The organism is Pseudomonas sp. 8O (genome assembly GCF_902506495.1).
GTDB lineage: Bacteria > Pseudomonadota > Gammaproteobacteria > Pseudomonadales > Pseudomonadaceae > Aquipseudomonas > Aquipseudomonas chaetocerotis.
In genome coordinates this window covers 1,829,184-2,052,530 of sequence record NZ_LR733264.1, presented here as the reverse complement: position 1 = coordinate 2,052,530, position 223,347 = coordinate 1,829,184, and the positions used below count along the sequence as shown (strand labels likewise).

At 63.7% G+C, this 223,347-nt stretch carries 215 protein-coding genes and 2 pseudogenes (2 of these 217 running past the window's edge); 117 read left to right on the top strand and 100 right to left on the bottom strand.

From position 1 onward, the window contains the following. Positions 1-723 carry the 5' portion of an ectoine/hydroxyectoine ABC transporter substrate-binding protein EhuB gene (gene ehuB / locus GV002_RS12260; RefSeq protein WP_160018636.1) on the bottom strand. Its footprint begins 123 nt before the window's first position, so the window shows 723 of its 846 coding nt (coding positions 1-723); the start codon lies at positions 721-723; its stop codon lies off the left edge, out of view. A gap of 243 nt (positions 724-966) precedes the next feature. On the opposite strand from ehuB, the gene GV002_RS12255 reads away from it, so the two are divergent. From GV002_RS12255 to GV002_RS12210, 10 genes are all read left to right on the top strand, one after another. After that, entirely contained in the window at positions 967-2,364 is a 1,398-nt protein-coding gene (locus tag GV002_RS12255) for a PLP-dependent aminotransferase family protein (RefSeq protein ID WP_160018635.1), read from the top strand. Between the two features lie 312 nt (positions 2,365-2,676). Then, the gene (gene eutB / locus GV002_RS12250) at positions 2,677-3,648 is read left to right on the top strand and encodes a hydroxyectoine utilization dehydratase EutB (RefSeq protein ID WP_160018634.1); all 972 of its coding nucleotides are present in this window, start codon (positions 2,677-2,679) and stop codon (positions 3,646-3,648) included. Positions 3,649-3,657: 9 nt separating this feature from the next. After that, the gene (gene eutC, locus GV002_RS12245; RefSeq protein ID WP_160018633.1) at positions 3,658-4,635 is read left to right on the top strand and encodes an ectoine utilization protein EutC; all 978 of its coding nucleotides are present in this window, start codon (positions 3,658-3,660) and stop codon (positions 4,633-4,635) included. Between the two features lie 58 nt (positions 4,636-4,693). Further along, positions 4,694-5,884 carry an ectoine hydrolase DoeA gene (gene doeA, locus GV002_RS12240; RefSeq protein WP_160018632.1) on the top strand — a complete coding sequence of 397 codons (1,191 nt, stop codon included), beginning with the start codon at positions 4,694-4,696 and terminating at the stop codon, positions 5,882-5,884. A 119-nt stretch (positions 5,885-6,003) separates the two neighbouring features. Then, on the top strand, positions 6,004-7,005 hold the full coding sequence (doeB, locus tag GV002_RS12235; protein WP_160018631.1) for a N(2)-acetyl-L-2,4-diaminobutanoate deacetylase DoeB: 1,002 nt from the start codon (positions 6,004-6,006) through the stop codon (positions 7,003-7,005). A 125-nt stretch (positions 7,006-7,130) separates the two neighbouring features. Beyond that, positions 7,131-7,607 carry an Lrp/AsnC family transcriptional regulator gene (locus tag GV002_RS12230; RefSeq protein ID WP_160018630.1) on the top strand — a complete coding sequence of 159 codons (477 nt, stop codon included), beginning with the start codon at positions 7,131-7,133 and terminating at the stop codon, positions 7,605-7,607. Between the two features lie 457 nt (positions 7,608-8,064). Continuing rightward, complete coding sequence (locus GV002_RS12225) at positions 8,065-8,631, top strand: C40 family peptidase (protein ID WP_160018629.1); 567 nt, start codon at positions 8,065-8,067, stop codon at positions 8,629-8,631. 251 nt (positions 8,632-8,882) lie between these two features. Then, entirely contained in the window at positions 8,883-9,533 is a 651-nt protein-coding gene (locus GV002_RS12220; RefSeq protein WP_160018628.1) for a 7-cyano-7-deazaguanine/7-aminomethyl-7-deazaguanine transporter, read from the top strand. A gap of 318 nt (positions 9,534-9,851) precedes the next feature. Continuing rightward, positions 9,852-11,318, top strand: coding sequence for an NAD-dependent succinate-semialdehyde dehydrogenase (locus GV002_RS12215; RefSeq protein WP_160018627.1), 1,467 nt, complete (start codon positions 9,852-9,854; stop codon positions 11,316-11,318). Between the two features lie 135 nt (positions 11,319-11,453). Continuing rightward, entirely contained in the window at positions 11,454-12,830 is a 1,377-nt protein-coding gene (locus GV002_RS12210) for an aspartate aminotransferase family protein (protein ID WP_160018626.1), read from the top strand. Between the two features lie 137 nt (positions 12,831-12,967). On the opposite strand, the gene GV002_RS12205 is transcribed toward GV002_RS12210, so the two are convergent. From GV002_RS12205 to def, 5 genes are all read right to left on the bottom strand, one after another. Next, positions 12,968-13,282, bottom strand: coding sequence for a tetratricopeptide repeat protein (locus tag GV002_RS12205; RefSeq protein ID WP_160018625.1), 315 nt, complete (start codon positions 13,280-13,282; stop codon positions 12,968-12,970). Between the two features lie 174 nt (positions 13,283-13,456). Continuing rightward, the gene (gene trkA, locus GV002_RS12200) at positions 13,457-14,830 is read right to left on the bottom strand and encodes a Trk system potassium transporter TrkA (RefSeq protein ID WP_160018624.1); all 1,374 of its coding nucleotides are present in this window, start codon (positions 14,828-14,830) and stop codon (positions 13,457-13,459) included. Positions 14,831-14,841: 11 nt separating this feature from the next. Further along, the gene (rsmB, locus tag GV002_RS12195) at positions 14,842-16,155 is read right to left on the bottom strand and encodes a 16S rRNA (cytosine(967)-C(5))-methyltransferase RsmB (protein WP_160018623.1); all 1,314 of its coding nucleotides are present in this window, start codon (positions 16,153-16,155) and stop codon (positions 14,842-14,844) included. Continuing rightward, positions 16,152-17,084, bottom strand: coding sequence for a methionyl-tRNA formyltransferase (gene fmt / locus GV002_RS12190; RefSeq protein ID WP_160018622.1), 933 nt, complete (start codon positions 17,082-17,084; stop codon positions 16,152-16,154). The genes rsmB and fmt overlap by 4 nt, the downstream gene beginning before the upstream one ends. Positions 17,085-17,140: 56 nt before the next feature. Beyond that, positions 17,141-17,647, bottom strand: a complete 507-nt coding sequence (gene def, locus GV002_RS12185) for a peptide deformylase (protein WP_013713230.1) — start codon at positions 17,645-17,647, stop codon at positions 17,141-17,143. Positions 17,648-17,800: 153 nt separating this feature from the next. Here def and GV002_RS12180 point away from each other — a divergent pair, with 153 nt between their 5' ends. The 3 genes from GV002_RS12180 (at position 17,801) to GV002_RS12170 (ending at position 20,658) form a co-directional block, all read left to right on the top strand. Beyond that, a complete protein-coding gene (locus tag GV002_RS12180) occupies positions 17,801-18,838 on the top strand; it encodes a LysM peptidoglycan-binding domain-containing protein (protein ID WP_160018621.1) in 1,038 nt (345 codons plus the stop codon). 81 nt (positions 18,839-18,919) lie between these two features. Then, the gene (gene dprA / locus GV002_RS12175; protein WP_160018620.1) at positions 18,920-20,035 is read left to right on the top strand and encodes a DNA-processing protein DprA; all 1,116 of its coding nucleotides are present in this window, start codon (positions 18,920-18,922) and stop codon (positions 20,033-20,035) included. A gap of 65 nt (positions 20,036-20,100) precedes the next feature. Next, the gene (locus GV002_RS12170; RefSeq protein ID WP_160018619.1) at positions 20,101-20,658 is read left to right on the top strand and encodes an L-threonylcarbamoyladenylate synthase; all 558 of its coding nucleotides are present in this window, start codon (positions 20,101-20,103) and stop codon (positions 20,656-20,658) included. 73 nt (positions 20,659-20,731) lie between these two features. Here GV002_RS12170 and GV002_RS12165 read toward each other — a convergent pair whose 3' ends face one another. Further along, positions 20,732-21,709 (bottom strand): NADPH:quinone reductase, encoded by a 978-nt coding sequence (locus GV002_RS12165; protein WP_160018618.1) that lies wholly within the window; start codon positions 21,707-21,709, stop codon positions 20,732-20,734. Positions 21,710-21,856: 147 nt separating this feature from the next. On the opposite strand from GV002_RS12165, the gene hemF reads away from it, so the two are divergent. After that, a complete protein-coding gene (gene hemF / locus GV002_RS12160; protein ID WP_160018617.1) occupies positions 21,857-22,774 on the top strand; it encodes an oxygen-dependent coproporphyrinogen oxidase in 918 nt (305 codons plus the stop codon). A 158-nt stretch (positions 22,775-22,932) separates the two neighbouring features. Then, on the top strand, positions 22,933-23,754 hold the full coding sequence (gene aroE, locus GV002_RS12155) for a shikimate dehydrogenase (protein ID WP_160018616.1): 822 nt from the start codon (positions 22,933-22,935) through the stop codon (positions 23,752-23,754). A gap of 123 nt (positions 23,755-23,877) precedes the next feature. On the opposite strand, the gene GV002_RS12150 is transcribed toward aroE, so the two are convergent. The 3 genes from GV002_RS12150 to betC form a co-directional block, all read right to left on the bottom strand. Further along, positions 23,878-25,449 (bottom strand): SulP family inorganic anion transporter, encoded by a 1,572-nt coding sequence (locus GV002_RS12150; RefSeq protein ID WP_160018615.1) that lies wholly within the window; start codon positions 25,447-25,449, stop codon positions 23,878-23,880. Positions 25,450-25,507: 58 nt separating this feature from the next. Next, positions 25,508-26,428 (bottom strand): choline ABC transporter substrate-binding protein, encoded by a 921-nt coding sequence (choX, locus tag GV002_RS12145; RefSeq protein ID WP_160018614.1) that lies wholly within the window; start codon positions 26,426-26,428, stop codon positions 25,508-25,510. Positions 26,429-26,650: 222 nt separating this feature from the next. Next, positions 26,651-28,159: a choline-sulfatase gene (gene betC / locus GV002_RS12140; protein WP_160018613.1), complete on the bottom strand. Its 1,509-nt coding sequence runs from the start codon at positions 28,157-28,159 to the stop codon at positions 26,651-26,653. Positions 28,160-28,272: 113 nt separating this feature from the next. Here betC and GV002_RS12135 point away from each other — a divergent pair, with 113 nt between their 5' ends. Then, on the top strand, positions 28,273-29,193 hold the full coding sequence (locus GV002_RS12135; RefSeq protein WP_160018612.1) for a choline sulfate utilization transcriptional regulator: 921 nt from the start codon (positions 28,273-28,275) through the stop codon (positions 29,191-29,193). A gap of 112 nt (positions 29,194-29,305) precedes the next feature. After that, entirely contained in the window at positions 29,306-30,208 is a 903-nt protein-coding gene (pbpG, locus tag GV002_RS12130) for a D-alanyl-D-alanine endopeptidase (RefSeq protein ID WP_160018611.1), read from the top strand. A 141-nt stretch (positions 30,209-30,349) separates the two neighbouring features. Here pbpG and GV002_RS12125 read toward each other — a convergent pair whose 3' ends face one another. Then, positions 30,350-31,243 carry a LysR substrate-binding domain-containing protein gene (locus GV002_RS12125; RefSeq protein WP_160018610.1) on the bottom strand — a complete coding sequence of 298 codons (894 nt, stop codon included), beginning with the start codon at positions 31,241-31,243 and terminating at the stop codon, positions 30,350-30,352. Between the two features lie 173 nt (positions 31,244-31,416). Here GV002_RS12125 and GV002_RS12120 point away from each other — a divergent pair. Continuing rightward, positions 31,417-31,823 (top strand): annotated as a pseudogene (locus GV002_RS12120) (aldo/keto reductase); the annotation flags it as partial. A 61-nt stretch (positions 31,824-31,884) separates the two neighbouring features. On the opposite strand, the gene GV002_RS12115 reads toward GV002_RS12120, so the two are convergent. From GV002_RS12115 to GV002_RS12105, 3 genes are all read right to left on the bottom strand, one after another. Beyond that, positions 31,885-34,101: a TonB-dependent siderophore receptor gene (locus GV002_RS12115; protein WP_160018609.1), complete on the bottom strand. Its 2,217-nt coding sequence runs from the start codon at positions 34,099-34,101 to the stop codon at positions 31,885-31,887. Between the two features lie 132 nt (positions 34,102-34,233). Further along, positions 34,234-35,127, bottom strand: coding sequence for a helix-turn-helix transcriptional regulator (locus tag GV002_RS12110; RefSeq protein WP_160018608.1), 894 nt, complete (start codon positions 35,125-35,127; stop codon positions 34,234-34,236). Between the two features lie 205 nt (positions 35,128-35,332). Next, complete coding sequence (locus tag GV002_RS12105) at positions 35,333-36,076, bottom strand: SDR family oxidoreductase (RefSeq protein WP_160018607.1); 744 nt, start codon at positions 36,074-36,076, stop codon at positions 35,333-35,335. Between the two features lie 140 nt (positions 36,077-36,216). Here GV002_RS12105 and GV002_RS12100 point away from each other — a divergent pair, with 140 nt between their 5' ends. The 4 genes from GV002_RS12100 (at position 36,217) to GV002_RS12085 (ending at position 39,362) form a co-directional block, all read left to right on the top strand. Further along, entirely contained in the window at positions 36,217-36,615 is a 399-nt protein-coding gene (locus GV002_RS12100; RefSeq protein ID WP_160018606.1) for a hypothetical protein, read from the top strand. 151 nt (positions 36,616-36,766) lie between these two features. After that, positions 36,767-38,203, top strand: a complete 1,437-nt coding sequence (locus GV002_RS12095) for a SulP family inorganic anion transporter (protein WP_160018605.1) — start codon at positions 36,767-36,769, stop codon at positions 38,201-38,203. Between the two features lie 132 nt (positions 38,204-38,335). Beyond that, on the top strand, positions 38,336-38,938 hold the full coding sequence (locus tag GV002_RS12090) for a nucleotidyltransferase domain-containing protein (protein ID WP_160018604.1): 603 nt from the start codon (positions 38,336-38,338) through the stop codon (positions 38,936-38,938). Next, positions 38,928-39,362 carry a hypothetical protein gene (locus tag GV002_RS12085; RefSeq protein WP_160018603.1) on the top strand — a complete coding sequence of 145 codons (435 nt, stop codon included), beginning with the start codon at positions 38,928-38,930 and terminating at the stop codon, positions 39,360-39,362. Before GV002_RS12090 ends, GV002_RS12085 begins: the two co-directional genes overlap by 11 nt. Positions 39,363-39,520: 158 nt before the next feature. On the opposite strand, the gene trpA is transcribed toward GV002_RS12085, so the two are convergent. Together trpA and trpB are read right to left on the bottom strand one after the other, a co-directional pair. Next, positions 39,521-40,330, bottom strand: coding sequence for a tryptophan synthase subunit alpha (gene trpA, locus GV002_RS12080; RefSeq protein ID WP_160018602.1), 810 nt, complete (start codon positions 40,328-40,330; stop codon positions 39,521-39,523). After that, on the bottom strand, positions 40,327-41,553 hold the full coding sequence (gene trpB / locus GV002_RS12075) for a tryptophan synthase subunit beta (RefSeq protein WP_160018601.1): 1,227 nt from the start codon (positions 41,551-41,553) through the stop codon (positions 40,327-40,329). The genes trpA and trpB overlap by 4 nt, the downstream gene beginning before the upstream one ends. 123 nt (positions 41,554-41,676) lie before the next feature. Between trpB and GV002_RS12070 the strand changes: the two genes are divergently transcribed. After that, complete coding sequence (locus GV002_RS12070) at positions 41,677-42,345, top strand: DUF3592 domain-containing protein (RefSeq protein WP_160018600.1); 669 nt, start codon at positions 41,677-41,679, stop codon at positions 42,343-42,345. A 4-nt stretch (positions 42,346-42,349) separates the two neighbouring features. Next, a complete protein-coding gene (locus GV002_RS12065) occupies positions 42,350-43,252 on the top strand; it encodes a LysR family transcriptional regulator (protein WP_160018599.1) in 903 nt (300 codons plus the stop codon). A gap of 157 nt (positions 43,253-43,409) precedes the next feature. On the opposite strand, the gene GV002_RS12060 is transcribed toward GV002_RS12065, so the two are convergent. The 6 genes from GV002_RS12060 to GV002_RS12035 all read right to left on the bottom strand — a co-directional run bounded on the left by GV002_RS12060 (position 43,410) and on the right by GV002_RS12035 (position 51,870). Continuing rightward, a complete protein-coding gene (locus tag GV002_RS12060; protein ID WP_160018598.1) occupies positions 43,410-45,851 on the bottom strand; it encodes a TonB-dependent siderophore receptor in 2,442 nt (813 codons plus the stop codon). A 198-nt stretch (positions 45,852-46,049) separates the two neighbouring features. Further along, positions 46,050-47,006 (bottom strand): FecR domain-containing protein, encoded by a 957-nt coding sequence (locus GV002_RS12055; protein ID WP_160018597.1) that lies wholly within the window; start codon positions 47,004-47,006, stop codon positions 46,050-46,052. Further along, positions 47,003-47,521, bottom strand: a complete 519-nt coding sequence (locus GV002_RS12050; RefSeq protein ID WP_160018596.1) for a sigma-70 family RNA polymerase sigma factor — start codon at positions 47,519-47,521, stop codon at positions 47,003-47,005. Before GV002_RS12050 ends, GV002_RS12055 begins: the two co-directional genes overlap by 4 nt. A 234-nt stretch (positions 47,522-47,755) precedes the next feature. Continuing rightward, positions 47,756-50,179, bottom strand: coding sequence for a TonB-dependent siderophore receptor (locus GV002_RS12045; RefSeq protein WP_160018595.1), 2,424 nt, complete (start codon positions 50,177-50,179; stop codon positions 47,756-47,758). A gap of 207 nt (positions 50,180-50,386) precedes the next feature. Beyond that, positions 50,387-51,337 (bottom strand): FecR domain-containing protein, encoded by a 951-nt coding sequence (locus tag GV002_RS12040; RefSeq protein ID WP_160018594.1) that lies wholly within the window; start codon positions 51,335-51,337, stop codon positions 50,387-50,389. Further along, positions 51,334-51,870 carry a sigma-70 family RNA polymerase sigma factor gene (locus tag GV002_RS12035; protein WP_160018593.1) on the bottom strand — a complete coding sequence of 179 codons (537 nt, stop codon included), beginning with the start codon at positions 51,868-51,870 and terminating at the stop codon, positions 51,334-51,336. Before GV002_RS12035 ends, GV002_RS12040 begins: the two co-directional genes overlap by 4 nt. An 88-nt stretch (positions 51,871-51,958) precedes the next feature. On the opposite strand from GV002_RS12035, the gene GV002_RS12030 reads away from it, so the two are divergent. Beyond that, positions 51,959-52,174, top strand: a complete 216-nt coding sequence (locus tag GV002_RS12030) for a dodecin (protein WP_160018592.1) — start codon at positions 51,959-51,961, stop codon at positions 52,172-52,174. Here the strand turns inward: GV002_RS12030 and GV002_RS12025 are convergent. After that, positions 52,143-53,120: an SDR family oxidoreductase gene (locus GV002_RS12025; protein ID WP_160018591.1), complete on the bottom strand. Its 978-nt coding sequence runs from the start codon at positions 53,118-53,120 to the stop codon at positions 52,143-52,145. The genes GV002_RS12030 and GV002_RS12025 overlap by 32 nt on opposite strands. Before the next feature lie 290 nt (positions 53,121-53,410). Between GV002_RS12025 and GV002_RS12020 the strand changes: the two genes are divergently transcribed. Further along, on the top strand, positions 53,411-53,995 hold the full coding sequence (locus GV002_RS12020) for a hypothetical protein (RefSeq protein WP_160018590.1): 585 nt from the start codon (positions 53,411-53,413) through the stop codon (positions 53,993-53,995). 21 nt (positions 53,996-54,016) lie between these two features. Here the strand turns inward: GV002_RS12020 and GV002_RS12015 are convergent, their stop codons facing one another. From GV002_RS12015 to GV002_RS12000, 4 genes are all read right to left on the bottom strand, one after another. Then, a complete protein-coding gene (locus GV002_RS12015; RefSeq protein WP_160018589.1) occupies positions 54,017-55,246 on the bottom strand; it encodes a nucleoside recognition domain-containing protein in 1,230 nt (409 codons plus the stop codon). A gap of 159 nt (positions 55,247-55,405) precedes the next feature. Then, entirely contained in the window at positions 55,406-55,867 is a 462-nt protein-coding gene (locus GV002_RS12010) for an inhibitor of vertebrate lysozyme family protein (protein ID WP_160018588.1), read from the bottom strand. Between the two features lie 10 nt (positions 55,868-55,877). Continuing rightward, positions 55,878-56,042: a DUF1328 domain-containing protein gene (locus tag GV002_RS12005; protein ID WP_017676339.1), complete on the bottom strand. Its 165-nt coding sequence runs from the start codon at positions 56,040-56,042 to the stop codon at positions 55,878-55,880. 19 nt (positions 56,043-56,061) lie between these two features. Further along, on the bottom strand, positions 56,062-56,259 hold the full coding sequence (locus GV002_RS12000) for a hypothetical protein (protein ID WP_099524987.1): 198 nt from the start codon (positions 56,257-56,259) through the stop codon (positions 56,062-56,064). A gap of 363 nt (positions 56,260-56,622) precedes the next feature. On the opposite strand from GV002_RS12000, the gene GV002_RS11995 reads away from it, so the two are divergent. Next, positions 56,623-57,027: an acyl-CoA thioesterase gene (locus tag GV002_RS11995; RefSeq protein WP_017676341.1), complete on the top strand. Its 405-nt coding sequence runs from the start codon at positions 56,623-56,625 to the stop codon at positions 57,025-57,027. A 75-nt stretch (positions 57,028-57,102) separates the two neighbouring features. Here GV002_RS11995 and GV002_RS11990 read toward each other — a convergent pair whose 3' ends face one another. Beyond that, positions 57,103-58,203 carry a TRAP transporter substrate-binding protein gene (locus GV002_RS11990; RefSeq protein ID WP_160018587.1) on the bottom strand — a complete coding sequence of 367 codons (1,101 nt, stop codon included), beginning with the start codon at positions 58,201-58,203 and terminating at the stop codon, positions 57,103-57,105. Positions 58,204-58,449: 246 nt separating this feature from the next. Here GV002_RS11990 and GV002_RS11985 point away from each other — a divergent pair, with 246 nt between their 5' ends. The 3 genes from GV002_RS11985 (at position 58,450) to GV002_RS11975 (ending at position 61,363) form a co-directional block, all read left to right on the top strand. Further along, complete coding sequence (locus GV002_RS11985; RefSeq protein WP_160018586.1) at positions 58,450-58,995, top strand: TRAP transporter small permease subunit; 546 nt, start codon at positions 58,450-58,452, stop codon at positions 58,993-58,995. Then, positions 58,988-60,364, top strand: a complete 1,377-nt coding sequence (locus tag GV002_RS11980; protein ID WP_160018585.1) for a TRAP transporter large permease — start codon at positions 58,988-58,990, stop codon at positions 60,362-60,364. Before GV002_RS11985 ends, GV002_RS11980 begins: the two co-directional genes overlap by 8 nt. A 99-nt stretch (positions 60,365-60,463) precedes the next feature. Then, positions 60,464-61,363 carry a D-hexose-6-phosphate mutarotase gene (locus tag GV002_RS11975; RefSeq protein ID WP_160018584.1) on the top strand — a complete coding sequence of 300 codons (900 nt, stop codon included), beginning with the start codon at positions 60,464-60,466 and terminating at the stop codon, positions 61,361-61,363. A gap of 124 nt (positions 61,364-61,487) precedes the next feature. On the opposite strand, the gene GV002_RS11970 is transcribed toward GV002_RS11975, so the two are convergent. The 6 genes from GV002_RS11970 to purE form a co-directional block, all read right to left on the bottom strand. Beyond that, positions 61,488-61,967, bottom strand: coding sequence for an FAD/FMN-containing dehydrogenase (locus GV002_RS11970; protein WP_160018583.1), 480 nt, complete (start codon positions 61,965-61,967; stop codon positions 61,488-61,490). An 18-nt stretch (positions 61,968-61,985) separates the two neighbouring features. Continuing rightward, the gene (locus tag GV002_RS11965) at positions 61,986-62,522 is read right to left on the bottom strand and encodes a DUF3299 domain-containing protein (protein WP_160018582.1); all 537 of its coding nucleotides are present in this window, start codon (positions 62,520-62,522) and stop codon (positions 61,986-61,988) included. A gap of 64 nt (positions 62,523-62,586) precedes the next feature. After that, entirely contained in the window at positions 62,587-62,832 is a 246-nt protein-coding gene (locus GV002_RS11960) for a GlsB/YeaQ/YmgE family stress response membrane protein (RefSeq protein ID WP_160018581.1), read from the bottom strand. Positions 62,833-62,898: 66 nt separating this feature from the next. Further along, on the bottom strand, positions 62,899-63,663 hold the full coding sequence (locus GV002_RS11955) for a substrate-binding periplasmic protein (protein ID WP_160018580.1): 765 nt from the start codon (positions 63,661-63,663) through the stop codon (positions 62,899-62,901). A gap of 53 nt (positions 63,664-63,716) precedes the next feature. Next, positions 63,717-64,802, bottom strand: a complete 1,086-nt coding sequence (locus GV002_RS11950; protein WP_160018579.1) for a 5-(carboxyamino)imidazole ribonucleotide synthase — start codon at positions 64,800-64,802, stop codon at positions 63,717-63,719. Positions 64,803-64,950: 148 nt separating this feature from the next. Continuing rightward, the gene (gene purE, locus GV002_RS11945; protein WP_003242109.1) at positions 64,951-65,442 is read right to left on the bottom strand and encodes a 5-(carboxyamino)imidazole ribonucleotide mutase; all 492 of its coding nucleotides are present in this window, start codon (positions 65,440-65,442) and stop codon (positions 64,951-64,953) included. 276 nt (positions 65,443-65,718) lie between these two features. Between purE and adhP the strand changes: the two genes are divergently transcribed. From adhP to GV002_RS11920, 5 genes are all read left to right on the top strand, one after another. After that, positions 65,719-66,741 carry an alcohol dehydrogenase AdhP gene (gene adhP, locus GV002_RS11940; protein WP_160018578.1) on the top strand — a complete coding sequence of 341 codons (1,023 nt, stop codon included), beginning with the start codon at positions 65,719-65,721 and terminating at the stop codon, positions 66,739-66,741. Between the two features lie 118 nt (positions 66,742-66,859). Beyond that, a complete protein-coding gene (locus GV002_RS11935; protein ID WP_160018577.1) occupies positions 66,860-67,654 on the top strand; it encodes a hypothetical protein in 795 nt (264 codons plus the stop codon). An 81-nt stretch (positions 67,655-67,735) separates the two neighbouring features. Further along, the gene (locus GV002_RS11930; RefSeq protein ID WP_160018576.1) at positions 67,736-68,728 is read left to right on the top strand and encodes an AraC family transcriptional regulator; all 993 of its coding nucleotides are present in this window, start codon (positions 67,736-67,738) and stop codon (positions 68,726-68,728) included. Between the two features lie 274 nt (positions 68,729-69,002). Beyond that, positions 69,003-70,031 (top strand): histone deacetylase family protein, encoded by a 1,029-nt coding sequence (locus GV002_RS11925; protein ID WP_160018575.1) that lies wholly within the window; start codon positions 69,003-69,005, stop codon positions 70,029-70,031. Positions 70,032-70,094: 63 nt separating this feature from the next. After that, entirely contained in the window at positions 70,095-71,189 is a 1,095-nt protein-coding gene (locus GV002_RS11920) for a polyamine ABC transporter substrate-binding protein (RefSeq protein ID WP_160018574.1), read from the top strand. Positions 71,190-71,436: 247 nt separating this feature from the next. Here the strand turns inward: GV002_RS11920 and GV002_RS11915 are convergent, their stop codons facing one another. Then, entirely contained in the window at positions 71,437-72,342 is a 906-nt protein-coding gene (locus GV002_RS11915) for a LysR substrate-binding domain-containing protein (RefSeq protein WP_160018573.1), read from the bottom strand. Positions 72,343-72,705: 363 nt separating this feature from the next. Between GV002_RS11915 and GV002_RS11910 the strand changes: the two genes are divergently transcribed. Together GV002_RS11910 and GV002_RS24320 are read left to right on the top strand one after the other, a co-directional pair. Then, positions 72,706-74,130, top strand: a complete 1,425-nt coding sequence (locus tag GV002_RS11910) for an aspartate ammonia-lyase (RefSeq protein WP_160018572.1) — start codon at positions 72,706-72,708, stop codon at positions 74,128-74,130. A 13-nt stretch (positions 74,131-74,143) separates the two neighbouring features. Then, positions 74,144-74,272 carry a hypothetical protein gene (locus GV002_RS24320; RefSeq protein ID WP_256667064.1) on the top strand — a complete coding sequence of 43 codons (129 nt, stop codon included), beginning with the start codon at positions 74,144-74,146 and terminating at the stop codon, positions 74,270-74,272. Between the two features lie 200 nt (positions 74,273-74,472). Here the strand turns inward: GV002_RS24320 and GV002_RS11905 are convergent, their stop codons facing one another. Continuing rightward, the gene (locus GV002_RS11905; protein ID WP_160018571.1) at positions 74,473-75,939 is read right to left on the bottom strand and encodes a PLP-dependent aminotransferase family protein; all 1,467 of its coding nucleotides are present in this window, start codon (positions 75,937-75,939) and stop codon (positions 74,473-74,475) included. Positions 75,940-76,036: 97 nt separating this feature from the next. On the opposite strand from GV002_RS11905, the gene GV002_RS11900 reads away from it, so the two are divergent. From GV002_RS11900 to GV002_RS11890, 3 genes are read left to right on the top strand one after another with little or no spacing between them, the layout of a single operon-like run. Next, positions 76,037-76,669 (top strand): FMN-binding negative transcriptional regulator, encoded by a 633-nt coding sequence (locus GV002_RS11900; RefSeq protein ID WP_160018570.1) that lies wholly within the window; start codon positions 76,037-76,039, stop codon positions 76,667-76,669. Between the two features lie 19 nt (positions 76,670-76,688). Further along, positions 76,689-77,129, top strand: a complete 441-nt coding sequence (locus GV002_RS11895) for a GNAT family N-acetyltransferase (protein ID WP_160018569.1) — start codon at positions 76,689-76,691, stop codon at positions 77,127-77,129. Beyond that, positions 77,129-77,800, top strand: coding sequence for a GNAT family N-acetyltransferase (locus tag GV002_RS11890; RefSeq protein WP_160018568.1), 672 nt, complete (start codon positions 77,129-77,131; stop codon positions 77,798-77,800). The genes GV002_RS11895 and GV002_RS11890 overlap by 1 nt, the downstream gene beginning before the upstream one ends. A gap of 4 nt (positions 77,801-77,804) precedes the next feature. Here GV002_RS11890 and GV002_RS11885 read toward each other — a convergent pair whose 3' ends face one another. After that, the gene (locus GV002_RS11885) at positions 77,805-78,623 is read right to left on the bottom strand and encodes a helix-turn-helix domain-containing protein (protein ID WP_160018567.1); all 819 of its coding nucleotides are present in this window, start codon (positions 78,621-78,623) and stop codon (positions 77,805-77,807) included. A gap of 159 nt (positions 78,624-78,782) precedes the next feature. Here GV002_RS11885 and GV002_RS11880 point away from each other — a divergent pair, with 159 nt between their 5' ends. From GV002_RS11880 to GV002_RS11870, 3 genes are all read left to right on the top strand, one after another. Beyond that, the gene (locus GV002_RS11880) at positions 78,783-80,222 is read left to right on the top strand and encodes an alanine/glycine:cation symporter family protein (RefSeq protein WP_160018566.1); all 1,440 of its coding nucleotides are present in this window, start codon (positions 78,783-78,785) and stop codon (positions 80,220-80,222) included. 128 nt (positions 80,223-80,350) lie between these two features. Next, positions 80,351-81,340 (top strand): asparaginase, encoded by a 990-nt coding sequence (locus tag GV002_RS11875; RefSeq protein ID WP_160018565.1) that lies wholly within the window; start codon positions 80,351-80,353, stop codon positions 81,338-81,340. 27 nt (positions 81,341-81,367) lie between these two features. Further along, the gene (locus GV002_RS11870) at positions 81,368-81,811 is read left to right on the top strand and encodes a GNAT family N-acetyltransferase (RefSeq protein WP_160018564.1); all 444 of its coding nucleotides are present in this window, start codon (positions 81,368-81,370) and stop codon (positions 81,809-81,811) included. Between the two features lie 58 nt (positions 81,812-81,869). Here GV002_RS11870 and GV002_RS11865 read toward each other — a convergent pair whose 3' ends face one another. Then, positions 81,870-82,265, bottom strand: a complete 396-nt coding sequence (locus GV002_RS11865; protein WP_160018563.1) for a RidA family protein — start codon at positions 82,263-82,265, stop codon at positions 81,870-81,872. 63 nt (positions 82,266-82,328) lie between these two features. After that, complete coding sequence (glsB, locus tag GV002_RS11860) at positions 82,329-83,237, bottom strand: glutaminase B (protein WP_160018562.1); 909 nt, start codon at positions 83,235-83,237, stop codon at positions 82,329-82,331. A gap of 140 nt (positions 83,238-83,377) precedes the next feature. Here glsB and GV002_RS11855 point away from each other — a divergent pair, with 140 nt between their 5' ends. After that, entirely contained in the window at positions 83,378-84,307 is a 930-nt protein-coding gene (locus tag GV002_RS11855; protein ID WP_160018561.1) for an AEC family transporter, read from the top strand. Here GV002_RS11855 and GV002_RS11850 read toward each other — a convergent pair. Continuing rightward, positions 84,297-84,938 carry a hypothetical protein gene (locus tag GV002_RS11850; protein WP_160018560.1) on the bottom strand — a complete coding sequence of 214 codons (642 nt, stop codon included), beginning with the start codon at positions 84,936-84,938 and terminating at the stop codon, positions 84,297-84,299. The genes GV002_RS11855 and GV002_RS11850 overlap by 11 nt on opposite strands. A gap of 404 nt (positions 84,939-85,342) precedes the next feature. Here GV002_RS11850 and coxB point away from each other — a divergent pair, with 404 nt between their 5' ends. The 4 genes from coxB to GV002_RS11830 are packed head-to-tail and all read left to right on the top strand — an operon-like array spanning position 85,343 to position 89,522. Then, entirely contained in the window at positions 85,343-86,467 is a 1,125-nt protein-coding gene (coxB, locus tag GV002_RS11845; RefSeq protein WP_160018559.1) for a cytochrome c oxidase subunit II, read from the top strand. Positions 86,468-86,471: 4 nt separating this feature from the next. Further along, entirely contained in the window at positions 86,472-88,055 is a 1,584-nt protein-coding gene (gene ctaD / locus GV002_RS11840) for a cytochrome c oxidase subunit I (RefSeq protein WP_160018558.1), read from the top strand. A gap of 10 nt (positions 88,056-88,065) precedes the next feature. After that, positions 88,066-88,614 (top strand): cytochrome c oxidase assembly protein, encoded by a 549-nt coding sequence (locus GV002_RS11835; protein ID WP_160018557.1) that lies wholly within the window; start codon positions 88,066-88,068, stop codon positions 88,612-88,614. Between the two features lie 11 nt (positions 88,615-88,625). Beyond that, positions 88,626-89,522: a cytochrome c oxidase subunit 3 gene (locus GV002_RS11830; protein WP_160018556.1), complete on the top strand. Its 897-nt coding sequence runs from the start codon at positions 88,626-88,628 to the stop codon at positions 89,520-89,522. Positions 89,523-89,527: 5 nt separating this feature from the next. Here the strand turns inward: GV002_RS11830 and GV002_RS11825 are convergent, their stop codons facing one another. Further along, positions 89,528-89,731: a twin transmembrane helix small protein gene (locus tag GV002_RS11825; protein WP_021487546.1), complete on the bottom strand. Its 204-nt coding sequence runs from the start codon at positions 89,729-89,731 to the stop codon at positions 89,528-89,530. 71 nt (positions 89,732-89,802) lie between these two features. Between GV002_RS11825 and GV002_RS11820 the strand changes: the two genes are divergently transcribed. The 5 genes from GV002_RS11820 to GV002_RS11800 all read left to right on the top strand — a co-directional run bounded on the left by GV002_RS11820 (position 89,803) and on the right by GV002_RS11800 (position 93,906). Beyond that, the gene (locus GV002_RS11820; RefSeq protein WP_160018555.1) at positions 89,803-90,534 is read left to right on the top strand and encodes an SURF1 family protein; all 732 of its coding nucleotides are present in this window, start codon (positions 89,803-89,805) and stop codon (positions 90,532-90,534) included. Further along, a complete protein-coding gene (locus tag GV002_RS11815) occupies positions 90,509-91,087 on the top strand; it encodes a hypothetical protein (protein ID WP_160018554.1) in 579 nt (192 codons plus the stop codon). Before GV002_RS11820 ends, GV002_RS11815 begins: the two co-directional genes overlap by 26 nt. 56 nt (positions 91,088-91,143) lie before the next feature. Next, on the top strand, positions 91,144-92,202 hold the full coding sequence (locus tag GV002_RS11810; protein ID WP_160018553.1) for a COX15/CtaA family protein: 1,059 nt from the start codon (positions 91,144-91,146) through the stop codon (positions 92,200-92,202). A 28-nt stretch (positions 92,203-92,230) separates the two neighbouring features. Continuing rightward, positions 92,231-93,121, top strand: coding sequence for a heme o synthase (gene cyoE, locus GV002_RS11805; RefSeq protein ID WP_372241834.1), 891 nt, complete (start codon positions 92,231-92,233; stop codon positions 93,119-93,121). A gap of 152 nt (positions 93,122-93,273) precedes the next feature. Beyond that, positions 93,274-93,906, top strand: coding sequence for an SCO family protein (locus GV002_RS11800; RefSeq protein WP_160018551.1), 633 nt, complete (start codon positions 93,274-93,276; stop codon positions 93,904-93,906). A 267-nt stretch (positions 93,907-94,173) separates the two neighbouring features. Here the strand turns inward: GV002_RS11800 and GV002_RS11795 are convergent, their stop codons facing one another. Both GV002_RS11795 and GV002_RS11790 read right to left on the bottom strand, forming a co-directional pair. Then, the gene (locus tag GV002_RS11795; protein ID WP_160018550.1) at positions 94,174-95,124 is read right to left on the bottom strand and encodes a homoserine kinase; all 951 of its coding nucleotides are present in this window, start codon (positions 95,122-95,124) and stop codon (positions 94,174-94,176) included. Between the two features lie 17 nt (positions 95,125-95,141). Further along, positions 95,142-95,426, bottom strand: a complete 285-nt coding sequence (locus GV002_RS11790) for a DUF2782 domain-containing protein (RefSeq protein ID WP_160018549.1) — start codon at positions 95,424-95,426, stop codon at positions 95,142-95,144. A 261-nt stretch (positions 95,427-95,687) separates the two neighbouring features. On the opposite strand from GV002_RS11790, the gene polA reads away from it, so the two are divergent. Then, complete coding sequence (gene polA / locus GV002_RS11785) at positions 95,688-98,483, top strand: DNA polymerase I (protein WP_160018548.1); 2,796 nt, start codon at positions 95,688-95,690, stop codon at positions 98,481-98,483. 499 nt (positions 98,484-98,982) lie between these two features. On the opposite strand, the gene yihA is transcribed toward polA, so the two are convergent. Next, on the bottom strand, positions 98,983-99,633 hold the full coding sequence (gene yihA / locus GV002_RS11780) for a ribosome biogenesis GTP-binding protein YihA/YsxC (RefSeq protein ID WP_160018547.1): 651 nt from the start codon (positions 99,631-99,633) through the stop codon (positions 98,983-98,985). 382 nt (positions 99,634-100,015) lie between these two features. On the opposite strand from yihA, the gene GV002_RS11775 reads away from it, so the two are divergent. The 5 genes from GV002_RS11775 (at position 100,016) to GV002_RS11755 (ending at position 104,528) form a co-directional block, all read left to right on the top strand. Continuing rightward, positions 100,016-100,306 carry a c-type cytochrome gene (locus tag GV002_RS11775; RefSeq protein ID WP_160018546.1) on the top strand — a complete coding sequence of 97 codons (291 nt, stop codon included), beginning with the start codon at positions 100,016-100,018 and terminating at the stop codon, positions 100,304-100,306. A 51-nt stretch (positions 100,307-100,357) separates the two neighbouring features. Continuing rightward, positions 100,358-100,963 (top strand): c-type cytochrome, encoded by a 606-nt coding sequence (locus GV002_RS11770; RefSeq protein ID WP_160018545.1) that lies wholly within the window; start codon positions 100,358-100,360, stop codon positions 100,961-100,963. Between the two features lie 163 nt (positions 100,964-101,126). Further along, positions 101,127-101,753 carry a thiol:disulfide interchange protein DsbA/DsbL gene (locus GV002_RS11765; protein WP_160018544.1) on the top strand — a complete coding sequence of 209 codons (627 nt, stop codon included), beginning with the start codon at positions 101,127-101,129 and terminating at the stop codon, positions 101,751-101,753. A gap of 19 nt (positions 101,754-101,772) precedes the next feature. Further along, positions 101,773-102,645, top strand: coding sequence for an endonuclease/exonuclease/phosphatase family protein (locus GV002_RS11760; protein WP_160018543.1), 873 nt, complete (start codon positions 101,773-101,775; stop codon positions 102,643-102,645). Between the two features lie 5 nt (positions 102,646-102,650). Then, positions 102,651-104,528 carry a GGDEF domain-containing protein gene (locus GV002_RS11755; protein WP_160018542.1) on the top strand — a complete coding sequence of 626 codons (1,878 nt, stop codon included), beginning with the start codon at positions 102,651-102,653 and terminating at the stop codon, positions 104,526-104,528. Positions 104,529-104,591: 63 nt separating this feature from the next. Here the strand turns inward: GV002_RS11755 and GV002_RS11750 are convergent, their stop codons facing one another. Further along, entirely contained in the window at positions 104,592-106,124 is a 1,533-nt protein-coding gene (locus GV002_RS11750; protein ID WP_160018541.1) for a nucleobase:cation symporter-2 family protein, read from the bottom strand. Between the two features lie 229 nt (positions 106,125-106,353). Here GV002_RS11750 and GV002_RS11745 point away from each other — a divergent pair, with 229 nt between their 5' ends. Further along, positions 106,354-106,944 (top strand): MarC family protein, encoded by a 591-nt coding sequence (locus GV002_RS11745; protein ID WP_017676425.1) that lies wholly within the window; start codon positions 106,354-106,356, stop codon positions 106,942-106,944. After that, positions 106,941-107,723: an N-acetylmuramoyl-L-alanine amidase gene (locus GV002_RS11740; protein WP_160018540.1), complete on the top strand. Its 783-nt coding sequence runs from the start codon at positions 106,941-106,943 to the stop codon at positions 107,721-107,723. The genes GV002_RS11745 and GV002_RS11740 overlap by 4 nt, the downstream gene beginning before the upstream one ends. A 3-nt stretch (positions 107,724-107,726) precedes the next feature. Here the strand turns inward: GV002_RS11740 and GV002_RS11735 are convergent. From GV002_RS11735 to GV002_RS11725, 3 genes and pseudogenes are all read right to left on the bottom strand, one after another. After that, positions 107,727-108,120 (bottom strand): annotated as a pseudogene (locus tag GV002_RS11735) (DUF1330 domain-containing protein). Positions 108,121-108,253: 133 nt separating this feature from the next. After that, positions 108,254-108,919 carry a DUF3313 domain-containing protein gene (locus tag GV002_RS11730; protein ID WP_160018539.1) on the bottom strand — a complete coding sequence of 222 codons (666 nt, stop codon included), beginning with the start codon at positions 108,917-108,919 and terminating at the stop codon, positions 108,254-108,256. 50 nt (positions 108,920-108,969) lie between these two features. Beyond that, positions 108,970-109,362 carry a response regulator gene (locus GV002_RS11725; RefSeq protein ID WP_160018538.1) on the bottom strand — a complete coding sequence of 131 codons (393 nt, stop codon included), beginning with the start codon at positions 109,360-109,362 and terminating at the stop codon, positions 108,970-108,972. Positions 109,363-109,493: 131 nt separating this feature from the next. Between GV002_RS11725 and GV002_RS11720 the strand changes: the two genes are divergently transcribed. From GV002_RS11720 to GV002_RS11695, 6 genes are all read left to right on the top strand, one after another. Beyond that, the gene (locus GV002_RS11720; protein WP_160018537.1) at positions 109,494-112,988 is read left to right on the top strand and encodes a response regulator; all 3,495 of its coding nucleotides are present in this window, start codon (positions 109,494-109,496) and stop codon (positions 112,986-112,988) included. Beyond that, positions 112,988-113,797 carry a CheR family methyltransferase gene (locus GV002_RS11715; RefSeq protein WP_160018536.1) on the top strand — a complete coding sequence of 270 codons (810 nt, stop codon included), beginning with the start codon at positions 112,988-112,990 and terminating at the stop codon, positions 113,795-113,797. The genes GV002_RS11720 and GV002_RS11715 overlap by 1 nt, the downstream gene beginning before the upstream one ends. Next, positions 113,794-114,405, top strand: a complete 612-nt coding sequence (locus GV002_RS11710; protein WP_160018535.1) for a chemotaxis protein CheB — start codon at positions 113,794-113,796, stop codon at positions 114,403-114,405. Before GV002_RS11715 ends, GV002_RS11710 begins: the two co-directional genes overlap by 4 nt. Continuing rightward, entirely contained in the window at positions 114,399-115,586 is a 1,188-nt protein-coding gene (locus GV002_RS11705) for a hybrid sensor histidine kinase/response regulator (protein ID WP_160018534.1), read from the top strand. The genes GV002_RS11710 and GV002_RS11705 overlap by 7 nt, the downstream gene beginning before the upstream one ends. Positions 115,587-115,762: 176 nt before the next feature. Beyond that, positions 115,763-116,074 carry a hypothetical protein gene (locus tag GV002_RS11700; protein WP_160018533.1) on the top strand — a complete coding sequence of 104 codons (312 nt, stop codon included), beginning with the start codon at positions 115,763-115,765 and terminating at the stop codon, positions 116,072-116,074. A gap of 18 nt (positions 116,075-116,092) precedes the next feature. Then, positions 116,093-116,278, top strand: a complete 186-nt coding sequence (locus tag GV002_RS11695; RefSeq protein ID WP_160018532.1) for a PA3371 family protein — start codon at positions 116,093-116,095, stop codon at positions 116,276-116,278. A gap of 102 nt (positions 116,279-116,380) precedes the next feature. Here GV002_RS11695 and GV002_RS11690 read toward each other — a convergent pair whose 3' ends face one another. Both GV002_RS11690 and algB read right to left on the bottom strand, forming a co-directional pair. Then, positions 116,381-118,177 (bottom strand): ATP-binding protein, encoded by a 1,797-nt coding sequence (locus GV002_RS11690; RefSeq protein WP_160018531.1) that lies wholly within the window; start codon positions 118,175-118,177, stop codon positions 116,381-116,383. 13 nt (positions 118,178-118,190) lie between these two features. Continuing rightward, positions 118,191-119,543 carry a sigma-54-dependent response regulator transcription factor AlgB gene (algB, locus tag GV002_RS11685; protein ID WP_160018530.1) on the bottom strand — a complete coding sequence of 451 codons (1,353 nt, stop codon included), beginning with the start codon at positions 119,541-119,543 and terminating at the stop codon, positions 118,191-118,193. A 210-nt stretch (positions 119,544-119,753) separates the two neighbouring features. On the opposite strand from algB, the gene GV002_RS11680 reads away from it, so the two are divergent. The 17 genes from GV002_RS11680 (at position 119,754) to GV002_RS11600 (ending at position 137,895) form a co-directional block, all read left to right on the top strand. Beyond that, positions 119,754-120,584 carry a BON domain-containing protein gene (locus GV002_RS11680; RefSeq protein ID WP_160018529.1) on the top strand — a complete coding sequence of 277 codons (831 nt, stop codon included), beginning with the start codon at positions 119,754-119,756 and terminating at the stop codon, positions 120,582-120,584. 67 nt (positions 120,585-120,651) lie between these two features. Continuing rightward, positions 120,652-121,086, top strand: a complete 435-nt coding sequence (locus GV002_RS11675; protein WP_160018528.1) for a ferritin-like domain-containing protein — start codon at positions 120,652-120,654, stop codon at positions 121,084-121,086. A gap of 1,127 nt (positions 121,087-122,213) precedes the next feature. Continuing rightward, the gene (locus GV002_RS11670) at positions 122,214-123,179 is read left to right on the top strand and encodes a PstS family phosphate ABC transporter substrate-binding protein (RefSeq protein ID WP_160018527.1); all 966 of its coding nucleotides are present in this window, start codon (positions 122,214-122,216) and stop codon (positions 123,177-123,179) included. A gap of 165 nt (positions 123,180-123,344) precedes the next feature. Further along, positions 123,345-125,630: an ABC transporter permease subunit gene (locus tag GV002_RS11665; RefSeq protein WP_160018526.1), complete on the top strand. Its 2,286-nt coding sequence runs from the start codon at positions 123,345-123,347 to the stop codon at positions 125,628-125,630. Between the two features lie 217 nt (positions 125,631-125,847). Further along, positions 125,848-127,464: a phosphate ABC transporter permease PstA gene (pstA, locus tag GV002_RS11660; protein WP_178094678.1), complete on the top strand. Its 1,617-nt coding sequence runs from the start codon at positions 125,848-125,850 to the stop codon at positions 127,462-127,464. Positions 127,465-127,530: 66 nt separating this feature from the next. Next, on the top strand, positions 127,531-128,364 hold the full coding sequence (gene pstB / locus GV002_RS11655; RefSeq protein WP_160018524.1) for a phosphate ABC transporter ATP-binding protein PstB: 834 nt from the start codon (positions 127,531-127,533) through the stop codon (positions 128,362-128,364). A 162-nt stretch (positions 128,365-128,526) separates the two neighbouring features. Then, positions 128,527-129,255: a phosphate signaling complex protein PhoU gene (gene phoU / locus GV002_RS11650; protein WP_072423651.1), complete on the top strand. Its 729-nt coding sequence runs from the start codon at positions 128,527-128,529 to the stop codon at positions 129,253-129,255. A gap of 135 nt (positions 129,256-129,390) precedes the next feature. Continuing rightward, positions 129,391-130,290 carry a response regulator gene (locus tag GV002_RS11645; protein WP_160018523.1) on the top strand — a complete coding sequence of 300 codons (900 nt, stop codon included), beginning with the start codon at positions 129,391-129,393 and terminating at the stop codon, positions 130,288-130,290. Positions 130,291-130,495: 205 nt separating this feature from the next. Next, positions 130,496-131,392, top strand: a complete 897-nt coding sequence (locus GV002_RS11640) for a peptidoglycan DD-metalloendopeptidase family protein (RefSeq protein ID WP_160018522.1) — start codon at positions 130,496-130,498, stop codon at positions 131,390-131,392. A 362-nt stretch (positions 131,393-131,754) separates the two neighbouring features. After that, positions 131,755-133,050 (top strand): flagellar filament capping protein FliD, encoded by a 1,296-nt coding sequence (fliD, locus tag GV002_RS11635; RefSeq protein ID WP_160018521.1) that lies wholly within the window; start codon positions 131,755-131,757, stop codon positions 133,048-133,050. Continuing rightward, positions 133,050-133,448 (top strand): flagellar export chaperone FliS, encoded by a 399-nt coding sequence (fliS, locus tag GV002_RS11630; protein WP_017676447.1) that lies wholly within the window; start codon positions 133,050-133,052, stop codon positions 133,446-133,448. The genes fliD and fliS overlap by 1 nt, the downstream gene beginning before the upstream one ends. After that, positions 133,432-133,749 carry a hypothetical protein gene (locus tag GV002_RS11625; protein WP_160018520.1) on the top strand — a complete coding sequence of 106 codons (318 nt, stop codon included), beginning with the start codon at positions 133,432-133,434 and terminating at the stop codon, positions 133,747-133,749. The genes fliS and GV002_RS11625 overlap by 17 nt, the downstream gene beginning before the upstream one ends. A gap of 3 nt (positions 133,750-133,752) precedes the next feature. Further along, positions 133,753-134,835: a flagellar hook-length control protein FliK gene (locus tag GV002_RS11620; RefSeq protein ID WP_160018519.1), complete on the top strand. Its 1,083-nt coding sequence runs from the start codon at positions 133,753-133,755 to the stop codon at positions 134,833-134,835. Between the two features lie 28 nt (positions 134,836-134,863). Further along, complete coding sequence (locus GV002_RS11615) at positions 134,864-135,337, top strand: flagellar basal body-associated FliL family protein (RefSeq protein ID WP_160018518.1); 474 nt, start codon at positions 134,864-134,866, stop codon at positions 135,335-135,337. Between the two features lie 11 nt (positions 135,338-135,348). Beyond that, positions 135,349-136,083: a FliA/WhiG family RNA polymerase sigma factor gene (locus GV002_RS11610; RefSeq protein WP_160018517.1), complete on the top strand. Its 735-nt coding sequence runs from the start codon at positions 135,349-135,351 to the stop codon at positions 136,081-136,083. Between the two features lies 1 nt (position 136,084). Then, entirely contained in the window at positions 136,085-136,957 is an 873-nt protein-coding gene (motA, locus tag GV002_RS11605) for a flagellar motor stator protein MotA (RefSeq protein ID WP_021487573.1), read from the top strand. After that, positions 136,954-137,895, top strand: a complete 942-nt coding sequence (locus tag GV002_RS11600) for a flagellar motor protein MotB (protein ID WP_160018516.1) — start codon at positions 136,954-136,956, stop codon at positions 137,893-137,895. Before motA ends, GV002_RS11600 begins: the two co-directional genes overlap by 4 nt. Positions 137,896-137,912: 17 nt before the next feature. On the opposite strand, the gene GV002_RS11595 is transcribed toward GV002_RS11600, so the two are convergent. Together GV002_RS11595 and GV002_RS11590 are read right to left on the bottom strand one after the other, a co-directional pair. Then, on the bottom strand, positions 137,913-138,380 hold the full coding sequence (locus GV002_RS11595) for a hypothetical protein (RefSeq protein ID WP_160018515.1): 468 nt from the start codon (positions 138,378-138,380) through the stop codon (positions 137,913-137,915). Next, positions 138,377-139,213: a winged helix-turn-helix domain-containing protein gene (locus GV002_RS11590; RefSeq protein ID WP_160018514.1), complete on the bottom strand. Its 837-nt coding sequence runs from the start codon at positions 139,211-139,213 to the stop codon at positions 138,377-138,379. Before GV002_RS11590 ends, GV002_RS11595 begins: the two co-directional genes overlap by 4 nt. A gap of 432 nt (positions 139,214-139,645) precedes the next feature. Between GV002_RS11590 and prmC the strand changes: the two genes are divergently transcribed. The 4 genes from prmC (at position 139,646) to GV002_RS11570 (ending at position 142,669) form a co-directional block, all read left to right on the top strand. Then, positions 139,646-140,479 carry a peptide chain release factor N(5)-glutamine methyltransferase gene (gene prmC / locus GV002_RS11585; RefSeq protein WP_160018513.1) on the top strand — a complete coding sequence of 278 codons (834 nt, stop codon included), beginning with the start codon at positions 139,646-139,648 and terminating at the stop codon, positions 140,477-140,479. A gap of 4 nt (positions 140,480-140,483) precedes the next feature. Beyond that, positions 140,484-141,233 carry a molybdopterin-synthase adenylyltransferase MoeB gene (locus GV002_RS11580; protein WP_160018927.1) on the top strand — a complete coding sequence of 250 codons (750 nt, stop codon included), beginning with the start codon at positions 140,484-140,486 and terminating at the stop codon, positions 141,231-141,233. A gap of 33 nt (positions 141,234-141,266) precedes the next feature. After that, a complete protein-coding gene (gene murI / locus GV002_RS11575) occupies positions 141,267-142,058 on the top strand; it encodes a glutamate racemase (protein ID WP_160018512.1) in 792 nt (263 codons plus the stop codon). Positions 142,059-142,153: 95 nt separating this feature from the next. Then, positions 142,154-142,669 (top strand): acyloxyacyl hydrolase, encoded by a 516-nt coding sequence (locus tag GV002_RS11570; RefSeq protein WP_160018511.1) that lies wholly within the window; start codon positions 142,154-142,156, stop codon positions 142,667-142,669. Between the two features lie 228 nt (positions 142,670-142,897). Here GV002_RS11570 and GV002_RS11565 read toward each other — a convergent pair whose 3' ends face one another. The 12 genes from GV002_RS11565 to GV002_RS11510 all read right to left on the bottom strand — a co-directional run bounded on the left by GV002_RS11565 (position 142,898) and on the right by GV002_RS11510 (position 153,116). Next, a complete protein-coding gene (locus GV002_RS11565; protein WP_160018510.1) occupies positions 142,898-143,209 on the bottom strand; it encodes a YkgJ family cysteine cluster protein in 312 nt (103 codons plus the stop codon). Positions 143,210-143,392: 183 nt separating this feature from the next. After that, positions 143,393-143,920 carry a DUF2878 domain-containing protein gene (locus GV002_RS11560; protein ID WP_160018509.1) on the bottom strand — a complete coding sequence of 176 codons (528 nt, stop codon included), beginning with the start codon at positions 143,918-143,920 and terminating at the stop codon, positions 143,393-143,395. Then, a complete protein-coding gene (locus tag GV002_RS11555) occupies positions 143,913-145,187 on the bottom strand; it encodes an SAM-dependent methyltransferase (protein ID WP_160018508.1) in 1,275 nt (424 codons plus the stop codon). Before GV002_RS11555 ends, GV002_RS11560 begins: the two co-directional genes overlap by 8 nt. After that, entirely contained in the window at positions 145,174-145,974 is an 801-nt protein-coding gene (locus tag GV002_RS11550) for a DUF1365 domain-containing protein (protein ID WP_160018507.1), read from the bottom strand. Before GV002_RS11550 ends, GV002_RS11555 begins: the two co-directional genes overlap by 14 nt. Further along, on the bottom strand, positions 145,974-147,221 hold the full coding sequence (locus GV002_RS11545; RefSeq protein ID WP_160018506.1) for an NAD(P)/FAD-dependent oxidoreductase: 1,248 nt from the start codon (positions 147,219-147,221) through the stop codon (positions 145,974-145,976). Before GV002_RS11545 ends, GV002_RS11550 begins: the two co-directional genes overlap by 1 nt. Beyond that, positions 147,218-147,973: an SDR family NAD(P)-dependent oxidoreductase gene (locus tag GV002_RS11540; protein WP_160018505.1), complete on the bottom strand. Its 756-nt coding sequence runs from the start codon at positions 147,971-147,973 to the stop codon at positions 147,218-147,220. The genes GV002_RS11545 and GV002_RS11540 overlap by 4 nt, the downstream gene beginning before the upstream one ends. After that, on the bottom strand, positions 147,970-148,392 hold the full coding sequence (locus GV002_RS11535; protein ID WP_160018504.1) for a nuclear transport factor 2 family protein: 423 nt from the start codon (positions 148,390-148,392) through the stop codon (positions 147,970-147,972). The genes GV002_RS11540 and GV002_RS11535 overlap by 4 nt, the downstream gene beginning before the upstream one ends. Beyond that, positions 148,389-149,825, bottom strand: a complete 1,437-nt coding sequence (gene phrB, locus GV002_RS11530; RefSeq protein WP_160018503.1) for a deoxyribodipyrimidine photo-lyase — start codon at positions 149,823-149,825, stop codon at positions 148,389-148,391. Before phrB ends, GV002_RS11535 begins: the two co-directional genes overlap by 4 nt. Beyond that, positions 149,813-150,769 carry a MerR family transcriptional regulator gene (locus tag GV002_RS11525; RefSeq protein ID WP_160018502.1) on the bottom strand — a complete coding sequence of 319 codons (957 nt, stop codon included), beginning with the start codon at positions 150,767-150,769 and terminating at the stop codon, positions 149,813-149,815. The genes phrB and GV002_RS11525 overlap by 13 nt, the downstream gene beginning before the upstream one ends. A 4-nt stretch (positions 150,770-150,773) precedes the next feature. Beyond that, on the bottom strand, positions 150,774-151,724 hold the full coding sequence (locus GV002_RS11520; RefSeq protein WP_160018501.1) for a YbgA family protein: 951 nt from the start codon (positions 151,722-151,724) through the stop codon (positions 150,774-150,776). A 166-nt stretch (positions 151,725-151,890) separates the two neighbouring features. Further along, positions 151,891-152,133 (bottom strand): TIGR02450 family Trp-rich protein, encoded by a 243-nt coding sequence (locus GV002_RS11515; RefSeq protein WP_160018500.1) that lies wholly within the window; start codon positions 152,131-152,133, stop codon positions 151,891-151,893. Next, positions 152,130-153,116, bottom strand: a complete 987-nt coding sequence (locus tag GV002_RS11510; RefSeq protein ID WP_160018499.1) for an NAD(P)/FAD-dependent oxidoreductase — start codon at positions 153,114-153,116, stop codon at positions 152,130-152,132. Before GV002_RS11510 ends, GV002_RS11515 begins: the two co-directional genes overlap by 4 nt. A gap of 191 nt (positions 153,117-153,307) precedes the next feature. On the opposite strand from GV002_RS11510, the gene GV002_RS11505 reads away from it, so the two are divergent. The 4 genes from GV002_RS11505 to GV002_RS11490 all read left to right on the top strand — a co-directional run bounded on the left by GV002_RS11505 (position 153,308) and on the right by GV002_RS11490 (position 157,804). Further along, positions 153,308-154,210 carry a TIGR01777 family oxidoreductase gene (locus tag GV002_RS11505; protein ID WP_160018498.1) on the top strand — a complete coding sequence of 301 codons (903 nt, stop codon included), beginning with the start codon at positions 153,308-153,310 and terminating at the stop codon, positions 154,208-154,210. A gap of 12 nt (positions 154,211-154,222) precedes the next feature. Further along, positions 154,223-155,245 carry a ferrochelatase gene (gene hemH, locus GV002_RS11500; protein ID WP_160018497.1) on the top strand — a complete coding sequence of 341 codons (1,023 nt, stop codon included), beginning with the start codon at positions 154,223-154,225 and terminating at the stop codon, positions 155,243-155,245. 310 nt (positions 155,246-155,555) lie between these two features. Continuing rightward, complete coding sequence (locus GV002_RS11495; protein ID WP_160018496.1) at positions 155,556-156,887, top strand: spinster family MFS transporter; 1,332 nt, start codon at positions 155,556-155,558, stop codon at positions 156,885-156,887. A 143-nt stretch (positions 156,888-157,030) separates the two neighbouring features. Beyond that, complete coding sequence (locus GV002_RS11490; RefSeq protein WP_256667063.1) at positions 157,031-157,804, top strand: hypothetical protein; 774 nt, start codon at positions 157,031-157,033, stop codon at positions 157,802-157,804. Between the two features lie 5 nt (positions 157,805-157,809). On the opposite strand, the gene GV002_RS11485 is transcribed toward GV002_RS11490, so the two are convergent. Then, positions 157,810-158,532, bottom strand: coding sequence for a substrate-binding periplasmic protein (locus GV002_RS11485; protein WP_160018494.1), 723 nt, complete (start codon positions 158,530-158,532; stop codon positions 157,810-157,812). 64 nt (positions 158,533-158,596) lie between these two features. Next, positions 158,597-158,938, bottom strand: a complete 342-nt coding sequence (locus tag GV002_RS11480) for a zinc ribbon domain-containing protein YjdM (protein WP_160018493.1) — start codon at positions 158,936-158,938, stop codon at positions 158,597-158,599. A gap of 464 nt (positions 158,939-159,402) precedes the next feature. On the opposite strand from GV002_RS11480, the gene GV002_RS11475 reads away from it, so the two are divergent. Next, positions 159,403-160,212: a gamma-glutamyl-gamma-aminobutyrate hydrolase family protein gene (locus tag GV002_RS11475; protein WP_160018492.1), complete on the top strand. Its 810-nt coding sequence runs from the start codon at positions 159,403-159,405 to the stop codon at positions 160,210-160,212. 26 nt (positions 160,213-160,238) lie between these two features. On the opposite strand, the gene GV002_RS11470 is transcribed toward GV002_RS11475, so the two are convergent. From GV002_RS11470 to GV002_RS11430, 9 genes are all read right to left on the bottom strand, one after another. Further along, positions 160,239-160,712, bottom strand: coding sequence for an LEA type 2 family protein (locus tag GV002_RS11470; protein ID WP_160018491.1), 474 nt, complete (start codon positions 160,710-160,712; stop codon positions 160,239-160,241). Between the two features lie 54 nt (positions 160,713-160,766). Then, positions 160,767-161,612 carry an EamA family transporter gene (locus tag GV002_RS11465; RefSeq protein WP_160018490.1) on the bottom strand — a complete coding sequence of 282 codons (846 nt, stop codon included), beginning with the start codon at positions 161,610-161,612 and terminating at the stop codon, positions 160,767-160,769. A gap of 121 nt (positions 161,613-161,733) precedes the next feature. Continuing rightward, on the bottom strand, positions 161,734-162,540 hold the full coding sequence (locus tag GV002_RS11460) for an outer membrane protein OmpK (RefSeq protein ID WP_160018489.1): 807 nt from the start codon (positions 162,538-162,540) through the stop codon (positions 161,734-161,736). A gap of 221 nt (positions 162,541-162,761) precedes the next feature. After that, positions 162,762-163,691 carry a MurR/RpiR family transcriptional regulator gene (locus GV002_RS11455; protein ID WP_160018488.1) on the bottom strand — a complete coding sequence of 310 codons (930 nt, stop codon included), beginning with the start codon at positions 163,689-163,691 and terminating at the stop codon, positions 162,762-162,764. Positions 163,692-163,759: 68 nt separating this feature from the next. Further along, complete coding sequence (locus GV002_RS11450; RefSeq protein ID WP_160018487.1) at positions 163,760-164,524, bottom strand: ABC transporter ATP-binding protein; 765 nt, start codon at positions 164,522-164,524, stop codon at positions 163,760-163,762. A gap of 24 nt (positions 164,525-164,548) precedes the next feature. After that, a complete protein-coding gene (locus tag GV002_RS11445; protein ID WP_160018486.1) occupies positions 164,549-165,661 on the bottom strand; it encodes a succinylglutamate desuccinylase/aspartoacylase family protein in 1,113 nt (370 codons plus the stop codon). A 12-nt stretch (positions 165,662-165,673) separates the two neighbouring features. Next, positions 165,674-166,369 carry an ABC transporter permease gene (locus tag GV002_RS11440; protein WP_160018485.1) on the bottom strand — a complete coding sequence of 232 codons (696 nt, stop codon included), beginning with the start codon at positions 166,367-166,369 and terminating at the stop codon, positions 165,674-165,676. Positions 166,370-166,380: 11 nt separating this feature from the next. Then, positions 166,381-167,070, bottom strand: coding sequence for an ABC transporter permease (locus GV002_RS11435; protein WP_160018484.1), 690 nt, complete (start codon positions 167,068-167,070; stop codon positions 166,381-166,383). Between the two features lie 63 nt (positions 167,071-167,133). Beyond that, positions 167,134-167,910: an ABC transporter substrate-binding protein gene (locus GV002_RS11430; RefSeq protein ID WP_017678114.1), complete on the bottom strand. Its 777-nt coding sequence runs from the start codon at positions 167,908-167,910 to the stop codon at positions 167,134-167,136. A gap of 376 nt (positions 167,911-168,286) precedes the next feature. Between GV002_RS11430 and GV002_RS11425 the strand changes: the two genes are divergently transcribed. The 6 genes from GV002_RS11425 to GV002_RS11400 all read left to right on the top strand — a co-directional run bounded on the left by GV002_RS11425 (position 168,287) and on the right by GV002_RS11400 (position 175,121). Continuing rightward, the gene (locus GV002_RS11425) at positions 168,287-170,050 is read left to right on the top strand and encodes a cyanophycinase (RefSeq protein ID WP_160018483.1); all 1,764 of its coding nucleotides are present in this window, start codon (positions 168,287-168,289) and stop codon (positions 170,048-170,050) included. Positions 170,051-170,129: 79 nt separating this feature from the next. After that, on the top strand, positions 170,130-170,450 hold the full coding sequence (locus GV002_RS11420) for a hypothetical protein (RefSeq protein WP_160018482.1): 321 nt from the start codon (positions 170,130-170,132) through the stop codon (positions 170,448-170,450). A 62-nt stretch (positions 170,451-170,512) separates the two neighbouring features. Further along, on the top strand, positions 170,513-171,853 hold the full coding sequence (locus GV002_RS11415) for an OprD family porin (RefSeq protein WP_160018481.1): 1,341 nt from the start codon (positions 170,513-170,515) through the stop codon (positions 171,851-171,853). Positions 171,854-172,007: 154 nt separating this feature from the next. Further along, a complete protein-coding gene (locus GV002_RS11410; RefSeq protein ID WP_160018480.1) occupies positions 172,008-172,772 on the top strand; it encodes a transporter substrate-binding domain-containing protein in 765 nt (254 codons plus the stop codon). Between the two features lie 92 nt (positions 172,773-172,864). Then, complete coding sequence (locus tag GV002_RS11405) at positions 172,865-174,121, top strand: cyanophycinase (RefSeq protein ID WP_160018479.1); 1,257 nt, start codon at positions 172,865-172,867, stop codon at positions 174,119-174,121. Positions 174,122-174,326: 205 nt separating this feature from the next. Further along, a complete protein-coding gene (locus GV002_RS11400) occupies positions 174,327-175,121 on the top strand; it encodes an SDR family NAD(P)-dependent oxidoreductase (RefSeq protein WP_160018478.1) in 795 nt (264 codons plus the stop codon). A gap of 151 nt (positions 175,122-175,272) precedes the next feature. On the opposite strand, the gene GV002_RS11395 is transcribed toward GV002_RS11400, so the two are convergent. Together GV002_RS11395 and GV002_RS11390 are read right to left on the bottom strand one after the other, a co-directional pair. Beyond that, entirely contained in the window at positions 175,273-175,839 is a 567-nt protein-coding gene (locus GV002_RS11395) for a TetR/AcrR family transcriptional regulator (protein ID WP_160018477.1), read from the bottom strand. Between the two features lie 29 nt (positions 175,840-175,868). Then, complete coding sequence (locus tag GV002_RS11390; RefSeq protein WP_160018476.1) at positions 175,869-176,438, bottom strand: PaaI family thioesterase; 570 nt, start codon at positions 176,436-176,438, stop codon at positions 175,869-175,871. A 95-nt stretch (positions 176,439-176,533) separates the two neighbouring features. Here GV002_RS11390 and GV002_RS11385 point away from each other — a divergent pair, with 95 nt between their 5' ends. Together GV002_RS11385 and lpdA are read left to right on the top strand one after the other, a co-directional pair. Continuing rightward, positions 176,534-177,733 carry an MFS transporter gene (locus GV002_RS11385; RefSeq protein WP_160018475.1) on the top strand — a complete coding sequence of 400 codons (1,200 nt, stop codon included), beginning with the start codon at positions 176,534-176,536 and terminating at the stop codon, positions 177,731-177,733. A 15-nt stretch (positions 177,734-177,748) separates the two neighbouring features. Further along, positions 177,749-179,149: a dihydrolipoyl dehydrogenase gene (lpdA, locus tag GV002_RS11380; protein WP_160018474.1), complete on the top strand. Its 1,401-nt coding sequence runs from the start codon at positions 177,749-177,751 to the stop codon at positions 179,147-179,149. A 183-nt stretch (positions 179,150-179,332) separates the two neighbouring features. On the opposite strand, the gene GV002_RS11375 is transcribed toward lpdA, so the two are convergent. The 11 genes from GV002_RS11375 to GV002_RS11325 all read right to left on the bottom strand — a co-directional run bounded on the left by GV002_RS11375 (position 179,333) and on the right by GV002_RS11325 (position 191,902). Then, positions 179,333-179,698, bottom strand: coding sequence for a DUF5064 family protein (locus GV002_RS11375; protein WP_160018473.1), 366 nt, complete (start codon positions 179,696-179,698; stop codon positions 179,333-179,335). A gap of 14 nt (positions 179,699-179,712) precedes the next feature. Next, on the bottom strand, positions 179,713-180,639 hold the full coding sequence (gene arcC / locus GV002_RS11370) for a carbamate kinase (RefSeq protein WP_160018472.1): 927 nt from the start codon (positions 180,637-180,639) through the stop codon (positions 179,713-179,715). A 112-nt stretch (positions 180,640-180,751) separates the two neighbouring features. After that, the gene (locus GV002_RS11365; RefSeq protein ID WP_160018471.1) at positions 180,752-181,762 is read right to left on the bottom strand and encodes an ornithine carbamoyltransferase; all 1,011 of its coding nucleotides are present in this window, start codon (positions 181,760-181,762) and stop codon (positions 180,752-180,754) included. 64 nt (positions 181,763-181,826) lie between these two features. Further along, on the bottom strand, positions 181,827-183,077 hold the full coding sequence (arcA, locus tag GV002_RS11360; protein ID WP_160018470.1) for an arginine deiminase: 1,251 nt from the start codon (positions 183,075-183,077) through the stop codon (positions 181,827-181,829). Between the two features lie 15 nt (positions 183,078-183,092). After that, on the bottom strand, positions 183,093-184,520 hold the full coding sequence (gene arcD / locus GV002_RS11355) for an arginine-ornithine antiporter (protein ID WP_160018469.1): 1,428 nt from the start codon (positions 184,518-184,520) through the stop codon (positions 183,093-183,095). A gap of 424 nt (positions 184,521-184,944) precedes the next feature. Next, complete coding sequence (gene putA / locus GV002_RS11350) at positions 184,945-188,880, bottom strand: trifunctional transcriptional regulator/proline dehydrogenase/L-glutamate gamma-semialdehyde dehydrogenase (RefSeq protein WP_160018468.1); 3,936 nt, start codon at positions 188,878-188,880, stop codon at positions 184,945-184,947. Positions 188,881-189,293: 413 nt separating this feature from the next. Then, positions 189,294-189,521: a DUF2790 domain-containing protein gene (locus GV002_RS11345; RefSeq protein ID WP_160018467.1), complete on the bottom strand. Its 228-nt coding sequence runs from the start codon at positions 189,519-189,521 to the stop codon at positions 189,294-189,296. A gap of 86 nt (positions 189,522-189,607) precedes the next feature. Next, a complete protein-coding gene (locus tag GV002_RS11340; protein WP_160018466.1) occupies positions 189,608-189,790 on the bottom strand; it encodes a hypothetical protein in 183 nt (60 codons plus the stop codon). A 90-nt stretch (positions 189,791-189,880) separates the two neighbouring features. After that, positions 189,881-190,837: a LysR family transcriptional regulator gene (locus tag GV002_RS11335; RefSeq protein WP_160018465.1), complete on the bottom strand. Its 957-nt coding sequence runs from the start codon at positions 190,835-190,837 to the stop codon at positions 189,881-189,883. A gap of 49 nt (positions 190,838-190,886) precedes the next feature. After that, the gene (locus tag GV002_RS11330; RefSeq protein WP_160018464.1) at positions 190,887-191,489 is read right to left on the bottom strand and encodes a LysE/ArgO family amino acid transporter; all 603 of its coding nucleotides are present in this window, start codon (positions 191,487-191,489) and stop codon (positions 190,887-190,889) included. Further along, a complete protein-coding gene (locus tag GV002_RS11325; protein ID WP_160018463.1) occupies positions 191,489-191,902 on the bottom strand; it encodes an ACT domain-containing protein in 414 nt (137 codons plus the stop codon). The genes GV002_RS11330 and GV002_RS11325 overlap by 1 nt, the downstream gene beginning before the upstream one ends. Before the next feature lie 94 nt (positions 191,903-191,996). Between GV002_RS11325 and GV002_RS11320 the strand changes: the two genes are divergently transcribed. Together GV002_RS11320 and GV002_RS11315 are read left to right on the top strand one after the other, a co-directional pair. Beyond that, a complete protein-coding gene (locus GV002_RS11320; RefSeq protein ID WP_160018462.1) occupies positions 191,997-192,899 on the top strand; it encodes a LysR family transcriptional regulator ArgP in 903 nt (300 codons plus the stop codon). A gap of 243 nt (positions 192,900-193,142) precedes the next feature. Then, complete coding sequence (locus GV002_RS11315; protein ID WP_160018461.1) at positions 193,143-194,141, top strand: NAD-dependent epimerase/dehydratase family protein; 999 nt, start codon at positions 193,143-193,145, stop codon at positions 194,139-194,141. On the opposite strand, the gene GV002_RS11310 is transcribed toward GV002_RS11315, so the two are convergent. Next, positions 194,132-194,419 carry a hypothetical protein gene (locus GV002_RS11310; RefSeq protein ID WP_160018460.1) on the bottom strand — a complete coding sequence of 96 codons (288 nt, stop codon included), beginning with the start codon at positions 194,417-194,419 and terminating at the stop codon, positions 194,132-194,134. The genes GV002_RS11315 and GV002_RS11310 overlap by 10 nt on opposite strands. A gap of 351 nt (positions 194,420-194,770) precedes the next feature. Here GV002_RS11310 and GV002_RS11305 point away from each other — a divergent pair, with 351 nt between their 5' ends. Next, on the top strand, positions 194,771-195,619 hold the full coding sequence (locus tag GV002_RS11305; protein ID WP_160018459.1) for an ATPase: 849 nt from the start codon (positions 194,771-194,773) through the stop codon (positions 195,617-195,619). A 112-nt stretch (positions 195,620-195,731) separates the two neighbouring features. On the opposite strand, the gene GV002_RS11300 is transcribed toward GV002_RS11305, so the two are convergent. Together GV002_RS11300 and GV002_RS11295 are read right to left on the bottom strand one after the other, a co-directional pair. After that, complete coding sequence (locus tag GV002_RS11300) at positions 195,732-196,781, bottom strand: alkene reductase (protein WP_160018458.1); 1,050 nt, start codon at positions 196,779-196,781, stop codon at positions 195,732-195,734. A gap of 27 nt (positions 196,782-196,808) precedes the next feature. Then, positions 196,809-197,129 carry an ArsR/SmtB family transcription factor gene (locus GV002_RS11295; RefSeq protein WP_160018457.1) on the bottom strand — a complete coding sequence of 107 codons (321 nt, stop codon included), beginning with the start codon at positions 197,127-197,129 and terminating at the stop codon, positions 196,809-196,811. A gap of 102 nt (positions 197,130-197,231) precedes the next feature. Between GV002_RS11295 and GV002_RS11290 the strand changes: the two genes are divergently transcribed. Beyond that, on the top strand, positions 197,232-197,816 hold the full coding sequence (locus GV002_RS11290; protein ID WP_160018456.1) for an ACP phosphodiesterase: 585 nt from the start codon (positions 197,232-197,234) through the stop codon (positions 197,814-197,816). A 282-nt stretch (positions 197,817-198,098) separates the two neighbouring features. On the opposite strand, the gene GV002_RS11285 is transcribed toward GV002_RS11290, so the two are convergent. Beyond that, entirely contained in the window at positions 198,099-200,816 is a 2,718-nt protein-coding gene (locus GV002_RS11285) for a cation-transporting P-type ATPase (RefSeq protein WP_160018455.1), read from the bottom strand. Between the two features lie 175 nt (positions 200,817-200,991). Here GV002_RS11285 and GV002_RS11280 point away from each other — a divergent pair, with 175 nt between their 5' ends. Next, complete coding sequence (locus GV002_RS11280) at positions 200,992-201,840, top strand: universal stress protein (protein WP_160018454.1); 849 nt, start codon at positions 200,992-200,994, stop codon at positions 201,838-201,840. Positions 201,841-201,920: 80 nt separating this feature from the next. On the opposite strand, the gene GV002_RS11275 is transcribed toward GV002_RS11280, so the two are convergent. After that, on the bottom strand, positions 201,921-202,703 hold the full coding sequence (locus tag GV002_RS11275; RefSeq protein WP_160018453.1) for a lysophospholipid acyltransferase family protein: 783 nt from the start codon (positions 202,701-202,703) through the stop codon (positions 201,921-201,923). Positions 202,704-202,771: 68 nt separating this feature from the next. Further along, positions 202,772-203,503 (bottom strand): L-ornithine N(alpha)-acyltransferase, encoded by a 732-nt coding sequence (olsB, locus tag GV002_RS11270; protein WP_160018452.1) that lies wholly within the window; start codon positions 203,501-203,503, stop codon positions 202,772-202,774. 148 nt (positions 203,504-203,651) lie between these two features. On the opposite strand from olsB, the gene GV002_RS11265 reads away from it, so the two are divergent. From GV002_RS11265 to GV002_RS11220, 10 genes are all read left to right on the top strand, one after another. Next, the gene (locus tag GV002_RS11265; protein ID WP_160018451.1) at positions 203,652-204,542 is read left to right on the top strand and encodes an acyl-CoA dehydrogenase family protein; all 891 of its coding nucleotides are present in this window, start codon (positions 203,652-203,654) and stop codon (positions 204,540-204,542) included. Positions 204,543-204,608: 66 nt separating this feature from the next. Then, positions 204,609-205,394: an MBL fold metallo-hydrolase gene (locus GV002_RS11260; protein WP_160018450.1), complete on the top strand. Its 786-nt coding sequence runs from the start codon at positions 204,609-204,611 to the stop codon at positions 205,392-205,394. A gap of 158 nt (positions 205,395-205,552) precedes the next feature. Then, positions 205,553-206,671 (top strand): serine hydrolase domain-containing protein, encoded by a 1,119-nt coding sequence (locus GV002_RS11255; protein ID WP_160018449.1) that lies wholly within the window; start codon positions 205,553-205,555, stop codon positions 206,669-206,671. Next, positions 206,668-206,988 carry an amidase gene (locus tag GV002_RS11250; protein WP_160018448.1) on the top strand — a complete coding sequence of 107 codons (321 nt, stop codon included), beginning with the start codon at positions 206,668-206,670 and terminating at the stop codon, positions 206,986-206,988. Before GV002_RS11255 ends, GV002_RS11250 begins: the two co-directional genes overlap by 4 nt. A gap of 203 nt (positions 206,989-207,191) precedes the next feature. Then, entirely contained in the window at positions 207,192-207,764 is a 573-nt protein-coding gene (locus tag GV002_RS11245) for a YceI family protein (protein WP_160018447.1), read from the top strand. 2 nt (positions 207,765-207,766) lie between these two features. Continuing rightward, complete coding sequence (locus GV002_RS11240; RefSeq protein ID WP_178094647.1) at positions 207,767-208,921, top strand: phospholipase D-like domain-containing protein; 1,155 nt, start codon at positions 207,767-207,769, stop codon at positions 208,919-208,921. 186 nt (positions 208,922-209,107) lie between these two features. Continuing rightward, entirely contained in the window at positions 209,108-210,124 is a 1,017-nt protein-coding gene (locus tag GV002_RS11235; RefSeq protein WP_160018445.1) for an alpha/beta fold hydrolase, read from the top strand. A gap of 360 nt (positions 210,125-210,484) precedes the next feature. Further along, complete coding sequence (locus GV002_RS11230; protein WP_160018444.1) at positions 210,485-212,278, top strand: DUF1302 domain-containing protein; 1,794 nt, start codon at positions 210,485-210,487, stop codon at positions 212,276-212,278. A 27-nt stretch (positions 212,279-212,305) separates the two neighbouring features. Then, positions 212,306-213,673, top strand: coding sequence for a DUF1329 domain-containing protein (locus GV002_RS11225; protein WP_256667062.1), 1,368 nt, complete (start codon positions 212,306-212,308; stop codon positions 213,671-213,673). Between the two features lie 168 nt (positions 213,674-213,841). Then, a complete protein-coding gene (locus tag GV002_RS11220; protein WP_160018442.1) occupies positions 213,842-216,448 on the top strand; it encodes a LuxR C-terminal-related transcriptional regulator in 2,607 nt (868 codons plus the stop codon). Positions 216,449-216,813: 365 nt separating this feature from the next. Here the strand turns inward: GV002_RS11220 and GV002_RS11215 are convergent, their stop codons facing one another. From GV002_RS11215 to GV002_RS11200, 4 genes are all read right to left on the bottom strand, one after another. Then, positions 216,814-218,157: a short-chain fatty acid transporter gene (locus GV002_RS11215; RefSeq protein ID WP_160018441.1), complete on the bottom strand. Its 1,344-nt coding sequence runs from the start codon at positions 218,155-218,157 to the stop codon at positions 216,814-216,816. 410 nt (positions 218,158-218,567) lie between these two features. Further along, entirely contained in the window at positions 218,568-219,746 is a 1,179-nt protein-coding gene (locus GV002_RS11210; RefSeq protein WP_160018440.1) for an acetyl-CoA C-acetyltransferase, read from the bottom strand. 130 nt (positions 219,747-219,876) lie between these two features. Next, positions 219,877-220,533, bottom strand: a complete 657-nt coding sequence (locus GV002_RS11205) for a CoA transferase subunit B (protein WP_160018439.1) — start codon at positions 220,531-220,533, stop codon at positions 219,877-219,879. Between the two features lie 11 nt (positions 220,534-220,544). Beyond that, positions 220,545-221,243: a CoA transferase subunit A gene (locus GV002_RS11200; RefSeq protein WP_084341560.1), complete on the bottom strand. Its 699-nt coding sequence runs from the start codon at positions 221,241-221,243 to the stop codon at positions 220,545-220,547. Between the two features lie 119 nt (positions 221,244-221,362). Here GV002_RS11200 and GV002_RS11195 point away from each other — a divergent pair, with 119 nt between their 5' ends. Then, on the top strand, positions 221,363-222,247 hold the full coding sequence (locus GV002_RS11195; protein ID WP_160018438.1) for a LysR family transcriptional regulator: 885 nt from the start codon (positions 221,363-221,365) through the stop codon (positions 222,245-222,247). 25 nt (positions 222,248-222,272) lie between these two features. Here GV002_RS11195 and GV002_RS11190 read toward each other — a convergent pair whose 3' ends face one another. Beyond that, positions 222,273-222,866 (bottom strand): nucleotidyltransferase family protein, encoded by a 594-nt coding sequence (locus tag GV002_RS11190; protein WP_160018437.1) that lies wholly within the window; start codon positions 222,864-222,866, stop codon positions 222,273-222,275. A gap of 2 nt (positions 222,867-222,868) precedes the next feature. Further along, positions 222,869-223,347: the end of an OsmC domain/YcaO domain-containing protein gene (locus GV002_RS11185; RefSeq protein ID WP_160018435.1), read on the bottom strand. The gene runs 1,720 nt beyond the window's last position; 479 of the gene's 2,199 nt are visible here — the last part of the coding sequence; its start codon lies beyond the right edge, outside the window; it ends in the stop codon at positions 222,869-222,871.

Here is a 223,347-nt window from a genome sequence, read left to right as displayed (position 1 = left end):
ATCGCGTAGGTCCTTGTCTTCCGGGCGGAAGGCCAGGGCGCCGTAACCGGTGTGGGCCGGGTCGTCCTTGAATTCGGCGATGGCTTCGACGCTGTCGCCGCCCTTGTCGGCCAGGCCCTTCATGGTCAACTGGGTGCCGACTGCCGCGTCGGCGCGCCCGGCGCGCACGGCCTGCAGCTGTGCGGTGGTGTCCGGCACCTGGAGGATCTGGTCGTCGGTGATACCGGAATCACGGGCATAACCCAGATTCACCGTACCGGACATGATCGCCACCTTGGCACCGCTCTTGGCGATGTCTTCGTAGCTGTGCAGGTCCTTCGGGTTGCCGGCTTTCACCAGCAGGGTATCGGGCAACTGATAGTGCGGGTCGGTGAACAGCACCTGCTTGCAGCGCTCGGGGGTGATGTACATGCCGGCGGCGATCAGGTCGAAGCGGCTGGCGCGCAGGCCGGGGATCAGCGAGCCCCATTCGGTAAGCACCGGGTTGATCTTCTCGACGCCCATGCGCTCGAAGATCTTCCTGACGATCTCCGGCGACTCGCCGGTGACGCTGCCGTCGAGGGCGGTGTAGGCGAAGGGGGTTTCGTTGGCGTAGCCGATGCGCACGCTGCTGCTGTCCTTGACCTCGTCCAGCGTTGAAGCCTGGGCGCCGGCAGCGAGACCGGTGAGCAGGGCGCCGGCCAGCGCGAGGTGGCCAAAGCGGGAGGGGATAACGCTACTCATCTTGGTGTTCTCCTGTTTCTTGTAGTCCGCCAGTGGCGGCGTGCTGTGTTAGGAGGCAGGTAAATCAAGAGCGTTGGTGGCGCTGTTCGCGCCAGGTGGTAATTCTTCTGAGGTGCCGAGGCACTGTTTTCCACCCTTGACCCGAGCATACAAAGGCTTTTTTCGCTACGGCATTGCACTAGGACAATTGAATCGTAACGCCTCGCGCGGGATGCTTGAGCGCAGTCGCCGCAGGAGCCATCGATGCACAACTGGAAGAAGGCCCTGGCCAACGCTCGCCCGGGCGAGTCGAAGTACAAGCTGCTGGTCCAGGCGGTCGCCGCCGATATCGAACAGGGTACCCTGATCGACGGCCAGCGACTGCCACCGCAACGCCAGGTGTCCGATGCACTCGGCATCAGCGTGCAGACCGTGACCAACGCCTACAAGGAACTGGAGCGCCAGGGCCGCGTGCGCTGCGAGGTGGGTCGTGGCAGCTTCGTCTCGCGGCGCACCAGCGAGCGCGTGGCCACCAGCATGCTCGATCGCAGCGAGCAGGCGCTGATGGACTTTTCCAATGCGCGCATTCTGCACACCGATGCCCACGACCGCCTGTGGCGACAGACCTGCCTGGAGCTGGCGCAGGAGCCGGACCAGCCCTGGATTCACGCCTTTCGTCCTATTGCCGGCATGCAGCACCAGCGCGAGTCGGCAGTGCGCTGGCTGGCGCGTCTGGGCATGGACGTGGGTATCGAGGACGTGCTGCTGACCAGCGGCGCTGCCCATGGCATTTTCCTCGCCCTGGCCACCCTGGCCGGCCCGGACGACGTGGTGCTCTGCGAAGGCCTGACCGATCACGGCGCCATTGGCAGCTCGCAGGTGCTCGGCTTCACCCTCAAGGGTCTGGAGATGGATCGCTACGGGCTGAACCCCGAGCACTTCGAGGACATGTGCGGCAACGAGCGCATCACTGCGTTGGTCTGCACGCCCAACCTGAATAACCCAACCAGCGCGCTGATGCCCGACGAGCGCCGCCGCGAGATCGCCGAAATCGCCCGCCGCTATGGCGTGTACATCATCGAGGACGACGTCTACGGCCCACTGCTGGCCGGCCAGCAGAGCACGCGGCCGCTCAGCCATTACGCGCCGGAGCTGTCGTTCTACTGCACCAGCATGACCAAGTCGGTGCTCACCGGCCTGCGCATCGGCTACCTGGTGATGCCCAAGCGCCTGGCCCTGCGTACCGAGAGCATCCTGCGGGTCAACAGCTGGATGGCGCCGTCGCTGCTCGGTGAGATCGCCACGCGCTGGATCGACTCCGGCGAGGCCGAGGACCTGGTGCAACTGCAGCGGCAATTGCTGGCCAACCGGCAGGCCCTGGTGGAGCAGGAACTGGGTGAGCACCTGATCGGCAATCACCCCTATTCACTCAACGCCTGGCTGCGTGTACCCGAAGGCTGGGAAACCGACGGCCTGTTGCGCGAGCTGCGTCGACGCAACGTGGCGCTGACTTTGCCCGACCCATTCGTCCCACCGGGCATGCCGAGGCCGCGTGCGGTGCGCCTGTGCGTCGGCGCCGAATGCAGCGAAGCGAAGATGCGCCAGGGCGTACAGATCGTGCGTGACGTCTTGGAGCAGTACCCGAAGGTGCATGATTTCTAGCACGTTAAGAAGCTTCGCGGCCGAAGCCGCTCCTACAATGTTATTCGCTATACCGATCAGCCCCCTCTCCCGCTTGCGGGAGAGGGCTGGGGAGAGGGGCTTTGTAGCCCGGATGAAATCCGGGAGCGGTTTGCTCCGATGCGTCCGGGTTACATCGGTGCGCACGGCGCACCCTACACAAACGCGTAGGGTGCGCCGCGCGCACCGGTTGTTCGTCTCTTGGGATACCCGAATAAAAAATCGTCCTAGTACATTAAGCCGCTCAATTTCCCGCTCATACACTCGGCCGCACACCTTCACGGAACGTGCGCCATGTCTTCCATCCACTTCGATGATCTGCTCCAGGCTCGCCAGCGTATTGCCGGCCTGGTGCGCCAGACGCCGCTGGAGCATTCGCCCAGCCTGAGCCGCCTGGCCGGTGTGCCGGTGTGGTTGAAGCTGGAGTCGCAGCAGGCCACCGGCAGCTTCAAGCTGCGCGGCGCGAGCAACGCGGTGGCGCAGCTGGATGCCGAGCGCAAGCGTCTCGGCGTGGTCACTGCCTCCACCGGCAACCATGGTCGCGCCCTGGCTTTCGCCGCCTCGCAGCAGGGCGTGAAGGCCATCGTCTGCCTCTCCGAACTGGTGCCGCAGAACAAGGTGCGCGCCATTCGCGAACTGGGCGCCGAGGTGGTGATCAGCGGCCGCAGCCAGGACGACGCCCAGCTCGAGGCCCTGCGCATCTCCCGAGAGCAGGGCGCCGCGTTCATCCCGCCCTTCGACCACCCGCACGTGATCGCCGGCCAGGGCAGCCTGGGCCTGGAGATTCTCGAGCAGTGCCCGGACGTTTGCGAAGTGCTGGTGCCACTGTCCGGCGGCGGCCTGTTCGCCGGCGTGGCACTGGCGATCAAGGCTTCGAGCCCGGCCATTCGCACCCATGGCATCAGCATGCAGCGCGGCGCCGCCATGCACGCCAGCCTGCAGGCCGGCGAACCGGTCGAGGTGGAGGAGCTGTCAACGCTGGCCGATTCACTCGGCGGCGGCATCGGCCTGGAAAACCGCTACACCTTCGCCCTCACCCGCGAGCTGTGCGATCAGCTGCACCTGCTCGACGAGGCCTCCATCGCTCGTGGCATCCGCCACGCCTACCGCGAGGAGCGGCTGGTGGTCGAAGGCGCCGCCGCGGTGGGCATCGCCGCCCTGCTCGACGGCCTGATCGAACCCCGTGGCCCGGTGGTGGTGGTGGTCAGCGGCCGCAATATCGATATCGACCAGCACCTGCGTGTGCTCAATGGCGCCGACGCCTGAGGAACTCCCATGGCCAAGACTCTGATACTCAACCAAGCCGATCTGCGCGAGTGCGTTGGCCTCGACGCCGACAGCCTCGCGGTGGTGGAAAACGCCTTCCGCCTGCTCGCCACGGCCGCCGTGGCGATGCCGCCGATCCTGCGCCTGGACGTGCCCGAGCATAACGGCGAGGTGGACGTGAAGACCGCCTACCTGCCTGGCGTGGCGCACTTCGCGATCAAGGTCAGCCCCGGTTTCTTCGACAACCCCAGGCTTGGCCTGCCCAGCCTCAATGGCCTGATGATGCTGTTCTCGGCACAGACCGGCCTGGCCGATGCGCTGCTGCTGGACAATGGCTACCTCACCGCCGTGCGCACCGCCGCCGCTGGCGCCATCGCGGCCAAATGGCTGGCTCGCGAAGACGCCAAGGTGGTCGCCATCCTCGGTGCAGGCGAGCAGGCGCGCTTGCAGTTGCAGGCCCTGCGCCTGGTGCGTGATGTGCGCGAGGTACGCATCTGGGCTCGCGACGCGGCCAAGGCCCAGGCCATGGCCGCCGAACTGGACGATGCGCGCGCGGTGGACAGCCTCGACGCAGCGCTGGAGGGCGCCGATATCGCCATCACCACTACGCCGAGTCGCGAGCCATTGATCCAGCTGCATCACCTGCGTTCCGGCATGCACATCACCGCCATGGGCTCGGATGCCGAGCACAAGAACGAGATCGCCCCGGCTGCGCTGGCGCGGGTCGATGCCTACGTGGCCGACCGCCTGAGCCAGACCCGCGTGCTCGGTGAGCTCAATCACGCCGTCGCCGCCGGCCTGGTTGCCGCCGATGCCGACTTCGCCGAACTCGGCCAGGTCATCGCCGGCCAGCGTCCGGGGCGCACCGCGCCCGAGCAGATCACCCTGTGCGACCTGACCGGCACCGGCGCCCAGGACACGGCCATCGCCAGCTTTGCGTTCGAGCGGGCGCGGGCGGCGGGCAAGGGTTTCATCTTCAACGCCTAACCCTGTGGGAGCGCCGCCCGGCCCTTCCCACAGTCCAAAAAACCACGGGGATTCATTCATGTCCGAAATCGTCGTCAACCTCCCCTTCACCCGGGAGGAATACGCCCAGCGCATCGTCAAGGTCCGCACGGCCATGCAGGTCAAGGGCATCGAGCTGCTGATCGTCACCGATCCGTCCAACATGGCCTGGCTCACCGGCTATGACGGCTGGTCGTTCTACGTGCACCAGTGCGTGCTGCTGGCGCTCGATGGTGAGCCGGTCTGGTATGGCCGTGGTCAGGATGCCAACGGCGCCAAGCGCACGGTGTTCATGCAGCAGAGCAACATCGTCGGTTACCCCGATCACTACGTGCAGTCCACCGAGCGCCACCCGATGGACTACCTGTCCAAGGAGGTCATCGCCGCGCGTGGCTGGGACAAGCTCAGCATCGGCGTCGAGCTGGACAATTACTACTTCAGCGCCGCCGCTTATGGCTCGCTGCAGCGCAACCTGCCCAATGCACGCTTCGTCGACGCCACCGCGCTGGTCAACTGGCAGCGGGCGATCAAGTCGCCCACCGAGGTCGGCTACATGCGCATCGCGGCGAAGATCGTCGAGAAAATGCACGCGGCGATCTTCGACAAGATAGAGCCTGGCCTGCGCAAGAACGAGCTGGTGGCCGAGATCTACCGCACCGGCATCCTCGGCGCCGACGGCCATGGCGGCGACTACCCGGCCATCGTGCCGCTGCTGCCCACCGGCGCCGATGCCAGCGCGCCGCACCTGACCTGGGACGACTCGCCGATGGTCAGCGGCGCCGGCACCTTCTTCGAGATCGCCGGCTGCTACAAGCGCTACCACTGCCCGTTGTCGCGCACCATTTACCTGGGCACGCCGCCGCAGCATTTCCTCGACGGCGAGAAGGCCGTGGTCGAAGGCATCGCCGCCGGCCTGGAAGCGGCCAAGCCGGGCAACACCACCGGCGATATCGCCCGCGCCTTCTTCAAGGTGTTGGAGAAATTCGGCATTCACAAGGACAGCCGCTGCGGCTACCCCATCGGTATCAGTTATCCGCCTGACTGGGGCGAGCGCACCATGAGCCTGCGTCCGGGCGACGAGAGTGTGCTGCAGCCGGGGATGACTTTCCACTTCATGCCCGGCCTGTGGCTGGACGACTGGGGCCTGGAAATCACCGAGTCGATCCTGATCACCGACAGCGGCGTGGAAACCCTCTGCGACGTACCGCGCAAGCTGTTCGTGAAGGATTGATGCCGCTTGATTGTAGAAGCCGGCTTGCCGGCGATCCGCATCAACAACGCATCGCTGGCAAGCCAGCTCCTACGAAAAGCGGCGCTATTGAGACATCCACTTATGCCGGGCTTTGCACCATGACCCAACTGCGCGACAACCCCATCAGCCCCACGGTCGATTTCGACCGTGACGGCGTGCAACACGGTTTTCTCAAGCTACCCTATTCCCGCGACGATTCGGCTTGGGGCGCGGTGATGATCCCGGTCACCGTGGTGAAGAACGGCAGCGGCCCCACCGCGTTGCTCACCGGTGGCAACCATGGTGACGAGTACGAAGGCCCGCTGGCTCTTAGCAAGCTGGCCCAGCGCCTGCGCGCGGAGGACGTCAGCGGCCGGGTGATCATCGTGCCGTTCATGAACGCTCCCGCCGTGCAGGCCGGCACCCGCACCTCGCCGATCGACAAGGGCAACCTCAACCGCAGCTTCCCCGGCAAGCCGGACGGCACGGTGACGCAGAAGATCGCTGACTACTTCCAGCGCACGCTGCTGCCGCTGGCCAATGTGGTGCTGGACATCCACTCCGGCGGCAAGACCCTGGATTTTCTGCCCTTCGCCGCCTGCCACGTGTTGCCGGACAAGACCCAGGATGCCGCTTGCGCCGCCGGCATGCGCGCCTTCGCTGCGCCCTACTGCATGCGCATGCTGGAGCTGGACGCGGTGGGCATGTACGACACCGCCGCCGAGGAACTGGGCAAGGTGTTCGTCACCACCGAGCTCGGCGGCGGCGGCAGCAGTACGGCGAAAAGCCTGGCCATCGCCGAATGTGGCGTACGTAACCTGCTGATCCACTTCGGCCTGCTGCAGGGCGAGATCGAGACGGGTGAATCGGTGATGCTGGACATGCCGGATGGCAACTGTTTTGTCGCCAGTGAGGACGACGGCCTGCTGGAAATGTGTCGCGACCTTGGCGATACGGTCGAGAAAGGCGAGGTGATCGCTCGTGTACATAGCGTGCGATGCACCGGTGCGCCGGCTACCGAGTACCGCGCCAAACGCAGTGGCCTGCTCGCCGCCCGGCACTTTCCGGGGCTGGTGAAAAGTGGTGATACCCTCGCCGTCATCGCCGAGGTGGTGAGTTGAGAAACCCAACCTGCAGCCGCTGTGAAAGCACCTGGCCATTCTCATGAACGCCGGTAAGGCAAAAGCTTCGCGAGCAAGCTCGCTCCTACAGGCCTCGCATCGTTCCCAAGATAGGCGTACTGCCGATGCACAAGCTCGACCGCTATGACCTGAAGATCCTGCGCATCCTTGCCGAGGACGGGCGGATCACCAAGTCGGCCCTGGCCGAGGCGATCAACCTGTCGGTAACGCCGGCCTGGGAGCGTGTGCGCAAGCTCGAAGGCGCCGGGCTGATCAAGGGTTACCGCGCGCAGATCGACTGGGCAGCGCTGTTTCGCAGCCAGCAGGTGCTGGTGGAAATCACCCTGGCTCGCCACACCGCTCAGGACATGCGCCGCTTCGAGCAACGCCTGGCCGAGGCACCGGAAGTTGGCTTCTGCTACGCCACTGGTGGCGGCGTCGACTACATCGCCATGATCCGTGCCCGCGACATCGACCACTACCAGCGCTTCATCGACCAGTTGCTGCTGGAGGACCTCGGTATCGAGCGCTACTTCACCTATATCGTGACCAAGACCATCAAGGCGCATACGTCGGGCGCGCCCACAGAACTGGACGACTAACGTACGCCACCATGAGATGTCGGGCATCTGTAGGGTGGGTTAGCCGCCTGCCGAGGTGACCGAGCGTTTCACCCCATTGGCTGCGGCGTAACCCACCATCGGAGCGCCACGTTTCATCGACTGGGGGGTATGCGCCGCGCCGCCATAGTGGGCATCTTCGATTCACGTTCAGCGTCGCTAACCCACCCTACAGGCAGTGGCTCGACCGAGGGCAGCAGCGCTTCGCCTTAACCGCCGCCAGGCTATCGTCGTGGCTGCTCACGTCGTCGGTATGAGTCGCTCCGTGATCCTGGCGGGCGAGAGTGTGCGGCTCAATCGGAGGGGCGTAGTTGGATGCGAATGGTCAGGAATACGAAGGCATCAGCGGTAAACCGTTCGTCGACTCGTCTCGCTTGGAAATGAACCAAAGGCTTTTTCAGGCAGTCCCTCTCCGGGACGGGCAGGCGGCTCGTTTCCGATGCAATGCCTTGATCAGGAAGGGTTTCCGCGCAAAGGCCAATCACCAGGGTCACTGGGTTTGAATAAATTTTTCATGTCATTTTGCCTGGGAGGCGCTCTTTTACTGGGAATTTGTACCCAAGCCTCCGCCACCTTTCGTATCCACACCATTCCTGCCACCGCGCCAGCGGTCGCGCCCAAACCGGCCAGCGAAGTGATCGACCGCGCCCTCGGCGCGCTGGGCACGCCCTACCGCTGGGGCGGTACCAGCCTGCGCCACGGCTTCGATTGCAGCGGCCTGGTGCAATACGCCTTCAAGACCCAGGACGACCTCGAACTGCCGCGCACCTCCCGCGCGCTGTCGCGCCTGGATGCGCCCTCGGTGAAGCGCAGCGACCTGCAGCCGGGCGACCTGCTGTTCTTCCGCATTCGCAGCCGCTCGGTGGATCACGTGGCCATCTACATCGGCGAGGGGCGCTTCGTCCACGCGCCGCGTCGCGGCACTAACGTGCGCATCGACTTCCTCAACAACTCGTACTGGCAGCGTCATTTCCAGTTGGCCAAGCGGGTGGTGCCGGAGGCTTGAGTCAGCGACGGCGCGTTCAAGGTCTGCGTGATTGGTCCCCTCTCCACGGAGGGGTGAGGGGGCTCATCGCGCAAGACCATTTCTCAAGTGCACAGCCTTACGCGAAGGCGCGACCTTTCATCCGGGCGGCGTGACCATCTGCGGCAAAACCTATCCCGTGGGTCAACAACGCGCTAGAATGCGCGCCGCTCGCGGCCATGTCGGCTGCGGCAGTGGGTTCCCTAACCCCACTCCATGAAAAAGGACATCGCATGACCCTGATTCCTGCGTCGGTCAGTCGGCCCGTACTGGCCGGCCTGATCGCCTTCCATATTCTCATCATCATCGCCAGCAACTACCTGGTGCAGCTGCCGATCACCCTGTTCGGCTGGCATACCACCTGGGGTGCGTTCAGCTTCCCGTTCATCTTCCTGGCTACCGACCTCACCGTGCGCCTGATCGGCAAGCATGCGGCGCGCGTGGTGATCGCCCGGGTGATGCTGCCGGCATTGGTCGCCTCCTACGTGGTGTCTGTGCTGTTCCACGAAGGCGCCTTCGGCGGCCTGGCGACGCTGGGCGAATTCAACCTGTTCGTCTTCCGTATCGCTGTGGCCAGCTTCCTTGCCTACGCCTTCGGCCAGTTGCTGGATATCCAGGTGTTCGACCGCCTGCGCACGATGCGCCAGTGGTGGGTTGCGCCGACCGCCTCGACCATTTTCGGCAACCTGCTCGATACCTTCCTGTTCTTCTCGGTGGCCTTCTGGCGCAGCGACGATCCGTTCATGGCGGCCAACTGGGTGGAGATCGCCACGGTGGACTACGTGATCAAACTGGCCATCAGCCTGATTCTCTTCGTGCCGCTGTACGGCATGCTGCTCAGCGCCATCGTACGGGCGTTGCCGCAGCGTACCGCCACAGCCTGAGCTGAATCCGTAGCCCGGATGCAATCCGGGACTGTTCTGTGCCCTGCCCCCGGATTTCATCCGGGCTACCGCAGCGGTGCGCGCGGCGCACCCTGAGTGCTGAAGCGCCTGCCACGGTAGCTGGTGGCGAGAGTGTGGGAGGGGCTTTAGCCGCGACTGCCTGAGTGTCGCCGCCGAGGCGCGACGGGCGCCCCAGAAATCCCCTGTTGCGCCTGATCCTTCAGAAAAAACTGCGGTAGCGCCCACCCGGTTTGGAAAAAACGCCAGGCCGCTCTTCCCTAGCATGTCTCCCATGCCCCAAGGCCCGGAGACATCGCCATGCCCCTCGATCATCCCTTGCTGTTCAAATCGCTGTGCTATGTGGATGGTCACTGGCTGCACAGTGATGACGGCGCCAGCATCGCCGTGCACAACCCCGCCGACCAGAGCGTGATCGGCCATGTGCCGATGCTTGGCCAGACGCAGATCGTCGCCGCGGTGGACGCCGCCCAGCGCGCCTTCGCCGACTGGCGCGAGCAGAGCCTGGACGCCCGTGCGGCGCTGCTGCGACGCTGGGCCGAGCTGATCCTGCAGCATCAGGAAGACCTGGCGCGCATCCTCAGCCTGGAGCAGGGCAAGCCGCTGGCTGAAGCACGCGGCGAGATCCGTTACGCCGCCAGCTTCATTCCCTGGTTCGCCGAAGAGGCGCGCCGGCTCTACGGCCAGACCATTCCCAGCCATATCCCCGGTGCTCAGCTCGGCACGGTAAAGCAGCCGGTGGGCGTCTGTGCCCTGCTCACGCCGTGGAATTTCCCCAGCGCGATGATCACCCGCAAGGCAGCTGCCGCCCTGGCCGCTGGCTGCGCCGTGGTGGTCAAACCGGCGCACGAGACGCCCTATTCGGCTTTCGCCCTGGCGCAACTGGCTGAGGAAGCGGGCTTGCCGGCTGGTGTATTCAACGTGGTGCTGGGCGAGCCGCAGATGGCCATGGAAACCCTGGTCAAGGATATGCGGGTGCGCTCGGTGAGCTTCACTGGCTCGACCCGCGTGGGCAAGCTGGTGTTGCAGGCAGCTGCCGAAGACGTGAAAAAGGTGGCGCTAGAGCTGGGCGGCAACGCGCCGCTGATCGTCTGTGCCGACGCCGACCTCGACCACGCTGTGCAGGTGGCGCTGGACGCCAAGTTCCAGACCTCCGGCCAGGACTGCTGTGCGGCCAACCGCATACTGGTCGAGCGTCCGGTCTATGAGGAATTCCTTCAGCGTTTCGCCAAGGCCGTGCGTGGCCTGCGTGTCGGCCCTGGGCATGACGCGCGCAACCAGATCGGCCCGCTGATGCACCAGGCTGCGCTGGACGCGACCGCCGCACGGGTCGCCGATGCCATCGAACAGGGTGCGCGCCTGCTGGCAGGCGGTGAGCCTCACGCGCTGGGTGGCTGGTTCTGGCAACCGACGTTGCTGGCCGATGTCACCGATGGCATGCGCATCTACCGCGAGGAGAACTTCGCCCCCATCGCCGGCGTGCGCGCCTTCGACACCCTGGACGAAGCGGTGGCCATGGCCAACGACACCGAATACGGTCTGGCCGCCTACATTTGTTCCAACCGCTTGGATGTCGTCCACCCGCTGATCCGCCGCCTCGACCACGCCATGGTCGCGGTCAACGGCACCAGGTTCACCGGCCACCCGATCCCCTTCGGTGGCATGAAAGCCTCCGGCCTCGGCCGTGAGGGCGGCACGGAAGGCTTCGAGCCCTTCGTCGAAACCAAGTACTTCTGCATTCATCACCAGGGCCAGCGTTACCCCTGATCATCCAGAGTGCGGGTGGGAGGGGCTTTAGCCGCGACTGACCTTACAGGCGCTGCAAGCATCGCGGCTAAAGCCCCTCCCACGAGCGTGTGAATTACCTTTAACGCTACCTCAGCGAATCAGATGGAGATCGCCATGACCGACTACCAGAAGCTGTTCGAGCAGGACCGTGCCCACTTCATGCACCCGTCCACCCACGCTCACGACCACGCCAGCGGCGCCCTCAAGGGCCGCATCATCACCGGCGCCTCGGGCATCCGCATTCAGGATCATGAAGGCCGCGAGCTGATCGACGCTTTCGCCGGTCTGTACTGCGTGAACATCGGCTACGGTCGTACCGAGGTCGCCGAGGCCATCTACAAGCAGGCCAAGGAGCTGGCCTACTACCACACCTATGTCGGCCATTCGACCGAGGCCATCATCGAGCTGTCGGCGCGCATCATCGACTGGGCGCCCAGGGGCATGAAGAAGGTCTACTACGGCATGTCCGGCTCGGACGCCAACGAGACCCAGATCAAGCTGGTGCGCTACTACAACAACGTGCTCGGTCGCCCGGCGAAGAAGAAGATCATCTCCCGCCAGCGCGGCTACCACGGCTCGGGCATCATGACCGGCAGCCTCACCGGCCTGGCCAGCTTCCACCAGCACTTCGACCTGCCTCACGCGGACATCAAGCATGCCGCCTGCCCGCATTTCTACAAGGCGCCGACCGGCATGGACGAGGCCGCCTTCGTGCGTCACTGCGCCGAGGATCTTGAGCGTCTGATCCTGGCCGAAGGGCCGGACACCGTGGCGGCCTTTATCGGCGAGCCGGTGATGGGTACCGGCGGCATCATCGTGCCGCCCACCGGGTACTGGGAGGCGATCCAGGCTGTGCTGGCCAAGTACGACATCCTGCTGATTGCCGATGAAGTGGTCTGCGCCTTCGGCCGTCTGGGCACGCCGATGGGCAGCCAGATGTTCGGCATGCAGCCGGACCTGATCACTACCGCCAAGGGCCTGACCAGTGCCTACGCGCCGCTGTCGGCGGTAATCGTCGGCGAGAAGGTGTGGAGCGTGATCGATGAGGCCTCCAGCCGCGACGGTGCCATGGGCCATGGCTGGACCTACTCCGGCCACCCGATCTGCGCCGCCGCCGCGCTGGCCAACCTGAATATCCTGGAGAAGGAGAACCTCGCCGCCAATGCCGCCGATGTCGGCGCCTACCTCAACCAGCAACTGCGCCAGACCTTCGAAGGTCATCCACTGGTGGGTGAAGTGCGTGGTGTCGGCATGCTTGCCGCGCTGGAGTTCATGGCTGACAAGGATGCGCGTACGCCATTCGATGCCGCGCTCAAGGTTGGCCCCCGCGTTTCTGCCGCCTGCCTGGAGCGCGGCATGATCGCCCGCGCCATGCCGCACGGCGACATCCTCGGCTTCGCCCCGCCGCTGGTGCTGACCCGCGCCGAAGCGGACGAGGTGGTGGGGATCGCCAAGGCGGCGGTGGATGCGGTGGCCAGCGAGGTACTCTGAGATCGCTAGAGCGGTAGGTTGCCGTCCTGTGGGAAGGGCTTCAGCCGCGACGGCTGAAGCCCTTCGCCAGCCCGGTGCACACGGCGCACCCTACAACACCGTTCGAACCGTAGGGTGCGCCGTGCGCACCGAGTCGCTCAGCGTTGCTTGTCCAGCTTGCGCAGAAACACCGTCATTTCTTTCTCGGCCTGTTTGTCGCCCTTGGCCTGAGCGGCGGCGATGCCCTGCTGCCAGGCCTGGCGTGCGCCGTCGTGGTCGCCATCGGCCTGCAGGGCCTTGCCCAGCAGCTTCCACGCCGCTGAATAGGCCGGGTCGAATTCCACGCAGCGTTGCAGGTGCTCGGCCGCCTGCGAGGTGTTGCCACCATCCAGATGGGCTTTGCCCAGGCCGAAGCGCAGCAGGGTGTTATCCATGCCCTTGGCCAACATCTTTTCCAGTGCCTCTGTGCTCATCTCGGCTCCCAGTCTGCTGCGCGTCGGCACTGCTGCGTTAAAAACAGGCTCGGACTGCTCATGTACTGTTCGTACACTCCGCGTCCTCGCCTGTTTTTGCCTTGCATTGCTCTAGCTCGCGAGACTTTGAAATTTTTAGAAGAGGGTCAGTCGTAGCCCGATGCAATCCGGGACTCAGAAGAACGTCAGGCCGGCCTGGAACAGGCGCTCGACGTCGCGGATGTACTTCTTGTCGACCAGGAACAGGATCACGTGGTCGCCGGACTCGATCACCGTGTTGTCATGGGCGATCAGCACTTCTTCATCGCGGATGATGGCGCCGATGGTGGTACTCGGCGGCAGGGCGATGTCTTCGATGGCGCGGCCGATCACCTTGCTCGATTTGGCATCGCCGTGGGCGATCACTTCCAACGCTTCCGCTGCACCACGGCGCAGGCTGTGCACGCTTTCGATATCGCCACGGCGCACGTGGGTCAGCAATGTGCCGATGGTGGCCAACTGTGGGCTGATGGCGATGTCGATCTCGCCGCCCTGCACCAGGTCGACATAGGCCGGGTTGTTGATGATGGTCATCACCTTGCGCGCGCCCAGGCGCTTGGCCAGCAGCGACGACATGATGTTGGCCTCGTCGTCGTTGGTCAGGGCGAGGAAGATGTCGGCGTCGTTGATGTTCTCTTCCACCAGCAGGTCGCGATCCGAGGCGCTGCCTTGCAGCACGATGGTGCTGTCGAGGTTCTCCGACAGGTAGCGGCAGCGTGCCGGGTTCATCTCGATGATCTTCACCTGATAGCGGCTTTCGATGGCCTCGGCCAGGCGTTCGCCGATGTTGCCGCCACCGGCGATCACCACGCGCTTGTAGCTGTCCTCGAGACGACGCATCTCGCTCATCACCGCACGGATATGCGCCTTGGCGGCGATGAAGAACACCTCGTCATCGGCCTCGATGACGGTGTCGCCCTTGGGCATGATCGGCCGGTTGCGGCGGAAGATGGCCGCCACGCGCGTGTCGACGTTGGGCATGTGCTGGCGCAACTGGCGCAGTTGCTGACCCACCAGCGGGCCGCCGTAGTAGGCCTTGACCGCCACCAGCTGCGCCTTGCCTTCGGCGAAATCGATCACCTGCAGGGCGCCGGGGTATTCGATCAGGCGCTTGATGTAGTTGGTCACCACCTGCTCGGGGCTGATCAGCACGTCGACCGGAATCGCTTCGTTGTCGAACAGCGCCTCGCGGGTCAGATAGGCCGCCTCGCGCACCCGGGCGATTTTGGTTGGTGTGTGGAACAGGGTGTAGGCCACCTGACAGGCCATCATGTTGACTTCGTCGCTGTTGGTCACCGCCACCAGCATGTCGGCATCGTCAGCGCCGGCCTGGCGCAGAACGGTGGGGAAGGAGCCCTTGCCCTGTACGGTGCGGATGTCCAGGCGGTCGCCGAGGTCGCGCAGGCGGTCGCCATCGGTGTCGACCACGGTGATGTCGTTGGCCTCGCTGGCGAGGTGTTCCGCCAGGGTGCCGCCCACTTGGCCGGCGCCGAGAATGATGATTTTCACTGATCGCTCCGTTAGCTGTGGCTGGTCACAGCGGTCTTTATCAGCTTGGCATAGTAGAAGCCGTCGTGGCCTTCCAGTTGTGGCAGCAGTTGGCGACCGTGCTCCGGCTGCAGGCCGAAGTCGCCGGCAATGGCGAGCTCCTGCGCATCGGCGGTGCGGGCCAGGAACGCGGCGATGGTCTCGCTGTTTTCCGTTGGCAGCACCGAGCAGGTGGCGTAGAGCAGGATGCCGCCGGGCGCCAGTGTCGGCCACAGGGCATCGAGCAGCTCGCCTTGCAGCTGGGCCAGTGCCGGGATGTCCTCGGGCTTGCGGGTCAGCTTGATGTCCGGGTGACGGCGGATCACGCCGGTGGCCGAACAGGGCGCGTCTAGCAGGATGCGCTGGAACGGCTGGCCGTCCCACCAGGCGCCGGTATCGCGGCCGTCGGCGGCGATCAGCGTGGCGTCGAGGTGCAGGCGCTCGAGGTTCTCGCGCACGCGCGTCAGGCGCTTGGCTTCCAGATCCACGGCGACCACTTCGCTCAGCTCCGGCTCGGCTTCCAGCAGGTGACAGGTCTTGCCGCCTGGTGCGGCGCAGGCGTCCAGCACGCGCTGGCCGGGCGCCAGCTCCAGCAGGTCGGCGGCCAGTTGCGCGGCTTCGTCCTGCACGCTGACGCGGCCGTCCCTGAAACCTGGCAGTGCGGTCACATCGCAGGGCTGCAGCAGGCGCACGCCGTCGCGGCTGAAGGTGCAGGGTTCGGCTTCGATGCCAGCGCTGCGCAGCTCAATGAGATAGGCATCGCGTGAACCGTGGCGGCGATTGACCCGCAGGATCAGCGGCGGGTGCGCGTTGTTGGCGGCGCAGATGGCCTGCCAGTCTTCCGGCCAATGCGCCTTGAGCGCCTTTTGCAGCCAGCGCGGGTGAGCGCTATGCAGCACCGGGTCACGATCGAGTTCGGCAAACAGGGCTTCGTGCTCACGCTGGGCGCGGCGTAGCACGGCATTGAGCAGGCCCTTGGCCCAGGGTTTTTTCAGCGCGCCGGCGCAGCCGACGGTCTCGCCGATGGCGGCGTGTTCGGGGATGCGGCTGTGCAGCAGTTGGTAGAGACCGATCAGCAGCAGCGCTTCCACGTCTTTGTCGGCGGCCTTGAAGGGTTTTTCCAGCAGTTTTTCGGCCAGCAGTTGCAGGCGCGGCTGCCAGCGAGCCGCGCCGAATGCCAGGTCCTGCGCCAGGGCGCGGTCGTGGTGTTCGACCTTGTCCAGCTGCGGCGGCAGGCTGCTGCCCAGCGAGGCCTTGCCGGACAGCACGGCGGTCAGGGCGCGCGCGGCTGCCAGACGTGGGTTCATTGACCGAGTACCAGGCCGACGGCGAACTGGTCGCGGCGGCTGTTATAGAGGTCGGCGAACGCCAGTGGCTTGCCGCCAGGCAACTGCAGGCGGGTCAGGCGCAGCGCGCCATCGCCGCAGGCCACGGTCAGGCCGCTCTTGTCAGCCGCGAGAATGGTGCCTGGGGTTCCCTTGCCCTCCCCGATTTCGGCTGCATGCACTTTCAAGGCATCGCCGTTCAGCATGGTGTGGCAGATCGGCCAGGGATGGAAGGCGCGCACCAGGCGCTCCAGCTCGACGGCCGGGCGGCTGAAGTCGAGTCGCGCCTCGTCCTTGTTGAGCTTGTGCGCGTAGTTGGCCAGGGCATCATCCTGTACCTCACCCTTCAGTGTGCCGGCCGCCAGGCCGTCGATGGCCTGTAGCACCGCCTGTGGGCCGAGCTGGGCGAGGCGATCATGCAGCGAGCCGCCCGTATCGCTGGCGCTGATTGGGGTGCTGACCTTGAGCAGCATCGGCCCGGTGTCCAGGCCAGCCTCCATCTGCATAACGGTAACGCCGCTCTCGGCGTCGCCGGCCTGCACCGCGCGCTGGATCGGCGCGGCGCCGCGCCAGCGTGGCAGCAGCGAGGCGTGGCTGTTGATGCAACCCAGACGCGGGGTGTCGAGCACCGCCTGTGGCAGGATCAGGCCGTATGCGACCACCACCATCAGATCCGGCTTGAGCGCCGCCAGCTCGGCCTGGGCCTCTTCATTGCGCAGGCTGGCCGGTTGGTAGACGGCAATGCCGTGCTCCAGGGCAAGCTGCTTGACCGGGCTCGGCATCAGCTTCTGGCCACGGCCGGCCGGGCGATCCGGCTGGGTGTAGACCGCGACTATTTCATGCTGGCCTGCCAGCAGGGCCTTGAGGTGCTCGGCGGCAAATTCCGGGGTGCCGGCAAAGACGATACGCATAGGGCAGTCACCAAAGAAAAAGGCTTGCCGTGGCAAGCCTTTCGGGTAATCGGAAGTCAGGCGCGTTGACGATGCTGTTTTTCCAGCTTCTTCTTGATGCGGTCGCGCTTGAGGTTGGACAGGTAGTCGACGAACAGCTTGCCGTTGAGGTGATCGCACTCGTGCTGAATGCACACGGCGAGCAGGCCTTCGGCGATCAGTTCGTAGGGCTGGCCATCGCGGTCCAGCGCCTTGATCTTGACCTTCTGCGGGCGGTCGACGTTCTCGTAGAAGCCAGGCACCGACAGGCAGCCTTCCTGATACTGGTCCATCTCGTCGGTCAGTGACTCGAACTCGGGGTTGATGAACACCCGCGGCTCGGACTTGTCCTCGGACAGGTCCATGACCACCACGCGCTTGTGCACGTTGACCTGCGTCGCGGCCAGGCCGATACCCGGAGCGTCATACATGGTCTCGAACATGTCGTCGACCAGTTGACGGATGGAGTCATCCACGACGTCCACCGGTTTGGCGATGGTACGCAGGCGTGGATCAGGAAATTCAAGGATATTCAGGATCGCCATATGCGTTTGTGATGCACTTGTGGAATAAAGTCAAAATCCGCTGCTAAGATGATGAACAGCATTGAAAAACGGCTTCACGCCGCGTATTCAGCGGGTTTGGCACGCGGCGCTAGGGCGCTTCACGTGAAGGCACATAATAAAGGGATTCACCGTATGAGGAAATCACTACTCGCCCTGCTCTTTGCAGCTGGCGGACTGGCCCTGACCAGCTTGGCTCAGGCCGAAGTGCAACTCAAGGACGGTCACCCGGACCGCTACACTGTGGTCAGGGGCGATACTCTCTGGGACATTTCCGGCAAATTCCTGCGCCAGCCGTGGAAATGGCCGGAGATCTGGCACGCCAACCCGCAGGTCGCCAACCCGCACCTGATCTATCCCGGCGATACGCTCAATCTGGTCTACGTTGACGGTCAGCCGCGCCTGATGCTCAACCGCGGCGAGTCACGCGGCACCATCAAGCTGTCGCCGCAGGTGCGCAGCACGCCGATGGCCGAAGCGATTCCGACCATCCCGCTGGAGGCGATCAACAGCTTCCTGCTGAGCAACCGCATCGTCGATACTCCGGAAGAATTCAACGGCAAGCCTTACGTCGTCGCCGGTAACGCCGAGCGCGTGGTCAGCGGCGCTGGTGATCGCGTCTACGCCCGTGGCCAGTTCGACGAACAGAACCCGATCTATGGCATCTTCCGCCAGGGCAAGACCTATGTGGATCCAGACACCGAGGAGTTTCTCGGCATCAACGCCGATGACATTGGTACCGGTGAGATCGTAGCTGAGGAAGGTGATGTCGGTACCCTGGTGCTGAGCCGTTCGACTCAGGAAGTGCGCCTGGGAGATCGCCTGTTCCCTACCGAGGAGCGTGCGATCAACTCCACTTTCATGCCCAGTGAGCCTACCAGTGAAATCAACGGCCTGATCCTCGATGTGCCGCGTGGTGTGACCCAGATCGGTCAGTTCGACGTGGTCACTTTGAACAAGGGTGGCCGTGATGGCCTGGAAATCGGCAACGTACTTGCGATCTACAAGACCGGCGAGACCGTACGCGACCGCGTTACCGGCGAAAGCGTGAAAATTCCGGACGAGCGCTCTGGCTTGCTGATGGTGTTCCGCACCTATGACAAGCTCAGCTACGGCCTGGTACTGCAGGCCAGCCGCCAACTGGCGGTGATGGATAAGGTCCGCAACCCGTAATACCCAACGAGCCCCGCACTAGCGGGGCTCGTGCTTTCAGGCCGCCAGGATGGCGGTGCAACTGTTCAGGGAAGAGTCGCCATGCCTGCATCCTCCTCGCTTTCCCCCGCCGTTTCTCCTGCCGAACTCGAAGCACGCTTGCGTCTGCATCTGCTGCCAGAGGTGGGGCCGCGACGCTTTCGCAAACTTCTGAGCGCTTTCGATAGCGCCTCGGCTGCACTCAGTGCGCCGGCCAGTGCCTGGCGTGCACTGGGGTTGCCGGCTGCCTGCGCCGAGCCTCGCCGCAGTGCGGACATCCGCGAGCGAGCGGCTGCCGCCCTGCACTGGCTGGATGAGCCTGGTCAGCATGTGGTGATGTGGGACGATCCAGGCTACCCAGCTCTGCTCGGCGAGCTGGCGGATGCGCCGCCGCTGTTGTTCGTGGCGGGCGAGCCGAGCGTGCTGGAGGCACCGCAACTGGCCATGGTCGGCAGTCGGCGCGCCTCGCGGCCCGGCCTGGATAACGCACGGGCCTTTGCCCGCAGCCTGGCGGGCGGTGGTTTCGTCATTACCAGCGGTCTGGCATTGGGGATCGATGGCGCCGCGCATCAGGGGGCGCTGGAAGGGGGCGGTAAAACGGTGGCCGTGCTGGGCACCGGCTTGCAGTGCCTGTATCCGCAGCGGCATGTGGGGCTGGCGGCGCAGATCATCGAGCACGGCGGTGCGCTGGTCTCCGAGCTGCCGCTGGACTGTCCGCCACAGGCGAGCAATTTTCCGAGGCGCAACAGGATCATCAGCGGGCTTTCGCTGGGTGTACTGGTTGTCGAGGCCAGCCCTTCGAGTGGCTCGCTGATCACTGCACGCCTGGCCGCCGAGCAGGGGCGGGAGGTCTATGCCATTCCCGGCTCGATCCATCACCCTGGCGCGCGTGGCTGCCATCAGCTGATTCGTGATGGCGCCACTCTGGTGGAAAGCATCGAACACATCCTCGAAGCTCTGCGTGGCTGGCAGGCGCCGGCCGTCGAATCCACATCGGCGTCGCTGGCTAGCGCCGAGCACCCGTTGTTGGCTTTGCTGCATGCCGCGCCGCACAGCACCGAGGCGCTGGTGCAGGCGATCGGCTGGCCGTTGTCACAGGTGCTGGCGGCTTTGACCGAGTTGGAGCTCGATGGCCTGGTGTGCAACGAGGCAGGACGTTGGTTGGCGCGCAGACCTTAAGTGCCGTGGCAGGCGACGATTGGCTTGGATAGACTGCCGCCCATTGATTCCGTGGGAGACAGTCGATGGCCAGCAACTGGCAGATACAGCAAACGGCGCGAGTGGTGCGTGAAGGTGGCGTGATCGCCTATCCGACCGAGGCGGTCTGGGGCCTTGGCTGCGATCCCTGGAACGAAGAGGCGGTGTATCGTCTTTTGGCGCTCAAGGAGCGGCCGATGCACAAGGGACTGATTCTGGTTGCCGATGACATCGAACAGTTCGACTTCCTGCTCGATGATCTGCCAGAGGTCTGGCAGGAGCGCCTGGCCGGCACCTGGCCTGGCCCGAATACCTGGCTGGTGCCGCATCAGAATCGCCTGCCCGAGTGGGTCACGGGCCAGCACGACAGCGTTGCCCTGCGCGTCAGTGACCATCCGCTGGTTCGCGCGCTGTGCCGCTACACCGGCCCGCTGATTTCCACCTCGGCCAATCCGGCGGGGCGCCCTTCGGCGCGTTCGCGCCTGCGCGTCGAGCAGTACTTCCCGGGCGAACTGGACAAGGTCCTTGGTGGCGCGCTTGGCGGACGCAAGAACCCCAGCCTGATTCGTGACCTGCGCACGGGCGATGTGATTCGTCCGTCCTGACGGGCCAATGCTCGCGGCTAAAGCCCCTCCCACGATTGTGGCGGCTGTGGGATGGGCTTTAGCCGCGACTGTTTTACGGCATCAAAATGGTCGAGCCGGTGGTTTGCCGCGAGCTCAGTGCATCCTGTGCGGCGGCGGCGTCCTTCAGCGCGTAGCGGTTGCTGATTTCCACCTGCAGCTTGCCGCTGGCGATCATGCCGAACAGCTCGTCGGCCATGGCCTGCAGGCGCTGGGCGCTGGTGGCGTAGCCGGCCAGGGTCGGGCGGGTGACGTACAGCGAGCCCTTCTGCGCCAGGATGCCCAGGTTGACGCCGGTCACCGCGCCCGAGGCATTGCCGAAGCTGACCAGCAGGCCACGTGGCGCCACGCAGTCCAGCGAGGTTTCCCAGGTATCCTTGCCGACGCCGTCATAGACCACCGGGCACTTGGCGCCGTCGGTCAGTTCCAGTACGCGCTGCACGACGTTCTCATGGCTGTAGTCGATGGTCGCCCAGGCACCCTGCTCCTTGGCCCGAGCTGCTTTCTCGGCAGAACTGACAGTGCCGATAAGGTTCACGCCCAGCGCCTTGGCCCACTGGCAGGCGAAGGAGCCGACACCGCCGGCCGCAGCGTGGAACAGGATGGTTTCGCCGCCCTTTAGCTCGTAGGTCTGGCGCAACAGGTACTGCACGGTCAGGCCCTTGAGCATCACCGCTGCGGCTTGCTCGAAGCTGATGTTGTCCGGCAGTTTCACCAGTTTGTCGGCGGGCAGCACGTGCAGCTCACTGTAGGCGCCGAGCGGACCGGTGGCGTAGGCGACGCGGTCACCGATCTTGAGGCCTTCTACCTCGCTGCCAATCGCCTCGACCACACCGGCACCTTCGGTGCCCAGGCTCGAAGGCAGCGCGGGTGGCTGATACAGGCCGCTGCGGAAGTAGGTGTCGATGAAGTTCAGGCCGATGGCCCGGTTGGCCACGCGAACCTCGCGCGGGCCTGGTGCTGCCGGCTGGTAGTCGCGATATTCCAGCACGTCGCTGCCGCCGTGCTGGCTGAACTGAATACGCTTGGCCATCTCGGATTCCTTGTCTGACTGGAGCCGCTGCAAGCGGCGAAAGAGCCTATCCAATCGTCCTGATTGACCGACGTCAACTGCGGATGTGCCTGGGTGAATGCTATGCTGCCCGCCGATTTCGACCTGCTCTCTGTTCAAGGTGCCGCCGTGACTGACCGTACCGAGGCCGTGAAGGCCTACCTGCTCGACCTGCAAGACCGCATCTGCTCCGCCCTGCAAGCCGAAGACGGCCAGGCCGTGTTCGCCGAGGACTCTTGGCAGCGTCCGGCCGGTGGTGGCGGGCGCACGCGGGTGATCGAGAACGGCGCGTTGATCGAAAAAGGCGGGGTGAATTTCTCCCACGTGTTCGGCGACAGCCTGCCGCCCTCGGCCAGTGCCCATCGCCCCGAACTGGCCGGGCGCGGCTTCCAGGCCCTCGGCGTGTCGCTGGTCATTCACCCGGAAAACCCTTACGTGCCCACCTCGCACGCCAATGTGCGCTTCTTCAGCGCCGAGAAGGAAGGCGAGGAGCCCGTCTGGTGGTTCGGCGGCGGTTTCGACCTCACGCCCTACTACGCCAATGAAGAAGACTGCGTGCACTGGCACCAGGTCGCGCATGACGCCTGTGCGCCGTTCGGTGCCGAGGTTTATCCGAAGTTCAAGGCCTGGTGCGACCGCTACTTCCACCTGAAGCACCGCGGCGAGCCGCGTGGTATCGGCGGGCTGTTCTTCGATGACCTCAACGAGTGGGACTTCGATACCAGCTTCGCTTTCATGCGTGCCATTGGCGATGCCTACATCCAGGCCTACCTGCCCATCGTCCAGCGCCGCAAGCTGACGCCTTTCGGTGAACGCGAGCGCGAGTTCCAGGCCTTCCGTCGCGGTCGCTACGTGGAGTTCAACCTGGTGTTCGACCGTGGCACCCTGTTCGGCCTGCAGTCGGGCGGGCGCACCGAGTCGATCCTCATGTCGCTGCCACCGCACGTGCGCTGGGGCTACGACTGGAAGCCGGAGCCGGGCAGCGAGGAAGCGCGCCTGACCGAGTACTTCCTCACCGATCGCGACTGGCTGCAGAAGGCGTCGTGATCCTGTAGCCCGGATGCAATCCGGGACCGTTCATAGGCTGCCCCGGATTTCATCCGGGCTACGAACTGGCAACATTTCCCCGTTGGAGCCCACTTGCGGGCGATCTGGCCCCAGAGCGAATCGCCAGCCAGCTGGCTCCTACACAAACAGGATTTCCCATGGACCGCTACTGCGTCTTCGGCAACCCCATAGGCCACAGCAAATCGCCGTTGATCCATCGTCTGTTCGCCGAGCAGACCGGCCAGACGCTGACGTATGACGCGCGCCTGGCGCCGCTGGATGACTTCGTCGGCGATGCCCGCGCCTTCTTCGCCGAAGGCCAAGGTGGCAACGTCACCGTACCGTTCAAGGAAGAGGCCTTTCGCCTGGCCGACGAGCTCACCGAGCGTGCGCGCCGCGCTGGCGCGGTGAACACCCTGAAGAAGCTGGCAGACGGTCGTCTGCTCGGCGACAACACCGATGGCGCAGGTCTGACCCGTGACCTGCAGGACAACGCCGGTTTCAGCCTGGCCGGTAAGCGCATCCTCGTGCTTGGCGCCGGTGGCGCCGTGCGCGGTGTGCTCGAACCCTTCCTGGCGCAGAAACCGGCCGTGCTGGTGATCGCCAACCGTACCGTGGCCAAGGCCGAACAGTTGGTGCGCGAGTTCGCCGATCTCGGCCCACTGGTCGCCGCCGGCTTCGACTGGATCGATGCGCCGGTGGACCTGATCGTCAACGGTACTTCGGCCAGCCTCGGCGGTGAGCTGCCAGCGATTGCGCCAAGCCTGATCCAGCCCGGTCATACGGTCTGCTACGACATGATGTACGGCCGCGAGGCGACCGCCTTCAACCGCTGGGCTGCCGAACAGGGCGCGACGCGTTGTCTCGATGGCCTGGGCATGCTGGTCGAGCAGGCTGCCGAGGCTTTCGAGCTATGGCGTGGCGTGCGCCCGGATACCGCGCCGGTGCTGGCCGAACTGCGCCGCCAGCTGGCGGGCTGAACTTCCCGAAGTTCGTGCAGAGCGCCGCTGCGTAGATACCGATGACCCCGCAAGTTCCTACGCGCTGTCAGGTCGTTCGTGTATTGCGCCGCTAACCCACCCTACGAGTTCGAGGCCGCTCACTCAATCCTCGAACAACACCGGGCAGCGCTCGGCGCCTTCGAGCTTGAGGATTTCCTCCACCACTTGTGGCCGCGCCTGACGCAGCACCAGGCTGCGTTTCAGCGCCTGCAGGCGACGCGCCTCCTGGTGCAGCATCTCCACCCCGGCATAGTCGATGAAGTTGATGTGCCGCGCGTCGATCACCAGGCGTTGCCCGCGGCTGCGTTGCAGCAATTGCTGGATGTACTGGCAGGCGCCGAAGAAGATCGAGCCCTCGATGCGCAACACCTCGTCGTCGCCGTCCTGCCACAGGCGCACGCGCGGCTGCGAGGTGCGCTTGAGGTAGAAGAACAGTGAGGCCAGCACACCGGCGTAGATCGCGGTCTGCAGCTCCAGCACCAGGGTCGCGGTGAAAGTCAGCAGCATCACCATGAACTCGGCGCGACTGACCCGGCGCAGTGCGCGGATCGCAGGCAGATCCACCAGTCCCCAGCAGATCAGCAGGATGCCGGCCGCCATCACTGGCAGTGGGATATGCGTCAGCAGCGCTGCGCCGAACACCGCGAACAGCGCCACCAGCAGCGCCGAGAACACTCCGGCCAACGGTGTACGCGCGCCGGCCTGCAGGTTCAGCGCCGAGCGGGTGAAGGAGCCGGCCGACAGTGAGGCGGAGAACCACGGCCCGAGCATGTTCGACAGCCCCTGCGCGCGAACTTCCTGGTTGGCATCGAGGAACTGGTGCGACTTCACCGCCAGCGCACGGGCGATGGACAGGCTGGTGACCAGCCCGAGCATGCCGCAGGCCACGGCTGCCGGCAGCAGGCGCAGCACATCGTCGAGGTCGAAACTCAGCATCGTCAATGGTGGCAGGCCGCCGGCGAATGGTGCGACCAGAGCAATGTCAGCGATGAAACGCGCAGGTAGCAACCAGGCCAGCAGGCTGCCACAGACCAGGCCGATCAGCAGCGCAGGCGCCTTTGGCCAGAGCTTGCGCACGGCTACGCTGAGCAGCAGGGTGAAGGCCGCCAGCGCCAGGCTCGGCCAGTGTGCCTCGGGCAGGTGTTGGCCGATCTGCAGCAGACTGGCCAGCGCCGTGGGCTGGCTGGTGACCTCGACGCCGAGCAGATTGGGCATCTGCCCGATGGCGATCACCAGGGCCGCGCCGAGGGTGAAGCCGAGCACCACTGACTGCGAGACGAAGTTCACCAGTGCGCCGAAGCGCAGCAGACCGAGCAGCCACTGGAACAGCCCGGCGAGAAAGGTCAGCAGCAGGATCAGGGCGATGAATTCGTCGCTGCCGATGCGCGCCATGGGGCTGACGCTGGTGAACAGGACGATGGAGATCGCGGCGGTCGGTCCGCAGATCAGGTGCCAGGAGGAGCCCCACAGGCAGGCGATGATCACCGGCACGATGGCGGCGTACAGGCCGTATTCGGCCGGTAGCCCGGCAATCAGCGCGTAGGCCAACGATTGCGGCAGAGCCAGGATTGCACCGGTCAGGCCCACCAGCAGGTCATTGCCGAGGGTCTTGCGGCTGGTGCCAGGCAACCAGCGGAGAAACGGCAGCAGGGTCTGTCGGTCAGGTAGGTGCATGATTCGGGTCGAGGGTGGGCCGCAGGCGACTCCACCCTACTCACTTGCCGCGGTTAATTCAAAGCCGCGCCTTCACAGCGGCCAGACCATCGCCACCGTCGAGGGTCTTGACGCCCTGCAGCCAGCCATCGAGTAGCTGCGGGTTGGCCTGGAGCCAGGCCTTGATCGCGGCGTCGTTGCTGGCCTGTTTGCTCAGCACCTGATCCATGATGCTGTTCTCCATCTCCTGGGTAAAAGTCAGGTTGCTCAGCAGCTTGCCGACGTTGGGGCACTGCGCGGCGTAGCCCTTGCGCGCCAGGGTGTTGACCTGGCCGCTGTCGCCGAAGTACTTCTCGCCGCCTTTCAGGTATTTCATGTCGTGCTGCACGTTCATCGGGTGCGGCGTCCAGCCGAGGAAGACCACGAACTGATCGCGTTTCACCGCGCGGCCGACCTGCACCAGCATCGCCTGTTCGCTGGACTCCACCAGCGTCCAGTCGCCCAGGCCGAATTCGTCGGCGGCGATCATCTGCTTGATCGACTCGTTGGCGGGTGAGCCGGAGGCGATGCCATAGAGCTTCTTGCCGAACTTGTCGGCGTGCTTGTCCAGGTCGGCGAAGGTCTTCACCCCGGCATCAAAGGCATAGGTCGGTACGGCCAGGGTGTACTCGGTGCCTTCGAGGTTTTGCGCCAGCTTGTCCACCTCGCCGCTGGCGACGAACTTGTCATAGTTGCTCTGCTGCGCCGGCATCCAGTTGCCGAGGAACACGTCGACCTGGCCCTTCTGCAGGCCGGCGAAGATGATCGGCACGGCCAGGGTCTGGGTTTGCGGCTTGTAGCCCAGGCCGTCGAGCAGGAAGCTGGCGATGCCGTTGGTCACGGCGATGTCGCTCCAGCCCGGATCACCGAGCTTGACCGTGGCACAGGCTGCGTCCTCAGCCCAGACGTTGCCGGCGCTGGTGAGCGCAGTGGCGAGTAACAGCACGCTGAATCGGTTCATGGCGTCTCTCCTTTTTTCTTCTGTGTTGGGCACCTCTAAAAACGTAGGCGAGGCAGCCAGCGCAATACCGATGGCGGCCCCGCAAAAACAGGCGAAAAGCACAGTTTACGAGCTGTAAATGAGCATTTGACCGGGCTGGCGTTCCAGCCTGTTTTTAACGCAGTGATGGCAACGCAGGTAGTTTTTAGAGGTGTCCTTTTGGGGGCGGCAGTCGGTAAAGGTTCATACCTGTGGAAAACGGGCGCGGCGTTCCAGGTCGTCGAGATCGATATGGTTGCGCATGTACTGTTGGCTGGCGTCGACCCAGGGCTGATGATCCCAGCTGGTCAGCGTGCCCTGGCTCAGGGCCTCGGCCACCAGACGGCGGCGGCGCTGGCTGGCCAGGGTGGCGGCGTGAATGGCCGGAATATCCCAGCGTTCGCGGGCCTCGGCCAGGAAGCCGGCGAGGATACCCCTGTGCTCGCTGCACTCGGCCAGGTTCTGACGCTCGAGCGGGTCATTGTCCAGGTTGAATAGCAGCAGTGGGTCCTGCTCGGAATAGACGAACTTCCAGGGGCCGCGGCGAATCATCATCAGCGGGCTGACAGTGCCTTCGGCCATGTATTCGCCGAGCACTTCGTCATGACCACCCGTGCCTTGCAGGTGCGGCAGCAGGGAGTGGCCCTCCAGCTCCAGGCCCTGCTCGACCTGGCCACCGGCCAGTTCCACCAAGGTTGGCAGCAGGTCCAGGGTCGAGACGGACTGGCTGACCCGGCGTGCGGCAAAGTGCTTGGGCGCATGCACCAGCAGCGGCACGCGGGCGGACATCTCGAACCAGTGCATCTTGTACCAGAGGCCGCGCTCGCCAAGCATGTCGCCGTGGTCGCCGGAGAAGACGATCAGGGTGTCGTCGGCCAGGCCGCATTCCTCCAAGGTGTTCAGCAGCTTGCCGATGTTGTCGTCGATGTAGCTGCAGGCGCCGAAGTAGGCGCGGCGGGCGTCGCGGATCTTGTTCTCGGGCAGCGGCTTGTCCCACAGGTCGATGACCTTGAGCAGGCGCTGCGAATGCGGGTCCTGCTCGCTTTGCTCGAGGTGCTGGCGCGGCATGGGAATGTCCACGCCTTCGTAGCGATCCCAGTATTCGCGCGGGATGGTGTAGGGGTCGTGCGGGTGGGTCATCGACACGGTCAGGCAGAACGGTTGATCCGGGGTCATGCGCACATGGTCGTAGAGGTACTGGCGTGCCTTGAATACCACCTCCTCGTCGAAGTCCAGCTGGTTGCTGCGCACGCAGGGGCCGGCCTGCAGCACCGAAGACATGTTGTGGTACCAGCTGGCGCGTACGTCCGGCTCGTCCCAGTTCACTGCCCAGCCGTAGTCGGCCGGGTAGATGTCGCTGGTCAGGCGCTCTTCGTAGCCGTGCAACTGGTCCGGGCCGCAGAAGTGCATCTTGCCCGACAGCGCGGTGCGGTAGCCGAGGCGGCGCAGGTAGTGGGCGTAGGTCGGCACATCAGCGGGAAAGTCAGCGGCGTTATCGAAGGCGCCGATCTTCGACGGCAGCCGCCCGCTGACCAGAGTGAAGCGCGACGGCGCACAGAGCGGGCTGTTGCAGTAGGCCGAGTCGAACACCACGGCCTGCTCGGCCAGCTTCATCAGGTTGGGCATCTGCACCGGCGAGGCGGCATCGTGCAGCGGCAGGATCGGCGCGGCCATCTGGTCGGCCATGATGAAGAGGATGTTCGGGCGCTTCATGGTGGCGGGTATTCCATACTGTTGGTTTATGCGACAGTGCGGGCACCATGATTCCGGTAGAACGGCGGCAGGGTAAACCCGGCTGCGAAACATGCCTCGGATAAGCAGAGCTTATGTTTAAAGCCATCGATGGACTATCGCTCGACGCACTGCGGGTGTTCGAGTCGGCGGCGCGCCAGCTCAGTTTCACCGCCGCCGCCAGCGAACTGGGCAGCAGCCAGCCGGCGATCAGTCAGCAGATCAAGCGTCTGGAGCAGCAACTGGCCACGCGCCTGTTCGACCGCGTCTACCGAGGCATCGTGTTGACCGAGGCCGGCGAGCTGTTGCTGGCCCATGTGCAGGAAGGGCTGGCGAGCCTCGATGCGGGGCTCGTCGCCGTCACCGCGCGCCAGCAGCATGAAGTGCTGCAGGTGGCCACCGACTTCGCCTTCGCCGCCTACTGGCTGATGCCACGTTTGCAGCGCTTCAACAGGCTGTACCCGGAGGTGGACGTCAGCCTGATCACCAGCGAGCGCGACCCGGCCACGGTGCCGAGCGACATCGACGTGGCGATCCGCTTCGGTGATGGCCGCTTCAAGCATGGCGAGGCGCACCTGCTGTTTCGCGAGGAGGTATTCCCGGTGTGCAGTCCGCGTCTGCTCGGCGAGCTTCAGCCGCCGCTGCCGGTCGCAGTGCTGGCTGAACTACCGTTGCTGCACCTGCGTCCCGAGCACCGTTCGCGCTGGTTCGACTGGGATGGCCTGTTTCGCGCGCTGGGCATCGCCAGCCTGCCAACGCCCGGCGCTTTGCGTTTCGACAACTACACCCTGCTGATCCAGGCGGCGATTGCCGGGCAGGGCGTGGCCATCGGCTGGCGCCATCTGGTCGATGAACTTCTGGCTCAGGGGCTGCTCTGTCGTCTGGGTGAGGCCCAGGTGCATTCGGCGTTGGGCTATTACCTGGTGCTGCCCGAGCGCAAGCGTCGCCAGCGCCTTACCGCGCGTTTCGTCGACTGGTTGCAGGCCGAGCTGGATTCGCCAGCAGCAACCGTTTGACCGGGCCATACTGCAATAGCCAAGCGTGATCCCTATACTGGTCGCCGCCGCTCTGGTCAGTCGTTTTCCAAGTCTGCCAGCGGCTCCCACACTCCAACCGGTGAAGTAAACCGTGAAACTCCATCATTCGATTTTGGGCCTGCTGCTGTGCGGCAGCCTTGTTGTTTCGAACCTCCAGGCCGCGCCCGCCCAGCCCAAGCAGGAGCTGGCCGCCGGTAGTGCATTGCTGATCGATCTGAAAACTGGCCAGGAGCTCTATTCCAGCAACCCGGACCTGCGTCTGCCGGTCGCTTCGGTCACCAAGCTGATGACCGCCATGGTGGTGCTGGATGCCAAGCTGCCGCTGGACCAGGTTTTGCCGATCAACATCCGCGACACCCAGGAAATGCAGGGCGTGTTCTCCCGTGTGCGTATCGGCAGCGAAATCACTCGTCGCGAGATGCTGCACCTGGCGCTGATGTCCTCGGAGAACCGCGCCGCCGCCAGCCTCGCGCACCATTACCCAGGCGGCCACTCGGCCTTCATCGCGGCGATGAACGCCAAGGCCAAGGCGCTGGGTATGCACAACAGCCATTTTGTAGAACCTACCGGCCTGTCCGAGCTGAACGTCGCCACCGCCCGCGACCTGGCGCTGATGGTCAAGGCGGCCAACCAGTACCCGCTGATCCACCAGTTCAGCACCGACTCCGAAGCGACCGTGGCCTTCCGCAAGCCCAACTACACCCTCGGCTTTCGCAACACCAACGCGCTGGTGCGCAAGCCTGACTGGAACATCAACCTGAGCAAGACCGGCTTCACCAATGCTGCCGGTCGCTGCCTGGTGATGGCCACCACCATCGCCAATCGCCCGGTGGCCTTCGTGGTACTCGGCGCCTTCGGCAAGTACACCCACATGGCCGACGCCAACCGCCTCAAGCGCTGGATGGAAACCGGCAAGGTCACCCCGGTACCGGCTGCGGCGCTCAGCTACAAGCAGCAGAAACTGGCCGAGTGGAGCCTGCAAGCCAAGCAGTGATGCAGCGGTGACAGAAAGGGCGACTCGTTGAGTCGCCCTTTTTCGTTGTGCTGTCGTGTAGCCCGGATGCAATCCGGGGCCTTTCAACTGTTTCCCCGGATTGCATCCGGGCTACGGTCGATTTTTCTCGGTCGTGGAGCGTCAGATCGGACAGCCCAGCCGCTCGCTGAGAAAATCGAGAAAGCAGGTGATGCGCGACACCAGCGCGGTGTTGCGGTAATACACCGCGTTGATCGGCTGGCGCACCTCCACGCGTTGCTCGGCCAGCACCTCCACCAGCGCGCCGCTGGCGCGAGCGCCGTCGGTCATGAAGTCCGACAGGCACACCAGGCCTTCGCCAGTCAGAGCCAGTTCGAGAATGGTGTCGCCGCTGGAGGCGCGCAGGCTCGGAGTGATGCGCCAGCGCTCGCCGAGGGCGTGGCGTAGCGGCCATTCGTTGAGGCTGTCCGGCTCGGTGAAACCGATCAGGCTATGACCGGCCAGATCCTCGGTACGCGTCGGCGTGCCATGTCGGTGCAGGTACTCGGGGCTGGCCAGCACGCGACGGAGGCTGTGGCACAGCGGCCTGGCATGCAAGCTGGAGTCCTGCAGGTTGCCGATGCGGATGGCCAGGTCGGTGCGGCGTTCCAGCAAATCGATGATACGGTCGTCGCTGTTCAGTTCCAGCTCGATCTGCGGGTAAAGCGTGCGAAACTCGCCGATCAGCGGCACGATCACGTGCAGCATGAAGGGCGAGGCGGTGTTGATTCGCAGGCGCCCGGCTGGTGCCTGGCGGCGCAGGGTCATCTGCTCTTCCGCGTCCTCGACACTGGCGAGGATGCGTCGCGCCTGGGCCAGGAACAACTCGCCCTCCTCGGTCAATTCCAGGCGCCGCGTGGTGCGGCGCAGCAAGGTGACGGCAAGCTTTTCCTCCAGCCGACTGAGGGCACGGCTGACGCCGGATGCAGTTTGCTCGAGCTGCTCGGCGGCGGCGCTGATCGAGCGGCAGTCGACCACGCTGACGAAGGCGAGCATTTCTTCCAGGCTGATCTTCATTGTTGAGCTTCAGTCAAAGGCTTTGCTGGCTTGGCGGAGTTTTCCGCATGAGTCTGGCGCGGATACTGCTCGCCAGCAAGTCTGCCTGCTGCTCGCCCTTTGCCTTGGGCCTGCAACTTTTACCCACTGAGTCAGGCCGAACCATTCAGTCCCAGCGTCGGTCTGCTGATCGGCCGTCCATCTTCACCATCGCTCATTTACGCCAGGCCATCGAGGCAGTGGGGAAGGATGAGATCGCCACCAACCAGGTGGAAAAGCATCCGCTGCTGCAGAACCGCAAGCTGGTGGACTTCGCCCGGCAGCAGGGGATCCCTCTCACCGCCTACATGCCGCTGGCCTACGGCAAGGTGCTGGCCGAGCCGGATATCCAGCGCATCCCGCTGCCCATGGCACCAGCCCGGCGCAGGTCGCCCTGGCCTGGTCGTTGCAGCAGGGGTATGCGGTGATTCCGTCCTCGACCAAGCGCGAGAACCTGGCTGCCGCCGAACTGCGCCTAAGCGAGGCGGACATGGCCGCTATCGCCAAGCTGGATCGCGGCGAGCGTGTCGCCAACCCGGGCTTCGCGCCACGCTGGGATTGAGCCTGGCGCTGATCACGAACACCCGGCAGATCCGGGCCTGTGACGACATGACCGCTGCTGCTCAGAATCTCGCACTCAGGGTCAATTGCAGGTTGCGAGGCTCGCCATACCAGAGCTGGCTGTAGAAGCCGATCTGCTCGAGGTATTTCTTGTCGAAGACGTTGTTGAGGTTGGCGGTCGCCGTGATGTGCTCGCTGATCTGGTACCTGGCCATCAGATCGACCAGGGCGTAGCTGCCTGCGCTCACGTCCACCGGGCCGTTGGGGCTGCCGGTGTTGGCGCGGGAGATGCCGCTGCGCCAGGTCGTTCCACCGCCCAGGGTCAGGTCCCTCAGTGCACCGTCCAGGCGGTAGGTCGTGAACAGCTTGAACTGCGTGCGTGGGTGGGTGGTGTTGATCGCCTTGCCCTCGCCATTGCGGGCAATGAGGTGGGTGTAGCTGGTGGATAGGTTCCACACCTCACTCAGCGCGCCGCTCAGCTCCAGGTCGAAGCCGTCGACCACGGCTCCCTCGCCGGACTTGTAAGCCTGCTGGCTGGGGTCGGCAATCAGGAAGGTATCGGGAATGGCTTCGGCCAGGCCCTCCTGTTTGGTGCGATAGACCGACAGGGCGGCATTGAGCCGGCCTCCCAGATAGCCGGCCTTGATCCCGGCCTCGTAGCTGTCGCCGGTGACCGGGTCGAGGAAGTTGCCATCCGGCGCCCTTTGCGTCTGGTTCTTGAAGATGCTGGTGTAGCTCGTGTACAGGCTGTAGGTCTGATCGAGGTCGTAGACCAGGCCGGCATAGGGCGTGACCTCATCACTGTAGCGATAGTTGCGCTGGGTGCCGAAGTAGTTCTGTTCGATTTTCCAGGTGCTGACGCGAGCACCCAGAATCAGATGCAGCGGGTCGGCGAGCGACAGGCGTGTCACTGCGTAGCCGCCAGTCTGGCGAATATCGGTTCGGTCACCGTTGGCCCGAACGTTCGACCAGACGGGTTCGGCGATGTCGCCGTTGGTCCAGTCCAGTCTCGAGTCGGCAATCGGCGCGGTACCTGGCACCGGCAGGTACTGGTCCATCTGCAGATCGTCGTCGATGCTCATCCAGCCGAACGCGGCTTCGTGAGTGCGCCCCAGCAGCTCGAATGGTCCGCTGCTGGTCAGGTGCCAATCGTTGCGGGTGCGCTCACCGTCGTACTTGAGGAAGCTGGCGCTCATGCCGGCGTTGTCCCGGTCTGGATAACCGCCGCGGAACAGGTAGCGCATGGTGTAATCGGCCTCGGTACGACTGTAGGCCGCGCGCAGCTTCCAGTCGTTGTCCAGCTGGTGCTCGAGATCGACGAAGGCGGTGTTCGACTCGGTGCCGAAGTACGACCACTTGGTGTTGTTGGCCGTGGAGCGGCCAAAGTTGGTGCGCGATCCGTCGGCGTAGAACATTGGAACGCCGGCGCCCATGCCGTCTGTATCGTTCTTCTGGTGTTCGAGGCTCAAAGTCAGCTGCGTGCTTGGGGTCAGCTCCGCGCTGATCACGCCGTACAGCGTTTCACTGTCGTAACTCTGGTGGTCGATGAAGGTGTCGCGCTCGGAGTAGGCCGCCACCACCCGGGCAGCGATTCGACCGTCAGCGCTGAGCGGGGTGGAGATATCGATATCGCCACGGCGCTGATGCCAACGTCCGATGCCGAGCGAGCCGCCGATGGCGAACTCCGGCAATGGGCGCTTGCGTATGAAGTTGACTGCGGCCGAGGGGTTGCCGGCGCCGGTCAGCAATCCCGTCGAGCCGCGTACCACCTCGACGCGATCATAGATCGCCGAATCGATATCGGTGGCGCCGAAGTTCCAGAAGTTGTTGATCGGCGAAGCCAATCCATCGAACTGGAAGTTGTCGATGTCGAACCCGCGTGCGGAAAACGACACCCGATTGCTGTCGCTGCGGCTCATCGAGATACCCGGAGCGCTGGCGAGAACCGCCGCCGTGTCACGCAGGCCGCGATCTTCGATCTGTTGGCGGGTAACGACGCTCACCGATTGTGGCGTCTCGCGTATCGATAGCGGCAGGCCTACGGCGGTGGACATGCTGCCGGTGGTGTAGCTGCCCGTGCCCTCGGTTCCCGACTGCGGCAGCTGCTTGCCATGCACATTCATCGCCGGCAGCGTCAGGCTGGTCTCGCTCGCGCCGTTGTCATCGAAACCCCCTTGTGACGTTGCCCCGGCTGTCAGGGGTGCCATTGCGGTGGCCAGCAATGCGCTGCACATCACCGAGGCTAGCGGCGTGAGGGGGAAGATCGAACACTTCGACATTGCAGGGACCTTATGGGAATAATTTCTTCATGCGAATTATTCACATTTACTTGAGGGTCCACTTTTGCCGGATGCCAGTGTTCCTATGCTGGATGCCAGGGCGGGAACGACGGTGTTGGGGGTGATGTCCTGCTAGATCAACTCGCGGGGAGAAACACCGAAATGGTGCCGGTACGCGGTGGCGAAATTGCTGGCGTGGCGATAGCCAACATAGTGGGCGGCGTCCTGAACTCGCCAACCCTGTTCGAGGTATTGCCTGGCCAGCTCCATGCGGCGCCGGCGCAGGTAGGCCATGACGCTGACGCCATAGGCGTGCTGGAACTTCTGGCGCAGAGAGCTGGGGCTCATGCACGCCAGTTGTGCCAGCTGGTGCAGGCTGTGCTCGGCTCCAGGCTCTTGATGCAGGTAATCGCGAACCCGTTCCAGTAGGGCCCGATCACGTGGATTGAGCGAGGGGGTGTCGCGCTCATGAGTGCCAATGGCGCTCAAGCCGTGCGCCAACAGTTGCAGTGCCAGGCCCTCGTTCAAGAGCCGTTGCAGGCAGCCTTGCGACTGTTCGCAGGCCAGGGCCTGCAAACCCTGGTGCAGGCTTGCGGGGATGGTCCAGCGTTGGGTGTAGGCGCTGCGGCGTTGCAGGGTGCCGCGTAGCTGATCCGCCAGGTTCTCGTCTGCCAGGTCATCGATGTTGCCGATGGACAGGTTGAGGCCGCGCAAGTTGTGATGAGCGTGATGCCGAGCCGTCTGACCGGGCTCTTCCTGGCCGAGCAGGATGACGCCATGACCAGGCGAGAGGGTGATGACGGTGGGGCCGGCGAGCTGAGCCTGTCCCTCCAGCAGGACGATCATGGTCAGGCTGGGAGAGGTGAATGACTGAGCCTGGTAACCCTGGAAGGTTTGTACCTGAGAGCTGACCAGCGTCATGCCCAGGCTGGTTTCCTGCTCGTTGATGTAGCCCTGCATCACGCACGGATTGTCCTCGTGCTGTGCGCCAATCAGGCTGTAATGCACATGATGACGCCGGCCCAATTGGCGGAGGTCCTCTAGCGAATACCGGCATGGGGCATGTTGGGGCTGAGCCAAGAGAGGCACCTGATTGTTCAAAACGCAGATAATATCATTGCTTCTCATTTGCGTATCGGTGCTGGTCGGTGGATCTCCTGGCAGATGTCCTCTCTATTAGGGGTGCGACAGAAGGGTGTTTCGGTCTCGCTCGACCTCCCTTCGTTCAGAGCTAGCGCCCGCCAGCGATATCGATCAGCGCGCCAGTGGTATAGCTGGCCTTTTCACCGAGCAACCAGAGGATGGCTTCGGCGACTTCCTCGGCACGTCCGGCGCGGCCCAGCGGTGTCGCCTTGCCCAGGCGCTCGGCGCGATCCGGCTGGCCACCGCTGGCGTGGATCTCGGTATCGATCAGTCCCGGGCGCACGGCATTGACCCGTACGCCCTCGCCGCCCAATTCCTTGGCCAGGCCGCGGGTCAGTACATCCATCGCGCCTTTGGCGCCGGCATAGTCGACATACTCGAAGGGCGCGCCCAGGCTGGCGGCCACCGACGACACCAGCACCATCGAACCACCCTCTCCACCACGGCTGCGGGCCATGCGCCGAGCTCCTTCGCGCGCGGTGAGGTAGCTGCCTAGCACATTGACGTCGAACATCCGTTGCAGGCGTTCGCCGCTCATCTCCAGCAGCGACATGGGCGGGGCGACGATGCCGGCATTGACTACCAGGCCGTGCAGCGGGCCGAGCTTGTCCATGGCCTCGAACAGGCGCAGCACATCGTCCTCGTTGGCGACATCGCCAGGCAGCGCAACGGCCTTGCCGCCCATGGCTTCGATCTGCGCCACCACCTCATTGGCGGCTTCGCGGCCGCTGCGGTAGTTGACGCCGACCGTCCAGCCGCCAGCCGCGGCCAGCAGGGCAGTGGCGCGGCCGATGCCGCGGCTGGCACCGGTGATCAGTAGATTCTTGCTCATGGCTGGGCTCCTTGTTGCAGAATATGTGTCGGGCTGCCGGAGTGTGGCTCCCTTCGTGTCCGGCTTTGCCGGATGCAGGTAGCATCGGCGCCGCGCATGTCCGCCTGTGGACGTGTCTCATCATCCGATAAGGAAATCCCATGAAGAAACTGCTGTGTGTTCCCCTGTTCGCCCTGTTGTCGAGCGCGGCCAGTGCCGCCACGATCGAAAGCCAGGACCAATTACTCGGCATCTGGGCCATGACGCCGTTGAACAACGGTATCGCCAACGTCGTCGAGTTCAAGGCCGACGGCAAGAGTGACCTGCATCCGTTCAACTGCGCAACGCCGAGCGAGCGGGAAGTAGAGGTCTCTGACTATCGCCTCAGCGAGGATGGCCAGACCATCCACATCACTTCGCCCTATCAGAGCTTCGATCTGCAGGTCCTGGCTTTCAATGCCAAGACCATGGAGCTGGGCATGGAGATCGAAGGCCTCAAGCTGAATTTCTCATACGTCAAAGGCGACAAGATCGAGCCGCTGTGCGCTTTGTATCGGTAAGCGATGCCTGACAGAGCCTCTGCTCTGTGATTGCCATGCATCCACGGGGTATGGACCAGGTTGCTGATCCCCCGGTCATCTCTGAGCGCATGACGGCAGGTCGCTTCGGGCGCTAACATGCGCGCCCTTTTGCCTGTTCACACGCCCGCTCATGAAACCCGCACGCCTACGCGCCGACCTGCTGGCCGGCCTGACCTCGTCCTTCGCCCTGGTACCCGAGTGCATCGCCTTCGCCCTGGTGGCCCAGGTCAACCCGCTGATGGGCCTGTATGGCGCCTTCATCATCTGCACCCTCACCGCCCTGTTCGGTGGCCGACCGGGGATGATCTCCGGCGCGGCTGGTTCGATGGCAGTGGTGATCGTCGCGCTGGTGATACAGCACGGCGTGCAGTACCTGCTGGCCACGGTGCTGCTCGGTGGTCTGATCATGCTGGCGTTCGGTTTGCTGCGCCTGGGCAAGCTGATCCGTATGGTGCCGCACCCGGTGATGCTGGGCTTCGTCAACGGCCTGGCGATCATCATCGCCCTGGCCCAGTTCGAGCACTTCCAGCACGACGGTCACTGGCTGCAAGGCAACGCGTTATACCTGATGCTCGGGCTGGTGGCGCTGACCATGCTCATCGTCTATCTGCTGCCACGCCTGACCCGCGCCGTGCCGCCTGCGCTGGTCGCAATCCTCGGCATCGGCGCGCTGGTCTACCTGATGGATCTGCCGACCCATACCCTCGGCGACATGGCGCAGATTGCCGGCGGCCTGCCGAGCCTGGTGTGGCCGGACATTCCCTGGAATCTGGAAACCCTCGTCATCATCGCCCCCTACGCCGTGCTGATGGCTCTGGTCGGCCTGCTGGAAACCCTGCTGACCCTGAACCTGACCGACGAAATCACCGCCACGCGCGGCCACCCGGATCGCGAGTGCGTGGCGCTCGGCGTGGCCAACATGACGTCCGGCTTGTTCGGTGGCATGGGCGGCTGCGCGATGATCGGCCAGACCGTTATCAACCTCGGCTCGGGTGGGCGCGGGCGGCTGTCTGGTGTCGTCGCCGGGGTGATGATCCTGCTCTTCATGCTGTTTCTCTCGCCACTGATCGAGCGCATCCCGCTGGCCGCGCTGGTCGGCGTGATGTTCGTGGTGGCGCAGCAGACCTTCGCCTGGGGTTCACTGCGCGTCGCCGGTAAGGTGCCGGCCAACGACGTGCTGGTGATCATCGCGGTGACCGCCATCACGGTGGCCACCGACCTGGCAACGGCAGTGCTCTGCGGCATCATCATCGCTGCGCTCAACTTCGCCTGGCAGCATGCCCGTGAGCTTTACGCCGACAGCGATATGCAGGCCGATGGCAGCAAGCTGTACCGTGTGCACGGCACATTGTTCTTCGCCTCCTGTACCACCTTCCTCGCGCAGTTCGAGCCCGCCGATGACCCGCAACAGGTGACTCTCGACTGCCGCCACCTGAGCTTCGTCGACTACTCGGCCATCGCCGCGCTGAAAACCCTGCGCGAGCGCTACGAGCGCGCCGGCAAGCACCTGCGCGTGGTGCACCTGTCCGAGCGTTGCAAGCAGTTGCTCAAGCGGGCGGGCGAGTAGAGTCGCCTTCGCCGTTGCGGTGCGTAAGCATCGGGCGGCGCCATCTGCAGCCCTGCGGATTCTGTTGAAAGAGTCTTGAGCAGTCCTATTTTGGGACTTATCATTCCCTCACTGGGACTCAATGGATCTTCTATGCCAACTCTTTCATTAAGCGAGACGCTGTTCACGGGCACACAGCGTAAGGTGTTGGGGCTGCTTTACGGCAATCCAGAGCAGAGCTTCTATGCCAATGAAATCGCCCGCTATGCACAGGTAGGTAAAGGCAGCCTGATGCGTGAGCTGGAGCGGTTGCAGCAGGTGGGCATCCTGACCATGAGCCGCCACGGCAACCAGACCCATTACCAGGCCAACCGGAAATGTCCGATCTACGTCGAGTTGCAAGGCATCGTGCGCAAGACATTTGGAATCGGTGCGCCGCTGCGTGAAGCGCTCGCACCGCTGGCCGGGAAACTGACGTGGGCGTTCGTCTATGGTTCGCTGGCCAAAGGCAGTGAACATGCTGGCAGCGATATCGATCTGATGCTTATCGGCGACGGCCTCAGCTATGCCGAAGTGATGGAGCTTTTGCTGTCGGTTGAGGCGCAACTAGGGCGCACCATCAACCCGACGCTGTACACTCCAGACGAGTGGAAGGCCAGGAAAGCCGCTGGTAACAGCTTCGTGCTGCGTGTGGCGCAGCAGGGCAAGATCGAGCTGATTGGCCACGATCCGGAGGGAACCGAACATGGGCAATAACGACAATCTGGAAAACCTATTGCGCACGGGCAGCCTCAAGGCCGAACCGCCAGACTGCAAGGAATGTGAAGGACTGCTGCGTTCGGCTATTGATCGCCTGCAGGATGCTCATACACCCTCGCTGTCATTCGCCAGCCGCTTCGACCTTGCCTACAACGCCGCACATGCACTGGCACTGACTGCATTGCGCCTCCAAGGTTATCGCTCCGACCGCCGCTACTTGGTATTCCAATGCCTGGCGCACACGCTCTCCGTCAGCAAGGCACAAGTGCGCCTGTTTGCGCTGTGCCATGAGCGACGCAATCTGGCAGAGTACGAAGGGTATATGGACATAGATGAACCGCTGCTGGCTGAGTTGGTTGCGGCGACTGATGCGCTTTTGCTTGAGGTACAAAAAGCTATGGCGATGGCTTGGTCTACGTGAGCGCATAGGATGGGGTGAGCCTCGCGAAACCCAATAGTCAATTTCCGGGGTATCGCTGTCCTCAATCCAGGTCACCGAGTTATTGGCTACGACATGCCCATGAAAAAGCCGCTGACGGGTCGCTCCGCCAGCGGCTTTTTAACTTGCCAGAGATGCGATCAGCGCCGCGCGCCACGTACCCCTTCGGCCAGTTCACGGCACAGACCGAGTACGCCGTCGATGGCCTGTTGCGGGCTTTGCGCTTCGGCGATCTTGTCGATAAGAGCGGAGCCGACCACCGCGCCCTCGGCGCGCCTGGCCACTTCGGCGGCGTGCTCCGGGGTGCGGATGCCGAAGCCAATGCACAGCGGCAGGTCGGTGTGACGACGCAGGCGCGCCACGGCTTCCTCGACGTGATCCATGGTCGCCGCACCGGCGCCAGTCACGCCCGCTACCGACACGTAGTAGACAAAGCCGGAGCTGTCAGCCAGTACGGTGGGCAGACGGTCGTCATCGGTGGTCGGGGTGGTCAGGCGGATGAAGTCGATGCCTGCGCTCTGCGCCGGCTCGCACAGTTCGTCGTTGTGCTCTGGTGGCAGGTCGACCACGATCAGGCCATCGACGCCGGCCTCTTTGGCGTCAGCGATGAAACGCTCGACGCCGTAGACGAAGATCGGGTTGTAGTAGCCCATCAGCACCAGCGGCGTGCTTTGGTTGCCGGTGCGGAATTCGCGAACCATCTGCAGCGTCTGCTGCATGCCCTGCTTGCCGGCCAGCGCGCGGATGTTGGCGAGCTGGATAGCCGGGCCGTCGGCCATCGGGTCGGTGAAGGGCATACCCAGCTCGATCACGTCGGCGCCAGCGTCCGGCAGGCCCTTGAGGATACTCAGCGAGGTGGCGTAGTCGGGGTCACCGGCGGTGATGAAGGTCACCAGCGCGGCGCGGTTTTCCTGCTTGAGTTCGGCGAAACGGTTCTGCAGGCGGCTCATGCGTGCTTCTCCTGGTTGTCCTGCATGTGGTGCATCACGGTCTGCATGTCCTTGTCGCCACGACCGGACAGGTTGATCACCATCAGGTGATCCTTGGGCAGCCTGGGTGCGCGCTTGAAGGCTTCGGCCAGCGCGTGGGCGCTTTCCAGGGCCGGGATGATGCCTTCCAGGCGGCAGCACTGGTGGAAGGCTTCGAGGGCCTCGTCATCGCTGATCGGCACGTATTCGACGCGCTTGATCTCGTGCAACCAGGCGTGTTCCGGGCCGACGCCCGGGTAGTCGAGGCCGGCGGAAATCGAGTGGGCGTCGGTGATCTGGCCGTCGTCATCCTGCAGCAGGAAGGTGCGGTTGCCGTGCAGCACGCCCGGTGCGCCGCCAGCCATGCTCGCCGCATGCTTGCCGGTGTCGATGCCGTGGCCGGCCGCCTCGACGCCGACGATCTGCACGCCTTCGTCATCGAGGAAGGGGTGGAACAGGCCGATGGCGTTGGAGCCACCGCCGATGCAGGCGACCAGAGAGTCTGGCAGGCGCCCTTCCTTCTCCAGGATCTGCTCGCGCACTTCGTTGCCGATCACCGACTGGAAGTCGCGCACCATGGCTGGGTACGGATGCGGACCGGCGGCGGTACCGATGAGGTAGAAGGTGTTGTGGACGTTTGTCACCCAGTCGCGCAGGGCTTCGTTCATGGCGTCCTTGAGGGTGCCGGTGCCGGCAGTGACCGGGATCACCTCGGCGCCGAGCAGCTTCATGCGGAAGACGTTGGCCTGCTGGCGGTCGATATCGGTGGTGCCCATGTACACCACGCACTGCATGCCGAAGCGCGCGGCCACGGTGGCGGTGGCTACGCCGTGCATGCCAGCGCCGGTCTCGGCGATGATGCGCTGTTTGCCCATGCGCTTGGCCAGCAGGATCTGGCCGATGCAGTTGTTGATCTTGTGCGCGCCGGTGTGGTTCAGGTCTTCGCGCTTGAGGTAGATCTTCGCCCCGCCGAAGTGCTCGGAGAGGCGCTCGGCGTAGTACAGCGGGCTGGCACGGCCGATGTAGTCGCGCTGGAAGTAGGCGAGTTCTTCGAGGAAGGCTGGATCGCTCTTGGCCTTCTCGTATTCGGCGGCCAGTGAGTTGATCAGCGGCATCAGGGTTTCGGCGACGAACTGGCCGCCGAAGCGACCGAACAGGCCGCGAGCGTCGGGGCCGGTGCGAAAGGAATTCTGTGAACCAGGCATGGCTGTCATCCGTTGGTTGGTCAGACAATGGAGGTAGCTTAAGGCTTGAAGGGGGTAGATAAAAACTGATTAATTTGCTTAAACATGTGATTTTTTCTGACATATTAATCATGGATGAATAGCATGAATGATCGCTGGTTATGGACTTTTCCTGTGGTAGGCGCTTTTCTTATTGCCATCGCATTGGTTCTACAAAATCACAGATGGAATGAAGAGGAACGCATGGTGCGAACGACCGGCAGTGTGGTGGCGTTGATGGGCCGGGGCTGCCCTCTCGTTGAATTCTTTCCCCGCCCGGGGGAGCGCATTACCTTTACGGGCGAGGTCTGCAGTCGGCCTGGCTATGCCGAAGGCGACACGGTCGAATTGTTCTACGACCCCCTGGAGCCGCAGCACGCGCATATCGATAGCTTCCTGCAGAACTGGTTCATCAGCCTGATACTGGGTGCCATTGGTTTGTTCTTCACGTTGATCGGGCTGGCGCTGTTAATACCGGAGGCGCTGGTCGACAGTCGGCGCAAACGGCTCAAACGTAAAGGCCAGGCCGTACAGGCACAGTTCGTGGAAATCCGGCGCAACCCGTTTTCCACCTTCAACAATGTGCCGGCCTGGCAATTGGTCTGTCAGTGGTGCAACCCGAGTACCGGCGAAGTACATCTGTTCTACAGCGAAGACCTGTGGTTCGACCCGCAGCCGTTTATCGGGAATGAATTTCTGCAGGTAATGGTCGACCCCAATGACCCTCGACGTTACAGCGTCGATACCAGCTTCCTTCCGCGCCTTGCAGATTGATGACATGAATCGAGATCTGCCCCTGCTAAACGCCCTGCGCGCCTTCGAGGCCGCCGCCCGCCTGCAGAGTGTGAGTCGTGCGGGTGAGGAGCTGCATGTCACCCATGGTGCGATCAGTCGGCAGATTCGTGCGCTGGAAGAACAGCTCGGCGTCAGTTTGTTTGACAAGGACGGTCGTGGGGTGAAGCTCACCGATGCCGGCATGCGTTTGCGCGATGCTGCCGGCGACGCCTTCGAGCGCCTGCGTGGGGTCTGCGCCGAGCTCCGGCAACGCCAGGACGATGCGCCCTTCGTCCTCGCTTGCCCCGGTAGCCTGCTGGCACGCTGGTTTATCCCACGCCTGGATCGCCTCAATCGCGAGCTGCCGGAGCTGCGCCTGCAGCTATCGGCCAGTGAGGGCGAGCTGGACCCGCGCCGCCCCGGGGTGGACGCCACCCTGTGCTTCGCCGCGCCGCCCTGGCCGGCGGACATGCAGGTGCATGAGCTCGATATCGAACGGATCGGGCCTGTGCTCAGTCCGCGCTTTGCCGGCTATGCGCGTTTGCGCGATGCGCCCGCTGCGGCGCTGCTCGAGGAACCGTTGCTGCACACCGCTTCGCGCCCACAGGCCTGGCCGCAGTGGGCCGCAGCGCAGGGTCTGGAGCTGGCACGGCTGCAACAGGGGCAGGGTTTCGAGCATCTCTACTACCTGCTGGAGGCGGCCGCCGCCGGCCTGGGTGTGGCCATCGCGCCGCAGCCGCTGGTGGCCGACGACCTGGCCGCCGGCCGCCTGGTCGCGCCCTGGGGCTTCGTCGAAACCGCTGCGCGGCTGGCGCTCTGGGTGCCGGGTCGCGCTCGCGATCCGCGCGCCGAACGTCTGGCCGAGTGGCTACGCGCGGAGCTGGGTAGCGAGAGCTTCTCGGGCTGAGCTCACTGCTCCGTCAGCCGCAGCGCCAGCTTATCCACCGTTGCAGGGTATGGCGCCGGGATGGTGGAAGACGCTTTGTGGTCTTCCACGGGTGGCCAGTCACCTTCTTTACGGCTTGCTTGGCGTCGCCATATTGTTCTGAGCCCGGCAAGCCATCTCAGTAGGTGTAACGCAGGGTCAGGCTGAAGTTGCGCGGGTCGCCGTAATGCAGGCCGCCCCAGTTGTTGGAGGTTGGCAGCGACTGGTAGTAGCTCTTGTCCAGGACGTTGTTGAGGTTGTACTGCACGCTGAACTGATGGTTGATCTGATAGTGGGCGTACAGGTTGAGCAGCGTGTAGCCGCCCTGCTCGATGGTGTATGAGGTGACGTCGGCAGCGGTATGGCTTTGCGCATAGACGTCGCCCCCTACGCGCCACTTCTCCAGCACGCCGGGCAGGCGGTAGTTGGTCGACACCTTCAGCAAGCGGCGTGGGATGCGCCGGTAGTAGTCAGACCCCTTGCTCGCACCACCGACATACTCGGGGTCGCTGTAGGTGTAGCCGGCACTGACGTTCCAGCCTTCGAGCGGCTCGCCGGAGATTTCCAGCTCGAAGCCGCGGTTACGCACCTTGGCCCCTTCTTCATAGCATCTGCTCGTTCCGGTCACACCACAGGTTGGGGCCGCCACCTGTGCCTCTGGCATGTTCAGCAGGTCGGTCTGGAACAGCGCGACGGCGGTGTTGAGGCGGCCGCCGAAATATTCACCCTTGAGCCCCAATTCGTAGTTTTCACCCTCGATCGGATTGAGCAGCGTGTCGCCCACGCTGTAATAGCTCTGGGTCTTGTAGATCTCGGTGTAGCTGGCGTACAGAGAGTGGTTTTGGTCGAGGTCGTACACCACGCCTGCATAGGGAATCAGGCGTCCGTCCTCCTTGTACTGGTCATGCACGTAGGGGCTGTCGACCTTGTAGTCGGACCAGCTGGCGCGGCTGCCGATGATCAGGCTCAGGTCGTCGCTGAGGCTGAAGCGCGAGGCGGCATACAGGCCGCGCTCCTTGCGCACGTAGGCGTAGTCGGACTGGGCGGCGTTGAGGTTGGGTGCGGGAATTGCGCTGTGATCGAAATCGGTGATGTCGATGGTCGGCGTGTTGCTGGCGGTGTGGATGCCCACGTCGAACTCGTCCTTGCGATCATTGGCGCCCAGCATCAGCTGGTGTTTGCGACCGAACAGTTCGAAGGGGCCGGTAGCGTACAAATCGACGCCCATTTGGCGATCCTTGTAGTCGGCCTGGGACACCACCAGCCGGTAGTTGTCGCCGCTGGTGCGCGCCGGGTACGAGGAGAGGAAGCCAGCGTCGGACCAGATCGAGTTCAGTGCCAGGGTCAGCTTCCACTCGTTGGCGAAATGGTGGGTGATGTCGCCGAACAGGGTGTAGTTGTTGCGATCCAGATAGGCCCAGTCGCCGGCCAAGTTGGTCGAGCGCGACAGTGGATAGAACGAGCCGTCGGCACGGGTATTCAGGCCGCCCCAGTCGTAACCGTTGCTGTTGTCCTTCTGCGCGCTGGCGCCCAGGGTGAGCACGGTGGAGTCGTTCAGGTCGGCTTCGCCGATCATGTACAGCAGCTGGTTGTCGTTCTCCGAGCCATCGCGGTAGCTGTTGGCGTTGTTGTAGTAGGCCACTGCCCGGCCACGGATGTTGCCGCTGTCGGTGAGTGGGCCGGACACATCGATCTGGCTGCGGTAGTTGTCCCAGGAGCCGGCACCCAGTTCAGCGCCCAGGCGGAAGTCCTCCGTCGGCCGCTTGCGCACCAGATTGATGGTCGCGGAGGGGTTTCCGGTGCCTTGCAGTAAACCGTTGGCGCCACGCACGATTTCGACGCGGTCGTAGATCGCCATGTTCGCCGTGGACATGACGTCCATCGAGTAGTTTTCCGAGATGTTGCTCGGAATACCGTCGAATTGCAGGTCGCTGACCTCGAAGCCGCGCGAGTAGTAGGTGGAGCGCCCGGTACCGATCTTGGTGTAGGTGATGCCGGTGGTGGTGCGCGCGGCATCGTCCAGCGACTGGACATTCTGGTCGTCCATCTTCTGCCGCGTCAGTACGGTGACCGACTGCGGTGTTTCGCGCAGGCTCATGGCCATCTTGGTCGCGGTGTTGCTTGAGCCGGTGGTGTAGGAGCCGGTGCCCTCGGTGGTGGCGCCAAGCCGAGTACCAGTCACCGTGGTTGCCGCCAACTCTAGCGCATCGCCGCCTTGCACCGCTAAGGCCAACGCATAATTGCCGCCCTGGTTGAGGGGGCGCAGACCGGTGCCGGCCAGCAGCAGGGGGAAGCCTTCCTCCACCGAGTAACTGCCATTGAGCCCCGGGCTGCGTTTACCGGCCGTAAGTTGTGCATCGACGGACAGCAGAATGCCGGCTTCGCTGGCAAAACGGTTCAGCGCCTGATCCAGCGGGCCGGCGGGGATGGCGTAGGCACGTGCCTGCTCGCTGGCAGCCGGCTGGGCCTGGACGATGGGCGTGGCGAGGAGCAGCGGAGTGCCGGCCAGCAGGCCGGCGAACAGGGCGTGGCGAACCGCGAGGCTAAGCCGGGAACGGGTCGAAGTGGGCAGATGCGGCATTCTGGATGATCCTCTTGAGAATGCTTCTTGGTTAAGTTCAAGAGGTATCCCGGACGAGCCGGCAAAACCGACAAGGGTCTGCAGAAATTTTTTCAATCGCCTTCAGCACTTAAGCAGGCACTTGTGAGAGGCGCTTCAGGCCCGTAACGGTCGCGGCTAAAGCTCCTCCCACGGTTGCGCTGTCTCCGGGGAAGGCTTCTACGCCGGCCCTACCGTGACCCAGTAGCGCGTCAGGCTGTGCACCCTGACCGGCAGCGACTGCTGCAGCGCCGTCAGCACCCGGTCGGTGTCGGCCAGGGGGAATACGCCAGTCAGCGGCAGGCTGGCGACTGCCGGGTCGCAGCGCAACACACCAGGGCGATGGCGTGACAGCTCAGCGATAAACTGGCCCAGTGGCATGCGCTCAGCGATCAAGCGGCTGTCGTTCCAAGCGATGGCGTTGGCGTTTGCCGGAGCAACCTCACCCAGGCGCGTGGCGGAGAACCAGCGACTTTGTCCGGCTTGCAGGCGCACTGGCGGTGCATGCCGTGGACGCAATTCCAGCTGGCCCTCGAACAGTTCGACCTGGCTGCCGCCGCCCTGCTGGTACACCGAGAAGCGTGTGCCCAGCGCCTGGATCTCCCCGGCGGCGGTTTCCACGATCAGCGGACGATGGGTCGCATCGTGGCCGCTGTCGAGCAGCAGTTCGCCGTCGAGCAAGCGGATGCGTCGCTCGCTCGCGCTGAACAGGATGTCCACCGCGCTGCCGCTGTTCAGGCTCAGTCGGCTGCCATCCGGCAAGGTGCGTTGCAGGCGTTCGCCAGTGCCGCTGCGCAGGTCGGCCATGGCCTCGCGCCAGGGCAGTTGCGAGTGGGCGAGGAAACCGCTGCCGCCGGTTACCAGTAGCGCTCCGAGCAGTTTGAGTGCCTGCCGCCTGCGGGCATCGGGCATTTCACGCAAGACGGCGTGGGCGGTGTCGCTCGGTACGCCGGTCAGGGTGCTTTGCAGTTGCTCCAGGCGCTGCCAGGCACGGTTGTGCTCCAGGTCGGCGGCCTGCCACTCGGTAAAACGGCGCTGCTGTTCATCATCCAGTTCGCCGCCCCAGCGCAGCATCAGCCAGTGGCTGGCCTGCTCGACGATGGCGGGAGCGATGGGCGCGTCCTGGGCGGTTTTCATTCGGCGTAGAGCACCTGATAGCAGGCTGCGATGGCGCGCAGCATGTACTTCTGCACCGAGCTGACGCTGACTTCGAGGCGCTCGGCGATCTGTGGATAAGTCAGCCCCTCGAACTGCGACAGTAGGAAGGCCTCGCGCACCTTGGCCGGCATGCCGTCGAGCATAGCGTCGATCTGCATCAGGGTTTCGATGACCATGGCACGGGTCTCCAGCGACGGGGTTTCCGGTTCCGGCAGAGCGGCGAGGCTTTCCAGATAGGCCTGTTCAATACGCTGACGGCGCCACTGGTCGATGATCAGGTTGCGGGCGATCTGCGCGAGGAAGCGGCGGCCTTCGCCGTGTTGCGGCATGCGCCGTGTTACCAGCAGGCGGAGGAAGGTGTCCTGGGCAATATCGGCGGCCCGTTCACGATCGCCCAGGCGGCGGCGTAGCCAGCCTTGCAGCCAACCATGGTGATTGTTGTAAAGCCTGTGTACGTCATCGTGCAGCGATGAAGGCGGCAGAACGCTGGACACCCGAAACTCCCTGGCGCGCCGATGCAGATAAGAATTGATCGCGATTGTATGGAGGCGCCACGGGTTTGGGAACAGCTGCAGTGAGAATTGGCTGAATATTCGGACGGCTGTGCCAGGGCGCTGTGGGTGGTTTCTCTCGTATAGCGCACGGGCGCGGAGCGCCCTGGGCTTCGTTCCCACGCAGAGCGTGGGAACGATCGACGATCAATACTCGTCAGTCGATGCCTCTACGGCTCAGAACTCCGGCGTGTACTGGACGCTAAACATCACGTTGCGCGGCTCGCCATAGTAGTTGTTGTAGTCGATGGTGCTGTACGCAGGCACGTAGTACTTCTTGTCGAGCAGGTTGTTCAGGTTGGCTGCCACGCTGATCTCGTCGCTGACCTTGTAGGCCACCCGCGCATCCCAGACGGTGTAACCGGGCAGGTCGAACACATGGTCATAGGACGTGGTGCCGCTGACGGCCGTGGTACCCAGACCCACCGAGGTGCGGCTCCAGTCACCTGGCAAGGTGTAGTCAGCCCACAGCTTGAGCTGGTGCTTGGGCGTCCAGGTACTGAAGACCTTGTCCTTGTAGGTGCCGTCTTCCAGATAGCGGGTGGTGTTGAAGACGTAACCGGCCATCACCTGCAGGCCGCTCAGCACTTCACCGCTGATCTGCGCTTCCAGGCCCTGGCTGCGCACCTTGCCCGACGCCGTCGAGCAGTACCAGCCGTTGCAATCCATCGGTCCGTTACGGTTTTGTACGGCACGGTTTTCATGGTCGTAACGGAACAGGGCGATCGAGGTGTTTACGGCGCCATCCAGCAGTTCGCCCTTGAGTCCCAACTCGTAGTTGGTGCCAATGATCGGTTCGACCACCGAGGTCGGCGAGGCGAGTGTGCTCTGTGGTTGGAACACATCGGTGTAGCTGGCGTACACCGACCACTGCTGATCCAGTTCATAGACCAGGCCCGCGTAGGGCGAGACCTTGCCGGTGCTCTTGGTGGTGGTTTCGCTGGGATTGCTGCCGTCGAAGTTTTCCGACCCGTAGCTGTAGTCGTACCAGCTGACGCGCGCGCCCACGATCAGTTTCAGTGGATCGGTCAGGTTGATCGACCAGCGCGAGTACAGGCCTTTCTGCTCCACCTCATACTGGGGCGTTTCTCCACGGCCACGATTGGCCAGGTCGTAGATGCTCGGCATTGGCCGATGATGGTCAACGTTGGACGAGTCGGCGCCGAACGTCGGGGCACGAGCCCAGCGGTCGTCGGTGTTGATGCGCGAGTAGTTGGCGCCCAGCAGGAAGGTCTGCTCGAAGCCAAAGCCGGTGAACTCGCCATCCAGGTAGAGATCGAGGCCCTTGCTGTGGGTAGTGAAGTCGGTGCTCCAGTCGATGTAGGTGTTGTCGGTCGAGCCGTTGGTCGGCAAGGCATCCCACAGGGCCTGGTAGGTGGCGCCGTTATGTTCGCTCATGTAGACGCTGGCGGCCTTGACCTGCCAGTTGTCGTTAATGCGATAGGCGGTATCGAGAAAGACGCTGGTCTGGTCGTTGTTGGAGCGGTTCCAGTCGGCACCGACATAGGTCGAACGCGACCAACCCGGGTCGCCACCATTGGCGTAGCGGGGCACGCCGAGCATCGCCGGGCGCGAATGGCCCTTCTGGTTGGCGACGCCGACACCCACGGTGAGATCCGGGGTGAAGTCATAGTCCACTGCGGCATAGACCGTCTGGTTCCAGCCACCTACGTAGTCGATGAAGGAGTCGCTGTCGTTGTAGCTGACCACGGTACGACCACGCAGCGTGCCGCTGTCATTCAGAGGCCCGCCAGCATCCACCTGAAGACCATAGCGATCCCATGAGCCCGCCTTGCCGGTAAGAGTGACTGCGGCCTGCTGCTGGCCACGCTTGCGCACCAGGTTCATGGCACCGCCTGGGCTGTCGCCGCCTTGCAACAGCGCAGCTGGGCCACGCAGTACCTCGACACGATCGTAAAAAACAAGGTCTTCGGTAAGGTAGCTCCCCAGCGAGTAGGTGTTGCGCGGGATCGGCACGCCGTCGTACTGCAAGGTGTCGATGCTGAAACCACGGGAGTAGATGAACAGACCCGAACCCGGTGAGCGGGTCGCGGTCAGTCCTGGGGTGCGGCTGACCAGTTCGGAGATCGTCTGGGTGTTCTGATCATCCATTTGCTTGCGGGTCACCACAGTAATCGACTGTGGGATGTCCTTCAGGCGTTGCACGCCTTTGCCCAGCGACACGGCATTGGAGGTGTAGGAGCCGCTGGCTTCGGTGGTTGCGCTCAGTTGAGCTGCATTCACGGTCATGGCGCCGAGCTCCAGTACGTCGGCGTTATCTGCTTGGGGCTGCACGCTCAAATTGCCACCGGCAGTCACCACCAATTGCAGCCCACTGCCTGCCAACGCCTGTTGCATGGCCTGCTGGGCGGTCATCGTACCGCGTACGGCAGACGCCCGTTTGCCGCTGACCAGTTGCGGATCGAGAGAGATCACCTGGCCACTTTGGCGGGCAATGGCGTTGAGCGTTTCGCCCAGGCTGGCGGCGGCTAGATCGAAGGTCAGCACCTGCTGTTGCACGGTAGATTCGGCATGAGCAATGGCAAGCGGCAGGCCGGAGGCAAGCGCGATTGCCAGGGCGAGTGGCCAGGGTTTGAGCACGGAAATTCTCCTGAATATGTGTGTCGTCAGGAGAGAGGTGCCGCGAAATATGAAAACCGGACACGGATGCGAAGAGTTTTCATTCTTTTCCCGGGCTGATCATGAGGTCTGTATTCACATTCGTGGACAAGTCGGCGATCTGCTTGCGCCACCGCCGTCTGGATCGATCATCCGGCAACCGCTTCAGCACCTTGTACGGCCTGGCTCCTAGCCGCGCGGCCTGATCAGGGTCAGCCAGGGGCCATAACGCTCGATCTTGAGCGGCAGCGTCTCAGCCAGTGCGTTCAACGCGCGGTCGCTGTCGTCCAGTGGGAATACGCCCTGCACCCGCAGGTTGCGTATCTGTGGGTCGAGGCGCAGAAGACCGCGACGATAAGGCCTCAGGGCCTCGATCACCGCATCCAGCGGCTCATCAAGCACGCTGAGCTGGCCCTCCTGCCAGTCGGCACGGAAGCGCTGGTCGCTGTCGAGACGCTCGATGCGTGCCGCGTGCAGTACAGCGGACTGCCCCTCCTGCAGGTCGAGCTGGCTGCCCGTGGGCAGGGAGACCCGCACGGAGTGCTCCAGCACCACCACACGGGTCGACTCGTCCTGGCGCTCGACCAGAAAGCGGGTACCCAGTGCGCGTGCATCACCTTGCTCGGTACGCACGATGAAAGGCCGCGACGGATCTGTCGCCACCTGCACCACCAGTGCTCCGCGACGCAGGCGGAGCAAGCGTTGCCCGGCGGAGAAATCAAGATCCACAGCACTGCCGGCATTCAGGCTCAAACGGCTGCCATCGGCCAGTGTCAGGTTGCGCCGCTCACCCGTGCCCGTATGCAGATCGGCCAGCAGGGCCTGGCCGCTGTCGCTGCGCGCCGCCAACCAGAGGCCGCCACCGAGCAGGCCGACACCAACCAGCCCACGTAATACATCGCGGCGGCAATGGGTGGGTTGCAACAAGGGCTCGCGCAGGGCGCTCGGCGCGCGGCGCACGATATCGTAGGGCTCGCCCAACCGACTCTGCAGCTGTTGCCAGGTATGGGCATGGCCGGGTGCGGCATTCAGCCAGTTCTGGAAGGCATCCTCGGTACGTACGTCAACACGGCCCGAGCGCAAGCACACCATCCAGTCGATGGCCTGTTCGACGACGGGGTCGAGCGCTTCGCCTTTCACGGCTGCATACCGCTCAGCCAGCACTGGCGAATGGCCTGGGTCATGTAGCGGCCCACCGTACGCTCGGAGACACCAAGGCGCCGGCCGATCTCTGCATAGGAAAAACCATCGAGCTGGCTGTAGAGAAACGCCTGTTTCACTGCCAGGGGCAGGTCTGAAAGCGTGCGGTCGATGCTGGTAAGCGCTTCCAACAGGAGGATCTTCTCCTCGGGCGAGGGGGCGAACTCTTCGGGCAGCAGCGCCAGTCGCTCCAGGTAGGCCTGCTCCAGACGCTGGCGGCGGTAGCGATCGTAGATCAGCCTCCGGGCGACAGTGGAGAGAAAGGCGCGAGGCTGTTCGAGGCTTTCCGGATCGACACGGGCGGTGAGCAGTTGGCAGAAGGTTTCTGCAGCGGTGTCTTCGGCGTCAGCGCGGTTACGCAATTGGCGCTGAACATACTGCAGCAGCCAGCGATGGTGGTCGCTAAAGAGAAAGCCCAATTTGGAAGCAGTCGACACGGCAGTCGTCTCATGGCGAATGAGAATTTGTCGCATTTTAACGATGTAACGAGCTGCCTGTAAATGACACTAATGCTCAGCAGGCTAGTCTCAATGCTGAACCCTCAAGACTCAGGAGCCCATCATGTCCACCCATCACACCTACAAGAAGATCGAAATCGTCGGCTCGTCCCGCACGAGTATCGAGGAGGCCATTGAGAACGCCTTGGCCGAATGCGCTAAGAGCGTGCGCAACATGGACTGGTTCGAGGTCGTCGATACCCGTGGCCATATCGAGAATGGCAAGGTGGGTCACTACCAGGTCACGCTCAAGATTGGCTTTCGCTTGAGTGGTAGCTGATGCCCTGGGCGGTGAGGAAGGCGAAGAAGGCTTCGCGGCTCGAATAGCGCGGTTGGTAGCCAAATTCCTCCTTCAGGCGCTGGTTGGTCAGCACGGGTCGGTAGCGCAGAAAATCCAGTTGCTCCGGGCCGTACTGACTCAGTCCCAGTGGCTTGAGCAGGCGCAGTGCGCCGCTGAGCAGCGACGCCGGTAGCGGCCGGTAGGGTTTGCCGAGGATCTCGGCGATTTCCTTGAGACTCAACGCGCCATCGCCGGCCAGGTTGTAGATACCTTCGCGGTTCTCTTCCAGGCCCTGACGGATGATGCTGACCACATCCTGCTCCCAGATGAACACGAAACGGCTGCTGTGGCCGAGCACGCCGAGCACCGTGCGCTTCTTGAACAGGTCGCTGATCGGGTTGTTCAGACGTTTGCCAAGGATGGTGCCGGGGCGTAGCACCAGTTGACGCAGTTGCGGATGTTCCTCGCGGCAGCGCGCCAAAAATTGTTCGATCTCCAGTTTGTGCTTGGCGTAGGCGAAATATGGGTGGCCGCGCAGCGGCTGGTCTTCGTCGATCCACTCGGCATTGTCTGCGGCGTAGCCGTAGGCTGCGCCGGAGCTGGCAACTATCAGTTGGCGTACGCCGTTGGCGAGTGCGCTGTCCACCAGACACTGGGTACCACCGACCTCGATGGCGTGCAGGTGGGCTTCGGTCATATCGCGCGGTGGGCGTATTACCGTGGCCAGGTGGACGATGGCGTCCGGTTTCCAGCCGCTGATGCAGGCGCGCACCTGCGCCGGGCGACCCATGTCCAGCAGCACCGGCTCGACGTTGGCTTTCAGCCCTTGGCTGGCGAGGGGGCGTATGTCTGCGGCGATAAGCGTCCATTCGGGGTGCTGAATGGCCAGTTCGTCGAGCAACTGATGGCCTATGAAGCCGGCTGCACCGGTGATCAGAACGCGCATGACGGTCTCCCGGCGGACGCTGATGTCCGCCCTGGTCCGTTCGATTGCCGGAAGAGCCCCGGCGCGACGGACGTGGCCCTTTGGATAAACGGGCCTGGTGGTTATTGTTTTTACCCGGCGTCAGGCTAGGCAGGCGACCGTCGGCTGACAATGGCGGAAGTCGCCAGCGGCCGTGGCGATTTACGCCAGGCGGACGGAGGGTGTGGCACCGCGCACAGCCATGAGGGTTGCGGCTGGCCACCAAGGCGTGGATCAGGCAAGCTGGCCACGCTTATTCAGGGAGGATAGTCATGTTCAGGATGATGCTGGTGTTGTTCGTCGCGCTGTCGCTCGGAGGCTGCATCGACAACGAACCGCCACTCGCCGAGGAGCGTCGCCTGCTGCTCAGCGGTGAGGATTTCGCCGCTTACGAGGCGCCGGACGAGGGGCGCTACGAAAAGCTGGTGACCTACGCTGCGCGCAGCATCGACCTCAGTTTCGAGACCGAGGGCAGCGACTGGTTCTATCTCTACAGCGGCGTCTCGCTTTACCCGCGCGCCGGTGATGCCTTGATGACCAGCTACGCCGAGACGTTCGGCGCCTCGTTCGGCCTGCGTGACAGCGGGTTGGTGCAGCAGGATCTGCCACTGGAAACCAAGCTGGCCAGTCGCGCCAGCCTCAAGCTGCTGACCCAGGACGGTGAGCCGGTGGGCAACCTGTTCTATGCCACGGTCGGCAACAAGTCGATGTTCACCATCTTCACCGGGGTGTACTTCGAGCAGCCCGAGGACTTCGAGGCGTTCATCGCGCCCAAGCTGCTGGCGTTGCGTGAATACCAGCATACCGATCCGTTGCTGAGCTGGGCGGGCGACAAGCTGGGGTTCGGCGCCGATTGAGCCGCCCCAGCGCGAAGACGATCAGCCGAAGAACCAGTAGCACACGCCGATGGCGGCGATGATGCCTGCCGCGTCGGCGACCAGGGCGCAGCCTACGGCATGGCGGGCGCGCTGCAGGCCGACCGCGCCGAAGTACACCGCAAGCACGTAGAAGGTGGTCTCGGTACTGCCCTGCACCGTAGCCGCAACCAGCGCCGGGAAGCTGTCGACACCGAAATTCTCCATGGTTTCGATCAGCATGGCGCGTGCAGCACCACCGGAGAAGGGTTTCATCAGCGCAGTGGGCAGGGCGTCGACGAAGCGGGTATCCCACCCCAGCGCTTCGACCAGCCAGCGAATGCCGTCGAGGCCGAAATCCAGCGCGCCGGACGCGCGCAGCACGCCTATGGCGCAGAGCATGGCGACCAGATAGGGCAGCAGGCTCTTGGCCACATCGAACCCTTCCTTGGCGCCTTCGATGAAGCTCTCGTACACCGCCACCTTGCGCAGGGCGCCGACCACCAGGAACAGCAGGATCAGGCCGAACAGAGTGAGGTTACCGAGCAGCGATGACAGCGCCGCCAGGGCAGTGGCGCTCATGCCGGCGAGCAGGGCCATGAAGCCGCCGAGCAGCAGCGCGGATGGAATCAGGTAAGCCAGCACCACCGGGTCCCACAGGCGCAGGCGTTGCATCAGCGACACCGCGAGCAGGCCGGCCAGGGTCGACGCGCTGGTCGCCAGCAGGATGGGCAAGAACACCAGGGTGGGATCTTCGGCGCCTTGCTGCACGCGGTACATGAAGATCGATACCGGCAGCAGGGTCAGCGATGAGGTGTTGAGTACCAGGAACAGGATCTGCGCGTTGCTTGCCGTGTTGGCGCTGGGGTTGAGATCCTGCAGGGCGCGCATGGCCTTGAGGCCGATGGGCGTGGCGGCGTTGTCCAGGCCCAGGCCGTTGGCGGCGAAGTTCATGCTGATCAGCCCGAGCGCCGGGTGGCCCCGTGGTACTTCCGGCATCAGGCGGGCGAACAACGGGCCCAGCATGCGTGCGAGCAGATCGACCAGCCCAGCTTTTTCGGCGATGCGCAGCAGCCCCAACCACAGCGTCAGGGTGCCGAACAGCACCACCATCAGCTCCACCGAGAGCTTGGCCATGGCGAACAGGCTCTCGACCATCGCGCCGAACACGGCGGCGTCGCCGCCGATCAGCCAGCGTGCCAGAGCGGCAGCAGCTCCCAGCAGAAAAAAGCTCAGCCATAGGCCATTGAGCATTGCGACCCCCCCTTAGATTGGCCGGCGGTGCCTTCCTTGGTGTCCTTATCCCTGAGGGAAAGGTGGCGCGAAGCGCCGGATGCGGGAGGGCATGCCGTTATGGCGGGGGATGATAACGTGCCGGCGGTGTCTATGGGACAGCCGGCAAACTGTCGTCACTCAATACCAGTTGGGATCGCTGCGCAGCTGTTCCATCAGCATCTGCTGGACCTCCTCGTCCGGGTCGCCCAACCAGCGCAGGCTGGCGTGTTCACTGGGCGCGCGATCCTCGGGCAGGCCATCGGGCACCTGCACGTATAGCGCGTAGGCTTCGTCGTCTTCCCATTCGAAGGCGACATAGGCGCGCTGCCCGAAACATCTGTGCGCTTCGCAGACCTGGCCGACCAGGTAGCGATCACTGTCGGCTTCCACTGCCTGCATGGGCGTAGACAGGCCGCTGAGATTGATCAGCCAGTCCGGCAGGCGCTCTTCATCCTTTACCAGGTCCTGCCAGGCATGGCGGTACTCGGCGTTGCTGGTCAGCAACTCGCCTGGATGGAAACTGGTGTCGCGGTCGGCGGCCTGAGCCGCCAGGGCGCCGCCCATCAGCAGGGCGGCGGCAATGGCGTGAATCGACTGCATCTATCTCTCCCTAAAGACGCGGGCGACGGCCCATGACGAACGAGACGATGAATAGCACCAGGAACACCACGAATAGAATCTTGGCGATACCTGCAGCGGTGCCAGCGATACCACCGAAGCCCAGTACTGCGGCGATGATGGCGATGATCAGGAAAGTGACTGCCCAACTAAGCATGGTGTTTCTCCTCGATGGATCAGTGGGTAATGGCCCAGGCAGGCCAGGGGTCTTGCGCATTGCTCGGGTCTACAGGCTGGGGCGCAGCGCCCGTGGGCAGCTCCAGCTCGGCGGTATTGCGGCTCGCGCACAGGGTCTGACCAATCAGTACAACGCTGGCGAGCGTCAGGCTGAGCAGAAGCAGCAAGGTGGCGAGCACCAGAGCAACTATCCACATGGCGATTCTCCTGTTGCGTTGGAGGCGGATGGCTCGTTATCCGTCTCTTTCTTGTTCTGCATTGCAACCGGTGCATGACCGGTCACCCACTGGGAACATTGCAGCACCCGTGCCAGGCTGTTTTTTTATATAAAATCCTTGAAAATCAGTTATTTATGTTTTTTAAGAGGTGCTAGGGGGCAGGCATACTGCCCGAACGAGGTTTAGCCTGTCGTGCGTTTTGCACGACCCGACATGGGCTGTGACGTTTTGCGTCCTGCCAGAGTGGTCGCTCGTCGACTGCACAGTCGGTATACTCGCTGCGCCCGTGTGCCATGCGGGTTCCGCGCCCAGAACAACAACCGCGCCGCGAGTCTCGAACCGATGAACGACTACGAACAGGAAGACCCGATTCCCCAGGGTGACCTCGCCCTGCAGATCACCGCGTTGCCGCGCGAGACCAATGGTTTCGGGGATATCTACGGTGGCTGGCTGGTATCGCAGATGGATCTTGCCGGCACCGCAATGGCGAGCAAGGTCGCAGGTGGCCGTGTGGCGACCGTCGCCATCGATCGCATGGCTTTTCTGGTACCGGTATCGGTGGGCGCCCAGCTCTCGTTCTACACCCAGGCACTGGAGATCGGCCGCAGTTCGATTCAGATGATGGTCGAGGTGTGGAGCGATGATCCGCTGTCCAACGAGTGGCGCAAGGTCACCGAAGCGGTGTTCGTGTTCGTCGCCATCGACGGCAGTGGTCGCACTCGCCCGGTGCCGCCGCGTCGCGGTTGACGTTTACCCAGCGCAAACGCGAATTGCAGTAACGAAAACGCCGGCTAGAAGCCGGCGTTTTGTTTTGCTGAGCGATCAGCCGCGGATGTTGTAGATATCCTTCTCGTTGCTTTCCGCGTATTCGTAAAGGCGCTTGAGGTAGGCCTTCTGGTGTTCCCACACCTTGCTCGCTGCCGGGTCGGCCGCTGCGCTGGCATCGACCACCTCGGCCGCCACTTCCTTCAGGCGGGCCAGGACTTCGTCCGGCAGGCGGCGAACTTCCACGCCGTCGGCCTTGAGTTGCTCCATGGCCTCCATGTTCTTGGCGTTGTAATCGTCGAGCATGTCGCCGTTGACGTCACGAGCAGCGGCGCGAACGATGGCTTGCAGATCCGCAGGCAGGGTTTCCCAGGCCTTGATGTTGACGTCCAGCTCGAACAGAACGCTCGGCTCCTGCCAGCCTGGGGTGTAGTAATACTTGGCTGCTTTGTGCAGGCCGAGGGCCAGATCGTTGTATGGGCCGATCCACTCGGTGGCGTCGATGGCGCCAGTCTGCATGGCGGTGAAGATTTCACCGGCCGGCATGTTGACCACGGTGCCGCCCATCTTGGTCAGCACTTCGCCGCCCAGGCCAGGGGTACGCATCTTCAGACCTTTGAAGTCCTCGACCGAGTTCATTTCCTTGTTGAACCAGCCAGCGGTCTGCACGCCGGTGTTGCCACAGGCCATCGGCAGTACGCCGAATGGTTTGTAGACTTCTTCCCACAGTTGCTGGCCACCGCCACGATGCAGCCAGGCGTTCATTTCCTGGGCATTCGGGCCGAATGGCGAGGCGCAGAAGAACTGGGCCGCCGGGACCTTGCCTTTCCAGTAGTACGGTGCGCCGTGACCCATCTCGGCGGTACCGCGGGAGACTGCATCGAACACTTCCAGTGCCGGTACCAGTTCACCTGCTGCGTACACCTTGACCTTCAGGCGGCCGTTACTCATTTCATCGACCAGTTTGGCGAAGCGCTCGGCCCCCACGCCGACGCCCGGAAAGTTCTTCGGCCAGGAGGTGACCATCTTCCAGTTGAAGGTTTGGGAACTCGAGCCCTCTTGGGGTGCTGCGGCGCTCTTGGCCTCTTCTTTACAGCCAGCCAGTGCGGTTGCTGCAAGGCCTACGCCCGCTGCGGCGAGTATGTCGCGACGTTTCATGCAATGCTCCTTCTTGTTGTATTGGTCTTACCACGGGATCGCCGAAGGTAGACCGGGCGTGAATAACATAGGGGGTCGTGACCTACAAGCCTAGCTACTACGACTAAAGTTGTACGGGCATTGCTGCATTACCGGTAGCCTGCCTAGAATCGCCGGCCTGCGGCTCACAAGGACGCGGGCGGCGTGATGTGCAGCCAACCGGCTTGCTGTCCTGTCTCCTACACTCATAACGATAAAGGACTCACTATGTCCGACAAGCCTTCATTTCCCCTCGCTCTTGCATATCTGATCGATGCGCTCAACAGCTGGCTCGGCAAGGCCTGCGCCTGGCTGACGGTATTTCTGGTGATCGGTACCGCCATCGTCGTGGTGCTGCGTTACGGTTTCGGTATCGGTGCGACAGCCCTGCAGGAGGCGGTGCTTTACGCTCACGCACTTGTGTTCATGGGTGCAGCGGCCTGGGTGCTGCAGCGCAACGGTCACGTGCGCGTGGATATCTTCTACCAGAAGTTCAGCGCCCGCCGTCAGGCGTTGGTGGAAATTCTCGGTAACCTGCTGTTCCTGCTGCCGGTCGCGCTGTTCCTCGGCTGGGCCAGCTGGGACTACGTCAGCAACGCCTGGTCGACTTTGGAAGCTTCCAGCGAGTCTGGTGGCCTCAAGTTCGTCTATCTGCAGAAGAGCATCATCCTGGTACTGGTCATCAGCCTGGTACTGCAAGGTATTTCCAATATGATCAAGGCGCTCTACGTCTTCAGCGGTCGCCTGCCGGCTCCGGAGGTGAAACATGGCTGAGTTGATGGCGATTCTGCTGTTCGTCAGTATTTGCGTGGCCTTGATGGCCGGCTTCCCGGTGGCGTTCACCCTGGCCGGCGTTTCCCTGCTGTTCGCCGCTATCGGCGTCGTCACGGGCACCTTCGACCCCGGTTACCTCAGCGCTCTGCCGAACCGTCTGTTCGGCATCATGAACAACCAGACCATGCTCGCCGTACCGCTGTTCGTGTTCATGGGCGTGATGCTGGAACGTTCACGGGTGGCCGAGGACTTGCTGGAGTCCATGTCGCGCCTGTTCGGCACCCTGCGTGGCGGCCTGGCGATTTCCGTGTGCGTGGTCGGCGCTCTGCTGGCGGCTTCCACCGGTATCGTCGGTGCCACCGTGGTGACCATGGGCCTGCTGGCTCTGCCGACCATGCTGCGCCGTGGTTACGACCCGGCCATTTCCACCGGTACCCTGGCGGCTACCGGCACCCTGGGGCAGATCATTCCGCCTTCGATCGTGCTGGTGTTGCTGGGTGACGTGATGTCCAGCGCCTATCAGCAGGCGCAGCTGAAGATGGGCATCTTCTCGCCGAAGACCGTGTCGGTCGGTGACCTGTTCGTCGGCGCGCTGATTCCCGGGCTGCTGCTGGTTGGTCTGTACATCGTCTACATCATCGCAGTCGCCATCCTCCAGCCGAAGAAGCTACCGGCGCTGCCCCAGGAAGAACTGGGTCCGATCGAGTGGGGCAAGCTGATCAAAGCCCTGGTACCCCCGCTGATCCTGATTGGCGCTGTGCTGGGCTCGATCCTCGCTGGCTACGCCACGCCGACCGAGGCTGCCGCGCTGGGGGCCGTGGGCGCCATGTTGCTGGCCTTCAGCAAAGGCAAGCTGAACTTCGGTCAGCTCAAGGAAGTGGCTTACGGCACCACCGAAATCAGTGCCATGGTCTTCATGATCCTGATCGGTGCCTCGCTGTTCTCCCTGGTGTTCCGAGGCTTCGGCGGTGAGGTGCTGATCGAGGACGTGTTCGCCCAACTGCCTGGCGGCGTGCTCGGTGCGTTCTTCCTGGTGATGCTGGTGATCTTCCTGCTCGGCTTCATCCTCGATTTCATCGAGATCACCTTCGTGGTGGTACCGATCGTCGGGCCGGTGCTGCTGGCCATGGGCCTCGACCCGATCTGGCTCGGCGTGATGATCGCGCTGAACCTGCAGACCTCCTTCCTGACTCCGCCATTCGGCTTCGCGCTGTTCTATCTGCGTGGCGTGACGCCGGCGAGCATCCCGACCAGCACCATCTACAAGGGTGTCGTACCGTTCATCCTGATCCAGATTCTGCTGCTGGTGATCGCCTACATCTTCCCGGGGCTGATCACCTGGCTGCCGGAACAGGTCTACGGCAAGTAAGCATTGCTAGCTGGTTTGGCAAAACGCCCGTCCTCGTGATGGGCGTTTTGCTTTTTGCGTTGTCACACTGTCTGTCATCTATCTCAACGAGAGGTCGCCATGAGCACCGCCCAAGTCGAACGCGTGGAACTGGATCAACTGGTCTGCTGGCGCATCCGTGCCGCCGACAGCGAATTGCTGGTGGCCCAGCAGGGTGCGCAGATTCTCAGTTACCAGCAGAGCGAGCAGCCGCCGCTGATCTGGCTAAGCCCGGATGCGGTCTACCAGCGTGGACAAAGCGTGCGTGGTGGTGTGCCGGTGTGCTGGCCCTGGTTCGGTGACCTGCGGCGCAATCCGCAGGCGGTGCAGGCGCACTATCAGGAGGAGCAGGCGCCAGCCCACGGCCTGGTTAGGGCGCTGGACTGGGAGCTGCTGGGCATCGACGAGGAGGACGACACTGTCACTCTGCGCTTTGCCTATGACACGCGTAATCAGCCGCTGGACGGCTGGCCCAGGGACGTCGGCCTGACCTTCGTCGTGCGTCTGGCGCAGGATCTCAGCATGAGCCTGGAAACCCACAATCGCGGTGACACGCCCCTGACCCTGAGCCAGGCACTGCACAGCTACTTCGCCGTCAGCGACGTGCGCCAGGTCAGCGTCGAGGGGCTGCAGGCCTGTCGCTACCTCGACACCCTGCTGGACTGGCAGGAGCTGCGTCAGCAGAGCGAACTGGGATTCAGCGCCGAGACGGATCGCATCTACCTCGATACCCCCGCGCGGCTGAGTATCGTCGACCCCGGCTGGGGCCGGCGCATCCATCTGGATGCCCGTGGTTCACGTTCGGCCGTGCTGTGGAATCCGTGGGTCGACAAGGCCAGGCGCCTCTCGCAGTTTCTCGATGACGCCTGGCAGAACATGTTGTGTATCGAAACGGCCAATGTGCTGGAAGACGTCGTGCAGCTAAAGCCGGATGAAAGGCATCGCCTGGAGTTGCGTATTTCGAGTGAGCTGACGGGCTAACAGTCAGTGCCGATACATCGAATCTGTAGGAGCCGCGCCTCGCGGCAAATCGCAAGTACGCCGCCAAACCGGAAGCTTCGCCCAGGGGGCTCCTACGAAAGGCATATAGCGGCCTGCTGGTTCTTCACTGACTGTCAGTGCTTGCTTGTGCCTCCAGGGCTTTTCGCAGATCGTCAGCGCGGCTGAAAACCTGCTGCGAGACGATCTGCAGACCATCGAGCTGCAGCCATAGCACTTCGCCCTCGCCGGCCGGATAGCGCGGGGCGATGCGCGCATCACGGTCGAGGAGGATGCGATAGCTGTAGTCGCGCATCTTCGGCAGGGCGAAGAGGCTGGCGATGACCCCGGGCATGCGGCTGATATCGGCGAGAAAGACCGCCTGGCGCTGTTCCAGATAGCCCCTGGGTTTGCCGTCCAGGGCGGCGTTGACCAGCTTGGCGCCGTCCATGTCGCGCGCCACCAGCAGCACGCGGGTCTGCTCGTTGAGGGTGTAGGGTGCGTCATGCTGATCCAACAGCGTCCAGGGCACCAGGCGCTCGCCGGGCTCCAGGGCCAGCGCAGCGGTGGACAGCAGGCACAGCAATAGCAGGGCGGCAGCTTTCATGTGCGGGCTCCAGAGCGATCAGTAGAGGTCTTCGTCAGTTACCAGGCGGACTTCGCCCGCTTCCATGGCATAGGCGGCGTCGGCCAGGTCGTTGCTGACCTGCTCCACCTTGAGCTCGCCGCTGACCCACAGTGGGGCGTAGATATCGTCGAGCGGGATGCCCTTGGGATAGCGCACCAGCACCAGCTGATTGGGCGGCGGTGGCGGTACGTGGATGCAGGCGCCTGGGTAGGGCACCAGAAAGAACAGCGTGCTGTTGCCTTTCTCGTCGTTTTCCAGCGGCACCGGGTAACCCCCCAGGCGGATGGCCTTGCCGTCGAGTGCGGCGACGGTCTTGGTGGAGTACATGACCGCAGGCAGGTCCTTGTCCTGCTGACGCAGGCCGCCTTCGCCGTAGAAGGTGCTGTCGCCTTCAGGGCTGTCGTGACTGATGTCGGGCATTTCCTCGAGGGCCTTGCGGTCTTCGGGGGGCATCAGGTCGAGCCAGTCGGTTTCCGGCAGTTCGGCGTGGGCCAGGCCGGTAAAGAAGAGCAGGGCGAGCAGCAGGTGGCGCATGGGGTATGGCATCTCGTGGCGGCGTGAACGAGGAGCCGACAGGTCGGCTCCTGACCGGGGCCTTTCAGCCCTTCTTGATCGCGCCGTAGATTACCAGCAGAACGACGGCGCCGATCACTGCGCCGATAAAACCGGCGGCCTGTCCGGCTTCGTAGATGCCCAGTGCCTGGCCGCCATAAGTCGCGGCAATGGAGCCGCCGATGCCGAGCAGGATGGTCATGATCCAGCCCATGCTGTCATCGCCGGGCTTGAGAAAACGTGCGATCAACCCGACGATCAGGCCGATGAAGATGGTGCCGATAATGCCCATTGGCGTGTCTCCTTGATGTGTGCCGCTCGTGCGGCAGGCTCGTCATGGGACAAGCCAATGTGGCTATCAGTTCGCCTGGTCTGGCGGCAGAACGCCATAACGGTGGTAGATCAGGGCAACTTCGCCCTCCTCACGCATACGTTCGAGCTCAGCACCCAGGCGGTCGTAGAGTTCGCGCCGGTCGCTCCGGTAGCGTTTCAGCGATGCGCCGAAGTGGTTGCCCAGTATCTGCTGGTGTTTGTAGTGCGCGTAGCTGTAGTCGCGAAAGTTAATCGCCTGGAATTGCGCTTCCATCGGTACGGCGTCGATCACTGCGATGGTGTCCAGGCGCCCGGCCCGGAACATCGCGGCCAGCTGCGCGTCGTCGCTGGCATAGGCGCGATCGAGCAGGTCGTCGCTGTCGAAGGGCTCGAAATAGGCTGTACCGCGTTTGACGCCCACGGACAGATCGTACAGATCCTCGTAGCGGCTCGGTCTGGCTTCTTCCCCCGGGCGCACAACGAAGCGAACGTTCAGTTGTTGATTGCCAATGCTGGGCAGGAAATGGATGTACTCGAGCCGCTGTTGAGTGAGCAATACGCGCGGCACCAGGTCGACTCGCCCGGAGCGAAGGTCGTCGAGGCTGCGCAGAAAGGGTGCTTCACGCCACTGCAGGTCTACCCCGACGCGGTGTGCGGCAGTTTCCAGCACGCTGATCAGCGGGCCGCTGGGCAGCCCGTCGACCGCTCGCATTTCCGGCGGCCGTTCGCGAAAGTCGACGCGCAGCACCTCTGGCGCGCCAACGCAGGTCAGCGTGAACAGTAGTGGCAGTAAGGAAAGAAGACGCTTCATGGGGGCTCTTGAACGACCACCGTCGTTCAAGAGTCTAGCTGCGAATCGACCGGTCAGTCTTCGGCGATCAACGCCTGAACGTCGGCGATACGCGCATCCAGGCTGGCGCGGTCGGCGCACCGCAGGGTGGCATGACCGACCTTGCGCCCGGCCTTGAAGGCCTTGCCATAGTGGTGCAGGTGGCAGTCGGCAACGCTGATCACCTTGTCCACCGGCGGCACCGAACCGATGAAGTTGAGCATGGCGCTTTCGCCCAGCTTGGCGGTGGAGCCCAGCGGCAGGCCGGCGACGGCGCGCAGGTGGTTTTCGAACTGGCTGCACTCGGCACCTTCGATGGTCCAGTGCCCGGAGTTGTGGACGCGCGGGGCGATCTCGTTGGCCTTGAGACCGCCGTCCACCTCGAAGAACTCGAAGGCCAGCACGCCGACGTAATCGAGCTTGTCCAGCACGCGGCCAACATAGTCCTCGGCCAGTGCCTGCAGCGGGTGATCGGTGCTGGCGACGGACAGGGCGAGGATGCCGCTGTCGTGGGTGTTGTGCACCAGCGGGTAGAAGCGCGTTTCGCCGTCGCGGGCGCGCACGGCAATCAGCGATACCTCGCCGGTGAAGGGTACGAAGCCTTCGAGGATGCACGGCACGCTACCCAGCTCGGCGAAGGCGCCGCTGACGTCTTCGGGCTTGCGCAGCACCTTCTGGCCCTTGCCGTCGTAGCCCAGGGTGCGGGTCTTCATCACCGCCGGTAGGCCGATGCTGGCCACTGCGGCGTCGAGGTCAGCCTGCGACTGGATATCGGCGAACTCCGGGGTGGGAATGCCCAGCTCGCGGAACATGGACTTCTCGAACCAGCGGTCGCGGGCGATGCGCAGGGCTTGCGCGCTCGGGTAAACCGGTACGAACTGCGAGAGGAAGGCCACGGTCTCGGCCGGCACGCTCTCGAACTCGAAGGTGACCAGGTCGACCTCGTCGGCCAACTGGCGCAGGTGGTCCTGATCGCCGTAGTCGGCACGGATATGCTCACCGAGCGCCTGGGCGCAGGCGTCCGGCGCGGGGTCGAGGAAAGCGAAGTTCATGCCCAGCGGGGTGCCCGCCAGGGCCATCATGCGGCCCAGCTGGCCGCCACCGATCACACCTATTTTCATAACAAAGCCCCTTTATCAGCAGGTGGCGAGACCAAGCAGTTGAACGCTGCCCGCAGCGCAGGAAGCGGATTTTACGCCGGTAAATGAGCATTCCGAGCAGCGGACAGCGTTCAAATGCACCGTGTCGCAGCCCCTGATGGAATGGGCTTCAGGCCTCGCGCGGGTCCGGGTTGCTCAGCACGGTATCGGTCTGTTCCTGGCGGAACTGCTTCAGCGCCGCGTGAAACTGCGGGTGCTGGTGACCGAGGATGCTGGCGGCGAGCAGGGCGGCGTTGACCGCGCCGGCCTTGCCGATGGCCAGGGTGGCGACTGGAATGCCGGCCGGCATCTGCACGATCGACAGCAGTGAGTCGACGCCCGAGAGCATGGACGACTGCACCGGTACGCCAAGCACTGGCAGGTGGGTCTTGGCCGCGCACATGCCCGGCAGGTGAGCGGCGCCACCGGCACCGGCGATGATCACCTGAATGCCGCGTGCTTCTGCCTCTTCGGCGTACTGGAACAGCAGATCCGGGGTGCGGTGGGCAGAGACCACCTTGACCTCGTGGGGGATGCCCAGCTTGTCCAGCATCTCGGCGGTGTGGCTAAGGGTGGACCAATCGGACTTGGAGCCCATGATCACGCCAACCAGTGCGCTCATCAAAGTGCCTCTTCTCTCGGGCGCCTCGCGGCGCGTCAAAAACCAACAAGCCACGCGGGCGGGCCAGCGTGGCTTGTCATGATTCGTTGGCCGGGTGCTGCCGGCCGAAGGCCGCGCAGTATAACGCAAAGCCACTGCTGGCGGGCAGTGGTGATGACCGTTTGTCATGCAGGCTGCGGCAGAGGAGGAAAACCGCTTAAACCTTGCTCTGGGGCAATGCCGGGGTGGGCTGCGCGCGCACACTGGTCAGACACTCGCATGCAAGAGGAGCCGCGCATGAACCAGACCATGAAAGCCGCCGTCGTCCACGCCTTCGGTGAGTCGCTGCGTATCGAGGAGGTAAAAACCCCGCTGCCCGGCCCCGGGCAGATTCTGGTGAAGATCGAGGCCTCGGGCGTTTGTCACACCGACCTGCACGCCGCCGAGGGCGACTGGCCGGTGAAACCCAGCCTGCCGTTCATTCCCGGTCACGAGGGCGTCGGCTACGTGGCGGCGGTCGGCAGTGGCGTTACTCGGGTCAAAGAGGGTGATCGCGTCGGCGTGCCCTGGCTGTACACCGCCTGCGGCTGCTGCGAGCACTGCCTGACCGGCTGGGAAACCCTGTGCGAGAGCCAGCAGAACACCGGTTATTCGATCAATGGCGGCTACGCCGAATACGTGCTGGCTGACCCGAACTATGTCGGCATCCTGCCGAAAAATGTCGACTTCCTCGAGATTGCGCCGATCCTTTGCGCTGGCGTGACGGTGTACAAGGGCCTCAAGGAAACCAGGGCACGTCCCGGCCAGTGGGTGGCGATTTCCGGCATCGGCGGCCTCGGCCATGTTGCGGTGCAATACGCCCGCGCCATGGGCCTGCACGTCATCGCGGTGGACGTCGATGACGCCAAGTTGGAGCTGGCGCGCAAGCTCGGCGCCAGCCTGACCATCAACGCGCGCAAGGAAAACCCGGCCGAGGTGGTGCAGCGCGATATCGGCGGTGCTCACGGCGTGCTGGTCACGGCGGTATGCAACGCTGCTTTCGGCCAGGCCATCGGCATGGCACGCCGACATGGCACTGTGGCGCTGGTTGGCCTGCCGCCGGGTGATTTCCCCACCCCCATCTTCGATGTGGTGCTCAAGGCCATCACGATCACCGGCTCCATTGTCGGTACTCGCGCCGATCTGCAGGAAGCGTTGGATTTCGCCGGCGAGGGTTTGGTCAAGGCCACGGTGCACAGCGACAAGCTCGACAACATCAATGCGATCTTCGATCAGATGCGCGGTGGGCAGATTGAGGGGCGGGTGGTGCTGCAGTTCTGATTCAGGAAAGGTCACGGATTGGCAACTTTCCTACAGAACGGACGCGGACGGGCGCACAGATCGCCGCCAGGCGGCAGGCTATACTTTGCATCCTTCATCCGAACAAGGACGTGTCGTCATGAAACAGTACGTTTCGCTCGTTGCTCTCTCCCTGCTCTCCCTTCAAGCCGCTGCGCTGGATCTGGCCAAGCATCCGCAGGTCTTCGATGCCGGCCAGGGCGTCAGTCTGGCGTTGGCCCCTTCCGCTGACGGCAAGCAGGCGCTGGTGCAGGTTCGCGGCATCAATCACCCGCTCGATGAGGTGGTGTTCCTCACCGACGTCCGCGAGCTGGGTAACGAGCAGCGCGACTATGGCATCCGTCTCGATGGTCGCGACTACAACCTGCTGAACAAGCGCCGCGCCTGGAGCGGCGAGAGCTACCAGCTCAACCTGCCGAACACCCCAGGGTTCGAGCTCAGCTACAACGAGGACAAGACCAAGGCGCTGAAGCCGAAGGACCTCCTGGCGATATACCAGAAGCAGGAGAAGGATGGGCTGCAGGTGCGCCTCGCCGCCTTCGACCGCGAGCAGCGTGTTGCCGATTACAGCGCTCGCCTGCAGGAGATCGACGGTGAAGCCTCCAAGGCCTGCGCCACCGAGCTGAGCACCAAGGTGGACTGGAGCGCGATGTCTGATGAGCAACTGATGAGCCTCAGCGTGCCGAGCTTCTGCGGTGAAGTGGTCAACCAGATGGCCTACCTGTGTGGCAAGGATGAGCGCTACAAGGCTGAGGCCAAGACGCTCAAGGGTGTCGACTGCCGCTTCGGCGAGAGCATGAAGTTGCGCGAGCAGGACGGCCAACTGCAGTTCACCACCCTCAAGGACGAACCGAATCAAGGCGACTTCATCAACGCGATTCTGCGTAATCGCTGATCCTTCCCGGCGGGCTGCGGCCCGCCGTCTCGCGGCATATTTCTTGCGTTCCTTTGCGTAATCACGCATACGGAACGCATCATGCTGCACGCCCCACTGACCACCCTGCATGTGGTTTCCCTGATCCTGCATCGCTTCGCCGAGCAGCCCGAGCTACGCCCGCAATTACTGGCCGGGAGCGGCATTGGTGCGGCTGACCTGGACAATGCCGATGCCCGCATCACCCGGGTGCAGGAGCTGCAGGTCTGCGCCAATGCCCTGGCCCTGCGTGCTGATCTGGGGCTCGACCTGGGGCGCAGCCTGCATGTTTCCTCCTATGGGCTGCTTGGTTACGCTGCGCTGTCGGCTGCCACCTTTGGTGACGCCTGGCGCCTGTTGCTGCAATATCCGGCGCTACTCGGCACCTATTTTCGCCTCGACATTGAGGTGGAAGGCGAGCTGGCCTGGATCTGCGCCAGCGGTTACCGCGATGCCGAGGCGCTGGAAGTGTTCAACGTGGAGATGTGCCTGGCTTCGCTGAAACTGATCGGTGACGAACTGCTGCGCCAGCCGCTGCCACTGGAGGGCGCCGAGTTCACCTATGCCCAGCCGCGCTACGTGAAGCACTATGCACACAGCTTTCCCTGCCCGCTGCGTTTCGAGGCCCAGCGCAACGCCTTCGCCTTTCCCGCCGCGTTGCTGGAGCGCCGTCTCCCGCTGGCCGATAGCGTCACCCACGGCGACATGGTGGAACGCTGCCGCCGCCTGAATGCCGAGTTCAGCAGCCGCCAGGCCTGGCTTGAGCGAGTACGCCAGTTGCTCGCCGCGCAGTTGGCCGAGCCGCCGGGGCTGGAGAACCTGGCGCAGCAGATGCATTGCTCGCCGCGTACCCTGCGCCGTCACCTGCAGGAGCTGGGCACCAGCTACCAGGGCTTGCTCGACGAGCTGCGCTTCGAGCGCGCCAAGGCGCTGCTCAGCGAGGAGCAATGGCCGGTGTACCGCATCGCCGAGGTGCTCGGCTTCAGCGAGACCGCCAGCTTCCGGCACGCCTTCCAGCGCTGGAGCGGCGTGCCGCCGAGCCGCTTTCGCGCGTAGCCCGGATGTAAAGCGGGCTACCGGGTTGGTGCGCATGGCGCACCCTACGAATCGGTGTGGCGCGCTTTTGTAGGGTGTGCCGTGCGCACCGAGTCCTCATTCCTCCGCCTGCACATTGCGGTAGATCTGCAACCGCGTCGCTGTGCGCTGTTAGAAAATCTCCCCCGGCGATTTTTTTGGCCATTTCGATCCCCTTTTGGCCATTGTCAGCGTTCTCGATTCGGTTCCAGCGGGCGAACAATGCAGGCACAACAACGAGCCTGGAGCGCTTTGCATGCTCACCTACTACAGCGACGACCATCACCTGCACCACGGCAAATGCGAGCTGATCGACGGGCAATTGATGCCCTGCTTCGAGAAGCCGCAGCGCGCCGATCACATCCTTGCGCGCGTCAAGGCTCGCCAGCTCGGCGAAGTCCGCGCGCCCAAGGATTTCGGCCTGGCGCCCATCGAGCGCATCCACAGCAAGGCCTACCTGGAATTCTTCAAGGGCGCCTGGGCGCGTTGGCAGGAGCAGGGCGGCAAGGGCGACCTGCTGCCGTTCACCTGGCCGGCACGCACCCTGCGCCGGATGATCCCCAACGATCTGCACGGCCAGCTCGGTTTCTACAGTTTCGACGGCGGCGCGCCGATCACCGCCGGCACCTGGCAGGCTGCCTACAGCGCCGCGCAGGTTGCGCTCAGCGGGCAGGCCGAGATTGCCAGCGGCGCCCACAGTGCCTTCGCCCTGTGCCGTCCGCCAGGCCACCACGCCGCTGGTGACGTGATGGGCGGCTACTGCTACCTGAACAACGCCGCCATCGCCGCCCAGGCCTTCCTCGACCAGGGCCGCAAGAAAGTCGCCATCCTCGATGTCGACTACCACCACGGCAACGGTACCCAGGACATCTTCTACCAGCGCAGCGACGTGCTGTTCGCCTCCATCCACGGCGACCCGGCCGAGGAATTCCCGTTCTTCCTCGGTTATGCCGACGAACTGGGCGAGGGTGCCGGCGAGGGCTGCAACTTCAATTACCCGTTGCCGATGGGTAGCTCCTGGGACACTTGGAACGCGGCGCTGGAGCAGGCCTGTCTGCGCATCGCCGACTACGGCGCCGACGTGCTGGTGGTGTCGCTGGGCGTGGACACCTACATGGAAGACCCGATCTCGCAATTCAAGCTCGATAGCCCGGACTACCTGGCGATGGGCCGGCGCATCGCCGCGCTCGGCTTGCCGACGCTGTTCATCATGGAAGGCGGCTACGCCGTGGAGGCCATCGGCGTCAACGCGGTCAACGTGCTGGAAGGCTTCGAGGGCGCCTGAATGGCGCCTCGTCAGCGATCAAGAATCTGCCAAACAAGAGCAACATTTCAGGGGTGAGAAACGATGAAAGCCATCAAACAGATGCTCGGCGTCGCCCTGTGCGGCGCCACCCTGCTCAGCGGCGCGGTGCAGGCCAAGGAGCTGCGCGTGTACAACTGGGCCGACTACATCCTCCCGGAGGTGCCCAAGGACTTCCAGAAGGAGTCCGGCATCCAGATCACCTGGGACACCTTCGAGACCAACGAGGCGCTGGAGGCCAAGCTGCTCACCGGCAACTCCGGATACGACCTGGTGATCCCGTCCAACCAGTTCCTCGAGACCCAGATCAAGGCCGGCGTATTCGCCCCGCTGGACAAGTCCAAGCTGCCCAACTGGAAGAATCTCGACCCGGTACTGCTCGGCCTGCTGGAGAAGAACGACCCCGGCAACCAATACGGCGTGCCCTACATGTACGGCACCGTGCTGATCGGCTACAACCCGGACAAGGTCAAGGCTGCGCTCGGTGACGATGCGCCGGTGAACAGCTGGGACCTGGTGTTCAAACCCGAGTACATGGAGAAGCTGAAATCCTGCGGTGTGGCCATGCTCGACTCGCCCACCGAAATCATCCCCATCGCCCTGCACTACCTGGGCCTGGACCCCAACAGCGCCAACCCGGCCGACTACGACAAGGTCACTGAACTGCTGCTCAAAGTGCGACCGTACGTGGCCTACTTTCATTCGGCCAAGTACATGACCGACATCGCCAACGGCGACATCTGCGTGGCCATCGGCTATTCGGGCAGCTTCTACCAGTTCGCCAACCGTGCCAAGGAAGCCGGCAACGGCGTGGTGATCAACTGGCGTTTGCCGAAAGAGGGCGCACCGATCTGGTTCGACACCTGGGCCATCCCCAAGAGCGCGCAGAACGTCGACGAAGCCCACGCCTTCATCAACCATCTGCTCGAACCCAAGGTCATTGCGCCGATCAGCGATTTCCTCGGCTATCCCAATCCCAACGTGCCGGGCATGGAACTGGTGGGCGCGGAAATTGCCGATGACCACGACCTGACCCCGACGCGGGAAATGCAGAAGTCGCTATACGTGGTGCAACCGCTGCCGCAGAAGATCGAGCGCGTGCGTACGCGGGCGTGGACATCGATCAAATCGGGTAAATGATTCGTCGCTAAAAGCTCGCGGTTGAAGCGCAATGCCGCCCAGCCGCTCCTACAGAGCGCGATGCCCTCTGTACCGATGGTGCCCACGCTCTGCGTGGGCACCTGCGTTTGTGACGCTCTGCGTCATGTGTGGCGGCGTTGGTGGTTGTGACGGACGCAGAGCTTCCTAGGCTGCGTTTCCACGCGGAGCGTGGGAACGATCAATTTCCCGCGAGAGCCGCTGCGCGCAGCGCACCCTAGCCGAACGCTCAGCTGCCCACCTCCCCCGTCTCCAACTTGCGCCACAGCAAGCGCACCGCCGCCTTGCGCACCAGGGCGCAGCGGTACAGGCGGATTTCCAGCGGGATCTGCCACTGCTCGCCACCGCAGATGGCCAGTTCGCCACGGGCCAGTTCAGCGGTGACCGACAACCGTGGCACCCAGGCCACGCCCATGCCTTGCAGGGCCATGCTCTTGAGACTGTCGGCCATGGCGGTTTCGTACACCGTCGTCGAGCGCAACGCGCGCTGGCGCAGCAGCAGGTTGACCGAGCGCCCGAGAAAGGCGCCGGCGCTGTAGGCCAGCAGCGGCACACTCTGGCCATTGTCGAGGTCGTACAGCGGCGCGCCGGACTCGTTCACCGCACACACCGGCAACATGGAGGTCGCGCCCAGGTGCAGCGAGGGGAAGATCGCCGGGTCCATCTGCAGTGCTGCGTCGGGGTCGTAGTAGGCGAGGATCAGGTCGCAGGCCCCTTCGCGCAGCGAGTGCACCGCCTCGCCGACGTTGGTCGCCACCAGTCGTGTAGTCAGTGGCAGGCCTTCGCGGCGCAGGCGGGCGATCCACTCGGGGAAGAAGCCCAGGGTCAGCGAGTGGGCGGCGGCAATCGACAGCATTTCGCCCTGCTGACCTTCCAGGTTGTGCAGGTGGCGCACCACTTCGCCGAGTTGCTCGACCAGGCTGCGCGCGGTAACCAGGAACAGTCGGCCGGCCTCGGTGAGTTCGACGGGTGTGCAGGAGCGGTCGACCAGGGTTAGGCCGAGCATCGCCTCAAGGCTGCGGATGCGTCGGCTGAACGCCGGCTGGGTGACGAAGCGCTTTTCCGCGGCCTGGGAGAAGCTACGGGTGCCGGCCAGGGCGACGAAGTCTTCCAGCCATTTGGTTTCCAGGTTCATCGAGTCTCCGTAGCCCGGATGCAATCCGGGGGTGGCCCATCAATTTGTCCCGGGTTGCATCCGGGCTACAGCGGGCCGAACGCGGTTCGGCAGACGCAGCTGCCGTGGTGCGTCGCGTAGCCCACCAGGCGATGGATCATCGTTGCGCCGATGGTGGGTTACGCCGCGTCTCGAACGACGTGATGGTCGGCAATGGCAGCATGCGGCTAACCCACCCTACGTTTGCCGCTATCCCGCAGTCACATCCACATTATGCCGATTGTGCATAGGTCAGCAAGTAACGGCATTGGTAGCGAGACGGTCAGAGCCCTTATTCTATGGGCATCGCGGCACTCGCCGTATTTCCCAAGAGCCATCGCTATCATGTCCTCTGCTGCATCTGTTCGCGTCGAAAAAGACCTGCTCGGCACCCTCGAAGTCCCTGCCGATGCCTATTACGGCATCCAGACCCTGCGCGCCGTGCAGAACTTCCGCCTGTCCGGTGTGCCGCTGTCGCACTACCCGAAACTGGTAATCGGCCTGGCCATGGTCAAGCAGGCCTCGGCGGACGCCAACCGCGAGCTGGGCCACCTTAGTGCCGCCAAGCACACGGCGATCAGCACTGCCTGTGCGCGCATCATTCAGGGCGAGTTCCACGAGCAGTTCGTGGTCGACATGATCCAGGGCGGCGCCGGCACCTCGACCAACATGAACGCCAACGAAGTCATCGCGAACATCGCGTTGGAGGCCATGGGCTTTGAGAAGGGCCAGTACCAGCACCTGCATCCGAATAACGATGTGAACATGGCGCAGTCGACCAACGATGCCTATCCGACCGCCATCCGCCTTGGCCTGCTGCTCGGTCACGACAGCCTGCTGAGCGCACTGCACAAGCTGATCCAGTCGTTCGCCGCCAAGGGCCTGGAGTTCGGCCACGTGCTGAAGATGGGCCGTACCCAGCTGCAGGACGCCGTACCGATGACCCTCGGCCAGGAGTTCCGCGCCTTCGCCACCACCCTCGGCGAAGACCTGCAACACCTGAAACTGCTGGCGCCGACCCTGCTCACCGAAGTCAACCTGGGCGGTACCGCGATCGGCACCGGCATCAATGCCGACCCGAAATACCAGGCCCTGGCGGTCAAGCGCCTGGCCATCATCAGCGGCCACCCGCTGACCCCGGCTGCCGACCTCATCGAAGCCACCAGCGACATGGGCGCCTTCGTGCTGTTCTCCGGCATGCTCAAGCGCACCGCGGTCAAACTGTCGAAGATCTGCAACGACCTGCGTCTGCTCTCCAGCGGCCCGCGTACCGGCATCAACGAGATCAACCTGCCGGCGCGTCAGCCGGGCAGCTCGATCATGCCGGGCAAGGTCAACCCGGTGATCCCCGAGGCGGTCAATCAGGTGGCCTTCGAAGTGATCGGCAATGACCTGGCGCTGACCATGGCGGCCGAGGGCGGCCAGTTGCAGCTGAACGTGATGGAGCCGCTGATCGCCTACAAGATCTTCGACTCGATCCGCCTGCTCACTCGCGCCATGGATATGCTGCGCGAGCTGTGCATCGACGGCATCACTGCCAACGAGGCGCGCTGCCGTGAGCTGATGGAAAACTCCATTGGCCTGATCACCGCGCTGAACCCCTACATCGGCTACGAGAACGCCACCCGCATCGCCAAGGTCGCCCTGGAAAGCGGGCGCGGCGTGCTGGAGCTGGTGCGCGAGGAACAACTGCTGGACGAAGCCACGCTGGCAGACATCCTGCGCCCTGAGAACATGATCGCCCCGCGTCTCGTGCCCTTGCAGTCCTGAGTGGAGAACCATCATGCAGCCTACAACGACGCCTAACGTCCGGTTCCTGTTCCGTACGGTGCATCCGCCACGGCGCTTCTGGCCCGGCCTGGGTGGTTTCTACACCGGGGCGAGCCAGGTGCAAGCCCGCCCGCGCAGCTGACAACCTGTTCATAGGAGGCCTTCACCAGCCTCAACCTTCAGGGATGGCTTTGGCCATCCCTTTTTTTGTGGTCTGCCATCCCTGGCGGCCACCCTTGGGCCGTCGCAAGCGACGTCAAAAACTGCTCCCGGCAGTTTTTTGCCTGCCATTCAAGGGCGGCTGCCGTAGGGTGCGCCGTGCGCACCGCCGGCTGGCCTGGGTTACAGCCTCCACGCCCGACGCAGCGTCTGTACCGCCTCGACGATCTGCGCCTCGGGCACTGCGGCAAAGCCCAACACCAACCCGGCGCGAGCATCTTCGGTCGTCTCGCTGCCTGGCAGCCAGTAATCGCTCAGAGGGTTCATCTCGATGCCGGCTGCGCGCGCGGCGCCGATCAACTCGCGCTCGCGCGTGAGGCTCTCGACCTTGATGCTCAGGTGCAGGCCGGCTTCCACGGCCGGCAATGACGCACACCCGGGAATTACCTTCGGCCAGGACTCGATCAAGGCGTCGCGTCGGCTGCGCGCAGCCTGGCGCATGCGCCGCACATGGCGCTGAAAGTGCCCGGCGGCGATGAATTCGGCCATCACCGCCTGGGTGCCAACCTCCAAATGGCGCATCTCCAGCGCCTGGCGCCTCGCGAAGCTCTCGGCCAGCGCTGGCGGCAGCAGCAGATAGCCCAGGCGCAGAGCCGGGAAGGCGAGCTTGCCGAAGGTGCCGATGTAGATCACTCGCTGCTGTTCGTCCAACGCTGCCAGCGGCGCGAGCGGTGTGCCGCTGTAGCGGTACTCGCCGTCGTAGTCGTCCTCGATGATCCAGCCGTTCACGCGCTTGGCCCACTCCAGCAATGCCAGGCGTCGCGGCAGAGACAGGGTGACGCCGGTGGGGTACTGGTGCGCGGGCGTGACATAGGTCAGGCGGCAATTATTCAGGCGCTGCAGGGCGGCGACGTCCAGGCCTTCGCCGTCCACCGACACACCGCACAGCTGCGCGCCGGCCATGGCAAAGGCATGGCCCGCCGCGCGGTAGCCGGGGTTTTCAATGGCCACACGGTCGCCCGGTTGAATCAACAGTTGAGCGCAGAGGCTGATGGCCTGCTGCGAGCCGCAGGTGATCAATACCTGGCGTGCCTCGCAGGTCAGGCCGCGACTGTTGCGCAGGTAGGCGGCGATCAGCTCGCGCAACTGCATGTCACCGGCCGGGTCGCCATAGCCCAGCCGTGCCGGCGAGGGTTTGCGCCAGAAGCGTGCCTGCAGGCGTGCCCAGGTCTCGAAGGGGAAAAGATCGAAGGCCGGTATACCGATGCGAAAGGCGCGCGGTGCGCCCTCGATGGGCATCGCCAGGTGATGGTTCTGTAACAGCTGCAATGCCGGGCTGGCGGTTGTTGGGGGGACGGCTGTTACTGCGGCAGGGCGATTGCGCGTCAGCTCGGCGACATAGGTGCCATCGCCAACCCGCCCGGCTACGTATCCTTCGGCATACAGCTGGTCCAGCGCGCGGGTCACGGTATTGCGCGAGATGCCGAGCAGCGCGGCCAGCTCACGGCTGGCTGGCAGGCGTGTGCCTCCAGCCAGGCGACCGTCGAGGATGCGCTCGCGCAAGGCCTGGTAGAGCTGGCGCGCCAGGCCCTGGCCGGGCTGCAGATGAATGCCGGAAAGATCGAATGGCAAGGCGGACGAGCGATTCATGATCAGCAGATTGGCTCTATCAAAGTCATAAGGAATGGATCTTACGTCAGGCCAATATTCTGCCTAGCATGGCCCCATCACACCAGGAGAAAACGTCATGTACTGCCCCGCCGCCTTCCGTCAGGACGACCTGGCCACCTTGCATGCGCAGATTCAGGCCAGCGGTCTGGCCATTGTGACCAGCACTGGCGAGCAGGGCCTGCAGGCCAGTCACCTGCCGCTGCTGCTTGAGCCTGGTGAGGGCGAGTTCGGCACCCTCTATGGCCATTTCGCCCGGGCCAATCCGCACTGGCGTGACCTGGCCCGCGGCGCCGAGGCACTGGTGGTGTTCAGCAGCGCTGACGCCTATGTGCATCCTGGCTGGTACCCGGCCAAGGCCGAGCACGGCAAGGTGGTGCCGACCTGGAACTACATCGCCGTGCATGTCTGGGGCCAGGCCGAGGTGTTCGATGAGCCCGAGCGCTTGTTGCAACTGGTCAGCCGCCTCAGCGACCGCCACGAACAGGGGCGCCCACAGCCCTGGGCGGTCAGCGATGCGCCGCGCGACTACATCGACGCCATGTTGCGCGCCATTGTCGGTTTTGCCCTGCCGATTCGCAGAATTGAGGGCAAGTGGAAGCTCAGCCAGAACCGTTCCGAGGCGGACCAGGCTGGTGTCCGTGCCGGCCTGACGACGTCAACCGCACCGCGTGACCATGAACTGGCGGCGCAGATGAATCCCACCGACTGACCATCAAAGGAATGCCCACATGCTCGACATTCGCCCTGTCACCGCTGCCGATCACGCCGCCTGGCTGCCGCTCTGGCAGGCTTACCAGCGCTTCTACCAGGCCGAGATTCCAGCCGAGACCAGCGCCCTCACCTGGCAGCGCTTTCTCGACCCGGCCGAGCCGATGCACGCCGCCCTGGCCTGGCAGGACGGCGAGGCGGTCGGTTTGGTGCACTTCATCTATCACCGCAGTTGCTGGACGCGTGGTGACTACTGCTACCTGCAGGATCTGTTCGTCGCCGAGCACATTCGCGGTGGCGGCATCGGCCGCGCGCTGATCGAGCATGTCTACGCCGATGCCCGTGCCGCCGGTGCCAGCCGCGTGCACTGGCTGACCCAGGAAAACAATTACCAGGGGCGTATGCTCTACGACCGCATCGGCGACCGCTCCGGTTTCATCCAGTACAGGAAGCTCTTCTGATGACTTGTGATCTCGCTCATTGGCAACCCCGTCCAACACCGGACCAGCGCACGCTGCAAGGCCGCTTCGTTCGTCTCGAGGGGCTCGATGTCGGGCGTCATGGTGATGATCTGTGGCGTGCGTTGCAGGGGCCGGACCCGGCACTTTGGGATTATCTGCCCTACGGCCCCTTCACCGAACGTGGTGCCTTCGATGCCTGGCTGGTCGGCAATGCGCAGAGCCGCGATCCACTGTTCTATGCAGTGGTCGACCTGGCCAGCGGTCGCGCCCTTGGGGTGTTCAGCTACCTGCGTATCACCGCGCAGGACGGCAGCATCGAAATCGGCCACGTCGCCTTCGGCGCGCCGATGCAGCGCAAGCCTGGCGCGACCGAGGCGGTCTATCTGCTGGCGCGACACGCCTTCGACGATCTCGGTTATCGCCGCCTCGAATGGAAGTGCGACGCGGCCAATGCCCGCTCGCTGCGTGCCGCCGAGCGCTTCGGTTTCACCCAGGAAGGGCTGTTCCGTCAGCACATGGTGCGCAAGGGGCGCAACCGTGACACGGCGTGGTTCTCCATCATCGACGGGGAATGGCCGGCCTGCCGCGAGGCCTTCGAGCGCTGGCTGGCTGTGGACAACTTCGATGAGGCGGCGCGGCAGAAGCAGCGCCTGGAGGCGCTGCGGGGGTAACGCCCTACTCCATCTCGAACAACCCACCCCGCAGCTGCGCGCCGCCCAGGCGCTGGCGGATGTCGTCGTCGATGCGTGGGTCGTCGGGGGCGTAGAGCATCAGCTGGCGATAGGCATTGACCCGGTTGATCTCGTTGCCCAGGTACTGCCAGACCACGCGGGTGCAGGCCGGTGTGCGGCGGTCTCCGCTGGAGACGCCGGTCTTGATGCCGTTGAGGCGGATGATGCGGCTCTTGAAGCTGGGGATCAGGATGGTCTGGCTCATCTCGTTACCGGTGAGCGACTCGTAGTCCACCAGAAACAGGCGGTCCTGCAGGAAGAACGCCGTGCCCAGGTAGCGACAGCGCACCCAGTCCTCGCTGCCGCCGCGTGTGGGTTCCTGGCGCTCCTGGCGTTCCTGGCGCTCGAAAAGGTAGTTGCCGCGCTCCTCGCGCAAGTGCACCAGTGACAGCAGCACGTGCCCCGGCACCGACATGCAGTTGGAGTATTCGAAGTAGTAGCCGCAGTAGCGCTCCATCGGGCTGGCCTGACGGCGCAGTGGGGCGAACAGGTCCAGCAGCGGGTCGCTGCCATTTTGCTGCTGCGCATCGCCGCTGCGTGCGCCGATCAGGCGGGTGAGCTGCTCGGCCGGCATGGCTAGCTCGAAGGGTTCGACGCCGAAGAAATCGCAGATGCGCTTGAGGTTGTGCGTGGTCGGCCGGCTTTGCCCTGCCAGGTAGCGGTTGAACTGCGCGCGGTTGATCGACAGCTTGCGGCACACCTCGGCAATCGAGCGGTAATGGCTGCAAAGCAATTTCAGATTGCTGCCGAGGGAATCGGACATATGGCCGCTCCAGCTGATGCGAATGACGCGATTCTAGCATCAACTCGCATCAGATCGCCGCGACCTGCGAAATTGTCCCGCGCGGCGCCTTCACCAAAGATTGCGCCACCCGCCAGGCGCGGCGCATTCCCATTCAGAACAACAAGAGAGAAAGCCTCCATGCTCGATCTTCTCAATGACCTCATCTGGAGCAAGCTGCTGATCGTGATGCTGATCGGTCTCGGCCTGTTCTTCACCATCGCCTCACGCTTCGTCCAGTTCCGCTACTTCGGCAGCATGTTCCGCATTTTCAGCGAGGCCTTCCAGCGTCAGCCGGGCCAGCTCAGCTCGTTCCAGGCCCTGATGCTGTCGGTGGCCGGCCGCGTGGGCGCCGGCAACATCGCCGGCGTATCGGTGGCGATCATGCTCGGCGGTCCGGGCGCCATCTTCTGGATGTGGGTCGTGGCCCTGGTCGGCATGGCCACCAGCTACTTCGAGTGCTCGCTGGCGCAGCTGTACAAGCGTCGCGAGGCCGATGGCGGCTACCGCGGTGGTCCGGCCTTCTACATCCAGCACGGCCTTGGCCAGCGCTGGCTGGGTATCGTCGTGTCGATCCTGCTACTGGTGACCTTCGGCTTCGGCTTCAACGCCGTGCAGTCCTTCACCGTCGCCAGCTCGCTGCACGACACCTTCGGCGTTCCGACCCTGGCCAGCGGTATCGCCCTGACCGTGGTGATCGGTCTGATCATCTTCGGCGGCATCAAGCGCATCGCCAAGTTCGCCGACGTGCTGGTGCCGGTGATGGCGTTCTCCTACCTGGCCATGGCACTGCTGGTGATCGGTCTGAACATCGCCGAAGTTCCAGCCACCTTCGCCCTGATCTTCAAGAGCGCCTTCGGCCTCGAGCCGGCCTTCGCCGGTGGCATCGGCGCGGCCATCATCATGGGCGTCAAGCGCGGCCTGTTCTCCAACGAAGCCGGCCTGGGCAGTGCGCCGAACGTGGCCGCCGTCGCCGAGGTCAAGCACCCGGCCGCGCAGGGCATCGTGCAGTCGCTCAGCGTGTTCATCGACACCCTGATCCTGTGCAGCTGCACGGCGCTGATCATCCTGCTGTCCGGCGTGTATCAGCCGGGCATGGAGCAGGCCGGTGTGGTGCTGACCCAGAGCGCAGTCGCAGCCGTGGTCGGTGAGTGGGGCCGGGTGTTCGTCAGCCTGGCGCTGCTGCTGTTCGTCTTCACCACGCTGATCTACAACTACTATCTGGGTGAGAATGCCCTGGGCTTCTTCAGCCAGAAGCGCGGCCCGGTGATGATTTACCGTGTGCTCGTGGTCGGCCTGGTACTGTGGGGTTCGGTGCAGGACCTGGGCACCGTGTTCGCGTTCGCTGACGTGACCATGGGGCTGTTGGCGATCTGCAACCTCATTGCCCTGGCGCTGTTGTTCAAGGTGGGCCTGCGCCTGATGCGCGACTACGATAGCCAGATCAAGGCGGGCGTCGAGTCGCCGGTGCTGGATGCCAAGCAGTTCGCTGACCTGGATCTAGACCCTGCCGTCTGGGGCAGTCAGCCAGGCAAAACCGCCGACCAGGCGGAAATCGGTGATCGCGTCTACCAGCGTTGATCTGACTCAGATGGAAGAAGGGGGCGAGGCCCCCTTTTTCTTGCCTGCCACCTTTGGCAGCCATTGTTCGGGCAGTCGTGAGCGACGTAACGGATGTCGCGCAGGCCCGTGATTTGTGAGGAGAGCCCATGGCGACCCCAGAAAAACTCCTGGTGCTGTACACAGGCGGCACCATCGGCATGCAGATGAGCGCAGACGGCCTGGCGCCGGCCTCGGGTTTCGAAGCGCGCATGCATATGCAACAAGCCAGCGAGAACGGCAGCGAGCTGCCGCAATGGACCTTTCGCGAGCTGCTGCCGCTGATCGACAGCGCCAACATGAACGCCGGCCACTGGCTTGCGTTGCGCGACGAAATCGTCACAGCGGTGCAGAAAGGCGGCCACGACGCCGTGCTGGTGCTGCACGGCACCGATACCCTGGCCTACAGCGCCGCAGCGCTGAGTTTCCTGCTGCTCGGCCTCGATGTGCCGGTGGTGCTGACCGGCGCCATGCAGCCGGCCGGTGTGACCGACGGCGATGCCTGGCCCAATCTGTTCGGCGCCATGCGCGCGCTGTATCGCGGCGTGACGCCGGGCGTGCACCTGTACTTCAACGGCCAGCTGCTGCATGGCGCACGTTGTTCGAAGTTGCGCAGCGATGCCTTCGATGCCTTCCAGGTGCTGCCGCGTCAGCGTCAGGCAGAGCGTGCCACGGTCGATGCGCGGATCGACTTCCGTCAGCCGCGCCAGGCGGTGAATCTCGCTGTATTGCCCTTGCATCCGGCCGTGCAGGCCGGGCATCTGCAAGCCCTGCTGGCCAGCGGCGTGCAGGGTCTGCTGCTGGAGTGCTATGGCAGCGGTACCGGCCCGGCCGGCGACGCGCAGTTGATGAGCGTGCTGCGTGAGGCGCACCAGCGCGGCGTGGTGCTGGCGGCAATCAGCCAGTGCCCGCAGGGCCATGTGCAGTTCGGTGTGTATGCGGCTGGTAGCCGTCTGGCCGAGGTCGGCCTGGTGTCCTGTGGCGGTATGACCCGCGAGGCTGCACTGGGCAAACTGTTCGCCTTGCTCGGCGCCGGTCTGCCACAAGCCGAGGTCGAGCACTGGCTGGCGCGCGATCTCTGTGGTGAGATGAGCGACTGATCCACCTGCCCAAACAGAGGAAGGACGATGAGTATCGACATTCGCCCTGTAGTTGCTGCCGATCACGAAGCCTGGTTGCCCTTGTGGCAGGGCTACCAGCGCTTCTACATGACTGAGATTCCAGCCGACACCAGCGCCGTTACCTGGCAGCGTTTTCTCGACCCCGCCGAGCCCATGGGCGCCGCCCTGGCCTGGCAGGGTGACCAGGCCATTGGCCTTGTGCACTGGGTCATTCACCGCTCGACCTGGACCACCGGCGATTACTGCTACCTGCAGGACCTGTTCGTCGCCAAGGGTCAGCGCAGTGGCGGCGTCGGTCGTCAGCTGATCCAGCATGTTTTTGAGCAGGCGCGTGCTGCCGGCTGTTCACGGGTGCACTGGCTGACTCACGAGAGCAACAGCCAGGCCAAGCTGCTGTACGAGCGCATCGGTGAGCGCTCGGGATTCGTGCAGTACCGCAAGCTGCTGTAGGGTGCGCTGCGCGCACCTTTGGCCCCCTTCCCCGGATTTCATCCGGGCTACTGCAGCCTCAGGGCCGACGCGCGATAAAGTCGATTTCCACCAGGGCATGGCGCGCCAGCCCGGTGGTGCCGATGCAGGTGCGCGCCGGGCGTTTGCCCTCGGGAAAATAGCTGGCGTAGACCGCATTGAAGCGCTCGTAGTCGCCATAGAAATCGGTGAGAAACGCCCGCGCCGAGACCACGTTCTCCAGACCCAGGCTCAGGCCTTTCAAGACCACCAACAGGTTGTCGAAGGTCTTGTGGGTTTGCGCCTCGATGCCCTCGGGCAGGGGCGCGGACTCATTACCCGGATCAATGGGCAACTGACCGGTGACGAACAGCCAGCCGTCGGCTTCGCAGGCGTGGGAAAAGGGTGCAACCGGCGCAGGCGCAGCGGCGAACATGTGGTATTCAGGCATCGACATAAGCACTCCAGAGCAGATCAACGGGCACCCGCGCAGCATTGCGCCGGCTCCCGCGAACATACCTCAGAATACCGACCAGCCGATGCGCTCGCTGAGTAGCTCCAGCGCCTTTATTCCGGCCAGGGAGTTACCCACCGTGTTCAACTCCGGTGACCACACGCACACACTGAACTGCCCTGGGACAACCGCGACGATGCCGCCGCCGACGCCGCTTTTGCCCGGCAGGCCGACGCGGTAGGCGAAGTTGCCCGCTTCGTCGTACAGCCCGCTGGTGGCCATGATGGCGTTGATCTGCTTTGTCTGCCGGGGCGACAGCACCTGCTCGCCGCTGTGCTGGCAGAAGCCCTGGTTGGCCAGGAAGCCGAAGGCACGCGCCAGGTCGACGCAGCTCATGCGCAGCGCGCAGCAGCTGAAGTAGCTGCGCAGCACCGCCTCGACTTCGTTGTGGAAATTGCCGAACGACTGCATCAGGTAGGCCGCTGCCGCGTTGCGCGCGCGGTGCTGGTATTCCGATTCGGCGACATGGTTGTCCACCGTCACTTCGGGGTTGCCCGACAGGCGCCGGACGAAGTCGCGCATCGACAGCGCCGGTGCGGCGTAGCGCGACTGGTTGATGTCGCAGATCACCAGGGCGCCAGCGTTGATGAACGGATTGCGCGGCTTGCCACGCTCGAATTCGAGCTGCACCAGCGAGTTGAACGGCTGCCCGGACGGCTCATGGCCCAGGCGCTGCCAGATGCTCTCGCCGCTGTGACCGATGGCCTGGACCAGGCTGAACACCTTGGAAATGCTCTGGATCGAGAAGGGCGTCCGTGCATCGCCTGCGACATGCACCTGGCCGTCGTTGCCATACACGGCGATGCCCAGCTGATCAGGCGCCACGCTGGCCAGTGCGGGAATGTAGTCGGCCATCTTGCCCTGGCCGATCAGTGGGCGGACTTCATCGAGAATTTCGTTCAACAGCGCTTGCATGCTCAGGCTCGCGAGGGCGCCGGGCTTGCCCGGCATGTCACTGCTAGACGCCAGCGGGCGCCGTCGAATCACAGCCCATGACTTGCCCTGAGCGGCCTGCACCCCTAGGCTCGGTCCTCCCCTGTCGTTGGCGTAGTTCGATGTCCACCGTTCTCAATGTGCTGTTGCCGATCTTCGGCCTGATCCTGGTCGGATTCATCTGTCGGCGCACCAATCGTCTGGGGCCGGCCGCGGCATCGGAGATGAACCGCTTCGTGGTCTGGCTCGGCCTGCCGGCATTGCTGTTCAGCCTCACGGCCAAAGCCGACTGGGCGCAGATCTGGCAGCCCGGTTTTCTGCTGGCCTTCACCGGCGGCATGCTCGCGGTGTTTCTGGTCACGCTGGTGTACCGCTGGAAAACCACCGGCAGCCTGGTCGACGCCAGCATCGATGGGCTCAGTGCCGGTTATGCCAACACCGGCTATATCGGTATTCCACTGTGCGTGCTGGTGCTGGGTGAGGACGGCATGGCGCCCGCGCTGATCGCCTCGCTGATGGTGGTCTGCGTGCTGTTCGGCCTGGCGGTGGTGTGCATCGAGGTGGGTCTGCAGAGCAAGAAGGGGCTGGGCGGCGCCATCGTCCAGGTGGTCACCGCGCTGTTGAAGAACCCGCTGGTGGTGGCGCCACTGCTCGGTGCTGCCTGGGCGTTTGGTGGCGTGCAGATGCCCTCGGCGCTGGACGAGTTTCTGCGCCTGCTCGGTGCAGCCACGGTGCCCTGTGCACTGGTGTCGCTGGGGTTGTTCCTGGCGCAGCGGCAGAGCGGGCCGAGCGAAGGCGCCTGGCCGTTGGTGGCCCTGAAGCTGGTGCTGCAACCGCTGGTAACCTGGTTCATCGCCTTCGTGCTGCTCGACCTGCCGCCGTTCTGGGCACACGCTGCGTTGTTGCTCAGCGCACTGCCAACGGGCACCGGGCCGTTCATGCTCGCCGAGTACTACCAGCGCCAGGCGGCGCTGGTTTCGCGGGCGATCCTGTTCTCTACCCTCGGCTCGCTGCTGACCTTGACCCTGATCTTGCTGGCGATCACGCCTTGAGTTGCAGCTCCACGCCCAACTGCTGCGACAGGCAGGGCCAGCGCTGCCAGGCCGATGCGGTATCCGGTGCAGCCAGGCGCTCACGATAGGCCTGCACCGACGGCAGGTCGAAGCTGGCGTCGTCGAGCATGCCGGTCAGGGCATGATGCACGGCTTCGTCGAGCTGGTTGGCGAAGGGTTCGCCGATCAGCTGGTGGGCGATCAGGTTGGCGCGTGTGGTGTCCAGCGGGATCAGCGGCCGGCCGAGGTGGGCGATATAGCGGTCATTGACCTCCTCCACCAGGCGGTGGGCCAGATAGGCCTCGTCGAGCAGACCTTCGAGTCCTTCATGGCCCTCCATCAGCGCCGGTGGCTGCAGGAAGAAATGCTCGGCGATCTTCAGCACCGGTTTCACAGCCGCCTCGATTCCCGCTTCGCGCGCCACTTCGGCAGCCGCGTCGAGCACGTCCGGCACCTCCTCGATATAGGCGATGACGAATGCGCTCAGCGCCCCCGGCTCATCCTCCTCCGGCAGACGGATTGACGGGTGCAGGCGACCCAGCTGAGCCTGCAGCAAGCGCGATAGAGCCTGGCTGCCGCTTTCCTGCTGGCGAGCCTGGGCGATCAATTGACGAAGGGCGGCGGTGTTCATGACGGCTCCTACATTTCAGGACATGGGCGTGAACATTAGCCGGCCGTTTGGTCGGGCTAAGACGCGATTGTCATAATTTTTTCATACTTATGCGAGTTCGCTATAACGACCTGTATCAGAACGGCTACACCCCGCGTCAGTCGGGGCGTTTAGGACAAGGCCTGCGCGCCTTCGGCCATTTTTGCGCGCACGTTGCGAGGTGAAACTCGCCGTCTATACTCGAGTTCGAAAGGCAGTACCTGATGGAACCGGACGAGCTCAGGCACGGAGAGGTTTCGGCAGTAGTCGCCAGCAGTTGAGCACGGTGCGCGAACAGTGAGTTCGCCTTGTCGCTCCATGGCAGTCGATCCCTTAGCCGCAGGCTCAGCCGGCGGGATAACAAGAACAATCAAGGGGAACCCGCAATGATGCGACATCCACGAGTCTGGATGGGCCTCCTGCTGTGGCTGGCATTAGGCTCGGCGCACGCGCAGTGGACGGTCAATATGGCGCCCGGTGTAACCGACGTCAGCCGCTCCGTCTTCGATCTGCACATGACCATTTTCTGGATCTGCGTTGTGATCGGTGTGATCGTGTTCGGCGCCATGTTCTGGTCAATGATCATGCACCGCCGCTCTACGGGCCAGAAACCTGCGCATTTCCACGAAAGCACCACCGTAGAGATTCTCTGGACCGTGGTGCCGTTGGCCATTCTGGTGGTGATGGCGATTCCGGCGACCAAGACGCTGATCGAGATTTACGACACCTCCGAGTCCGAGCTGGACATCCAGGTCACTGGCTACCAGTGGAAGTGGCACTACAAGTACCTGGGTCAGGACGTCGAGTTCTTCAGTAACCTGACCACACCGCGCTCGCAGATCGACAACCGCGAAGCCAAGGGCGAACACTACCTGCTGGAAGTCGACGAGCCGCTGGTGGTGCCGGTGGGCACCAAGGTGCGCTTCCTGATCACTGCCGCCGACGTCATCCATTCCTGGTGGGTGCCGGCACTGGCGGTGAAGAAGGACGCCATCCCCGGTTTTATCAACGAATCCTGGACGCGCATCGAAGAGCCCGGCATCTACCGTGGCCAGTGCACCGAGCTGTGCGGCAAGGACCACGGGTTCATGCCGGTGGTGGTCGAGGCCAAGTCCAAGGAAGACTTCGACGCCTGGCTGGCCGAGCGCAAGCAAGCCGCTGCCGCAGAGCGTGAGCTGACCAGCAAGGAGTGGACCATGGAAGAGCTGATGGCACGCGGCGAGAAGGCCTATAACACCGCCTGTGCAGCCTGCCACCAGCCTACCGGTGAAGGTTTGCCACCGATGTTCCCGGCGCTCAAGGGTTCAGCCATCGCCAAGGGGGCTGCCGAGGGCCATATCGACATCGTCTACAACGGCAAGTCGGGCACCTCCATGGCCGCCTTCGGCAAGCAGCTGTCGCCGGTCGACCTGGCCGCCATCATCACCTACGAGCGCAACGCCTGGGGCAACAATGTCGGTGACATGGTCACGCCCAAGGACATTCTCGATTTCTCCAAGGCGCAGGAGTAAGGACATGAGTGCAGTGATCGACCACGGTCATACTGACCACCACCATGGCCCGGCCAAGGGCCTGATGCGCTGGGTACTGACCACCAACCACAAGGACATCGGCACGATGTACCTGTGGTTCAGCTTCTGCATGTTCCTGCTGGGCGGCTCGATGGCCATGGTCATCCGCGCCGAGCTGTTCCAGCCTGGCTTGCAGATCGTGCAGCCGGAATTCTTCAACCAGATGACCACCATGCACGGCCTGATCATGGTCTTCGGCGCGGTGATGCCGGCCTTCGTCGGCCTGGCCAACTGGATGATCCCGCTGATGATCGGCGCGCCGGACATGGCCCTGCCACGGATGAACAACTTCAGCTTCTGGCTGCTGCCGGCGGCCTTCGGTCTGCTGGTCTCGACGCTGTTCATGGAAGGTGGCGGGCCGAACTTCGGCTGGACCTTCTACGCACCGCTGTCGACCACCTACGGGCCGGAGAGCACGACCTTCTTCATTTTCGCCGTGCACCTGATGGGCATCAGCTCGATCATGGGGGCGATCAACGTGGTCGCCACCATCCTCAACCTGCGCGCCCCCGGCATGACCCTGATGAAGATGCCGCTGTTCGTCTGGACCTGGCTGATCACCGCCTTCCTGCTGATCGCGGTGATGCCGGTACTGGCTGGCTGCGTGACCATGATGCTGATGGACATCCACTTCGGCACCAGCTTCTTCAACGCCGCTGGCGGTGGTGATCCGGTCTTGTTCCAGCACGTGTTCTGGTTCTTCGGCCACCCCGAGGTGTACATCATGATCCTGCCCGCCTTCGGCGCGGTCAGCTCGATCATTCCGGCCTTCGCGCGCAAGCCGCTGTTCGGCTACACCTCGATGGTCTACGCCACCGCCTCGATCGCCTTCCTGTCGTTCATCGTATGGGCGCACCACATGTTCACTGTCGGCATTCCGCTGACCGGCGAGCTGTTCTTCATGTACGCCACCATGCTGATCGCCGTGCCCACCGGGGTGAAGGTGTTCAACTGGGCCAGCACCATGTGGCAGGGCTCGATGACCTTCGAGGCGCCGATGCTGTTCTCGGTGGCCTTCGTCATCCTGTTCACCATCGGCGGTTTTTCCGGGCTGATGCTGGCCATCGCCCCGGCGGACTTCCAGTACCACGACACCTACTTCGTGGTGGCGCACTTCCACTATGTGCTGGTGCCCGGTGCGATCTTCGGCATCTTCGCCTCGGCCTACTACTGGCTGCCCAAGTGGACCGGCCATATGTATGACGAAACCCTGGGCAAGCTGCATTTCTGGATGAGTTTCATCGGCATGAACCTGGCGTTCTTCCCGATGCACTTCGTTGGCCTGGCCGGCATGCCACGGCGTATTCCCGACTACAACATGATGTTCGCCAACTTCAATATGGTCTCCAGCATCGGCGCCTTCATGTTCGGGGCAACTCAGCTGTTGTTCCTGTTCATCGTCATCAAGTGCATCCGCGGCGGCAAGCCGGCTCCGGCCAAACCCTGGGACGGTGCCGAAGGCCTGGAGTGGACGGTGCCGTCACCGGCGCCCTATCACACCTTCAGCACACCACCGGAAGTGAAGTAGGAGGTCCGCCGTGAGCGAGGTCATCGCGACTCGTCGCCTGGTTACCCGTCTGCTGCTCGTGGTCGTGGTGATGTTCTGCTTCGGCATCTTCGTCCTGCCGCCGTTCTACGACGCCATGTGCCGGGTGTTCGGCATCAACGGCAAGACGGCCGGGGCCTACCAGGGTGAGCAGATGGTGGACGAGCAGCGTCAGGTGCGCGTGCAGTTTCTCGCCACCAACGCCGCCGGCATGGTCTGGGAGTTCGGCCCGCAGGCTGACGAGATACTGGTTCACCCGGGTGAGTCGCGCGACATGCTGTTCGTCGCCTACAACCCCAGTGACCAGCCGATGAGCGCACAGGCGATTCCCAGCGTATCGCCTTCGAAGGCGGCGGCCTTCTTTCACAAGACCGAGTGTTTCTGCTTTACCCAGCAGGTGTTGCAACCGGGCGAGCGCATCGAAATGCCGGTGCGTTTCATCGTCGACAGAGACTTGCCCAAGGACGTGAAGCACCTGACCTTGGGCTACACCCTGTTCGATATCACCGCGCGCAAACCGCCAGTGGCACAGGCTCCATAAGGAGAACAACAATGTCGAGTCACGAAAGTCACGAGAACTATTACGTACCGGCGCAGAGCAAGTGGCCTATCGTCGCCACCATCGGCCTGTTGGTCAGCTTCTACGGTGTTGGCACCTGGTTCAACGATCTGTCGGCGGGCCGCGAGGGTTCCAACGGGCCACTGATCTTCTTCGCCGGCGGGCTGATTCTGGCCTGGATGCTGTTCGGCTGGTTCGGCAACGTCATCAAGGAAAGTCGCAGCGGTCTTTACAGCGCGCAGATGGACCGTTCCTTTCGCTGGGGCATGAGCTGGTTCATCTTCTCCGAGGTGATGTTCTTCGCCGCCTTCTTCGGCGCCCTGTTCTATGTTCGCACGTGGGCCGGGCCCTGGCTTGGCGGCGAGGGCGACAAGGGCGTGGCCAACATGCTATGGGAAGGTTTCGAATACAGCTGGCCATTGCTGCAGAACCCCGACTCCAAGCTGTTTCCACCACCCAGCGCAGTGATCGATCCGTGGCATCTGCCATTGGTCAACACCATCTTGCTGGTGTCCTCCAGCGTCACCATCACCTTCGCTCACCATGCGTTGAAGAAGAACCACCGTGGCCCGCTCAAGGCCTGGCTGGCCGCAACCATCTTGCTGGCGCTGGCGTTCCTGTTCTTTCAGGTCGAGGAATACATCGAGGCCTATACCGAGCTGGGGCTCACCCTGGGCTCAGGCATCTATGGCGCCACCTTCTTCATGCTCACCGGCTTCCACGGCGCGCATGTGACCTTGGGCACCATCATCCTGATCGTGATGCTGGTGCGCATCACGCGCGGGCATTTCAGTGCCGATCAGCACTTCGGCTTCGAGGCGGCCGCCTGGTACTGGCACTTCGTCGATGTGGTCTGGCTGGGCTTGTTCGTCTTCGTTTACGTACTGTAGAGGGGCTACCACGTAACGTGTGACACCAGTTGCCCTGAGTAGAAGCCCCAGGCGACCAGGGCAACGGTAATGGCGGTCAGGCCGACACGGACAGTCAGCGCGCCAACCACGCGGGAACCATGGCCCTCATCCTTGACCAGGAAGAACAGGCCGCTGAACAGGCTGGCGATGGTTGCCAGCAGCATGAGGACGATCGCGGCCTTGAGCATGTGAGACTCCGGGGGATTCGAGTGATGCAGTGCAGTATAGCCAGCAACCCTGATCGTAACGGCAGGGCGCAATGAGCGCCTTCCGTCCCGGTTGGCTGCCCAGCCTGCTGGTTGCCCTGCTGCTGCCGGGGTTGCTGTGGCTGGGCTTCTGGCAGCTCCAGCGTGGCGATGAAAAGCGCCTGCTGCTGGCCAGTTTCGAGGCGCGGCGCCAGGCCGAACCGATCAGCCTCGAGCAGCTCGAGCCCATGCGTGATCCCGCCTACCGCCGCGTTCAACTGCGTGGACACTTTGATATCGAGCACAGCCTGCTGCTAGACAGCCGCATTCGTGATGGTCATGCCGGTGTCGAGTTGCTGCAGCCTTTTTACGATCAGTCCAGCGGACTCTGGGTGTTGCTCAATCGTGGCTGGCTACCCTGGCCGGACCGGCGCACGCCGCCGCACTTCGACAGCCTCGATGGCGTGCTGCAACTCACTGCCTGGGTCTACGTGGCGCCCTCTGGCGGTCTGAATTTGCGATCCGGCGCGGCATCCGAAGGCTGGCCGCGACTGATCACGCAGGTCGAGGCCGACAGCCTCTGGCGTCAGCTTGGCCGCGGTGGCCTGCCCTTCGAGGTGCGCCTGGAGTCCGGGCCTGCCAGTTATCGCGTCGACTGGCCAATCGTGGCCATGAGCCCCAGCAAGCATCTGGGCTATGCGGTGCAGTGGTTCTCCCTGGCTGCCGCGCTGCTTGGCCTGTTCATCTATCTCGGAATTCACAATGCACGGGAGCATCGTCATGAACCCAGCCATCGCCATGCCTGAGGCACCGCGCAAGGGGCGTGGTCGCCTACAGTTGTTGTTGATCCTGGCCATTGCCATCGGCCCGATGTTCCTGGCCAGCGCCATGTACCAGTGGCGCTTCTGGGTACCGGAGACGCGCAGCTACCACGGTGTGCTGGTCGGCGATGGGCGCACCCTTGCCGATCTCGGCGTGCAGGGTGAAGTTGAACCGCTGTGGCAGATTCTGGTGACGGCACCGGGCGCATGTGGGGCCGACTGTCAGCAGTTGGTCTACCTGGCGCGGCAGATCCAGATCGGTCTCAATCGCGAGACCGCCCGCGCCAGTCACGGCCTGGCGCTGGCCGAACCATTGCCGGCCGAGTACGACGCCACGCTCAAGCGTGAGTACCCGCAGCTTGGACGCTATCGGCTGGATCTGCAGGCCTACGACAAGGCCGCCGAGTCGGTACCGGGTGCACAGCTGTGGCTGGTCGACCCACACGGCAATCTGGTGCTGCGCTATCCGGCCGGCAGCAAGGGCAAGGACATTCTCGATGATCTGCGCTACCTGCTGAAAATTTCCCTGATCGGTTGACGGCGCGCCCTCTCCATATCGACAGAGCGCCACGCCCAGTGCCCAAGGAGTCAGACATGCACAAGCCCGGTTACCGTCTAGCGCTGTTCGCGACCCTCCTGACCGTGGTGGTGGTGCTGCTAGGTGCCTATACCCGACTGACCCATGCCGGTTTGGGTTGTCCGGATTGGCCGGGTTGCTACGGTTTTCTCGGCGTGCCGATGAGCGAGCACAAGCAGGCCATCGCCGAGGCGCGATTTCCCGAGGCCCCGGTAGAGGTCGCCAAGGGCTGGTACGAGATGATCCATCGTTACTTTGCCGGTGCACTGGGGTTGGTGATTCTCGTCATTGCAGCCCAGGCCGTGCGCCGTCGCGCGGAGCCAACCCAGCCGCTCAGGTTGCCGTTGGCGATTCTGGCGCTGGTGATCCTGCAGGGCGCCTTCGGCATGTGGACAGTCACCCTGCAGCTGTGGCCGCAGGTGGTCACCGCTCATCTGCTCGGCGGTTTCGCCACGCTCAGTCTGCTGACCTTGCTCACGTTGCGCCTGTCTGGACGCTTCGCCCCGCTGCAGCTGCCTGGGCCCCTGCGGACATTGGCGGCGGCTTGCCTGCTGCTGGTGATCGGGCAGATCACCCTCGGCGGCTGGGTCAGCTCCAACTACGCTGCGGTTGCCTGCGTCGACCTGCCCACCTGTCACGGTGAGTGGTGGCCGGCGATGGATTTCGGCAAGGGCTTTCACCTGACCCAGCACATCGGCCCCAACTACCTGGGCGGACAGCTCGACAGTGATGCGCGCACCGCCATTCACATGAGTCACCGCATCGGGGCGCTACTGGTGACGCTGGCGCTGTTGGTACTGGCCTGGCGACTGCATGCAGCCAGACTGTCGCGCTTGTCTGGTCTGCTACTGCTGGCGTTGGCCGTACAGGTCGGCTTGGGCATCAGCAACGTGATCTTCCATCTGCCGCTGCTGGTGGCGGTAGCGCACAACGCAGGTGGCGCGGCCCTGCTGCTGGTGATGGTGCTGATCAACTATCGCCTGAGGGCTGTTTCTGCGGCTACTCGCGAAGCATCCGCTCTCGCGGGTGCACGCGTGTCTCTTGCGTCCAACGGTCTGCTTCAGGCCGGCAAATAACGATTCAGGGAGAAGTGCCATGGCGACAATGCTGCGAGCTCACGCCGAACATGCTACCTGGCGAGATTATCTGGAGCTGACCAAGCCACGGGTGGTGATGCTGATGCTGATCACCTCGCTGGTCGGCATGTTCCTCGCCACCCGTGCCGGTGTGCCCTGGACGGTGCTGCTGTTCGGCAACCTTGGCATCGGCCTGTGTGCCGGCGCGGCGGCTGCGGTCAACCACGTGGTGGATCGACGTATCGACTCGATCATGGCGCGCACGCACAAACGTCCGGTCACTGCCGGGCGGGTCTCGCCGGTTGCGGCGCTGACTTTCGCGCTGCTGTTGGCCATCGCCGGCATGAGCCTGCTGATGGTGTTCACCAACGAGCTGGCCGCCTGGCTGACCCTTGCCTCATTGCTCGGTTATGCGGTGATCTACACCGGCTTTCTCAAGCGCGCTACGCCGCAGAACATCGTCATCGGCGGCCTGGCTGGCGCGGCACCACCGCTACTGGGCTGGGTCGCCGTCACCGGCCACCTGAGCGCCGAGCCACTGTTGCTGGTGCTGATCATCTTCGCCTGGACGCCGCCGCATTTCTGGGCCCTGGCCATTCATCGCAAGGCCGAATACGCCAAGGCGGACATCCCCATGCTGCCGGTCACCCACGGCGAGCACTACACCAAGGTGCATATCCTGCTCTACACCCTGGTGATGTTCGCGGTGACCCTGCTGCCCTACGCCATCCACATGAGCGGGCCACTTTATCTGGTATGCGCCCTGCTGCTCGGTGGCCGCTTCCTGCACTGGGCCTGGGTGCTGTACCGTGACAGCAAACCGCACGCGGCGATCAACACCTTCAAGTACAGTATCTGGTACCTGTTTCTGCTGTTCATCGCTTTGCTGGCGGATCATTACCTGCTGCTGAATATCTAGCAGGCCGTTTAAAAACGTTGGCGAGGCAGCCAGTGCAAGGCAAAAACAGCCGAAAAAGCGCAGTTTACGTGTTGTAAATGAGCATTTTGAGGCTGTTTTTAACGCAGCAATGGCAACGCAGGTAGTTTTTCAACGGCTTGCTGAGGGGTTTCATGACGCGTACTCATACCACTGTTTTCGTCCTCGTTGCCATCGTTGCTCTGGTGCTGGGCCTGACCGTCAACAAGGTGCTCAACAGCAAGAGCCAGGGTGACCCGGCGGCGTTGCTCGATGCCGGTATCGTGCTTCTACCGCAGAACCGCAGCCTGCCAGCGCTGAGCCTGATCGACCAGGACGGCAAGGAGGTCGTGGTGGATCAGCTCAAGGGCGACTGGACGCTGCTGTTCTTCGGCTACACCTTCTGTCCGGATATCTGCCCGGCCACCCTCGCCCAGCTGCGCCAGCTGCAGACTCAACTGCCCGAAGAAACCCGTGCACGGCTGAACGTGGTGATGGTCAGCGTGGACCCCCATCGCGATACGCCGGAGCAACTGAGCAAGTATCTGGGCTTCTTCAATGCGGGCTTCAAAGGCCTGACAGGCGAAGAGGAAACCCTGCAGAAATTCGCCAACTCGGTGAGCATTCCCTACATCCCGGCTGACACCAGCAAGGAAAACTACACCGTCGATCACAGCGGCAACCTGGTGATCATCGGCCCGGACGGCACCCAGCGTGGCTTCATCCGCGCGCCGATCAATAACGCCAAGCTGGCGGCACAACTGCCGGGGCTGGTTTCGGGTAGCTGATCCGCCGGGTGCACTGCGCACCACCATCACCAGCATTTCCCGGATTTCATCCGGGCTACGGGCCCGGTCTCGTAGGGTGCGCCACGCGCACCGGCTGGCGGTCAAAGACATTGGTGCGCACGGCGCACCCTACGGGGCGTGGCCGCGTAACCCACCGGGCGATGGATGGCGTTGCGCCGACGGTGGGTTACGCTGCCGCAGGCACAGAGTGTGATTCAGCAATGTGTCACAGGCGGCTAACCCACCCTACGAAACGCGTCGATCCCACTACAGCGCGAATGGCAGGGGCAGGTTGATCTGCTGGCGCTGCGCCAGGCGCCGTTGGAATTCGGCCGGATCATGAATCAGTACTTCTTGCCCGGCGAACGATTCGGCGGCGATCAGGCGTGACAGCCAGAAACGCACGCAGGCCACACGAAGCATGGCCGGCCACAGCTGCGCCTCGGCAGCGGTGAAGGGGCGCAGCGCCGCATAAGCACCCAGCAGCGCACGGGCGCGAGCGCCGTCGAGGTTGCCGTCTTCGTGTGAGCACCAGTCGTTCAGGGTGATGGCCAGGTCGTAGAGCATCGGCCCGGAGCAGGCGTTGTAGAAGTCGATCACCCCGGCCAGGTGGTTGCCGTCGAACAGCACGTTGTCGCGGAACAGATCGGCATGCAGGTTCGCCCGCGGCAGGGCGAGGATGCGCGGCTTCAACTCGATGATCTCGGCCAGCGCATCACGCAGCAGCGGTAATGCCTGCTCATCGAGCTTCAGCGCCTGGCTCGGGCCTTCGGCGAGCATCCAGTCCAGGCCACGGTCGCTGCGCCGCTCGATGGGCGCATCACGCGTGGCCAGGTGAATCCGCGCCAGCAGGCTACCCACTTCCTGACAGTGATGGGCGTTGGCTTCGCGCACATGCTTGCCGGACAGCCGTGGCTGCAGCAGCGCCGGTTTCTCGGCCAGGCTGCGCAGTGCCTCACCATCCTGTGTACGCAGGGCGTAGGGCACCGGCAGGCCGGCATCGTGCAGCACATCGAGTAATTCGATGAAGAACGGCAGGTCGGCCACTGGCCCGCGTTCGACCAGGGTCAGAACGTACTCACCCTGCTCAAGGCTGACGAAGAAGTTGCTGTTTTCGCTGCCCGCAGCAATGCCCTGGAAATCACGCAACCGACCAAGCCCGTAGGGCGCCAGGAAGACTTCGAGCTCATGACGCTCCAGGGGGGTGAATACCGACATATCAGACCTTAATTGCCTTACCAGCTAAAGATTTCCCACGATGGGATCAGCATGTCCGGATCGTCCGAACGTATGAAGTTGCCGTCGCTGCCATCGGCGCGAACGAGAAAGTAGGGTTTACCGTTCTTCGGGATGACCTTGATGGCATAGAGGAAACCATTGACCCGGTATTCCTGAATGGTGCGGTCGCCGTCCTGGCGGATGGTCACGTCCGGGTCGCCCGACACGGGGTCCTCGGCGTGAGCGGCAAGCGGAAGACAGGCCAGCAGGCCGACCAGCAAAAGGCGTTTGGCTGTACCCATGGTAACCTTGCTCCTTGTATTCAATGATGCAGCCATTCTAACAGGCCGTTGAAAAACTACCTGCGTTGCCATTGCTGCGTTAAAGACAGGCTGGAGCGCCAGCCCGGTCGGAATGCTCATTTACAACTCGTAAAGTCGAGCGCGACTCCGACCGGTCCTCGCCTGTTTTTGCGGGGCCGCCATCGGTATTGCACTGGCTGCCTCGCCTACGTTTTTCAATTACCTGTAATACTGCACCCACCGAAAAGGTTGATCCCGCGCATGAGCCAAGCTCCCCTCGTTCTGGTCGACGGTTCCTCGTACCTGTACCGCGCCTTCCATGCCCTGCCGCCGCTGACCACATCCAGGGGCATGCCCACCGGAGCGGTAAAAGGTGTGCTGAACATGCTCAAGAGCCTGCGTAAGCAGTACCCGAACAGCCCCTTCGCCGTGGTCTTCGATGCCAAGGGCGGCACCTTTCGCGACGAGCTGTTCGCCGAGTACAAGGCCAATCGCCCCTCCATGCCGGACGAGCTGCGTGTCCAGGTCGAGCCGCTGCATGCCAGCGTGCGCGCCCTGGGTCTGCCGCTGCTTTGCGTCGAAGGCGTTGAAGCTGACGACGTGATCGGTACCCTGGCGCGCCAGGCGGCCGGGGAAAAGCGCGACGTGGTGATCTCCACCGGCGACAAGGACATGGCGCAGCTGGTCTGCCCGCACGTTACGCTGGTCAATACCATGACCGGAAGCGTCTACGACGAAGGTGGCGTAAAGGAGAAATTCGGTGTCGGCCCTGAGCTGATCATCGACTACCTGGCGCTGATGGGTGACAAGGTCGACAACATTCCGGGCGTGCCCGGCGTCGGTGAGAAGACCGCTCTCGGCCTGCTGGTGGGCATTGGCGGTGGTCTCGACGTGCTCTACGCCAACCTCGACAAGGTACCCGAGTTGCCGATTCGCGGCGCCAAGGGCCTGCCGGCCAAGCTCGAAGAACACCGCGAGATGGCCTACCTGTCCTACCAACTGGCAACCATCAAGACCGACGTGCCGCTGAATATCGAGATCGACTCGCTGCATCCGGGCGAGCCGGATCAGGCCGCGCTGGTGCAGCTCTACGGCGAGCTGGAGTTCAAGAACTGGCTGGATGACCTGCTGCGTCAGAACAAGTCGCTGGCCGCCAAGGCTGCTGCTCCGGCTGGCGATCTGTTCGCCGAACCTGCTGGAGAAACCGTCGAAGAAGCCGCTGAACCAACGCCGCCGAGCGCGGGTGATTACCAACTGGTGCTGGAGCAGGCGCAGTTCGATGCCTGGCTGCAGAAGCTGGAGCAGGCCGAACTGATCGCCTTCGACAGCGAGACCACCAGTATTGACGCCCAGCAGGCACAACTGGTCGGGCTGTCCTTCGCGGTCAAGGCCGGCGAGGCGGCTTACGTGCCGCTGGCGCACAGCTACATGGGCGTGCCGCAGCAACTCGATCGTGACGCGGTGCTCAAGGCGCTCAAGCCGATTCTCGAAGACCCGGCCAAGGCCAAGGTCGGCCAGCACGCCAAGTACGACATCAACGTCCTGGCCAATGCCAGCACACCGATTGCCGTGCAGGGCGTGGCCTTCGACACCATGCTCGAATCCTACGTGCTGGACTCCACCGCCACCCGCCATGACATGGACAGCCTGGCGCTGAAATACCTGAACCACAGCACCATTCGTTTCGAGGACATCGCCGGCAAGGGCGCCAAGCAACTGACCTTCGATCAGATCGCCCTGGAACAGGCTGGCCCTTACGCCGCCGAGGATGCCGACGTCACCCTGCGCCTGCACCAGGAGCTATGGGGCCGACTGCAGTCCGTACCATCGCTGGCCAAGGTGCTGCGCGAAATCGAAATCCCGCTGGTGCCGGTGCTGGCACGCATCGAGCGCAACGGCGCGCTGGTCGACGCCAAACTGCTCGGTGAGCAGAGCGTCGAGCTGGGCGAAAAACTGGTGGAGCTGGAGCGCAAGGCATTCGAGATCGCTGGCGAGGAGTTCAACCTCGCATCGCCCAAGCAGCTGGGCGTTATCCTCTACGAGAAACTCGGTTATCCGGTGATCAGCAAGACCGCCAAGGGCCAGCCTTCCACTGCCGAAGCGGTTCTCGCCGAACTGGCCGAGCAGGACTTCGAACTGCCCAAGGTGTTGATGCAGTACCGCTCCCTGAGCAAGCTCAAGAGCACTTACACCGACAAGCTGCCGGAGCAGATCAACCCGCGTACCGGGCGCATTCATACCAGCTATCACCAGGCCGTGGCTGCAACCGGCCGCCTGTCGTCGAGCGACCCGAATCTGCAGAACATCCCGATCCGCACCGCCGAAGGACGACGTATCCGTCAGGCCTTCGTCGCGCCCAAGGGCTACAAGCTGATGGCGGCGGACTACTCGCAGATCGAGCTGCGCATCATGGCCCACCTGGCCAAGGATGAAGGGCTGCTGGACGCCTTCCGCCATGACCTGGACGTGCACAAGGCCACGGCTGCCGAGGTGTTCGGCGTGGCGCTGGAAGAGGTGAGCAGCGACCAGCGACGCAAGGCCAAGGCCATCAACTTCGGCCTGATCTACGGCATGAGTGCCTTCGGCCTGGCCAAGCAGATCGACGTCGAACGCAAGGAGGCGCAGGCCTACATCGACCGTTACTTCGCTCGCTATCCGGGCGTGCTGACCTACATGGAGCGAACCCGCGCGCAGGCTGCCGAGCAGGGCTACGTGGAGACGGTCTACGGCCGTCGCCTCTACCTGCCCGAGATCCATGCGCAGAATCAGGCCATGCGCAAGGGCGCCGAGCGCGCGGCGATCAACGCGCCCATGCAGGGCACTGCGGCGGACATCATCAAGCGCGCCATGATCGCCGTGGACGGCTGGCTGCAGGACAGCGGTATCGATGCGCGCATCATCCTGCAGGTGCACGACGAACTGGTACTGGAGGTGCGCGAGGAGCTGATCGATGAGGTCAGCGCCAAACTCAAGAGCCTGATGAGTGGTGCTGCCGAGTTGGACGTGCCGCTGCTGGTGGAGGTGGGTGTCGGCGTCAACTGGGACGAGGCACACTAATCCCCGTCGCCGCGGCGCAATGCCGCGGCCGCTCTAGCTTTGGGGTTTCAGGGAATCAAAAGGCGCTTTTTTATTGCAAATGGTTTTTAAAAAGGCGATGAACTTTCCGCAAACCCACCCGGTCAGAGTTCATGAATGGCCGCAAAGCCCTTCAATGCTCCTTTGTTGTGTTAAGTGTTGGCAGACATCTGAACCCCGCCCTAGCGGTTCAGACCTTGAACCCCGAACTTCTCCCTCCCCATACGAAGCTCGGGGTTTTTTTTGCCCAAAAAAAGCTGCCGCTAGCGGGATTCTGATGACCCTCTCCCTCCGGGAGAGGGTGCCCGAAGGGCGGGAGAGGGAGCATACTCGCCCATTACGAGTCGTCCCCGTTGCGCACAGCGCACCCTACGCTTGTGCCGCTAGCGACATTCTGATGGCACCCGAAGGGCGGGAGAGGGAGCTTACTCGCTTATTACGAGTCGTCTTCCGGTGCGCACTGCGCACTGCGCACCCTGCTTCAGGCCTCTTCAGCGCTTTCTTCACCCTCTTCCGGCAGCAAATCCAACCAACCAGCCAGCACCATCTGCGCCTCTTCCACACCCATGCGCTTGGGTGCCGAGAACAGCTGGATACTGATGGCCTCGCCCCACTGCTTGTGAATTTCCTGGCGTACCTTGAGCAGCGCAGTCTTCGCCGCACCGAAGGCCAGCTTGTCGGCCTTGGTCAGCAGGATATGCAGCGGCATGCCACTGGCCACTGACCAGTCCAGCATCATGCAGTCGAACTCGGTCAGCGGATGACGGATATCCATCATCAACACCAGGCCACTCAAGCTCTCGCGGCTGCCCAGATACGCTTCCAGGTGTTTCTGCCAGTGCTGCTTGAGCGGGATCGGCACCTTGGCATAACCGTAGCCAGGCAGGTCGACCAGGCGACGCTCATCGTCCAGGCGGAAGAAGTTGAGCAGTTGCGTGCGCCCGGGGGTCTTCGAGGTTCGCGCCAGGCTGGCATGGGTCAGCGTATTGAGCGCGCTCGACTTGCCCGCGTTGGAACGGCCGGCGAAGGCGACTTCCAGGCCGCTGTCCTCGGGGCACTGATCGACCTTGGCGGCACTGATGAGGAAGCTGGCCTGCTGGCACAGACCGATGATGGGATTTTTCGGGAGCATGGGGTATCCGGTGGTTACCTCAATCCGCAGAGAGGGTGTCTATAAATGGCTGCGCGCGGCCATGCTGCGTTGGAATCAACCTCAAAATGCTCATGTACTACTCGTACACTCCGCTTTTTCGGCTGACTCCGCCTTGCCTGACCTTTGCTCGCTGCTTTGTAGACACCCTCTTGACCGTTCGAGGGATTGCGACATTTCCGCGCACCTGTCGCACGCCAGGTGGCGCGGCAAGCGGCGTCGTTTCCGTTTCAGCGTTGCCAGTATATAATGCCGCAGATTTTGTGTGCGCTTTGTCCCACCCGCAGGAACCCGATTGCCGGGAGCGATTACATCTCTGCTCGATAGAAAGCAGAACGTTCCCTACCCTGATGAGGTTGATTTGATGAAGAAAATGCTGCTCGCTGCTGCAGTTATGACGCTGTCTTTCAACGTCTATGCTGCTCAGGATCCGCAAGCTGTGTATGACCGTTCCTGTGGCGTGTGCCACAACGGCCAGATTCCCACGGCGCCCAAGAAGGGCGACAAGGCCGCATGGGAGCCCCGCCTGGCCAAGGGCATGGATACACTGGTGCAGAGCGTCACCAATGGTTTGAATGCCATGCCGCCGCGCGGCTTGTGCATGGACTGCACGGCCGAGGATTACCAGGCGGTCATCAAACTGATGACCGAATGAGTGAGCCCCGCCGATAACCCTTCTCTCTTTTAGCCGTAATTGGATTAGCTGATGAACAAAGTACTCGTGAGTCTGCTGTTGACCCTGGGCCTCACCGGCGTGGCTCAGGCTGCTGGCGATGCCGAAGCCGGTCAGGGCAAAGTTGCTGTCTGTGGTGCCTGCCATGGCGCCGATGGCAACAGCCCTGCGCCAAACTTCCCCAAGCTGGCCGGTCAGGGCGAGCGTTACTTGCTCAAGCAGCTGCACGACATCAAGTCCGGTGACCGTCCAGTGGTCGAGATGACCGGCATGCTGGACAACCTCAGCGATCAGGACATGGCTGACATCGCTGCTTACTTCTCCAGCCAGAAGATGAGCGTTGGTGTTGCCGATCCCAAGCTGGTCGCGCGTGGTGAAGCGCTGTTCCGTGGCGGCAAGCTGGAAGAAGGCATGCCGGCCTGCACCGGCTGCCACTCGCCCAACGGCGCTGGTCTGGATGCAGCTGGCTTCCCGCAGTTGGGCGGCCAACATGCCCAGTACGTTGCCAAGCAGCTGACCGATTTCCGCGAAGGCAACCGCACCAACGACGGCGACGCGATGATCATGCGTGCCATCGCTGCCAAGCTCAGCAACAAGGATATCGAAGCGGTCTCCAGCTTCATCCAGGGCCTGCACTGAGAAGTTGTTCCAAGCGACCACTGTTGCAGTTGGTAAGACAAAGGGTGGCTACGGCCACCCTTTTTCATTTGCGGCGCGGCTACAATGGCCGGAACCTGCATCGTGTCGCCCGGTCTTACTAGCGATTCGCCACGAGGCGATGCCTACTACCAAGGAGTACCCCATGCGTAACCTGATTCTCGGCGCAGCTCTGGCCATCAGCAGCCTGTTCGGTATCACTGCTCATGCCGAGCCAGTGGCTGGCCAACAGTACGTTGAGCTGAAGAGCCCGGTGCCGGTTTCCAAACCCGGCCAGATCGAGGTGGTGGAGCTGTTCTGGTACGGCTGCCCGCACTGCTATCAGTTCGAAGCGACCCTCAACCCCTGGGTCGAGAATCTGCCGGAAGATGTCAATTTCGTTCGTGTGCCGGCACTGTTCGGTGGCATCTGGAACGTGCATGGTCAGGCGTTCATCACCCTGGAAAGCATGAAGGTCGAACACAAGGTGCATGAGGCCGTGTTCACTGCCATCCATCAGGAAAAGAAGAAGCTGGCTTCGGCTGAAGAGTTTGCCGACTTCGTCGCGACGCAGGGCGTTGATCGCGATGCCTTCCTCAAGACCTTCAACTCCTTCGCCGTCAAAGGCCAGATGGAAAAGGCCAAGAAACTGGCGATGGCTTACCAGGTCACGGGTGTGCCGGTGATGATCGTCGGTGGCAAGTATCGCTTCGACCTGAGTTCGGCCGGTGGCCCGCAGCAGACCCTGCAGGTCGCTGACCACCTGATCGCCAAGGAACGCGAGGCGCTTTAAGCGACCGCAGGCGCGAAGCATGCTGCGCCGCTGGCGAAAGACACGTGCGGTTGGCCTGTGCGATCCACAGGTCAACCTGCACTGTTCGCCGCAGGCCGACTGGCCAGCCGACGGCCTACTGCGTCTGCTCAGTTTCAACGTCCAGGTCGGCATCAATACCCAGCGTTACCATCACTACCTGACCCGTAGCTGGCAGCACCTGTTGCCCCATTCCGGGCGTGCCGGCAACCTGCAGCGCATCGGTGATCTGCTCGCCGATTTCGATCTGGTGGCGTTGCAGGAGGTCGATGGTGGCAGCCTGCGCTCGGGCTACATCAATCAGGTCGAGTACCTGGCCCAGCAGGGCGCCTTTCCCTACTGGTATCAACAGCTCAATCGCAATCTCGGGCGCTTCGCCCAGCACAGCAATGGCGTGCTCAGCCGCTTGCGTCCCACCCTGCTGGAAGATCATCCGCTCCCTGGTCCGCCCGGACGTGGTGCGATTTTCCTGCGCCTCGGTGAGGGCGAGCACGCATTGGGTGTGGTGATGATGCATCTGGCGCTGGGCGCACGCACACGAACGCGGCAACTGGCTTACATTCGCGAGCGCGTCAGTGAGTTTCGCCATCTGGTGCTGATGGGCGACATGAACACCCATGCTGCCGACCTGCTGGAAAACTCCCCGCTGCGCGACCTCGGCCTGATCGCGCCACAGGTCGAAGCAACCTTCCCCAGTTGGCGACCGCAGCGCTGTCTCGATCATATCCTGCTCAGTTCCGAGCTCGAACTGGGGCGCGTCGATGTGCTCAGTCAGCCGATTTCCGACCACCTTCCCGTGGCCGTGGAAATCCGCCTGCCGGAAGCACAGAATGCTGCGCAAATGCCTATGCTGAAGACGCCATCTCCCGAGTAAGCCGTATGAGCGATGACGCGCAACGCTGGAAAGACAAATACCTGAGCAGCCTGGAGCAGCAGGAAAAGCTCGATCGCCGTTGGGAGTTGCGCCTGGATCTGCTGCGTCGCGGCCTGGTGCGCAGCAGCCTGGCCGCCGAGGGCGCGGACAAGGCGGTCGATCAATGCATGCAGGAAATGCGCGAAATCCTTCGCCGCGACGATATGGACGCCGCCTTGAGCGGCCTCATCCCGCGTCTGGAAAAGGCCGTGCTGGATTCCGAGCAGCGCCGTCAGCAGCGTGCCGGTGAGGCGGCGACCGCACTGGCTGCCTTGATCGAGCAACTGCAGCGTCTGCAGCCGCCGCGCGAGGTGCGCAAGGCGCTCAAGTCACTGGGCAAACAGCTGGAGGACGCCACCAGTCATCAGTATCTGCTGCCTGCGCTGCTCAGCCAGCTGAGCAATCTGCAGGGTCAGGCGCTGACCGTTCTGCAGGCTCCGGTGCAGGAGCAACCGGGCCTGTTGCAGCGTTTGTTTGGCTCGCGCGCAGATAACAACGAAAGCAGCGAAGATTCGCCGATCGGTGCCGCCGAGGCCGCTACCATTGCCGAGGCGCTCGCACCACCATCGGCGCCAACGCCAACGCCAACGCCAACGCCAACGCCAACGCCAACGCCAACGGCCATAGCGTTGGCGAACGAGCCACCTCCCAGTTTCTCCAACGTGGCCAGCGTGCCAGCCCGGCACCAGGTCCACGACGCCTCGCCTGTACTCGACAGCCTGCCGCTGCCACCGGGGCTGGTACGGCAGGAGGATGCTGGCGACAGCCCGTTCTCATTGCCCAGCAGCGAACCCGGGTACAGCGCGGTGGCGCCACATATCGCCAGCAGTCTGCGCAATCTGCTCGACGAACTCGAACTGCCGGCGCGCCATCTGCCACAAGGTGAAGCGCTGCGTTCGCGCCTGGAGGGCAATCTCAACTGGTACGAGCTGGTGCCGGTGCTGGATGACCTGGCTGTGCTGGTGCTTGCCGTCACCGATAGCGGTCAGCGTGAGTTCGCCGGCTATCTCAAACAGCTCAACGAGCGTCTGGCTGCCTTCATCGAAACCCTCAGCGAGGCACACGAGGGTTACAGCGCTTCAGTGGAGAATGCGCGCAGTTTCAACCAGCAACTGCGCGATCAGGTCAGTGATCTGCAGCACAGCGTGCAGGAGGCTGCCGATCTTGAATCGCTCAAGCAGGCCCTGGAGCAGCGCCTGGAAGGCCTCTTGCAGAGTGTCAGCAGTCATCAGCGTCAGCGCGACATCGGTGGAGATGACGTGGCCGAGCGGCTACAGGGGCTGGTCAAGCGTGTCGCCGAGATGGAGCAGGAGGCGCAGCAGTTTCGCGAGCATATCGAGGAACAGCGACAGAAGTCCTTGCTGGATCCTCTGACTGGGCTGCCCAACCGTGCTGCCTGGAGCGAGCGTCTCGACCTGGAGGTCGCTCGTCGCCAACGTTACGGCGGCCAGTTGTTGTTGGCGGTGCTGGACGTCGATCACTTCAAGCGGATCAACGACGGCTACGGCCACCTGGCAGGTGATCGAGTGCTGAAGATCATCGCCGGGGAGCTCAGCAAGCGTTTGCGCAAGACCGACTTCATCGCCCGTTTTGGTGGCGAAGAGTTCGTTCTGCTGATTCCTGCAACGCCGCTGGAGGGAGGTGTCCAGCTTCTGGAAACCCTGCGCGCGGCAATCGAAGCCTGCCCGTTCCACTTCAAGGGTGAGCCAGTGACCATCACCTTCTCCGCCGGTATTGCGGAATTTCGCAATGGCGAGGCGACCGAGGTCACCTTCGAACGTGCCGATCAGGCGCTCTATCGCGCCAAGGGCTCGGGGCGTAACCGAGTCGAACAGGCTGCCTGATCCCTTCTACGTTGAGCCGCTGCGGCAGGCGCTGCGGCTCCCTGTGCGAACGACCCACTCCCTCTAGAGCGTTGCCTCAGTCGGGCCCCTGCTGGTCGCTGATGCGGGAGCAGCGGTTCGTGCCCGTGGCGCGTGATCGTCCTCGTCCTGCAATGGCACCTCATTGCCCTGCGCGTCGTACAGCTTGCCGCCGATGAAGTGATCGCCATCGTGCAGGGCGGCGATGTCGTGGTAGCGCAGGCTGCGCTCGGTGCCGGCGACGAATACCGACTGCTGATCCGAGTTGCCGGCGGTGAAATGGTTGAACAGCAGGTTGAGCAGGATCGCCATGATCGCCGCCGAGCTGATGCCCGAGTGGAAGATGGTTTCGAACCAGGCCGGGAAGTGATGGTAGAAGCTGGGCATGGCGATGGGGATCATGCCGAAGCCGATGGAGGTGGCGACGATCACCAGATTCATGTTGTTGCGGTAGTCGACCTTGGCCAGGGTGCGGATGCCGCTGGCGGCGACGGTGCCGAACAGCACGATGCCGGCACCACCAAGCACCGAGGTCGGCACTGCGGCGATCACTCGGCCCATGATCGGCAACAAGCCGAGGGTGACCAGAATCAGCCCGCCGGTGGCGACCACATAGCGGCTCTTCACGCCAGTCACGGCGACCAGGCCGACGTTCTGGGCGAAGGCACTCTGGGTGAAGGAGCCGAACAGCGGCGCAACGACACTGGCGATCATGTCCGCGCGCAGACCATTGCCGAGGCGTTTGGAATCGACCTTGGTGTCGATGATGTCGCCGACGGCAAGGATGTCGGCCGAGGTTTCCACCAGGATCACCATCACCACGATCAGCATCGAGATGATCGCTGCCACCTCGAACACCGGCATGCCGAAATGTAGCGGTGCCGGGAAGGCCAGCACCGGCCCGTCGCCGACTTTGGAAAAATCGGCCATGCCGAATACCAGTGCAACCAGGGTGCCGATGACCATGGCCAGCAGAATCGACAGACGTGAGAGGGTTGCACTGCCGACCTTGCTCAATAGCAGCACGGTGGCGAGGGTGAAAGCGGCCAGGCCGATGTTGGCCATGCTGCCAAAGTCAGCTGCACTGCTGTTGCCACCCATGGCCCAGCGCGCCGCTACAGGCATCAGCGTCAGGCCGATGGTGGTGATGACGATGCCGGTCACTAGCGGCGGGAAGAACTTGGTGATCTTGGAAAAGATCGGCGTGATCAGCAGACCGATCGCCGCTGCGCCTATCACCGCGCCGAACACCACGGGTAGCCCGCCTTCACCGCCATTGGCGCCGACTATCGCCACGATGGTGGCGACGCTGGCGAACGACACGCCCTGTACCAGGGGTAACTGGCAGCCGAAGAACGGCAAACCAATGGTCTGCAGCAAAGTGGCGGCGCCACCGACGAAAAGCGAAGCGGCGATCAGCAGGCCGATATCGGCAGGTGACAAACCAGCCGCCTGGCCGACGATCAGGGGGACGGCGACGATGCCGCCGTACATGGTCAGTACGTGCTGCAGGCCGTAAAGCAGATTGGAGCCGAGGCCGAGGTTCTCGTCCTCTGGGCGCTGAGTGGTGGACGTCATGGGGAAGCTACTCGCTGTTGTTCTTGTGCGGTCAATGTAGACATTTTGTTGCCATATTGGCTACTACTTTGTATACATTTCTTCGAATGTTGTTCCCTGGAACCATTGCGCCTCTACTGGTCATAAAATTTCTACGTGCGCTGAAGATGCTCGAATCTGACTGCGACGCCGACTCGCGAGGCGACACCGTCAGGCCCTAGACTATGCGTACTCGCCACCGGAGACGCCTATGGACATCTTCAGCATCGCCGTGCTGATCTTTTTGGTCACCGACCCTTTCGGCAATATCGCCATCTACATTGCCGCGCTGAAGAACGTCGAGCCGCGCAGACGGCTGTGGATCGCCGCGCGCGAACTGCTGTTCGCCCTTGGCCTGCTGCTGCTGTTCCTCACCTTTGGTGACAAATTCCTCACCAGCCTCGGGCTGTCACGCGAGGCAACCGCGATTGCCGGCGGTATCATCCTGTTCGTCATCGCCATGCGCCTGATCTTTCCCAGCCCGCAGGGCCTGCTCGGCGACGTGCCGGATGGCGAGCCGATGCTGGTGCCCTTGGCCACGCCGGCGGTCGCCGGACCTTCGGCTCTCGCGGTGCTGATGACCCTGCGCAACACCCACACCGGGCCGCTCTGGGAGCTTTACCTGGCGGTGATCCTGGCCTGGGCAGCGACGGCATTCATTCTGTTGCAGGCTTCGTTCCTGCAGCGTTTTCTCGGTAATCGCGGGTTGATGGCGGTAGAGCGATTGATGGGCATGTTGTTGATCATGCTCAGCGTCGACATGCTGCTGGACAACCTGCAGAGCGTATTCGGTCACGCATGAAGTCTCTCTGTCTTGCCCTCTTCCTTGTTCTGCTTGGCGGTTGCACCGGTGGCCTGCGCATCGATGACAGCCACACCGCGACCGGCCAGAACAGCCGCGTGCAGTATGTCGTGCTGCACTACACCTCCGCTGACCTGCAGCGCTCGCTCGACCTGCTGACGCAGACCGAGGTGAGCAGCCACTACCTGATCGGTGATGCACCGCCGACCGTCTACCGTCTGGTGGATGAGAATCGTCGTGCCTGGCACGTCGGCGTCAGCGAATGGAAAGGGCGCACCTGGCTCAACAGCACCACGATCGGCATCGAGCTGGTCAACCAGGGTTACTACCAGACGCCGGCCGGTCGTTACTGGCAGCCTTTCGCGCCGCAGCAGATCGATACCCTGATCGTGCTGCTCAAGGACATCGTCAAGCGCCACCAGCTACCGCTGGGCTCGATCATCGCGCACAGTGATGTGGCGCCACAGCGCAAGGTCGACCCGGGCCCATTGTTCCCCTGGAAGCGTCTGGCCGACGAGGGCCTGGTGCCTTGGCCGAACGAAGACGCCGTAGCGTGCCAACAGGCGCTGTTCAGCGCCAGCCTGCCCAGCGTGCAGTGGTTCCAGGAGCAGTTGGCGCAAAACGGCTACACGGTGCCGCAGCATGGCGAACTGGATGAGGTAACGCGCAACGTCATTGCCGCCTTCCAGATGAAGTATCGCCCGGCCAACTATGACGGCCAGCCGGACGCCGAAACTGCAGCGCGGTTGCTGGTGCTCAATCTGCAGGCGGCAGGATAGAACTCAGCTGGGTGTCGTGGCGATCAGCCGGGAGTCGGCCAGCGCAGCACTGCGATGAACGGTGGTCGGGGTCAGAGAGCATGCTCAGAAAGGCTGCTGACGAGGGATAGCGCACCAGCAGAAGCAGATCCCACCGCTCTTCCTTCGGTGCGATGAGCGCCAGGTGGACGTCAGCCATCACCTGCACCTCACCGCCCACCCCCTTGACCTTGTTCAGCGCGGTGCGGCTGTAGCGCGCATAGGCTTCGCGTCCGCTGCACGGCACATGGAGGCTGCCTGCGTCGTACGCGGCTTGATCGTTGAAACGCAGCAGATTGAGCATCAGGATCGGTGTATCGCTGGGCATGTGCTCGGCGAACGCCAGCAGATCCTCGCGGTCAGGGTTGATGCTCGGCATGCACGTTCCTCGGCTGGCGTTTTTCCTGAGCCTCTCGCCTGAAGCCGAGTACGGCAAGCGCTATCGATCCGCCTGATAGCCAATCATCTGGTCAGCCTGGTGCTCCGCTGCGCTTGCTGTACTGGCAGGCCGATCAGCGTGGGGCGGGTTGGAAATCGCGTGCATCACGCGCCCAGACGTCCAGCACCGGTTTGAGATCCTCCAGGGTCAGTTGCGTGCTGCTGTTCTCCAGCGTCAGGCCGTGCCCCTTGCGCACCACGCGCAGCACCGGTTCGCTGGTGCGAGCATCGAGGCCCTCCAGCTCGATGAAGATGGCGCTGTCGCGGTCACGGGTACCTGCGGCTGTGGTCGCCGCAGCGAGTACCAGGGCGACAGGAATCACTTCATAGGCCTTGAGCCCTTCGGTGGAAACCGTCACGCCGGTGATCGCGCTGCGTAGTACCAGGCTGTCCATGGTCGGTTCGTTGACGACCGTCATGCGTCCCTGCAACTCACGGATCAACGCCTGATGCAGATAATCACGGACACTTTCCAGCGTCTGCGCGCTGATCTGATCGCTGGGGACTGGTTCTGGATACAAGGTCGGCTTCTCCACATACACCGTCGTGTAGCGCTCGCTGCTGAACTGCGGCGAAACCCAGCGCAGTACCGGTGCGCCAGTGGCTGAAGTGGCTGGCTGGAGCTGGGAGTAGTCGGCGAGGTAGCCGGAGAACTGGGTGGGTTTGGTGGTCTGGCTGGCGCAGCCACTGAGCAGCAGACCAGCGAGTAGAGCCAGGCAAAGCGGGTTGGCGTAACGCATCGGAGGACTCTCCTGTCCAGGGACCTGCGATCAGCCTAGATGCCGCTGCGTCAATCCGCCAGTTCGCTCAAACGTTGAGCGAGAAGCTTGAAGTCATAGGGCTTTACGATGCTCTCGGTGGCCGCCGCGCTATCGCGGGCGCGCACCTCTTCGAGCAGGTCGCGTTCGTAATAGCCGCTGGCGAACAACACCGGCAGGGTCGGTCGCAGCTGGCGCGCGGCTTCCACCAGTTCGCGCCCGTCCATCCCGGGCAGGCCGATGTCGCTCATCAGCAGATCGAAATGCTGCTCGCTGCGCAGCCGCTCCAGTGCGCTGTACCCGTCGCGCAGGGCGAGGACGCGATAGCCGAACTCCCCGAGTACTTCAGCGGTGAGTTGGCGCACGACATCGTCATCCTCGACCAGCAGGATGGTCTTGGCACTGGCGCAGTCGATTCCGGTCATGGGGCTCTCTGTTTCAGCGCGCAGAATGCGCGAATGTTTGGCAAACTTCGTGGTCGGTGCGCGGTCAGTGTGCCATACGCCTTCCCCGGACAGACAAGAACAAGCGAGACAATCATCGAATGGACGTCCCAATGTCGAATGAGTCCGCAATGGACGAAAAAGGGTTTCGCCGGATTCTCAACCGTAACGTCGGGCTGCCGCTCGGCCTGGGGGTGGTCGGCGCGCTGTTCTTCGCGCTGTTGATCGGCTACCTGCTCAACGTGATCCGCTGGGTCGAGCACACCGACCAGGTGCTCAACAGAGCCAGCGAGGTGTACAAGCTGACGCTGGACCTGGAAACCGGCATGCGTGGTTTCCTGCTCAGCGGCGAAGAGGACTACCTCGCGCCTTACGAGCAGGCGCGCGGCAAGTTTCGTCCGCAGACCGAACAGCTTATCGAGATGGTTTCGGACAACCCGTCGCAGGTGCAGCGTCTCGAACGTCTGTTGGCCATGCAGGAGCAGTGGGATCTCTATGCTCAGGAAGTGATTGGCAGCCGCCGCGATGGCGGCAACTTCATGGCAGAGGTCGGGCGTGGCCGCGGCAAGAATCTTACCGATGGCATGCGCCGCGAGCTGGATACCTTCATCAACAGCGAACGTGAATTACGGCAGCAGCGCAATGCCGAAGTAAGCAGCACCACGCTATGGGGGGCCGGCATCTACCTGGTGGTCAGCATCCTGTTCAGTGCCCTGTTGGCGCTGTTCGGTCGCCGCGAGCTGATGAATCTCTCGCAGACTTATTCACTGGCCATGGCCAAGCAGTCCGATTACGCCGATGAGCAGCGTCGCCGCGCCTGGCTGGGTGGTGGTCAGAACCTGCTGGCGGAGCGTTTGATCGGCCAGCCGCAGGTACAGGAATTGGCCGACCGCTCCCTTGAGTTTCTTGCCGAGTACCTCGATTGCGTGGTCGCCGCCCTGTATCTGCGCGATGCCCAGACGGGCGACCTCACGCGCGTTGCCGGTTATGGCTTCAGTGAAGACGCCAGCCTCAAGGAGCATTTCTATCGCGGTGAGGGCCTGATCGGACAGGCTGCTCGTGGCCGTCGTCTGGTCTGCCTGGATGATCTGCCGGCTGATTACATCAAGGTCGCATCGAGTCTTGGAGAAGGCCAGCCAGTGAGCGTCGCCTTGCTGCCGCTGCAGTCCGAAGACCGCATCAACGGTGTGGTCGAGTTGGCCTTCATGCGCGTACTGGAGCCGCGCGAGCGCGAATTCCTCGAGGCCATCGCCAGCAATGTCGGGATGGCGCTTGAAGCTGCGCGCTATCGCCAGCGACTGCAAGAGGTACTCGGCCAGACCCAGCAACTCAACGAGGAGCTGCAGACCCAGCAGGAAGAACTGCGCGCGGCCAACGAGGAGCTGGAGCAGCAGGCGCGCGTGCTCAAGGAGTCTCAGGCGCACCTGGAAACCCAGCAGGCCGAGCTGGAGCAGACCAACGAGAAACTCTCCGAACAGGCGCAGACGTTGGCCGACCAACGTGACGAGCTGGACCAGCGCAACACCACCCTCGGGCGTATTCAGACTCAGTTGGAGGAGCGTGCCGAGGAGCTGCAGCGCGCCAGCCGCTACAAATCCGAGTTTCTTGCCAACATGAGTCACGAGCTGCGCACGCCGCTCAATAGCTCGCTGATCCTGGCCAAGCTGCTGGCGGAAAACGGCAACGGCAATCTCAACGACGAACAGGTCAAGTTCGCCGAGTCGATCTACTCGGCCGGTAACGATCTGCTCAATCTGATCAACGACATTCTCGATATCGCCAAGGTCGAGGCCGGCAAGCTAGAGATACGCCCCGAGCGCACGCCGCTGGCGAGCCTGCTCGAAGGCTTGCGTGATGTATTCGTACCGCTGGCTGGCGAGCGCAGCCTGAGTTTCGAGATCGAACAGCAAGGCGAGCTGCCGCAGGTGCTGTTCACAGATCGCCAGCGTGCCGAACAGATCCTGCGCAACCTGTTGTCCAACGCCTTCAAGTTCACTGACCGCGGCGGCGTGACCCTCAGCGTGTCGCGGCAGGATGACCATTACCTGGCCTTCGCCGTGCGCGATACCGGCATTGGCATCGCTGCGGATCAGCAGCAGGCGATCTTCGAAGCCTTCCGCCAGGCCGATGGCACAACCAACCGTCGTTATGGCGGCACCGGCCTGGGGCTGTCCATCTCGCGTGACCTGGCCGGGTTGCTCGGTGGCTCGATCACGGTCAGCAGCGCGCCAGGCGAAGGCAGTACCTTCACCCTGCTGCTGCCCGAGCGTTTGGTCGAAGGTGCAGCTCCCAGCCAGCCGATTGCCGCGCCTCGGGTGGCGGCCGAGCCCTCGCAGCCGGTCGCCGCAGCCATTGCCGCGCCAGTGATGCCGCGAGCGCCAGCGCCTTTCGCCGATGATCGCGAGCACCTCGATGAGCGTGGCGGCCGCCGCGTGCTGGTGGTCGAGGACGAAGTGCGCTTCGCCCGCATCCTCTTTGATCTGGCTCACGAACTGGGCTATGTCTGTCTGGTCGCTACTTGCGCCGATGAGGGTCTGGAACTGGCGCGTCAGTACCGCCCGGATGCCATCCTGCTCGACATGCGCCTGCCCGACGGCTCCGGCCTCGGTGTGCTGCAACGTCTGAAGGACGACCCGCAGACTCGTCACATCCCGGTCCATGTGGTTTCTGTGGAGGATCAGAGCGAGGCTGCGCTGCATCTGGGGGCGGTTGGCTATGCGCTCAAGCCCACCAGTCGCGATCAGCTCAAGGACGTCTTCGGCAGGCTCGAGGCCAAGCTCAATCAGCAGGTCAAGCGCGTGCTGCTGGTCGAGGACGACCCGTTGCAACGCGACAGCGTTGCCCGCCTGATCAGCGACGAAGACATCGAGATCACCGCCGTCGCACTGGCTGGCGAAGCGCTGGAGAAGCTGCGCGATACGGTGTTCGACTGCATGATCATCGACCTCAAGCTGCCCGACATGCAGGGCAACGAGTTGCTGCGGCGCATGGCTGAGGAGGACATCTGTTCCTTCCCGCCGGTGATCGTCTACACCGGGCGCAACCTGACCCGCGACGAGGAAGCCGAGCTGCTCAGGTACTCGCGCTCGATCATCATCAAGGGCGCGCGTTCGCCGGAGCGTTTGCTGGATGAGGTCACCCTGTTCCTGCACAAGGTCGAGGCCGAGCTGTCCAGCGAGCACCAGCGCATGCTCAAGACCGCGCGCAGCCGCGACAAGCTGTTCGAGGGCCGGCGCCTGCTGCTGGTGGACGATGACGTGCGCAACATCTTCGCCCTTTCCAGCGCGCTGGAGCAGAAGGGCGCCACGGTCGAAGTCGCGCGCAACGGTTTCGAAGCGCTGGACAAGCTGCGCGAGCGCGAAGACATCGACCTGGTGTTGATGGACGTGATGATGCCGGAGATGGACGGCTACGAGGCCACCCGGCAGATTCGTCTGGAGAATCGCTGGAAGAACCTGCCGATCATTGCAGTCACGGCCAAGGCGATGAAGGATGACCAGGAGCGCTGCCGCGAGGCTGGCGCCAACGATTACCTGGCCAAGCCCATCGACCTGGATCGCCTGTTCTCCCTGATCCGCGTGTGGATGCCCAAGCTGGAGCGTCTGTGATGCCTGACGAAATCGAGCTGCGCCTGCTGATCGAGGCGATCTACCTGCGCTACAGCTACGACTTTCGCGACTACTCGAAAGCTTCGCTCAAGCGCCGTGTACGCCAGGCGCAGACCCAGTTGGATTGCCCGACCATCTCGGCGTTGCAGGAGCGCATCCTGCATGAGCCGCAGGCGTTCATGCAGCTTTTGCAGTACCTCACTATCCCGGTCAGCGAGATGTTCCGCGATCCCGAATATTTCCTCGCCCTGCGCGAGCAGGTGGTGCCGTTGCTGCACACCTATCCCTCGCTGAAGGTCTGGGTGGCTGGCTGCAGCACCGGCGAGGAGGTGTATTCCCTGGCCATTCTGCTGCACGAGGAAGGCCTGCTGGAACGCACCATGATCTACGCCACCGACATCAATCCGCACTCGTTGGAGAAGGCCGAGCAGGGCATCTTCGCCCTCGACAATTTGCGCACCTACACCCAGAACTACCAGCTGTCCGGTGGCAAGCGTGCGTTCTCCGACTACTACTCGGCGGCCTATGACCGGGTGCTGTTCGACAAGTCGTTGCGTGCCAATGTGACCTTCGCCGATCACAGTCTGGCCACCGACAGCGTATTTGCTGAAACCCATCTGGTGTCGTGCCGCAACGTACTGATCTATTTCAACCGCGATCTGCAGGACCGTGCACTCGGCCTGTTCCACGAATCCCTTTGCCACCGTGGTTTTCTCGGTCTGGGCAGCAAGGAAAGCCTGGATTTTTCCGCCTATGCCCGGCAGTTCGAAGCGGTGTCGCGGCCCGAGCGGATTTTCCGCAAGCGATGAGCAGCCAACGGATCAACCTCCGCGGCCAGGTGCGTGCGCCGCTGCAGGCCCTGCTGATTGGCGCCTCGGCCGGAGGGGTAGAGGCGCTGTTGAGCCTGCTCGAGGACCTGCCGCCGGATTACCGGCTGCCGGTTGTCTGCCTGCTGCATCAGCCGGATCGTAGCGACAGTCTGCTGGCCGATCTGCTGCAGCGACGCCTGCAACTGCCCGCCAAGGAAGCCGAGGACAAGGAGTACCTGCGTGGCGGCGTGGTCTACGTGGCGCCCGCCGGTTACCACCTGTCCATCGAAACCGAGCGCAGCTTCTCCCTCAGTCGTGAGGAGCCACGGCATTTCTCCAGGCCGTCGATCGATATTCTTTTCGAGTCCGCTGCCGATGCCTATGGCGAGCAGTTGGCTGCCGCGCTGCTCACCGGCGCCAACGAGGATGGCGCGGCCGGTCTGCTGGCGATCAAACAGGCCGGCGGCCTGACCCTGGTGCAGGAGCCTGCCGACGCGCAGGTGCCCACCATGCCGAATGCTGCGCTGGCCCTGCTGAAACCGGATTTTCTCCTGTCTATCAATGCCATGCGCCCGCTGCTGGCCGAACTGGATGCCCTGCCATGCTGAGGAAGATTGAAGCCAAGGTATTGATCGTCGACGACCTGCCAGAAAATCTGCTGGCATTGCGTTCGTTGATTCAGAGTGAGGATTGCACCGTGTTCCAGGCCAGCAGCGCCGACGAGGCGCTGTCGCTGCTGCTCGAGCATGAGTTCGCCCTGGCCATTCTCGACGTCAAGATGCCGGGCATGAACGGCTTCGAGCTGGCCGAGCTGATGCGCGGCACGGAAAAGACTAAGCATATCCCGATCATCTTCGTCAGCGCTGTTGGCCGCGACATGGACTACGCCTTCCGTGGTTACGAGAGCGGCGCAGTGGACTTCCTGCACAAGCCGCTATCGCCCTTCGAGGTACGCAGCAAGGTGGCGATGTTCGTCGAGCTGTACCGCCATCGCAAGGCGTTGAGTATGCAGCTGGAAGTGGTCGAGGCGGCGCGTCGTGAGCAGGAGGCGCTGCTCGCCGAGTTGCGCGAGACCCAGGGCGAGCTGCAGAAAGCGGTGCAGATGCGTGACGTGTTCATGTCCATCGCCTCGCACGAGCTGCGCACGCCACTCAATGGTCTGATCCTCGACGTGCAACTGCGCCGCCTGCGCCTGGAGCAGGGGCGCATGGATGCCTTCACCCCGGACAAGCTGCAGGAGATGGTGGCACGCGACGAGCGACAGATCCGCAGCCTGAGCCGCCTGATCGACGACATGCTGGATGTTTCGCGCATTCGTACCGGCAAGCTTTCCGTGCGTCCAGAACCCGGCGACCTCGGCGTGCTGGCTGGCAACGTGGTGGAGAGCCTGGCCGCGCAGTTCACCCATACGGGCAGCCATATCGAGCTGCACGTCGAGGGACCGGCACCGGTGATGATGGACGAGTTCCGCATCGAGCAGGTGTTGGCCAACCTGCTGACCAACGCCCTGCGTTACGGGGGTGGTAAACCCGTATCGGTGCGTGTGAGGGCGGTGGACGATGTGGTCCGTGCCGAGGTGCGTGACCAGGGGCTGGGCATCTCCGAGGCTGACCAGCGGCGGGTCTTCGAGCAGTTCGAGCGCGTCTCTGGAGCCAGCGTCGCGCAGGGGCTTGGGCTCGGCCTGTTCATCAGCGAGCAGATCGTCCAGGCCCATGACGGGCGCATCGAGCTCAGCAGTCGTCTCGGCGAGGGCTCCTGTTTCAGCATTCTGCTGCCGCTACGCAGTTGATCGTGCAAATTGCACGTGTCGTGATTCATGCATCTTGCAAAGTGCATGAGCGAGGGTGTTGAGATTTGTATTAAATAATTGATTTGTAAGGATATTTTCCATTCATTGATGTTGGCATGAGCGCTGCAGAATCAGTTATGTAAGCCCCCCGACTGATCTGCTGATGGAGAAGCGTCATGAACATCGTCCGAGTGAGCCTGTTTTGCGTCGCTGCATTGCTGGTCAACGGAGCTTACGCCAAAGATTTCAGTGATTCGGCTGGCGCCATCGCCAAAACGGCCGAGTTCACCCTTTCCAACTCGCCGGTGTGGGAATCGCGTGTCGCTGCGCAGCAGGAAGGCTCTGCCGAACTGCGCACGCAGCCAACTCGCGCTGTCGGTGCCGTCGGTGACGATGCGCAGTGGGTGCGCATTTCCGGCGAGGGTGACACCGATACCGCCAACCGTGAGCCACGTCCTGCCAGCAGCACCCCGCGCTGGGTGTTCTGACCGACAAGGAGTCCTGCCGTGTCCAGAAGTGCCATCCTGTTGTTGATCTTGACCCTATCGAGTGTGGCCGTGCTATGGCTGAGCCCCGCTCTGGACGGGGGTGTCGCCCTGCTGCTCAAGGGAGGCTGCGTCGTCTTCGGTGCGGGCTTTCTGGTCGCGCTGATGGCCGGGCGCCGTATCAAGTTCGACCCGGTGCTGCGCTGAAGCCGCTATGAACTGCACTGCGAGCAGCACTCCCTCCCCATAGGGTGCGTAGGGTGGGCCGGGCGTAGCCCACCGGGGCCTACCGTCGCCCGCAATGACCGATCAGATCGGCAGGTTGAAATAGAAGTTGGCGCCTTCGCCGGGGCGTGAATGAACCCTTAGCTGGCCACCGTGCAATTGCACGATCTCCCTTGCCAGCGCCAGTCCCAGGCCGACGCCACCCTTGCGCCGGCCGACCTGAACGAAGGGTTCGAAAATCCGTGCCTGCTGTTCGAAGGGGATCCCTTCACCTTCGTCCTGCACGCTGACGATCACCTGTTCGCCATGGCGACGCACCTGCAGCAATATCTTGTCACCCGGGTTGCTGTAGCGCAGGGCGTTGTCGGTCAGGTTATCGAGCAGCCGCTTTAGCTGCGCGGCATCGAGTTCAAGCTGCGGCAGTGGCTCGTGGACTTCGCAGAGCACTGTTACTTCGCGTTCCTCTGCGCTTTCGGTAAAACGTTGAGGCATCTGCTGGATCATTTCGCCGAGGTCGCAGGGGCGACGCTGGAGGGTCTGTACACCGTTCTGGTAGCGCGAGAAGTTGAGCAGGTCGTCGATCAACTGCACCAGCCGATGCATCTCCTCGTCGACGGTGCGTATCAGTTCCTGCTCGCGTCCGCCTGATGGCAGTGAAAGACGTTCGCGCAGCAGGCTGAACGCCATGTGCATACCGGTGATCGGCGTGCGCAGCTCATGCGAGGCGCGCAGGATGAACTCGCTGCGCACTCGGTCGAAGGCACGTTGCTTGGTGACGTCACGCAGCACCATCACTGCCCCCACGCTACCACCCTCGCGCAGCTGAATCGGAGTCAGGGCCCAGGCCAGTAGCCTGGTCTCGCCGTCGCGTTCGATCTGCAGGTCAGCCGGCGGCTCATGCAGCAGTTCGCCTGCCAGCACCTGGCGCAGCGCCTCGTCCACTGCATGATCAGGCAACAGCGGCCCGATCGGCTGGCCGAGGATATCGGCCTGCCAGGAAAGCTGGCGTAGCGCCACTGGGTTGGCGTGTTCGATGTTGCCCTGGGCGTCGAGGATGACCAGGCCATCGTCGATGCTGTCGAGCACCGCTTTCAGGCGGCCCTCGCTGTTGAGCAGTTGCTTGAGGTTGCTCGAGTGATATTCGCGCAGGGACTCGGTCATCAGACCGAAGCGGCGGCTCAGGACGGCCAGCTCGAACACCGGGGATACCGGCAGCACCACGTCGTATTTGCCTTGGCCGATACGGTCGGCGGCCCGCGCCAGCATGTCGATGGGGGAGCCGAAGCGGCGGGCGATGCCGTGGGCAGTCAGTACGCCAATCGCCAAGACGGCCAGGCCGATAAGCACCAGGAGCCCGGCGATCAGCTGGGAGCGTTCGCCAGCACGGCTTTCGGCCGAGATGACCCAGTCGACGACCTGGTCCTGTTGCGCCAGCAGGTGATCACGCAGGTGCTGAAAGGCTTCGATGAAGGGCTTGTGGTTGCCCAGATCGTGCGGTGTCTCGCCGGGCGCTGTAGCGCTGTTGGCTGCCTCTTCCATTTCAGCGTAAAGCGCTGCGGCTTGTTCCAGGCTGCGTAAATAGTCGTCATCGAGGTTGGCCTTGAGCCCCTCATCGAAGGTGGCACGGAACGACTTGCGAATGGCTTCGAGGCGCTGCGCATCGGGCTGCTGATCGATCAGCACGATCAGTTCGTCGCCCAGGTGCTGGCGCAGTTTCTGGCCGATCTGCACGGCGTCGAAGCCGCGCTGGATCAGGTCGCTTTGGCTGCGTGCCATTTGCGTGACGCTGAACAAGCCGAGCAGCAAGCCCAGCAGTGCCACGGTGATCAGCGCGGAGATGCTGAGGAACAGTCGCGTGCGAAGCTTCATCGACAGCTTCATGGAGATCCCGTGGTCAGAGGTTGTACTGCTTGCGTTTGCGGTAGAGGGTCGAGGTATCGATACCCAGCGTCTTGGCCGCCATGTCGAGGGTGTTGCTGCTGGCCAGCACGGCGGCAATATGCGCCTTTTCCAGCTCTTCGAGGCTCATCGCGGCACCGACGCGCACGGTACTGCTGGGTGCTTCGGTGCTGCCGCCGAGGCCGAGGTGAGTCACTTCCACCGTTTCGCTCTGGCAGATGATGCTGGCGCGTTCGATGACGTTGCGCAGTTCGCGAATGTTGCCTGGCCAGTGATAAGCCTGCAGGGCGGCGGCAGCCTCGGGGCTGAAACCGCACGCCGGGCGCCCGTAGTCGCTGACGAAGCGGGCGAGAAAGCGCTCTGCCAGGCCCATCACGTCTTCGTGACGTTCGCGCAGCGGCGGTAGCTTCAGGGTGATGACGTTGAGGCGGTAAAGCAGGTCTTCGCGGAAGCGTCCTTCGCGGACCATCTCGTCGAGGTCCAGGTTGGTCGCGGCGACGATGCGCACATCGGCGCGGCGGGTTACCGGATCGCCGACACGTTCGTACTCCTTGTCCTGGATGAAGCGCAGCAGCTTGGGCTGCAGGGCCAGCGGGAAGTCGCCGATCTCGTCGAGGAACAGGGTGCCACCGTCGGCCTGGCTGACGCGGCCCTGAGTGCTTTCGCTGGCACCGGTGAAGGAGCCGCGGGCGTGACCGAACAGTTCGCTTTCCATCAGCTCGGCCGTCAGCGATGGGCAGTTGATGGTTACGCAGGTGCGCTTGGCACGGCGGCTCCAGCCGTGGATGGCACGCGACAGCTCACCCTTGCCGGTACCGGATTCGCCGAGAATGAGGATGTTGGCGTCGGTAGCGGCGACCTGACGAGCCGTTTCCAGAATCGCCATCATCGCCGGGCTGTGTGAATCGAGGCCATCCTTGGCTTTGCGCACCTCACCCTCCAGAGCCTCAAGGCGTGCGGCCAGCGTACGCACTTCCAGTTGCTTGGCGGCGGCCAGGCGCAGTTGATCGGGGGTGCAGGGTTTGACCAGGTAATCGGCGGCACCAGCCTGGATCGCATCGACGGCGGTGTCCACGGCGGAGTGGGCGGTGACGATCACCACGCGCATCCAGGGTGCCTGGATGCGCATCTGCGCCAGCAGGTCCAGGCCGTTGTCTTCGCCCAGGCGCAGGTCGAGAAAGCACAGGTCGAAGACCTGTCGCTGTAGCAGCGCCTCGGCTTGTGTCGCGCTGCTGGCGCCGGCGACGTCATAGCCTTCGTCTTCAAGGCAGTAACGGAAGGTACGCAGGATTGCCGCTTCGTCGTCCACCAGCAGGATGCGTCCGCTGGTTTGCTCTGAAACTGCCATGTATATGCTCCATCTGACGGGTCAATGCAGCTTAGTCAGGTAAAAACCATGCAAGTTGCACGGCCCGACTGTGCCGATGCTGCACCCTGCATGCAGGCAGGGTGCCTTTATGGTTGTTAAGTCTATGTTTTAAAAAGGAATTTAATTTTAAGATGGCTGGCACGGGGCTTGCGATATTCCCTGCATCGTCTCACGAACAGGAGTTAACTCATGCCCCCGTTCAAGCCTCTGTTACTGGCCGCTGGCACCGCGCTGATGCTCGGTTTGACGCCTCTGGCCAGCCACGCTGCCGAAGGTCAGCTATCTGAGCAACTGGATGCGGCACGCCAGGAAGGTTCGATCTGGACAGCCTTCGCGCTCAACCGGCATCTCAACCCTTTCAAGCTCGATATCGACGTTGAGGACGGTGAGGCCGCCCTCAGCGGCAAGGTCGAGAGCGAGGTTCAGAAAGAGCTGGCCGAGCAGGTGGCGCTGAGCATAGATGGCATCGATTCGGTGGACAATCGCATCGAGGTCAGCAGTGACGCGGTCGAGGGCGATGCGCCGAGTATGGTGCAGCGCCTTGAGGACGCCAGCCTGGCTGCCACGGTGAAATCCAAGTTGCTGTGGAACAGCAACACCCGCGGCCTGGATATTCAGGTCAAGAGCGAAACCGGCAACATCACCCTCAGTGGCCATGCGCAGACGCCGGCGGCCAAAGAGTTGGCAGGCCAGCTGGCAGCCAATACCGATGGCGTGCGCGAAGTGTTCAACCACCTCAGCATCAGCACTGCCGACAGCAGTAGCAGCGAAGTGCAAACCACACTCGACGAAGCGCGCGAGAACATCAGTGACAGCTGGATCACCAGCAAGGTCAAGGCCAGCTTCCTCTACAGCCGCAACCTGGATGCCATGAATATTGCGGTGAACACCGACGACGGCCTGGTCAGCCTGCGTGGCAACGTGCTGAGCAGTGCCGAGAAGCGCCTGGCAGTCGAGATCGCTCGCAACATCCGTGGTGTGCGTGGCGTCGACGCCGACGCCCTGCGTATCAGCAGCTGAGTTTCAATCCACCGCAGCCGCTCGAGCGGCTGTCATCTCGCAAGTCCCATCGCCAAGGAGTGAATCCATGAGCAGCAAGACCGCACAACTCAATGAACTGATCGAAATCACCCGTGACGGCAAGCGCTTCTATGAGCATGCCCACGAAGAGGTCAAGGATATTCGCCTGCAGGCGCTGTTCCGCGACATGGTGCGCGCCAAGACTGAAGTGATCGACGCCTTGAGCGTCAAGGTCGCGGCCAACCAGAGCGAGCCGGCATCTGGCGGCACCCTGCTGGGCAAGCTGCGCCAGTTCTACGCCGACACCCGCGCGACGCTGGCCAAGGATGAGGACGCCACCTACGTCGCGCAGCTGGAGGAAGCGGAAGACCGCATTCTGCATGCCTTCGAAGATGCGTTGGAAAGTGCGGACAATGATGTCCGTGTGCTGCTGGCCGTGGAAATGCCCAAGGTACGGGCTTGCCACGACCGCATGCGGGCGCTGAAGCAGAATATGCAGTAACCCCCGCGCGTCATCCGAGCCCCTGCACGCACTGCGTGCGGGGGCTTTTTTGTTGGGATCGGATTGGTAAGTTTGTGCGCGTATCGCTTACTGGCTTAGCACTATCCATTACCGCGTGCGTTGAGCGTTTGGGTTGCGCCCCTTACGGGCGCCACACCTTGATTCGCTGCGCTCACCCTGCGGGCCAGCCTGCGGCTGTTACTGCGCTTCGCTACGTTTCTTTGCTTGCCCAAGAAAGGTGTGCCAAAGAAGGGCACCCCGACATCCGGGTTTCGCTGCGCGAAACTTCCCTCGCTCCGGCGCTGCTCCGGGGGCCGGCTTACAAGGGCCATCCCTGGCCCTTTAAGTGGGGCCGCCATCGGTATCTCGCCGCATCCATGCGGCTCGCTCCCCTACGCAACACCTCCACTCGGCCTCCTGAAGGGGACCGGGCCGCGAGCTCGCGAAATCTCCGGAAGATCAAAGTCGGTGGCGTTTGGCTTTTGCTCTTGAAGCGCGATCTCACAGACGACGCCCAAATCCCCTTCAGGAGGCCGAGTGGAATCGCCGTGGAAGGGGTTGAGCGACATGGATGTCGCGAGAGCCGTGATGGGCCAGGGATGGCCCTTCGTCAGTGGGCCGCATCCGGTCGTGCCCCTGGAGTGGTGATGGAGCGAGGGAACCCCGGCGCAGCAGGGCGGGGGCGCCTAGCTCGGATGTCGGGGTGCCCTTCTCTTTGGTTACTTTCTCTTGGGCAAGCAAGAGAAAGTGACTTGTAAGTTGTTCCACACGTAGCGGTCGTCGCCTGCATGCGGAAATTGCTTACCATCCTCAATGCGATGCTCCGTGATCAGGCTCATTTCAGGTCTCAAGTGGCTTGACGCTGAACACGGTTGCTCGCCCGTAAGGGGCGAAACCTAAACGTTCAGACGACGCGCTAACGGATAGTGCCGGCACCGAAAGCACACACTTATTTGCCAGTCCGGTATCCCCCGCACTTCCCCCAAACCACCCGAAGTGCCTTTTCGCTGCCGCAACCGAAAGTCGTCGACGTTCATTTAACTGTCACATTCGTTTCATAGAGTGGTCACGTGGCCTGCAGATACTTGGGCCCGTTCCATCCAACACTATCCTGCTAGGAGCAAGGCATGAAACTGAAGCGTTTGATGGCGGCCCTGACTTTCGCCGCCGCTGGCGTAAGCGCCGTATCTGCTGTAGCCGCCGTCGACCCGGCTCTGCCGACCTATGAAAAGACTTCCGGTGTGTCGGGCAACCTGTCCAGCGTCGGTTCCGACTCGCTGGCCAACCTGATGACCTTGTGGGCAGAAGAGTTCAAGAAGAACTACCCCAACGTCAACATCCAGATCCAGGCCGCCGGTTCTTCCACTGCGCCACCCGCAATGACCGAAGGCACTGCCAACATGGGTCCGATGAGCCGTCCGATGAAGGACAGCGAAATCCAGGCCTTCGAAGAGAAGTACGGCTATAAGCCGACCGCCGTGCCGGTTGCCATCGACGCCCTGGCTGTGTTCGTGCACAAGGACAACCCGATCAAGTCGCTGTCCATCGAGCAGGTTGACGCGATCTTCTCCAGCACCCGTCTGTGCGGTGGCGCCAAGGACATCACCACCTGGGGTGATCTGGGCATGACCGGCGAATGGGCTGGCAAGCCGATCCAGCTGTTCGGTCGTAACTCGGTATCCGGCACCTACGGCTACTTCAAGGAAGAAGCCCTGTGTAAAGGTGACTTCAAGTCCAACGTCAACGAGCAGCCGGGTTCGGCTTCGGTGGTGCAGTCGATCTCCAGCACCCTGAATGCCATCGGTTACTCGGGCATCGGTTACAAGACCTCCAGCGTCCGCGCCGTACCGCTTTCCAAGGGTGGCGAAGCCTTCGAGGCCAACGAAGAGAACGCTCTGGCTGGCAAGTTCCCGCTGGCTCGCTTCTTCTACGTCTATGTCAACAAGGCGCCGAACCAGGCCCTGAGCCCGCTGGACGCCGAATTCATCAAGCTGATGCTGTCCAAGCAGGGTCAGGAAGTGGTGATGAAGGACGGTTACATCCCGCTGCCGGCCAAGGTGGCCGAGAAGACCCTGAAGGAACTGGGTCTGTAAGTCTGGCTTCGCGCTAGAGGATGTAAACGACGCGGCCCGCCCTCCTTGGAGTGGCGGGCTTCGTCATGTCAGCTGGCTGTAACCTTTCTGTCATACAAGCCCGTTAGATTGACAAGCCTGGGCAGCCGCATGCGCTGCAATCAAGCCCGCGCAGAGACTTCTCGCATGAACGACTTGGCAAACGAATCCGTGAACCGATCACAGAATCCCCTGGGTATCGACTTCAATACCCCCGCCCTGCAACGCAAGCGCCGCCTGCGTGCGCTGAAGGATCGCCTGGCGCGCTGGTACGTCTCCATCGGTGGTCTGGCTGTGCTCGGCGCCATCACCCTGATCTTCTTCTACCTGGCCCATGTGGTGATGCCGATGTTCCAGGGCGCCGAGATGAGCCCGCGCAAGGCTCAGCAACCGGCCTGGCTGGCCGAGGCGCAGGCGCCGCTGCTGCTGGCCATGGAAGAGCAGAACCAGGTGGCCATGCGCCTGGACCGTGCAGGTGGCGTACAGTTCTTCAACCTGAAAAACGGCGAGGCGATGAGCCGCGTGCAGTTGCCGCTGGCCGAAGGCGTCAGCGTCGCCTCTGTCAGCCAGGACCAGCCGGGCAGTCGCCGCGTCGCCCTTGGCCTGTCCAACGGCCAGGTGCTGGTGCTGCAACACAACTACAAGGTGACCTACCCGGACAATGTGCGCACCATCGCACCGCAGATCGACTTTCCCTACGGTGAGCAGCCGATCGCGCTGGACCCGCAGGGCCGTCCTCTGGAGCATGTGGCGCTGAACCTCAACAGCGGCACCCTGATGCTGGCCGGCTCCACCGGCAGCGAGTTGCATTTGATCGCGCTGAGCCGCGAAGAGAACCTGTTCACCGGCGAGGTCAGCCTCGGCGAGGATCGCATCAACCTGCCGCAGATCGCCGACCCCATCCAGGAGCTGATCCTCGATCCGCGCCAGCTGTGGCTGTACGTGATCAATGGCGAGTCCACCGCCGACGTCTTCGATCTGCGCAAGCGCAGCCTCAACGGTCGCTACGAACTGCTCAAGGACGCCTCCAATCGCATCACCAGCGCCACCAGCCTGCTGGGCGGCATCTCCATCATGCTGGGCGACGCCAAGGGCGGTATCCAGCAGTGGTTCATGGTGCGCGATGCAGACGGTAAATCGACCTTCCAGCCGGTGCGCAGCTTCCAGCTGGGCAACAGCGCCATCACCCAGATCCTCCCCGAGGAGCGTCGCAAGGGCTTCATGGCGCTGGATGCCGACGGCCAGCTGGGCATATTCCATAGCACCGCGCACCGCACCCTGCTCAAGCAGCAGGTCGCCGAAGGCAGCGCCATTGCCGCCCTGTCGCCGCGCGCCAGTCGTGTGCTGGTCGAGTCGGACGGCACGCTGCAGCGTTTCGTGGTGGATAACCCGCACCCGGAAATTTCCTGGAGTTCGCTGTGGGGCAAGGTCTGGTATGAAAGCTACCCGGAGCCGGATTACGTCTGGCAGTCGACCTCCGCCAACACCGACTTCGAATCCAAGCTGAGCCTCTCGCCGCTGGCCTTCGGTACCCTCAAGGCGGCGTTCTACGCCATGCTGCTGGCCGCTCCGTTGGCCATCGCCGCGGCGATCTACACCGCCTACTTCATGGCGCCGCGCATGCGCACCAAGGTCAAGCCGGTGATCGAGCTTATGGAGGCCCTGCCGACGGTAATTCTCGGTTTCTTCGCCGGCCTGTTCCTCGCGCCGTTCCTGGAAAACCACTTACCCGGCATCTTCAGCCTGTTGTTGCTGACACCTGTCGGCATTCTGCTCACCGGCTTCCTGTGGACCAAGCTGCCTGAGAGCATTCGCCACCGCGTGCCGGAAGGCTGGGAGGCTGCGCTGCTGATCCCGGTGGTGATCGCTGTTGGCTGGATTTCCTTGAGCATGAGCGGTCACCTGGAAAATTGGCTGTTCGATGGCAACATGCGCCTGTGGCTGACCAATGACCTGGGTATTCCGTTCGACCAGCGCAACGCACTGGTGGTCGGCCTGGCCATGGGCTTCGCGGTGATCCCGAACATCTACTCGATTGCCGAGGATGCGGTGTTCAGCGTGCCGAAGAGCCTGACCTTCGGCTCCCTGGCGCTCGGCGCGACGCCCTGGCAGACCCTGACCCGCGTGGTGATCCTGACTGCCAGCCCCGGTATCTTCTCGGCGCTGATGATCGGCATGGGCCGTGCGGTGGGCGAGACCATGATCGTGCTGATGGCCACCGGCAATACGCCGATCATGGATATCAACATCTTCGAGGGCATGCGTACCCTGGCCGCTAACGTCGCTGTGGAAATGCCCGAGTCGGAAGTCGGCGGAACCCACTACCGCGTGCTGTTCCTCGCCGCGCTGGTGCTACTGATGTTCACTTTCGTGATGAACACTCTGGCCGAGCTGATTCGCCAGCGACTGCGAGTCAAGTACTCGAGCCTGTAAGACATGCCTGCGCAGCAGGCCAACTGATGACTCTCTCCCTCCGGGAGAGGGTGCCCGCAGGGCGGGAGAGGGTAGCGTGAACAGCACGGACCCTCTGCCCCGACCCCTCTCCCGCTTGCGGGAGAGGGGAGGTAAAGAATGATTTCATTCAAGGTGTGATGCCGTGAAACAGAACAACCTGAAGTCCTGGTACAAGAGCGGCGCCCCGGGCGTATGGATGAGTGGTGGCGCGGTTGCCATCGCCATCATCATGACCCTGGGCCTGCTGATGGTCATCGCCACCCGTGGCCTGGGCCACTTCTGGCCGGCCGACGTGATCGAGGCCGACTACCAAGTGCCTGGCCAGGAAGCCCGGGTGATGGCTGGTGAGATCACCCAGATCGAGGAAGTGCCGCGCGCGCGCCTGGCCGCTGCCGGCATGCCGGTGGCCGAGGAAGGCGGCGAGTTCATGACTCGCGAACTGCTCAAGGTGGGTAACCGCGAGTTGTTCGGCGCCGACTTCGCCTGGGTCATCGGTGAGTGGCTGAGCAACCCGCGCACGCCGGCCGAGCTGATGGTGGTGGAGCGCCGTGAGTGGGGCAACATGTATGGCTACCTGGTCAACGTCAAAGAGAACGGCCAGATAGTCGCCGAAGGTGAAGCGGCCTGGACCGAACTGCAGAAGCGCATCGAGCGTGTTGATCAGTTGCATGCTCAGTTGTCGCGTCTGGAGAAGAAGGACATTGGCCGGATCAATCACGGCATCGAGCGAATCCGTCTGGAGGGGCGCAAGCTGGAGTTGCAGGGCAAGCTGGATGCCGCCGCCCAGGCCGCCCTGGATCAGCGCCGTGCCGCACTGGATGCAGACTACAAGGTGCTGGAAGCGCAGATTGTCGAGCTCTATCAGCAGTTCAACCGCGACAGCATGACCGTGCGTGTCAGCGACGGCCGCGAGAGCGATATCGTTCTGGGCAAGGTGGTGCGGGCCTTCCGCCCGAATGCCATGGGTACTTTCGACAAGCTCGGTTTCTACGCCATGAAACTGTGGGAGTTCGTCAGCGACGAGCCGCGTGAGGCCAACACTGAAGGCGGGATCTTCCCGGCGATCTTTGGCACCGTGCTGATGGTCATGCTGATGGCGGTGATCGTCACCCCGTTCGGCGTGATCGCTGCGGTCTATCTGCGTGAATACGCGCATCAGGGTCCGCTGACCCGGGTGATCCGCATCGCGGTGAACAACCTGGCAGGCGTACCTTCGATCGTCTACGGCGTGTTCGGCCTGGGCTTCTTCGTCTATGTGCTGGGCGGCTCGATCGACAGCCTGTTCTTCCCCGAGTCCGCGCCGGCGCCGACCTTCGGCACGCCAGGCCTGATGTGGGCCTCGCTGACCTTGGCGATCCTGACCCTGCCGGTGGTCATCGTCGCCACCGAGGAAGGCCTGGCGCGGATTCCGCGTGCAGTACGCGAAGGTTCGCTGGCGCTCGGCGCGACCAAGGCCGAGACGCTGTGGAAGGTAGTCATCCCGATGGCTAGCCCGGCGATGATGACCGGCCTGATTCTCGCCGTGGCACGTGCCGCTGGCGAGGTGGCGCCGCTGATGCTGGTGGGTGTGGTGAAACTGGCGCCGAGTCTGCCGCTCAATGGCAACTACCCTTACCTGCACCTGGACCAGAAGATCATGCACCTGGGCTTCCACATCTACGACGTCGGCTTCCAGAGCCCCAACGTCGAGGCTGCGCGTCCGCTGGTTTACGCCACTGCGCTGCTGCTGGTGATCGTTATCGCCCTGCTCAACCTGACTGCGGTCTATATCCGTAACCACCTGCGCGAGAAGTACAAGGCGCTGGATCACTAACGCAGCTACGAGTCGCGCGCCGCCGGCGCGCAGCTTGCAGCTTGTAGCTACGAACGGAGTGAGTTTATGCAACACGAAACCCATACCCACGGCATCGATATGGCCGCCCTCGGCCGCGACAAGCAGAGCCTCAGCCTGGCCAACGAGACCACGGCTATCGAAGTACCGGGTCTGAACCTGTATTACGGCGAGAAGCAGGCGCTGTTCGACGTCAAGATGGACATCCCGCGTCAGCGCGTGACGGCCTTCATCGGCCCGTCCGGCTGCGGCAAGTCGACCCTGCTGCGCACGTTCAACCGCATGAACGACCTGGTCGACGGTTGCCGCGTGGAAGGTGAGATCAACATCGACGGGCGCAACATCTACCGCAAGGGCGAGGACGTGGCCGAGCTGCGTCGCCGCGTCGGCATGGTGTTCCAGAAGCCCAACCCCTTCCCCAAGAGCATCTACGAGAACGTGGTGTATGGCCTGCGCATCCAGGGCATCAACAGCAAGCGCGTGCTCGACGAGGCGGTGGAGTGGGCACTGAAGAGTGCGGCGCTGTGGGATGAGGTCAAGGACCGTCTGCATGACTCGGCACTCGGTCTGTCCGGCGGCCAGCAGCAGCGTCTGGTGATCGCCCGTACCGTGGCGGTGCAGCCGGAAGTGCTGCTGCTCGACGAACCCTGCTCGGCACTCGACCCGATCTCCACGCTGAAGGTCGAAGAGCTGATCTACGAGCTCAAGAGCAAGTACACCATCGTCATCGTCACCCACAACATGCAACAGGCGGCGCGTGTCTCCGACTACACCGCGTTCATGTACATGGGCAAGCTCATCGAGTTCGGTGACACCGACACGCTGTTCACCAACCCGGCCAAGAAGCAGACAGAAGACTACATCACCGGTCGTTACGGCTAAGGCCATGGCAAATACTCCCTGGCTTTGTCGGGCGCCGTACTGTCAGCGCGCGCCCTTCGCGCCAGAGAGCATTTTCCAAGGGCCTTAGTGCTGAAACTCAACGTGTAGGGTGCGCTGTGCGCACCATGGCCACCCAAGCTGGCAGCTTTCGCGGAGCGAAACATGATCAACAAAGACAACCTTACCCAGCACATCTCCCAGCAGTTCAACGCCGAACTGGAAGAAGTGCGTAGCCACCTGCTGGCCATGGGCGGCCTGGTGGAAAAGCAGGTCAACGACGCCGTCACCGCGCTGATCGAGGCCGACTCCGGCCTGGCTCAGCAGGTGCGTGAGATCGACGACCAGATCAACCAGATGGAGCGCAACATCGACGAGGAATGCGTGCGCATCCTCGCCCGTCGCCAGCCGGCGGCTTCCGACCTGCGTCTGATCATCAGCATCTCCAAGTCGGTGATCGACCTCGAGCGCATCGGTGACGAATCCACCAAGATCGCCAAGCGCGCCATCCAGCTGTGTGAAGAGGGTGAGTCGCCGCGTGGCTATGTCGAGGTTCGTCATATCGGCGATCAGGTGCGCAAGATGGTGCAGGAGGCGCTGGACGCCTTCGCTCGTTTCGATGCCGACCTGGCCCTGTCGGTGGCGCAGTACGACAAGACCGTCGACCGCGAGTACAAGACCGCGCTGCGCGAGCTGGTCACCTACATGATGGAAGATCCGCGCTCGATCTCCCGCGTGCTCAACGTGATCTGGGCGCTGCGCTCGCTGGAGCGCATCGGCGATCATGCGCGCAACATCGCCGAACTGGTGATCTATCTGGTGCGTGGCACCGATGTGCGCCATATCGGCCTGACCCGCATGCGTGAAGAGGTCGAGGGCAAGTCCAACGACTGACGCCTGCTTCGTGCTGACGGCCCGGGACTTCCCGGGCCGTTTCGTTAACGCGATTTGTTGCGCGTCCGGCGTTTTCCGTTGGCCTTAGGCCACTGGCCATGACTATGCTTACTGCCATTCGTACAGGAGTGGCCGATGAGCAAAGTCAGTGTGCTGGTGGTGGATGACGCGACCTTTATCCGTGATCTGGTCAAGAAAGGGCTGCGCGATAATTTCCCCGGCGTACAGATCGAGGAAGCGATCAATGGCCGCAAGGCCCAGCAGATGTTGAGCCGTCAGGTGGTCGACCTGATCCTCTGCGACTGGGAAATGCCGGAGATGTCCGGCCTCGAACTGCTGACCTGGTGCCGCGAGCAGGACAACCTGAAAACCACGCCCTTCATCATGGTGACCAGCCGTGGTGACAAGGAGAACGTGGTGCAGGCGATCCAGGCCGGTGTTTCCGACTACATCGGCAAGCCATTCTCCAACGAACAGCTGGTGACCAAGGTCAAAAAGGCCCTGCAACGGGCTGGCAAGCTGCAGGCGCTGATGTCCAGTGCGCCGCCGAAGATGCTGAGCACGGGTGGCTTCGCCAACGACTCGCTGGCCGCACTCACCGGCGGCAAGGCGGAGGTGGTAAAGCCCAGTGCGCCCACGCCGGTCCCTGCCGCGCCGAGTGCGGCACCTGCCCCGGCTGCCGCAAGCAAGTCGCCGGCCGGTCGTGGTCAGGGGCAGCTGCGTTTACCCTTAGGTAGCATGGCCTGCGTGATCAAGGCGCTGAGCCTCAAGGAGGCACTGCTGGTGGTCAAGCGCACCGAGCAGCTGCCGCAGGTGCTGGAGAGTGCGGTGCTCGACCTGGAACAGGGCGAAGCCGCGGAAACCGCGCGGCTCAATGGCTACCTGCACGCGGTGGCGGCATTCGAACCCAAGCCCGACAGCGAATGGCTGCAACTGACTTTTCGCTTCGTCGACCGCGACCCGCAGAAGCTCGACTACCTGTCGCGGCTGATCGCCCGTGGCACCGCGCAGAAGCATTTCAGTCCCGGTGCCTGAACGGCACGTTCGCGTTGGTTTTCATCCGTCCGGCAGCCCGGTAGGGCGTGTGCAACCCGCCACAGAGTTCGCAGCGTCGACGGTGGCTACCCGACCGGCGGCGGTGAGCCGGTTCACAGCCTGACGGTCGGTCTCTCGCGCGCACCGTGTTGCGCTGCTAGTCTTGCTAACCCGGATATCAAAAAGCCATAAGATCCGAGTCGTTATGCTAGGGCGTCTGATTATTCTCTGCAGTCTGTTGGCCTTTTACGGCCAGGCCGCTGCGCTGACCATCTACAAGTACGTCGACAAGAACGGCGTGGTGACCTATAGCGACCAGGCTGCGCCTGGCGCGCAGGTGTTCGTGTTCAACGACCGCATGGTCGAGCGCCTGGACAACCAGGTGAAGCTGGAAACCAAGAAGCACGAAGCCGGCGAGACCCTGCTGATTCGCAATGACCTGTACGCCCCGGTGGAAATCGAACTGCGGCTGGAACAGGTACAGAACGCCATCGGCGCGCCGGACAAACCGATTCGCTGGGTGCTGCCACCGCGTAGCAATATCCGCCTGGCCACCCTCGCCCCACAGGATGCATCCAAGCCGCTGCGCTACAAGCCGAGGTTGCGCTACGCCCTCGGTGATCCGCGTCTGCAGCCGAGCATCCACCGTTATCCGCTGCCCTGGCGTGGCGGTCCGTTCCGTCAGACCCAGGGCGCCAATGGCACCTACAGCCATTTCACACCCAAGGGCCGCTATGCGGTGGACATCGCCATGCCCGAGGGCACGCCCATCGTCGCCGCGCGCGGTGGTGTGGTGGTGAAGACCGAGAACCAGCAGAGCGGCCGCGGCAACAATCCGGCCGGCAACTTCGTGCGCATTCTGCATGACGACGGCACCATGGGCGTTTACCTGCACCTGATGAAGGGTTCGGTCGCCGTGCGTGAAGGCCAGCGGGTGGAAACCGGCAGCCGCTTGGCGCGCTCCGGCAACACCGGCAACAGCACCGGCCCGCACCTGCATTTCGTGGTGCAGCGCAACGTCGGTCTGGCCGTCGAGTCCATTCCCTTCAACTTCCGTCAGCCGGTCAACAGCCTGCCGAACTTCGCCGTCGGCGGCGAATAGCGCGGTAAAGCCAGCCGGCTGCACTCTTCCCCGAAAATCCCGGCGCAACCCTGCCGCGCGCTCGCTCGTGCCCGGTGTTTCCGTTGTTGCGCACCGCGACTGCGGCTGACGCTGTGGTTTGCCATTGATGCGCCTGACGCTCTGCGGCGTTTTCCTTAAGTCACACCCCTGTGCTGTCGCCTTTGTAATCGGTACGTCCGCCGTCTGCGTGACGCAGGCGGAAGTTGGCCTTCCGCTCGTCGTTCAGCAGTGTGCAAGCGGAAAGGATCTTTCACCTGGCGGAACGCCTAAAGCCCTCTAAATCAGGGGTTTCAGCTGTTGGCACCGCTATTGCTATCTCACAGGAAAACGGGTGTCCGACTATGGCTATCGATTCAGATTACGTTCAAAGCATGGCGACCCAACTGGCCCAATACGAAGTTCAGGGCCAGTTGGCCAAGGCCAACCGCAACCAGGCCGCATACCAGGCGCAGCTCGGTGCCCTGACCAGCCTGGATACCGCGCTCAAGGCCTTCAAGACGGCTGCCAGCGGCCTCAAGCTGGCCGGCAGCAGCATGCTGGTCAACAGTGCGAGCTTCAGCCAGGAGGGATATGCCAGCGCTACGGTGGGCTCCAAGGCCGTGGCCGGCAGTTACGATTTTTTCGTTCAGCAATTGGCCAGCAAGAGCCAGGTTGCCCTGCAAGGGCTGCAGGACAGCGACCTCGGTAGCGGTAGCCTGACCATCGGTCAGGGCGGTGACGCGTTCAATATCGACCTCAGCGCCGCCGCCACGCTCGACGAACTGGCCGCAGCCATCAACGGCGCGACCGACAACAATGGCGTCAAGGCGACCCTGGTGCGCAGCAATGGCCAGGTCAACCTGGTGCTGACCAGCGAGAAGACCGGCGCCGACCAGGCCATCAGCCTGAGTGCCAGTGGCAATGCTGCGGTTGAAGGTGCGGTGGCCGGCCGGCAGGAGCTGTCGGTCGCCAAGGATGCCATCGTGCGCCTGGGTGGCGAGACCGGTATCGAACTGACTAGCACCAGCAACACCTTCGACAACATCATCGATGGCGTCAGTCTGACCTTCAACAAGGCGCACAAGAGCGGTGACGCGCCGCTGACCATGGAGGTCGGCCAGGACCAGAAAGCCACCAAGGAGAAGACGCAGACCTTCGTCAGCGCCTTCAATACCCTGATGACCAGTTTCGACTCGCTCACCTCCAGCGGTGGCGAGAGTGGCGGTCGCGGGCCTCTGGCTGGCGATGCCAGCGTGCGCGCCATTGAGACCATGCTCAACCAGTTGGTGCGCAGCCCGTTTGGCGGTGTGAGCCTCACCGAGTTCGGCATCGTCGCCGACCGCAACGGCAAGCTGACCATCGACAACGCCCGCTTCGAGAAGGCCGTGGCAGCCAACCCGGAAGGCTTCGAGAAGCTGTTCACCGACAAGGGCAACCTGCTCGATACCCTGGACAAGAATCTGGCGGTCTACACCAGCAGCGCTGGCGGCCTGCTGAGCAATCGCAAGGACACCCTCAACTCCCAGCTGCGCCGTGTCGATCAGCAGTTCGACACCATCCAGAAACAATACGACTCCTATTACGCCCGCTATCTCCGTCAGTACACCGGTCTCATGCAGACCATGGCGGCGATGGAACAGACCTACGGAATGTTCTGATGAGTGCCTACAACCTCAACGAAAGTTACGACAGCTACCGCACCGTGGACCTCGAGGCGCGTGCCGCTGCGGCCTCGCCTTACGAACTGGTGCTGGTGCTGTTCGACGGCCTGCTCGATGAGCTGGCGCGTGCCCGTGGTCATATCGAGGCCAAGCGTTACCAGCAGAAGGGCCAATCCCTGGAGAAGTGCCTGAACATTCTGGGCGGTCTCAATGGTGCCCTCGATTATGAGAACGGCGGCGAGTTGGTGCAGGGCCTGGCGCGGCTCTACGACTACTGCATCTATCGCCTCTCCGATGTCAGCGTCAGCCTGTCGCTGGAGGGGTTGGATGAAGTGGTCGGTCTGCTCGGTGTGCTGCGCGAAGGCTGGGAAGGCGTGAATGCAACGCGCAAGTGAACTGCGTGCGCTGCAGCAACTGCACGCGCAGTTGGCGCAGGCGCTGGAGCAGGCTGACTGGACGCGTATCGGTGAGATCGATGCGCTGATCCGCTCCTGCCTGCAGCTACTGGCCGGGATGCCCAGCCTGAGCGACGAGGTACGCGAGGCCAAGGGTCAGTTGCAGCAGTTGCACGGACAGGCGCGTATCGCCTGCGCCGAAGAGTGCGAACGGGTGCGTCGGCAGCTGCTGACGCACCTGGAATACGCCGAAGGGCGCAGCGCATACATGCGCGTCGATCTGTATCAAGGTGGGAGATAAAAGGTGCTGCAACTGATCAATGCCAATGCTCTGGTGAACCTGACGGACTCCGCCGGGCAAACCCTGCCTGCCGGTTTTGCCCAGGCAGGGAGCGCTGGCGGTGAGACTCCGCTGTTCGATCTGCAGATGGCCGTGCAGGGCTTCATCGCCGCCGAGCCAGGGGCAGCTCTGAGTGAAGGTGCCACTGCCGTGAAGGTCACCCTCAGCGAAGCGGATGCCGAGCAGTGGCTGGCCAGCGTACTGGACCAGCAGTCGGTCCATATCGAGGCGCGTGAAACACCTGAGCAGGTGCTGCACGAACAGGTGCATCAGGACGGCTCGGAGCAGATCGATCAGGCTGCCGCGTTGCCTGTCGAGTTCCCTGGCCAGGCGCAGATGCAGCCGCGTGAGCAGTTGCCAGCCCAGCCAGCGCACAGCGCAAGTGCTCCAGCGTTCAGCCAGCAATCGTTGTCGTCCCAGGCAGCGACGCCCATGCCGCAGATGGCAGCCGAGATTGCGTTACAGACGGCAGTGCCGGCGATGGCGATGGCGAGTGAAAGCATCGAGGCGAGCGATCTCGAACGCCTGCCGAGTGTCAGCACGGATGCAGATAAAACGATTCCCGGCACCGCTACTTCCTCTGCGGCGACTTCTGCGCCGCTGACTGCCGAGCGTCCGCTCAAGCTGCATGCGCCACAGACGCAGTGGGGCGAGCAGATGCTGGCCAGCTTGCGCGAGCATGTGGAGCTGCAGATCAACCAGCGCATACAGAACGCCACCATCCGTCTCGACCCGCCTGAGTTGGGCAGCCTGGAAATTTTCCTCAGTCATGAGTCCGGCCGTCTCAGTGTGCAGCTCTCGGCTGCCAACGCCGATGTCGCCCGCCTGTTGCAGCAGACCAGCGAGCGTCTGCGTCAGGAGCTGGTCGGGCAGAACTTCGTGCAGGTCAACGTGCAGGTCTCCGCCGATGCTCAGGGCGGTCGCCAGCAAGGCCAGTCACGCCAGGCCTGGCAGGGCGAAGAGATGGTGCAGGCCGCCAGGCTTATCACGCCGACCAGCGAGCGCGGCAACCCGAATTCCACCAGCGACGTGCTGGTTACCGTTTAACCCTTTGCAAGTGGATCGAGAACCAACCATGACCATGCCGCGCATCATCCTGCTGCTGCTTATCTTCAACACCCTGGTGGTGATCGGCGGCACCGTCTTCAACTACGCGACGCTGCGCTCGATGCAGTCGGGCCAGCCAGTGCTCGGCCTGCCTGTCGACGGCGCTGCGGCGGCGGAAGAGGCGACCAGCGAATACCGCTTCTTCCCCATCGAGAAGGTCATCGTCAGCCTGAAAGGCGAAAACCGTGAGCATTACTTCGTGCTCGACCTGGTGCTGCAGGCCGACCTCGAAACCGATCCGAAGAAGCTCGAGCAGATCGACCCGATGGTGCGCAATTCGGTGGTTGCCCACCTGTCTGCCATGACCTTCGAGACGCTGCGCGGCATGCCCATTCCAGAGCTGCAGGGCGCGCTGGAAAGCGCGCTGTTCGATGACTTCGCCAGCAAGAAGCTGGCGATGCCGTTCGCCAATGTGCTGGTCAGCAAACTGATCGTCCAGTAGGTACCGTCGCCATGAACGCCAACTGCGCCATTGACTATCGCTACGCTGCCGAACAGGGCGGAGCTGCGCTGTTCGCCCCAGGGGCCGAGCAGAAGTGGTTGTTGCAGTACCTGCCGCTGGTCAAGCGCATCGTCAGTCAGCTGGCGCTGCAGGCCAACCAGGTACTCGACCGCGAAGACATGGAGCAGATCGGCCTGATGGGCTTGCTCGAATGCCTGCGCCGCTATGGCACCCCGGATGAGCAGTTCGGTCGTTTCGCTGCGCTGCGCATCCGTGGTGCGATTCTCGATGAACTGCGCCGCCAGGACTGGCGGCCGCGCCAGGTGCGCCAGCAGACCCACAGGATTCGCGATGCCATTCGCCAGTTGGCGCGGCAACTGGGGCGTGTTCCGCAGGAGGAAGAGATCCTCCAGGCGGCCGGGATCAGTAGCAAGGATTACCAGGAGTTTCTCCAGGCCGATGCCTGTGAGGCCATCGAAAGCCTCGATGAGTTGCTACAGAACGGTCATGAGGGCTTCGCCTGTGGCAGCAGTGCGGTCGAGGAACGCGTGCTCAAGGAGCGTCTGCTGACTCAGGCGCTGAGCCAGCTCAGCGAGCGTGAACGGCTGGTGCTGACCCTTTACTACCAACATGAGCTGAGCCTCAAGGAAATCGCCCTGGTGCTGGAGTTGAGCGACGCGCGCGTCTGCCAGCTGAGCAAGCAGGCGATCGCCAAGGCCAGTCGCTACCTGAACGAGAGAGGCTAGGGTGCAGAAGTTATTAGGTGCATTGATCATCGTCGCCTGCGTGCTCGGTGGCTACGTCATGGCCCATGGTGAGCTGGCCATGCTCTGGCAGCCGGCCGAAGTGATCATCATCGTCGGGGCGGGCTTCGGTGCTCTGGTGGTGGCCAACCCCAAGGACGTGCTGATCGAGATGCTGCATCAGATCAAAGGCGTGTTCGTTTACAAGAAACGCGGCGAGGAATTTCAGCGCCAGTTGTTGATGCTGCTCTATGAGTTGCTGGAGATGGTCGATGTCGGCGGCCTCAAGGTGCTCGACGCGCATATCGAGGAGCCCGAGCAGAGCGAGCTGTTCGCCAAGTACCCGCTGATCCGTCAGGAGAAGAACCTGATGGCTTTCATCGCCGACAACTTCCGGCTGATGGCCATGGGCAAGATCAGCGCCCACGAACTCGAAGGCTTCCTCGAGCAGGAGCTGGAGGCCATGGAACACGTGCTGATGCAGCCGTCGCGCTCGCTGCACAAGATCGGTGAGGCGATGCCGGGTTTCGGCATCCTCGCGGCGATCCTCGGCATCGTCATCACCATGGGTAACATCGGTGGTTCGGTGGCCGAGATCGGCGCCCATGTCGCCGCCGCTCTGGTGGGCACTTTCCTCGGCATCTTCATGTGCTATTGCGTGATGGACCCGCTGTCCAGCGCCATGGGCCAGTGCATCAAGACCGAGATGTCGGCACTCGAATGCGTGCGCACCACGCTGGTCGCGCACGTCGCCGGCAAACCCACGCTGCTGGCGGTGGACGCCGGACGCAAGCTGATCGAGCAGGACGTCAAACCGGCGTTCAAACAGCTCGAGATCTGGGTCAACCGTTACGAAGATGAAAGGGACGCGGCATGAAACCGCGTGCCGGTGAAGGCCATGAAATCATCATCAAACGTCGTAGCAAAAAGGGTGGCCACGACGGGCATGGCGGTGCCTGGAAGGTAGCCTTCGCCGATTTCACCATGGCCATGATGGCCCTGTTCATGGTGCTGTGGATCATCCAGCCGCAGACCCAGGACGCCAGCCGCGCCAATGCCGACATGCTGAACAATCCATTGGTCGATGGTGGTGCCGGCATCTTCGATGGCACCAGCACCACGCCGCTGGACCTCGATGGCGTGCCGGTTCAGGTCGCCCCGCGCCGCGATCCCGAGAATCGTGCGCGTACACCGCAGGAAGACCCCGGCGCGGCCCTGGGCGAGGGTCAGCCCGGTGAGCCGCGTCGACCGCACTATGCCGAGTCGCAGCAGATGCAGGATTTGGCCAAGCTGATGGAGGCGCTGGCGCTGCAACTGGATGCCGAGGCCAACATCGAAGTGCAGGTGGTGCCGCAGGGCCTGCGCATCCTGATCAAGGACGATGCCCAGCGCTTCATGTTCAGCCGTGGCAGTGCACGACTGGACCCGCATTTCGCCACGCTGCTCGAGCGCCTGGCGGCCATTCTGGCCAAGGTCGACAACCACCTGATCATCAGCGGCCACACCGATGCCACCCCTTATCGTGGCGTCGTCGGTGGCTACAACAACTGGAACCTGTCCGGCGACCGCGCACTGCGTGCACGCAACGTGATGGTCGAGGCCGGTCTGCCACCCAGCACCGTGCTGCAGGTCACCGCTCAGGCGGATGGCATGCCCTTGTTGCCGAGTGATCCGGAGAACGGTGCCAATCGACGTATCGAGCTGCTGTTGCTGACCAGTCAGGCCGAAGACCTGTACCGCGAGTTGTTCGGCGAGGGCCAGGTGCGCGTGGAGTACCGCGCCGAGGGTGCGCAGCTCAGTGCGCCGGATTCGTGATGCGGGGCGGTGGCAGGTTACAGGCGCTGCGTGCGGCAGTAGACCTGTCGAGTCTCCAGCGCATAGAGGCAGCCATCGAGGCGGGTCAGGCGAATGGTCGAACCCTTGTGTCGGCCGTAGAGCAGGTTGAACACCAGTTCGTCGTCGACTTCGCTGGCCAGGCCGGTGATCTGGCCGTCTTCGACGCGCAGCCGGTAATTACCGAGGAAGCCGTACTCCACGACCCCCGACGTCTCCAGGATGCTGTCGCCTTGCCGGGTCATGGCATAGAAACGACCATGGTTGACCTGCAGGCTGTGGCTGATCTCCAACACCTGGCCGTGGCTCAGATGAACCTGACCGCTGGACTGGTAACGACCGTCGAGCTCGGCGCTGGAGATGAAACTCAGCCACAACGCGAGCATGCTCAGCAGCATCGTCAAGGCCGTGGCGAGCATGATCAGCAACCAGCCGCCGCTGATGCCGCACTGTTTGCTCTGACTCATGGCAGGCACCTGCTCAGTTGGGCATCGGCCACCTGATCCAGCTGGCTTTCGTGCAACATCAGCGAGCGTGCACCACCATTGACCTGCAGGCACAGCAGCTCATAGAAACCGCCGCGCAGGCTCAGTACCAGATTGGCCGGTTTGCTAGCCAGTACCGTAAGCCTGCTGGTCAGGCCGTGAGTCTGCAGAATAAGCTGCTGCAGTCTGTGCGGGTCCTGATCGATGTAGCGCACCTGCAGTGGGCCCAGATTCATTTCGCTGCTGTGCAGATCTTCGGGCTGGCTGATCATGTACAGCGCTGTGAACAAGGCGATACCGATGATGCTGAACAGGCTCAGCAGCATCAGCCAGGATGCCCGCTGACGACTGTGGCGGCGCAGAAAGGCTGGCTGCGGCGCTGGCGTATCGAGGGGGTCGCTGACTGCGCCGATGTCGTCGATGCTCGGCGGATAGACCAGATAGTTGGGGTTCAGCAGATAGCCGCGGCGCGGCAGGGTCTGGATGATCTCGCGGCTCTTTTCGTCGCCCAGCACCTGGCGCAGCGTGTAGATCTGCTGGTTGAGGCTGCCCTGGCCGACAACCCGATCGGCCCAGGCGTGGCTCATCAGTTCCTCGCGCGAAACCACTTCGCCGGGCTCCTGCAGCAAACGCTCGAGCAGGCGGCTACCGGAATAGCCAAGATCGATCTTCTCTTCGATGCCGCTCTTTACCAGGGTCAGCTGATACAGCGCCGGATAGAAGTGCGCGTAACAATCGCTGCGCCCGGTCTTGATTATCAGGCACGTAATGTTGCTTTCCGGCTCGGCTAGTGGCGTTTCGGGGCTGGTGTTCATGCGGTCCTTGAGGCGAGCGGCAATTCCATGCGGGAAATTTCCCGGCGATAGACGGTCGGCATTCTGGCGCCAGGGGAATGCACTGGCAAGTCTTGTGCCAGCTGCTTGTTGCTGGAGGCAGGTTGCCGTTCGCTGGGGGCGCTTGCTCAATACTAGCCAGTCTGTGGGTGAAGTCGACGATATCGCCGAGATTCGCCGAAGCCACATCGATCATGTCTCGGTTTGATGACAGTTGATCAATGCGCCTGATAGGACGGGGTGGGGCGGGGGCCGGAGGCAACAAGAAACGCCCCGCTGGAGCCAAGCGCCCTGAGCTCTGCGCCCCAGCCCCTCGCAGAGCTCAGGGCGCTTGAGCGAGCGAAGCGATGCTTCACTATTTCCGCTCAAGCCCCGCAAGCGGGAGAGGGGAGAAGAATGCCGCCAGGATGAACCATGGTCACCATCGAATCCCTGCTCAACACCGCCGATCTGCCTGATTCGCCGACGCCGCGTCTGGACACCGAGCTGCTGTTGGCCGCCGCGCTGAACAAGCCGCGCAGCTACCTGCGCACCTGGCCGGAGCGTGAGCTGGATGTCGATCAACTGGCCCGGTTTCAGAACAACCTGCAACGTCGCCGTCAGGGCGAGCCGGTCGCTTATATCCTCGGTCATCAGGGCTTCTGGAGCCTCGATCTGGAAGTGGCGCCGCATACCCTGATTCCGCGCCCTGACACCGAACTGCTGGTGGAAACCGCGCTCGAGCTGCTGCCTGCAGCGCCGTTGGCCGTGCTCGATCTGGGCACTGGCACCGGCGCCATCGCCCTGGCTCTGGCCAGCGAACGCCCGACCTGGCAGGTGACCGGTGTGGATCGCGTCGAGGATGCCGTGGCCCTGGCCGAACGCAATCGCCAGCGCCTGCAACTGGGCAATGCCGGCTTCCTGCACAGCCACTGGTTCTCCGCGCTGACCGGACAACGCTATGGCCTGATCCTGAGCAATCCACCCTATATACGCGCTGACGACCGCCATCTGAACGAAGGCGACGTGCGCTTCGAGCCAAGTAGCGCCCTGGTCGCCGGCAGCGACGGGCTGGACGATATTCGTGCGATCATCCAGGCCGCGCCGGAGCACCTGCTATCCGGTGGCTGGCTGCTGCTGGAACATGGCTTCGACCAGGCCGAGAACGTGCGCAGGTTGCTCGCCGAGGGCGGCTTCGTCGAGGTCGATAGCCGGCGTGACCTGGGCGGCCATGAGCGCATCAGTTTGGGACGTTTCGACCGTGAGTGATCAGATGCTGAGCGATGAAGAACTGCTGCGTTACAGTCGACAGATCCTGCTGAAACAGATCGATGTGCAAGGGCAGTTGCGCCTCAAGCAGGGCCGTGTGCTGATCGTCGGCATGGGCGGGCTGGGTTCGCCAGTGGCGCTGTACCTGGCAGCCGCTGGCGTCGGTGAACTGCACCTGGCCGACTTCGACACGGTGGACCTGACCAACCTGCAGCGGCAGATCGCCCACGACACCGCCAGCATCGGCCAGGCCAAGGTGGATTCTGCCATGGCGCGTCTGGCAGCGATCAATCCGCAGATCAGCCTGGTGCCGCATCGTCAGGCGCTGGACGCCGACTCGCTCGCCGCCGCCGTGGGCGCCGTCGATCTGGTGCTGGACTGCTCGGATAATTTCACCACCCGCGAGGCGGTCAACGCTGCCTGTGTCGCTGCCGGCAAGCCGCTGGTCTCCGGCGCGGCGATCCGTCTGGAAGGGCAACTGTCGGTGTTCGATCCACGCAATGCGGCCAGCCCCTGCTATCACTGCCTGTATGGCCACGGCAGCGAAGCCGAGTTGACCTGCAGCGAAGCCGGTGTGGTCGGGCCTCTGGTCGGCCTGGTCGGCAGCCTGCAGGCACTGGAGGCGCTGAAACTGCTGGCCGGTTTCGGTGAGCCGCTGGTAGGCCGTCTGCTGTTGATCGATGCGCTGGGCACGCGCTTTCGCGAACTGCGGGTCAAGCGCGATCCGGCCTGCGAGGTGTGCGGTGGGCGCTAGGCATAGGCTGCGTAGCCGTGGGGATGATTTGAAATGAGTCAGTCGCAGGCGCCGATTGGCGTTTTCGACTCCGGCGTCGGCGGCCTGTCGGTGCTGCGCGAGATTCGTCAGTTGCTACCCAACGAGACGCTGCTTTACGTCGCTGACAGCGGCCATGTGCCCTACGGCGAAAAAAGCCCGGAGTACATTCGCGAGCGCTGCGTGCTGATCACCGAGCACCTGCTGGCGCAAGGCGCCAAGGCCCTGGTGCTGGCCTGCAATACCGCGACGGCCGCAGCGGCCGCCGACTTGCGCGAGCGTTATCCGGACTTGCCCATCGTCGGCATGGAGCCTGCGGTAAAGCCGGCGGCGGCGGCGACCCGCAGTGGCGTGGTCGGTGTGCTGGCAACCACCGGTACGCTCAAGAGCGCCAAATTCGCTGCTCTGCTCGACCGCTTCGCCAATGATGTGCGAGTGATCACGCAGCCCTGCCCGGGGCTGGTGGAATGCATCGAGGCGGGGGAGCTGCAGGCAGCGGCTACCCGTGAGCTGCTGCGCGGCTATGTCACGCCGCTGCTGGTCGAGGGCTGTGACACGCTGATTCTCGGCTGCACCCACTATCCCTTCCTGCGTCCGCTGCTGAGCGAGCTGGTGCCGGCCTCGGTAACCCTGATCGACACCGGTGCGGCAGTGGCGCGTCAACTGCAGCGTTTGCTCACTCAGCACGACATGTTGGCAACCGCGCCCGCTCAGGCCACGCGCTACTGGAGTAGCGGAGAAACTGCGCAGCTTTGCCGCGTATTGCCGATTTTGTTGAATGAAGAGTCCGAAGTTCTTTCGATATAGTGAATTTTTTTGGAATTAGGCTCTCTCTGATATCGAATACTTCTATATTTTTGCAACGAGCCTAATAAAAACCTCTCGCTATAAAGGAATGACTCATGAAGAAGTTGTGTGCCTTTGCTGCAGCAGCGGCCCTGACGTTTGGAACTCTGGGTACTGCACAGGCTGCGGATGTAACCGCAGCTATTGGTCAGAGTGGCGATTCCACCATGGTCTATCGCCTGGGTGCGCAGTGGGACTGGAACCACAGCTGGCTGGAGAGCAGCTATGGCCGTCTGACTGGCTACTGGGACCTGGGTTACACCTACTGGGATGGCGACGAAACGGCGAGCAATCACAGTCTGTCGTTCTCGCCAGTGTTCGTCTACGAATTCGCCGGGCAGAACGTGCGCCCTTACATCGAGGCCGGCATCGGCGTTGCAGCCTTCTCCAGTACCGATCTGGAGAGTAACGAGCTGGGCTCGTCGTTTCAGTTCGAAGACCGCATCGGCGTCGGTCTGCGTTTCGCGGGCCAGGAGATTGGTTTGCGCGCGATCCACTACTCCAACGCGGGTCTGAAGAACCCCAATGACGGCGCAGAAGCTTACACCGTGCACTACCGCATGAGCTTCTGAATAAAAAGACCGGGCAAGCCCTGATGCCGATCAGATAAGTTCTTTAACACCCCCTCATACTTGCAGTAGAGGGGGTGTTTTTGTAGGAGCCAGCTTGCTGGCGATGCTTTATGTGGCGGATCGCCGGCAAGCCGGCTCCTACAAAGATCGAGGGCAACGGCTGAACTGGCTGACATGAGCAAGCCTTGGCCTTTTTCATTGTGCCTCTGGCCTGCGCAGTGCGCTCTGCTAGCGATAGGCTTGGGCGATACCGCGGCGCTCTTCCAGGCATTCGGCCGAACCCAGCTCGAACTCCCGGCAGATCAGTGGGCGCACTTCGTAGATGGTGCAGCGCATGCTGTTGCGGTCCAGCGCTGCGCACCAGTTGTCGTCCAGGCGACGCATCACTTCGCTGCCCCACTGGTCGGTATCGATGAAATGCTGCGGCACGTCGTTATCGCCGAACAGCATGACTTCCAGCTGGCAGCAGCAAGCCGCGCAGGTGCTGCAACTGACCTCGGGCTCGGTTGGCAGTTGGGTATGGGGGATGGTCTGGCTCATGGCGCGGCAGTGTACGCCATGCAGTGGATACGCGGGGTTTGGGCTGACAGGGTGCAGCGGACAGTGCCGTCAGTTCAGCAGGCCGGCCAGCCGCTTTTTGTAGGAGCCCCGCCTCGGGGCGAAGCGTTTTGGGGCCGTGCCGCCTGGTTCGCGGCTGGGCGCCGCTCCTACAGCAGTGATCGGCTAGGCCGAGCGGCGGTTGCGCAGACTCTGCTCGTATTGCCCGCGATAGAGTTTGGCGAAGCCATGCAGCACCGGCAGCACCACGGCCCAGATCAGCGCGAAGATCGCCAGGGTTGGCCAGGTGCCCAGCGGCAGGGCGACGCCGGCGATTTTGGCGCCGCCGTAGTAGGACAGCGGTGCGGAAACCGCGCCGAGCAGGCTGGCTCGCCACCAGGGCTGGGCGGTCCAGGCCAGGCAGTGATTGAGGGTGCTGGCCAGCAATAGCCAGAGCAAGGCCAGCCACAGGGGAATCAGCTGGCGCTCCTCGCCGAAATCGAACACGCCGAGGTTGAGCAGGAAGCTGTCCAGCGCACTGCCGGCGAGAAACACGCTGAGCAGCAGCTTGCCTTCGGCGGCCCAGCTGCTGACCCACAACAGGTGCACGCCGATGATCGCTGCCACCGCCAGCAGCCACAGGCTGTCACCTGCAAAGACGCAGACCAGCCAGCCGAGCTGGAACAGGATGGCATTGGCGATCAGCTTAGGCATTGAAGTTTCCTAACAGAGGCGCAGGGCGAGCGGCCGGTTTGGCCAGCAGCAATTGCGCGGTGCCAATGGTGCGTTCGAGGAAGCCGCCTTCGCAATAGCAGAGGTAGAACTCCCACAGGCGATAGAAGTAATCGTCGTAGCCCAGTTGCTCGAGTCGCTGCCGCGCATGACGCAGGTTGTCGTGCCACAGGCGCAGGGTACGCGCGTAATGCAGGCCGAAATCCTCCATGTGGTGCAGGTTGAAGTCGGTGTGCCGGGTGACTACGTCGAGCATCTTCTGCACCGAGGGCAGGGCGCCGCCCGGAAAGATGTAGCGCTGGATGAAGTCCACCGACTTGCAGGCCTGCTCGTAGCGTTGGTCGCGGATGGTGATGGCCTGCAGCAGCATCAGCCCGTCGGGCTTGAGCAGGCGCGCGCACTGCTCGAAGTAGGTGGGCAGGAAGCGATGGCCGACGGCTTCGATCATCTCGATGGAGACCAGCTTGTCGTACTGGCCCTCGAGGTCGCGGTAGTCCTCCAGTAGCAGGGTGACGCGATCCTCCAGGCCCAGCTCGCGAATGCGTTGCTCGGTGTGCGCGTGCTGCTCGCGCGACAGGGTGGTGGTGGTCACCCGGCAGCCGTAATGGGTCGCAGCATAGATGGCCATGCTGCCCCAGCCGGTACCGATCTCCAGCAAGTGGTCGCAAGGCTTCAGCGCAAGCTTCTGGCAGATGCGTTCGAGCTTGTTGAGCTGCGCCTGCTCCAGGCTGTCGTCCTCGTTCGCGAACATGGCTGCCGAATACATCATGGTCGGGTCGAGGAATTGTTCGAACAGGTCATTGCCCAGGTCATAGTGCGCGGCGATGTTGCGACGCGAACCCTGCCTGGTGTTGCGGTTGAGCCAGTGCAGACCCTGGATCAACGGTCGGCCGAGGCGTGCCAGACCGCCTTCCATCGCGTCCAGCACGTCGAGGTTGGCGACGAAGATGCGGATAACCGCCGTCAGGTCCGGCGTGCTCCAGTAGCCGTGGATATAGGCCTCACCCGAGCCGATCGAGCCGTTACCCGCCACCAGGCCCCAGACTGCCGGGTCATGCACCGTGATCTCGGCGCGCAGGCTGGCCTGCGGGTTGCCGAAGTGCAGGCTGTCGCCCGCCTCGTGGATGACCAGCAGGCCGTGGTGCAGGTTTTGCAACTGGCGTATCACGGCACGCCGCAACAGGCCGGCGCCGATGCCGTTGCCACTGCGTACCAGGCTTCTGGTGGAGGTCAGGCTAGAGCTCTTCATGGTGCATGTCCTTCACTTGCGGGCGGGCGACACGGAAGCTGCCTTCCGCGGGCTTGTGGTCGAAAATCGGGATGCGCTTGAACAGCAGGCGCATCGCCTGCCAGTAAATGGCGACAAGGGTCTTGCCGGTCATCCAGGGGAAACTGAGCAGATAGCGGTGCAGGCTGGCGCGGTCGAGGGCCTGGCGGTGCAGGCTGAGGCTGGCGTCGAACATCTTGGTTTCGCCCTGCCAGTCGGCCATGTGCACGCCCAGGCGTTCACCGACCGCGCTGAAACTCATGCGGTATTGCAGCTCGCGCGGCAGGAAGGGCGAGACGTGAAAGGCCTTGTCCACGCTGACCTGGTGACGGCCTTCGCCCTCTGCCGGCAGCACGTAGTGATAACGCTCACGCCACGGCGTATTGCTGACTTCACAGAGAATCGCCATCAGCTGCTGGTCAGCATCATGGCAGTAGAAGATGCTCACCGGGTTGAAGGCCAGGCCCCAGCTGCGCGGCTGGGTCAGTACGCAGATGCGACCTTGTGGGCGCGTGCCCAGTGCCTGCTCCACGCGATCACGCACGGCCTCCTGCAGCGCCACACCCTGGCGGGTGAACTCGGGCAGGTAGTCGCTCTCGCGGAAGGCGAAGGGCGCCCAGCGGCCGGAACCGGCCAGCTTCGAGAGGGTGAACAGTTGCGCCTGTTCGCTCAGGTCGAGGTACAGCAGGCCCATGCGATAACGAAAGGCATGGGCGCGCGGGGCGAAGCGGCGATGCAGCACCCAGCCGCTGTACAGGGCGCTGTGCATCAGAGGGTTTCTCCGAAGGCGCGCGCTACACGCAGCGCACTGACCACGCCATCTTCATGAAAACCGTTGGCCCAGTAGGCGCCGCAGTAGTAGGTGTGCTGGCCGCCGAGCAGCTCTTCCCAGCGCGCCTGGGCTGCGGTACCGGCCAGGCTGTACTGCGGGTGGGCGTACTGAAAGCGTGCGAGGATCTTGCTCGGGTCGATGGCGGCCGTCTGGTTGAGGCTGACGCAGAAGGTGGTATCGCTCTCGATACCCTGCAGGATGTTCATGTCGTAGGTCACGGCCGCCATCTGTTCACGCGGCCCGCCCAGGCGATAGTTCCAGCTGGCCCAGGCCAGCTTGCGCTTGGGCAGCAGGCGCGTGTCGGTATGCAGCACCACGTCGTTGTTGGCGTAGGGCAGGGCACCGAGAATTTCACGTTCCTTCTCGCTGGCCTGATCGAGCAGGGCCAAGGCCTGATCGCTGTGACAGGCGAAGATCACCTTGTCGAAGCGCTCGGCGCCGGCCGCACTGTGCAGGGTGACGCCGTCTTCATCGCGCATGACGCGGCTGACCGGGCAGTTGAGGCGAATGCGCTCGGCGAAGCTGGCGGTCAACGGCGCCACGTAGCTGCGCGAGCCGCCTTCGATCACCTGCCAGGTCGGCCGGTCACTGACCGAGAGCAGGCCATGGTTCTTGCAGAAGCGCACGAAGAACTGCAGCGGGAAACCGAGCATGTCGGCCAGCGACATCGACCAGATGGCCGAGCCCATCGGCACGATGTAATGCTCGATGAAGCGCCGGCCGTAACCATTGCTGTCGAGGTACTGGCCGAGCGTGGTGTCGGCGCTTATGCGGTTGTTGGCCAGGTCGTCCAGCGACTGGCGATTGAAACGCAGGATGTCGCGCAGCATGCCCCAGAACGCCGGCGACAGCAGGTTGCTGCGTTGGGCGAACAGGGTGTTGAGGTCGTGGCCGTTGTACTCCACGCCGGTGGCCGGGTCGCTGACCGAGAAGCTCATTTCGGTGGGCTTGAAGCCGACGCCGATCTGCTCCAGCAGGCGAATGAAGTTGGGATAGGTCCAGTCGTTGAAGACGATGAAACCGGTATCGATGGCGTAGCTGCGCCCCTCCACCTGCACGTCGACGGTGTGGGTGTGGCCACCGATCCAGTCGCTGGCTTCGAACACCTGAATGTCGTGCTGGCGGTTGAGCAGGTAGGCACAGGTCAGGCCGGCGATGCCGCTGCCGACGATGGCGATTTTCATGCGTTGTCCTCGTTGCGCGCCATGCGGCGACCTATGGCCAGTTGCAGGCTGCTGGGCAGGCTGCCGAGCAGTTTCAGTACGGCGATGAAGGGAGTGGGAAAGGCGATCTCGTGTGGGCGCTTGTCCAGGCGCGCGGCGATATGCCGGGCGGCGCGCTCGACCGGCCAGCGCATGGGCATCGGGAAGTCGTTCTTCTGCGTCAGTGGGGTGTCGACGAAACCGGGGCTGACCAGGGTGACGTCGATGCCTTCGCTGGCCAGGTCGATACGCAGTGTCTGCATCAGGTAACGCATGGCGGCCTTGGAGGCACCATAGGCTTCTGCGCGCGGCAGCGGCATGAAGGTCACCGAGCTGCCGACCCCAACCAGGTGCGGGCGCTCGCCCTGGCGCAGCAGGGGCAGGGCTGCTTCGATGCAGTAGCTGGCGGAAAACAGGTTGGCGCTGACCACGCGTTCGATCATCGCCGCCTCGAACTGGCGCACGTCGACGTATTCGCAGGTGCCGGCGTTGAGGATCACGCAATCCAGCGCGCCCCACTGTTGAGCGATGCGTTCACCGATGGCGTGTACCTGCTCGGCGTCGGTCAGGTCACCCGGGGCGACCAGCACCTGATCGCCATAGCGCGCTGCGAAGTCCTGTAATGGGCCACTGCTACGCGCGCTCAGTGCCAGTTGATGGCCGGCCTTGAGCAGTTCTTCGGCCAGTGCGGCACCGATGCCACTGCTGGCGCCAGTGAGCCAGATACGTTTCATGCCAGCCTCCGTTTCAACCAGGCGATCACGCTACCGAGCAGCGGCAGGTGTTCGTAGAGCAACGCACCGGCATCGAAATAATCGCGGTGTTGATAGACACGGTCGCGCCAGAGCAGGTGTGAGCAGCCTTCGACTGCAATTTCGGCACCGCCCCGCAGGCGCGGATGGCGGTAGCGCATGGTCCAGCGCAGGTAGCCTTCGCCTTCGGCAACCTGATCGAAGCCGTGAAATTCGAAATGCAGCGCCTGCACGTTGGCGTACAGCTCGGCGAAATAGCGGCGTACCGCTGTCAGGCCGTGCACCTCATGCAGCGGGTCGCGAAACAGCACATCGTCGCTGTACAGCTCGCCGAGCAGATCGAGGTTGTCCTTGTTCAGCGCGGCGAAGCGCTCGGCGAAGTCATGAAGAAATGCACTCATGCCGGAACCTCCCGCGCAGAAAGGTTCTTGAACGCCGCCAGCGCGCGCTCGCGCGAGCGCGACAGGTCGACGATCGGGCGCGGGTAACCGGCTGGTGCGAACAGGCCGCCCAGTGCGGATGGATCATGAATATCGCGCTTGTTCAGCCCGGCCAGCTCCGGCACCCACTGGCGAATGAACTGGCCGTCGGGATCGAACTTCTGTGACTGGCTGATCGGGTTGAAAATACGAAAGTAGGGCGCCGCATCGGTGCCGGTGGAGGCGCTCCATTGCCAGCCGCCGTTATTCGCCGCCAGGTCGCCATCGATCAGGTGACGCATGAAGAAGCGCTCGCCCTCGCGCCAGTCGATCAGCAGGTTCTTGGTCAGGAACATGGCGACGATCATGCGCAGGCGGTTGTGCATCCAGCCGGTTTCCAGCAGTTGGCGCATGGCCGCATCGATGATCGGCAGGCCGGTGCGGCCCTCTTGCCAGGCGGCCAGCTCTTCCGGGGCGTGGCGCCATGGCACCGCCTCGGTTTCCAGGCGGAAGGCACGGTGGCGAGATACCCGAGGGTAGCCAACCAGTGTGTGCTTGTAGAACTCGCGCCAGAGCAGCTCGTTGATCCAGGTGACGATGCCTGGGTTGCCACTGTCGAACTCGCCCTGATTGGCCGCGAGCGCTGCATGCAGGCATTGGCGCGGTGATACGACGCCGGCGGCCAGGTAGGCCGATAGCTGGCTGGTGCCAGGCTTGGCGGGGAAGTCGCGTTCGTCCTTGTAGTAGATGATTTGCTCGTCGCTAAAGCGCGCCAGGCGCTGCAGCGCAGCCTCCTCTCCGGCTGGCCAGAGCAGGCGCAGGCTGTCGCTGGGGATGGCGAAACCCTCTACGGTTTCGGGAATGGCGTCACTGCTGATTTCCAGCGGCGTTTGCGCCTTCGGTGGGGCGATCAATGCCGGTAGGGCCGTGTGTAGGCGCTCGTAGCATACCTTGCGGAACTGGCTGTAGACCTGGAAGTAGCCGCCGGAGCGGGTCAGTACGCTGCCAGGCTTGAAGAACAGCTGATCGAGGTGGCTGTGCCAGGCGATGGCCTGCTGGCCGAGGTAGGCGCAGACCCGTTGATCGCGCAGGCTCTCGTTGATGCCGTACTCCTCGTTGACGTGCACGGCGCTGATGTCGTGTTCATGGCAGATCTCGGCGACCTGCACCGGCGCCTCGCTCCAGTCATGGCAGTGACGCACCAGCAGCGGCACATTGAGCGCTGCCAGGGCTTTGCTCAGCTCGGCCAGGTTGCGCAGCCAGAAGTCCACTTTGCTCGGGGCATCGTCATGGCGCTGCCATTGACCGGGCGTGACGAGATACAGGGCGATGGTCGCGCCGCTGCTCATGGCGCGGCTCAGGGCGGTGTTGTCCTGGATGCGCAGGTCGCTGCGAAACCACATCAGTTGCTGCATGGGGTGACCTCTTGGGCGCCGAGCAAGCCGTTACGGAACAGCCAGGCGTGCGCGGCGAGCGGGTCGCTGGCCGACTCCAGGCTGGTCAGCGAGTCGCGGTGAATGTGGGCTGCGGGGCCTGCGAGCAGCAGTGGCACCGGGCATTGTTCGGCCAGACGGGGTAACTGGCGGCGCACCAGGGCGCCGTCCAGCGCTTCTTCGGCGTATAGCAGCACGGCGCGCGGGGCGATGTGCTCCAGCGCCGTCAGCAGTTCATTGGATGGCAGCGGCCAATCGAAGACCTCCACCGGGCAATCGCTGGCACTGGCCAGCCAGGCGCACAGCCACAGGCCCGGCTCCATTGGCGCCTCACCGAGGTTGATCAGCAGCAGCGGCGCGCCGCCGACCTGGCGATTGCAGTGATAGATGCGAGTGGCCAGCTTGCTGCGTAGCCAGGAGAGGAAGAACACCTGCTCGGCACGTGCGCCGAACTGGCCTTGCCAGCGCTGACGCAGATCACCAAGCAGCGGCCACAGCAGTTGCTCGACCAGGGTGCTGGTCGGGTAGAGCGCCAGGGCCGAGTTGAAGCGATCATCCAGACGTCGCTCGTTGAACTGGACGATGCAACCGAGCAGCTCGTTGCGTTGCCGTGACCAGTTGTCGGTCTGGGTTGCTTGCGGCACCTGCTCATGGTCGAGCAGTGCCTTGACCTGGCCGACGGCAACGCCGCGAGCCAGCCAGGCGAGAATGGCGTTGATGCGTACGAGGTTGGCCGGTGAATAGAGACGGTGCCCCTTGGGCGTGCGGTAGGGCACGATCAGGCCGTAGCGGCGTTCCCAGGCGCGCAGGGTCACGGCGTTGATACCGGTGCTGCGTGCCACCTCGCGGATTGGCAGGTAGCCCTCGTCGAGCGCCTGGCGGTAGTCGTGGCCGGTTTCTTCTTCGGCGATGGTTTCGCTGGTCATGGCATCACAACGCGTTGCGCAGGCTGAGTGGCTCGGGGTGCGGCTGCAGGTACGCCTGCCCGGCGATATAGCGATCCGGGTGACGGCGGAAGTGGTGCTTGAGCAGCGTCAGCGGTACCACCAGCGGCACGATGCCCTCGCGGTATTGACCGATCAGTTGCTGCATCTCCTGCTTGTCCTCAGGGCTCAGGGTGCGTTTGAGGTAGCCGCTCAGGTGCTGCAGCACGTTGCTGTGGGTGCCACGGGTGGCGCATTTCTTAAGCGCGCTCATCAGCTCGCTGAAATAGCGCGGCGCCAGCTCGCCCAGATCGTGCTGGCTCAGGTCGCCGAGCATGCGTCCGAGCGTCTTGTAGCGCACCGGGTCGGTCGCCATCAGCAGGTACTTGTAGCGCGAGTGGAAGGCTATCAGGGCGCGACGCGTCAGGCCTTGCTGCAACAGGCGCTGCCATTCGGCGTGGGCGTAGACGCGGGTGATGAAGTTCTCGCGCAGCACTGGATCGTTGAGGCGGCCGTCTTCTTCCACCGGCAGATCCGGATGCCGCGCGCAGAAGGCCGCAGCGAAGATGCCACGGCCCGGCTCGCTCGGGCGTCCGCCTTCCTGATACACCTTGACCCGTTCCAGGCCGCAGGACGGTGACTGCTGCATGAAGATGTAGCCGCTGATGCCCTGCAGCTCTGTGGCCATGCGTTCGCCATAAGCGGCCAGGGCGTCGGTGACGTCGCGCGCGCGGTCGACGGTGCCGACCGCGCGCGGTGCCTGTGGATCACCGACCAGGCGGATCGGCTCGCGTGGAATCGACATGCCGATACCGACTTCGGGGCAGACCGGGATGAAATCGAAGTGCTCGGTCAGGCTGCGGCTGCATAGGCGCGACAGCTTGTGGCCGCCGTTGTAGCGGACCTCGGCGCCCAGCAGGCAGGCGCTGATACCTAATTTGGCTTTGCTCGCTTGCATAACCTGACCTCGTTAGACCTTGTACATGAAGTGATCCATGTACAACTTGTGTCTATCATAGGTGCGCAGTTATACAAGTCAAATACTTTGTATAGGTTTGGTATTGGTTTTGCTGTGCAGGCAGGCGGCGTCAGTCGAGGGGCCGCCGCCAGCTATCGCGGGAGGGTCAGCGCCAGCCTTGCAGCCAGCGTTCGCTGTCTTGCAACTGGCGCCAGTCGAGTTGCTGGCTGCGTTGCGTGAGGACCGCCTGAAGCTCGACGCCGAGGATGTTGTCTTGCTCATCGCGGATCAGCTCAGTCACCAGGAAATGCCGCTCGCGGTTCTGCGGCTGCGCGGCTGTCCATTTCGACAGCAGCAGTTTGCGCGGGTTGAGGCGACGTTTGTCAGGCCTGTTGCTGGGCTGGCTCATTGCAAGTGCTCGAGCAGACGACGCGCAGCATCCTGGCCGCTGAGCCAGGCGCCTTCGACCCGCCCCGACAGGCACCAGTCGCCACAGGCATACAGGCCCAGATCGGCATCGGCCAGCGCCCCCCACTGATGCGCCTGTGCCGGGCGTGCATACAGCCAGCGATGGGCGAGGGTGAAGCTCGGCGGCGGCACGGCGCAGCCGATCAGCTCGGCGAAGGCGCCGTGCAACTGCTCGATCACCGCTTCCTTGGGCAGATCGAGATTCTGTCGGCTCCAGGCGCTGCTGGCGTGCAGCACCCAGGTGTCGAGATGGTTGTCGCGGCCAGGTTTGCTCGGGTTGCGCGCCAGCCAGTCGAGCGGACTGTCCTGCACGAAGCAGCCCTCGACGCGAGTGTCCAGGGGGCTGTCGAAACCCAGTGCGACCGCCCAGGTCGGGTCCATGATCACGCTCGCTGCGGCGCCAGCCAATTTCGGTGCGGCCGCCAGCAGGGCGCTGGCTTGTGGGGCGGGGGTGGCAACGATGACGTGGCTGTAAGGGCCGTGGCTGTTGCCTTCGGCATCCTGCAGGCTCCAGTAGCGGTCGCCACGGAACACTTCGGTAATGCGGCAGCTGAATTTGACCGGCAGCGCGCCGAGCATGGCGCGGGTGATGGCGCTCATGCGTGGGCAGCCGACCCAGCGCACTTGCTCATCCGGCGAGGCACTGAGCTGACCGTCCTGAGCGTTGTACAGGCTCGGCTGCCATTCCGCGACCCAGCCGCGGGCCTGCCATTGCTGCACCACCTCGACGAAGCGGCGGTCACGCGCGGTGAAATATTGCGCGCCAAGATCCAGGCTGCCGGCGTCGCTGCGCTTGCTTGCCATGCGCCCGCCACTGCCACGGCTCTTGTCGAACAGTTCGATGTTCTGGCCGGCGGCGTGCAAAGCCTGGGCGGCGGATAGCCCTGCGATGCCGGTGCCGATGATGGCGATGGGTGCGTTCATGGTTACCTCGTCAGCGCTGAATGCTTTACAGGCTAAGGCTTGGACAAAAGCTATACAAGAGTGTTTTCATGTACAGCTGTCGCCGAAAGCGGCGCTCCCTTGCTTTAGGTTTAGGACAAACGCGGCACGTATGCGCGTCATGAACCAGACTAAAGGTGAAGTTTCTTCCATTGCCATGCGAGGACGATGCCATGCATATCCTGCTGACCGGCGGTACCGGTCTGATCGGACGCGCGCTCTGTGCACACTGGGCCGAGCAGGGCCACGGCCTGACGGTATGGAGTCGTGAGCCGAGCAAGGTCGCCCATCTCTGTGGGGCCGATGTACGCGGCATCGCCCGGCTCGAGGAGCTGGGCGAAGAACAGCTGGATGCGGTGATCAACCTGGCCGGCGCACCCATTGCCGACCGCCCCTGGAGCAGCAAGCGCAAGGCGCTGCTGTGGGCGAGCCGTATCGGTCTGACCGAGCAGTTGCTGACCTGGCTGCAACGGCGCCAGCAGCGTCCCGCCGTGCTGCTGTCGGGCTCGGCAGTGGGCTGGTACGGCAACGGCGGTGAACGTGAGCTCAGTGAAGATACGCCGCAGGTCACCGATGATTTCGCCGCGCAGCTGTGTGGGGCCTGGGAAGAAACTGCACAACGCGCCGAGGATCTGGGGGTTCGCGTGGTGCTGCTGCGCACCGGCCTGGTGCTGAGCCCAGATGGTGGCATGCTCAAACGCCTGCTGCTGCCGTTCAAGCTCGGCCTCGGCGGCCGCATCGGCGATGGTCGACAGTGGATGCCCTGGATTCATATCGCCGACCAAATCGGCCTGATCGATTTTCTCTTGCAGCAGGGCGATGCTCGCGGTCCTTATAATGCCTGCGCGCCATTACCCGTACGCAATGCCGAGTTCAGCAAGGCGCTGGGCCAGGCTCTGAGCCGCCCGACCATTTTCCCGGCGCCGGCCTTTGTCCTGCGCGCTGCACTTGGCGAAATGTCCGAGTTGCTGCTCGGCGGCCAGCGTGCCGTGCCGACGCGGCTGCTGGAGGCGGGGTTCAGTTTTCGTTTTACCCATCTGGATGTGGCCCTCGCGGATTTGCTGGGCCATCAATGACTAGGATTTCGCATGACCGATCACGCATTGTTGCTGGTTAACCTGGGTTCGCCCGCGTCCACCGAAGTAGCCGATGTCCGCCGTTACCTCAATCAGTTCCTGATGGACCCCTACGTGATCGACCTGCCGTGGCCGCTGCGTCGTTTGCTGGTGTCGCTGATTCTGATCAAGCGCCCTGCCGCATCGGCGCACGCCTACGCCTCGATCTGGTGGGACGAAGGTTCGCCCCTGGTGGTCATCAGCCGCCGTCTGCAGGAAGCGATGAGGGCGCAGTGGACTCAGGGCCCTGTGGAGTTGGCGATGCGTTACGGTGAGCCGTCCATCGAGTCGACCCTGCAGCGTCTGGCCGCGCAGGGCATTCGTGAGGTGACCCTGGCGCCGCTGTATCCGCAGTTCGCCGACAGCACCACCACCACGGTGATCGAAGAGGTCAAGCGGGTGGTGCGCGAGCGCGGTCTGGACATGCGTCTGTCCACTCTGCCGCCGTTCTACGATCAGCCGGAATACCTCGACGCCCTGGTGGCCAGTGCCAAACCCTATCTGGAGCAGGATTTCGATCACCTGCTGCTGAGCTTTCACGGCCTGCCGGAGCGCCACCTGCACAAGCTCGACCCCAGCGGTCATTGCCTGAAAGGCCAAGATTGCTGCCGCAGCGCTTCGCCCGAGGTGCTCGCCAATTGTTACCGCGCGCAATGCCTGCGAAGTGCGGAGCTGTTCGCTCAGCGCATGGGCCTGCGTCCTGAGCAATGGTCGGTGAGCTTCCAGTCGCGTCTGGGCCGTGCCAAATGGATCGAGCCCTACACCGAGGCTCGTCTTGACGAGCTGGCGGCGCAGGGCGTGAAGAAGCTGCTGGTGATGTGTCCGGCCTTCGTTGCCGACTGCATCGAGACCCTGGAGGAAATCGGTGACCGTGGCCGCGAGCAGTTCGTCGAGGCCGGTGGCGAGAGCCTGCAACTGGTGCCGTGCCTGAATGATCATCCGGACTGGGCAGCGGCGCTGAAGGTACTGTGCGAGCGGGCGCCGCTGATGATCTGAGTGCCCGCTCAGGTAAAACAGGCGCTGCAGCCAATACCGGTCAGAGGCTGAACCGTAGGAGCCGGCTTGCTGGCGATCCGCTCAAAAAGCATCGCCGGCAAGCCGGCTCCTACAGATTCGCTTAACTGACGGGAAGTACGCTCTGAGCGACTATTGAGTTTCGCTACCGAGCCATTCGCCCTTGCGGGTATGAAGCATTCGCCGGCCTGATAACACCTTCGAGCGATACTCACCACCGTTTATATCGTCCTAAGCTGACGCATCTTTCAACCGTCGCGCGTCGCGTTCTGCGGTGCCGAGGAGAGCGTCCGTGCATAACAACAATAACGGCTATCCCTCCAGTGCCCGAGCCTGGGCTACTGTTGCCATCCTGATGGTGGCGTACGTCCTGTCCTTCGTCGATCGGCAGATCCTCAATCTGCTGGTCGAGCCCATCCGCCGCGATCTGGCGATCAACGATACGCAGATGAGCCTGCTGATGGGCCTCTCGTTCGCCCTGTTCTACACCGTGTGCGGCATTCCCCTGGGGCGTGTGGCCGATACCCGCAGCCGGCGCGGTCTGATTGCCGTCGGTATTCTGTTCTGGAGCGCCGCTACCGCCGCCTGCGGCATGGCCAAGCTGTACTGGCAGTTCCTGTTGTGCCGCATCGGCGTGGGCGTGGGCGAAGCGGCGTTGTCGCCGGCTGCTTATTCGCTGATTGCCGACAGCTTTCCTGCAGAGCGCCGTGCCACGGCCATCAGCGTCTATTCCATGGGCGTCTACCTCGGCTCAGGCCTGGCCTTTCTGGTCGGCGGCCTGGTCATTCAGTTCGCCTCGGCACAGGGCGATGTGACCCTGCCGGTGCTGGGCGAAGTGCGTCCCTGGCAGTTGATTTTCCTGATTCTCGGTGTGGCGGGTGTGTTTTTCACCCTGTTGATGCTGGCCATCAAGGAACCTGTCCGGCGCGGTGCCGGTGCGGGCGTGGCGGTGCCGCTGAGCGAAGTGGGGCGCTACATTCGCGCCAATCGTCGTACCGTGCTGCTGCACAACTTCGGTTTCGCCGGGCTGGCGTTTGCCGGTTACGGCAGTGCAGCCTGGATACCGACTTTCTACATCCGTACTTATGGCTGGGACGCCGGCCAGGTTGGCATCGTCTACGGCAGCATCGTCGCGGTGTTTGGTTGCCTGGGCATCGTCTTCGGCGGGCGCCTGGCAGACTGGATGGCCAAGCGCGGGCGCAGCGACGCCAACATGCGTGTCGGCCTCTACGCCGCACTGGGCGCTCTGCCGATGGTGGTGCTGTTCCCAGTGATGGAAACCGCCTTCTTGGCCAGCGTGCTGCTGGCTCCAGCGGTGTTCTGCCTGAGCATGCCGTTCGGTGTGGCGCCGGCGGCGATTCAGGAGATCATGCCCAACTCGATGCGCGGCCAGGCTTCGGCCATCTATCTGTTCGTCATCACCCTGATTGGCCTGGGTGTTGGTCCGACCGCCGTGGCGCTGGTGACCGACTTCGTCTTCGCCGACGACAGCGCGCTGCGCTACTCGCTGCTGATCGTCACCACCCTGGCGGTTCTGATGTCGATCATCCTGCTGTCCAAGAGCCTCAAGCCCTATCGCGAGAGCGTGACACGGTTGGAGCAATGGGCCGCCAATCCAGCCTGAGCAGACGCATTTTTCTGCCGTGCCGAGCATTGTTCGGCACGGTTTATGCGCCAGGGCACAGGCAGTACGGAATTTTTGCGCTTTACTGAGGTTCTGAGTGTTGCGTGCGCCACTGGGGCGCGTGCCAGCCAGGGAACCTCTGTATGGGAGCGAGGCCAGCGTCTGCTGCACAGGGCAGGCCATTCGACAGCTCAATATGTTGGCAACGGTCAGTGCTGCCGGTGCTGGCTGCGCTGTTGCTGTTGAGCGGCTGCAGCGGCCGTCTGGATAACGACTCCATCGTTCACACGCGTAGCCCGATCAAGCCTGCCGAGGTGCTGCAGACCGACGTCGATCGCATGGCAACCCTGGCCATGCGCAACAACCTCAACAGCCTCTATCGGCTGATGAACAAGCTGTATCAACGTAACCCGCGCGAGTGGCGCAAGAATTCCCTGCCTGACGCCGCCGCTGCCGAACGCGCCATCCAGTACGCCATCGAACACAATCAGGATTGGCCGACATTGGGCGGTCGGCGTGATGTCGCGGCGCTGGATTACTCACTTAGTTCGGGATTCCAGGGCGATCGCGTGGCGGCCTTCACTTATGCCATCGGCAGCATGCTGGTGACGGCTCACGGTGGCCGTACCGAGTTCTACCTGACCGACAGCTTCAACGCGCAATTCATCCACAACGCCGCACGCAATCTGGAAAAGGCCGGCTGGATGCTCTCGCAGCGTCGTGATGCCACGGGCCGGCTGCTGCTGCTATCCAACGAGTTCTCCGAACAGGGCAACAACCTCAGCTATGCGGTGGAGTTCGGCAAGATGGTGGCGCGTCTTGATCTGCTCACCCATGTGCTGGAAGAGCGCTACCGGCGCATGGGGGCCAATTATGCACAGAGCCTGTTCCTGCTGAATTTCCTGCCGGTGCAGTAGCGGTGTCACTGATTCCAGCGTTGCTGAATTTCGTCCAGCTTGCCGGCCTTGCGCAGGCGCACCAGCGCCTCGGAAAACTGCCGGGCGCGTTCGGTATCGCCTTTGGCGAAGGCGACGAAGCGCGGCATCTGGATCAGCGGGCGAGGTAGCACGCGCACCTGCTCCAGAGCGCGCTGCTCACGGATGAAATAGAGCAACTGGGTATGGTCGCCGACGATGATGTCGATGCGTCCGGCCAGCAGCATCGACACCAGTTGCCGTGGGTTCTGCGCGCTGGTGTCTCGGGCCAGGTCGGCGCGGTCGAAATCCTCTTCATAGGCATAGCCGCGAACCTGGCCGATCACGTAGGGTGACAGGTCATCCAGCGTCTGCCAGTCGCTGATCGCGGTCTTGGCGGTAGTCATGAACACGGTCGAACCACTGCGCAGCGGACCGACCAGCTCGTATTGCTGCTGACGTTGCGGCGTGCCGGCGAACTGGAAGGCCATCTGTACTTCCCCGCGGTCGAGCATGCGCTTGACGCGTTCCCATGGGTAAAGACGGATTTCATAGGGTACCTGCGCTTCGCGCAGTACCGCGTCGACCAGTTCGACGTCGAGCCCGCGCGGCGTGTCTTCCTCGGCGGTGACGAAACTGTAGGGGGCGAACTGTTCGTCGCCCACTACACGCCAGGGCTGTGCTGCCAGCGAATGGGTCAGAGCCAGAAGAGCGAGCAGCAGATAGCGCATGGTGGCGTTCCTCATGACCGGCCTGTCTTCAGGCTAGTCAATTTCTGCGAGGGACGGGTGTGAATCAGACCTTGCGCACGAACTCGGACTTGAGCTTCATCGCGCCTATGCCATCGATCTTGCAGTCGATGTCGTGATCGCCGTCAACCAGGTGAATGTTCTTCACCTTGGTGCCGACCTTGACCACCAGCGACGAGCCCTTGACCTTGAGGTCCTTGATCACGGTGATGGTGTCGCCGTCCTGCAGCAGGTTGCCGACCGAATCCTTGATCACCCGCGCGTCATCGCCGCCGTCGGCCTTCTCGCCGGCTTTCCACTCATGGGCGCACTCGGGGCAGACCAGTTGGTCGCCGTCTTCGTAGGTGTATTCGGAGTTGCATTTGGGGCAGGGCGGCAGAGCGGTCAAGGGGTGTCCTCGGTGCAGGTGAGAAACCGCAGATTATATAGGGTTTTGTTCACGGGCGCCGCTCTAGGGCGTGGAGTCTTGAGAGACGGGTGTTTAAAATATTGGACTTATTGGCGGCGGGTTATTTGCCAGAATTGCCTGTTGGCGCCTTTTTAAGGGCATTTCGTCGATGTGTGATAAATGGCTTGCTGGAAAATTTCGAGTGGATTTGTTTGACATATTTTACGGCTCGGGCAGACTGCATACAGATTCCGTTGCCGAACCGGGTAACGGGCAGCATCGCTGCAGCCTCCTCTCCGGATGGAGTTGACCCGGTTCGAGCCGCCGTCGGAAGGCGACACTTTGGCTCAGGATGAGTCTCGGTGCACGGAGTTAGCCAAACAGGCCATGGGTGACAAGCAGAGCCTTCTGCTTGGCATCGGCTTGCACAGCAACGATAGGCCCGGCCTGTCCCAAGGTGACGTATGTCCGACAACAAGATCCGCAGTACTCCCAGCAAGAACAATCTCCGCAAGCCCGTCGTGTTGATGTCCATGGGCGCTCAAGAGCGCAAGGGCCACGACTATCAAGTAATGACTCACAAATACATCCAGCCTCTGGTCGAGTTCTCCGGTTGCATGCCGGTGCTGGTTCCCACCTGCTGCGGCATCGAGGATCTCGAGCAGTATCTGGACATGGCCGATGGTGTTTACCTGACCGGTGCCGGCAGCAACATCGACCCGGCGCTCTATGGACAGGAGAACGAAACGCCGAACAAGGGCCAGGACCGCGACCGCGATCTGTTCGATCTGCCGCTGGTTCGTGCCGCCATCGCTCGCGGTCTGCCGATCTTCGGCATCTGCCGTGGCATGCAGGAAATCAACGTGGCGCTGGGCGGCGACATCTACCAGAAGGTCTACGCCGAGCCTGGCTTCAACGACCATCGCGAAAACTCCGATGATCCGGTCGAGGTGCAGTACGCAGCCAGCCATAGCGTGCGTCCGGTGGCTGGCAGCTGGTTCGCCGAGCTGATGGGCAAGGACGAGATTCAGGTCAACTCCCTGCACGGCCAGGCTATTCGCAACCTGGGCAAGGGACTGGAAGTGCTGGCTACCGCCGAGGATGGCCTGATCGAGGCGATCCACGCGCCGAGCCTGTCGCCTTTCCTGTTCGCGGTGCAGTGGCACCCGGAATGGCAGGCGGCGAAGAACCCGGATTCGGTAAAGATCTTCCAGGCCTTCGGTGAGGCCTGTCACCGCCGAGTGGCTGCGCGCAACAGCCGTCAGGCCGCCTGATCGCCGTATAACCGCCGGCTCCTGCTTCAGTAGGGGCTTGGCGGTTGCGGCCAGTTCAGGATACCGCTGTCGCTGAAGCGGCGGGTGCCGAACAGGCCGTCGGCAAGCTTGCCACGCAGCATGTAGGGCACCTCCTGACCAGGTTGATAACCGGCCACGCCCCAGGCCTGACGCATCACCGAAAACGCTGAAATACTCACCGGCACGCTCAATACCGTCTCGCCGAAACGCGGCACGCTGCCGCTCTGGTCGCTGACACCACTGGCCAGCGGCTGGCCGTTCACGTCCAGATCCAGTGCCATACCGTTGAAAGTCACCGCGCTGTCATTGGGGTTCTGCACCCGCAGTTTGACCGCGAAACGTACCTCCAGGCCCTGACCGGGCAGGGGGGCCAGGCCGACCAGATCGACCCGCAGCGGGTCACGATTGCCCAGGCTGGCGCAGGCGCTCAGGCCTGCTGCAAGCAGGGCAACGAGGCAAAGACGAAGCAGAGGGTGCATGGTGATCTTCCCTGGACATGATGGGTTCAGGATAGAAGACCACTGCACGCGCCGTTAGCTCCCGGCGCGTTGCCGGCTGCCCAGTACCAGCGCGATACCGCCGAGCACGGCAACGGCGCTCAATGTCAGGCGCAGCGACAGCGCTTCGCTCAGCAACAGGCTGCCACCGAGGGCGGCGAGAATCGGCACACTCAGTTGCACCGTGGCGGCCTGGCTGGCGCGCAGGCCGGGCAGGGCGCTGTACCAGATGGAGTAACCGACACCCGAGGTCAGGGCGCCGGACAGCACAGCGTAGAACAGGGCAGGCCCATCCCAGTTCAGTTGCGGCAGCAATGCCAACGCCAACAAAACGGCAAGCGGTGCTGCGCGCAGGAAGTTACCGGTGGTCACCGCCAGCGGATCCCCCTGGCCGCGACCGAGCAGCGAATACGCACCCCATGCAACGCCGGCCAGCAGCATCAGCAGTGCAGCCAACAAAGGGGGCGCAGTGGCGCCGGGTAGCAGCAACGCCAGCAGGCCGGCCGTGGCCAGCGCCGTACCGAGGCTGGCGCCCAGCCCCAGGCGTTCGCCACGTAGCAAGCCCCACAGCAGCATGCTCAACTGCACGGCGCCGAACAGCAGCAGGGCGCCGACGCCGGTATCCAGTTGCAGGTAAGCAAAGGAGAAGGCCGCCGCATAGGTGAACAGCGCCAGCGCACCAGGCCAATTGCCGGCGATGGGTTGCCCGGTCTGCCTCAGCTTGAGCAGCGGCCACAGCGTCAGGGCGCCGGAGAGCAGGCGGATAGCCGTGAAACTGGCCGCGTCGATTTCCGTTTCACGCAGCGCCAGACGGCACAGTAGCGAGTTGCCGGCGAAGGCCAGCATGGCGAGGCAGGTAAGCAGCAGGATACGCGGTGGCATCGTCCATCCTTGGGTGAAGGTCTGGTGATGCCGGGCAGCTAAACACGTCAGGCCGGTCAAGGGCATTGGCAGAAGGTCGCAAGTCGCTGCGACCTTGGCCATTCAAGCTTGATGGCGTGTCTCAGAAGTGCGCCTTGACCAACAGGCTGGCGGTGTTCTGGTCGGTCGAACCCACGAAATTTTCGCTGACGAAACCGCCGTCCTTGATGCCGTACTTGTTCTTCCAGTAGTCGTACTCGATACCCACGTACAGCTGCTTCTCGCCCCACTTCAGCGCCTTGCCCAGGTCGTACTTGATCTGCGGGTTGAAGTGCAGGTTGGCGTGATAGTCGCCGCGGCGATTGCTGTCGTTGTCCACCACCCAGTCCATGAAACCATCGATGAGAATGTCCGAGTCGCCCACCGCAATGGTGTAGCTCCACACCGGGGTGATCTGCCAGACGTTGCTGCCGGCGCGGCTACCGTCGGTGGTGCGCAGGTAGGTGTTGAGCTGGAAGTAGTCGAAACCGGGGATATCGAGGTCGATCGCCGGGCCGATCAGGTAGGAGTCGACGTCGTCTTCACCGAACTCGTAGGTGGTGGAGATCAGCACGTCCTTGATCGGGCCGAAGGAGAAATCGGTACCGGTGAGCTTGCCCAGCGAGAAGCGCGGGCTGAATTCGCCGTAGAAGGTATGGCCGTCACCGGCGCCATTGGTGGCGTCGGTGTTGTACTTGATCACGTCGACGAACAGGAACAGGTCCCCAAAGCTCCAGCCGCTGGCGTGCTCGAAGGTGACGGTCTGCTGAATCTCCGGGTCGATCTTGAAGTCCTGGCCATAGAGGTAGGTCAGGCTGTTGTTCTGCCACTGCAGCAGATCGCCGGCGACGGCCTGACCGCCTGCCAGCAGACCGCCGGCGAGCGCCAGCGAAGAGAGAGTGCGATTCATGAAAGCTCCTGATGGTTAAGACGTGTCGTTATGATTTTTAAACCTGTCCATATGGTCAGGCTGGAGCTGCTATAGCAAAAACGGCGCCAATTCTATATGCCGTAAATAGTCTTTTAAAATCAATTAAATGAGGAAACTTATGCAGAGTGCGTTGGGCGCCGCTCTGCACTTTTTCTGATCATTGAGACAGCTTTGGCTTTGGCTTGGTGCGTATTGTCAGCTCAGGGGCGTCGTTTGCGAGGTTTGCGCGGCGCGCGCTCGGTGCCGGGTACGTGCAGATAGGCCATGACGCTTTCGGTCAGTTCCTGGGCGAGGCTTACCGCCTCCTTGTTACGCGCCATGACGCCTGCCACCAGGGCTTCGATCAGGGCCAGCACGGCGGCATTGGAGCTGATCAGCACCGGGTGTTCGGCGGGGGCGAACAGGCTGTACTCGGCGATCTCCACCAGCGGCGAGGCGGGCGAGTCGGTGATGGCCAGCACGCAGGCGCCGCGTTCGCGGGCAAAACGTGCCAGTTGCAGGGTGTCGAGCGAATAGCGCGGCAGGGAGATGGTCAGCAGTACGTCTCGCTCGGTGATGGCGGCCAGGCGGTAGGCGGCGTTCTCGTTGCCGCCTTCCATACTGATGGCGGTGGCGTCATCGCAGAAGGGCACCAGGTTGGCTGCAGCCAGGCCGGCCATGTAGGCGCTGTTGCCGAAGCCGAGAATGTAGATGCGGCGCGCCCCGAGCAGGCGCCCGATCACTGCATCGAACACGGCGGCGTCATTGTTGCTGGCCGCCGCGCCGAGATTGCTGCTGGCGATCTTCAGATGTTCATGCAGACCGAAGGCCCCGTCCGGGCGCTGCGCCAGCTCGTCGCGCAGCTTGTCTACCGGCGACACCATGTCCTGCAGGGTGGCGACCAGCTCGGCCTTCAGGCTTATGTAGCCGCGCAGTTCCATGGCCTTGGCCAGACGGTTGACCGCCGCAGGTGAGGTCTGCGTGGCCTGCGCCAGCTCTTCGATGGTCAGAGTCGCGGCCTTCAGCGGATGACGCAGGATGAAGTCGGCCACCTTGCGCAGCGAGGGCTGCAGCTGTGGCGCGACCTCGGCCAGCTTGCGCAGGATGGGGGCGCTGTAGACGGTGGCGGAAGACGACGAGCTGCTCGGCATGGCTGGGCTGATCCGGTCTGGCGATGGCGCGCAGTGTATCCGAAGCCGCCCGCCGTGCGCTGTTTCGCTTACTTGAGGCTGCCGCAGAGAAACTGCTGCAGGCGCTCGGACTGCGGGTTGGCCAGCACTTCTTTCGGGCAGCCGCGCTCCTCCACCAGGCCCTTGTGGAGGAACACCAGTTGGTTAGACACCTCGCGGGCAAAGCCCATCTCGTGGGTCACCACCACCATGGTGCGACCTTCGCTGGCCAGGTCCTGCATGACCTTGAGCACCTCGCCAACCAGCTCGGGGTCGAGGGCCGAGGTGGGCTCGTCGAACAGCATCACCTCCGGCTCCATGGCCAGGGCGCGGGCGATGGCCACGCGCTGCTGCTCGCCGCCACTCATGTGCGCCGGGTAGGCGTCCTTGCGGTGCGCGACGCCGACCTTGGCCAGGTAGTGCTCGGCCCTGTCGCGCGCCTCGGCCTTGCTCTGACCGAGTACGTGCACCGGCGCTTCCATGACGTTGTCCAGGGCGCTCATGTGTGACCACAGGTTGAAGTTCTGGAACACCATCGACAGGCGCGAGCGCATGTGCTGCAGCTGCTTGGCGTCGGCGGCCTTGAGCGCGCCGTCGCGATTGGCAACCAGCCTGAGCTCTTCGCCATTGAGCTGGATGCGACCGGCATGCGGCTGTTCCAGCAGGTTGATGCAGCGCAGGAAGGTGCTCTTGCCCGAGCCGCTGGAGCCGATGATGCTGATCACGTCACCGGCCTTGGCAGCCATCGATACACCGCGGATCACCTCGTGGCTACCGTAGCGTTTGTGCAGATCCTGAACGTCGAGTTTGTACATGTTGTTGTTCTCTTAGGGCATGAATCAGTCGCTGAGCAGGCGACCCTGGCGAATGGGCGTTGCTCCGGCGACCTTGGCCAGCCACAGGCCGGGGCGGGCGAAGCGCATGCGCTCGCGGGCATAGAGCACGCCGCAGGTTTCGGCGCGGACGATGCTGTGCTGCTCGCTCAAGGGGTCGATCACCTCGAACAGGGCCTCGCCGCGTTCGACCCACTCGCCCGGCTGCTTGAAGAAGCTGACCACGCCCGGATGCGGGGCGAGGGCGTACTGCGCGCCGGCAAAGGGCGTGGCCTCGCAGCAGTGTTCTGGCGCTGCCGGCCAGTCGCCGGCGATCAATCCCTGCTCGGCGAGGAAGGCCAGAATCGCCTCGGCGCTGGCTACTGCGCGTTCGGCTTCGGTGTCGGCCATGCCGCCCAGCTCCACGGTGGTGGCCAGGCAGGCCAGGGGAATTTCGGCTTCGGGGAAACGCTGGCGCAGGCGCTGCCAGGGCATGGCGCAGGCCTCGTCGAACGAGCTGCCGCCGGAATCCTCGGCCAGTAGCACCGCGCCGGCCTGCAGACGCGCCGCCAGAGGGCGCAGGGCCGGCCAGTGCTGCGGCGCGCTGTACAGGTGCACAGCGGCCTCGAAGTCGCAGTGCAGGTCGAGCACGAGGTCGGCATCGCAGGCATGACGCAGCAGCAGACGCTGCATGCCTTCCAGCTCCGAGGCCGGCGCGGGCAGGGCGTCCAGCGCCTTGATCATGGCGCGGCGAATCAGGCGCACGTTGCTCGGCCCGTCGCTGCCCAGGTGGCCTTCCACATGCGCTGCCACCGCAGCCGCCAGATCGACGAAGTCGCGATTGAAGTTCCTGCCGCTGGCGAATTCGAAGCGGCCCTGGACCGCCGCCTGGAACAGCTGGCTCAGGCCGATGGGGTTGGCCACCGGCACCAGCTCGATCACGCCGGTCAGGCGTCCGGCGCTTTCCAGCTGCTGCAGGCGACGCCTGAGCTCCACCGCCACGCGCATGCCCGGCAGCTCGTCGGCATGCAGGCTGGCCTGGATGTAGGCCTTGCACGGGCCGCTGCCGTAACGCAGCACGCTGAGGTGACGGCTGGTTCCGGTCGGGCTCCAGGGCAGTGGGTGGTCGATACGTTGCATAGGGCTTCCTTGTTAATGCTTGCGTGGGGTCAGGTGGGCCAGCCAGCGCAGTTCGGCGTATTTGAACAGGCGCACCAGGCCCACCGTCAGCACCAGGTAGAACAGGCCGGCGGTGATGAAGGCCTCGAACGGCATGTAGTACTGCGAGCTGATGGTGCGGGCTGCGCCGGTGAGGTCGATGAGCGTCACCAGCGAGGCCAGCGAGGTGGTGTGCAGCATCATGATCACCTCGTTGCTGTATTGCGGCAGCGCACGGCGCATGGCCGAAGGCAGCAGGATGCGCCGGTAGAGCTGGGCGCGTGACATGCCCATGGCCCTGGCTGCCTCGATCTCGCCGGGCGGCGTGGCCTTGAGGCTGCCGGCCAGAATCTCCGACGTGTAGGCGCTGGTGTTGATGGCGAAGGCCAGGCAGGCACAGAAGGTGGCGCTGGAAAAGTACGGCCACATGAAGCTGTCGCGGATGACGTCGAACTGGGCCAGGCCGTAGTAGAGCAGAAATAGCTGTACCAGCATCGGCGTGCCGCGAATCACGTAGGTATAGAGCCAGGCTGGGAAGTTCACCAGCGGCGAGCGCGACACCCGCATCAGGGCCAGTGGCACTGCCAGCAGCAGGCCCAGGGCGAGGGCGATCAGCAGCAGCTCGAAGGTGACCAGCAGACCGCTGGCATACAGCGGCAGGCTGGAGAGGATCAGATGGAAATCGAGCATGGACGTGATCCTCAGATTTCAGCCGTGCGAACGCCGGCCGAGTAACGCTTTTCGACGGCGCGCAGGAGCAGCAGCGAGACGCTGGTCAGCAGCAGGTACAGGCCCGCCACGGCAAGATAGAAGGTGAAGGGTTCACGGGTGGCGTCGGCGGCGTTCTTGGCCTTGAACATCATGTCCTGCAGGCCGACCACCGAGATCAGTGCGGTGGCCTTGGTCAGCACCAGCCAGTTGTTGGTGAAGCCGGGAATGGCGAAGCGGATCATCTGCGGCACCAGGATGCGCAAGAACACTTGGGCGCCGCTCATGCCATAGGCTGCACCGGCCTCGGCCTGGCCCTTGGCGATGGCCATAAAGGCGCCGCGGAAGGTCTCCGACAGATAGGCGCCGAAGATGAAGCCCATGGTGAACACACCGGCGACGAAGGGGTTGATGTCGATGTAGGCGGTGTAACCCAGGCTGGGTGCGATGCGGTTCACCAGGTCCTGACCGCCATAGAAGATCAGCAGGATCAGCACCAGGTCGGGGATGCCCCGGATCAGCGTGGCATAGGCGTCGCCCAGATTGGCCAGCCAGCGCAGTGGCGAGAGGCGCAGCGCCGCGCCGGTGAGGCCGAGAAGGATGGCCAGCGCCATCGAACACAGAGCCAGCGTCAGGGTCAGCCAGGCGCCCTCGACGATGATCGGGCCGTAGCCTTGCAGCATGGTGGGAAACCTCGTTGCAGCGCAGAGAAACCGGCGCCTGTTGCAGGCGCCGGGGTGGGCGGCTTACTGGCCGTAGATGTCGTAGTCGAAGTACTTGGCCTGTACCTCGGCGTACTTGCCGTTGCTGCGGATGGCGTCGATGGCGGTGTTGAGCTTCTCGGCGGTGGCTGCGTCGCCCTTGCGCACGGCGATGCCGGCGCCGCGACCGAAATAGCGCGGGTCGTTGAAATCAGGGCCGACCAGGGCGAAACCCTTGCCACCGTCGGTTTTCAGAAAGCCCTCGTCGATGTTCACCACATCAGCCAGCACCGCATCCACCCGGCCTGCCAGCAGGTCGAGGAAGGCTTCGTTGTTGGAGCCGTAGCGCACCACGTTGACGCCGGCCGGGGTCAGTTCGGCAGTAGCGTAGCGATCGTAGGTGGAGGCGCGCTGCACGGCTACCTTCTTGCCCTTGAGGTCGACGCTCGGGTCCTGGATCTGGCTGCCTTCCTTCATCACCAGCTTGCCTGGGGTGTGGTAGTACTTCTTGGAGAAGTCCACCGACTTCAGACGGTCTTCGGTGATCGACATCGAGGACAGCACGGCGTCGACCTTGCGCACCTTGAGCGAGGGAATCAGGCCATCGAACTCCTGCTCGATCCACTGGCATTTGACCTGCATCTGCGCGCACAGCTCGTTGCCGATGTCGTAGTCGAAGCCGGCGATCTTGCCGTCGGCGGTCTTGAACGCGAATGGCGGGTAGGCCGCCTCGATGCCGATGCGCAGCGCCGGCTCGGCGGCGACGGCGAAGGTGCCGAAGGTGGAGAGCGCCAGGGCGCCGAATAGAGCGATCTTGTTCATCTTGTTACTCCAGTGGATGGCGGTTGGGAGGCAGTGTCCGTCGCGACAGGCGGCGGGGTTGAACGTTACGCCGACTGTTGCCAGGCGGCGCCGGCAGGGCCTCGTGAGCCCTGGCCGGTGGGCGATCGGGTGGGACGCCCGAGCAGATACATGAATATCGTTGACATGTTTTTTTTCACGAATCTACGTTTAAGAAATATTTATGTCAAACGTGGCGTGTGGTGCTTGTGCCTCGAAAATGACTGGTATATAAATTTTCACGTGTGATTGTGGTGAAAAAAATAATTCATATCGCCGCGACCTGTCGCCAGCCCCGTTTCATCTGGTCTGCGAGCAGGGGGCATACCGCTTTCGACTTCTGACAAGAGCAATAACAATGAACAAACAGCGCAATCTTTGTGGCCTTCTCGCCGCGCTCCTCCTCTGCGGCAGTGCTGATCCGGTAATGGCCGATGGCAACCTCCTGGCGGTCGGCGGCATGCTGCGAGCCAGCAACAGCCTGGTCTACGAGAAACTCATCGAACTGGCGGGCGGTGCCCAGCAGGCGCGTATCGCCATCATGCCCACCGCCAGCGGCAGTCTGGGCTCCAGCAAGCGCTTCCAGGCAGAGCTGGAAGCCCTGGGCGTGCCCGCCGAGCACATCCGCATCGTCGGCATCGACCGCCACAACTACCTGGACACCATGAACGACCCGGCCGTGGTTGCGCCGCTGCGCGAGGCCAGTGCGGTATGGTTCGTTGGCGGCGATCAGGCCCGCATCGCGCGCGCTCTGTTCAACGCCGACGACAGCCCGTCGCTGGCCATGCAGGCCGTGCAGGCGATCTATGACAAGGGCGGTGTGGTGGCCGGTACCAGCGCCGGGGCCAGCATCCTCGGTGCGCGCATGCCCACCGCCTACGGGGTGGTCATGGACACCCTGGATTTCGGCGTGGCCACGGTCGAGGGCCGGCGCGGTACCGCCCTGCTCAGGGGTGCAGGACTGTTCACCGCCGGCGTGATCGACCAGCACTTCGACAAGATCGAGGAAACCAGTAGCGGGCGCGCCGCGCGCATGGCCAGCTACCTGCTGGAGCAGCCGGCTCCGGGCAAGGGCTTCGGCCTGGATACCAACACCGCCATGTGGATCAAGCCCAGTGGTGAGCTGGAGGTACTGGGCGAGGGCTACCTGACCATCATGGACTCTGCCGCAGCGAAGAAGAGCTTCGGGCTCTACGGTACGCGCATCGACGACATGCGCCTGGCCATGCTCGGTCATGGGGATCGCTACGACCTGGCCTCGGGCGAGATCCGGCCGGATGCCGGCAAGCAGCCGATCGAGCCTGGCAACGAGTACCTGGTGGGTAATCGCCTGCTCACCGACCTGTCGGCCGTGTCGGCGATCAACCGAGCGGTGCTCTATGGCCTGGCCGACAATACGGCGAGCCGTCAGCTCGGGCTGATGACCCGCTACAACCCGGCCAACGGTTACCACTACGGCTATCGCTTCGAATTCAGCAAGCGGACGGACTTCGCCGCTCATAGCCGCTTCCACGATTCGCAGACCAACTACAGCGTCAGTGGCGTGCGCCTGGATATCCGTCCGGTGACCGCCGATCTGCGCGAGCCGGCCGCTGGCGCCCCGCGTGATGCCGGCAACGGCCGCCGCGGCGACGCCATTCGTGCGGTGACCTTCCGCGGCCTGATGACCCTCAACGCCGAGGGTGACTTCGAGGCACAGCGCCCGATCACCCGCGGCGAGCTGGCCAATGCCCTGCAGATGACCCTGGCCGCGGAGCCCAACCTCAAGGCCCTGCCGATGCTGAGCGACGTGCCGGCCGAGCATCCTCTACGCGAGCACATCGAAGTGGTGGTTTCCAACGGCTGGATGGATGGCGCCGAGCGCTTCGACGCCGAGCGGCCGGCCAGCCGCGCGGACTGGGCGCTGGCCTGCAAGGCGCTGGTCGAGCGCTCCAGCGGATCCACGCTAAGCAAGACCGTGGCGCTGCAGGACGTCGCCGGCCTCGCCGCGCCGAACGCCGAGGCTGCCGCGCAGACCGTGGCCGAAGGTTGGCTGAGCGCCAACCAGGGACGCTTCGAGCCTGCTGTGCCGGTCGCGCGCGCCGAGGTCGCCGAGACCCTGGCACGCATCATCGGCCTCTAGAGCCTTTTTTCTACCTCTACCCACAGCCCGCCTGCAGCGCGCAGGCGGGACGGGCACGGCTGCGCCGGAGAAACGAGCCATGCAATTGAACCGAGTGGAAGTCTTCGCCCTGCACAAGCTGCTGCAGGACGACAGCCAGATGGCGCAGACCGTCATCTCTTCCAGCGTGCGAGTGCAAGAAAGGGTACGCACCCGGGCAGGTTTCTTCTCGGTGCTGCACCTGCCGCGCCGTCTCGAACTGAACCACGAGCTGCAGGAACGACGCTGGCCGTTTCGCCTGAAGCGGCGCAGGGGCGTGGGCTACTTCGTGTGCTGGCTGGAAGAGCGCTCACTTTGCCTGGAGGCCGTGATCGAGCGCGGCGAATGCCCGGCTGACCTGGTTCCCGAGCTGTTCACCTGAGCGGCTGCGAACACCGCCCGCGTCGCGGGCACCCCATACCAATAAAACCAACGGAGTAAGGCATGAAGATTCTCAAACTCAGCTGTCTCGCCCTGGCCATCGGTGCTGTGGCCTCGCAGGCTGCCGCCGCCGGTCAGCAGCAGGAAGCCAAGGGGTTCATCGAGGACAGCAGCCTGCAGCTGATCAACCGCAATTTCTACATGAACCGCGACTACCGTCATGGCGGCAGCAACAGCCAGGGCATCAACCGCGCCAAGCCAGTCAACGAACGCAACGGCTATCGCGAGGAGTGGGCACACGGTGCGCAGCTGAACTTCAGCTCGGGGTTCACCCAGGGGACCGTCGGTGTCGGCGCCGATGCCTTCGCCTATGGCGGCGTCAAGCTCGATAGCGGCCGTGGCCGGGTGGGCAACGGCCTGCTGCCGATCAGCAACAACCGCACCGCCGATGCCGAGGTGCCGGACAGCTACGGCCAGATCGGCGGAGCGGTGAAGCTGCGCGCCTCGTCCACCGAGCTGAAGTACGGCGAGATGCGCCCGGCCGCACCGGTGTTCGCCACCGGCGATTCGCGTCTGCTGCCGGAGACCGCGACCGGCTTCCAGATTTCCAGCAGCGAGTTCGACGCGCTGTCCTTCGAGGCCGGCCACTTCACCTCGATCAACCGCCGCAACTCCACCAACTCCGATGACGACCTGACCAGCGAGTACGCCGAGGTGGAGGCGCGCAGCGTCGACTTCGCAGGCCTCAGCTACGCGGTCAATGACGACCTGAGCCTGATGTTCTATGCCAGCGAGGCCAAGGACGTCTGGCGTCAGTACTTCGCCAACCTGAACTACAACATCCCGCTGACCGATAGCCAGGCGCTGAACTTCGATCTGGTGGCGTACAAGACCCGCGACGAAGGCGAGGCGCGTGCCGGCGAGCTGGACACCCTGACCTGGTCGCTCAAGGGCGCCTACAGCTTCGGCGCACACAAGCTCAGCCTGGCCTATCAGAAGGTGCGTGGCGACGAGTTCTTCGACTACATCGGCGGCGACTCCATCTGGCTGGCCAACTCGGTGCAGTACTCCGACTTCAACGCCCCCAACGAGCGCTCGGTGCAGATCCGCTACGACCTGAACATGAAGCACTACGGCGTTCCCGGCCTGACCTTCATGGCCCGCTACATCAAGGGCGACGATATCGACGGGACCAAGGCCGATCCGAATGGCGCCTTCGCCGGCTGGGCCGGTGACGACGAGAAGCATTGGGAACGCGATCTGGAAGCGCGCTACGTGTTCCAGGAAGGCGCGGCCAAGGACCTGTCGCTGCGCCTGCGTCACGCCACTCACCGCTCCACGGCATTCGACGACGACCTCGACGAGGTGCGCCTGATCATCGAGTACCCGCTGAGCATCCTGTAACGGCATTCTCCGGGTGGCGACAGATCCCGGGCCGTCCGGAGCTTTTTCTTCAAGGTCAGCTCCCACGCTCCTTTGGCCTTAAGGCGTCGCCAGCGGCGCCTGCTTTTCCGCCAGGAGACCTGACCCCCTGGCCCCGCGCGGGCAAGGAGTCGAAATGCTACGCATGCTGTTGTGTCTGTTCGCTGTGCTGCTCGCCCAACCGGGCACGGCAGGACCGTTGCGGGTCGCCATGGAGGGGCAGTTCCCGCCTTTCGAAGAACTCGATGCGCAGGGCAATCTGGTCGGCTTCAACGTCGACATCGCCAGGGCCCTGTGTCAGCGCATGCAGCGCGAATGCGAGCTGCAGCGCTTCGCCTGGGATGAGCTGATCCCGGCACTCGACGCGGGACGCGCGGACCTGATCCTGGCGTCCATGTCGATCACTGCGGCGCGCGCCGAACGGGTGGACTTCACCGCTCGCTATGCGCAGACCCCGGCCTTTTTCTTTGCCCGCAAGGGCCATATCAATCAGATGCTGATCACCCCGCGGCGCATCGCCGGCAAGCGCGTCGGCGTGCAGCAGGGCACCACCTACGAGCGCTTTCTCGAGGCTCGCTTCGCCGAACATGTGCAGCTGCTGCGCTATCCCAGTGCCGCCCAGGCCTACCGGGCGCTCGCAGGCGGCGAGCTGGATCTGGTGCTCGACGACGCCGTTTCCGGTTACTTCGGCTTCCTCCTGACCGAACTGGGCCGCGACTTCGAGCAGGTCGGCGGCCCCGTGGTGGCGCCGCAGTTCTTCGGCCAGGGGCAGGGAATCGCCGTGCGCAAGGGCGACGACGAGCTGCGCGAACAGCTTGATCGGGCGCTGGCCGCGATCCTCGCCGACGGCACCCACAAGCGCATCGAGAAGCGCTACTTCAAACAGTTTTCCGTTTACTGAGGCCGGCCCGCCGACTGCGCTCTGGCTCCCAATCACCGTTCCCCAACCAGCGTCACCAACCGTGCCCGTGCGGCACCTGCGGAGAAATCGAAATGATCGGATCGGTTATTCGTTACACCCTCATGCTGGCTCTTCTGTTACCGCTGCCGGCCCTGGCGGCCGGCCCGCTGCTGCTGGTGGGCGGCGGGCTCAAGGACGACAACGCGGTGATCTACCAACGCCTGGTACAGCTGGCCGGCGGCAGTCAGGCGCGCATCGGCGTGATCACCGCCGCCTCGATTCCACCGAGCCAGGACCCGGACGCCGGCACTGCCAACGCGCGCAACTCCAAGTCCAATGGCGAGTTCTACGCGCAGCTGCTGAAGACCTACGGCGCCCAGGATGCCCAGTGGATCCCCATCGATCTGGACAGCATCGGCAACAACAGCAACCCGCAGGTGATCGCGCAGATCAACGGCATGACCGGCTTCTTCTTCGGCGGCGGCGACCAGGCGCGCCTGACCCAGACGCTGCAGACCGTAACGCGCGCCGACACGCCGGCGCTGGCCGCGATTCGCGCCCGGCATGATGCTGGCGCCGTGCTCGCCGGCAGCAGCGCAGGAACCGCGATCATGGTCGGCGGGCCGATGATCACCGGTGGCGAGAGCTATCCCGCTATGCGCTACGGCGTCTACACCACCCCGGGCGGTGATGACCTGTCCTACGACATGCAGGGCGGTTTCGGCTTCTTCAGCCACGGCCTGCTCGACACCCATTTCAGCGAGCGCGGCCGCCAGGGGCGCATCGTGCGCCTGGCCGACTACACCAACGTGCCGTTCGCCTTCGGCGTCGACGAGGACACCGCGCTGCTGGTGCAGCACAACCTCAGCCTCGGCCAGGTGGAGATGGAAGTGCTCGGTAGCAATGGCGTATTCATCTTCGACCTGCGCAACAAGCAGCGCGGCACCGGCAGCAGCTATGCCCTCTACGATGTGCTGGCCAGCTATCTGACCGCCGGCGACCGTTACCGCCCGGCCAATCAGCAGTTCGTGATCGCCAGCGGCAAGACCAGCCTGCGTGGGCGCGAGTACTACAGCTCGGCGATGACCGCCACCGGCGACATCTTCAGCAGCCCGAACAACAGCGGTGCCAACGGCCGACGCAACCCGCGCGAGTTCGTCAAGGTCAGTACCGACCTGTTCGACAGCCGCTCGACCAGCACCCTGGGCCGCACCTACGAAAGCAATCCGCGTTTCCGCGTCGACCTGATCAAGAGCACCACCTTTGACAGTCACGGCTATCAGGGGCTTATCAACGGCAAGCGCCTGACCTCCTATCTGCGTCTGCGCGTGGATATGCGCCCCAACTGAGAGAGCGCCTGGCTCGCGCTGCCTGCACCTGCTCAGGCAGCGCCGCGCGCGGCTTCTTTGCTAGTCCAGTACGAACCTTTCCCGCCAGACGGTCGCTGCGCAAAGTGCTTGACGAAGCTATATGAAGGTAGTCATATAAGAGATTAGAATTATGGTCGTAATCTAAACCGCTCACCTACCTTCATCCCTCATCCCGGAGACTTCCATGAGCACTGCAAGCAAGCCCGCTACCGCCCTGATTACCGGCGCCTCGTCCGGCATCGGCGCCACCTACGCCGAGCGCCTGGCCCGGCGTGGTCATGACCTCCTGCTGGTGGCGCGCGATGCCCAGCGCCTCGATGCGCTGGCCAAGCGCCTGGGCGCCGAGTACGGCGTTGCAGTCGAGGTGATGCCGGCGGATCTCACCAGCAAGGCTGATGTGCTCAAGGTGGAAAAGCGTTTGCGCGAGGACTCGAGCATCGCTTTGCTGATCAACAACGCCGGTGTCGCAATGAACGGTCCGCTGGCTGCCGCGGACCTGGACCAGGCCGAAACCATGATCCAGCTCAACGTCGTGGCGCTGACGCGTTTGGCTGCTGCGGCTGCGGCCAATTTCTCCACGGCGGGGCGTGGCGGCATCATCAATCTTGGTTCGGTGGTGGCGCTGGCGCCGGAGATGTTCAATGCGGTGTACAGCGCGACCAAGGCCTATGTGCTGAGCCTGACCCAGACCCTGGCAGGTGAGTTGCGTGGTTCGGGCGTGCAGGTGCAGGCGGTGATGCCGGGCGTGACGCGCACCGAGATCTGGGAGCGCAGCGGTACCGATGCCTCTGCGCTGCCGCCGTCGATGATCATGGAAGTGGGCGAGATGGTCGATGCGGCGCTGGCCGGCTTCGATCAGGGCGAACTGGTGACCATACCCTCGCTACCGGATGCAGCCGACTGGGACGCCTTCGTCGCTGCCCGCGCGGCGCTTGGGCCGAACCTGTCGCGCGACCAGGCGGCTGCGCGTTACAAGTGATATCAGATGGTTCGAGCGGGCGCTAGGGTGCGCTGATCCCCAGATTGCCAGGAAACCCGCCTGCGCTCACGTGGAAAGCTGGTGCGCGCGGCGCACCCTACGGGCATGTCGCGGAGCGTGGGGTGCGCCGTGCGCACCGCTTGTCTGTCTGCTATTGGCCCTGCGTTTGTTCGATCAACAGGCGACGGGTCGTCTTCAGCAGTCGGTCGGACAGCTCCGGGTCCTTGACGCTACGCGATAGCAGCAGGGCGCCGACCATGGTCGAGAGCAGCAGCACGCTCTGCTCGGCGGCATCATCACCACCGAGGTTGTTCTCGATCAGGGCCAGACGGTCGCGCACCAGGGCGTCAGTGGTTTCGCTGGCCTCGCCACGCTGGCCCAACTCGGCGGACATGGTTGGCAGGGGGCAACCACTGCCGGGGTTGGCGCGATGCGCGCTGGACAGGTAGCTGGCGATAAAGCGTGGCAGCGGTGCCTCGGCATCCTTGGCCAGCGCCTCGGTGCTGCGGGAAAGTTCCTCCACAGCATGGCGCAGAGCATTTTCCACCAGATCGTCCTTGGACTTGAAGTGGGCATAGAAACCGCCATGGGTCAGGCCCAGTGCCTTCATCAGCGGCTGCAGGCCGGTGGCGCCGACACCATCGCGGCGAAAGCGCAGGGCCGCCTCCTCGATGATGCGTTGGTGGGTCTTGGCCTTGTGGTCTTCCGAATAGCGCATGGGCTTTCTCGTCTATCAGATGCTGGCTGTCATCTTACACTTGCGTCGCTGTTCTGGCGCGGCGCGTTCATGTCGAGAATCAGGCAGGTGGTGGAGGCGACGGCGTAGAGGCGCTCGTCGACGTCGTACAGGCGGCCTTCGGCCAGCGCGGTGGAGCGGCCGACGTGGATGATGCGGCCTTCGGCGCGTACCGGACCGACTTCGCTGCGCAGCGCGCGGATGTAGCTCACTCGCAGGTCCGCAGTGGTGTAACCCTGGCCTGTCTTGAGCAGGGTATGCACGGCGCAGCCCATGCAGGAGTCGAGGAGTGTGGCGATGTAGCCGCCATGCACGCTGCCCAGCGGGTTGTAGTGGCGCTGATCGGGCGTGCCCTGGAAGACGAACAGGCCGCTGGCCCATTGCACCGGGGTGAAGTCGAGCACCGCGTTGATCGGTGGCGAGGGCAGGTCGCCACGGCCGATACCGTCGAAGAAATCCATCGGCGTCATGGCGGCCACTTCCGCCAGGCTGAGGGTGCCGGGAGCGGCGAGCTGGTTGCGAATGGCCTGTTCCTCTGCAATCCAGGTGGCGAGGCGAGCGTCTCGGGATAAGGCGGTCATGCTGGCTCCAGATAAATATGATGGACGACATTCAATGTTTCATATTATGGTCGAAATATAAATAGCCGCCAGTCGCTGTCGATCGGAGTTTCGCCATGCAGCCTTCCCGTGTCTTGTTGATCATCCTGATGCTGCTCACCGCACTGGGGGAAACCTCCACGCAATTGCTGATTCCCGCCCTTGGCGAGTTGGAGCGCGGGCTGGAGGCCGAGCCTGGTAGCAGTCTGTTGGCGCTGTCGCTGTTCGTCGGCGCCTTTGGCCTTGGCCAGTTGCTGCTCGGGCCGCTATCGGATCGGTTGGGGCGCCGTCCGGTGCTACTTGCCGGGCTGAGCCTTTATCTGCTGGCGACCCTGGGCATGCTGCTGGCGCCGAACATCGACGTGCTGATCGGCATGCGTGTGCTGCAGGGGCTGGGCGCCTGTGCGGCGCTGGTGCTGGCGCGAGCCATAGTCCGTGACGTGTGGCAGGAACAGGCAGGGCCGGCCCTGGCGCTGACGGTGCTGGGCATGTTCGCGGCCATCGTCCTGTCGCCGGTGGTCGGTGGCCTGCTGACCCAGTTCGGTGGTTGGCGCGCGCCGCTGTTGGCGACCCTTGTACTTGGCAGCCTGGCCTTGCTGGCGGTGCTTACCCGTTATCGTGAGAGCCATCTGCAGCGCGATCCCCAGGCTGGACGGCTCAAAGGCCTGCTGGCCAGCTACCTGCAGGTGTGGCCCAGTTGCCGTGCTTTGGCGCTGACCATCGCCTGCACCTATGGCGCGATGTTCGTGGTGGTGGCGGGGTCTTCGTCGGTGTACACCGGCCTGCTGGGGCTTAGCGCCGCGCAATACGGGCTGACCTTCGCCCTGATCGTTTCCGGTCTGCTTGGCGGCGCGCTGTTCACCCTGCGCAACGTACAGCGCCTGGGGCCGCAGAAGGTGGTGGGCATCGGCGTCGCGCTGGTGCTGCTTGGGTCGTTGCTGACCCTGGCGATCTATCTGCTGTTCGGCCTATCGCTGCTGGGGCTGTCGCTGCCGCAGGTATTGGTGACGCTGGGCGGTGGCATGCTGCTGCCGGCAGCGGTGGCCGGTGCGGTGATTCCAAATCCGCAGCGTGCCGGGTTGGCTGCGGGGCTGATGGGCTTCTCGCAGATGGCGGGCGCTACTCTGGCCGGTCTGCTGCTCGGTGCCCTGCAGGATGGCTCGGCCTGGCCTATGGTTGCCTTGAATGCGCTATTCGCCGTGTTGGCGTTTCTGTTCTTCCACCTCTTGCGCGTGCGCCCGGCCGTCACGGCTGCGGTGGCTGGCAAACTTCCCTGATTCGAGGACAAAGCTATGAGCAGCTATGACGTGGTCATCATCGGCGCCGGCCCCGGCGGCTACAACGCGGCTATTCGCGCCGGGCAACTGGGTCTGAAGGTAGCCTGCGTGGACGGGCGCGAAACGCTCGGTGGTACCTGCCTGAACGTCGGCTGCATGCCGTCCAAGGCCTTGCTGCATGCATCCGAACTCTACGAGGCTGCCGCCGGTGGTGAGTTGAGCACACTGGGGGTGGAGGTCACGCCGACGCTCAACCTGATGCAGATGATGAAGCAGAAGGCCGATAGCGTCGAAGCGCTGACCAAGGGCGTGGAGTTTCTGTTTCGCAAGAACAAGGTGGAGTGGGTCAAGGGCTGGGGGCGTATCGACGGCCCCGGACGGGTGCAGGTGAAACTGAGCGAAGGCGGCGAGCGCCTGTTGGAAACGAAGAACATCGTCATCGCCACAGGCTCGGAGCCAACACCTTTGCCGGGTGTGGAGATCGACAACGTGCGCATCCTCGACTCCACCGGCGCGCTGTCGCTGCCCGAGGTGCCCAAGCACCTGGTGGTGATCGGTGCCGGGGTAATCGGTCTGGAGCTGGGCTCGGTGTGGCGCCGCCTGGGCAGCCAGGTCACGGTGGTGGAATACCTCGACCGCATCTGCCCCGGTCTTGACGGCGAGACGGCCAAGACCCTGCAGCGCACCCTGAGCAAGCAAGGCATGAGCTTCAAGCTCGGCACCAAGGTCACCGGTGCCAAAACGGGCAAGTCCGGCGTGACCCTGACGCTGGAGCCGGCAGCAGGCGGCGCGAGCGAGACCCTGGAAGCCGATTACGTGCTGGTGGCCATCGGTCGGCGTCCCTACACCAACGGTCTAGGGCTGGAGAGCGTCGGCCTGAACACCGACAAGCGCGGGATGCTCGGTAACCAAAAGCACCAGAGCGGCGTGCCGGGCGTGTGGGTAATCGGCGATGTCACCTCCGGGCCGATGCTGGCGCACAAGGCCGAAGATGAGGCGGTAGCCTGTATCGAGCGCATCGCCGGGCATGCGGCGGAGGTCAACTACGGGGTAATCCCCGGGGTGATCTACACCCGCCCGGAAGTGGCCAGTGTCGGCAAGGGCGAGGAGGAGCTAAAGGCCGAGGGGCGCGCCTACAAGGTCGGAAAATTCCCCTTCACCGCCAACAGCCGGGCAAAGATCAACCACGAGACCGAAGGTTTCGTGAAGATCCTCGCCGACGCCAACACCGACCAGATTCTCGGCGTGCACATGATCGGCCCGAGCGTAGGCGAACTGATCGGTGAATACTGCGTGGCCATGGAGTTCTCCGCCTCGGCCGAGGACATTGCGCTGACCTGTCATCCGCACCCGACCCGTTCGGAGGCAGGGCGTCAGGCAGCGATGGGTGTACATGGCTGGACCATGCAGGCCTGAGATCGAGTAGGGTGTCGCGGTGCCGCCCAGGCCGTACTTATCGGGTGTTGCGTCGATTGAACGATCACATCGGTGCGCGCGGCGCACCCTACGGGCGCAGTGCCCCTGTAGCCAGGATGCAATCCGGGAAGTGCCGCGAGCGACCCCGGATTTCATCACGGCTACGGCGTGGCGTACTTGGCGTCACAATACGTGGTCGAGGTTCACCGGTTCGCCCGGCTGGACGTTGAGTTTGCTGCGGATGTCGGCGAACACCTTGTCGTACTCGTCGTGGCCGCGCATCACCGGGCTGGCATTGGGGTGCAGGCCATGGCGGGCTGCGATGCGGGTCGCTACGCTGGCGAAGTTGAAGGCGACGTCGCGGTGCAACTCGAACTCTTCCTCGAAGTGTCTGCCGTCCACGTCGCCGACCAGGCGCATATGCAGCATCGGCCCTTGCTGCGGGTCTTTGCGGACTTCGTAGTAGAAGTCCACCGAGAAGGGCGGCAGCAGGCGCATATGCTCGGGGCGGTCGTTGTTGTCGCGGTGCAGGTGACCGGGGGTGAACATGATCGAGACCTCCCTCAGCGATAGGCGATGCTGTTGTAGTCCAGGCTGATGCGCGTGCCCGAGCGACCCTGGACGATGGCTTCGATATTTTCCAGCGAGCCGATTACCGCCGTGCTGCCGGTGTTACGCGCGAACTCGCAGGCGGCCTGCACTTTCGGGCCCATGGAGCCGGCGGCGAAGCCGAGCGTTTCAATGGCATCGGGATGAGCTTCGGCGATGGACTTCTGCGTGGGTTTGCCCCAGTCGATATAGGCCGCGTCGACATCGGTGGCGATCACCAGCAGGTCGGCATTGAGCTGTTCGGCCAGCAGTGCCGAGCACAGGTCCTTGTCGATCACCGCTTCGACGCCCCGCAACTGGTTGCCGTCGTACATGGTCGGGATACCGCCGCCGCCGGCGCAGATCACCACGCTGCCTTTTTCCAGCAGCCACTTGATCGGGCGAATCTCGAAGATGCGTTGCGGCCTGGGGCTTGCCACCACGCGGCGGAACTTGTCGCCGTCCGGGGCGATGCTCCAGCCTTTCTCGGCGGCCAGGCGTTCGGCTTCTTCCTTCGTATAGACCGGGCCGATGGGTTTGGTTGGTTTCTTGAATGCCGGATCGGCGCTGTCCACTTCCACCTGCGTGAGCAGGGTGGCGAAGGGCACTTCGAACGGCAGCAGGTTGCCCAGTTCCTGTTCGATCATGTAGCCGATCATGCCTTCGGTCTCGGCGCCGAGCACGTCCAGCGGATAGGGGTTGGCCGCGTCATAGGCGTTGCCCTGCAGGGCCAGCAGGCCGACCTGCGGGCCGTTGCCGTGGGCGATCACCAGCTCGGCGCCGTCTGCCACCTTGGCAATCTGCTGGCAGGCGATACGCACGTTGTCACGTTGGTTTTCCGCGGTCATGGCTTCACCGCGGCGAAGCAGGGCGTTGCCGCCCAGGGCGATGACGAGTCGCATGGTGTTCTCCTTGTTCGAGGCGTCCGGGTGCCTGACTTTGCGTAGGAGCCGGCTTGCCGGCGATGCAGTTATCAGTGGATCGCCGGCAAGCCGGCTCCTACAGGCGCAATGCTCAAATATCAGCCAGGGTCGCTACCAGAATCGCCTTGATGGTGTGCATGCGGTTTTCCGCCTGCTCGAAGGCGATGTTCCAGGGCGACTCGAAGACGTCTTCGGTCACTTCGATACCGTTCTTCAGGTGTGGATACTGCTCGGCGATCTGCTTGCCGACCTTGGTCTCGCTGTTGTGGAAGGCCGGCAGGCAGTGCATGAATTTCACCCGCGGGTTGCCGGCGGCCTTCATGACCTCGGCGTTGACCTGATAGGGCAGCAGTTCCTGGATACGCTCGCCCCAGGCCTCCACCGGCTCGCCCATGGAGACCCAGACATCGGTGTGAACGAAATCAACGCCCTTGACCGCTTCCTTCGGATTTTCGGTGAGCAGGATGCGTGCGCCACTTTCCTGCGCGAACTGCTTGCAGGCGGCGACGTGTTCGTCGCTCGGCCACAGTGCCTTGGGGGCGGCGATGCGCACGTCCATGCCGAGCTTGGCGCCAATCAGCAGCAGCGAATTGCCCATGTTGTTGCGCGCGTCACCGAGGTAGGCGTAGGCAATATCGTGCAGCGGCTTGTCGCTGTTTTCGCGCATGGTCAGCACGTCGGCGAGCATCTGTGTCGGGTGATACTCATCGGTCAGGCCATTGAACACCGGCACACCGGCATAGCTGGCCAGCTCCTCGACGATCTCCTGCTTGAAGCCGCGATACTCGATGGCGTCGTACATGCGCCCGAGCACGCGGGCGGTGTCCTTCATCGATTCCTTGTGGCCGATCTGCGATGAATTGGGGTCGATGTAGGTGACGTTGGCGCCCTGGTCGTAGGCCGCCACCTCGAAGGCGCAGCGGGTGCGGGTGGAGGTTTTCTCGAAGATCAGCGCGATGTTCTTGCGCTTGAGATGTTGCTGCTCGGTGCCGGTGTACTTGGCGCGTTTGAGGTCGCGCGACAGGTCGAGCAGGTAACGCAGCTCGCGGGTGCTGTGGTGCATCAGGCTGAGCAGGTGACGATTGCGCATGTTGAAAGCCATGGTTCTCTCTCCTTTTAGGCAGTTGAAACACCCCGGCGGTGGATGACCGCCAGGGCTGGCTAGATCAGTAGTCGATAGGGTCGCGGATGATCGGGCAGGTCATGCAGTGGCCGCCGCCACGGCCGCGCCCCAGTTCGCTGGCGCTGATGGTGATGACCTCGACGCCGGCCTTGCGCAACAGTGTGTTGGTGTAGGTGTTGCGGTCGTAGCCGATCACCACGCCTGGCTCCAGGCAGACCACGTTGTTGCCGTCGTCCCACTGCTCGCGTTCGGCCTCGTAAGCATCGCCGCCGGTCTCCACCACGCGCAGCTTCTTCAGGTTGAGGGATTCGGCGACCACGTCGACGAAGGGTTTTTCCTCGTGGCGTACGTCGATGCCGCCAGGGCGGCTCTCGTCCGGGCGCAGGGTGAAGGGCACGATGCTGTTGGCCACTTCCGGGAAGATGGTCACCAGGTCGCGGTCACAGAAACTGAACACGGTATCCAGGTGCATCGCCGCACGGGAGCGGCCGAGGCCGGCAACCACCACCCTGTCTGCCGCACCCTTGGCGAATAGCGCGCGTGCGACCTGGCCGATGGCCTGGTGCGAGCTGCGTTCGCCCATGCCGATCAGCACGGTGCCGTTGCCGATGGGCATCACGTCGCCGCCTTCCAGGGTGGCCGAACCGTGGTCCTGGTCCGGGTCGCCGTACCAGATCTCGAAGGGCTCATTGGCGAAGTCCGGGTGGAAGGTGTAGATGGCGCTGGCGAGCAGGGTTTCCTGACGGCGCGCAGGCCAGTACATGGGGTTCAAGGTGACGCCGCCATAGATCCAGCAGGTGGTGTCGCGGGTGAACTGGGTGTTGGGCAGCGGCGGGAAGATGAAGCTGGCTTCGCCGAGGTAGGCGTTGAACATCTTCGCCGCCTCGGAATCCGTGTGCTTGGCCAGGTCGGCGCCGGATACGCCGCCGATCAGGAACTCGGCGATCTTGCGGGGCTCCAGCCCTTCGATGAAGGCGCGCACTTCGCTCTGCAGACCGAGGCCGACGCTGTTGGGAGTGATCTTGCGGTCGAGAATCCACTTCAGCGCGCTGGGGTCGCTGACGGTCTCTTCCAGCAGGTTGTGCATCTCCACCACTTCGATGCCGCGTTCGCGCATCTTGGTCATGAAGTCGAAGTGGTCGCGCTTGGCCTGGGATACCCAGATCACATCGTCGAACAGCAGTTCGTCGCAGTTGCCGGGGGTCAGGCGCAGGTGGGCGAGGCCTGGTGAACAGACCATCACCTTGTGCAATTTGCCGGCTTCGGAATGAACGCCGAGGGGCTTCTTGGACATATCGAACTCCTTCTCTTACAGACTCAGGAAACCGTCATACAGCCCGTAGGCGGCGATGGCGGCACCGATCAGCACGGCGACGAAAATGATCTTCTCGACGCCTGTGAAAATGGGCTGTCCCAGTTCGCGCTTGGCCTTGGCGAAGAGGAGCGCGCCAGGGGCATAGAGCAGCGCGGACAGCAGCAGGTACTGCACGCCGGCGGCGTATACCAGCCACACCGCGTACAGGGTGGAGATGGCCGCGATCAGCAGGTCCTTGTTGCGCTCCCCGGCTGCGTTCTCGTAGGTCTCGCCGCGCACCGCCAGCAATACTGCGTAGGCGCTGGACCAGAAGTAGGGCACCAGGATCATCGAGGTGGCCAGGTACAGCAGGCTGAGGTAGGTGGAGGCGCTGAACAGGGTGATGATCAGAAACAGCTGGATCAGTCCGTTGGACAGCCACAGCGCGTTGGCCGGAACGTGGTTGGCGTTCTCCTTGCGCAGGAATTCCGGCATGGTGTGGTCGCGGGCGCTGGCGAAGAGAATCTCGGCGCACAGCAGCGTCCATGACAGCAGCGCGCCGGCCAGCGAGACGATCAGGCCGATGGCGATCAGCTGCGCGCCCCAAGGGCCTACGACCTGCTCCAGCACGCCGGCCATGGACGGGTTCTTCAGCCCGGCCAGTTCGGCCTGGGCCATGATGCCCTGAGACAGGATGTTGACCAGTACCAGGAGCAGGAGCACGCCGACGAAACCGATCACCGTGGCCTTGCCGACGTCACTGCGTTTCTCGGCACGGGCGGAGAAGATGCTCGCACCCTCTATACCGATGAATACCCAGACGGTGACCAGCATCATGTTGCGCACCTGGTCCATCACGCTGCCCAGCTCGCTGTTGCCACGACCCCAGAAGTCGCTGGTGAATACATCGAGCTTGAAGGCGATGGCGGCGATGACGATGAACAGCGCCAGTGGCAGCATTTTGGCGATGGTGGTCACGGTGTTGATGAAGGCGGCTTCCTTGATCCCGCGCAGCACCAGCAAGTGCAGTAGCCAGAGCAGCACTGATGCGCAGATCACGGAGGGCAATGTATTGCCCTCGCCGAATACCGGGAAGAAATAACCCAAAGTGGAGAACAGCAGCACCATGTAACTGACGTTGCCGATCCAGGCGCTGATCCAGTAGCCCCAGGCCGAGGAGAAGCCCATGTAGTCGCCGAAACCGGCCTTGGCGTAGGCGTAGACGCCGCCGTCGAGTTCGGGCTTGCGGTTGGCCAGGGTCTGGAACACGAAGGCCAGGGTCAACATGCCCACACCGGTGATCAGCCAGCCGATCAGGGTGGCACCGGCACTGGCACTGGCGGCGATGTTCTGCGGCAGCGAAAAGATACCGCCGCCGACCATGGAGCCGACGACCAGCGCGATCAGCGCGCCAAGGCGGAGTTTTTGCGTCGAATCAGACATCTCAATTACCTCCGTGTCACAAGGGGACATAGGTATTGAGCGCGTTTGGCGAGCACAGCATTCTGACCTAAATCAAGGGTCAGGATTCGTCAACGCACATCCTTGTTCCAAGCGTTGTCGAGCACCTGAATGAGTCAGGACTGCTGCTCTGGCTGGCGCAGCCAGGCGCCAGTCCTGACACGATAGTCCGAACTTTCTGTTACGCAATGATGGCGAGTTGAGATGGGAGGAAGGTGGGGGAAGAAATGGGCGGGGCGGTTGGCCCCGCTCGACGCGCTGGCCGGATAGGCTGGCGCAGACCCGAAGGTCAGAAGGAGAGAACACGGCGCCGGGCGGGTAGCCCCTGCAGGCAGTTGCGTCGTGTGTGAAGCATGCCGCGGGAAGCTTTCAGCCCGCTTTCCGCGACATTACCGGCCGAGGAATATCAGCCGATGGTCATCAGGCTGGCGTTGCCGCCGGCCGCTGCGGTGTTGACGCTCAGGGCGTGCTCCACCAGCAGGCGCTCCAGGGCGATGTCGGTCTCGCCCTTGTTCAGGCCGTGCACGCCGACGATGGCGCCCTTGCGCTGCGCCGCCTGCTCGCTGACCGCGCGCAGCTGGTCGGAGTCGCCGTGGTGCAGGATGGCGTCCAGCTCCACGTCGACGCTGTTCCAGTCGGCCACCAGCCGGATGTGCTTCTGCACCTCTTTCGGCAGTTCGGCGTAAAGCGCACGCTGGCTGTCCAGCCAGATCGCCTGGCTGCCCACGGCCAGGGTGGCGGCCAGTTGGGCGAGCAGGTCGCCGCGTTCGTCGGCCAGGTTCAGCACGTGCTCGCGCGGCAGCAGGGTGTAGCTGTTGCGCTCGCCGGTCGGGCCGGTCAGCGTGTGGCTGCTGTAGCTCTGCGACAGCGCGCGGTACTGCTCGAACAGCGCGGCGATGGCCGGCTCCTGCTTGGCTGCCCATTCGGCGAAGGCAGCGCGCACCTTGTCCAGCTCGGTCGGTGCTGGCAGGGCCTGCACGTCGGCCTGTTGCAGGTACTGGGCGACGGCGTCCTGCGGACGGGTCGACAGCAGGCGATAGAGGTACAGCGGGCCACCGGCCTTCGGGCCGGTACCGGACAGGCCTTCGCCACCGAACGGCTGCACGCCGACCACGGCACCGACCATGTTGCGGTTGACGTACAGGTTGCCGACCTTGGCCGTGCCGACCACCTGGGCGATGGTCTCGTCGATGCGCGTGTGTACGCCGAGGGTCAGGCCGTAGCCGCTGTCGTTGATCTGCTGCAGCAGCTTGCCCAGATCGGCGCGCTGGTAGCGCACCACGTGCAGCACCGGGCCGAAGATCTCGCGCTTCATTTCGTCGAAGCTGTCCAGCTCGATCAGGGTCGGCACGACGAAGGTGCCGCGCTTGATGTCGTCAGCGTTGACGCGCGCCAGCTGAGTGACCTTGCGGCCTTTCTCGCGCAGCTTGGCGATGTGGGTGTCGATGCCGGCCTTGGCTTCGGCGTCGATCACCGGGCCGATGTCGGTGTTCAGGCGCTCCGGGTTGCCCAGGCTGTATTCGGCCATGGCGCCCTTGAGCATGGTCAGCACGCGGTCGGCAACATCGTCCTGCACGCACAGCACGCGCAGGGCCGAGCAGCGCTGGCCGGCGCTGTCGAAGGCGGAGGCGACCACGTCCATCACCACTTGCTCGGTTAGTGCCGAGGAGTCGACGATCATGGCGTTGAGGCCACCGGTTTCGGCGATCAGCGGGATGGTGCGGCCCTGGGCATCCAGGCGCCCGGCGATGTTGCGCTGGAGGATGCCGGCCACTTCGGTGGAACCGGTGAACATCACCCCGCGCACGCGCTCGTCACCGACCAGGCGCGCACCGACGGTTTCACCACGGCCCGGCAGCAACTGCACGGCGCCAGCCGGTACGCCGGCTTCGAGCAGGATGCGTACGGCCTGGGCGGCGATCAGTGGGGTCTGTTCGGCCGGCTTGGCCAGCACGGTGTTACCGGCGGCGAGCGCGGCGGCCACCTGGCCACTGAAGATCGCCAGGGGGAAGTTCCACGGGCTGATGCACACCACCGGGCCCAGCGGGCGGTGGCTGTCGTTGCCGAAGCTGCGTGCCTGGATCGCGTAGTAGCGGAGGAAATCCACCGCCTCGCGCACCTCGGCGATGGCGTTGGCGAAGGTCTTGCCGGACTCGCGTACCAGCAGGCCCATCAGTTGCTGCAGCTCGGCTTCCATCAGATCGGCGGCACGCTCCAGCACGGCGGCGCGCTCGGCTGGCAGAGTGGACTGCCAGATCTGCCCGCTGGCCAGGGCGCAGAGGATGGCGCTGTCGACATCCTTGGCGCTGGCTTCGCGCACGTGGCCGACCAGGTCACGATGATCGGCCGGGTTGCGCACCGGCTCCGGCTCGCCCGGGTTGGGTGCATCGCAGCCGAGCATGGGTTCGGCGACGTAGCTGAGATTGGTGGACGACAGCAGCGCCGAGGACAGCGAGCCGAGGCGGTGTTCGTTGGCCAGATCCAGGCCAGCGGAGTTGACCCGCTCCTGGCCGTACAGATCACGTGGCAGGGCGATGCGCGGATGCGGCAGGCCGATGGCGCCTTCCTGCGCGGCCATCTGCTCGACCTGCAGCACCGGGTCGAGCACCAGATCCTTGAGCGAAATGCTGTGGTCGGCGATGCGGTTGACGAAGCTGGTGTTGGCGCCGTTTTCCAGCAGGCGGCGTACCAGGTAGGCCAGCAGGGTTTCGTGGCTGCCCACCGGTGCGTAGATGCGGCACGGGCGGTTCAGCTTGCCGTCGGCGATCTTGCCCACCACCTGCTCGTACAAAGGTTCGCCCATGCCGTGCAGGCACTGGAACTCGTACTGGCCCGGGTAGTAGTTCTGCCCGGCCAACTGGTAAATGGCCGACAGCGAGTGGGCGTTGTGGGTGGCGAACTGCGGGTAGATGGCCTCCGGTGCGGCCAGCAGCTTGCGTGCGCAGGCCAGGTAGGACACGTCGGTGTACGGTTTGCGGGTGTACACCGGGTAGCCTTCCAGACCGTTCACCTGGGCCAGCTTGATCTCGCTGTCCCAGTAGGCGCCCTTGACCAGGCGGATCATCAGGCGGTGGCGGCTGCGCTTGGCCAGGTCGATGACGTAGTCGATCACATACGGGCAGCGCTTCTGGTAGGCCTGGATGACGAAGCCGATGCCGTTCCAGCCGGCCAGCGATGGCTCGAAGCACAGGCGCTCGAGCAGATCCAGCGACAGCTCCAGGCGGTCGGCTTCCTCGGCGTCGATGTTGAGGCCGATGTCGTACTGCTTGGCCAGCTGGGTCAGGCCCAGCAGGGTCGGGTACAGCTCGTCCATCACACGCTCGTACTGGGCGCGGCTGTAGCGCGGGTGCAGGGCGGAGAGCTTGATCGAGATGCCCGGGCCTTCGTAGATGCCGCGACCGTGCGAGGCCTTGCCGATGGCGTGGATGGCCTGCTCGTAGGACGCCAGGTAACGCTTGGCATCTTCCTCGGTCAGTGCGGCTTCACCGAGCATGTCGTAGGAGTAGCGGAAGCCCTTGGCTTCCAGGGTGGCGGCGTTGGCCAGGGCTTCGGCGATGGTCTCGCCGGTGACGAACTGCTCGCCCATCAGGCGCATGGCCATGTCCACGCCCTTGCGGATCACCGGCTCGCCGCTCTTGCCGATCAGGCGGTTGAGCGCCGAGGTCATGCCGGCTTCGGTGTGGGTCGACACCAGCTTGCCGGTGATCAGCAGGCCCCAGCTCGCCGCGTTGACGAACATCGACGGGCTCTGGCCGAGGTGCTGGCTCCAGTTGCCGTTGGCAATTTTGTCGCGGATCAGCGCATCGCGAGTGGCCTTGTCGGGAATGCGCAGCAGGGCTTCAGCCAGGCACATCAGCGCCACGCCTTCCTGCGACGACAGCGAGAACTCCTGCAGCAGGCCCTGCACCAGGCCCTGGCGGCCGCTGGCGTTCTTCTGGTTACGCAGCTTCTCGGCGATGCCCAGGGCCAGCTTCTGCGAGGCCTCGGCCTGCTCCTTGTTCAGGCGCGCCTGCTCCAGCAGCATCGGTACCACTTCGGTTTCCGGGCGGCGGTAAGCGCTGGTGATGGCGGCGCGCAGCACCGACTGCGGGAGGATGCTTTCGGCGAAATCGAGGAACACCTGCAGACCCTGCTCGGTCAGCGACTCCAGCGCTTCTTCACCGGCGGCAGCAGCCAGGCCGGCATGCTCGGCGGGCGTCAGGCCACTCTCGACTTGCTCCAGATAATTGAAGATCGCCTGCTTGATCATCCAGTGCGGGGTGCGGTCGATCTGCGCAGCAGCCTTTTTCAGGCGCTCGCGGGTGGCATCGTCGAGTTTTACGCCAAGCGTGGTGGTGGCCATAGGTGTGTCCTGTTTTTGTCGGTTGTACAGGGTGAAACTGCCTGGAGCAGTTTCTGGCGTCGCTTGCGACGGCCCCAGGGGCTGCCGCCACGGATGGCGGGCAACAAAAAAGCTGCGGGAGATTAAACCCGAGAATATGCGTGGTGCAACCAGGTGCAACCAATAATTATCCTGGGCCGACGAACGTCTAATCTCTCGATATCTTCTCGGTGCCTTTACAGCCTGCGAGCGGCTGGCCTGGTCCGTTATGAGCAGCGCCAGGGCATGCTGAGGGTCGCTGTACGCTTGTGGTGCAACCCGGGTGCTACCCGGTCACCGACAAGGTGCTGCCTATTGATCAGGGTAGACCGCCGGTATGGGAAGAGTGGCGCGAGGTGACGGATTGCAGGCGCCGAGTAGCGCCTGGCGGGGGATCAGTAGCGGCAGTCTTCGCCGATACGTTGGTAGATCAGGGTGTGCTGCTCACCGTTGGAGTCCAGATAGACCATGCGGGCTTCACCCGCTTTGCAACCTTGCGGCAGGGTCTGACTGATGACCTTGGCGATGTCCAGCCGCATGCCGTAATGGTAATGCTCCGGCGTTTCGGCATATGCCAGGGTAGTGGCGCAGCCCAGAGCGAGCAGGCAGGCGATACGTTTCATGATGGCCTCGATGCAGGAAAAAGGGCCGTTTCAGCGGCCCGAGGGACGCCGGTCAGGAGCGCGGCCGGCGCCAGATAAGCTCTGGTTCAACCGTGCTGATCGCTGTTCTGCGTGCTCGCGGTTTGCGCCTGTTGGGTGGCGGTGGCGTGCGGCTGTTGCTGGTGGGCCTGTTGATGAGCGACGAAGGCCGCCGACTCTTCGGCGAAGCAGGCCTGGGTGGTCAGCAGAGTGGAAAGGGACAGGACAGTGGCAGTGAGAAGGTTCTTCATTGGGGCGATCCTCTTGGGATTCTTCGTGGGTTCGAAGTCATCCTAGTGAGGCATCGAGGTGCGAAAAAGCGCGTTCCGGGTGAATGACCCTTACCTTTCGCGCAACAATCCTGCAGGCGTCGCCCAGTATTGCGCGTCATCCAGTACCGCTTCGTCACCGCGCAGCAGCGGCGGCAGTTCGGCTTTGAGAAACTCCACCCAGGTGCGGGTCTTGGCATCGAGAAAGCGTCGCGACGGATACATCGCATAGATGTTCAGGGCGCGCAGGCGGTGCTGCGGCAGGATGCGCAGCAGGCGTCCTTCACGCAGCGGCTGGCTGGCGACGAACGAGGGCAGCAGGCAGAAACCCATGCCGGCCTGGGCCGCCTTGACCAGCGCTTCGGCGACGTTGACCTGGAAGCACTCGGCCGGCAGGGCCTCGAGTTGTTCGTCGCCGAAATCCCATTGGCCACGGTACAGCGGGTCGGTCAGGCGCAGGTAGCGGTGCTGCTGCAGATCGCTCGGCTGCTGCGGGATGCCATGCTGAGCCAGGTAGCTGGGGGCGGCGCAGAGCACGCTGTAGACCGGACCCAGGCGTTGCGCGACCAGCTGCGAGTCCGGCAGGTCGCGGGCGAAGGCGATGGTCACGTCGTGGCCGTCTTCGAGCAGATCCGGGGTGCGTTGCGCCAGCGTGAGCTCTACCACCACCTGTGGATAACGCTCGGCGTAGCGGGCGATCAATGGCGTCAGGTGCTGCAGGCCGAGGCCGGTCATGGTGTGCACGCGCAGGCGACCGCTGGGGGTGTGATGCGCGCCGCGCGCCTCGGCGTCGGCTTCGTCGATCTGGCCAAGAATCTGCCGGCAGCGCTCCAGATAGCGCTCGCCGGTTTCGGTCAGCGCCAGGCGCCGCGTGGTGCGCTGCAGCAGGCGCGCCTGCAGGTGTTGTTCCAGGTCGGTGATCAGTCGCGATACCTGCGCGGTGGACAGATCCAGCGCCTGGGCGGCAGCGGTAAAGCTGCCGCGCTCGACCACCTGAACGAACACGCGCATCGCATGAAGGGTATCCATTGTTGCTCCTGGCGTAATAGGCCAGACGCATTATGCGCGACTGCGAACCTTACAACGCACCCAGGATCAGTTGCGCTGCCACGGCGAACATCATCGCTGCCACGCCCAGGTCGATCAGGCGCCAGGTCAGTGGCCTGGCCAGCCAGGGTGCAAGCCAGGCGGCGCCGAGCGCCAGGGTGGCAAACCAGAGAAAGGAGGCGCTGGCGGCGCCTGCCGCATAGGCGCCAGGTTCAGGTTGCTGGGCACCGAGCGAGCCGATCAGCAGCACGGTATCCAGATAGACGTGCGGGTTGAGCAGGGTGACTGCCAGCGCGGCGAGCATCACTGCGCGCAATGAGCGCGGTTCGCTGCCTGCCGCTTGCAGCGATTGTGGGCGTGCGGCGCGCAGCAGCGCCTGACTGCCGTACCAGATCAGGAAGGCCGCGCCACCCCAGCGAGCGATGGCCAGCAAGGTCGGGCTCTGCGCCAGCAGGGTGGCCAGGCCGAACACGCCGGCGGCCACCAGCAGGGCATCGCAGACGATGCACAGGGCTGCCACCGGCAGGTGATGTTCGCGGCGCAGGCTCTGCGCCAGGACGAAGGCGTTCTGCGCCCCGATGGCCATGATCAGACCGATGGCCACCAGCAGGCCGTTGCTGTAGCTCTGCCACATCACGACAGCTCCGGCATGGACGCCGCCGACAGGGCGCGCAGGGTGGAGAGCGCCCGTTCAGCTCGCTCGCTGGGCACGAAAATATGGTCGTGATGGAAACCTGCGACCACGTTGCAGCTGATGCCGGCCTGCGCCAGGGCGGCGGAGAAGGAAGCAGTGAGACCCACGGCAGCCAGCGACGAATGCACCTCCAAGGTGATCCAGGCGGCGACGTAGTCGTAGTGCAGGCCATGGGCATCGGCGATTTCGCGCGTCAGCACCAGGCTAAGACCCTCAGGTTCGCGCATGCTGGCGAGCGGCTGCAGGGCGCTGCAGTCATGCTCGGCTGGGACACAGCAGAACACGTACTGACCGGGATTGAGCTGCGGCGTCATGCTCTGCAGCAGGCGTGCGAGATTGGTTTCGCCAGACATGGCGGGCTCCTGATTGGGCTGAATGCTGGCAAGTCTGCTGTGTGCGGGTATATAAGAGAAACAAATATTGCTGATCACTCATTAGGAAAATCGATTGTTCGATTACAAACTTCTCGCCGCCCTGGCTGCTGTGGTGGAGCAGGCCGGCTTCGAGCGTGCCGCGCAGGTGCTGGGGTTGTCGCAGTCGGCGGTGTCGCAACGCATCAAGTTGCTCGAGGCGCGGGTCGGTCAGCCAGTGCTGGTACGCGCGACGCCGCCGGCGCCCACCGAAATCGGCCGGCGTCTGCTCAACCATGTGCAGCAGGTGCGCCTGCTCGAGCGCGACCTGCAAGGCCAGGTGCCGGGGCTGGATGAACAGGCCTTGCCGGAGCGTCTGCGCATCGCTATCAACGCCGATAGCCTGGCGACCTGGTGGGCGGCGGCGACGGCGGAGTTTTGCGCCACCCAGCAAGTGCTGATGGAGCTGGTGGTAGAAGATCAGGAGGTTGGCCTCAAGCGCATGCGCGCGGGCGAAGTGGCCGGTTGCGTGTGTGCTGCCGAGCGCCCGGTGGCGGGCGCGCGCAGCTTGGCGCTGGGGGCGATGCGCTATCGCGCACTGGCCAGCCCGGGCTTCATCGCCCGGCATTTTGCTGCAGGCGTCAGCGTCGACGCGCTGGTGCGTGCGCCAGCCATCGTTTACGGCCCGGATGATCAGTTGCAGCATCGTTACCTGGCGGGCCTCGGCGTCACAGGCGCCTTCGCCTATCACCTGTGTCCCTCGTCCGAAGGATTCGTGCGCCTCGCTGAAGGCGGCTTGGGCTGGGGTCTGGTGCCGGAATTGCAAGTACGCGAGGAGCTGGCCAGCGGCAGGTTGGTGGATCTGCTGCCCGAGCGCTTCATCGATGTGCCGTTGTACTGGCACCATTGGCGCAATGGCGGCGAGTTGCTCAGCGAGTTGACCGAACGCCTGCGTCGCGCAGCCGGCGGCGCGTTGGTGCAGACGCAACCCGGTCCGTAGGGTGCGCCATGCGCACCAACGGCAAGGTGATGTGATGGGGAATATTGGCTTGCATCAATCATGGCGCTGGATGAAGCGCGATATCCCTCTACGGGCTGGTGTGCACGGTGCGCCCTACGAGTCCATGCGCCCGCCCGACGAGTGAGGCTTGGCGGGTCGGTATTCTGGCCGTTACCGACAGGGCAGGGGGATCAGGCGCTGCTAGAGTGCGGCAACTACAAGAATCAATGGCAGGGGATGGCGATGAGGATTCTGGTCACCGGCGCGAGTGGCTTCATCGGCGGGCGCTTCGCGCGCTTCGCGCTCGAACAGGGCCTGGACGTGCGGGTCAACGGCCGTCGTGCCGAGGGCGTGCAGCATCTGATCAAGCGCGGTGCGCAGTTCATTCAGGGCGATCTCGGTGATGCCGAGTTGGCCCAGGCGCTGTGCCGGGATGTCGAGGCGGTGGTGCACTGCGCAGGCGCGGTGGGCGTGTGGGGCGACTACGCGCATTTTCATCAGGCCAACGTGACGGTCACCGAGAATGTCGTCGACGCCTGCCTCAAGCAGAAGGTGCGGCGCCTGGTGCATCTGTCCTCGCCGTCGATCTATTTCGATGGCAAATCCCATGTCGATATTCGCGAGGAGCAGGTGCCCAAACGCTTCTCCGATCACTACGGCAAGACCAAGTACCTGGCCGAGCAGCAGGTATTCGCCGCGCAGGAGTTCGGTCTGGAGGTGATCGCCCTGCGCCCGCGCTTCGTCACCGGCGCGGGCGATAACAGCATCTTCCCGCGGCTGATCGGCATGCAGCGCAAGGGACGCCTGGGGATCATCGGCAATGGCCTGAACAAGGTCGACTTCACCAACGTGCACAATCTCAACGACGCTTTGCTCAGTTCGTTGCAGGTGGACGGTGCAGCGCTCGGCCAGGTTTACAACATCAGCAATGGCGCGCCGGTGCCGCTGTGGGACGTGGTCAATTACGTGCTGCGTCGTCTGGAGCTGCCGCCGGTGACGCGACATGTGCCGTTCCCACTGGCCTACGCCGCGGCGACGCTCAACGAAGGCGTGTGTCGGGTGCTGCCGGGGCGGCCCGAACCGAGTCTGTTTCGCCTCGGTGTGGCGGTAATGGCCAGGGATTTCTCCCTGAACATCGACCGTGCCCGCGAGTACCTTGGCTACGAGCCCCGGGCCAGCCTGTGGGATGCACTGGATGAATTCTGCACCTGGTGGCAGGCGCAGATGGGGCCTCAGGCATAGATGCGCTGGCCGCGATAGATGCGTACCGAGCCGGTTGGCGCACCGACCGGTAGCTCGACTGCGGCCAGTGGCGTGGCCGCTGCGCGCTGCGGTTGATCGGACAGTTCGGCCAGGCGCTGGCCGAGACGGCGGGTTTCTTCATCGTCGGATTTCAGGCTGCCATCGAGCATGGCACCGACCGCGTTGGGCTGGCTCAGGCGAATGTCCACGTCCTGCTCTTCGCGTAGACGACGACGCAGCGCTTTCATGCAGTCCAGTACTTCTTTGTTCAGTTCCATTGCCACTTCCCCCGATTGGTTGAAGGGTCACGGGCTCAGGCCTTCCTCGCCATCCGTAACCGCGCCAGTCTGATCTCCGTCGACTGGAACACTTCTTCGTGCTTTGCAGAACTTTCAGGCCGCCTGCTGGCTTGTGAGCGACGCGCTATCGGCTCGTTCACGACGGGAGAAAAAGCAAAGTGCGTACCAGTTCAAGTTTTGCGGAACTGCCGGGCTGCAGGCGAGTCGATGGCCCTGTCGCGCCCTTCGTCGGTGCGCCGCGCACCTGCTTGGCGCGACGCTGATGGTGTAATGGCGAATCGGTATACTGCGCGGCATTTCCGTTCATTCGTTCCAACCATAGGTCCGACCATGCGTAACGACGCCCACGACGAACTCGACAATCTGCCCAGCCTGACTCCGGAGCGCCGTGAGGATTTCGCCGAGCCGCGTGAGGAGCCCGCTGCGCGCAGCAGCCGCGTGACCAGCAGCAAGGTGCCAGTGGCCAAGGGCGCCAGTACCGGGCCGCTGTGGGCGCTGGTTGGCGCGCTGAGTTTTGCTCTGGCCGGCCTGGGCTGGTGGAGCCTGCAGCAGATCGGCCTGATGGAGCAGCGCCTGGTGGCGACCCAGGAAAGCTTCGCGCGCATCAGCGAGGAGGCAGCCGGGCGCATTCAGGATATTTCCGGCAAGGTGGTGGCGACCGAGTCCAACGTCACCAGCGGCAGCGAAGCGCTCAAACTGCAGGTCAAACAGCTGGAAAATCGGCTGGCCGAGCTGGGCAAGCAGCAACAGCAGAGCGCCACGGCGCAGGCTGCACTGGATAAGCGCGTCGAGCAGTTGGGAACCGAGCTCAAGAGTGGTCTCGGTGCCAGCGCCGATTTCGACAAGCGTCTGCAGGCACTCTCCACCGAGCAGGCCGCACTGAAATCCGCGCAGGGGGATGCCAAGGCGACCCAGGCCGAACTGGCCAAGCTCGACACGCGTATCAAGGCCCTCGGTGGCGATATCGATGCGCTGAAGAAGCAGGGCAACCCCGCGCAATCGATCCGTAGCCTGGAGCAGGATCTGCTGGTGCTGCGCAGCGAACTGGACAATCGCCCGGCCGCCAGTGCCGGTCCGAATACCGCCGAGTTCGATGCCTTCCGCGCGCAGATGACGCGCAACATCAACACCCTGCAGAGCCAGGTGGTGAATCTGCAGCAGCAGATCAATCAGCGCTGAGTGCCACCCTCTCGATAAACGAACGCCCCGCAATGCGGGGCGTTCGTTTATTGGTCGCGGCTAAAGCCCCTCCCACAGGATATCGCTTGCGGGAGGTGCGTCAGCTGCGATCTTACAGGCGCGGATAGTCGATATAGCCGACCGGGCCGGAGCCGTAGAAGGTTTCCGGGTGCGGCTCGTTCAGCGCAGCGTCCTGCTCCAGGCGCTGCGGCAGGTCCGGGTTGGCGATGAAGGGGATGCCGAAGGCCACGGCATCGGCTTTGCCTTCAGCCAGCCAGGCGTTGGCCTGATCCTTGGTGAAGCGCTCATTGGCGATGAATACGCCGCCGAACGCCTGCTTCAGTTGCGGCGTCAGGCTGTCATCGTCGGCTTTTTCGCGAGCGCAGATGAAGGCGATGCCGCGCTTGCCCAGCTCGCGAGCGACGTAGCCGAAGGTTTCGCCCCGGTTGGCGTCGCCCATGTCATGGGCGTCGGCGCGCGGTGCCAGGTGAACGCCAACACGGCCAGCGCCCCAGACGGAGATGGCTGCATCGGTCACTTCCAGCAACAGGCGCGCGCGGTTTTCCACGCTGCCGCCATACTGGTCGGTACGCTGGTTGGTGCTGCTCTGCAGGAACTGGTCGAGCAGGTAACCGTTGGCGCCGTGGATTTCCACGCCATCGAAACCGGCAGCCATGGCGTTTTCGGCGCCTTGACGATAAGCCTCGACGATATCGGCAATCTCTTCGGTCTCCAGTGCACGCGGGGTGACGAAGTCCTTGATCGGGCGTACCAGGCTGACATGGCCGGCCGGCTGGATCGCGCTAGGAGCGACCGGCAGTTCGCCATTCAGGTAGATGGGGTCGGAGATACGGCCGACGTGCCACAGCTGCAGGACGATCTTGCCGCCGTTGGCGTGCACCGCCTGGGTGATGTTGCTCCAGCCGCGAATCTGCGCATCCGACCAGATGCCGGGGGTATTCGGGTAGCCCACGCCCATCGGCGTGACGGCGGTGGCTTCGCTGATGATCAGGCCGGCCGAGGCGCGCTGTACGTAGTACTCGGCCATCAGCGCGTTGGGCACGCGGCCTTCGTCGGCGCGGCAGCGGGTCAGCGGCGCCATGATAATGCGGTTGTTCAGGTGCAGATCACCGATCTGGATGGGGTCGAACAGTGTGGGCATGGTGGTTTCTCCGAGGGAAAGGTCAAATCAGAGTTGCTGGCCGAGGCGCTCGACGAAAGCCTGGATCAGCTCGTCGTTGCGCTTGAAGAAGTGCCATTGGCCGACCTTGCGACTGGTCACCAGACCGGCGCGTTGCAGGGTGGTCAGATGGGCGGAAACGGTGGATTGCGACAGCCCGGTGCGCAGGAAGATCTTGCCGGCGCACACGCCGATCTCCAGCGGGTGATCCTGTTCGGCGAAATTGAGCTCGGGCTCCTTCAGCCAGTCGAGGATCTCGCGGCGCAGCGGATGAGCGAGGGCCTTGATGATGGTGTCGATGTCCATGGCGGGGTCGGTGCGTATCGTCATGGGGCGAACCTTATATCGTCTCTTGGCGATATACAGATCGATTGTTCCAATAGTCTCCATCAACGGCTTCGATTGTCCTGCTCAGGGCGGTAAGCTCGTGTGATGAACTACCTGGCCCATCTTCATCTTGGTGGCGACGCCCCGCCGCAGTTGCTCGGCAGCCTCTACGGCGATTTCGTCAAAGGCCCCCTTGCCGGGCGCTGGCCGGCAGAAATCGAAGCTGCCATTCGTCTGCACCGGCGCATCGACGCCTTTACCGACAGCCATCCGCTGCAGGCGCGCGCGCGTGCCCGGTTTCCCGCCGCGCGGCGGCGCACGGCCGGCATGCTGCTGGATCTGTTCTTCGATCATTGCCTGGCGCGCGACTGGGCCGAGTATGCGGCGCAGCCGCTGGATCATTTCACCCGCCAGGTGTATCGCGTGCTGGCCGCCGAGGCGGAGCTGCCAGGACGCCTGGCGCTGATGGCGCCGCGCATGGCGGCGCAGGACTGGCTGGGCAGCTACCGCGAGTTCGCGGTGCTGGAGCAGGTGATTGCCGGCATGCAGCGGCGCCTGTCCAAACCGCAACTGCTCGATGGCAGCCTGTCGGAGCTGGAGCTCCTGTACGAGCCACTGAGCGAAGATTTTCGTGCCTTCTATCCAGAGCTGATGGCCTTCGCCGAAGCTGAGTTGAACGCATCGGGATAGAGGCGGTGCGCATGGCGCACCCTACGGGTCGGCATGTGTAGGGTGCGCCGCGCGCACCGAAAGCGCTTGCGATGGCGGTGGATCGACAGGGCGTATCCGTTGTTGCGGGCTAGCTGCGGTGCGCATGGCGCACCCTACGGGAGTTCCCGGCATCCGTAGGGGGCGCCGCTGAAGCGCCTCCCACGGGGTTTGGCGATCGTTCTGGGCAGGTTGGCGATGCATGAGCACCGTGGGAGGGGATTTAGCCGCGACGACCATCGCTCAAGCCCCTCTCACAGAGGCTCAGGCCGCCTGGGCATACAGGCCAAAGCGCCGCACCACCCATTTCTCCAGTTCCGCCACGCTGAACAGCGCCAGGCCTGCCAGCAGTACCCGCAGCCACTCATCCGGGCTCATACCGACTGAGCCAAACACAGCCTGCATCGGCGGCGCATAGGTGTAGAGCGCCTGCAGCACCAGGCAGACGGCGATGGCCAGCAGTACCGCGCGGCTGCCGAACAGGCCGTCCAGGCTGAGCACGGAGGCGAATATGCGCCGGCTGTTGATCAGGTAGAACACTTCGCACATCACCACGGCATTCACTGCGATGGTGCGGGCGCTTTCCAGGCTGTTGCCGCGCTGCATTTCCCAGAGGAACAGGCCGATACCAGCGCCGGCCATCAGCAGCGATACCAGCAGCACGCGCCAGACGAAGAAACCTGACAGCAATGACTCGTTCGGCGCCCGTGGCGGGCGGTCCATCAGCCCGGATTCGGCCGGTTCGAAGGCCAGAGCCAGGCCCAAGGTCACCGAGGTGACCATGTTGATCCACAGCACCTGTGCCGGGGTCAGTGGCAGGGTCAGCTGGAACAGGATGGCGGCGATCACGATCAGTGCCTGGCCGCCGTTGGTGGGCAGGGCGAAGAGGATGAACTTCTTCAGGTTGTCGTAGATCGCCCGGCCCTCGCGCACGGCACCGGCGATGGTGGCGAAGTTGTCGTCGGCGAGCACCACTTCGGCCGCTTCCTTGGCCGCTTCGGTACCCTTGTCACCCATGGCCACGCCGACGTCGGCGCGCTTGAGGGCCGGCGCGTCGTTGACGCCGTCGCCGGTCATCGCCACCACGTCGCCGCTGGCCTGCATGGCCTGTACCAGGCGCAGCTTGTGCTCCGGGCTGGCGCGAGCGAACACCTCGATGCCAGGCAGTACCTCGCGCAGGCTGCGCTCGTCGAGCAGCTCCAGCTCGGCGCCGGTCATCGCTGGCATGCCGATACCGATACCCAGCTGGGCGCCGATGGCACGGGCGGTTTCGGCATGGTCGCCGGTGATCATCTTGACCCGTATACCGGCGCGCTGGCATTCGGCGACGGCGGCGATGGCTTCCTCGCGCGGCGGGTCGATGATGCCGACCAGAGCCAGCAGGGTCATGCCCTGTTCCACATCGGCGAAGTTCAGACTGCGTTGGGAGGCCGAGGTCGTGCGGCTGGCGATGGCCAGCAGACGCAGGCCACGGGCAGCCAGATCGGTGGCCTGGCGCCGCCAGTAGTCGGCGTCCAGCGGCTGCACGCTACCGTCGGCATCGCGCTGCTCACTGCACATTTCCAGCAGGCGCTCCGGCGCGCCCTTGAGGTAGATCACGCCATGGCCCTGATGGTCATGGTGCAGGCTGGCCATGAAGCGATGCTCGGACTCGAAGGGGATGCTGTCGCTACGCGGCAGTTGCTGGTTCAGTGTCGGGATCTCCAGCCCGGCCTTCAGGGCCAGGGTGTGTAGCGCGCCTTCGGTGGGATCGCCTTGCAGGCGCCAGTTACCTGCGGCGTCCTGCTGCAACTGGGCGTCATTGCACAGGGTGGCGGCGCGGGCGACTTCCAGCAGTGCGGCATCCGGTTCCACCAATGCACCGTCGAGATGGAAGGCACCCGCCGGGGCATAGCCAACGCCGCTGACGTCTAGCACACGGCTGGCGCTGACCAGACGCTGCACAGTCATTTCGTTGCGCGTCAGGGTGCCGGTCTTGTCCGAGCAGATCACCGTCACCGAACCCAGGGTTTCCACGGCCGGCAGGCGCCGCACGATGGCGTTGCGCCCGGCCATGCGCTGCACGCCGAGGGCGAGAATCACCGTCATCAGCGCCGGCAGGCCTTCGGGTATGGCGGCAGCGGTCAGCGCCACCACCATCATGAACATCTCGGCCGGGTCCTGGCCGTGCCAGAAGGTACCGAGGGCGAAGGTGGCCAGGGCGAAGATCAGGATGGCCAGTGCCAGCCAGCGGCTGAACTGCTCGATCTGCCGCAGCAGCGGCGTGGTCATCGCCTGCACCTGTTGCAGCATGGCGCCGATGCGGCCCAGCTCGGTGTCAGCACCCGTGGCCACTACCACGCCGCTGGCCTGACCACTGGCCACCAGAGTGCCGGAATAGGCCATGCAGCGGCGGTCGCCCAGCGCCGCGTCCGTCTGGCAACGGGCCAGGGATTTCTCCACCGGTAGCGATTCGCCGGTCAGCGCCGCCTCCTCTACCAACAGGTTCTTCACGTTGATCAGGCGCAGGTCGGCCGGCACCTTGTCGCCGGAGACGAGCAGGACGATGTCGCCTGGCACCAACTGATCGGCGTCGATCTCGCGACGCTCGCCGCCGCGCATGACCAGGGCGTGCGGCGACAGCAGGTTGCGAATGGCGTCGAGGGCATTCTCCGCCTTGCCTTCCTGGATGAAGCCGATCACCACATTGATCAGCACCGCAGCGAGGATCACTCCGGTATCGACCCAGTGGCCGAGCAGGGCGGTGATCAGGGCTGCAGCCATCATCATGTACAGCAGTACGTTGTGGAACTGGTACAGCAGGCGCAGCAGCGGTCCGCGTCGTTTGGGTGGTGGCAGACGATTGGGGCCGTGACGTTGCAGGCGCAGTTCGGCTTCTTCCTGGCTGAGACCGCTGGTGCTGCTGTGTTGGGTGTCGAGCGCTTGTTGTGCAGTCAAACCGTGCCAGGTGTGGTCACTATGCTGTGAGGGGGCGTTGCCCATGCGGCGCGTCTCCTTCGTTGGGCCGGGCTGCACCTGTCGAACGCCATCTGGTGGCACAGTGAGCAGTCCTGATTACCCTAGCCCGCTTTACCGCGTCGGGCCTGACCTGCATCAAGGAGTACGGAGTCTGGAGGGGCTTGAATGTAACGCGGTGCTAACCCACGGAGGAAACGAGATGATCAAGATTCTGGTAGCGACCGACCTGTCCGAGCGTTCGGCGCACGCGGTACAACGGGCCGTGCAACTGATCCGTCGCCAGGGGGGCGGTGAGTGGAACCTTGTGCATGTGATCGATGACGATGCGCCGGCCGCGCACGTGCAGCGTCAGGTGCAGCAAGCCGAGACGCTCTTGCAGGCGCAGGCCGAACGCCTGGGCGAGCAGACCGGCAGCGTTCCGCGAGTGATCGTGGGCACCGGCGAAGCCTCCACGATGATCGTCGAGAGCGCGCAGGGCGTGGGTGCCGATCTGCTGGTGGTGGGCGCGCATCGCAAGTCGGCGCTGCGCGATTTCTTCGTCGGCACCACGCTCGAACGCGTGGTTCGCAGCAGCCATCTGCCCGTGCTGCGGGTCAATGGCCCGGTAACGCGGGAGTATCGTCATGCGCTGCTGGCGATGGACCTGTCGCGCACCTCGCAACAGGCGCTGAATCGGGCGCGTGAGTTGGGCCTGGCGAGCCTGGACAACCTGCATGTGGCCAGTGCGGTCGAGCCGGTGGCGGCGGGCGCGATGATGGAAGCCGGCATCAGCGCCGAGGTGCTGGAGAACCAGTGTGAGCTGCTGCGCCAGCAACTGGTTGAGCGTCTGGATACAGTCGGGGCGAAGCTGGGCCATGAGCGTTTGCGGGTGCAGATCGGCTCGCCCGAAGGTGTGATTGGCGAGGCCTTGCGTCAATCCGGCGCGGACCTGCTGGTCCTGGGCACTCACGCCCGTGAAGGTGTGTCGCGCTTCTTCCTCGGCAGCGTGGCCAGTCGATTGCTGGCCTCGCTCGACAGCGACGCGTTGATCGTGCCGCCGGCTGACTGAGCGGTTATGACCTGTAGCCTGGATGAAATCCAGGGAGCCCTTGCAAAAGCCCCCGGATTGCATCCGGGCTACGCGGTGGATTAGGCGGCTTCGGCTTCGGTCGGCACCATGGCGGGCGTTTCCAGTTGCAAGGCGCTGGCGATGATGGCCTGGCTGTGCCGGGCCAGTTCATTGCGGCTGAGTGATTCGCTGGGGATCGGTGCGAGCAGGCGTATCTCCACTTCACAGGCCGAACTTGAAAGCAGGCGCAGCAGGTGCGAAAGCATGTCGTCGTCGCCGACAAAGGGCGCCACCGGGCAGGGCTGGCCATCGCGTAAATAACGGATGGCCACCGGTTGTACGGCCGCGCCGCTGTCGATGGCGCTGCTCATCAGGCGGCCGTGGAACGTGCGCAGGGCCAGGCCGTCGGTGGTGGTGCCTTCCGGGAATATCAGCAGGTGATGGCCCTGCTGCAGATGGCGGGTGAGCTGCTGGCCGACCTGGCTGCTGTCGCCTGCACCGCGACGGATGAACAGCGTGCCGGCCTTGTGTGCCAGCCAGCCCGCGACCGGCCAGGCGCGTACTTCCGCCTTGGACAGGAAGGACAGCGGCTGCAGGGCGCCCAGCAGCGGAATGTCGGTCCATGACACATGGTTGCTGACCCACAGCATCGGTTGCGTCGGCAGCTCGCCCTCGACCCGCACGCGAAACGGCAGAGCGCCGCCCAGGCGCGCCAGAAACCAGCGGGTCAGACGTTGGCGCAGCGGCATCAGGTCATGCCGAACCACCCGCTCGAACAGGCTGACGATGCCGGCCAGCAAGGTGCCGAAGGCGATTACCAGGGCCAGGTGCAGCAGGCGCAGGGCCAGGCGCAGTCGGGTCATGCAGGACTCCAGATGAAAAAAGCCGGCCTCTGTCTACAGGGCCGGCGCAGGGGATGCAAGTGTAGCTGTCAGACTGCAGCCTTGAAGTGCCGGGCGTAGCGTGGGCACAGCTCGTCGCGCTTGAGCAGGATGAACACGTCGGCGACCTGGAAGTCGCGGTCCCAGCAGGGTTCGCCGCAGATCTTCGCGCCCAGGCGCATGTAGGCCTTGAGCAGCGGCGGCATCTCGGCGATGACGTTGCCCGGCACATCCAGTTGCGGTAGCGGGTGCTTGGGCTCGGCGCGCAGGTGTTCGGTGCACAGGTAGCGCTCACGCAGGCGCTGCATGATGGCCTGGGCCTGGATGCCGCCGTCCTGCATGGAGATGCTGGCGCAGCCCATCAGATAGCGATAGCCACCTTCGTTGAGTACCTCGGCCAGCTCGCCCCAGAGCACGGCGATGGTGGCGCCGTTGCGGTAGGCGACATCGACGCAGGTGCGGCCGATTTCCAGTACCGGGCCTTCCAGTTTGGCCAGGCCGTGCAGGGCGAACTCCTCTTCGCTGTAGTAGCGACCAAGGCCCGCAGCGGCCTGGTGATCGAGCAGGCGAGTGGTGGCGACCAGTTCGCCGCTGTTGAGGTCACGCACGCCGATATGTCGGCAGTGGATGTCGTAGTCGTCCATGTCCAGACCCAGTTCGGCGCCATTGAGCTTGGCATCGAATTCCGCGCTGAATACGCGATAACGCAAGGCCTGAGCTTCACGCAGGGCGGCGGGGCCTTGCAGGCGTTCGGCCTGCAGACGGCGAGCAGTTTGAGTCATGCCAGATCCTCCGTGTGCCGGCTGAGTGCTTGCAGCCGGTCGATCTTGTTGGGCAAGCTCAGGCTAGGTAGCTGCAGTGTCACCACCGTGACGCTTTTCTTATGCTTATGTGACAGCGGCGCAAATGCTGCTGCGAGGAGCCTGTGCGATGCCCTGGTCGAGTCTGTTTCAGCCCGGTGAACGCCTGACTGCCGAGGCGGGCCTGGAAGACTGGTACGCCCGCTTGCTGGTGCGTCTGGGCGGCACGCCGCAACCTTTCGAGCTGGCGCTGTTGGGCGGCCTGCAGGCGGCTACGCCGGGGTTGGCGTTTCTCGCCGGCTATCAGGCGGCGTTGCGCGTGCTCTGGCCTGCAGCGCCCTGGACGGCCGGCGCCCTGTGCGTGACGGAGAACCGCAGCACTCGGCCGGCGGACATGAACACACGCATCGATGGCCTGCAGATCACCGGGCGCAAGGATTTCGTCACCGCCGCCGAATGCGCCGACTGGCTGCTGGTGGCGGCGCGCGAGGAAGGTGAGGGTGAAGCGCCGCGGCTGGCGCTCGGCGTGGTACGCCAGGGCGCGCCGGGCGTTTGTATCGAGCCGCTGCCGGCACTGCCGTTGATGCCGGATATCGGCCATGCGCGACTGCACCTGGAGCAGGCCCAGGGCGAGCGTCTGGCCGGCGACGGCTGGAGCGACTACGTCAAACCCTTCCGCACCCTGGAAGATGTGCACGTACTCACTGCTGTTGTCGCCTGGCAATTTGGTGTGGGGCGCGATTCTGGCTGGCCTGAAGCGCTGCTGTTGCGTCTGCAGGCGCTGCTGGCCGGCTGTGCCGAGGTCGCTCGGCAGGCGCCCGATGCGCCCACTACCCATCTGTTGCTGGCCGGGTTGTTCGCCACGCAGCAGGCGTTGGCGGGCGAGCTGGAGGCGGCCTTTGCCGCTGGCCCGGCGCAATGGGCCGAGCTGTGGCAGCGCGACAAGGGCTTGCTGCGCATCGCCGAGGCGGCGCGCAGCAAGCGCCTGGAGAACGCGCGGCGGATTGTCGCCGCCCGTTGATCCATATCAGTACTGGCTGGCGGTCGTACGCATAAGGTTGCCTCGCGAATCATCCAAGAGGTTTCCATGCGCCGCGAGCCCATCGTGCTGTTCGATAACGGCAGCCACCAATGCCTGATGTTCGATGACCTGGTCAGCGGCGAAGGCGTGCAATCCAACCAGTTCCTGATCACCGACAACGAGCAGTACCTGCTGCTCGATCCGGGCGGTGACCTGACCTACACGCCGCTGTCGCTGGAGCTGTCCAAGCACATCCCGGTGCAGGACCTGACCTACATCTTCGCTTCGCACCAGGACCCGGACATCATCGCCTCGCTGGACAAGTGGCTGCTGCACACCCGTGCGCGGGTGATCTGCTCCAAGCTATGGGCGCGTTTCCTGCCGCACCTGACCGCCAATTACCTGGTGCTGAGTCGTGGCATCAACACCTTCGATCGCATTATCGCGTTGCCGGATCGCGGCCAGAGCATTCCACTGGGCAAATGCTCGCTCAAGGCCGTGCCGGCGCATTTCCTGCACTCGGTGGGTAACTTCCAGGTGTATGACCCGGTGAGCAAGATCCTCTTCTCCGGTGACATGGGCGCCTCGATGGTCGATGACGCCACGCCGGTACGCGACTTCGTCAACCATGTGCCGAACATGGAGGGCTTCCACCGCCGCTACATGGCGGGCAACAAGGCGTGTCGCCTGTGGGCGGCGATGGTGCGGCAGATGGATGTGGCGATGATCGTGCCGCAGCACGGTCGGCCCTTCGTCGGCCCGGAAATGATCAGCGCCTTTCTCTACTGGATCGAGAACCTCGAATGCGGTCTCGACCTGATGGGGCCGGAGGATTACCAACTGCCCAGATAGCGGTAGGGTGCGCTGTGCGCACCGATACCACTTGGCAATCGGTGCGCACGGCGCACCCTACCCCTGCCTGAATGAAGGTGGGGGATGGCGTTTTCGTCACTTCAAGCCGTCACCATGGCCATGCTAGGGTGCGCCACGATTTCTGATCGAGGCCGCCCATGTCCACCTCCTTGCTTCGTCGACTGAGCCTGGCGCTCGGTTTCAGCCTGGCTGCCAGCACCGCCCTGGCGGAAAACTGGCCGCAACCCGACTGGCAGAGCCAGCCACGCGTCGAGAGCGCCGCGCTGGCCGAGCTCGAACATTACGCCTTCCCGGAACGCAATGACGCCGAACGCACGGGCGTGCGCACCGATGCGCTGCTGGTGATCCGCGACGGGCAGATCGTCTACGAGCGCTATGCCGAACCGACCACGGTGCAGACTGCGCATCTCTCCTGGTCGATGGCCAAGAGTCTGCTGGCCAGCACCTTGGGTGTGGCTTATGGCGAAGGGCGCTTCAGGCTCGACGCGCCCGCTGCGCAGTACTACCCGGCGATGGCCGAGCATCCGCAGATCAAGATCGGACACTTGCTCAACTGGGCCTCGGGTCTGGCCTGGGAAGAGGACTATGAATACGCGCCGCTGAAATCCTCGGTGGTGGCCATGCTCTACACCCGCGGTCGCGCCGACATGGCCGCCTTCACCGCCGCGCATGCCGCAGACGCCGCGCCAGGGACGCGCTTTCGTTATTCCAGCGGCGACAGCAACGTGCTGGCGGCCGCGTTGCGTGGCATGGTCGGCGAGCCAGCCTATGCCGACTATCCCTGGACGGCGCTGTTCGAGCCGCTGGGCATCACCCGTGCAGTGTGGGAGCGCGACGCCAGCGGCACGTTCATCGCTTCCTCCTACGCCTACATGACTGCGCGCGACCTGGCCCGTGTCGGTCTGCTGATGCAGCGAGGCGGCCGCTGGGGCGAACGCCAGTTGTTGCCGGCTGCCTGGGTCGATTTCGTATCCACGCCTTTCGCCAGCTATCAGCCGCAGTTGGCCAAGCCGGGCGATGCCGTCCCAGGCGGGCATTGGTGGCTCAATGCCGAACTGCCGGGCAGCGCGCGACCCTGGCCGGATGCACCGGCCGATACCATCGCTGCGCTCGGGCATTGGGGGCAGGGGCTGTACGTGATGCCCGAGGAAAAACTGGTGGTGGTGCGCTACGCCGATGACCGCGACGGCAGCTTCCAGCACAACGAACTGCTCAAACGCGTGCAGGCGGCTTTCGCCACGGAGGTGCAGCCATGATTCGTCGTCATCCGATTCTCAGCGTGGTGGCGCTGTTGGTGATTCTGCTGCTGGCCTGGGCCTGGCCGAATCGTGCGCATCTGGCGGCGTTCCCCGACATCATCGGCGCCTATACGGCCAAGGAGTACTGCTCCTGCCGCTACGTCAGTGGCAACCCGGCGGCCTATTGCGAAGGCTATGTGAAGCAGTATGTACCGATCAGCAGCCTGCTCGATGACGCGAGCGCCAAGCGCGTCACCGCCAGCGGCCTGGGTCGCACCCACAGCGCGGTCTGGCTGGGTGAGCGGCAGGGCTGTCAGCTACTGCCGAATGAGTAGGGCCTCTCCCCGGACTCCTCTCCACCAGGCGTGCCCCATGAATGGGAGAGGGAAGCCAAGCGCGTAGCCCGGATGAAGTCCGGGGCATGTTGGTGAGGTGCTCCCGGATTGCATCCGGGCTACGGGTGGAAGAGGCGCCGGGCTTTGCAAGGCGGGCCGTGGCGACTATCGTTGCCGCCTGGTCACGCCTTTTTCGAGTTCTCATGCGCCGTTCGCTTCTCGCCCTGTTGCTTGCCGCTGCCTTGCCCGTTCACGCCGACTGGTATCTGGACAACGAATCTTCGCGTCTTTCGTTCATCTCCACCCATTCCGGCAGCCAGTCGGAGGTGCATCGCTTTCTCACTCTGCACGGGCAGATCGCGGCCGATGGGCGCGCGCGCCTGCGCGTGGATCTTGATTCGCTGAGCACCGGTATCCCGCTGCGTGACGAGCGCCTGCGTGCCATGCTGTTCGACACCTCGCGTCTGCCCGAGGCGCGCATCACTGCCCAGGTCAACCTGCCGCAATTGACCGACCTGGCACCTGGCGCGCAGCTGGAGTTGCGGTTGCCTCTGCAACTGACCCTCAACGAGCGTACGCGCGAACTGGACAGCGAACTGCTGGTCACGCGCCTCGATGATCGCCGCTTCCAGGTGGTGACCCTGGCGCCGCTGGTGCTGCACGCCGAAGATTTCGCCCTGGCCAGTGGCATCGAGGCGCTGCGTAAAATCGCCGAACTGCCGGCCATCAGCCTGTCGGTGCCGGTGGGTGCCGTGCTGATCTTCACGGCGCGTTGAGCGTGCATGCGCGCGGCAGCATCTTTCCCTGGCGAGGCGGCAATCGCTTCGAATTGCTGCTGGACGGCCCGGTGTTTTTCCCGCGCATGCTGGCAGCCATCGAGGGCGCCCGGCAGCAGGTGGAAATCGAGCTCTATCTGATCGAAGACGGCCGCTGCAGCGAGCGTCTGGTCGACGCGCTGTGCCTTGCGGCTGAGCGCGGGGTGAGGGTGCGTGGTCTGTTCGATGCCTACGGTGCGGCAGGCCTGGGCATCGCGTTGCGTGAGCGCATGCAGGCCGCCGGTGTACAGCTGCGCTGGTACAACCCGGTGCGCTGGCGGCGGGGTATCCGCAATTTTCACCGCGATCACCGCAAGCTGCTGCTGGTGGACCAGCGCCTGGCCTACGTTGGCGGCACCGGCTCCACCGATGAATTCTGGTTGCCAGACGAGCCTCGAAGTCCCTGGCACGAAGTCATGGTGGAGATCGAAGGACCGCTGGTGGGCGACTGGCAACAGCTGTTCGAGCAACTTTGGCGCGCACGATTTTCCTGGCGCCCGAGTCATCAGCCGATACCGCTGAGCCTGCCCGAGTGCCCGCCGGTCGGGGTTGGTCTCGGGCGTGTCGCCTATGCCGACGCGGCACAGCATCGCGACATTCTGCTCTCACTGTTGCGCGCGCTGAAGGGCGCCAAGCAGCGCGTCTGGCTGGCCACGCCTTACTTCCTGCCGACCTGGAAAATCCGCCGTGCCCTGCGCCGCGCAGCCGCACGTGGGGTGGAAGTGCGCCTGCTGTTGGCCGGGCGCAACACCGATCACCCGCCGGTGCGTTTTGCCGGGCAGCGCTATTACCCGAAACTGCTCAGGGCTGGCGTGCGCATTTTCGAGTATCAGCCGCGTTTTCTGCACCTGAAGATGGTGCTGGTGGACGATTGGGTCAGCGTCGGCTCGTGCAACTTCGACCACTGGAACCTGCGCTTCAATCTCGACGCCAATGTCGAGGCGCTGGACCCGGATTTTACCCGAGCAGTGACGGCCAGCTTCATCGAGGATTTTGGCGTCAGCCGCGAAATCACCCTCGACGATTGGCACCAGCGCCCCTGGTGGCGTCGTGCGCAACAGCGCCTGTGGGGTTGGCTGGATCGGTTGGCGGTGAATGTGCTCGATCGCTGGCGCTGAACGCCTGAGCGATCCGCCCGGAGCCATGAGCTTCGCCGGAAGGCTCTATCTCAAGGTTTTCGGTCATATCCTGCAATGCATTGCCACCTTGGTGGTGGGGGCGGTTGCTATAGTCGATCGCTTCTTTACGCCTGCGTCTGGTCGTAGCAGGCGTTCAGCATTGAACCCCGATACAGGAATGCGCCCGTGAAGAAAACCCTGCTCCTCGCGACACTTTCCGCCAGCCTCCTTCCCCTCTCCGCGCTCCAGGCTTCGCCGCAGGCCGGGTATGGCCCTCAGCTGGAAGGTTTCGAGTATCCCCACCCGATCCAGCGCTTCGAATTCAGTTCGCAGCAGCAGGCTCTGTCGATGGGCTACATGGACGTGAAGCCAGCCGGCCAGGCCAATGGTCGTACGGCGGTGCTGCTGCATGGCAAGAATTTCTGCGGCGCGACCTGGGAGGCGACCATCAAGGCGCTGAGCGATGTCGGCTACCGCGTGATCGCGCCGGATCAGATCGGTTTCTGCAGTTCGAGCAAGCCACGTGGCTATCAGTTCAGCTTCGGCCAACTGGCCAGCAATACCGACGCGTTGCTCGAGTCGTTGGGTGTGGAGAAGGCCACGGTGATCGGCCATTCCATGGGTGGCATGTTGGCCGCGCGCTACGCCCTGAGTCATGCCTCGCGTGTCGAGAAGCTGGTGCTGGTCAACCCTATCGGTCTGGAGGACTGGCAGGCGGAGGGCGTGCCCTACGTGACGGTGGACCAGCTTTACCAGGGGGAGTTGAAGACCTCCTACGACGGCATCAAGAACTACCAACTGAAGTTCTACTACAACGGTGTGTGGAAGCCCGAGTACGACCGCTGGGTCGACATGCTCAATGGTATGTACAGCGGCCCGGGCAAGCAGATCGTCGCCTGGAACCAGGCCCAGACGGCAGAGATGCTGTTCACTCAGCCTGTGGTGCACGAGTTTGCCAACATCAAGGCGCCGACCCTGCTGCTGATCGGAGGCAAGGATCGCACCGCCCCAGGCGCCAATCGTGCGCCGGAAGAAGTCGCGCAGCGCCTTGGCAACTACCCGGAACTGGGTCGCAAGACTGCCGAGGCGATTCCCGAGGCAAAACTCGTGGAGTGGCCGGAGCTGGGCCATTCGCCGCAGGTCGAAGCGCCGGTGCTGTTCCACGAGGTCCTGTTGCGCGAACTGGCGGTCGGCAGCAACTGAGCGACCCGGCAGAGCCCGATTTCGGGCTCTGCCGATGGTGATCGGATTTAGGCGCTCCCGGCGGCCGTCGTTCCAGCCCTGTCTTGTCCGGGCTTCGCGCGCCCTGTTCGCGGCGGTGTGCCGCCCCTGCAGTTCAGCGCCGCAGCGCATTGGGCGGCACGGTCTGCCAATAACAATGAATAGTTCCCTACCTCTCTGATACCCCGTCATTCAGCACGCTGAGTGTCGCGGCCTGCGGCCCGCGCCAGGGCGCCATTCATCCTTTCGGGCGACAGATGAAATCCCTCCTTGGTGCGCTTATCCGGGATGTGGTCGCTGCGTAGGGTTCCCTGCAGTTGCACCCCACTTCAGGAGACCCGCATGACAAGAACAACAGGGCCCGGACTATTCCAGCCGCACACCTTGGCTTTGGCCGTCGCCGTCGGTTTCGTCGCACCGGCGCAGGCCGTCAACTTCAACATCGGTGAGATCGAAGGGCAGTTCGACAGCTCGCTGTCGGTCGGTGCCAGCTGGTCGATGCGCAGTCCGGATCGCGATCTGATCGGCCCCAACAACGGCGGCCAGGGCCAGGCGCAGACTGGCGATGATGGACGCCTGAACTTCAAGAAGGGCGAGACCTTCTCGAAGATCTTCAAGGGTATTCACGACCTCGAACTGAAGTACCGCGATACCGGCGTGTTCGTGCGCGGCAAGTACTGGTACGACTTCGAGCTCAAGGACGAAAGCCGCCTGTTCAAGGATATCGACGACAGCAATCGCAAGGAGGGCGCCCAGTCTTCGGGGGCGGAAATTCTCGATGCATTCCTCTACCACAACTACGCCATTGGCGATCTGCCGGGCACGGTGCGGATCGGCAAGCAGGTGGTGAGCTGGGGTGAGAGCACCTTCATCGGCAACAGCATCAATGCCATCAACCCGATCGACGTGGCCGCCTTCCGCCGCCCAGGCGCGGAGATCAAGGAAGGCCTGATCCCGGTGAACATGCTCTACCTGTCGCAGAGCCTGACCGATCAGTTGAGCATGGAAGCCTTCTACCAACTGGAGTGGGACCAGACCATCATCGACAACTGCGGGACCTTCTTCTCCACCGCCGATGTGGCCGCCGATGGCTGTGACAATGGCTATCACATCGGCTCGCCAGCCATTGCGCCGTTGCAGCCGGTTGCTGCTGCGTTCGGTCAGGGCTTCCGCGTCGACAGCGAAGGGGTGATCCTGCCGCGTGCCGGTGATCGCGATGCGCGCGACAGCGGCCAGTGGGGCCTGGCCCTGCGCTGGCTGGGTGACGAGACCGAGTACGGCGCGTACTTCATGAACTACCACAGCCGCACGCCCATCGTCAGCACGCAGAACGCCGGCCTGGCGACCCTGGCAGCGCTGCCGGGGATCATTGGCACCGCCAATGGCATCGTACCGGGCAGCGGCGCGGGGCTGGCGCAGAGCGTGATGCTCGGCAATGGTCGCTACTACCTCGAGTACCCGGAGGATATTCGCCTCTACGGCATGAGCTTCTCCACCACACTGCCCACCGGCACTGCCTGGGCGGGTGAGGTCAGCTACCGGCCGAACCTGCCGCTGCAGATCAACACCACCGACATGACCCTGAGCCTGCTCAACCCCATCGCCCCTGGCACTGCACCGGTCGCCGCCGGGCCTGGCCAGGACAACGTCGGTTACCGGCGCAAGGAAGTCACCCAGGTGCAGACCACCTTCACCCATTTCTTCGATCAGGTAATGGGCGCCGGGCGCTTCACCCTGGTCGGCGAGATCGGCATGGCCCATGTCGGTGGCCTGGAGAGCCGTGAAGACCTGCGCTACGGCCGCGATTCGCTGTTCGGTGCCTATGGCTTCCGTGGCGACACCCACGGCTTCGTCACCAGCACCTCCTGGGGCTACCGCGTGCGTGGCATCTGGGAGTACAGCAACGTGTTCGCCGGGGTGAACCTCAAGCCGAACGTCTCCTGGTCGCATGACGTCGACGGCTACGGCCCCAACGGCCTGTTCAATGAGGGTTCCAAGGCCGTGAGCATCGGTATAGACGCCGACTACCGCAATACCTACACCGCCAGCCTGTCGTACACCGACTTCTTCGGCGGTGATTACAACGTCGCGGTCGACCGCGACTTCCTGGCGCTCAGCTTCGGCGTGAGCTTCTAGGCCATCAGGATCAGTTGAGGAATGCAGATGAATACAACTCTGAAGATGCTCGGCGCACTGTCCCTGAGCCTGCTGGCCAGCGGTGTGCTGGCCGCGGTCAGCGAGCAGGAAGCAGCCAAGCTCGGTACCAGTCTGACCCCGTTGGGTGGTGAGATGGCCGGCAACACCGCCGGCACCATCCCCGCCTGGACGGGCGGCATGGCCAGCGATGCCGGTCAGGTCGATGCGCGCGGTTTTCTCAGTGACCCCTTCGCCGGCGAGCAGCCACTGTTCACCATCACCGCACAGAACCTGGAGCAGTACCGCGACCAATTGTCGGCCGGGCAACTGGCGATGTTCGCGCGCTACCCGGACAGCTATCGCATGCCGGTGTACCCGACGCACCGCAGCACAGCGGTGCCGGACGCGATCAATGCAGCAGCCAGGACCAGCGCGCTGAAGACCGGTCTGCGTGATGGTGGCAACGGTTTGACCGGCTTCACTGACAGCCGCTATTACGCCTTCCCGATTCCGCAGAACGGCCTGGAGGTGGTGTGGAACCACATCACCCGTTATCGCGGTGGCAACCTCAAGCGCAGCATCGTGCAGGCTTCGCCGCAGACCAATGGGGCCTACACCCTGGTGCATTTCGAGGACGAGGTGGCCTTCCCGGAGAACATCCCCGATGTCGATCCAGGCAAGGCGGAAAATGCTCTGTTGTTCTTCAAGCAACGGGTCACCGCACCCTCGCGTCTGGCCGGCAACGTGCTGCTGGTGCACGACTCGCTCGATCAGGTCGCCGAGCCGCGCATGGCCTGGCTGTACAACGCCGGCCAACGACGGGTACGGCGGGCGCCGCAGGTGGCGTACGACGGTCCGGGTACCGCCGCAGATGGCCTGCGTACCTCGGACAACTTCGACATGTTCAACGGGGCGCCGGATCGTTACGACTGGAAACTGGTGGGCAAGCGCGAGCTGTTCATCCCCTACAACAACTACCGCGTGGCCATGCCTCAGGTGAAGTACGAGGACATCCTCAAGGCAGGCCACGTCAATCAGGACCTGATCCGCTACGAGCTGCACCGGGTGTGGGAAGTAGAGGCGACGCTCAAGGCGGGCGAGCGCAACATCTACGCCAAGCGCCGCTTCTACGTGGACGAAGACTCCTGGCAGATCGCCCTGTCCGAGCACTACGACGGCCGCGGCCAGCTCTGGCGTGTCGGCGAGGCGATGTTGATGCAGCAGTATGCGCAGAAGGTGCCGGTCTACGCTTTCGAGGCGCTGTACGACATCATCGCCGGACGCTACATCGCCATCGGCATGGCCAACGAGGAGAAAACCTCGGTGCAGTACGGCACCCAGGCATCGGCCAAGGACTTCACCCCGGCCGCACTGCGTAACGCCGGCGTGCGCTGACCTGGCAGCAGCCCGAAGCAAGCCGGTGTCGCCCTGTGCGCCGCCGGCTTTTTTGTGCACGCCTCTCTTGTGAATCTCGCGCCATAAGCGACAAGGGGTGGTCCCACGCGGTAAGCGGGGTACCATCGCCTGGTGGTTCAACAATGACAAGCAGAGAGAACCGCTGCCATGCCTACCCTTGCCATCGCCCGTGCGAGTGCGCTGCAGGTGCAACCTGCCGATCTACCGCGTTTGCCGCCGTGTGTGGTTTCCCGCCCAGCCCTGCTGCAGCGTCTGCTGGCCAGCGAGTCGCGCCTGCGTTTGCTGTGCGCGCCTGCCGGTTCTGGCAAGAGCGTGCTGCTCGGTCAATGCGCGCGCCACACACCGGCTGCCGTCGAGCGCGTATGGCTCGATCTCGGAGGGCGCAGTCTGACACCGCAGCAGCTGTGCAAGCGACTGGCCGCAGCCATGCAGTTGCCGTTCGACGATGCCGGCGAAGCGGGGCTGATCGATCGGTTGCATGAGCATGCGGGGCGTTTGTGGATCTTTATCGACGACTACCCGCGACGGGCTGACGATGAGCTCGATGCCTGCCTCGACCGGTTGTTCGCTGCGGCGCCGCAGCAGGTCTCCTGGTGGGTCGCCAGTCGTCGCATACCGGCCTGGAACCTGCCACGTCTATTGCTGCAGGGCGATCTGCTGGAGCTTCAGGGTGAGGAGCTGGCGCTGGATGACGCGGCGCTGACCGAGCTGCTGACGGCGTTGCAAGTGAGCCTGGCTGATGACGTCCGGCAGGCCCTGCTCGAGCGCAGCGAAGGCTGGTTGGCGGCGATCCGTCTGCTGTTACTCGATGCCGACGAGGATGCGCTGCGCCAGCGTTTGCAGGAGGGCTGCCCGGTGCTGCGCGACTACGTGCAGCATGAGGTGCTGGCCGATCTGGACGAGGAGCTGCGCAGCGACCTGCATGCACTGGCCTTGCTGCCGCGTTTTTCCCTGCCGCTCTGCGAGCATCTGCTGGAGGGCCGTGGCAGTGAGCTGCTGGGCGAACTGCAACGGCGCCAGCTGTTCGTGCGCAGTCTCGACAGCAGCGGTACCTGGTTCCGTCTGTGGCAACCGCTGGCCGAGGTACTGCGTCGCCTGCCGGGCGCGCCGGTGCCGGCTTCCATCCATGTGCGTGCCTGTCAATGGTTCGCTCAGCACGGTGATATTCGCGAGGCCGTCGAACATGCTCTGCTGGCAGGGCAGATCGAGGTCGCGGTCAACTACCTGCAGCGCTTCAGCCAGGAGCAATTGCTGCAGGGGCACTCGGTCGCTCAGTTCCTGCAATGGCGCGAAGAGCTGCCGGCCTGGCTGTTCGCCAGTTCGCCACGGTTGATCGTGCTGCAGGCCTGGGCCCTGATCATCTGTGCACGTTTCGATGAAGCTGCCGACTGCATGCAGGCGCTGACGCATTTCATGCCGCAACCGAATGAGCGCCGCCAGCGCAAACTGGTCGCCCATTGGCAGGCATTGACGGGCGTGTTGGCGCGTCAGTGCGGGCGTCGCGATGCCCGGATGCACTGCGAGCAGGCCCTGCAGATGCTGGACGAGGGCAGCTGGTCGCAGAGCGTGCTCTGTTACCAGGCGCTGGCCCAGCAGCATATGGCCGAACATGCGTTGGACCAGGCCAAGCAGGCGCTGGATCAAGGGCTGCGTCTGGCACGGCTCAATGGCAGTCTGATTTTCGAGGCTTTGCTCAATACCGATCACTGCCTGCTGCTGCAGATGCGTGGTGAGGCCGGGCGCGCCGCGGAGCTCGCCGAACAGTCTTTGGCGCTGCTGCGCGAACGCTTCAACCATAGCCCGGTGGTCGCTCGCCTGCTGTTGGTACGGGCCAGCCTGCTGGCCCGCCAGGGCCTCGATGAGGCGGCGCAGCAGGCGTATAGCCTGGGGCTGCAGGAAGCCGAGCACTGCGAGGATGCCTACATCATTTCCGGCTACCTCGGCATGCTGGAGCTGGCGGAAAGCCGTGGCGATCTCGACGAAGCCCATCAGTGGTTGCTGCGGGCTGAGCGGGTGATGCAGTGGTCGCACGTGCCTGAAGTGCGTTACCGCTGTGTGCTGCAGTTGCAGGCAGGGCGACTGCTGCTGCGTCAGGGGCAGACCGGGCGCGCACGCGAGCTGTTCGCCCAGACCCTGCAGCAGTTGCAGCAGCGTCAGCAACTGGCGCCTTCCGAGTTCTACGATCTGTTGCCGCGCTTGCGTCGTTACCTGGCGCTGAGCGACCTGCTGCTTGGCCACCACGCTGCTGCTGAGCATGCACTGCGCCTGCTGCTGGATGAATGCCAGCTCGCCGGGCATCGCAGCCTGGCCTGCGAATGTCGGGTCAGCCTGGCCGAAGCGCTGCTCATGCAGGGGCAGCAGGAGCAGGCCGACGGCCTGTTGCAGCAGGCGCTTGGCGAAGCGCGACAGCTGCGTCTGCTGCGGCCGTTGCAGGAACTGCAACAGCGTCAGGCGCAGTGGCTGGAGCGCCTGTTGCCGAGTGAGGCTGGGCAGAGCCTGCACCAGCGCCTGTTCGAGCCGGCGCCGCGCCTGGATGAGCCGGCCAGTGCCGGTACTGCGCTGCTCAGCTCGCGGGAGCTGGCGGTGCTGCAGCTGATCGCGCAGGGGGGCTCCAATCAAGAAATCGCCGATCGCCTGTTCATCTCGCTGCACACGGTCAAGACCCATGCGCGGCGGATCAACGTCAAGCTCGGCGTGCAAAGACGCACCCAGGCCGTGGCGATGGCCAAGGCGCAGGGGCTGATGGGGGATTGAGTTCGGCCTGCTGCGCGTCGGCGCTGCTGCGTTAGAGGCAGGCTCACAATGCTCATGTACAAAAGTACAGTCGCCCGCGACTCCGACCGTTGCTCGCCTGCCTCTGCCTTGCATCGCTCTAGCTCGCGAGGCCTCACAGTGCGGTGATCGCGAGCGGGGATTCAACCGAGCAAATAGTCAGCTCGTAGGGTGGGCTTTAGCCCACCTGGGTTGGTCAGCGTGGGCCGAAGCGGATCACCGCCCGGCCCACCCTACAGACTGAAACCAACCCCGCTCGTAGGGTGGGCTTTAGCCCACCTGGGTTGGTCAGCGTGGGCCGAAGCGGATCACCCGCCCAGCCCACCCTGCAAGGCCTAGCTGCCTGGTCAGCCGAGGAAGTAGAACGCGCCGCAGATCACCACGCCCGAGTACAGCAGCATGATCAGGCAGTAGCCCATGATGTCGCGTGCGCCGAGGCCGACGATGCCGAGCAGCGGCAGTGCCCAGAACGGCTGGATCATGTTGGTCCAGGCGTCGCCCCAGGCAATCGCCATGGCGGTGACGGTCGGCGAGACGCCCAGTGCCTGAGCAGCCGGCAGCATGATCGGGCCCTGCACGGCCCACTGGCCACCGCCAGACGGTACGAAGACGTTGACCACACCAGCGCTGAGGAAGGCCAGCAGAGGGAAGGTGTCAGCCGAGGACCAGGAGATGAACGCTTCGGTGATCTGCCGGCCAAGGGAGATGCCGTCGGCGTTGGCGCCCATCATCATGCCCATGATCCCGGCGTAGAAGGGGAACAGCAGGACGATGCCACCAATGCCGCGCACGCTCTCGTCCACCGCGCGCATGTAGCGCTCCGGGGTGCCGTGCATCAGCAAGCCGCTGAACAGGAAGATGGCGATGACCACGTCCAGGCCGAGCACGAAGCCCTTGGTAGCGAAGTGGTTGAACAGGTAGATACCGGCCATGGCCACCAGTGCCAGACCAAGGATGCGGCTGTCGTCCAGGCGCTGTGCCGGGGTTTCACGAGCCGGCAGCTCTGCACGCGATTCCACCAGCTTGGCGGCATCGGCGACCTTGGCGCCCTGACGCGGGTGCATGGCGCGGTTGAGCAGTGGCAGGCCGATGAACAGCAGAGCCACGATGGTCAGGTTCAACGGGCTGAACAGGGTCTCGGTGATGCTCACCGGATCGGTCAGCACGCCTGCAGTGATACGTGCCAGGTCCGGGCCGCCGGTGGCCATGGACAGCGGAATCGAGCCGGCCAGGCCGCCGTGCCAGACCAGGAAGCCCGAATAGGCCGAGGCCACCAGCAGCGGGTAGTCGACGCCATCGACCTTACGCGCCAGGGCGCGGGCGAACACCGCGCCGATCACCAGACCGAAGCCCCAGTTGACCCAGCAGCCGACCAGCGCCACCAGGGTGACCATGATGATCGCTTGGCCGGGTGTGCGTGCCAGGCCGGCGAGGCGGTCGAGTTGGCGGTTGATGATCGGTGCGCTGGCCAGGGCGTGGCCAGTGACGAAGATCAGCGACATCTGCATGGCGAAGCCGAGCAGCGTCCAGAAACCACCGCTCCAGTGTTGCACCATGGCCGGTAGCGATTGGCCGGTGGAGAAGATACCAGCGAGCAGCACGCCCAGCGTGAGCAAGGCGGAGAAAACGAACGGTGAGGGCAGGTACTTCTGTACCAGGCTCACGCTCATGCGGGTGAGGGTGTTGAACATGGATGACGCCTCTTTCTTATGGTTGTGTAAGAACCTGTTCAAAGCCTGCTGCGCGTCGGGCCTGCAGCGTTAAAAACAGGCTCAGAATGCTCATTTACAACTCGTAAACTCCGCTTCTTCGCCTGTTTTTGCCTTGCATGCCTCTAGCTCGCGAGGCTTTGAACATATTCTGGGGCTTTACCAGGCATTCAGGGTTGGCTATGCCTGCGGTTTGCAGTGGATATGACAAAGCTCGGCCGAGGCCGAGCTGGTTGGTGTAGCCCGGATGCAATCCGGGAGGTCCATGTCAGGTTTCCCCGGATTGCATCCGGGCTACGGTGCTCTGGTTTCTCAAGCTGGCCTGCAGGGTGGATGTCGCTTCTTACATCCACCAAAGCGGTGGATCGGTGAAGCGCGATCCACCTTAGGGGTCAGCGCTCGATGGCCAGTGCCACACCCTGACCGCCACCAATACACAGCGTGGCCAGGCCTTTCTTGGCATCACGGCGGATCATCTCGTGCAGCAGGCTCACCAGCACGCGGCAGCCCGAGGCGCCGATGGGGTGGCCGAGGGCGATGGCGCCGCCGTTGACGTTGACTTTGTCTGCATCCCAGCCCAGTTCCTGGCCGACCGACAGCGCCTGGGCTGCGAAGGCTTCGTTGGCTTCGATCAGGTCCAGATCGGCCAGGCTCCAGCCGGCCTTGTCCAGGCAGCGGCGGGTGGCGGATACCGGGGCGATGCCCATGATCGCCGGGTCGACACCGGCGTTGGCATAGCCGGCAATCTTCGCCAGCACTGGCAGGCCCAACGACTGCGCCTTGGCCGCGCTCATCAGCAGCACGGCAGCGGCGCCATCGTTGAGGCTGGAGGCGTTGCCGGCGGTAACGCTGCCGTCTTTCTTGAATGCGGGTTTGAGCTTGGCCAGGGATTCGGCGGTGGTGCCGGCACGCGGCTGCTCGTCACGGGCGAAGGCGACGGGGTCGCCCTTGCGCTGCGGGATCAGCACTGGAGTGATCTCTGCATCGAAACGCCCAGCCTCGATGGCCGCCACGGCCTTCTGTTGCGAAGCGGCGGAGAAGGCGTCCTGGGCTTCACGGCTGATGCCGTATTTCTCCACCAGATTCTCGGCGGTGATGCCCATGTGGTAATCGTTGAAGGCGTCCCACAGGCCGTCGACGATCATGCTGTCGAGCATCTGCGCGTGACCCATGCGCAGGCCGGTGCGGGCTTTGGGCAGCACATAGGGCGACAGGCTCATGTTCTCCATGCCGCCAGCGATGATGACCTGGGCATCGCCACAGCGGATGGCCTGGGCGGCCAGGTGCAGGGCTTTCAGGCCCGAGCCGCAGACCTTGTTAAGGGTCATGGCTGGCACGGCAGGGGGCAGGCCGGCGCGGATGGCAGCCTGGCGCGCGGGGTTCTGGCCGGAGCCTGCGGTAAGTACCTGGCCGAGGATCACTTCATCGACCTGGGCGCCGTCGAGGCCGGTCTGTTCCAGCAGGCGCTTGATGACGATGGCGCCGAGCTCCGGCGCGGGAATATCGGCCAGGCTGCCCTGGAAGCTGCCGATGGCGGTGCGGGTGGCGGCAACGATGACGACGTCTTGCATGGGGAATCCTCTTGGCGCGGTAGGGCGGAAAAAGCCTCGCGGATGAATCCGCTCCTACAGTGTGTAGGACATAGCTTAAAAACGTTCCGTAGGCGCCGTGCGTGGTGGCGCCTACAGAACGGTAGACAACTTAGAAGCTCATTTCCGGCACGTGTTCGGGGACGATCAGTTTACCGGCGGTCTTGGCGACGATTTCCTCGATGCTCACCCCCGGCGCGCGCTCGCGCAGGATGAAGGCGTCGTTCTCGATTTCCAGGTAGGCCAGGTCGGTCAGCACCTTGCGGATGCAGCCGCAGCCGGTCAGCGGCAGGCTGCAGTGCTCCAGCAGCTTGGATTCGCCGTCTTTGGAGGCGTGGGTCATGGTGACGATGATGTTGTCGGCGCCGGCCACCAGGTCCATGGCGCCGCCCATGCCCTTGACCAGCTTGCCGGGGATCATCCACGAGGCGATGTTGCCGCGTACGTCCACTTCGAAAGCACCGAGCACGGTCAGGTCTACATGGCCGCCACGGATCATGGCGAAGGACTGGGCCGAGTCGAAGATCGCTGCGCCCTTGATCGCGGTGACGGTCTGCTTGCCGGCGTTGATCATGTCGGCGTCCACTTCGTCTTCAGTGGGGAAGGCGCCCATGCCGAGCAGGCCGTTTTCCGACTGCAGCATCACCTGCATGCCCTCGGGCACGTAGTTGGCCACCAGAGTCGGAATGCCGATACCGAGGTTGACGTAGAAGCCATCTTGCAATTCACGGGCGACGCGCTGAGCCATTTGTTCACGGGTTAATGCCATGGTCTTTCTCCTCAGGCGCGCAGCGTGCGTTTTTCGATGCGTTTCTCGAAGCTGCCGCAGATCAACCGGTCGACGTAGATGCCGGGCGTGTGAATCTGCGTCGGGTCGAGTTCACCGGGTTCGACGATCTCTTCCACTTCGACCACGGTGATGCGCCCGGCGGTGGCGACTACCGGATTGAAATTCTGCGCGGTGTGGCGGTAGACCACGTTGCCGAAATGGTCGGCCTTCCAGCCTTTGACGATGGCGAAATCGCCGGTGATGGCGGGTTCGAGGATGTAGTGGCGGCCGTTGATCTCGCGCGCCTCCTTGCCTTCGGCGACCGGGGTACCGTAGCCAGTGGCGGTGAAGAATGCGGGGATGCCGGCTCCTCCGGCGCGCAGCTTCTCGGCCAGGGTACCTTGCGGAGTGAGTTCGACTTCCAGCTCGCCGGAGAGCAGTTGCTGCTCGAACAGGGCGTTCTCGCCGACATAGGAGGCAATCATCTTGCGGATCTGCCGGTCTTCCAGCAGCACGCCGAGGCCGAAACCGTCGACGCCGCAGTTGTTGGACACCACGGTAAGGTCGCGCACGCCACGGCGACGGATTTCTGCGATCAGGTTCTCGGGGATGCCGCACAGGCCGAAACCGCCGGCCAGCACGGTCATGCCGTCCTGCAGACCGTCCAGGGCTTCTTCATAGCTGCCGACGCGTTTGTCGAGTCCGCTCATTTGAGGCTGCCTCTTGTTGTTGTGGGGCAGGAGCACTGCCAGGCTGTGGTCAAGCTTCTGCGCTGTGGGCTTATTTGTTAAGTTTGTTTTTCCTCTTGATTGATCAGGTAAATAAATCAATGACCGTCAAGCAGCTACGTGCCTTTCTCGCTGTGGCGCAGAGCCTGAGCTTCGCCCAGGCCTGCGAGCGCCTGCACCTGTCACAGCCGGCACTGAGCCTGGCGATCAAGAACCTGGAGCAATCGCTCGGTGGCCAGTTGCTGGTGCGCACCACCCGCAGTGTGGCGCTGACGCCCGAGGGCGAGACGTTGTTACCTATTGCCGTGCGCCTGCTGGCCGACTGGGACAACGCCGAGGATTTATTGCACCAGCACTTCACCCTGCAGATGGGCAAGGTGGCGGTGGCCGCTATGCCGTCTTTCGCCGGCAACCGCCTGCCAGCGGCGCTGCGCGCGTTTCGCGATGCTTACCCACGGGTCAACGTGGCGGTGCATGATGTGATCAACGAACAGGTGATGGAGATGGTGCGCGATGGCCGCGTGGAACTGGGCATCGCCTTCGAGCCGGCAACCCTCGATGGTCTGCAGTTCACGCCGCTGTACGACGACCGTTTCGTTGCCCTGGTGCCAGCTGATAGCAAGCTGGCCGGGCAATCAGCATTGACTTGGTCGCAGTTGCTGGAGCAGCCCTTCATCACCCTGCAACGCCCCTCGGCGGTGCGCCTGCTGCTGGAAGACAGCGTGATCTCCAGCCATGGCAAGCTGCCGGTGGCGTTCGAGAGTCATCAGTTGGTCACGGTCGGACGTATGGTCGCCGAAGGCCTCGGCGTCAGCGCCGTGCCGCAACTGTGCCAGCTGCAGATGGAAGAGCTGGGCGCGCGCTGCCTGCCGCTGAGTGAGCCGCAGGTGTCACGTCGCGTCGGGCTGCTGCACCAGGCCGGGCATCAGCTGTCCAGCGCGGCGCAGGCGTTGAGTGAGGTGCTGCTGCATCAGGCAGGGCGGTAGGGCGGGTGAACCCCGCCCTGGAGCGCTAGAGCTGAGCCAGGTCTTCCGGGATATCGATATCCTGCAGTACGCCGGGCTCATCCAGCTCGACGATGCGCACGGCCTCAGGGTGTTGCTGCAACACCGGCTTGGCGCCGGCATCGCCGCTCAGCGCCGCGAGCTGCGGCCAGAAATCGCGGCCGAACAGCACCGGGTGGCCGCGTGTGCCCTGGTAGGTGGGCAGCACGATTTTGTCTGCACTGGCGTAGGCGAGCAGAGTTTCCAGACTGTCGCGACGAATCAGCGGCATATCGGCGAGAAAGATCGCCACGGCCATTGCGCTCGATTCGACCAGTAGCCTCTCGGCCCCTGCTGCCAGGCTGTGGCCCATGCCCTGGGCCGTTAGCGGATGCTGGACGAGTTTGATACTGGCGGGTAATCCCAGCGCCGTGATGGATTCGTCCGGGCGCAGCACCAGCCAGACTTCTTCGAGCATCGAACAGGGCAGCTCCAGGCTGGCGGCCAGCAGTGAGCGCCCGTCGCCGAGTTGGAGGCGGCGTTTGTCGGCGCCGAAGCGGCGGCTGTAGCCAGCGGCGAGCATCAGCGCTGCTACGCCTTGGGCTGGGCACTCGCTGGCCATGCTCAGCCGGCCAGACCCGCTGCTTTGGCGCGGGCAGCGTGGAGCTTCTTGTAGCTGTCGATCAGGCGCAGGTGCTTATCCAGCCCTTCCAGTTTCATGCTGGTCGGCGTCAGGCCATGGAAGCGCACGCTGCCGTCCACCGAGCCGATCACCGCGTCCATGCGCTCGCTGCCGAACATGCGCCGCAGGTTGTGCTCGAAGTTGGCCAGCTCCAACTCATCGTCCAGCTGGATCTCCAGCACCGCATTGACCGCCTGGTAGAACAGGCCGCGCTCGACGGTGTTGTCGTTGTACTGCAGGAAGGCCTCGACCAGCTCCTTGGCATCGTCGTATTTCTTCAGCGCCAGGTTGATCAACAGCTTCAGCTCGAGGATGGTCAGCTGGCCCCAGACCGTGTTGTCGTCGAACTCGACGCCGATCAGTGTGGTGATATCGGTGTAGTCGTCGACCTCGGTGTTGCTCAGGTTGCGCAGCAGCGACT

What these genes read in the sequence shown, in the direction of transcription:
- GV002_RS12255 (WP_160018635.1), top strand. Translation starts at nt 967, where the DNA reads ATGCACAACTGGAAGAAGGCCCTGGCCAACGCTCGCCCGGGCGAGTCG.
- eutB (WP_160018634.1), top strand. Translation starts at nt 2,677, where the DNA reads ATGTCTTCCATCCACTTCGATGATCTGCTCCAGGCTCGCCAGCGTATT.
- eutC (WP_160018633.1), top strand. Translation starts at nt 3,658, where the DNA reads ATGGCCAAGACTCTGATACTCAACCAAGCCGATCTGCGCGAGTGCGTT.
- doeA (WP_160018632.1), top strand. Translation starts at nt 4,694, where the DNA reads ATGTCCGAAATCGTCGTCAACCTCCCCTTCACCCGGGAGGAATACGCC.
- doeB (WP_160018631.1), top strand. Translation starts at nt 6,004, where the DNA reads ATGACCCAACTGCGCGACAACCCCATCAGCCCCACGGTCGATTTCGAC.
- GV002_RS12230 (WP_160018630.1), top strand. Translation starts at nt 7,131, where the DNA reads ATGCACAAGCTCGACCGCTATGACCTGAAGATCCTGCGCATCCTTGCC.
- GV002_RS12225 (WP_160018629.1), top strand. Translation starts at nt 8,065, where the DNA reads ATGCAATGCCTTGATCAGGAAGGGTTTCCGCGCAAAGGCCAATCACCA.
- GV002_RS12220 (WP_160018628.1), top strand. Translation starts at nt 8,883, where the DNA reads ATGACCCTGATTCCTGCGTCGGTCAGTCGGCCCGTACTGGCCGGCCTG.
- GV002_RS12215 (WP_160018627.1), top strand. Translation starts at nt 9,852, where the DNA reads ATGCCCCTCGATCATCCCTTGCTGTTCAAATCGCTGTGCTATGTGGAT.
- GV002_RS12210 (WP_160018626.1), top strand. Translation starts at nt 11,454, where the DNA reads ATGACCGACTACCAGAAGCTGTTCGAGCAGGACCGTGCCCACTTCATG.
- GV002_RS12205 (WP_160018625.1), bottom strand. Translation starts at nt 13,282, where the DNA reads ATGAGCACAGAGGCACTGGAAAAGATGTTGGCCAAGGGCATGGATAAC.
- rsmB (WP_160018623.1), bottom strand. Translation starts at nt 16,155, where the DNA reads ATGAACCCACGTCTGGCAGCCGCGCGCGCCCTGACCGCCGTGCTGTCC.
- fmt (WP_160018622.1), bottom strand. Translation starts at nt 17,084, where the DNA reads ATGCGTATCGTCTTTGCCGGCACCCCGGAATTTGCCGCCGAGCACCTC.
- def (WP_013713230.1), bottom strand. Translation starts at nt 17,647, where the DNA reads ATGGCGATCCTGAATATCCTTGAATTTCCTGATCCACGCCTGCGTACC.
- GV002_RS12180 (WP_160018621.1), top strand. Translation starts at nt 17,801, where the DNA reads ATGAGGAAATCACTACTCGCCCTGCTCTTTGCAGCTGGCGGACTGGCC.
- dprA (WP_160018620.1), top strand. Translation starts at nt 18,920, where the DNA reads ATGCCTGCATCCTCCTCGCTTTCCCCCGCCGTTTCTCCTGCCGAACTC.
- GV002_RS12170 (WP_160018619.1), top strand. Translation starts at nt 20,101, where the DNA reads ATGGCCAGCAACTGGCAGATACAGCAAACGGCGCGAGTGGTGCGTGAA.
- GV002_RS12165 (WP_160018618.1), bottom strand. Translation starts at nt 21,709, where the DNA reads ATGGCCAAGCGTATTCAGTTCAGCCAGCACGGCGGCAGCGACGTGCTG.
- aroE (WP_160018616.1), top strand. Translation starts at nt 22,933, where the DNA reads ATGGACCGCTACTGCGTCTTCGGCAACCCCATAGGCCACAGCAAATCG.
- GV002_RS12150 (WP_160018615.1), bottom strand. Translation starts at nt 25,449, where the DNA reads ATGCACCTACCTGACCGACAGACCCTGCTGCCGTTTCTCCGCTGGTTG.
- choX (WP_160018614.1), bottom strand. Translation starts at nt 26,428, where the DNA reads ATGAACCGATTCAGCGTGCTGTTACTCGCCACTGCGCTCACCAGCGCC.
- betC (WP_160018613.1), bottom strand. Translation starts at nt 28,159, where the DNA reads ATGAAGCGCCCGAACATCCTCTTCATCATGGCCGACCAGATGGCCGCG.
- GV002_RS12135 (WP_160018612.1), top strand. Translation starts at nt 28,273, where the DNA reads ATGTTTAAAGCCATCGATGGACTATCGCTCGACGCACTGCGGGTGTTC.
- GV002_RS12125 (WP_160018610.1), bottom strand. Translation starts at nt 31,243, where the DNA reads ATGAAGATCAGCCTGGAAGAAATGCTCGCCTTCGTCAGCGTGGTCGAC.
- GV002_RS12115 (WP_160018609.1), bottom strand. Translation starts at nt 34,101, where the DNA reads ATGTCGAAGTGTTCGATCTTCCCCCTCACGCCGCTAGCCTCGGTGATG.
- GV002_RS12105 (WP_160018607.1), bottom strand. Translation starts at nt 36,076, where the DNA reads ATGAGCAAGAATCTACTGATCACCGGTGCCAGCCGCGGCATCGGCCGC.
- GV002_RS12100 (WP_160018606.1), top strand. Translation starts at nt 36,217, where the DNA reads ATGAAGAAACTGCTGTGTGTTCCCCTGTTCGCCCTGTTGTCGAGCGCG.
- GV002_RS12095 (WP_160018605.1), top strand. Translation starts at nt 36,767, where the DNA reads ATGAAACCCGCACGCCTACGCGCCGACCTGCTGGCCGGCCTGACCTCG.
- GV002_RS12090 (WP_160018604.1), top strand. Translation starts at nt 38,336, where the DNA reads ATGCCAACTCTTTCATTAAGCGAGACGCTGTTCACGGGCACACAGCGT.
- GV002_RS12085 (WP_160018603.1), top strand. Translation starts at nt 38,928, where the DNA reads ATGGGCAATAACGACAATCTGGAAAACCTATTGCGCACGGGCAGCCTC.
- trpA (WP_160018602.1), bottom strand. Translation starts at nt 40,330, where the DNA reads ATGAGCCGCCTGCAGAACCGTTTCGCCGAACTCAAGCAGGAAAACCGC.
- trpB (WP_160018601.1), bottom strand. Translation starts at nt 41,553, where the DNA reads ATGCCTGGTTCACAGAATTCCTTTCGCACCGGCCCCGACGCTCGCGGC.
- GV002_RS12070 (WP_160018600.1), top strand. Translation starts at nt 41,677, where the DNA reads ATGAATGATCGCTGGTTATGGACTTTTCCTGTGGTAGGCGCTTTTCTT.
- GV002_RS12065 (WP_160018599.1), top strand. Translation starts at nt 42,350, where the DNA reads ATGAATCGAGATCTGCCCCTGCTAAACGCCCTGCGCGCCTTCGAGGCC.
- GV002_RS12060 (WP_160018598.1), bottom strand. Translation starts at nt 45,851, where the DNA reads ATGCCGCATCTGCCCACTTCGACCCGTTCCCGGCTTAGCCTCGCGGTT.
- GV002_RS12055 (WP_160018597.1), bottom strand. Translation starts at nt 47,006, where the DNA reads ATGAAAACCGCCCAGGACGCGCCCATCGCTCCCGCCATCGTCGAGCAG.
- GV002_RS12035 (WP_160018593.1), bottom strand. Translation starts at nt 51,870, where the DNA reads ATGCGACAAATTCTCATTCGCCATGAGACGACTGCCGTGTCGACTGCT.
- GV002_RS12030 (WP_160018592.1), top strand. Translation starts at nt 51,959, where the DNA reads ATGTCCACCCATCACACCTACAAGAAGATCGAAATCGTCGGCTCGTCC.
- GV002_RS12025 (WP_160018591.1), bottom strand. Translation starts at nt 53,120, where the DNA reads ATGCGCGTTCTGATCACCGGTGCAGCCGGCTTCATAGGCCATCAGTTG.
- GV002_RS12020 (WP_160018590.1), top strand. Translation starts at nt 53,411, where the DNA reads ATGTTCAGGATGATGCTGGTGTTGTTCGTCGCGCTGTCGCTCGGAGGC.
- GV002_RS12015 (WP_160018589.1), bottom strand. Translation starts at nt 55,246, where the DNA reads ATGCTCAATGGCCTATGGCTGAGCTTTTTTCTGCTGGGAGCTGCTGCC.
- GV002_RS12010 (WP_160018588.1), bottom strand. Translation starts at nt 55,867, where the DNA reads ATGCAGTCGATTCACGCCATTGCCGCCGCCCTGCTGATGGGCGGCGCC.
- GV002_RS12005 (WP_017676339.1), bottom strand. Translation starts at nt 56,042, where the DNA reads ATGCTTAGTTGGGCAGTCACTTTCCTGATCATCGCCATCATCGCCGCA.
- GV002_RS12000 (WP_099524987.1), bottom strand. Translation starts at nt 56,259, where the DNA reads ATGTGGATAGTTGCTCTGGTGCTCGCCACCTTGCTGCTTCTGCTCAGC.
- GV002_RS11995 (WP_017676341.1), top strand. Translation starts at nt 56,623, where the DNA reads ATGAACGACTACGAACAGGAAGACCCGATTCCCCAGGGTGACCTCGCC.
- GV002_RS11990 (WP_160018587.1), bottom strand. Translation starts at nt 58,203, where the DNA reads ATGAAACGTCGCGACATACTCGCCGCAGCGGGCGTAGGCCTTGCAGCA.
- GV002_RS11985 (WP_160018586.1), top strand. Translation starts at nt 58,450, where the DNA reads ATGTCCGACAAGCCTTCATTTCCCCTCGCTCTTGCATATCTGATCGAT.
- GV002_RS11980 (WP_160018585.1), top strand. Translation starts at nt 58,988, where the DNA reads ATGGCTGAGTTGATGGCGATTCTGCTGTTCGTCAGTATTTGCGTGGCC.
- GV002_RS11975 (WP_160018584.1), top strand. Translation starts at nt 60,464, where the DNA reads ATGAGCACCGCCCAAGTCGAACGCGTGGAACTGGATCAACTGGTCTGC.
- GV002_RS11970 (WP_160018583.1), bottom strand. Translation starts at nt 61,967, where the DNA reads ATGAAAGCTGCCGCCCTGCTATTGCTGTGCCTGCTGTCCACCGCTGCG.
- GV002_RS11965 (WP_160018582.1), bottom strand. Translation starts at nt 62,522, where the DNA reads ATGCGCCACCTGCTGCTCGCCCTGCTCTTCTTTACCGGCCTGGCCCAC.
- GV002_RS11960 (WP_160018581.1), bottom strand. Translation starts at nt 62,832, where the DNA reads ATGGGCATTATCGGCACCATCTTCATCGGCCTGATCGTCGGGTTGATC.
- GV002_RS11955 (WP_160018580.1), bottom strand. Translation starts at nt 63,663, where the DNA reads ATGAAGCGTCTTCTTTCCTTACTGCCACTACTGTTCACGCTGACCTGC.
- GV002_RS11950 (WP_160018579.1), bottom strand. Translation starts at nt 64,802, where the DNA reads ATGAAAATAGGTGTGATCGGTGGCGGCCAGCTGGGCCGCATGATGGCC.
- purE (WP_003242109.1), bottom strand. Translation starts at nt 65,442, where the DNA reads ATGAGCGCACTGGTTGGCGTGATCATGGGCTCCAAGTCCGATTGGTCC.
- adhP (WP_160018578.1), top strand. Translation starts at nt 65,719, where the DNA reads ATGAACCAGACCATGAAAGCCGCCGTCGTCCACGCCTTCGGTGAGTCG.
- GV002_RS11935 (WP_160018577.1), top strand. Translation starts at nt 66,860, where the DNA reads ATGAAACAGTACGTTTCGCTCGTTGCTCTCTCCCTGCTCTCCCTTCAA.
- GV002_RS11930 (WP_160018576.1), top strand. Translation starts at nt 67,736, where the DNA reads ATGCTGCACGCCCCACTGACCACCCTGCATGTGGTTTCCCTGATCCTG.
- GV002_RS11925 (WP_160018575.1), top strand. Translation starts at nt 69,003, where the DNA reads ATGCTCACCTACTACAGCGACGACCATCACCTGCACCACGGCAAATGC.
- GV002_RS11920 (WP_160018574.1), top strand. Translation starts at nt 70,095, where the DNA reads ATGAAAGCCATCAAACAGATGCTCGGCGTCGCCCTGTGCGGCGCCACC.
- GV002_RS11915 (WP_160018573.1), bottom strand. Translation starts at nt 72,342, where the DNA reads ATGAACCTGGAAACCAAATGGCTGGAAGACTTCGTCGCCCTGGCCGGC.
- GV002_RS11910 (WP_160018572.1), top strand. Translation starts at nt 72,706, where the DNA reads ATGTCCTCTGCTGCATCTGTTCGCGTCGAAAAAGACCTGCTCGGCACC.
- GV002_RS24320 (WP_256667064.1), top strand. Translation starts at nt 74,144, where the DNA reads ATGCAGCCTACAACGACGCCTAACGTCCGGTTCCTGTTCCGTACGGTG.
- GV002_RS11905 (WP_160018571.1), bottom strand. Translation starts at nt 75,939, where the DNA reads ATGAATCGCTCGTCCGCCTTGCCATTCGATCTTTCCGGCATTCATCTG.
- GV002_RS11900 (WP_160018570.1), top strand. Translation starts at nt 76,037, where the DNA reads ATGTACTGCCCCGCCGCCTTCCGTCAGGACGACCTGGCCACCTTGCAT.
- GV002_RS11895 (WP_160018569.1), top strand. Translation starts at nt 76,689, where the DNA reads ATGCTCGACATTCGCCCTGTCACCGCTGCCGATCACGCCGCCTGGCTG.
- GV002_RS11890 (WP_160018568.1), top strand. Translation starts at nt 77,129, where the DNA reads ATGACTTGTGATCTCGCTCATTGGCAACCCCGTCCAACACCGGACCAG.
- GV002_RS11885 (WP_160018567.1), bottom strand. Translation starts at nt 78,623, where the DNA reads ATGTCCGATTCCCTCGGCAGCAATCTGAAATTGCTTTGCAGCCATTAC.
- GV002_RS11880 (WP_160018566.1), top strand. Translation starts at nt 78,783, where the DNA reads ATGCTCGATCTTCTCAATGACCTCATCTGGAGCAAGCTGCTGATCGTG.
- GV002_RS11875 (WP_160018565.1), top strand. Translation starts at nt 80,351, where the DNA reads ATGGCGACCCCAGAAAAACTCCTGGTGCTGTACACAGGCGGCACCATC.
- GV002_RS11870 (WP_160018564.1), top strand. Translation starts at nt 81,368, where the DNA reads ATGAGTATCGACATTCGCCCTGTAGTTGCTGCCGATCACGAAGCCTGG.
- GV002_RS11865 (WP_160018563.1), bottom strand. Translation starts at nt 82,265, where the DNA reads ATGTCGATGCCTGAATACCACATGTTCGCCGCTGCGCCTGCGCCGGTT.
- glsB (WP_160018562.1), bottom strand. Translation starts at nt 83,237, where the DNA reads ATGCAAGCGCTGTTGAACGAAATTCTCGATGAAGTCCGCCCACTGATC.
- GV002_RS11855 (WP_160018561.1), top strand. Translation starts at nt 83,378, where the DNA reads ATGTCCACCGTTCTCAATGTGCTGTTGCCGATCTTCGGCCTGATCCTG.
- GV002_RS11850 (WP_160018560.1), bottom strand. Translation starts at nt 84,938, where the DNA reads ATGAACACCGCCGCCCTTCGTCAATTGATCGCCCAGGCTCGCCAGCAG.
- coxB (WP_160018559.1), top strand. Translation starts at nt 85,343, where the DNA reads ATGATGCGACATCCACGAGTCTGGATGGGCCTCCTGCTGTGGCTGGCA.
- ctaD (WP_160018558.1), top strand. Translation starts at nt 86,472, where the DNA reads ATGAGTGCAGTGATCGACCACGGTCATACTGACCACCACCATGGCCCG.
- GV002_RS11830 (WP_160018556.1), top strand. Translation starts at nt 88,626, where the DNA reads ATGTCGAGTCACGAAAGTCACGAGAACTATTACGTACCGGCGCAGAGC.
- GV002_RS11825 (WP_021487546.1), bottom strand. Translation starts at nt 89,731, where the DNA reads ATGCTCAAGGCCGCGATCGTCCTCATGCTGCTGGCAACCATCGCCAGC.
- GV002_RS11820 (WP_160018555.1), top strand. Translation starts at nt 89,803, where the DNA reads ATGAGCGCCTTCCGTCCCGGTTGGCTGCCCAGCCTGCTGGTTGCCCTG.
- GV002_RS11815 (WP_160018554.1), top strand. Translation starts at nt 90,509, where the DNA reads ATGAACCCAGCCATCGCCATGCCTGAGGCACCGCGCAAGGGGCGTGGT.
- GV002_RS11810 (WP_160018553.1), top strand. Translation starts at nt 91,144, where the DNA reads ATGCACAAGCCCGGTTACCGTCTAGCGCTGTTCGCGACCCTCCTGACC.
- cyoE (WP_372241834.1), top strand. Translation starts at nt 92,231, where the DNA reads ATGCTGCGAGCTCACGCCGAACATGCTACCTGGCGAGATTATCTGGAG.
- GV002_RS11800 (WP_160018551.1), top strand. Translation starts at nt 93,274, where the DNA reads ATGACGCGTACTCATACCACTGTTTTCGTCCTCGTTGCCATCGTTGCT.
- GV002_RS11795 (WP_160018550.1), bottom strand. Translation starts at nt 95,124, where the DNA reads ATGTCGGTATTCACCCCCCTGGAGCGTCATGAGCTCGAAGTCTTCCTG.
- GV002_RS11790 (WP_160018549.1), bottom strand. Translation starts at nt 95,426, where the DNA reads ATGGGTACAGCCAAACGCCTTTTGCTGGTCGGCCTGCTGGCCTGTCTT.
- polA (WP_160018548.1), top strand. Translation starts at nt 95,688, where the DNA reads ATGAGCCAAGCTCCCCTCGTTCTGGTCGACGGTTCCTCGTACCTGTAC.
- yihA (WP_160018547.1), bottom strand. Translation starts at nt 99,633, where the DNA reads ATGCTCCCGAAAAATCCCATCATCGGTCTGTGCCAGCAGGCCAGCTTC.
- GV002_RS11775 (WP_160018546.1), top strand. Translation starts at nt 100,016, where the DNA reads ATGAAGAAAATGCTGCTCGCTGCTGCAGTTATGACGCTGTCTTTCAAC.
- GV002_RS11770 (WP_160018545.1), top strand. Translation starts at nt 100,358, where the DNA reads ATGAACAAAGTACTCGTGAGTCTGCTGTTGACCCTGGGCCTCACCGGC.
- GV002_RS11765 (WP_160018544.1), top strand. Translation starts at nt 101,127, where the DNA reads ATGCGTAACCTGATTCTCGGCGCAGCTCTGGCCATCAGCAGCCTGTTC.
- GV002_RS11760 (WP_160018543.1), top strand. Translation starts at nt 101,773, where the DNA reads ATGCTGCGCCGCTGGCGAAAGACACGTGCGGTTGGCCTGTGCGATCCA.
- GV002_RS11755 (WP_160018542.1), top strand. Translation starts at nt 102,651, where the DNA reads ATGAGCGATGACGCGCAACGCTGGAAAGACAAATACCTGAGCAGCCTG.
- GV002_RS11750 (WP_160018541.1), bottom strand. Translation starts at nt 106,124, where the DNA reads ATGACGTCCACCACTCAGCGCCCAGAGGACGAGAACCTCGGCCTCGGC.
- GV002_RS11745 (WP_017676425.1), top strand. Translation starts at nt 106,354, where the DNA reads ATGGACATCTTCAGCATCGCCGTGCTGATCTTTTTGGTCACCGACCCT.
- GV002_RS11740 (WP_160018540.1), top strand. Translation starts at nt 106,941, where the DNA reads ATGAAGTCTCTCTGTCTTGCCCTCTTCCTTGTTCTGCTTGGCGGTTGC.
- GV002_RS11730 (WP_160018539.1), bottom strand. Translation starts at nt 108,919, where the DNA reads ATGCGTTACGCCAACCCGCTTTGCCTGGCTCTACTCGCTGGTCTGCTG.
- GV002_RS11725 (WP_160018538.1), bottom strand. Translation starts at nt 109,362, where the DNA reads ATGACCGGAATCGACTGCGCCAGTGCCAAGACCATCCTGCTGGTCGAG.
- GV002_RS11720 (WP_160018537.1), top strand. Translation starts at nt 109,494, where the DNA reads ATGTCGAATGAGTCCGCAATGGACGAAAAAGGGTTTCGCCGGATTCTC.
- GV002_RS11715 (WP_160018536.1), top strand. Translation starts at nt 112,988, where the DNA reads ATGCCTGACGAAATCGAGCTGCGCCTGCTGATCGAGGCGATCTACCTG.
- GV002_RS11710 (WP_160018535.1), top strand. Translation starts at nt 113,794, where the DNA reads ATGAGCAGCCAACGGATCAACCTCCGCGGCCAGGTGCGTGCGCCGCTG.
- GV002_RS11705 (WP_160018534.1), top strand. Translation starts at nt 114,399, where the DNA reads ATGCTGAGGAAGATTGAAGCCAAGGTATTGATCGTCGACGACCTGCCA.
- GV002_RS11700 (WP_160018533.1), top strand. Translation starts at nt 115,763, where the DNA reads ATGAACATCGTCCGAGTGAGCCTGTTTTGCGTCGCTGCATTGCTGGTC.
- GV002_RS11690 (WP_160018531.1), bottom strand. Translation starts at nt 118,177, where the DNA reads ATGAAGCTGTCGATGAAGCTTCGCACGCGACTGTTCCTCAGCATCTCC.
- algB (WP_160018530.1), bottom strand. Translation starts at nt 119,543, where the DNA reads ATGGCAGTTTCAGAGCAAACCAGCGGACGCATCCTGCTGGTGGACGAC.
- GV002_RS11680 (WP_160018529.1), top strand. Translation starts at nt 119,754, where the DNA reads ATGCCCCCGTTCAAGCCTCTGTTACTGGCCGCTGGCACCGCGCTGATG.
- GV002_RS11675 (WP_160018528.1), top strand. Translation starts at nt 120,652, where the DNA reads ATGAGCAGCAAGACCGCACAACTCAATGAACTGATCGAAATCACCCGT.
- GV002_RS11670 (WP_160018527.1), top strand. Translation starts at nt 122,214, where the DNA reads ATGAAACTGAAGCGTTTGATGGCGGCCCTGACTTTCGCCGCCGCTGGC.
- GV002_RS11665 (WP_160018526.1), top strand. Translation starts at nt 123,345, where the DNA reads ATGAACGACTTGGCAAACGAATCCGTGAACCGATCACAGAATCCCCTG.
- pstA (WP_178094678.1), top strand. Translation starts at nt 125,848, where the DNA reads ATGAGTGGTGGCGCGGTTGCCATCGCCATCATCATGACCCTGGGCCTG.
- pstB (WP_160018524.1), top strand. Translation starts at nt 127,531, where the DNA reads ATGCAACACGAAACCCATACCCACGGCATCGATATGGCCGCCCTCGGC.
- phoU (WP_072423651.1), top strand. Translation starts at nt 128,527, where the DNA reads ATGATCAACAAAGACAACCTTACCCAGCACATCTCCCAGCAGTTCAAC.
- GV002_RS11645 (WP_160018523.1), top strand. Translation starts at nt 129,391, where the DNA reads ATGAGCAAAGTCAGTGTGCTGGTGGTGGATGACGCGACCTTTATCCGT.
- GV002_RS11640 (WP_160018522.1), top strand. Translation starts at nt 130,496, where the DNA reads ATGCTAGGGCGTCTGATTATTCTCTGCAGTCTGTTGGCCTTTTACGGC.
- fliD (WP_160018521.1), top strand. Translation starts at nt 131,755, where the DNA reads ATGGCTATCGATTCAGATTACGTTCAAAGCATGGCGACCCAACTGGCC.
- fliS (WP_017676447.1), top strand. Translation starts at nt 133,050, where the DNA reads ATGAGTGCCTACAACCTCAACGAAAGTTACGACAGCTACCGCACCGTG.
- GV002_RS11625 (WP_160018520.1), top strand. Translation starts at nt 133,432, where the DNA reads ATGCAACGCGCAAGTGAACTGCGTGCGCTGCAGCAACTGCACGCGCAG.
- GV002_RS11615 (WP_160018518.1), top strand. Translation starts at nt 134,864, where the DNA reads ATGACCATGCCGCGCATCATCCTGCTGCTGCTTATCTTCAACACCCTG.
- GV002_RS11610 (WP_160018517.1), top strand. Translation starts at nt 135,349, where the DNA reads ATGAACGCCAACTGCGCCATTGACTATCGCTACGCTGCCGAACAGGGC.
- GV002_RS11600 (WP_160018516.1), top strand. Translation starts at nt 136,954, where the DNA reads ATGAAACCGCGTGCCGGTGAAGGCCATGAAATCATCATCAAACGTCGT.
- GV002_RS11595 (WP_160018515.1), bottom strand. Translation starts at nt 138,380, where the DNA reads ATGAGTCAGAGCAAACAGTGCGGCATCAGCGGCGGCTGGTTGCTGATC.
- GV002_RS11590 (WP_160018514.1), bottom strand. Translation starts at nt 139,213, where the DNA reads ATGAACACCAGCCCCGAAACGCCACTAGCCGAGCCGGAAAGCAACATT.
- prmC (WP_160018513.1), top strand. Translation starts at nt 139,646, where the DNA reads ATGGTCACCATCGAATCCCTGCTCAACACCGCCGATCTGCCTGATTCG.
- GV002_RS11580 (WP_160018927.1), top strand. Translation starts at nt 140,484, where the DNA reads ATGCTGAGCGATGAAGAACTGCTGCGTTACAGTCGACAGATCCTGCTG.
- murI (WP_160018512.1), top strand. Translation starts at nt 141,267, where the DNA reads ATGAGTCAGTCGCAGGCGCCGATTGGCGTTTTCGACTCCGGCGTCGGC.
- GV002_RS11570 (WP_160018511.1), top strand. Translation starts at nt 142,154, where the DNA reads ATGAAGAAGTTGTGTGCCTTTGCTGCAGCAGCGGCCCTGACGTTTGGA.
- GV002_RS11565 (WP_160018510.1), bottom strand. Translation starts at nt 143,209, where the DNA reads ATGAGCCAGACCATCCCCCATACCCAACTGCCAACCGAGCCCGAGGTC.
- GV002_RS11560 (WP_160018509.1), bottom strand. Translation starts at nt 143,920, where the DNA reads ATGCCTAAGCTGATCGCCAATGCCATCCTGTTCCAGCTCGGCTGGCTG.
- GV002_RS11555 (WP_160018508.1), bottom strand. Translation starts at nt 145,187, where the DNA reads ATGAAGAGCTCTAGCCTGACCTCCACCAGAAGCCTGGTACGCAGTGGC.
- GV002_RS11550 (WP_160018507.1), bottom strand. Translation starts at nt 145,974, where the DNA reads ATGCACAGCGCCCTGTACAGCGGCTGGGTGCTGCATCGCCGCTTCGCC.
- GV002_RS11545 (WP_160018506.1), bottom strand. Translation starts at nt 147,221, where the DNA reads ATGAAAATCGCCATCGTCGGCAGCGGCATCGCCGGCCTGACCTGTGCC.
- GV002_RS11540 (WP_160018505.1), bottom strand. Translation starts at nt 147,973, where the DNA reads ATGAAACGTATCTGGCTCACTGGCGCCAGCAGTGGCATCGGTGCCGCA.
- GV002_RS11535 (WP_160018504.1), bottom strand. Translation starts at nt 148,392, where the DNA reads ATGAGTGCATTTCTTCATGACTTCGCCGAGCGCTTCGCCGCGCTGAAC.
- phrB (WP_160018503.1), bottom strand. Translation starts at nt 149,825, where the DNA reads ATGCAGCAACTGATGTGGTTTCGCAGCGACCTGCGCATCCAGGACAAC.
- GV002_RS11525 (WP_160018502.1), bottom strand. Translation starts at nt 150,769, where the DNA reads ATGACCAGCGAAACCATCGCCGAAGAAGAAACCGGCCACGACTACCGC.
- GV002_RS11520 (WP_160018501.1), bottom strand. Translation starts at nt 151,724, where the DNA reads ATGCAAGCGAGCAAAGCCAAATTAGGTATCAGCGCCTGCCTGCTGGGC.
- GV002_RS11515 (WP_160018500.1), bottom strand. Translation starts at nt 152,133, where the DNA reads ATGAGCCAGCCCAGCAACAGGCCTGACAAACGTCGCCTCAACCCGCGC.
- GV002_RS11510 (WP_160018499.1), bottom strand. Translation starts at nt 153,116, where the DNA reads ATGAACGCACCCATCGCCATCATCGGCACCGGCATCGCAGGGCTATCC.
- GV002_RS11505 (WP_160018498.1), top strand. Translation starts at nt 153,308, where the DNA reads ATGCATATCCTGCTGACCGGCGGTACCGGTCTGATCGGACGCGCGCTC.
- hemH (WP_160018497.1), top strand. Translation starts at nt 154,223, where the DNA reads ATGACCGATCACGCATTGTTGCTGGTTAACCTGGGTTCGCCCGCGTCC.
- GV002_RS11490 (WP_256667063.1), top strand. Translation starts at nt 157,031, where the DNA reads ATGGGAGCGAGGCCAGCGTCTGCTGCACAGGGCAGGCCATTCGACAGC.
- GV002_RS11485 (WP_160018494.1), bottom strand. Translation starts at nt 158,532, where the DNA reads ATGCGCTATCTGCTGCTCGCTCTTCTGGCTCTGACCCATTCGCTGGCA.
- GV002_RS11475 (WP_160018492.1), top strand. Translation starts at nt 159,403, where the DNA reads ATGTCCGACAACAAGATCCGCAGTACTCCCAGCAAGAACAATCTCCGC.
- GV002_RS11470 (WP_160018491.1), bottom strand. Translation starts at nt 160,712, where the DNA reads ATGCACCCTCTGCTTCGTCTTTGCCTCGTTGCCCTGCTTGCAGCAGGC.
- GV002_RS11465 (WP_160018490.1), bottom strand. Translation starts at nt 161,612, where the DNA reads ATGCCACCGCGTATCCTGCTGCTTACCTGCCTCGCCATGCTGGCCTTC.
- GV002_RS11460 (WP_160018489.1), bottom strand. Translation starts at nt 162,540, where the DNA reads ATGAATCGCACTCTCTCTTCGCTGGCGCTCGCCGGCGGTCTGCTGGCA.
- GV002_RS11455 (WP_160018488.1), bottom strand. Translation starts at nt 163,691, where the DNA reads ATGCCGAGCAGCTCGTCGTCTTCCGCCACCGTCTACAGCGCCCCCATC.
- GV002_RS11450 (WP_160018487.1), bottom strand. Translation starts at nt 164,524, where the DNA reads ATGTACAAACTCGACGTTCAGGATCTGCACAAACGCTACGGTAGCCAC.
- GV002_RS11445 (WP_160018486.1), bottom strand. Translation starts at nt 165,661, where the DNA reads ATGCAACGTATCGACCACCCACTGCCCTGGAGCCCGACCGGAACCAGC.
- GV002_RS11440 (WP_160018485.1), bottom strand. Translation starts at nt 166,369, where the DNA reads ATGCTCGATTTCCATCTGATCCTCTCCAGCCTGCCGCTGTATGCCAGC.
- GV002_RS11435 (WP_160018484.1), bottom strand. Translation starts at nt 167,070, where the DNA reads ATGCTGCAAGGCTACGGCCCGATCATCGTCGAGGGCGCCTGGCTGACC.
- GV002_RS11430 (WP_017678114.1), bottom strand. Translation starts at nt 167,910, where the DNA reads ATGAACAAGATCGCTCTATTCGGCGCCCTGGCGCTCTCCACCTTCGGC.
- GV002_RS11425 (WP_160018483.1), top strand. Translation starts at nt 168,287, where the DNA reads ATGAACAAACAGCGCAATCTTTGTGGCCTTCTCGCCGCGCTCCTCCTC.
- GV002_RS11420 (WP_160018482.1), top strand. Translation starts at nt 170,130, where the DNA reads ATGCAATTGAACCGAGTGGAAGTCTTCGCCCTGCACAAGCTGCTGCAG.
- GV002_RS11415 (WP_160018481.1), top strand. Translation starts at nt 170,513, where the DNA reads ATGAAGATTCTCAAACTCAGCTGTCTCGCCCTGGCCATCGGTGCTGTG.
- GV002_RS11410 (WP_160018480.1), top strand. Translation starts at nt 172,008, where the DNA reads ATGCTACGCATGCTGTTGTGTCTGTTCGCTGTGCTGCTCGCCCAACCG.
- GV002_RS11405 (WP_160018479.1), top strand. Translation starts at nt 172,865, where the DNA reads ATGATCGGATCGGTTATTCGTTACACCCTCATGCTGGCTCTTCTGTTA.
- GV002_RS11400 (WP_160018478.1), top strand. Translation starts at nt 174,327, where the DNA reads ATGAGCACTGCAAGCAAGCCCGCTACCGCCCTGATTACCGGCGCCTCG.
- GV002_RS11395 (WP_160018477.1), bottom strand. Translation starts at nt 175,839, where the DNA reads ATGCGCTATTCGGAAGACCACAAGGCCAAGACCCACCAACGCATCATC.
- GV002_RS11390 (WP_160018476.1), bottom strand. Translation starts at nt 176,438, where the DNA reads ATGACCGCCTTATCCCGAGACGCTCGCCTCGCCACCTGGATTGCAGAG.
- GV002_RS11385 (WP_160018475.1), top strand. Translation starts at nt 176,534, where the DNA reads ATGCAGCCTTCCCGTGTCTTGTTGATCATCCTGATGCTGCTCACCGCA.
- lpdA (WP_160018474.1), top strand. Translation starts at nt 177,749, where the DNA reads ATGAGCAGCTATGACGTGGTCATCATCGGCGCCGGCCCCGGCGGCTAC.
- GV002_RS11375 (WP_160018473.1), bottom strand. Translation starts at nt 179,698, where the DNA reads ATGTTCACCCCCGGTCACCTGCACCGCGACAACAACGACCGCCCCGAG.
- arcC (WP_160018472.1), bottom strand. Translation starts at nt 180,639, where the DNA reads ATGCGACTCGTCATCGCCCTGGGCGGCAACGCCCTGCTTCGCCGCGGT.
- GV002_RS11365 (WP_160018471.1), bottom strand. Translation starts at nt 181,762, where the DNA reads ATGGCTTTCAACATGCGCAATCGTCACCTGCTCAGCCTGATGCACCAC.
- arcA (WP_160018470.1), bottom strand. Translation starts at nt 183,077, where the DNA reads ATGTCCAAGAAGCCCCTCGGCGTTCATTCCGAAGCCGGCAAATTGCAC.
- arcD (WP_160018469.1), bottom strand. Translation starts at nt 184,520, where the DNA reads ATGTCTGATTCGACGCAAAAACTCCGCCTTGGCGCGCTGATCGCGCTG.
- putA (WP_160018468.1), bottom strand. Translation starts at nt 188,880, where the DNA reads ATGGCCACCACCACGCTTGGCGTAAAACTCGACGATGCCACCCGCGAG.
- GV002_RS11345 (WP_160018467.1), bottom strand. Translation starts at nt 189,521, where the DNA reads ATGAAACGTATCGCCTGCCTGCTCGCTCTGGGCTGCGCCACTACCCTG.
- GV002_RS11340 (WP_160018466.1), bottom strand. Translation starts at nt 189,790, where the DNA reads ATGAAGAACCTTCTCACTGCCACTGTCCTGTCCCTTTCCACTCTGCTG.
- GV002_RS11335 (WP_160018465.1), bottom strand. Translation starts at nt 190,837, where the DNA reads ATGGATACCCTTCATGCGATGCGCGTGTTCGTTCAGGTGGTCGAGCGC.
- GV002_RS11330 (WP_160018464.1), bottom strand. Translation starts at nt 191,489, where the DNA reads ATGTGGCAGAGCTACAGCAACGGCCTGCTGGTGGCCATCGGTCTGATC.
- GV002_RS11325 (WP_160018463.1), bottom strand. Translation starts at nt 191,902, where the DNA reads ATGTCTGGCGAAACCAATCTCGCACGCCTGCTGCAGAGCATGACGCCG.
- GV002_RS11315 (WP_160018461.1), top strand. Translation starts at nt 193,143, where the DNA reads ATGAGGATTCTGGTCACCGGCGCGAGTGGCTTCATCGGCGGGCGCTTC.
- GV002_RS11310 (WP_160018460.1), bottom strand. Translation starts at nt 194,419, where the DNA reads ATGGAACTGAACAAAGAAGTACTGGACTGCATGAAAGCGCTGCGTCGT.
- GV002_RS11305 (WP_160018459.1), top strand. Translation starts at nt 194,771, where the DNA reads ATGCGTAACGACGCCCACGACGAACTCGACAATCTGCCCAGCCTGACT.
- GV002_RS11300 (WP_160018458.1), bottom strand. Translation starts at nt 196,781, where the DNA reads ATGCCCACACTGTTCGACCCCATCCAGATCGGTGATCTGCACCTGAAC.
- GV002_RS11295 (WP_160018457.1), bottom strand. Translation starts at nt 197,129, where the DNA reads ATGACGATACGCACCGACCCCGCCATGGACATCGACACCATCATCAAG.
- GV002_RS11290 (WP_160018456.1), top strand. Translation starts at nt 197,232, where the DNA reads ATGAACTACCTGGCCCATCTTCATCTTGGTGGCGACGCCCCGCCGCAG.
- GV002_RS11285 (WP_160018455.1), bottom strand. Translation starts at nt 200,816, where the DNA reads ATGGGCAACGCCCCCTCACAGCATAGTGACCACACCTGGCACGGTTTG.
- GV002_RS11280 (WP_160018454.1), top strand. Translation starts at nt 200,992, where the DNA reads ATGATCAAGATTCTGGTAGCGACCGACCTGTCCGAGCGTTCGGCGCAC.
- GV002_RS11275 (WP_160018453.1), bottom strand. Translation starts at nt 202,703, where the DNA reads ATGACCCGACTGCGCCTGGCCCTGCGCCTGCTGCACCTGGCCCTGGTA.
- olsB (WP_160018452.1), bottom strand. Translation starts at nt 203,503, where the DNA reads ATGACTCAAACTGCTCGCCGTCTGCAGGCCGAACGCCTGCAAGGCCCC.
- GV002_RS11265 (WP_160018451.1), top strand. Translation starts at nt 203,652, where the DNA reads ATGCCCTGGTCGAGTCTGTTTCAGCCCGGTGAACGCCTGACTGCCGAG.
- GV002_RS11260 (WP_160018450.1), top strand. Translation starts at nt 204,609, where the DNA reads ATGCGCCGCGAGCCCATCGTGCTGTTCGATAACGGCAGCCACCAATGC.
- GV002_RS11255 (WP_160018449.1), top strand. Translation starts at nt 205,553, where the DNA reads ATGTCCACCTCCTTGCTTCGTCGACTGAGCCTGGCGCTCGGTTTCAGC.
- GV002_RS11250 (WP_160018448.1), top strand. Translation starts at nt 206,668, where the DNA reads ATGATTCGTCGTCATCCGATTCTCAGCGTGGTGGCGCTGTTGGTGATT.
- GV002_RS11245 (WP_160018447.1), top strand. Translation starts at nt 207,192, where the DNA reads ATGCGCCGTTCGCTTCTCGCCCTGTTGCTTGCCGCTGCCTTGCCCGTT.
- GV002_RS11230 (WP_160018444.1), top strand. Translation starts at nt 210,485, where the DNA reads ATGACAAGAACAACAGGGCCCGGACTATTCCAGCCGCACACCTTGGCT.
- GV002_RS11225 (WP_256667062.1), top strand. Translation starts at nt 212,306, where the DNA reads ATGAATACAACTCTGAAGATGCTCGGCGCACTGTCCCTGAGCCTGCTG.
- GV002_RS11220 (WP_160018442.1), top strand. Translation starts at nt 213,842, where the DNA reads ATGCCTACCCTTGCCATCGCCCGTGCGAGTGCGCTGCAGGTGCAACCT.
- GV002_RS11215 (WP_160018441.1), bottom strand. Translation starts at nt 218,157, where the DNA reads ATGTTCAACACCCTCACCCGCATGAGCGTGAGCCTGGTACAGAAGTAC.
- GV002_RS11210 (WP_160018440.1), bottom strand. Translation starts at nt 219,746, where the DNA reads ATGCAAGACGTCGTCATCGTTGCCGCCACCCGCACCGCCATCGGCAGC.
- GV002_RS11205 (WP_160018439.1), bottom strand. Translation starts at nt 220,533, where the DNA reads ATGGCATTAACCCGTGAACAAATGGCTCAGCGCGTCGCCCGTGAATTG.
- GV002_RS11200 (WP_084341560.1), bottom strand. Translation starts at nt 221,243, where the DNA reads ATGAGCGGACTCGACAAACGCGTCGGCAGCTATGAAGAAGCCCTGGAC.
- GV002_RS11195 (WP_160018438.1), top strand. Translation starts at nt 221,363, where the DNA reads ATGACCGTCAAGCAGCTACGTGCCTTTCTCGCTGTGGCGCAGAGCCTG.
- GV002_RS11190 (WP_160018437.1), bottom strand. Translation starts at nt 222,866, where the DNA reads ATGGCCAGCGAGTGCCCAGCCCAAGGCGTAGCAGCGCTGATGCTCGCC.